The organism is Streptomyces sp. NBC_00154 (genome assembly GCF_026342835.1).
GTDB lineage: Bacteria > Actinomycetota > Actinomycetes > Streptomycetales > Streptomycetaceae > Streptomyces.
Map to the genome: position 1 here is coordinate 7,034,327 of NZ_JAPEMI010000001.1, position 230,686 is coordinate 7,265,012.

Genomic DNA, 230,686 nt, shown 5'->3' on the forward strand with positions numbered 1-230,686 from the left:
GTTGTGCGAACCGACTAGTTGATTGGAGCGTTCCAATACCGTTGTCAACGCTGTGAAGTCGTAGTTAGGGTTCTTGGAACGCTCCAATGCCTGAGAGGTTCTGCTCTGTTGGACACCACTGTCAAGACCCACGACATGACGAACTCCGACGCGGGGCCCGGTCCTTCGGCCGAAGGCCTCCAGCCATTCCTGCATGACGCCTGTGTGACGCTGTACGCCCCGAGCTTCGCGATCTCGCACGCCGACGGACAGATCGACGGTTCGGCCGACGGCTTCTACCACGGCGACAGCAGAGCGCTCGCCCGTCTGACCGTCGCGGCAGACGGAATCGCGATTGCGCCGGTACGGGGAGGCTTCGAAGGAGCGGACCGGGCGGCCTTTCGCGCTGTGCTGCGCGGTCTGGGTGAGGAGACTCCGGACCCGGCGGTCACCCTGCACCGGCGCCGCTGCGTCACCCCCGGGCACCTGGAGGAGACTCTCGAAGTCGCCAACGCAGGACGGCAGAACGTCCGTCTCCGGCTGATTGTCACTGCCGGGACCGACCTCGCCCCGATGGAGCGCATCAAGGCCGGACACGCGCAGAGCCCGGTCTCCGCCACCGCCACCGGGAGCGGACTCGACTGGTCACGGGACACCTTCGCCGTACGCCTCACCAGCTCTCCGGAGCCCGCCACCGTCGACCCGGCCGCCGGACGGCTGGAGTACGACATCGAACTCACCCCACGCTCGTCATGGATCGCCGTGCTGCACTGTGACGCGGCTCATGAGGACGGCGATCAGTTCCCCGCGCCCCCGGCGGACAGCCTGCCCTGGCGCACACCGGTACTGCGCAGCGCCGACCGGCGCTTGGACCAGTGGCTGAGCCAGTCGGCCGCCGACCTCGACCGGCTGCGGCTGACCGATCCGGACGTGCCCGCCGACCAGTTCCTGGCCGCCGGAGCCCCGTGGTTCCTCACCCTCTTCGGCCGCGACTCCCTGTGGGCGGCCCGTATGCTGCTGCCGCTGGGAACCGATCTCGCCGCCGGTACGCTGCGCACCCTCGCCCGCCGCCAAGGCGTGAAGTCCGACCAGGACACCGAGGAACAGCCCGGCAAGATCCTGCACGAAGTGCGCCGAGCCACCCAGAACTTCAACGAGAACTTCTCCCTGCCGCCCTGCTACTACGGCACGGTCGACGCCACTCCGCTCTGGATCACCCTGCTGCACGACGCCTGGCGCTGGGGCCTCGAGCCCGAACAGGTGGAGCAGCTCCTGCCGCACGCGGAGTCCGCCCTCGCCTGGATGCGCGACCATGGGGACGCGGACGGAGACGGATTTCTGAAGTACATCGACCGCACCGGACGTGGCCTGGCCAACCAGGGCTGGAAGGACTCGGGCGACTCCATCCGGTATCGCGACGGCCGCTTCGCCACGTCTCCGATCGCGCTCTGCGAGGTCCAGGCATACGCATACGAGGCGGCCCGCGGCGGCGCCGACCTGCTGCGCGCCTTCGGCCGCCCCGGCGCCGACCGGTGGGAGGAGTGGGCCGAGCGGCTGCGTGACCGCTTCCGCAGCCACTTCTGGGTGGAGGACGAGCGGGGTCCGTACCCGGCCGTCGCGCTCGACGGGGACAAGAAGCCGGTGGACTCGGTCACCTCGGGCTTCGGCCAGCTGCTGGGCACCGGCCTGCTCAGCCACGAGGAGAGTGCCCTGCTCGCCGCCAGGCTCGGCGCGCCCGACCTCGACTCCGGCCATGGCCTGCGGACCCTGAGCAGCGACTCCGTGGCCTACAACCCGTACGGCTATCACATCGGTTCCATCTGGCCGCACGACACCGCGATCGCGGTACACGGCCTGGTCAGGGCCGGGTTCCCGGAAACGGCCGCGTCACTTTCCGGGGGGCTGCTGACCGCTTCCGCGGGGTTCGACGCGCGGCTTCCCGAGCTGTTCGCCGGTCATGGCGCGGCGACCGACGCCCGGCCCTCGCCCTATCCGGCGTCCTGCCGTCCCCAGGCCTGGGCGGCGGCCTCGTCCGTCATGATCCTCCAGTCGATGCTGGGGCTCTCTGCCGATGTCCCCGGCGGAACGCTCACGGTCGCGCCCGGATTCGCGGAGGAATACCGGCCGCTGAAGGTCGAGGGCCTCGACATCGCCGGCGGGCGGCTGGACATCTCCATCGAGGCCGACGGTACGGCGCACATCGAGGCGCCGAACGGCCTGGTGGTGAAAAGGGAGCACATGACACCCCGTTGAAGCGGAGCGGCTGTGCCCGCCGGGCACTGGTCGTCGGCGACGTCGATACCGCCACCCTCGCCCCACACGTCGCACGCCGAAAGCATCTCCAGGTCTCGACGGGCGGTGGGGTCGAACCCATCGTTTCTCTTCCTTCGGTGATCATCAGTGATCGTTCGGAGAGGAACGGCCGGTGCCCGGAAACACGGAAGGCCGCCCCTCGGGCGGCCTTCGCGAGTCTTGCGTACGCGCAGTCAGAACTGTTCGACGAAGTACGGTTCGACCGTCATCCAGCCGTTGCCGGCCGCCCCGTTACGGCGACCCGAGTCACTCCGGGCGAGGGTGTACCAGGAGTCGACGTAGTCCGGGTCGTCGGTCCACCAGGAGGTGGGGATGGCCGCCAGGATCGCGTTCACCAGCGGAATGTACGCCCCCTGATCCGTGATGGTGAGCAGGGCCGTGGTGAGAGCCTGGGCGAGGGCCTGATAGTTCGTGTCGCCGTCGTCCTCCATCATCACGGCGTCGGCGAGGTTGTACTTGTAGTTCGACCAGTTGACCAGGATCTGGTTGGGGTAATAGACGACGCCGTCGTTGTTCAGATAGGGCATGTCCACCGTGTCCACGCGCGCCTTGCCGTCCAGCCCGAAGCCGGTGACGAGCGTGTACACCTCGGCGTCACCCTTGACCCAGGGCTCCTCGTCGTCGGCCAGCTCGACGGATGTGACGCGGGTGGACCACCAGCCGCCGGCGGCCAGTTGCGTCTGCGGCCGGGGGGCGGCGACACCGTGCTTCGCGAATTCTGCTCTCAGGACGCCCAGGCCCGCCGCGAGGGCTTTGGAGACGTCGATGTCCACCACGTAGACGGGTCTTTGGGGCACCTCATGGGCGTCGAGGGTGTGCGCACGTCCGTGGCTGTCATATGCGGTGATCGTCGAGGCGTCGTCGTCGGCCGGTGCAGCGGCGACCAGCGGGACGGCCTCACCGGTCAGGTCCTTGCGCATCGAGGCGTCGCCGAGGCGGACGCGCAGCAGCGAACCGGTGCTCGCGGCCAGCCCCTTGGCCGCAGCGATGCGGCGGTCCGCCTCGCGGACCGCCGGGATCAGGGCCTTGCCGCTCCGGGTGGTGGCCCGAGCCGCCAGGGCCTGCACATCGACCTGGGCGGATGAGAGGGCCGCGCTGCGTACCTGCGACCGCCAGCCCGCATCCGCCAGCGAGACGGCGAGGGATCGGGCGGCATCGTCCTCGATACCGCGGATGGTGGACGGCGCCGCGGCGGACGGCTGGGCCGTGGGCGCCTCGGCTGACGCCGATACGGCTCCCTGCGCCGTGGCGGTGGTGACCGCGGTGAGAAGGACGGCCACGAGGGCGGTACGACGCAACTGCTTCTTGCTCAAGAGATCCTCCTGATGCCGAACGCTGGCTCCGCCCAGCGCGGAGCCGCCTGGTGGGCGTCTGCGCTGCTGGGACGGGTTCTGGGTCGTCTGCGCCCAGCATGGCGCCAAGAGGTCTATGCGAGTAGATGGGCGAGGGTAAATTTCTTGTGTCGGGATCACGTCAAGTCGGCTGATCCGTAAGGGAGTTCCCTCCGTACGCCCGTCGTCCTCGGGCGCTTCAGGAGGGTGGTGTCATCCGTACCCGCTGACGATTATCGAAGGTCCGCCCCGGCCGGTCCGGGCCGCCGATGGGTCCACGCCGAGCTGAACGGTCGAGCGCTGCAGTCGGGCCGCCCTGATTGCGGCCGGCAGACGCTGCTGTGGCGGATTCTCGGCCTGCGGCGCGGCCGGCCGCGGGAAATCCGTCATCGGCAGGCTGGTCACGCGGACCACGCCCGAGGTGGTCCGCCCGGTCGACGTGCGAAGGGCTCCCGGGCGGACTCCACTGCCCATGCTGCCCCGGCCGTCGACACTGCGGCCGTTGACGGGGCCGGTAGCGAGACCGGTCGGGTGGTGCCGCGTTCCGTTTTCCGCATCGCTTGGGCCATGTCCACGCGGTGAGTCCGGCCTCCGGCTCTTATCGGGGTGGGCCCTGACCTCGTCGACGTCCAGGCGGCGGTCGACGCCGTGGGGGACGACCTTCTGCCCGGACTCGAGTTCCAGGCGTTTGCCGTCGAGGTGGATCTCGACTTGGTCCGGTTCGAAGGACACCATGTCACCGATCCGGCCGACCTCCGGGTACGCGTTGCGGTACGTCCAGGCGGCCCGGTGCACATCGCCGACGTCGTAGTAGTCGCACAGGCCCTTGTAGGGGCAGAAGGTCTGTCCTTCGACGGGGCGCAGCCGGGTCTCGTCGATGTCGGCGCGCGGGACGTACCAGCGCGGGGCGAATCCGGATTCGTAGAGCACGACGGGGTGTTCGGAGCGGGCTACCACGGTGTCGCCCAGGCGGACTTCCAGAGGCCTGGACGTGTTGCGGATGTCGATGCGGTGGTACGGGTCCGCGGCGTGTCCCAGGATGCGCTCGTCTTCCTCGTAGAAGGCGTCCATGGCCCGCCACGCGAAGGCGATGCGGCCTTGCAGCTCGGTGGCGTGCTCGGGCGGCGAGGCGAACCCCCAGGCGGCGCGTTCGGTGGTGCGGTCGTCGGCGTGGACCGCGTACCAGGTGGTCTCGCCCAGGTCCCTGTGTTGGGTGACCTTGTCGCTCGCGGCCAGGACCTGAGGGTCCACGTCCCTGCGGGGGAAGTAGGCGACGGGGTAGCGGCCCGGTTCGTGCAGCAGGATCACGTTGTCGCTGTCGGCGATCCAGGTGTCGTTGAACTTCACGCGCATGCGGCGGCGCAGCGGCTCGGCGAACAGCAGGCGCTCAGGCAGGGGTTCGGGGGTGAGGAAGTGTCCGATCGCCCCTGCGGAAAGGGGCCCTTGCTGCCAGGACAGTCCCATGGCGTGTTCCTTCCGGGTGCGGGGTGGGCGGGAGGCTGCACCCCGGGGTGGTTGGGCGGTTGCCGTTGCCCGGTCAGGGCTTGCAGGAGCAGTGGGAGATCGCGGCCCCGGGTCGGCGGAAGCAGGTCCGGATGACCTTGCCGTCGATGGTGGTGGCGCGCTTCGCCCCTCCGCGTCAGGCGAGGACGCGGCCGAGGAAGTCGCGGATGTGCTCGGTGATGGGCTCGAGGTGGCTCTCCAGTGCGAAGTGCCCGGACTCGAGCAGATGGATCTCGGCGTTGGGCAGGTCCGTGCTGAACGCCACGGCACCCGCGGGGCCGAAGATCTCGTCGTTGGCGCCCCAGACCGCCAGCAGCGGGACCTGGCAGTCGCGGAAGTACTGGTGGACCTGCGGGTAGAGGTCGACGTTGGTGGGATAGTCGCGAAAGAGCTTGAGTTGGATCTCGTCGTTGCCCGGCCGGTCCAGCAGCGCCTGGTCGTGGACCCAGTTGTCGGGGCTGACCAGGGTGGGGTCGGCGACTCCGTTCACGTACTGCCATCGGGTGATCTCGGCAGTGAGGGCGCCTCGCATGGGGGCCTCGGTGTCGGGTCCGGGCGCCTGGGCGTAGGCGAAGGCGCCGTCCCAGAAGGGCTTCACGAAGCCCTCGACGTAGGCGTTGCCGTTCTGGCTGATGATCGCGGTGATGCGGTCCGGGGCCTGGAGTGCGAGGCGCCAGCCGATGGGGGCGCCGTAGTCCTGCACGTACATCGCGAACCGGTCGATACCCAAGTGCTGCAGCAGGTCGGAGGTGACCTCGGTGAGGGCGTCGAAGGTGTAGGGGAAGTCCTCCAGGGCGGGCATCGCCGACTGGCCGAACCCGATGTGGTCGGGAGCGATGACGTGGTACCGGTCGGCGAGTGCCGGGATCAGGTGGCGAAACATGTGCGAGCTGGTCGGGAAGCCGTGGAGCAGCACCACGTCGGGTGCCTGTGGGTCGCCGGCCTCCCGGTAGAAGACTTCGAGGCCGTTGACGGTGGCCGTGCGGTAGTGGACGGCGGAAGCCATAGTCCTAACCCTTCTATCGGGCTTGAGTGGTTATGAATCCAGTCGACCATGCGAAATCTAACCTGTCAAGATGCTTTAACAGGTTAGAACGCGGCGAAGGATTCGTTGCGGATGCCTCCCGGGCGGGACGGGTGAGCCGCCGGGCGGGAGCTTGGGGTGGGGTGGGAGCGGATCGGTGGCCTTCCTCCGCCTCTGCCCGTCGGTGGTTCGTCGGCCAGTGGGGCTGCCGGGCGTGAACGTGCCCGGCCCGCCGATGGCGGCCTCGTCCGCGCGAGGTGCCGCCCCGGCCGCGGCGAACGCCCCGCGCGAAACTAACCATCGAAAATTTCTTTCGTGGTTAGACCGTGCTTGCTTCATGTAACCTTTGAAATAATTCAATGCGGTTAGGAGACGCGATGGCGGCCGATCGAGAGCAGCAGGACGCACTGCTGGAACTCCTCAACACGACACCGGTGGTCAACGGGGTCGTCCAGGATCAGCTGGCGGACCCGGAAGCGGCAGAGGCCTGGCAGCGGGCGCACGGCGGCAGCGGCACCGCGGACGAGCACCGCCATCTCGTGGAGGCGCGCGACGCCCTGCAGGAGGTGGTGCGCGGCGGCCGGCCGGCCACGTCACTGGCCCCGGTCCTCGATGGCGTCACGTCCCGTCCGCAGGTCTCATCCGCCGGAGTGTCCTGGGACCTCGACGCCCGCCAGGAGCGTCGGATGGCAGTGCAGGCGGTCATGACCTGGAGCGCGCTGCAGAAGGCGATGCCCGGGCGACTGCGGCCGTGTGCCAATGAGGAGTGTCGGCGGTTCCTCCTCGATCGCAGCAAGACCAACAAGGCGCGCTGGTGTTCGATGGCCGTCTGCGGCAACAGGATGAAGGCCAGGCGCCACTACCAGCGCACCCGCAACGACGCAGCCGAGTAGCACCTCCGCCAGCCCCCGGGCAGGCGGCGGGGCTCAGCTCTCCGCGTCAGGACCTTCCCCGACCGGGTACCGGCTGCGGTGTTGACCCTGGGCGGCCCCCGCCGCCGGCAGGTCGGCCATGAACCGGTGCAGGGGCGCCCGCCTGCCCCCACGCACCGCCGGCACCCACCCGGACCCGAGAGTCCGCACCTGCTCGCCGCCCGGATCACCGCGGAGCTGCATTTCGGCCCCGAGCAGAGCAACCGCCTCGACGAGTCCCTCACCGCAGCAGGCGTACGCCACCACAGCGAGACCTGCACCGCGGCGCACCGCGGATTCGCCCAGGCCGGCACCGCCGCCTGCGACAGCACAGTGGACAAGCGTCACCGGACCGCACTGACGGTGTCCCCGGACCGCGCCCTCCGACCGGCACGCGTTCAAATCGCGCCCTCTGTCCCGCGGGCATACGGTCGGCAAGGGCACGGCCGTCGCACGCAGCTTCTGCGCGCGGCCCGCGAGCCGGAGGCCGTCGAACGACCGGATCGGAACGCACGTCTGAGAGGAGTCCGCGATGTCGGCTGAGAACACCGCAACTGTCTCGTTGGGGCCTGACAGTGACCTGGACCAGGTCTTCGAGTTGGCTCAGCAGCTGCGGGTGGACTCCGTGCGCGCCAGCACCGCCGCCGGTTCCGGCCACCCCACCTCCAGCCTGTCCGCCGCGGATCTCATGGCTGTCCTCATGACACGTCACCTGCGCTACGACTGGCAGAGCCCGAAGAACCCGGCCAACGACCACCTGATCTTCTCCAAGGGGCACGCCTCCCCCTTGCTGTACGCGATGTTCCTCGCCGCCGGCGCGATCGACGAAGAGGAACTCATGACCACCTACCGCCGCAAAGGTGCGCGTCTTCAAGGCCACCCCACTCCGATCCTGCCCTGGGTGGATGTAGCCACCGGCTCCCTGGGCCAGGGCATCGCCTACGGCGTCGGTGTCGCGCTTGCAGAACGGGACCTGAAACACCAGTCCTCCCGTGTGTGGGTGCTGTGCGGCGACAGCGAAATGGCAGAGGGGTCGGTGTGGGAAGCCCTGGACAAGGCAGGCCGCCACCGGCTGGCCAACTTCACCGTGATCATCGACGTCAACCGCCTCGGCCAGAGCGGCCCCACGGAGCTGGGCTGGGACACCGACGCCTACGTCCGCCGCGCCGAAGCCTTCGACTGCCGCGCACTCGTCGTCGACGGCCACGACCTCACGGCCGTCGAACAAGCCCTGGTTGTCGCGGATGACGGGCAGGCCCCCACCGTCATCGTCGCCAAGACCGTCAAGGGCCAGGGTGTCGCCGAGGTCGCAGACGCCGAGGGCTGGCATGGCAAGCCGTTGCCCGACGACCTGGCCGCCCGTGCGATCACCGAACTGGGCGGCGTACGCCACCACACCGTCCGTGGCCCCCAGCCGTCCGCCGCCACCTCTGCTGACCCGGTTGCTCCGGTGCAGGTGACGCTGCCGCAATTCAAGATGGGCGAAGCCGTCGCCACCCGCGTCGCCTTCGGCAAGACACTCGCCGCGATCGGCGCGCGCCCCGACATCGTGGCTCTGGACGCCGAAGTGGGTAACTCCACCCATGCGGAGGACTTCGGCAAGGCACACCCCGAGCGGTACTTCCAGATCTACATCGCCGAACAGCAGATGATCGCCACCGCGGTCGGCATGGCCGTATGCGGCTACCGCCCCTACGCCACCACCTTCGCAGCCTTCCTCACCCGAGCCCACGACTTCATTCGTATGGCCGCGATCTCTCAGGTCACCATGAGCCTGTGCGGTACCCACTGCGGTGTCGAGATCGGCGCGGACGGCCCCTCCCAGATGGGCCTGGAGGACCTCGCCATGATGCGCGCCATCCACGGCTCCACGGTCCTCTACCCCAGCGACGCCACATCCGCCACGGCTCTGACCGCTTCCATGGCGGACCTCGACGGCATCTCCTACCTGCGCACCACCCGGGGTGCCTACCCCGTCCTCTACGCCCCCGACGAGACCTTCCCGGTCGGCGGATCCAAGACCCTGCGTGCGGGCGACAGTGACCAGGTCACTCTCCTGGGCGCCGGCGTCACGGTCCACGAATGCCTTGCCGCCGCCGACCAGCTGGCCGCCGACAACATCCCTGCCCGCGTCATCGACCTGTACTCCGTAAAGCCTCTGGACGTCGCCACCCTCGCTCGCGCCGCCCAGGAAACCGGCGCACTGGTCGTCGTCGAGGATCACCATCCCGAGGGTGGCATCGGCGAGGCCGTGCTGTCCGCACTCGCCGCACGGCGCCTCACCCCCGCATTCGCCCACCTTGCCGTGCGGGACCTGCCGGCCTCCGGGACCCCGTCCGAACTTCTCGACGCCGCAGGCATCTCACGCACCCACATCGCCCGAGCCACCCACGACCTGGTCGCCCACTGAGCACCGGTCGGTCGCCCGGCAGCACTGCGGCTACGCGCCGGACATCCCCGACCGTGTGCAGGTCGGGCTTCAGCCGCCCCTCGTCGCCGTGCCACTCCAGTAGCGTGCACAGGCCCTGATGCCGGCGGCGAGGCGGTGGTGGAACTGGCCATCGGTCTCGCCTACGGCTCGGCGCTCGGTCTGGCAGGGGGGTGGCTGTTGCGGTCGGCGCTGCGCAGGGGCTGGGCGGCCGAGGAGTTTGTGGGCCTGGCCGTACTGGCCCTCGCCCTGCTGTCCAATCTGTCCTCCATCGCCATCGGCGGCAACGGATTCGTCGCGGCGTTTGTCGCCGGGCTGGCCTTTGGCACCGCCTACGGCGATGCGCCGCAGTCGCAACTGCTGTTCACCGAGCAGTCGGCGTCGGTGCTCTCCTTGCTGGTGTGGCTGCTGTTCGGGGCGGTCCCTGTCCCGGCCGCCGTCCCGCACATGACGTGGCAGGCCGTCCTCTACGCGGTGCTGAGCCTGACGGCGGTGCGGATGTTGCCCGTGGCCCTGTCGCTGCTCGGTACGGGGACGGACCGTGCCACGTTCCTGTTCGTCGGCTGGTTCGGCCCCCAGGGCCGGCCACGATCATCTTCGGTCTGCTCGCGCTCGAGGACCTTGCCCCGGCTGTCACGCACCAAGTCCTTCCCGTGCTCATCTGCACGGTGCTGCTCAGTGTCCTCGCCCACGGATTCAGCGCGCGGCCGCTCGCGCGACGCTGCGGGGCAGCCGCGGCCGGCGGAGATGCTGAACGGGCGGAACTGTCGCCGCACGGCCGTCCCTGTCCGGCGGCTCACGGGCAGCGCAGACGCAGCCAGACGCAGGGGTTCCAGCGACTGATTCCCAATTCGCTCGTCGAGCCTGGCTCGTGACTGGATGCGGTCACCTCGCCCAGGGCACATGTTGCCGATGATCTGCCCCGAGTCCCTCGGGGCGGGGCACAACCGACGACGCCCGCTGCAGGCCGGATACGGTGACGGCGTGACCGAAAGCCTGCCCGCCGATGTGGCCGACCTCCTTGAAGCCGTCCTGAGCGCGGACGATCCGGTTCACGCCGTGCTCCGCGGGCAGATTCCGTACCTCAGTGTCCGAGCACGTTGCACATGCGGATGCGGCACCGCCTACTTCGAACTCGACACCGACGCAGTGGTGCCGGCACTTACTGGGGAGAGCACTGTCGTAGCAGCCGAGGCACAGCTCTTCACCGAGGATGGAGAGTGCTCCGGCGAGATCCTGCTGTTCACGCAGGGTGGCTACCTTTCGTGGCTGGAGGTCTGTTCCTGGAGCGACGACATCGAGGTGACGCCGGCAACCGCCGGCCCGCGGCTGCGGACATGCACCTGACCTTCGCCGGCCGGGTCCCAGCACCCCGACCCGACCCGACATCACGACTTCAATTGCGGTAGCTCAATCGCCCGATCCCTCGGCATCGTGCCGAAGCCAGACATAATTCACCGGCTGAGCGGCATTCCAGTTCTCGGCAAGGCCAGGGGCGACCGGCCCGAACCCGGCCCCCAGATAGCACCTCAGAGCCTTCTCGTTGTCCGGGTGCACGCGCATGAAGACATCGGCACAGCCCGACTCGTGAGCTTGCGCGAGCAGGCTCCGGACGAGCACACGGCCGAGCCCCTTCCCGCGGGCCTCGGGTGCCACGATGATCCGAGCCAGCTCGACCTCGTCCTCCTCGGCGTCGAACCACAATTCCCCGTAACCGACGAGCTTCTCGCCCTCAACGAGCACATGAGCCTGAACGTCGTCATCCTGCTGCCACGCGGAAATCGTCTGTGCAGGCACAGGGAACTCCCGTCGCCCGCACCACATGACGACTTCCGCGGAAGCAGTCGGCCAGACCGCCACCATCTCAGCGTGAGCGGTGGCGAAAGGGAGAAGATTCATACGCGTCAATCCATCCTGGGCCCATGATCTGATCCGGTACGGGCACCAGCTGCTCGGCCCAGCTACCGCGCAGGCCGACACTACGTGCCCCGCTCAGCCACATCCAGCCCGATTCGCGCGAAGCCGGTGCCGCACACGAGCCCCGCCGCCCCGGCTCCGATCAATCGGCGACGTTGGGATCACAACGATCGAGTCCGACCGTTCTCCGGCGGTTGAGCCAATGTCCGTTCTCGCCGCCCACCGCGGGTCGGAGCATCCAGTGCGTCGACGAGCGGGCGATGGCCGCCCTCAATGACTGGTGCCCCTACGGAAACTCCGCTGCAGCGCTCCGCCTGCCACGCGGGTGATGAGGAGGGATGCCCTTGCCGACACGTAAGGCCACACACGTGGCCCTGGGCATTAGCACTTTCTGCCTGCCCCGGAGTCCGAAGGGACGATCGTTTCCCGGTTGTTCACGATGACCTCATGCCTGAGCTTCGTGTGATCCGGGCTTGCGGCTTAGCTTCGCAAGGTCCAGTTCGCCCGAAATAGACGAGGCATAGATGTCCCTGCGGCATGCAGTCGCCAGCCTAGCCGTCCTGCCCGTGCTCGCCATTCCGGCGACCGCCCAGGCGGCCACGGCTCACCAGAATCAGCACGTACCGCCCCAGAAGACTCATTTCGACCTGCAGGCCCACCGTGGTGGCCTCGGCCTGACCACCGAGGAGTCCCTGGAGGGCTTCGGCAAGGCTCTGCGCCTCGGTGTGAGAACCCTGGAGCTGGACACCCACATCACCAAGGACCAGAAGGTCGTGGTCAACCACGACCGGCAGATCAGCGCCCAGAAGTGCAAGGACACCGGCCCGGTGACGCCCGGTGACCCGATGTACCCGTATGTCGGCAAGTACATCAAGGACCTGACGCTGGCCCAGATCAAGAGCATGGACTGCGGCTACCAGCAGCTGCCCGGCTTCCCCGAGCAGGAGCAGATCAAGGGCTTCCGCATGGTGGAGCTCAAGGACGTCCTCAACCTGGTCAAGAGCTACAAGGCCAAGCAGGTCAAGCTGAACATCGAGACCAAGGTGGAGGCCGGCGCGCCCGAGCAGACCGCACCGCGCGAGCTGTTCGTCCGCCGTGTCTTCGAGGAGATCCACCGTTCCGGGATCGAGAAGCAGGTCACCATCCAGTCCTTCGACTGGGGGGCGCTGAAGGAGATGCACAAGCTCGCGCCGTCTTACCCGCTGGTGGCGCTGACGAACTACGACTTCCTCCAGGTCGGCAAGCCCGGCGCCTCCCCGTGGCTCGGTGGCATCGATGCCGACGACTACGACGGCGACTTCGTCAAGGCCGCCGCCGCCGTCCCCGGTGTCACCGCGCTGTCCCCGAATTACGGTTTCCCGCAGAACGGCACGATTGCGGACCCGGCCTTCCGCTTCTACCCCGACAAGAAGATGATCTCCGAGGCCCATGAGCGGGGTCTGAAGGTCATCCCGTGGACCTGTGACGACCCCGCCACCATCGAGGCGCTCATGGACATGGGTATCGACGGGATCATCACCGACTACCCCAACCGCGTGCGGGACATCATGGCCGACCGCGGCATGCGCCTGCCCAAGGCCTACCCCGCGCCGCGTCATTGACGACCGGCACACCACGGACGCATACGCCCCGGAGCGCCCAGCTCCGGGGCGTACGCCGTCACGAAGCCGGCGCGGGGGACGTCGTCACGAGCGGCCCGGCGTCGGCCGCGCCAGTTCGACGTTGAACTGGGCACCGGCCAGCAGAGCCAGATTGGTGAACCAGACCCAGATCAGGAAGACGACGAGCCCGGCGAGCGATCCGTACAGCCGGCTGTACGAGCCGATGTGCGTGGCGTACAGGGCGAACCCGGCCGAGGCGACCAGCCACAGGAACGCGGCGAGCACCCCACCGGGCAGCCCCCGCCGCAGCCCCCTGGCCGACGCGGGTCCGGTACGGAACAGCACCATGATCAGACAGGCGACCAGGAACACCAGGACGGGCCACTTCAGCACCGCCCACAGGGTTTCACTGGCATGTGCCAGGCCCAGCCGGTGTCCCAGCCAGCGGGCCAGCGGTCCGGTCAGCACCAGGGCGAACGCGCTGGTCATGAGCAGCAGGAGAAGTCCCACGGCGGTGGCCACGATGATGTGGGCCTTGCGCAGCGCCGGCCGTCTGTCCCGCACCCCGTGCTGAGCGTGCAGCGCCCTGCGGAAGACTGCCAGATAGCTGGAGGCGGACCACACGGCGCTGACGGTCCCCGTCGCGATCAGCAGCCAAACGGCGCCGCGTTCGTGGGTCGCGGCCTCCAGCGGTTGGCGCAGCGCGGCTCCGGACTCGGCCGGGGCGAACGCGGTGATGTCGGTGATCAGCGCGTCGGTGGCCCGGGGATTGGCCAGGCCGATCAGAGCGACGGTGACCAGCAGCGCCGGGAGCAGAGCGAGGATGGCGTAGTACGTCAGGGCGGCGGCCCAGTCCGAGAGATCGTCCTTCCAGATCGACACAGGGGTACGGCACAGGGCGGACCGCCAATGGGCGGCCCGCCCTGCGGGGCCGGCCTGGCGGGGGACGCGTCCGGCGGCGGTTGCGGTGGTCTTGCTCGGCACGGCTGGTTCTCCGGGGGACGTGGTCAGGCGCGGCGCGGCCTGGCGGCGCCGGGGGAGGCAGCGGATCCCCCGGTGTGTATGGACGTCCTTTGCTACCACTTCCGCTTCTGCCTCCGTCACCGGGCCGTACACCCGCCGTGTCCCGGAGTGTGGCGGCGGAGGTCAGTCGCTGACCGCTCTCAGCGCCACCACCGCGTCCTCGAAGGACAGCAGCTCGTGCCGTTCCCGCGGGATGGGCTGCAGCCCTTCGGCGGTCAGCTCCAGGTCGCCGGAGGCGGCGCGGATGAACCCGCGCACCGTGACGGCCGCACCCGGCCTCTCATCGTCCACCGTCGGCACCACACCCGCCCGGGCCCTGCTCGTGCGCGTACTGCCTGGCGACGGCCTGCGAGATCCGGACGACCGCGCAGGCCGGCGGCGAGCTCCAGGACCGGACGCCCTCGGCCGGTTGTCGGGGCCCGGGGCAGCTCACAAGCCGATGCTGCGCTGGTGGGGGATCGGCACCGGCGTCTCGCTCTGCTGCACCGCCACCGTCCGCATCGGCGCGGGAATCTTGATGCCCTCGGCCCGGTAGCGCTGGTGCAGACGCTTGATGAACTCGTGCTTGATCAGGTACTGGTCGCTGAACTCACCGGCCCGAAGGATCACCGTGAAGTTGATCCGGGAATCCCCGAACGTGTGGAACCGGACGGCCGGTTCATGGTCGGGGACGCCGCCGGCGATGTCGGTCATGACGCTCTCGACGACCTCGGCGGTCACGCGCTCGACGTGCTCCAGGTCGCTGTCGTAGCCGACTCCGACCTGGACCAGCAGCGACATCTGCTGTTCCGGCCGGTTGAAGTTGGTCATATTGGTGCCGGCGAGCTGGGCATTGGGGATGATCACCAGGTTGTTCGACAGCTGACGCACCACGGTATTACGCCAGTTGATGTCGACCACGTACCCTTCCTCGCCGCTGCTCAGCCGGATGTAGTCGCCGGGCTGCACCGTCTTCGAGGCGAGGATGTGCACGCCCGCGAACAGGTTGGCGAGTGTGTCCTGCAGCGCCAGAGCGACCGCGAGGCCGCCCACACCCAGTGCGGTGAGGAGAGGGGCGATGGAGACGCCCAAGGTCTGCAGCACGACGAGAAAGCCCATCGCCAGCACCACGATGCGCGTGATGTTGACAAAGATGGTGGCCGACCCGGCCACACCGGACCGGGACTGGGCGACGGACCTCACCAGACCCGTGATCACCCGAGCCGCGGTGAGTGTGGCAGCCAGGATGAGCAGCACGGTCAGCGTCCGGTTGACGTTGCGTCCGACCTGCGAGGTCAGCGGAAGCACCGCAGCGGCCGCCGCGATGCCCGCAGCCAGCGCAGCCCAGGGCGCCAGGGTCCGCAGCGCATCGACGATGACGTCGTCCCCGCTCCACCGCGTCCTGCGGGCACGTTCTCCCAGCCACCGCAGGGCGGCGCGCAGCAGCAGTCCTGCCAGGACGCCGGCGGCCACCATGACCCCGGCGACGATCAGGTCGTGGAGCGTGAGTGCCCGGTTCACCGGTTGCCTCCTGCAGCGAGGAGGAGCGGTGCGGCGGAATCCGTTGCCGGGCGCCGTATGTGAGTAATTGTCACCTTGTGTTACCTGCTCGATTCTCGGATCCGAAACGATCTTCCATCCTGCCGCATCCGGCGAGCTGGGCGGCAGGCGGCCTCGGCACCCGCGTGATGACCCATGGGGACATGAGGAACGGTCGCGCCACGGGCATGAGAAGGCCGAACCGGGCGGCCGGAGATACCGCCCGGAGCCACTGCATCGCGGACTCCTGACGCGGGAGTGATGTCGTACCGAGTACGAATTGGTTGCGTTCTCGACTTCCCACCGTGGTTCCATCGGCTCTGCGACAGCATGACGACGCATGAGCAGAGACCGCTATGTCGACTTCATGCGCGCATGGGCCATCGTCCTGGTGGTGGTGGGGCACTGGCTGATCACCGCCTTGGTCCCGGGGCCCGGTGGGCAGATCACCGCGCCGGAGCTGCTGGCGACCATTCCCTGGACCCAGTGGCTGACATTGGGGTTCCAGATCATGCCGCTGTTCTTCCTGGCCGGGGGCCACGCAGCGGGCGGCTCCTGGTCGCGGGTCCGTGAGACGGGCGGTACGGCCGCCGGGTGGGTGGGACGGCGGGCGTTGCGACTACTGCTTCCGGTGGCCGTGTACAGCGGGCTGGTCCTGCTCGCCGTCGGGATCTGCTCGGCTGTCGGCGTGGACCCGGACACCCTCGCGTTGGTGGGGTGGGCGATGGCGATGCAGTTCTGGTTCCTTCCGGTGTATCTGATACTCAGCGTCCTCACTCCGCCGCTGCACGCGGCGCACCGGCGCTGGGGCCTTCTCGTTCCCGTGGCGATGGGCACTGCCGCCCTCGCGGCCGACGCGTTGACGCTGGCGGTACAGGTGTCGTACGTCGGTCTGCTCAACTATGTACTGGTGTGGGGTGTGGCCTACCAACTGGGCTTCTGCTGGCACGACGGCCTGCTGACGGGGCGTCGGCGGGTGCCGGTCGCGATGACGGCGGGCGGGGGACTGGCCTTCGCGGCGCTGATCACGCTCGGGCCGTTCCCGGTCAGCCTGATCCTGGTGACCGGGCAGACCCCCAACAACACCAATCCGCCGTCGGCGGCCATGCTGGCGTGGGCAGTGGCCCAGGTCGGCCTGTGTCTGCTCGCCGCGCCGGCGGTACGGCGGCTTCTGGACCGCGAGCGTGTGTGGCGGGCGGTGCGCCACGTGGGAGGCGCCAGCATGACGCTGTACCTGTGGCACATGCTGCCGGTGCTCGTCGTCGCCGCCGCGTTCTACCTGACCGGGATCGCGCCCGAGCCCGCGTTCGGGTCCGCGGCCTGGTGGGGGCTGCGGGTGCCTTGGCTGCTGGTCCTCGGCGTCGTCCTGGTCGGTGTTCTGCTGGCGCTGCGGCCGTTGGAGCGCCGCCAGGCGCTTCTGTACGAGCGAATCCGGCCGGACGTCAGCTTGCGCCGCCCCTGGCCGCTGTGGCTCGGCCTGACGACCAGCGTTGCCGCTCTGGCCGGCTTCGCCATGCGGGGCTTCGCACCTGACGGCCGTTTCCCTGTGCTGCCCGCGCTGAGCCTGGCACTGGGCACGACGCTGGTGATGGCTCGCCGACGGACAGCGGTGGACCGAACCCCCGATGAGCCCAAGAACGCGATGAGGAAGGCAGCCTGACGCCGTGTTGGGCCGACATCCGGGTCCGTTGTGATGTCGGCCGGGCAACTACTCATGCAGGGCTGAGTAGTTGCCCTCAGGTGCGGGGTGGTCGTGGTCTTCTACCGTCTGGTTCATGTGCTCGGTTCGGGGGCTCACCAGTGATTTCGCCGTTGTGTTGTCGGGTGTCCGCTGTGCGGCTGTCCGCAGGGTCGGAGGAGGGAGCAGCGGATGCTGAGGAAGTGCTCCGCTCCTTCGGTTCTGTGGCTCACCGGCATTCTGCTCGCTGTGGGTGCCTCCGTGGTCGGTTACCGGGTGTGGGAGGGAGAGCCGTATCCAGCGGTCGTCCCTGATCAGGTTGCGGTACGGCTCAAGGGGGAGGCGCAGCGGGTGTACGAGGAAGTCGCGCTGCCCGGGCGGCCTGGTGTGAGTTCCAGCGGTGTGGAAACGGGCACGTGTTACTACCGGGGGCTGCGGTCCATCGCCCATATCGACGAAGGCCGCAGCGATGTGCGCAGCTTTGGTCTCGAGTGGCGGGTGACGGACGTCCCGCGAAGCACCGCCCGTGCCGGCCAGGAGCGCGTACGCCGACGGCTGGAGCGCGAGGGCTGGAGGCTCACCGGCGAGAACGTCTCCGACATGGGGTTCCGCTTCGTACACCCGGACACCGACGACATGGTCGACGTGGACTGGTACGAGCCCACCGGGACGCTCGCCGTCAGTGTCCACGCCCCGTGCGGGAAGCTCCCGGCCGGCTTCGACGAGTACGCATGGCCCGAGTCCGAATGGAGCCCCGGGTGACTACCGCGCAGGGCGGACCGGCACATCGCCCCCTGAGGGAACGGCTCGTGGAGCGACGTCGGCCGCGGTCCGGTGGTACCGGGCCGCGGCCGGAACGGACGAGCGGGGTCAGCGGGCGGCGATGGCCGGGTCGCTGGTGCTCGCGTGGCCGCTCTCCACGTGCGCGGCCAGGCGGCGCACAAAGGTGCCGTCGTGGTCGGCGGTCACGGTCAGGTCGTACCAGCCATGGGTGCGCTCGGTCCTGGCCGAGTGCACCACGTGGGCGCCGGGACGCAGCCGGTAGGTGGCCGGCTTGTGCTTGCCGTACTCGTCCTTGATCGTGAGCGTGACGGTGCTGTGGCCGTCGTTGGTCAGGACCAGGCGCACGGCTCCGTCCTTGCCGTCGTGGCGAGCACTGACCTCGGGGCCCGCGGCGGTGACCTCGCCGGCGAACTGGCGCAGGAACCCGTTGGGGCCGTGGACGGTGAAGTCGTAGGCGCCGTGGGAGTTCGCGGAGACGTTCCAGACGCCGGAGAGCGAGTGCCCCGAACCGACGGTGTACGTCCACGGGCCGGAGGCGTGCGTCGCGGAGGTGACCAGGAAGCCGGCGCCGGCCTCGCCGTGGGAGGCGAAGTCGATCCGCAGCGAGCCCGCGGCGCCGACCTTGCCATCGGCCGCGAGGTCGTACGGGATGGGCCGGGCGGGGCGCAGACCGTGCTCCTGGCGGGGCAGCGCACCCTTGGCCGGCGGCGTCGGCACGTAGTCGGGGTGCCGGTCACCGTCCGGCGGCAGGTAGCCGGTGGTGTCGGGCAGCCGCGGCGTGTGGCTGTCCTTGTGCCGGAAGTCGAACGCCGTGGTCAAGTCGCCGCAGACGGCACGGCGCCAGGGGGAGATGTTGGGCTCCGTCACGCCGAAGCGGCGCTCCATGAACTGGATGATCGACGTGTGGTCGAAGGTCTGGGAGCAGACGTAGCCGCCCTTGCTCCACGGCGAGACCACGAACATCGGGACGCGCTGCCCCAGGCCGTACGCCCCCGCCGGGCGACCGCTGTCGCCCGCGTACAGGTCGCCGCTGACGTCGACGGTGGACTTGCCCTGTGCGGCCGAGCCGGCCGGGAAGGGCGGCACGACGTGGTCGAAGAAGCCGTCGTTCTCGTCGTAGGTGATGAACAGCGCCGTCTTGCTCCACACATCGGGGTTGGAGGTGAGCGCGTCCAGAACCTGCGAGATGTACCAGGCGCCGTAGTTGGCGGGCCAGTTCGGGTGCTCGGTGAAGGCCTCGGGCGCGACGATCCACGAGACCTCGGGCAGCTTGCCGGCCTTCACGTCGGCACGGAGGATGTCGAAGAAGCCCTCGCCCTTGCGTGCGTCGGTGCCGGTGCGCGCCTTGTCGTACAGCGGGTCGCCGGGCTTGGCGTTGCGGTACTGGTCGAAGTACAGCAGCGAGTTGTCGCCGTAGTTGCCTCGGTAGGCGTCCCCGATCCAGCCCCAGCCGCCGTTCGCGTCCAGGCCGTCGCCGACGTCCTGGTAGATCTTCCAGGAGACGTCGGCCTTCTCCAGCCGCTCCGGGTACGTGGTCCAGGAGTAGCCCGCCTCGTCGTTGCCGAGGACCGGGCCGCCGCCCTTGCCGTCGTTGCCGGTGTAACCCGTCCACATGTAGTAGCGGTTCGGGTCGGTGGAGCCCATGAACGAGCAGTGGTAGGCGTCGCAGACCGTGAAGGCGTCGGCGAGCGCGTAGTGGAACGGTATGTCCTCACGGGTCAGGTGCGCCATCGTCGTGGCGGACTTGGCCGGGATCCACTTGTCGTACGTGCCCTTGTTGAAGGCGGCCTGGGTGTCGTTCCAGCCGTGCGGCAGGTCCTCCAGGAAGGCCAGGCCGAGGTCCTTGGCGTCGGGGTGGAAGGGCAGGATCTCCTTGGTGCCGTCCGATTGGTGCCAGACCGGCTTGCCGCTCGGCAGCGTCACCGGGTGCGGGTCTCCGAAGCCCCGAACGCCGCGCAGCGTACCGAGGTAGTGGTCGAAGGAGCGGTTCTCCTGCATCAGGACGACGATGTGCTCGATGTCCTTGATGGAGCCCGTCCTGCGGTGCGCGGGGATCTCCGCGGCGCGAGCGATGCTGGTGGACAGGGCGGACAGAGCAGCCGTGCCGCCCGCAAGTTGCATGAACCGTCTGCGGTCAATGGCATTCATGAAGAGCATGTCTCCCGGAAAATCCGTGGGCCGTAAAGAGTGCAGGGGCCAGCATTTCCCAACTTGTTCAAACAAGTGGCGGCGGTGAAGCGAACCATTCGGGAAACCTGTCCCAACCCGGACCGACTCAACCCGGCTCCTGACCAGCAGCAGGCGGACCGAGCCGAACCGTCTCGAACGCCGGGAACACCCCACCAAGGCACGGCTGTTCCCCCCGGCTGCAGCGCGGGAGTTCTCATGCAGCTTCGCTGCGTTGAGCCTTCTTCCTGCCCGGACCGGGCCGGAGCTGCCGACGGAGGTCGTCGAAGTGTCCTCCGCCGTAGGTGCCGCGACGGACAACACGGCGGTCACTTGCGGGGATGTTCTCCTCTGTCGACAGGCGCGGTCGGTGCCGATGAGTCGGGAAAGGTCACCTGCACCACGTCATGCCCTCGGCGGCGAGCCGGTCCATGTGCCGTCGGACGGGCTGGGTGCCGGATGCGCACGCCGGTGGCGCATGCGGGGCGAATTGGCGCGCGAGTCCGATTGCGCGTGCGCGTGCCGGGCGTCGCAGGGCAGGCGGGACGTTACGGTCATGCCTGGGCGCGGAGACCGAGATCCGGTGCGACTTCGGTCCGCTAGTCACTGTCTCTCTTCGTCGCACTCGCAGGTGTCGCGCCCGGGCCGGTCCGACGGGCCAGCGCATTGTTGCCTATCGAGTTGTGGACGCTGAAGCTCACAGCGTCGGAGCGGTACCGGTCGTCGGACCACTCGACGGGGCGGCCCTCACGGGTGGTCGTGACCCGGCGTACCCGCAGCAGCGGACTCGTCCGGCGCACATCCAGCAGCTCGGCGTCCTGCGCGCCCGCCGCGACCGCGTCGATCAGATGCTCGCCGTACGCGAAGACCAACCCCGTGTCCTCGAAGAGCCGTTGCGTCACTGATGCACAGTCCGCCTCGATGCGTTCGACAGCCGGGGCGATCCAGTCCGCGTACACCGTCCGTTCCAGCAGCACCGGTTCCCCGTCCAGGCCGCGCAGCCGCAGTACGTGGAGCACAGGTGCGCCGACCGGCATCTGGAGGCGTACCGAGTCCTGGTCGGTCGTGGGGCGGTACTGCGAGGACACCACCCGGCCCGTCGCCGTACGGCCCATCGCACGTGCCCACTGGGCGAAGCTGCGCAGCTCGGCGAAGCTCTGGTTGCGGCGGCTGGCGAGCACCACGCGCCGCGCGCCCTGCCGGGACCCGATCAGACCCTCCGACGTCAGGGCGGCGACGGCCTGGCGGACGGTGCCGCGCGAGACGCCGTAGCGGGCCGCGAGTTCTGTCTCGGGGAGCAGCCGGCTGCCCACCGCGTACTCCTCGCGGTCGATCGCCCGGCGCAACTCCTCGGCGATCTCCTCATGTCGGGCTGCCATGGTCCCCTCTCGTGCTGTGCGCAGTGTGCAGATGAACCAGCGTAGACGAGACGGGAAGGAGGCCGATCTCCTGGGCGGCATCCGACGAGTGTCCAGAAGAGTGGGGGTCGCAGTTGCCCCTCTGTTCACCGGGACGACATGGACGGCGTGCCTACTGAGGCCAACTTGTTCAAACAAGTTCTCTGTCGAGCCCCAGCGGGAATCTCCGTCCGGGGCGCCACCCCAGGAGAGATCGTGACGTTGCCCCTGTCCAGGATCGCCGTGCTCACCGGCGGCCTCGCCGTCGCCGCACTCAGCCTCAGTGCCTGTGGCGCAGCCACCAGCCAGTCCGCCACCACCCCCGACGGCAAGAAGGCCGCCACCGCAGCGTCCGCGACGGACTTCGGCGGCATGGACGGCCTCGTCGCCGCGGCGAAGAAGGAGGGCACGCTGCACGCCATGGCTCTGCCCCGCGACTGGGCCAACTACGGCGCGCTGATCGACGGCTTCACCAAGAAGTACGGCATCAAGATCGAGGTCGAGAACCCCGACGGCAGCAGCCAGGACGAGATCAACGCGGTCACCTCGCGCAAGGGCCAGGACCGCGCCCCCGACGTGCTGGACCTGGGCAGCTCGTTCGCCCTGAGCGGGGCCCAGCAGGGACTGTTCGCGCCATACAAGGTCGCCTCCTACGACGACATACCGGCTGCGCAGAAGGACCCGCAGGCACGCTGGTACAACGACTACGGCGGCTACGTCTCCATCGGCTGCGACGCCAAGCGCGTCAAGCACTGCCCCACCACCTTCAAGGACCTCCTCAAGCCCGAATACAAGGGTCAGGTCGCGCTCAACGGCAACCCGACCAAGTCCGGCTCCGCGTTCGGCGGCGTCTACGCGGCGGCCCTGGCGAACGGCGGTTCCCTCGACGATATCCAGCCGGGACTGGACTTCTTCGCCGAGCTGAAGAAGAACGGGAACTACACGCCGGTCGAGTCGACCCCGGCCACCGTCGAGAAGGGCGAGACGCCCATCAGCATCGACTGGGACTACCTCAACGCCGGCTATGCCGACGAGTTCAAGAGCAAGGGGGTCGACTGGAAGGTCTCCGTCCCGTCCGACGGCCAGTACGCGCAGTACTACTCGCAGGCCATCACCAAGGACGCGCCGCACCCCGCCGCCGCCCGCCTCTGGCAGGAGTACCTGTACAGCGTCGAGGGCCAGAACCTCTGGCTCAAGGGCTACGCCCGCCCGGCGCTGATGCCTGCCATGGAGAAGGCCGGGACGCTCGACAAGGACGCCGCCGCCAAGCTGCCCGAGGTCTCCGGCGCGGTCACGTTCCCGACCGAGGCCCAGCAGAACAAGGCCAAGGGCGTCATCGCCCAGGGCTGGGGCAAGGCCGTCTCGGGATGACCTCCGGCACGACTGTCACTTCTGCGCCGACCCCCGTCGACGCCGCGCCCGCCGCCGCTCCCTCGGGGCGGCGCCGGAGCGCCGGCTGGCTCGCCGTCGTTCCGTTGCTCGTCTTCGTGGCGATCGCCTTCGGGATCCCGGCCCTGGCCATGCTGAACGGCGCCTTCACCGTCAAGGACCCGGCCACCGGCGCCACGTCCTACACCACCGCCAATCTGACCGCGTCGCTGCACGGCGCCTATCTGACAGCGCTCCTGGGCAGCGTCAAACTGTCCGCCGTCTCGGCGGCCATCGCTGTGCTCCTCGGGCTGCTCCTCGCCCAGGCCGTGGTGGTCTCCCGCTTCCGCGCACTGCGCGAGGCCGTACTCACCGCCTCCGGGGTGCTCGCGAACTTCGGCGGTGTCCCGCTCGCCTTCGCCTTCGTCGCGACGCTCGGCAACTCCGGTGTCCTCACAAGCCACCTGGGCCTCGCCGACGCGGGCTGGACCCTGTACAGCTTCTGGGGCCTGACCCTCACGTACCTCTACTTCCTGATCCCGCTGATGGTCCTCACCATCACGCCCGCGCTCGACGGGCTGCGCTCCCAGTGGCGCGAAGCGGCCCGGAACAACGGCGCCACGCATGTCCAGTACTGGCGGCACGTCGCCCTGCCGGTCCTCGCGCCGTCGCTGCTCGGCGGCCTGGTGCTGCTGTTCGGCAGTGCGTTCGCCGCCTATGCCACCGCCGCCGCGATGGTCGGTAGCTCGGTCCCGCTGGTCACCCTGCAGATTGCCGACGCCATCTCCGGCAATGTCCTGGTCGGCCAGGAGAACGTGGCTCTGGCACTCAGCCTCGACATGGTCCTCGTCGCGGGTCTGGTGATGGCCGTGTACCTGCCCCTGCAACGACGGAGCGCGCGATGGCTCGCCTGAACACCACCTTCCGCCCCGGGCGGGCCGCGGTCCTCGCCGTCGCCGGGCTCTACTTCCTGTTGCCCCTGGCAGCCTCCGTGATCTTCACGGTCGACGTGCCGGGTCAGGGCCTGAACGTCGACGCCTACACGCGGATCCTCGGCACCGACGGCTTCCTGCCCAGCCTGGTGCTCTCCCTCGAACTGGCCGCAGCCACGATCGCCGTCGTTCTGCTGCTGATGGTGCCCGCCATGGTCGCGTTGCGGCTGGGCGCACCCCGGCTGCGGCCCGTGGTCGAGGTCATCTGCTCACTGCCGCTCATCGTTCCGCCGATCGCGTTCGTCGCCGGGATCGGAACGGTCCTCAAGTGGGGTCCCGAGTACCTCTCGACGACGCCGCTCTTCCAGACGTTCGTCGCGCTCCAGAACCCGGACTTCCCGGTCGTGCTCGTCCTCGCATACGTCGTGATGGCACTACCGTTCGTCCACCGTGCCCTCGACGCGGGGCTGCGCGCTGTCGACGTGCGCACGCTCGTCGAGGCCGCCCGCAGCTGCGGCGCGGGCTGGCCGCAGGCCCTCGTCCGCGCGGTGCTGCCGAACCTCCGTGGCGCGCTGCTGAACGCGGCGTTCCTCACCCTGGCGCTCGTGCTGGGCGAGTTCACGGTCGCCCAGCTCCTCGGCTTCCAGCCCTTCGCCGTGTGGATCTACAGCATCGGCGGCTCACAGGCCCAGATGTCCGTCGCCGTGTCCGTGCTCAGCCTGTTCCTGACCTGGGCACTCCTCCTGGCGGTCGCCACCCTCGGCGGCCGCCGCGCCCCCTCCCGTACCGCCTCCCAGGGATGACCTCCACCATGACGATCACCACGCTGGAGAAGGCCGCCACGACCGGCGCCGCAACCGTCGAATTCCGTGGCATGCGCCGCAAGTTCGGCGCGACCGTCGCCCTCGACGGTCTCGACCTGACCGCGCGGCCCGGTGAACTCCTCGCCCTGCTCGGCCCGTCCGGCTGCGGCAAGACCACCGCACTGCGCGTCCTTGCCGGGTTCGAGCACCCGGACTCCGGCGAGGTCCTCGTCGACGGCGAGGACGTGACCCGGGTGCCGGCCCACCGCCGCGACGCCGGGATGGTCTTCCAGTCGTACAGCCTCTTCCCGCACCTCAGCGCGCTCGACAACGTCGCGTTCGGGATGCGTATGCGCAAGGTCCGTACGGCCGAGCGGCGGGCCCGCGCCGCCGAGCTGCTGGAATTGGTAGGCCTCGGGGGAACGGGTGAACGCTTCCCGCACCAGCTTTCCGGCGGGCAGCAGCAGCGCATCGCGCTCGCCCGCGCGCTCGCGCTGCGCCCGCGGGTCCTGCTGCTCGACGAACCGCTGTCCGCTCTCGATGCCAAGGTACGGCTGACGCTCCGCGAGGAGATCCGCCGACTGCAGCAGGAACTCGCCATCACCACACTCTTTGTGACGCATGATCAGGAAGAGGCACTCTCGATGGCCGACCGCGTCGCCGTGATGCGCGCGGGGCGGCTGGAGCAGTGCGCGGCCCCCGCCGAGCTGTACGCGCGGCCCGCCACCGCGTTCGTCGCCGAGTTCGTCGGCACCATGAGCCGGATCCCGGGCGTGCTCGACGCCGAGCGCACGACGGTGGCGGTTCTGGGACGACGGCTGCCCGTGGACGGCGAGCCGGGCGAGGGCAACGACGTGGACGTCCTCGTACGACCCGAAGCCGTCCGGCTCGCCGCGGACGACATGGGCGACGCCAGGGTCGTCGCCACCGCCTTTCTCGGCGCCGTGACCCGCGTCACCGTCCGCCTCGCCGACGGCACCGAGGTCAAGGCAGACCTGCGGACGCACGAGGCGGCGGTACTCGCCGCGGGCTGCGCCGTGACCGTGACGCTCCCGGACCGGCCGGTGCTGGTCGCGGCGCGGCGCCGCTGAGCCCCGACACCCGCCGCATCCGAATGCCCGCAGGACGTCTGCGGGCGCACCGCCCTGCAGTACGTCAGCACCCGTCCCACGTCGACCGGCTGAAAGAGACCTTTGTGAAGCGCCCCCGCACGACCCCCGTCCAGCCACCCCTGCTGGAGGCCGTGCTCTTCGACATGGACGGCACCCTCGTGGACACCGAGCAGCTGTGGTGGGGGGCCGTCGACGAGGTGGCTGCCGGGTTGGGGTACGCGCTCACGGAGGCCGACCAGCCCGATGTGCTGGGCCGCCCCGTGGAGCACACGGCGAAGGCGCTGGGCCGGGCCGCCGGCGCGCCGGTCGACGCGGTCGCCGCTGAGCTCCACCGGGAGTTCGCGGCCCGGGTGCGCGCCGACGTGGTGCCGCGCCCCGGCGCAGTCGAACTGCTCGTGGCGCTGCGCAGCGAGGGCGTCCCCACCGCCCTCGTCACGGCCTCGCCGCGGCACGTCGCCGACACCGTCGTGAAGGCCCTGGAGGCCTTGGGCGCGGGCCGGTTCACCACCACGGTCACCGCCGACGACACGCTCCGCACGAAACCGGACCCCGACCCGTACCTCGCGGCCTGCCAAGCCCTGGGTGTGGCCCCGGCCGCCTGTGTGGCCGTGGAAGACACTCCCACGGGTGTCGCCTCGGCGGAGGCGGCGGGCTGCCACGTCCTCGCGGTCCCGTCCGTCGCACCCATCGAACCGGCGGACCGGCGCACGGTTCTCGCGAGCCTGGAGGAGGCGTCCTTGGGGCTGCTGAGTGCGCTGGTGCGCGCCGGGGTACCGGGGCCGCGGGCGCTCGCCGAGCCGATGCCGGCTCGGGGGACGCGCGTCCCGGGAGGCCCGGCCCGTTGAGGCCGGCGTGGCGGCGTGCTCGGGACCGGCGTGGAAAACGACACCTCCGCACTTGGCCTGGTACATAGTTGACGCGATGCTCCGTCACCAGGCGCTCTCGTGCCCCGGCTCCCGCAGCCCCAGCCGCAGGTCGGTCGGGGCGGCAGGGGCACACGGGCGAGGCTGTCGAGCGTCGCGCAGCGGAGTTCCCGCTCGGCGCCCCGATCGGTGAGTATTCACGCTCTCATGGTGTTCCGCCTGCGGCGAGTCGCATGAGGTCGGTGGTGAAGTCGACATCGTCGGCGCTGTGTTCGGCGCGGGTGGCGTTGCCGCCGAATTGGTGTTGGTAGCCGGTCCAGGCGCCGTCGGCGATCGACCGGCCGACGCCGCTGCGCAGCAGGAGTACGAGTTCGGTGGCGGCGCGTTGGATCCGGTCGCCGAGCGCGGCCTGCCCCCAGTCCTCAGGTGCGGCGAAGAGGGAGGTGGGCACGGGGAGCGCGCGCAGGAAGGCGAACAGGGGCCGGAGTTGCTCGTCGACAACCATGGCGTGCCGGGACGTGCCCGCGGTGGCGGCGAGGATGACCGGTTTGGCGATGAGCAGGTCGTTGTCGAGGATGTCGGCGAAAGACTTGAACAGTCCGCTGATACCCGCCTTGTATACCGGTGTGCTGGCGATGACGGCGTCGGCAGCGGCAAGGCGTGCGAACGCGGTCTTGAGGCGCTCGCCGGGGAATCCGGAGACGATCGCCTGGGCGATGTCGACCGCGAGCGGTCCGAGCTCGATGACGCCGACGGTCGCGGGCCTGTCGGATTCGAGTAGCAGGTCGAGAACCTTTTGCGCTGTGCGATCCGCGAGCAGGCGGGTGGACGAAGGTTCGCTCACACCAGCGCTGACGACGACGAGGCGCAAGGGCTTGTCCGGTTCGGCGGAATCGTGCGGGTTGGAGGTGTTGAGGCTCATGCGGGGGTTACTTTCCTCTTTCTTCGGTGCGGTGGAGGTCGCTGCCAGGTGCCCAGCGGCTTCGAAGTGCGTGTGGCCGAGGTCGCGGAGGACCTCGCCCGGAAGAAGGCCTCCCACACCTGGATCGCGAGTCGAAGGGCTGCCTGCCCTGGTCAGACGGCCGACGGGAAGTGCGCCTGGACGCCCGGGTCGCTGTCCTGGTACGGGGACGCGCCGGAGAGGTTGTCGCCGCGGTTCGGGTTCGGGCGCGGCTGCCGTGGCTCGGCATTGCCGTACTTCTCCGTGACCCGGGTGCTGTGGATGGGTGCGTCGGGCACTCCGGGGGCACGCCTGCCGGCCATCTCCTTGCGGAGCACGGGGACGACCTCGGTTCCGAGCAACTCGACCTGCTCGAGCGCCATCTCGACGGGCAGGCCCATGCCGTCGAGCGCGAAGAGCTGGCGCTGGTAGTCGCCGAAACCCTCCTGGAAAGTGAGGGTCTTGTCGATGACCTCCTGCGGACTGCCGACGCTCAAGGGTGTGCGGGTCATGTAGTCGTCGAGCGAGCTCCCCCGGAAAACCGGGTACTCCTCGAAGTACGGGCGGAAGGTGTTCACGGCATCCTGGGAGCGTCGGGCGATGAACGCCTGCCCGCCGAGACCCACGATTGCTTGTTCCTTCGTGCCGTGCCCGTAGTGCTCGAAACGTGCGCGGTAGAAGTCCACGAGCGGCTTGAAGTGCAGGTTCGGCGCCAGGATGTGATTGGCGAAGTACCCGTTGCCGTAGTAAGCGGCCTGCTCGGCGATCTCGGGCGTGCGGATCGAGCCGTGCCAGACGAAGGGCGGCACATCGTCCAAGGGCCGCGGGGTCGAGGTGAAGCCCTGCAACGGGGTGCGGAAGGTGCCCTCCCAGTCCACGACATCCTCCCGCCAGAGCCGGTGCAACAGGTTGTAGTTCTCCAGAGCGAGAGCCACGCCCTGCCGGATGTCCTTTCCGAACCACGGATAGACCGGCACCGTGTTGCCACGCCCCACCATGAGATCGAGCCGTCCCTTCGCCACGTGCTGGAGCATGGCGTAGTCCTCGGCGATCTTCACCGGGTCATTCGTGGTCATGAGCGTGACCGAGGTGCTGAGGATGATGCGCTCGGTCAGCGCCGCGATGTGTGCCAGCAGGGTGGTGGGCGAGGACGGGACGAAGGGGGGATTGTGGTGCTCGCCGAGCGCGAACACATCCAAGCCGACCTCGTCGGCCCGCTGCGCCACTCGCACCACGTTGCTGATGCGTTCCGCCTCGCTCTGGGTGTAACCAGTGACCGGGTCGGGGGCGATGTCGCCGACCGTGAAGATTCCGAACTGCATACTGTCCGCCTTTCTGCGTCGTCCCTGTGCGAGGACACCCCTCCGCCACCGGGTTGCGGATCGTCTCGCCGTGCGACAGGGGCAGGCCCTGGGCGTCGTGGCTCACGTCACCGAACGTGTCCGGTCCGAGCGTGATCGGGCTGCCCCGACACCGGCGGGCTTCTCGTGTCCCACGGCGGTCGAAAGGGTGGCGCAGCCCCTGAGCCCCGCACCGGCGCCGTTACGCAGGTGCGGGGCATTCTCAGCGGCGCCTCGTGATACCTCGCGTCAGCCGGCGCGCAGCGGACCGAGGGCGTTGCTCCAGGCGACGACCTGGTTTCGGGTGGTGGTGAGGGTGTCGGGTGGGGCTTTTGCGCCTTTGCTTGTATATGTACTTGCCGAGTCAAGTAAAGGTTCTGGTCCTTGCCTTGTCAAGGAGATAGGGTGTGAGGCATGCCCCACGACGAACAGCCCCTGCACCCCTTGGACCAGACCGAGGAAATGCTCGTGCGCGCCCTGGGCAACGTCATGACGGCGCTGCCACGACTGGTGGACGCGGACATGGTCCGTGACGGAGGGCTTCCCCTTTCCGAGTACACCCCCCTCATGTTCCTGTCCGAGGCTCCCCACCGCCGGATGCGGATGAGTGAACTCGCCGCTGCCTGCAACCTCTCGCTCAGCGGAATGACCCGCGTCGTCAACCGCCTCGAAAAGCAGGGACTCATCCAACGAGCCAAGTGCCAGGAAGACCTACGCGGATGGAACGCCGTCCTCACCGAAGACGGCTTCGCCCGTCTGCGGGAAGCCTGGCCCGCCCACCTCGCCAGCGTCCGACGGCACGTCCTCGACAACCTCGTCGGCCACGATCTCGCCGCGCTCGCCGCCGCACTCCAACGCGTGGCGACGGCAACCTGACCCCAGGAACACCCTGACCCGTCGAGGTGGCGATCATCGGGGCGCCCGGGGAAGGCACTCAGGGCACGGCAGGCCCGGCCCGTGGTGCGGTGGGGACTCGGCTCCGACGCGAATTGAGCCTTGCATCCGCCGGGCTGCCCGAGCCTCCCTCAGGCACCACCCCGTAGCACGCACAGGCCGGCGCGGAGCTCGCGGCCGCGGCATCGAGGCGTTCCACGAGGCCGGACGGCCCCTCCACCGCGGCCTTGGCTCAGCCCCCTTCCCGCCAGGGCTGTCCGGGGTCCGTCTTCAAAGATCGTTCGTTGGTGGATCACGGTCGGGAGCATCGACATGAACTCACCGATCAAGGGTGGGAGTTACTCGGGGGCAGGGTCGGTCCCCGGCGCGCGTCGCGGAGCGGATGCTGGGCACCCTCATGGGTTTGTCAGGGGGGCGGCCGTGGTCGGCGAGGCCTTGCTGCGCTCGCTGGTCCCCAGCCCGGAGTCCGAGGCGGAGCCGCGCGGCGTCGGGCTGTCGGTGTGCCTTTCCCGCTGGGGGCGCCGGTGTGGTGCCAAGTGCGGGCGGTCCATCATCGGCGGATGGTCCCGGTTCGGGCGTACCGGCCCGGGGCGATACCCACAACTCTCTTGAAGTGCCGGGTGAGGTGGGACTGGTCGTAGAAGCCGACGGCAGTCGCCACCTCGCCCGCCGGCTGTCCGTCGAGTAGCAGACGGCGGGCCAGGTCGACGCGACGGGACATCACGTACTGGTGCGGGGCGATGCCGAAGGCCCCGCTGAAGGCTCGTACGAGATGCGTGGGGTGGGCGTGTACCAGGCGCGCGGCTTCTTCCAGGGTGATGCCTTCAAGCAGGCGCTCGTCGAGGAGGTCACGCAGACTCCGGGCGACGTGGCGGTCGGGTGCCGCGCCACCGAGGGCCGGCCTGGGGCGCAGATGCTCGCGCAGTCGCTCGCCGATGAAGGCCAGACGGCTCTCCGCCTCGAACTCGTCTCCCCGGGTCGCGAGAATTGTGTGCAGCTGTCCGATGCGTCTGCGCAGCACGGGATCGGTGAGGTCCGGGCCGTCCACCGCCGGCCCGACGAAGCTCTCGTCCAGCTGTGTCGTGTCGAGGTAGAGCACGCGCTTGCGAAATCCGTGAGGCGTGGCCGGCGAGCCGTTGTGCGGGATCTGCGGCGGGAGCAGGCTCACGGTGTCGCTCGGGGTGCCGCGCTCGTGGCGGTCCAGATCGTAGCGGACCGCGCCGTCATCGACGATCAGCAACGTCCAGGCGTCGTGGACGTGCATGGGGTACGCGTGCTCGGTGAAGTGCGCGTGGAAAACCTCCACGACGCCCGCGACCGGGGGGCGCCAAGCGGAAATCTCCTGCCGGGGCATCACGCAAAGAACGTACAAGACGTAGAAGGCGCGGATCGTGGAGTCTCGAAGCATGAGACATGACGATGAGACCGAGGCCGGAACCGGGGTTGGGAACAGGGTGGGGGATGAGAAGGTGCCTGTCCGTTTCGACACCAAGATCGCTGTCCTGCTGCGGGAGGACCTTGAATCCTGGCAGCGGCTGAATGTGACCGCCTTCCTGGTCAGCGGTCTCGGCACGGTGTCACCCGAGGTGATCGGCGAGCCGTACACGGACGCCGACGGCACTGCGTACCTGCCGATGTTCCGGCAGCCCGTACTGGTCTTCGAAGGGACGAAGGAGATGCTGACCGCTGCGCATGGCCGTGCGCTGTCGCGCTCCCTGCCGCGGGCCGTGTTCACCTCAGATCTGTTCAGCACGGGGAACGACCGGGACAACCGAGCGGCTGTACGGGCCGTGGGAAAGGATCACCTCGATCTGGTCGGAATGGCCGTCCACGGGCCACGCAACGCGGTGGACAAGGTACTCAAGGGTGCCCGCATGCACCCCTGAGCGACGTCGGATCCCGGCGATCCCGATCATCGGTACTCGGGCGATCAAGTGCCTTCCGCAGAGAGCGATAACGGCCATCATGAGGATCAGACGCTCGACGGGTCTGGTGGTGACCGCGGAAGGTGACAACGAGCTTGCCGACGGGGCGGCGATCGCAACAGGGCCGCCCCGTCGATGACAGCTGTCCTGCTGCGTGTAATGGACAGCCCCGAGTCCGCCGGCAGCGACGGTGACACCCCTCGTGCTCCGGCACAGCTGCTGAGCTGACACACGTCAGTCGGAACATGGTCCAGAGAGTTGAATCCAAGGATCTCGGTGCCGGCCCGGAGGGCGCGGGCGGCGGTGTGGGGAGACCCACTCCCGCACCGCCGCACGCCGACTTGGCTCTGCACGCCGAGATTCCGGCCGGGGCGCCACCGGACCGCCCCCTGGTGGCGGTGAGATGGGCGGCGCTCCTGAGAGTGCTCAGCCGGCCACTGCCTCCTGCTGGGAGTCGGCCGCAGCAGCCTCCGAAGCAGCCGTCGCTGTGTAGAAGACGGACGATCCCTGCTTGGTGCGCTGAGCCTGGCTCTTGGCGACCAGCCCTTCGAGGGTGGTACGCACAACGGTGGTCTTCACACCGCGGTCAGGGTGGGCATTCGTGAGCGCGGCGGAGATTTCGGTGGCGGAACGCGGCTCGCTCTGCTGCTCCAGGTGACCGCGGATCAGGTTGACGAGGGTCGGCTTGGTGTCTGCCTTGGGTGCCTTCGCGGTCGAGGCCTTGGCGGTCGAGGCCTTGGCGGTCGAGGCCTTCGCGGATGAGGCCTTGGCGGCGCTCTTCTTTGATGCCGTCGCCGTGGCGGCCGCCTTCTTCGGCTTGCTCTGCTGGGGTTCGGCGGTGGCCTGGCGCGGCACGGTCGGCGTGGCCGTGGTGTCTACCTCGTCGGCGGGGCTCGCGCCGCCGAGTGCCTCCTGCATGCTCACCAGAACGGAGTGGTCGTGCTGCAGGGCACCCAACTGCTCCTGCAGCGCCTCGATTTCGGCAGCGAGACGCTCCTGCTCCTTGACGTTGCGCTCAAGGTCGCCCGTCACCTGGGCGATGTACTGCGACGCCAGTCCTGTGGCGTGGACCTGAATTTCAGACATGTCATGGGCCTTTCTGCAGCTCGCGAGTAAGGCGGTGAAAGCACGAACCCGGTCCGCGAGCGGGTGGAGGCAGGTGCCCCGTCTGTGCTGACTGGGACACCCGCAGGACATAACTGCCGCAATGTGCAGCAGTGTCTAGAGATAGTACGCATGAGTAGAGCCCTGATGTGCCAGTCGAGTGATGTCTCACCCTTCCTGTCAGGGTGAGGAACCGACAGATGCGGGGTGGGCGACGACGAGACCGACCGAGGCGCTGTCACTGCTGAACCGCCGTGCGGCGCATTTTGGCCTGCTCGGGAGACAGGTGTCAGGTGACTTCGCCGGTATCGCGGAACACGGGGCAGATGGGACTTGCGATGCATCGGGCACCGGCTATTGAAGGTGTTCGAACGTGGGCCCCATGACAACGATTTCGCGAGACCCTACTGGCATCTCCGGCCGCCTACTGTGATCGGTCCCAGCGTCCTTCAGGCCGCGGGAGGTTCAGCTGCTGCGGCCCTCCACCGCCGTGGCGACGTCGTCGAGGTCCTTCGCGATCGCCTTGCTCACGGCCCGTGCGCCCACGCCGCCCAGGACCTTGGCGAGCAGGCCCGTGAAGCCGCCGGCCGGCACGGCGGTGAATGCCATACGGACCGTCGTTGTGGCCGGGCCGTCCGCCCGCAGCAGCCACTCCGAGACGTAGTGGGTGCCGTGGGACTCGGCCTCCACCACGTAGCGTCTGGGCGGCTCGCTGGCGGTCACCCACATCTCCTCGGTGGCGTCCTTGCCGAACATGCGCCGGGTCTTGCGCCACCGCGTGCCGACGTCAAAGGCTCCGTCTGTGAGAACCTCGGTCTTCGATACGCTGCTGAGCGTCCGCTCCATGCTCCCGAGATCGGTGAGGGCTTCCCACACGGTCCCCTGGGCTGCGGCGATGCGACGCTCGACGACGACTGTCCTGCTGGTCATGAATCCCATGGAACCACCGGGATCCGGCAGCCGCCTGCCGCAGCGGTGCACCGGGGTGCGCCCTGCCGGAGTTCGCGAGGATCTCGTCCGGGGAGGGGACCGCTCGGCCGGATTCAGCGCCCTCACCCGCTGCCGGGGCTCCTGACAGGACGGCGGCACCGCCGACCGGACCGCCTGACGGACCGTTCGTCCGCCCGGTGTTCGCCGTCAGCCGAGTCGGTCGCGACCGCCAGTGGCGTGGCGACAGGATGCTCGCATGCAGCCGATCTTCGTTCTCGTACACAGTCCGTCGGTGGGTCCCTCCACCTGGCACCCGGTGGCGGAGCAGCTGGCCGCCGCGGGATACCAGGTGCGCGTACCGTCCTTGCTGAACGTGGGCGCCGGCGAACCACCGTTCTGGCCCCGGATCGCCAACGCCGTCCGTGACGACCTCCGGGAGATCCCGACGGATCACCCACTCGTGCTGGTGGCACACAGCAACGCGGGTCTCTTCCTCCCATCGATCCGCTCGGGGCTCGACCATCCGGTGTACGGCTCGGTCTTCGTCGATGCCGCCCTACCGGCCCGCACCGGACCGACCTCCGTTGCCCCACCCGAGCTGCTGGAGTTCCTCCGTCCCCTGGCGGTGAACGGCATGCTGCCGCGCTGGACCGACTGGTGGGACGAGGCTGACATCGCGCCGATGTTCTCCGACCCGACGATGCGGCAGAAGGTCATCGCCGAGCAGCCGACGCTTCCGCTCGCCTACTACGAGCAGCGCATCCCCGTCCCCGACGACTGGGACGACCATCCCTGTTCCTACCTGTTGTTCGGCCCCCCATACGACGACATGGCCACCGACGCCCGCGAACGCGGCTGGCGGACCGCACATCTGCCCGGCGCGCACCTTCACCAGATCGTCGACCCCGCCGGCACCGCCCGGCAACTCCTCGAACTCACCACCGGTGAAGCCTGACAGCTACGAGACACCGACCGCCTGCTCGACTGCATTGCCGATCTCAAGTCGACTCCGCCGCCACTTCTGAAACACGCCCAGGTGCAACTCCGCGTCGATCCTGCGGGGGTCTGATCAGGGGGCGGGGCTGTGGATGGCTGCTCCGACGGACGGTTGCCCCCGCTGGTGTCGGTATCTGGGTGCAATGGCATGGTCGTCGGCTATGGACGATTGGTTTGTGCAGACAGGCAGCGGTGCGCGATTCGATTGGGGGCCCGTCGGCGCGCAACGGCTCGCGGCGGATATCGCGTGTCTGGTGGTCGTCGACGTGTTGTCGTTCACGACGTCGGTGACGGTGGCTGTGGAGTCCGGGACGCGAGTCTTCCCTTATGCCTGGCGTGACGAGTCCGCGTCGAAGTTCGCCGATGAGATGGGCGCGCGATTGGCTGTCGGGCGGCGCATGGCCACGTCGGCGTTGCCGTGGTCGCTCTCTCCGGCGGCGCTGAGAAGTGCTCCGTTCACCCCGCGCCTGGTCCTGCCCTCTCCCAACGGTTCCTCGATCGCCGCCGCGGCCGGTGAGTCGATGGTGGTTGCGGGTTGCCTGCGCAACGCGTCAGCGGTGGGCCGTTGGCTCGCCCAGCACGGATACGGAACCCGCGACCGTCCGGTCGCCGTGATCGCCTCGGGCGAGCGATGGCCCGACGGCGGCCTGCGCCCCGCGCTGGAGGATCTGCTCGGCGCCGGAGCGGTCCTCGCGGCACTGCGGAAGCAGTGTGGCGGCCCGCTGTCGCCCGAAGCCGCCGCCGCAGCCGACTGTTTCGAGGCCACGCCGGATGTCATGACCGCGGTCACCAGCAGCGCATCGGGCCGGGAACTCACGGACGGAGGCTTCGCCGGGGACGTGGACATCGCGACCGAACTGGACGTCTGCGACATCGTTCCGATCCTCACCGACGGAGCGTTCACGGCAGCTGGATGACCACGCCTGGCCGGTTTCGACCGGTGTGGCGGTGAGTCAGCTCTTCACCAGGATGGCGGCGAGGCCGACCACGTTCGAGTGCGTCGCGGCGGGGTCGAGGGCACCGAGGCATACTGGTCGGCCGCCTCCGGGGAACATTACCCGCTGCCCGGGTGTGCGCCATGATCAGGTGAGTTCGAGTCCGCCGTCGACCGTGAGCACTTGGCCGGTGAGCCAGGCAGTCTGCGCGTCGGCGAGCCGCAGGATCCACTCGGCCACTTCGTCGGGTTCACCACGGCGACCCAACGGAATGCGTGCTGCCTCGGCATCCTTGAGGTGATCGATTTCCGTGGCGGACAAGCCGGCGCCGGTCAATGCTCCGCTTTCGGTGGGGCCGGGAGCAACCGCGTTGACCCGGATGTTGTCGGGCGCCAGCTCCAGCGCCCAGCTTCGGGTCAGCTGTTCGATCGCAGCCTTCGAGGCACCGTAGTGAGAGGCGTGAGCGATGGGCCTGTGCCCGAATGTGCTGCTGACATTGACGATCACCCCTTGAGAGCTCCGCAGGTACGGAAGGGCGGCGCCGGCCAGAAGGCTCGGAGCGGTGACGTTGGTGGCCAGTACCTGGTTGATGCCTTCAGCGGTCACCTGGCCCAGGGGCATCATGGCGAGGACTCCGGCGTTGTTGACCAGGACGTCGACGCGGCCCCATCGATCGACCGCGGCCTGCACGATCCGTTCGGGTGCACCTGCGGCACTGACGTCGGCACTGAGCGTCTCGATGGCCGGATGGAGATCGGCTGTCTCGCGCAGCGCCTCCGTTCGTCTTCCCACTCCCAGCACCCGCGCTCCCGCCTTCGCGAAGGCCAGTGCGGCAGCGCGCCCGATCCCGGAACCAGCTCCGGTCAGGATCACAACATGGTCGGTAAAACGGCTGGGCATCACTGATACTCCCTATTGTTCGATGTTCATCGAAGATCGAAGATGTCATTAGTATAGGAGCATGAAGAATCAGCATTCGCCGAGCGCGAGCGAGATCACACTGCCTCGTGTGCTGGCCGCACTCAGCGACCCCACTCGGCTTGGCATCGTGCGATTGCTGGCCGATGGCCGCGAACGTGGATGGGGCCAACTGCAGGCACCGGTGGCCAAGTCGACCCTGAGCCACCACCTGAAGGTCCTTCGCGACGCAGGCATCACGCAGACCCGCCAGGAAGGCACCCGCTGCTTCGTGGCCTTGCGTCGCGACGACCTCGACGCCCGGTTTCCACACCTGACGGCGGCGCTGTTGTCCGCAGCCGCAGCCGATGGCATAGGGCAGCACGTCACCGAAACCGAGGCGCACACCTGATCACGTCGCCCGATCCGGAGATCGGCCAGGAGTGCATCGGGCAATCCGGTGCGCCGATGCCACGTGCAGACGACGGGAACGGTCATGGCGTCCGGGGCGAGAGCACATCGTCCGGCGCCCCGCACGGTCCAGATGACCGGCGAGGGCGCCAAGGCCCTCAAGCGGGACATCAATACGCTGTGGATCTACCCCCCGGCCGATGACCCCGAGCAGATCCTCGCCCAGGCAGGCCGCTTCTCCAACCTCTGACAGCGCGGGCGGGCGCGCATGCCGCCCGCCGGTCCTGCAGGATCACTGCCGGCGGCGCGGACGAACGACATCGCGGACAGGCATCGCACTCGCGTGGTGAGTGCGATGCCTGTCTCGTGGCCGGTTGGGCAGTCGGCGCCGGTCCCGCGCGTACCTGTTCCCGTTGTACGGCCATGTGATGTCCGAGGCGTCGGCCAGGGCTGACGACCGGCAAGCATCGGCGAGGCGTCTCCACGACTGTATGCAGCCAGGATCCGATGCCGGCCGAGGCACCGTCCCCATAGCCGGATTCGACGTCATCGGCCAGGTCGGCTGCCTGGAGCTTCTCGGCGAGATGAGTGGGGGGGACCACGTGCGATTGCGCCGGCCGCGCGGCCCTGCGCGGCGGGTGTCGGCAGGGTCCGCAGGTGAGAGCCCTTCCACGACTCATGTAGGCCGTTCGGGTTCTGTGTCGTCGGCTTCGGGAGATCGAGTCACACATCAATGGACTACTCGGTCATAGCTATGGAGGAGCACGTTCTCGAAACGGCCGAGGAGCACTCATGTACACATCCGAACGGCGGGCCGCCGCGTCCGTCCTCGTCATCGGGACGGGAGGATCCGGCCTGCGCGCCACCGTCGAACTCGCCGAACCCAGGGCCGATGCGCTCGCGATGGGCAAGCGGCCGAAGACGGATGCACACACCTCGCTACGGCCGGTGGAACGGGAGGCCATACCTTCGATCCGCGACGACATCGCGGCGCTCATGCGCGAGGTCTCGACCGCCGGCAAACCCGTCGAGTAGCAAGGGCCACGAACCATGTCGTCGAAGAACGATCCAGCGGAAGACGCCGAGAGCCTTCAGGAGGCCGAGGCGGTGTTCCGCGATGTCCGCGGTCGCATGTTCGGGATCGCCTACCGAATGTTGGGCAGCGTCAGCGAGGCGGAAGACATCCTCCAGGAGGTCTGGATCCGCTGGCAGACCTACGACCGGTCCAAGGTGCAGAACCCGCAGGCGTTCCTCGCGACGACCACGACGAGGCTCGCGATCAACGTCCTGCAATCCGCGAGAGTCCGCCGTGAGACCTATGTCGGTCCGTGGCTGCCGGAGCCGGTCGACACCAGCAGTGACCCGGCGCTGGGCGCCGAGCGCGGAGAGGCTCTGGAGGTCGCGGTGCTGATGCTGCTGGAGAAACTGACTCCTACGGAGCGAGCGGCATACGTTCTGCGGCAGGCGTTCGACTACCCGTATGAGCAGATCGCGGAGATCATCGATCAGACGAATGCGAACGTACGCCAGTTGGTGAGCCGGGCGCGGAAGCATCTGGCCACGGAGAAACGTGCGAGTGTCGCGGCTGCCGAGCACCAGCGGTTCCTGACCGCGTTCGTGGCGGCCGCACAGACAGGGAACGTGGCCGCATTGGAGGAGCTGTTCGCACAGGACGTCATCTCGTATTCCGACGGCGGAGGAGCCGTTCGGGCGTCGAAGTTCCCCGTTGTGGGCAGTCACCGTGTGGCGAGGTACATCCACGCGTTCGCCGACACCTTCTGGTCCGGTGTGACGGTGGAGCCGGTCGAGACCAACGGCCGGGCCGCGGTGCGTCTGTACCGTGACGGGAACGTGCTCGCCGTTGTCACGGTGAGCGTGACCGCAGACGGTATCGACCGGGTGCTGTGGATGATGAACCCGTCGAAACTCGCCGCCATGGCCGCCTGAGCCTTCCGTCCGATCCCTCCCACCGGGCACGGATGATCAGCTGGTCCGGCGGAGGGACAAGGGTGCATCGGGGCCACGCAGCGGCTGTGCGGCGCCCTTTCCCGCCACTTCTGCGAGCACCGCGTCCGCCCCGGCAACCGACGTGGGCCGGCGGCCGTCGTCCGACGACCCGGCAGAAAGGACCATCCCTCATGGATGAGGACCAGGAAGAGGACCTGGCCCACGCTGAGGTCATAGAGGTGCCGCAGGTGGGGCTGACGCGCCTCGCTGCACACATGTGCCTCGACATCTTCGACTCCGCCCGGCACCGGCGGAAGCTGAACGTGGCTGAGCGGCTGCCTGAGCCGGTGCCGGACAGGACGACGACCGTGGCTTCGACTCCGGTGAGGGCGCTGGACCGGATCACGCTCGGCGAGTCCGTGTACACGGCGCTGACGGTCGTGCTGGAATCCCTGAGGCCTGCGGCGCGGGTCGGGTTCGTCCTGCGCGACATGGTCGCCCTGTCGTCCGGAAAAATTGCCGCGATCGTCGGCCGTACCCCGCAGATGTGCCGGCAACGCGCGTCCGTCGCCTGGCGGCACGTGCGCGACCGGGGGCGACGGGAGACCGCGCCCGATGTGCACACCCGCATCGTCACGGCCTTCCGGGCCGCCTGCGACATCGGCGACCTCACCACTCTCGTCTCGCTGCTCGACGCGGAAGCCACCGCACTCAGCGACGGCGGCGGCAAGGTTCGCGCTGCCCTGAACCCGGTCCACGGCGCCGAGCGCACGGCCCGCTTCATGCTCCGCGTACTGTTGCAGCACCCCGCGCTCGAAGCCACCCTGCAATCCGTGAACGGCAAGACCGGTCTGGTCCTCCGCCACGACACCGTTGTGTCCGGTGTCGTCAGTTTCCACGTGCAGGACGAGAAGATCACCGATGTATGGCTGGTACTCAACCCCGACAAGCTCCGCAGCTGGAACCGCAGCTGACGACCACTGCGAACCCCCGCCGTCGGCAAGTTCGGGGGCGCTCGGCATCACCCGGCAGCGCGGCGGCGATTACCAGCGCGGCCAGTCGCGCGCCGGGCGAGTCCTGTCGAGCCTTCCGCTACGGGTGCAGCACTACCTTCGTGTAACCCTCGATCCGCTTGTCGAACTTGTCGTACGCCGACGACGCCTGGTCCAGAGGCAGTTCATGCGAGACGACGAAGCTCGGCGTCGCCCGGCCTTCGATGATCATGTCGCGCAGGAACCGGTTGTAGCGCTTCACGTTGCACTGCCCCGTACCGATCCGCAGGCCCTTCTCGAAGAGCTTGCCGATCGAGACGAGGAGCATGCCGTGCTTGGCCTGCTCGTCGGGGCCTCCGGGGTCGGCCGGGACATAGAGTCCGGGCACGCCGAGCGCTCCGGTGGCCCGGACCGTGCCGACGAGCGAGTTCAGGACGGTCGCCGGTTCCTCGCGGTCCGTGCCGTGCGCCGTCGCCTGGTAGCCGACGGCGTCCACGCCCTTGTCCGTGCCGATGCCCTCGGTCTGCTCCCTGATCTGCTCCACGGGATCGCCTTCGGCGAAGTTGATCGGAACCGCACCGATCTCTCGGGCCTTCTCCAGCCGCTCGGGGACCCGGTCCACGACGAACACCTTCTTCGCGCCGCGCAGCAGGGCCGAGTACGCGGCCATGAGCCCGACCGGCCCGCCGCCGTACACGGCGACGCTCTCGCCCGGGCGGACATCGGCGAGTTCACAGCCGTGGTAGCCGGTGGGGAAGATGTCCGCGAGCAGCATGAAGTCGGTCTCCTGCTCGTTTCCCGGCGGCAGCTTCAGGCAGTTGAAGTCGGCGTAGGGAACGCGCAGGTATTCTGCCTGGCCGCCCGGCCAGGGCCCCATGGCGACATAGCCGTAAGCGCCGCCCGCGAAGCCGGGATTGACGGTCTGACAGAATCCGGTGAATCCCTCCACGCAATTGGTGCAGAATCCGCAGGCGACATTGAAAGGCATGACCACGCGGTCGCCCTCTTTGAGTGAGGTGATGCCCTGACCGATGTCCTCGATGATTCCCATGTTCTCGTGGCCGAAGACGATGCCGGGCTCAGCCGCAGTACGACCCTCGTACATGTGCAGGTCAGAGCCGCAGATCGCGGTGGAGGTGATTCGGACGATCACATCGTTCGGGTGCTGAATCCTGGGCTTTTCAACTTCTTCGACCGCCACGGTGAACGGTCCCTTGTACACGACGGCTTTCACGGCTGCCACCTCCGCTCGGCGATGCACGCCCGTTCCCCACCCCAGTCCCGCGCCATTTCGCGTGACCCATCTCTCATGATTCTCCGGCCTGCGCCAACGGACAACCCGGTAATCTCGGGAGAAATGCCCACCCAGGTGTCGCGCCGAGAAATGGAAAGAGAGTGCGAGGAGTGGCAGCGCAACGGCTCGGAACCCTGCTCGTCCCAGTACCTGGCCTGTCCGGTACGACGTACCCGCCCGGAACGACGGTGACTGTCCGCGGTCGCGGCGCTACTGTCGATGCCTTCGTCAACGGCGACTGGCTACCGCTGTCGTGGTGGGAGTTCTCCGACGGGCTCCGCGAGGACATCGCCGACCGCTGACCCCAGCGCGTGAAACGCGTTCGGCGGACGGGCTGACCGTTGTGCGAGCCGATGAACCACGGATCCTCGATGATGTGCCGCGTGGCCCGGAACGCGGGTCAGTGACGGGGCTGGGCTGACGCTGCGGGACAGCCCTTAGGCTGCCGCTCATGAACACGGCCACGACCAGCAGCGGGAATGCTGAACCTTTCATCCTTGACGTGGCGGAACTGACGTCCGATCCGGAACTGGAAGCCCGGTTCGTGGAGTCGGCTCACCGGATCCTGGCGGACCTGGTCCGCGGGGGTGCCGCGTTGGGTTGGGTGGAGCCCCCCTCGTGCGATGAGGTGGCGGAGCTCCTCGGCCACGTCGTCACTGCCGTGCAGGCCGGAGACGGGGCCCTGCGCGCCGCGTACCTCGACCGTCGGCTTGTCGGGTTGGGGTACTGGCTGCGCTACGTGCGGCCGACTCATCGACCGCACGCTGATCTCGAGAAGATCGCGGTGGATGCTGCTGCCCAGGGTCGTGGCGTCGGTCGGGCGCTGACCAGTGCTTTGATCGCAGACGCCCGGCGGGCGGGTCTTGAGGTCCTCACCCTGGACGCCCGTGGCGACAACAGCGACGCCCTGCGCCTCTACCGGTCGCTGGGCTTCACCGAGTACGGCCGTCTGCCCGACTTCGTCGCCGTCGGTGAACGCCGCTACGACAAGGTCTTCTACATGCTGGACTTTCGCCGACAAGGCTGACACCACACACGAAGGCAAGGAAACGACCCGCCTGCGTTTCGCGATCAGTTGTGCGGGATGAGGGCCGAGTACCTGGTGGGGACGGGCTGTTCGAGGTCGAGCCGGTCGAAATGAGCAGTCGCAGGGCCGTCAGCCCGGGGTGGACAAGCGGTCAGGGCGTTCGACCCGCACCGGGTCCTGTTTGCCACCCTCGCCGCTGGACGACTTGCGGCCGCAGAACGACCTGGCCCGGTGCGTCACCGACGTGGTCGACGAGGTGCTGGACCTGGGCCCGTCCCAGCCGACTGCACCGAGAAGCGCGGCTACCCGCCCTACGAGCCCGGGCTGATGCTGCGTCTACTGATCCATGACCACGCCACTGGCGTTCGCTCCGCCCGGGCGATCGAGCGCAATTGCGCCGCAGACATCGCGTTCCGGTCCCTTACCGCCGACCAAGCCCCGGACTTCCGGGCTATGTGGCACGGCCGGGTCCTGCCACCGCCACCTGGGCCGGGCGCAGGAGGCGGTCGCCGACCCGGTAGCCGTGGCGCAGCACCTCGGTGCACACGGCTTCATGGCCCGTACCGGAGGTGCGGTAGACGATTGCCTCATGAGTGTGCGGATCGAAGGGGTCACCTGCTGCACCGACGGTTCGCAGCCCCAGCGCCGCCAGCCGCTCATCGAGTACGTCGAAGAGGATCGCCGCAGCGCCGATGTCGTCGCCCTGCCGGCGAGCCTCCTCCACAACGTCCAGGACCGGAAGCAGGCCGTTGAGCACATTGACCACCGCGATCTCCCGGATCGCCAGACGGTCGCGGCGCACCCTCTTTCGGTAGTTGTCGTACTCGGCTTTCACCCGCTGCAGATCCTCGGTCAGCTCCGCGATCTGCTCACGCAGCCGTGTGGCCTCAGCCCGATCGGGCCGGCCGGAGTCCGGGCGTCCCTGACCGACACCGTCCGGACCTGACACATCCTGGTGTCGCTGGGACTGCAGGATGACCGGGTCGATCCTGCACACGTCGCGCACCACCACAGGTGACCGCTCACCCTGATGCCTGAGGTGCGGCTCCTTTCTCATCCGGCGCCTCCCTTCCGCTCGTCATCGACGATCTCCGCATCGACGACGTCCTCCTCGCCGGTGCCAGGGCCCCCAGCCGTGCTGCTGTCGGCCGCGCCGCCCCCACCGTCGGCTTCGCCCTGCGTCTGTGCGTACAGGGCGGTGCCGATCCGCTGCGCGGCCGCACTTGCCTTCTCGGTGGCGGTGCGGATCTCGGTGGTGTCCTCGCCCTTGAGTTTCTCCTTCAGCTCGGTGAGCGCGGTCTCCACCTCCGTCTTCACGTCGCCGGGGATCTTGTCCGCGTTGTCCTGCAGCAGCTTCTCGGTCTGGTAGACCAGGGACTCCGCCCGGTTGCGGGTCTCGGCGGCCTCCCTGTGTTGTCGGTCCTCCTCCGCGTACTGCTCGGCCTCCTGCACCATGCGGTCGATGTCGTCCCTGGGCAGCGAGGAGCCACCGGTGACGGTCATCTTCTGCTCCATGCCGGTGCCGAGGTCCTTGGCAGCGACGTGCATGATGCCGTTGGCGTCGATGTCGAACGCGACCTCGATCTGCGGGACACCACGCGGGGCCGGCGGCAGACCGGTCAGCTCGAAGACGCCGAGCTTCTTGTTGTACGCCGCGATCTCGCGCTCGCCCTGGTAGACCTGGATCTGCACCGACGGCTGGTTGTCGTCGGCCGTCGTGAAGATCTCGGACCGCTTGGTCGGGATCGTGGTGTTGCGCTCGATGAGCTTCGTCATGATGCCGCCCTTGGTCTCGATACCGAGGGACAGCGGCGTGACGTCGAGGAGCAGAACGTCCTTGACCTCACCCTTGAGGACACCGGCCTGGAGCGAGGCACCGATGGCGACGACCTCGTCGGGGTTCACACCCTTGTGCGGATCCTTGGAGGTCAGTTCCTTCACCAGCTCGGTCACTGCCGGCATCCGCGTCGAACCGCCCACCAGGATCACATGATCGATGTCCGACACCTTGATCCCGGCGTCCTTGATCGCGTTGTGGAACGGACCCTTGCAGCGCTCCAGCAGGGTGGCCGTGAGCTGCTCGAACTGCGCACGTGTCAGCTTCTCGTCCAGATGCAGTGGGCCTTCGGCAGACGCGGAGATGTAGGGCAGGTTGATCGTCGTCTCGGTCGCGGACGACAGTTCGATCTTCGCCTTCTCCGCGGCCTCGCGCAGACGCTGCAGCGCCATCTTGTCCTTGGACAAGTCGACGCCATAGCCGTTCTTGAACTGCTTCACCAGGTGGTCGACGATCCGCTGGTCCCAGTCGTCACCGCCGAGGTGCGTGTCGCCATTGGTCGCCTTGACCTCCACCAGGCCCTCGCCGATCTCCAGCAGGGACACGTCGAAGGTGCCGCCACCGAGGTCGAACACGAGGATCGTCTGGTCGTTCTCCTTGTCCAGACCGTAGGCCAGCGCCGCGGACGTCGGCTCGTTGATGATCCGCAGGACGTTCAGGCCCGCGATGTGGCCCGCCTCCTTGGTCGCGGTGCGCTGAGAGTCGTTGAAGTACGCCGGGACGGTGATCACCGCGTCGGTGACGTCCTCCCCGAGATGTGCTTCGGCGTCCCGCTTCAGCTTCTGCAGCACGCGTGCGGAGATCTCCTGCGCGGTGTACCGCTTGCCATCGATGTCGCCGGACTCGGGGAAACGCCACTGCGCCTCTCCCATGTGCCGCTTGACCGACCGCGCGGTGCGCTCGACATTCGTCACCGCCTGCCGCTTGGCGATCTCGCCGACGAGTACCTCACCCGTCTTGGCGAACGCCACCACCGACGGAGTGGTCCGCGCACCCTCGGTATTCGCAATGACCGTCGGCTCACCGGCCTCGAGCACAGACACCACGGAGTTCGTCGTTCCCAGGTCAACACCCACAGCCCGTGCCATCACTGCCTCCCTTTCCCGGCAATGCTTGATGCCCTTCCATTGATAAAACCTGAGTGCACCTGGGTCAAGTATGGTCCTCCCTGGCCTGCCGCAGTGCGGTGTTCGGGCCGGCCTGTTCGGGGGCCGCGCTCACATCGCGGCGTTGCCTGTTGTTGTGCCTGCGCAACCTCTCGATCTGCTGGACGAGACCGTCCACGCGGTCGGCAAGATCGCGGCGCTCCTCCAGATACGGGCGCGCGTGACCGAGCGGCTCGATGAGGCGGGCGGCGTCGCTGAGGTCGATCCTGCAATTCGGGGGCGAACCGGTTCGGAGTGCCGGGCGGCCATCGTGTTACTCCCTGGGGCCATTGTCCCCGTTCGCCAAGTCACCGGCCTGCTCGCCGGTGCTTCGACCCTGCGGGCCTGCCCTGATGAGCACCGACCCGTTCCGTGAGCTCGAACGACCCACGACCAACGGTGACGAGCGCCGAATCCACCGCCGACCAGGGACACCGGTTCCGCGTCACGGAGCTTCCCGCGGCCGACCGATGCGAGTGCCGGCAGAGTCCGATGACTACGCCGCCTCGCCGACGATGTAATCAATCCCCAGGAGCAAGTCACCACCGGGCTACAAAGGATGCGAACTCAGCCCGGTTGGCCCGACTGACGCGAGAGGACATCCGGGGACGTGTCCGCGCCGGAGAGGTCTCCCCTTTCCTCGTCGGCAGGGCCTCCCGTGCAGGTCTCCAGGAGTGTGACGGTTGAGGTCGGTTCGATCGCGCACGGGGCCGTGCGGCCGTGGTCGGCGTCGATCGCCCGGCCGGCCCTGTGGACGACGGGATCGGAGCCGTCGGACATGTCTGCGGTGGTGCGGCGGTCCCGGAGTGGTCGGCGGCTGCAGAAGAGCCGGCGAGGACCGATCGACCGTGGAATCGGCAGCCTTCGGCTGTTTCAGGGGCGCGCCTTGCTGAGGGAAATTCTCGACGGCGCGATGGAGACCAGGACCGGACTTACAGCATCGCGAAGGGGCTCGGACGAGGCGCCAGGTCCTGCCGTCCTCGCAACAAGACAAAGAGGAGAGGTCATGGCGCGGGTGGTAGTGGAGGGCACCGATATCGTTGTTCGCCTGTCATGGTGGGAGAAGGTGGTGACACGCCACGACGATGTGCGGGTACCGGGATCGGCACTTCGCCGGCTGTATATCGAGCCCGACTGGTGGCGGGCGCTTCGCGGTGGGCGCGGTCGGGGCACCTGGATTCCTGGACGGCTGTGCGCGGGTATCCGCCCACTTCCGGAGGGACAGGACTTCGCGTTGGTACGGGCCGGCGGGCCGGTGCTGTGTGTGGAACTGCGCCGGGGTGCACCGTTCAGCAGGCTGGCGATCTCCGTCCCCGACCCTGAGAGGGCGATGCGGGTACTGCTGCCGCTGGTGCCGCGGGATCGTCTGGGAACGTGAGTGCCGGTGATTTGATGCCGCTGATCGGATCCTCCGTGGCAGGGCCGACTCCTCCCCGCGCGTCCGGGACCTGAAGCCCGGCGAACTGTGCCCCGCTGGAGCCGCCACCCGGACGGGGGAATCGGCAGCAGGTGTCACCGCCTTGTGCGGCACGGGACATGTGATCCCGGACGGTTCTGCCACGCCGCATCAAACCGACCCGGAACCGACCAGGTGCGCGGCCGGCTGTTGGCGTGCGTGCGCCCCTACGGCCCTTCGCCCGGTTGCTCGTGTGCGCGCCACCTCACCGATTGCGGCCTCGGAGTGATCGGCGCAGGGTTGGTACGTCAGTCCCCCTCACAGTGAAGGACAGCATCGTTATGAGTAAGGCAAAGGCGAAGGCCAAGCAGGTCAAGGGCAAGCTGAAGGAAACCGCCGGCGATGCCATCGGCGACAAGGGCATGCAGGCAGAGGGCCGCAGTGAGCGATTGACGGGCAAGGCCCAGGAGACCGCAGCCAAGGCGGCTGAGCGGTTGAAGAAGTCCGGACGGTAGTCGCCTGGGCGCAGGAAGGACCGCGCAGCCGGGGTGACGGCATCCGGGCTTCACGCTTGCGCGCCGAGGTTTGAGATTTCGGTGCTACTGAACTTCGCCGGCGTTCAGCGAACGCCGAGTCCGAGTCGCTTGCAACACCGGCTCGGAGGCTGATCACCCGTCAGGCACGCTGCTCCACAGGTGGAGTCGTCGTGCCCGGCCCGTCGTCCCGCGCCTGCCATGGCTGTTCCTACCGAGCGTTCGTCCCTGCGCAGAGGGCAGCCATGGCGGGGTGGGCGGGTTCACAAGCCCGCCCCTACTCGTCGTCACACGACCCGGGTGCCCGAAGGTCGACAGCTCATGCTGCGGAGCCAAGGGTTCGGCAAGGAGCGTTCCATGGTGCCGGTCGGAAAGAGGAACCGGTGGTGATCCGTGCAGAGCGGCCGTGATGAACCAGGGACCGCACCTCGGGCAGTTGCACGACGCGTCATGCAGGAGCCGGGCGGGCCCATGCTCGTGGAAGGGCCCGTCGAAGTCGTCCAGGAGGACGGCACCATTGCTCGCTCGGACCGGCCTGTCGTCGCTCTGTGCACCTGCCGACGGAGCCTCGTCTTCCCTTGGTGCGACACGAGCCACCGCGGCCGGAAGAAGCGGAAGGCCCCACCGCCGGCCTCGGAGCGGCACGCGGAGTGAGGACTCGTCATCCCGCCGGGCGCCGAGCAACTGCCGTTCGGCGTCGCAGCCACCGGATGGTTGGAAGACCGGTTCGAGGGCCGGTGACGCGGCGCCCTCGCAATCCCACAGGTGGCGACACCCTGCTGTGACGTTGTTCTGCCGGGAGCGGGGCAGCCTCGACGGCTGGGAAGCGATTCTCGGCAACTCGGTGTGGGTCGAATGGCGAGGGGTCGACTCCCACCAATACCAGCTTGTGGGCGTGCCGGACCGCAGGGAAGCGGGAATGCGGGGGTGTGCCTGGGGCATGGCTGCGCCGGGGAGGTGAGTGCCGTGTCCGTCTTCGCGCGCAGAGCGCAGGTTTTGCCTGTCTGCGGTTCCGTTCGCAGAGGGCGACGAACTCGATGAAGGGACTGTCATGGGACACGGCGGCAATGTGATCGTGGAGTTCACGGCCGATCATCGTGAGCTGGAGGAGTTGTTCGCGCAGATCGAAGCGCAGCCGGTCGACCATCCGCGGCGACGTGAGCTGGCGGACCGGCTGACCGCAGAACTTGTGCGGCACTCCGTCGCCGAGGAGATGTACCTGTATCCGACGGTACGCAAACACGTACCGCACGGTGGGGCACTGGCGGACAAGGAACTCGCCGATCACGCCAAGGTCGAGCAGATGCTCAAGGATCTCGAAGACCTGCCCGCCGACGATCCGCAGTTCAACGACATCGTTGCGAAGCTCAAGTTCGAGGTCGCCTCCCACGTGCGTGAGGAGGAGCACGAGCTGTTCCCGAGACTCGCGGAGTCGTTTTCGTCCGACAAGCTGGACGAGCTGGGGCGGCTGGTGCGCCGGGCCAAGGAGATGGCCCCCACCCGACCGCACCCCTCCCTCCCGAACACCCCGCCCGCCAACAAACTCCTCGCGCCCGGCGTCGGACTGGTGGACCGCGTACGCGACCTGCTCAGCAGCCGCACGCCTACAGGTTGAACCGTCAGCCAGTGTCCGCAAGTGAGTCCTGAACCCGCGGCTGCGTCGCCCGTCCGATCGTGGGAGCCGCGGCACCGTGTGATGCGGCATCTTTCGACGTCTGCGTATGCGATCACGGCCGGCTCGCGTAAGGATCGGATTACGGGCGGTGGCCCGGTTGCGCCCCGACCTCGTGTGGGTCGGTCCCTTCTCCGGCGCTCCGGTCCGCTTCCCGGCCCACACTGCCAGGGGGAGCCTGGAGGAATGCATGCCGCGGCCCCTGTGGACCGGTGCCATCTCGTTCGGCCTGGTCACGATCGCGATCAAGATCATCAGCGCGACCGAGGACCGTTCGTTGCACTTCCACCAGGTGCACCTCGAGGACGTGGGCAGGGTCCGCACCCGGAAGGTGTGCGAGATCGAGGAGGAGGTCGTCAGGAAGCCGGCTGCGAAGAAGTCTGTTCCGGCGAAGAAGACATCGGCGAAGAAGACAGCAGCCGCGAAGAAGAGCATGGCCAGGAAGGCGCCCGCGAAGAAGCGCAGCGCGTCCTGACCGAGCGCGGGCACCGTCATGGCCAGCCCTGCCGCAGATCGCTCCCATGCTCGCCATGTCGGTGAAGTCACCCCGGCGCCCCGGAGACAGGCAGGGCTGCTGCGACACCTGGTCCGCAGCGGCTGCGCCCTGACCTGGCCGCAGCCAAGGGTGATTGACCACCCAACACTGCGGGGATGTCCGTGCCGCCCAAGTGCTGAGGTTTACTCCTACCCTCGTCACATGACCGAGAACGAGATCAAACTCAAGGCCATCGCGGCGCTCACCGCACTGCGCAGCGGGGTCGGAACCGACTATGTCTCGGACCTGCTCGGCGAAGTGGTTCCCGAGCATTTCATCGTGCCCGCCGCCGCGGGTCCGCGTGAGGTCGGGCTATCTGTTCTGGGCCAGCTCTCCCAGCCGCTCAGCGCACTGATCACCGGATTCGTGCTCGCGTTCCAGGCCGTTGCGGACGCCTATGACGAGACAGTACCTGCGACATCGACGGAAGAAATTCTCCAGGCCCTTGCCCTCGAACTCGCGCGCGAATCAGATTGAACCGTTCTCGAAGCCGACTCGCGCTCTCGCGTGTCCGCACGTCGATCCGGTATCAGACCGGTAGCTCGATAATCAGTTCGACGCGGGTGGTCGTCTCGGGCGGCAGCGGCAGGGTTGCCCCGGTGACCGAAGGGCGTTTCGGCTGTCGAGCTTTCGTGGCTCGATGCTTTCGTGCAGCTCCCAGGCTCGAGGGTCGGCGATCCTCTGAGTGACCGGCTGCCGCGGGCTCCAACAGCCAGACCAGGTCTACGGTCAGTTGGGCGCGGGGCGGGACGGCGTGGACGCCCCGTTCCGCGCTGGGGCGCCGTCAACTTCCAGCGGGCCAAGACCTAGTTGTAGGAGGCCCGCCCTCGCATCACGGAAGACCTGGGGAGCGGGCCATGCGGATTCAGGCTCCCACAGTCCCGTCGAGCCCTTCACGCAGAAGGTCCGCGTGTCCGTTGTGGCGGCCGTACTCGAGGAGGACGTGCACCATCACCATCCGAAGCGATACTTCCTCGTCCCATCGTGGCTGGTATCCGGCCAGGTCGAGAGAGTCAGCCTCCCGCTCGATGGAGCGTGACTTCTCCACTTCTGCCTCCCAGGCATCGAACGCCTCGCCCCTGGTTGACGCGCTTGCGTCGTACGCCGCCTGGAAGTCGGTCTTGTCGGACCAGACCATGGGCGCGTCGTTGTCCTCGAACACTCGACGGAACCAAGCGCGTTCCACCTCCGCCATGTGCCGTACCAGACCGAGCAGTGAAAGCGTCGACGGCGGCATCGAGCGCTGCCGCAGTTCCTCGTCGGCAAGCCCTTCGCACTTCATGGCGAGGGTCGCGCGGTGGTAGTCGAGGAAGGCCCGCAGCATGTCGCGTTCGCTGCCAAAACTGGGCGGTCCTATGCGATTGTCGCTGGTCACTGGTCGTACCCCTCGTCCGTGGCCGTATCTCGGAGCCCAGTATCCACTCCCTTCGGGCCGGTCCCAGGGGAGGGCCGTCCGGCGCACCCGACCGTCACCACGGGCCGTGAACGGCACGGGACCCGCCCCGGGGGCTGTCGCTGGTGCCCGATCAGTCAGCGAACGCATCGAGTGGGGCAGGAGCGCACGCCCTCTGCACAGGTGATCGAGATGCTCGGGCTCGCCCGACGCCGGATCAGGCTGCTGAGCGTGGTGCATGGGGCCGGGCACGTCGTGGTTGCCGACACCGTGGGCGCGCCCTCATCCGCCAAGCGCAGGTGACCGGCGACGAATACGGTGGAACGCGTTCACGGGTCGGCCGGTGCCGTACGGGGAGCCGAACGGGCCCTCGCCGAGCCAGAGCTGGACCACCGTCAGAGCGGGCGCTCCGGAGAATCACGGAAGGCGGTCACGGCGGCAGTGGGTTGGGGCCGTCGAAGGTGCAGACCGCGGTGTCGCGAGGCAAGGCCCTGCAGCACCATTCTGCGTTGCCCTGCAGAGCCTGGTTGTCAGTGCCGGATGGAAGACTTCCCGGCATGATCGAACCGAACCCGAAAGCGGATCTTCTCCGTTACCTGCAAGACGCTCGTGACGCCCTGTTGTGGAAGCTCGACGGGCTCTCGGAATACGACATCCGCCGCCCCCTGACACCCACCGGCACCAACCTGTTGGGACTGGTCAAGCATGTCGCCGGCGTGGAGGTGGGGTACCTCGGCGACACGTTCGGGCGGCCCTTCTTCGACGACAAGCCGCCGCCCTGGTGGTACACGGAGGACGCCGAACCCAACGCGGACATGTGGGCAACTGCAGACGAGTCGCGCGAAGAGATCATCCGGCTGTATCACCAGGCGTGGGAGCACTCGAACAGCACGATCGAGACGCTGACGCTTGACGCGATCGGTCACGTCCCGTGGTGGCCGGAGGAACGACGGGAGGTAACACTGCACCACGTCCTCGTGCGCGTGATCGCCGATACCCACCGGCACGCCGGCCACGCCGACATCGTGCGCGAGCTCATCGACGGGACCGTCGGGCTGTTGAAGGACAGCGACAACGTGCCGCCAGGCGATCAGGCATGGTGGGAGAACCACCGAAGCCGACTGGAGCGCGCGGCGCGGGAAGCCGGCAGCGGCTGATCCGCCGTTCTGCCGCCGACCCCACCGGCTGTGGGGTCGGCCATGCGGCGGGCCAAGCCACGGCCGTCCTCGATGCTCAGGCGACCGGCGTGCCGATGGCGCTCGAGCGGATCCCCGTGAACAGGGTGCCGATGGGCCGCGTCGTTCTTCACGGTCAGCGGCCGGCTGATCCGCCTGTCGGTTCGACCGATCGCCACTGCGACGTGAGCTTTCGCGGCGCGGGCGGGAAGCGCCTGCGGCCCAGCGGTGGCCCCGGCAACACTGGTGGTGCGGGCGTGCACTGCGGTGCCGACAACCCTGCCGGCCGTGGTTGCCGGGGCATGCGACGGCCCTCGGGAGAGTCCCGGGGGCCGTGCAGCACAGAACAGACGCACTGTCAGATGAACGGGCCGCCGAAGGGTGTGCCGGCGCCGTAGTAGGTGCCCAGCTGATCGTGGTAGCCCGGGTCGCCGAGGTGCTTCTCCCGATCGAATTCCGGGGCGTCCTTGATCTGCTGCTTGGTGCGGTCGACGAAGATCTTCTGCTCGTCCGGGTCGATACTGACGACCGTGCTCGCCGGGAGCAGGACTTCCCGGCCGAAGATCCACACGCCGGTGTCCACCACCAGGTAGGCGTCATCGACCTCATCGGAGTGCTTGTCGACCTTCCCGATGCTGCCGTCCGTGGCCTCGACCTTGTAGCCGGTGAGATCCGGGCCCGTCACACGGCCCGCAGTCGACTTGTAATTCCACACATTATCAGTCACGCGAAAACAACTCCTCCGGTAAACGGAGGGCGGCAGGGATCCCCGCCGGCCTCCTTTTTCCGTACGTCGTGCACAGCGGCTTCATCGGCCGCGTCGGTCCGGGTGCCCCGCATCCGGAGATTCACGCCCCCGATCGAAAATTGAATCGGGACCGTCTCCGATCTCTCGGAGGACAGGCATTTTCTCTGCTGCGTCACGGCGACCGCCCCGACGACACCCTCCGCCTTCCCTCGATATCCGGCTTCAATCGGCTATCGGAAAACAGCGGCGGTGCCCGCTGTGATGGCGATGGCCTGCTGTCTCGTCCGGAGAACGACAGGCCATCCGCCTACACTGCTTGGAATGCGCCGAAGCTGTCGGCTACCAGCGATACCAGCGGCCGGTGCCGCCCTTCGGGCGGGCGACGAAGCCGATCAGCCACAGGACCAGCACGATGATTGCGACCCACCACAGAATCTTCAGCGCGAAACCCGCGCCGAAGAGAATCAGGGCCAGCAGAAGAACGAGAAGCAGGGGAACCATGGTTATCAACCTCCGTACCACCGCCTGCCCCGCTATTTTCCGACCATGCGCACGAATGAAAAGCCAGCCTGCATTCGAACACGTGAGTACGGTCTGACCTGCTCTCTTCTGAAATTGATTGAATATGCGGCTTGAACGGGGGTTTCTGGGCCATGGACACCACAGGAGGCGAGGGGGATGCTCACCCACGGGAAGGCCGTCGCGGTGTGCGTCGCCGGAACGAGGAAGGCGCCCACAGGCGCGGCGCACATTGAAGGACGGTCCGGAACCCCTGCCGTCGGCTTGCCCGACTCCCCACGCACCGCAAGCGCTCAGCTGTCGCCTTCGTACTTCCCGCTCGGGAGTTGGTGGGCGGCAGGGACCTCGGCACCGTTGCTGTCGGAGGCTGTGGCGAAGAAGGAGGTGGCCCACACCGTGATGCGGTCCGGTTCGTGGATCGCCTCGAAAGGGTGGTCGTCCCAGTGGCCGTACGACGTGACCGTGACCCGCTCGCCGGGCATGAGCCAGTAGTCCTGCCCGAACGGCTCCAGCCACAGCTCCAGCAGCGTATCGCCGTCGTTCTGCACGAGCATCGGCACCGGGTTCCCCAGCTTCCTGATGGCCTCGAAACTGAAGTCGCCTGCTCCGGGCATGTTCTTCCGCAGCGGCTCGATGAACCGCTCGGCCGGCGTGGGCTCGGGCCTGTTCCTTGTTCTCCACATGACCAAGATTCTGGGCCCGGTCCCGAACGGGCTCTCGTGCGGGGGCGGTCATCGACCCCCGGTGCGGAGGTGACGCTCGCACATCTGACGGGGCTCGTGCCTGATGCTGCCTCAGCAATTGTGCGAGTTCACATCCCTGTGCCCAGACCGCGTCCGGCACCGGTGACGAAGTTGACCTTGCTCATGGGGGATTCCTTTCAGGCGCCGAAGGCACCCGGTTCGGTGTCAGGTGGTTGCGTCGTGGGGAGGCCGCCGGCAAGGGACCCGGCTGGCGGCCGTGCGACGGATGGTGTGGTCAGGACAGGTCTGTAGGCCTGATCCGCAGCTCGCCGACGGCGGTGTGGCGCGGGCTGAGGGTCGTGTGGACGATGCCGTGGACGGTTTCCTCGGTGACGCGGCCTCGCTGCTCAGGGCATTGCAGGCGAAACCAGGCGGCGACGGTGGTCAGCGGTCGATGCCGGCCATGTTCGCCTCGTCGTGGCGCTCGCCCGAGGCCGGGGTGAGGTTGTTCAAACGGTCGAGCTGAGCGGCGCTGAGTTCGATGCTGTCGGCGGCAGTGTTCTCCTCGACGCGTGAGACCCGGCGGGTTCCGGGGATGGGGGCGATGTCGTCGCCGCGGGTCAACAGCCACGCCAGCGCGGTCTGCGCCGGCGTTGCTCCGACCTCGGCGCCGATGGTCTGCACTTCATCGACGATGCGCAGGTTGCGCTGAAAGTTCTCGCCGGTGAAACGCGGGTTGGTCCTGCGCCAGTCGTCATCGGCGAAGTCGTCGACCGAGCGGATCTGCCCGGTCAGAAGGCCGTGGCCCAGCGGCGAGTAGGGAACGAAGCCGATTCCGAGCTCGCGCAGCAGCGGGAGAATCTCGGCCTCGACGTCGCGGGTCCACAGGGAGTATTCGGTCTGCAGCGCGGCCACCGGATGCACGGCGTGCGCACGGCGGATCGTGGCGGGGCCGGCCTCGGACAGCCCGATGTTACGCACCTTGCCCTCGGCGATCAGTTCGGCCAGAGCGCCGACGGTCTCCTCGATGGGAATGTTCGGGTCGACGCGGTGCTGGTAATAGAGGTCGATGTGGTCGGTGCCAAGCCGCTTGAGCGAGCCTTCGACCGCGGCCTTCACGTTGCCGGCGCTGCTGTCCACAACGCCGGGACCGCCACCGGAGTGGGACACGAGACCGAACTTCGTCGCCACGACAACATCGTCTCGTCGGCCCTTGATGGCCCTGCCGACAATCTCTTCGCTGTGGAAGGGGCCGTAGATCTCGGCGGTGTCGATGTGCGTGACTCCGAGGTCCAGCGCCCGGTGGATGGTGCGGATCGACTCGGCGTCATCGAGTCCCCCGCCCGTCGTGTAGGTGCCGGCCATGGTCATGGCGCCCAGGCCGATGCGCGAGACATCAAGCCCGCCCAGGGAAACGTGCTTCATCAGATACTCCTTGTCGTGGCGGCCGTCAGGCCTGGTCGGTGAGCCGGCGGGCGGTGGCGGCGCCGATACCGCTGCTCGCGCCGGTGACGAGCGCGACGGTTCCGGTCAGTTTCGAAGCCATCAGGGCGGTGTCCTTTCCTCCGGACGTGCGACGTGGCCCGTGGGTGTCACGCCAGTTGAGAGGGGTTGACCCTGCGAGTGCCGTGATCGGTGCAGCTCAGGGGGCGCGCTATCCAGGCAATCACCCGACAGTCCCGCCCGGACCCCCGTACGGGGTACCGCTCCACCGGGGGTCTGCCAGTACCTCCTTCGCGGGCTGAGACGCGCGGGGTCCGCCGTACGGTGGATGCATGGACCGCAGCAGTGATATCCGCGAGTTCCTGCGTACCCGCAGGGCCCGGATCACCCCCGAACAGGTCGGCCTCACCCCTCACCGGGGCGCCCGCCGCGTTCCGGGACTGCGCCGCGAGGAAGTCGCCCAACTGGCCGGAGTCAGCGTCGACTACTACATCCGCCTGGAACGGGGCCGCGTCCAGGGTGTCTCGGAAGCCGTCTGGGAGGCCGTCGCCCGAGCTCTGCAGCTGGACGACACCGAACGCGCCCACCTCTTCGACCTCGCCCGGCCCACCATCGGCCGAACCCGCCGCAAGCGTTCGCTCGCCCCGCAGAGGGTCCGTCCCGCCCTCTACCGCACCCTGGACGCCCTCGGTGTCCCCGCCATCGTCCAGGGCCGGCGCATGGACATCCTGGCGGCCAACCGACTCGGCTACGCCCTGATCGCCGACTTCCAGGCCCGGCCCCACCGCGACCGCAACGCCGCGCGCTTCGTCTTTCTCGACGAAGCCGCCCGCACGCTGTACACCGACTGGGAACGGGTGGCCGCCGACTGCGTAGCCACCCTTCGCCTGTACGCCGGCCGCCATCCCGACGACCCACAGCTCACCGAGCTGATCGGAGAACTGTCCCTGCACAGCGACACGTTCCGCCGCATATGGGCCGACCACGACGTTCAGGCCCACACCACCGGCACCAAACGCCTCCATCACCCGCTGGTCGGCGACCTCGCCCTCGACTACGTCGTCCTGGCCGTCGAAGACGACCCCGAGCAGACTCTCGTCATCTACACCCCAGAACCTGCCTCACCCACTGCTGAAGCCCTCAACATCCTGGCCAGCTGGACCGGCACGTCCCCCACCTGCCGACCCGCTCCCGATCAGGCACCCAATACAGCCGGCTGACCCCGCGCCGTTACCCACGACGGTTCGACACAGGCGCCCGGCCTCCGTCACCCGGGCAGCCTCCTGCGCGACAGGTGGTGGACTGTCGGCGTGCCTGCTCGGGCTGTTGCAGGGAGGCTGCGGTCGGATGTCGACGATGGGTGAAAGGTGGCCGGTGGCGTCCCGAGACGCGGGCGGCAATCATGAAGACCGGGGGAGAAGGAAACGCAGGGAAGCCGAGGCACATGTCCGTACACGTGGCAGTTCTTGGGGCTACCGGCGGCCAGGGCGGTGCAGTGGTGCGCGCGCTCCTGGACGGAGGGCATGCGGTGCGTGCGGTGGTCCGCGACCCTGCGGGCCCCCGGGCGCGCACCTTGCTCGAGCGTGGCGTGGTGGTCGTCCCCGGTGACCTCGGCGACGCGACCTCCCTGGTGAATCCGTTCACCGGAGTGGACGCTGTGTTCGCGGTCACTACGCCGTTCGAAGACGGGCCGGAGGCGGAGGTGGAGCAGGGACGTGCCATCGTGCGTGCCGCCGCGCAGGCTGAGGTGCCGCATCTCGTACTCGCGTCTGTCGCCTCGGCCGGCCGGTCCACGGGGGTGCCGCACTTCGACAGCAAGCAGCGGATCGAGGAGATTCTCATCCGAGAAGGACCGCCGTGGACGGTGGTTGCTCCGACGTACTTCTTCGACAACCTGCTCGGCGATCTCCAGGGCCTTCAGTCCGGACGGCTGGAGCTTCCACTTCCGCCTGACCGGCCACTGCAGCAGTTGGCCCGTCGCGACCTCGGGGCGCTGGTGGCGGCCGTTGTCTCCGACCGCGAGCGGCACGTCGGCCTGCGGATCGAGGCCGCATCCGACGCGCCCACTCCCGCGCAGATGGCCGCTGTCCTCCAGCGTGTGCTGCACCGTCACGTCGAGCCCGTCCAGGTGCCCCTCGCCGTGGTCCACGAGAGCAGTGCTGACATGGGGGCGATGTGGGACTTCCTGAACCGCGAGGGCTACCGCGTGGACATCGAAGCGCTGCACCGTTCCTATCCGGACATCGCCTGGACCACGTTCGCCGACTGGTCCGCCGGCCTGGCCACCGAAAGTCGATCTGCCCCGTAACGGCCCCGTGCCCGACGCAGCTGTCCGGTGCCGGACCACTCCGTACATCCTGCCCGGCTGTTCGGACTCATTCGGCCTGCTCGGGGGCCAGTCTCCAGTTGTTGCCGGCGCCCGCCGGGTGTGAAGGGTGTGGGTGTGGTCTGCCGGGTCCGTGTGTCGGACCGCGGTCGCCGACGCTGTGCACTACGCCGTCGGCCGCCGCATCCGGATGATGCCGATCGTGGTGGGCGACCTGCTGACTCGGTGGCGTGCTCGGACTATCCGGTGTTTCATCGCGCTGGACGACGATCATCGCCATGTCGTCGTTCAGCGGGCCTGCCGCGTATGCCTGGAGGTCGGCGGTGATCTTCTGCACCAGTGGTCCGGGTGCCTGATCGGTCCAGGCGGCGGCGCGCTCGGCGAGCGGATAGAACGTGCCCTGTCCGTCGCGGGTCTCGCTGACGCCGTCGGTGTAGAGCAGGAGCCGGTCGCCGTAGGCGAACGGGAAGGTCGCCTGGACATAGGAATCGTCGGCCAGCCCGCCGAGACCGAGGGGCAGTGCGGGAGCGGGCACATTGAGCGCGGTCGCGGTGGCGTTGCGCAGCAGCAGGGGCGGTGGATGCCCGCAGCTGATCACGTGGACCACCGGCTCGTTGTCCGGGATGTCCACCACCACGGCGGTCACGAAGCGCTCCCCGACGTCCGCCTCGGACCCCGAAGACTCCGAGAATTCCGCAAGACCCCACCGGACGGCGCCTTCGAGGTACGCGACCAGCTCCGGCAGTGGGGACTGTCGGTGGGCCGCGGCGCGGAACGCGCCCAGCATGATCGCGGTGTCACTGATCGAGGCGAGGCCCTTGCCCCGTACGTCCCCGATGACCAGCCGGGTGGAGTCGGAGGCGCGGGCGACGGCGTACAGATCGCCGCCGATGCAGGTGCCGGCCTCGGCGCTGCGGTACTCCGAGGCGATGGACACCGGTCCGGCCCTGTCCGGCAGCGGGCGCAGGACGACGCGCTGTGTCGCGTCGGAGACCGAACGCGCTCGGAGCAGCTCCAGCCACAGTCGGTCCCGCAGAAGAGAGAAGATCACCAAGAGGGCGGCGAGCGCCGCGAGGGACCCGAACTCGACGAGGACACTCTCGGTGGTCAGAACCCCGCGCTCCGCGCCCGCGATGATGAGGGAAGCCACCGCGAGCCCGCCGATCAGCGCGGTGAGTCGAGGGCCCGCGACGACGGAGGTGACGGCCGGGGCCACGATGAGCAGGTGGCCGAGATGGATGTCCGGCGGCAGGAAGTGGTCGGCCACCGGTATGGCGACGATCAGCACCAGGGGCACCACCAGCCACAGAGGGCCCGGCGCCGACCGGCGCCAGGACCGCAGGATCTGGCTCAGTGGTGTGGTGATGGTCGCAGCTGTCACGTCGGTGCTCCGGTCCTCCTCGCCCTATACCACCAACGCGTCGCCGACCGTCGCTCATTCCGCCGTGCGCCGGTCAGCCGGTCATGGCCGCCTGCAGCGCTTTCGGAAGCTGCCCGGTGGGACCGGCGAATGAACACGGTGTCGGAGGGGCGACACACCATGGCGGACCGTGGTTTCGGGCGGGGTACCACCAGGCCCACGGTCCGCCATGGTGCGAACGGTCTGAGGGACAGTTCGTCTCAGCCCATGGCGTCGGCGGCCTGTGGACTGTGAGTCAGCTGGCTCACCGGGAGGTCCTTGCAGTACGGGACGGTCCCGGTCCGCACTACGTAGCTCGCCGAGATCCATGACTGCCTGTCACGCAACAGGTACCAATCGTTGTTGCCGGCGATGGTCTGCGCACGTACCTTGCATCGCAGACCCACCTGATCCTGGTACTCGTGGGTGTCCACCACCGACGAGTCGGTGCTGGGGTACTGCCGCTCGTTCAAACCACTCTGGCTGGTCACCGTGGCATAGGGCTGCACGGGAGGAGCGAGCTGAGCAGGAGCAGCAGCGGCAAGCAGCGGAGTACCGAGCACGACGACTGCGGCAGCACCCGTGCCCGCTGCGATGTGCCGAGCGCGCCTCTCCAAGATCTTCAACATGACCATCCCTCTCGCTCATTTCCTGACTCCGGATCACATCGGATCACCCCTTGGGGCATACGCTCCGCACCTTGTGCTGCGGCAGCGCATTGATCCCCCCGAAAAGGCGATTGCAGCCGGGCCGCCCGGTTCAAGATCGTGGCCGGGCTCCGAGCCGTGCATGTTTCGGCGCCGGGCGGCTGAAGCCGACGGGAGACCGAGGACGACCTGGAGGGCGAGTACGGGGACCCGCGGGGGCGGTGACCTGACCGGACTCCCACATACGGTTGTCGTACCTCACTCCATGCGCCCCAGGCCGGGCACGCTGCAAGACGCCTTGCCGCCCTCCGGCACCGGGTCCATGCTTGGTGGCATGGGTGACCAGACCGGCCCCGAGCTCATCGCGTCCGTCGAGCGTGCCCTGCGTCTGTTGGAGGCCGTAGGGGCGCACGAGGGAGGTGCCCCCGCGCAGCAGCTGGCCCTGGAGACGGGCCTGCCATTGGCCGGCGTCCAGCGGTTGCTGCCCGCACTCGCCCAGGACGGATACGTGACAGAGTTGGACGACGGTGCTTTCGTTCTCTCCTGCAGACGCCACGCGCTGGGCGCTGGGCGTAACGGGCAGGGGCTACCGGAGCGCATACGCCCTGTCCTGATGTCCCTGCGGGACGATCTTTCGGTCGCTGTCTATCTGTCCATTTACGAGCAGGGCGAAATCCGTGTCATGGAAATCGTCGACAGTGCCCAGGCTCCACGCGTGGACTTCTGGGTGGACTTCCAGGACGCCGGACACGCCACTGCGCTGGGCAAGAGCGTGCTGCGTGAACTGGACGAGGAAGCGCGCGCCGACTACCTCTCCCGGCACTCCCTGACCGAACTCACGCCCCGCACCATCACGCGCAGGGAGGAGCTGATGCAGCAACTCGACTCCTCACTCACAGAGCCGGTCGTCATGGACCGCGAAGAGTACGCCCGCGGTACGACGTGCGTCGCAGTGCCTGTGTACAGCGGTGACCAGGTCGGTTCGCTCGGTATCTCCTTCCGGTCGGACTGGATGTACCGGACCACCCGGGTCCGGGCGGGGATGCTGTCGGCGGCGATGTGCCTGACCAGGAGGCTCTCGCTCCCCGACTGAACCCGGCCCGCCTGCCGCGCCCACGTATCGCGTGCCCCTACTCGCCCGGGTGATCAACGAGCGGTGCCGTGGGTGCGTATCCTTGCCCACCCACCGCCGGATCGCCTCAGGTACACCCGGGCCCGCCGGTGCCCTCGGCGGGAAAGCGGAAGCCATTTGGTCTGCGGCCAGTCGCAGCGCCGAGCCGGTGCCTCCGCGCTGACCGGCACACCTACTCGGGAAGGGGCTGCTCGGCCCAGATGGTCTTGCCCGTGCCGGTATGCCGCATCCCCCAGCGCTCGGTGAGCTGGGCGACCAGCATGAGACCGCGTCCGCCCTCGTCAAAGATGCGGGCGCGGCGCAGGTGGGGTGCGGTGCTGCTGGCGTCGGAGACCTCGCAGATCAGCGTTCTTTCTTTGATCAGCCGCAGCTGAACGGGTGCGGCGGCATAGCGGATCGCGTTGGTCACCAGCTCGCTGACCACGAGTTCGGTGACGTAGGCCAGGTCGTCCAGCCCCCAGGCGTGGAGTTGGGCGGTCGCCTTGGAGCGGGCCTCGGCCACGAAGGCGGGATCGGCGGGAAGGTCCCAGGTGGCGACGTGCCCGTTGTCCAGGGCACGGGTACGGGCGATGAGCAGCGCGACATCATCGGCCGGCTGCTCGCCGAGCAGAGCATCGAGTACGCGGTCGCAGGTGGCCTCCAACGACGGAGCCGTGTCGGCGAGGGCCGTGCGCAGAGCGTGCAGGCCGGCGTTGACATCGCGATTCTGTGCCTCGACAAGGCCATCGGTGTAGAGGGTCAGGAGGCTGCCTTCGGGCAGTTCGCGTTCAATCGCCTCGAACGGCAGCCCGCCCAGGCCGAGTGGCGGGCCGGTGGGCAGTTCCAGGAAGTCCACCGTGCCGTCAGGGGTCACCAGAGCGGGCCAGAGGTGGCCGGCGCTGGCGAGTGAGCACTTGCGGGAGATGGGGTCGTACACCGCGTACAGACAGGTGGCTCCGAGTTCCGCGAAGGGCGTCCCCGTTCCGGAATCGGGCCCGGATCCGAGCCGGACGACCAGGTCGTCCAGATGCGCGAGCAGTTCGTCCGGGGCCAGATCGACGTCGGCGAGGGCGCGTACTGCGGTGCGAAGGCGCCCCATGGCGGCGGACGCGTGGATCCCGTGACCGACCACATCGCCGACAACCAGGGCGACGCGGGCGCCGGAGAGCGGGATCACGTCGAACCAGTCACCGCCGACGCCGACTTTCGAGTCTGCGGGCAGGTAGCGGCTGGCCACGTCGACAGCGGCCTGCTTGGTAACCCCCTGCGGCAGAAGGCTGTGCTGGAGGGCCAGAGTTGTTGTGTGTTCGCGCGTGTAGCGGCGGGCGTTGTCGAGGCAGACCGCGGCGCGCGCCGCAAGCTCCCTGGCGATCTGCAGGTCTGCCTGCTCGTACGGCCCGGCGGACGGATCCAGGCGGGCGAAGAGCACGACGCCGAGGTTGGTGCCGCGGCCGCGCAGCGGCACCACCATGAGCGAGTGCGCGCGGTGCCGACTCACCCAGGCGGTCCGGACCGGGTCGTGGGCCAGCCAGCGGGTGATCTCGGGCTCGCCGATCCGGTGCAGGGTGCCGCGACCGGTGGCCAGACTGCGAGCAACCGGCGAAAACTCCGGGTAGGGGGACAACTCGCCGACCGCGACGACAGCCTTTACGTCGGGGCGGGTGGCCACGCGCCGCAGCACCAGAGGACCGTCGTCCGGAACGGGCGGGGGCTCGTCGCCGTGCAGTACGGCGTCGAACAGATCGACCGAGACGAAGTCCGCGAGGTCGGGCACGGCCACGTCGGCCAGTTCCTGCGCGGTGCGAGCCACGTCCAGGCTGCTGCCGATACGCCTGCTGGCCTCATCGAGCAGCGCAAGACGTTCGCGGGCCGCGTACTGCTCGGAGAAGTCGAGAGCTGCCTGCTGCACGCCGTGCACCAGGCCAAAGGAGTCCTTGAGCGGGGTGAAGTGGATGGTCCAGGCGTGGGCCTGGGGCTCTCCTGGCACCTTGACGTAGTTCTCGATGTGTTCGGGCTCCCCGGTACGCAACACGTGATCGACGGATCGTTCAGGGGCCTGGAAGGCGGGATCTGGCATGTGCTCGGTGATCCGGAGCCCGCGAAGATCCCGCTCCGTGGCGGCGAGCTGCTTCGTCATGGGCTCATTGACCCGTAGGAACCGGCCCTCGGTGTCGTAGATCGCCAGGGCGAACGGGGACTGGTCGAACGACCAGCGGATCAAGGGGTCCGTGTCGCGGTTCTCCTCCCGCTCCTGAATGCCCTCCAGCAGCCATCCGGCTCGCCCGTCACCTGTGGGCAGCGGGCGCGCCCGCAGCCGGCATTCGACCGCGCTGCCGTCCCGGTGGCGGAGTACCACGTGTCCCGTCCAATCCCCCTGCCGATCGAAACGCTCACGGACACCAGCGGGGAGGGGCGAAGCAAGCAGCGCCGTCGCGAGCCGGCCGACGGCCTCACCGGCGGAGTAGCCGAGCAACTGTTCCGCACCGGTGCTCCAGCCGGTCAGCGTTCCATCCGGAGCTGCCACGGCCAGAGCCGCGGCGGGGGTGAGGGAGTCACCTGGCATGCTTGCCGGTGTGTCCATGGGCCGATCACCTCGCCTTCGAGTCCACTGGTGATTCAAGGATCTCTCGGTCCTGCCGCCAGATCGCGTCAAGCGGGATCGCACGTGCTGGACGCAGTGAATCGGACTTCGGGGGAACCAGCGAGACAACCGGCGGTGACGGTCCGTAACGGTTGTTGGCAATCGGCTGTCGGTACCGCGCTGATCAGCCCGAGATCCGGTCCGGCGGTGCCGCGCCTGCTCCGCGGGGGATCCTCCCCGCCTTCTTCCGTCCGCCAGGTCCTCAGGCTGTGGTCAGTAGCGCCGGGAGAGAGGATGGAAGACGATGAGAGGCCTGGTGGGGGGTCCACGGAGTCGAGCACGGCTATGCATTGCGGGAGAAGGGGTGCCTCATGGGTGCCACCGGTGCGTTCCCGGAGGGACCTGCCTCGGTGGGGGTCGCCCCGGCCGAGCCGGGTGGGCTGCTGGACGTGCTGGGTGTGGCCGCGGTGGTGCTGGACAGCGCGGGACGGATCGCGTTGTGGAGCCCGCAGGCCGAGGAGCTGTTCGGCTGGACCGCGGACCAGGCGCTGGGCCGGTTCGCGGCCCCCCTGCTGGTGGCCCCGGAGCACTTCGACCTGGTGCTGCACCTGTTCTCGCAGGTGATGACAAGTGGTGAGACCTGGGCCGGCGTGTTTCCCGTGCGGCACAAGGACGGCAGTACGCGGCTGGTGGAGTTCCGCAACATGCGGCTGCTGGGCGAGCAGGGACAGCCATTCGCCCTCGGTATCGCCACCGACCAGGCCACTTTGCGAGAGGTGGAACGGGATCTGGCGCTGTCGGTGCAGCTGGTGGCCCAGTCCCCGATCGGCCTGGCCGTCCTGGACACCAACCTGCGGTACGTGATGGTCAACCCGGCGCTGGAGGGCCTCAACGGACTGCCGGCCGCCCAGCACATCGGCAGTGATGTCCACCAGGTCCTGCGGTTCCTGGACGATACCGAGGCCGTCGCGTCGATGATGCGGCAGGTTCTGGACACCGGCAGACCGCTGATCAACCACTTCATCGTGGGCCGGTCACCGACCGATCCGGGCGATGAAATCGCCCGGTCGGTCTCGTATTACCGGCTCGAGAATCCGGCCGGGCGGGTGCTGGGTGTGGCGGCGTCGGTGGTGGACAGTACCGAGCAGCACCGCGCCGGCCTGGAGGCGGCCGCTGCCCGCAAGCGGCTGGCGACCATTGCCCGGGCCTCGGCGATGGTGGGCACCACCTTGGATGTGGAAACAACCGCCCGGGAGCTGGCCGACATCCTGGTGCCCGAACTGGCCGACCTGGCCGCCGTCGACATCCTCGACGCGGTCCTCGACGACCGGCAACCAGAAACTGTGTCGCCCGGGGCACCGGCCCTGTTCAGGGCGCTGGCAGTCACCGCTGCCTATCCCACCGACGCCGTCTACGCGGCCGATCAGACCGGGCACATCGCCACCTACGCCGCCGACCGGCTCATCACCCAGTGTGTGACCACCGGCCGCCCCGTGCTGGTGAATCAGGTGACCGAAGCGGACCTGCAGCACATCGCCGCCGAACCACGGGGAGCCGCCCTCCTGGCCCAGGCCGGCCTGCACGCCTACCTGGCCGTGCCGCTGATAGCCCGCGGGGAAGTCCTGGGCGCCCTGGACCTGTGCCGCGCCCGCAACCCGCAGCCGTTCGACCCCGACGACATCGTCCTGGCCGGTGAGCTGGCCGCCCGCGCTGCGGTGCGCATCGACAACGCCCGCCTGTACCAGAACCAGCGCCGCACCGCCCTGACCCTGCAACGCCACCTCATGACCCACACGCCACCCCAGCCGACCGGCCTGGACATCGCCTACCGTTACCAGCCCGCCCAGGCCTCCGCGGAGGTCGGCGGTGACTGGTTCGACGCCATCCCCGTGGCGGGTGACAAGACCGCCCTGGTCATCGGTGACGTGATGGGCAGCGGGATCAACGCTGCCGCGACCATGGGACAGCTCCGCACCGCCGTCCGCACCCTGGCCGAACTCGACCTCGACCCCGCGCAGGTCCTCCTGCACCTCGACCACATCGCCGCCGGCCTCGAGCCCGGCTTCGCCACCTGCATCTACGCCGTCTACGACCCGCACCGCATGCACTGCGTGATCGCCCTCGCCGGCCACATGCCGCCTGTCCTGACCCGACTCGGCCGACCGCCCGAACTTGTCGACCTGCCCACCGGCACTCCCCTCGGCGTCGGCGTCGCCGCGTTCGAACAGACCACCCTGCAGCTCGATACCGGCGACCAGTTGCTGCTCTACACCGACGGCCTCGTCGAAACCCGCAACCAACCCATCGACACCCGCCTGAACACCCTCCTCGACCTCCTCACCGAGCCGCAGCCGACACTCGAAGCCACCTGCGACCACCTCCTGGGTGCGCTGCGCCATCCGCACGACCACGACGACGTCGCCCTCCTCGTCTGCCGCACAAACGGCCACCGACCGTGACCACCGGCGCATCCCACCCGCGCCTTGCCACAGGGAGGGAGACTGCGGGGGATCGTCAAGCGGCCCCGCTTCGCCTGACCCCATCCCCTTCCGGCCCGTCGGGGCATGAAAGGGCGTTCCGCAGGTGTGCTCGTGGCCGATGAGGGCAACTGTGTGCCATGACAGCAGAGGTGAATCGTCAGGAGCGGCGACGACGGGTGTGGGGAAGCACGCTGCTGCGTGCGCTCGTCCTGGTGGCGACATTCCTGGCCCTGACCGCATTCTCCATCGCCCTGGCGAAGGTGACGCTCACCCCGTCACCGGCATCGGAGGACCTCGTCCGGTCCAACCTCCGGCCCGGAAGGTCGTTGCGACAGTACGCCGAGGACTACACCTTCCTCGCGGCCTGCAAGCAGGCCGGCGGAAACCTCCTGCTGGGCGTCCCGTTCGGCATCCTGCTGCCGATTCTCGTGCCGCGCCGGCTCCGGATGCTGCGCATGGTCGTGCTGACGTTGACGGTGATGGTGGTGATCGAACTCGTCCAGGGCGCCTTGGTCCCCGGGCGTGCCTTCGACATCGACGACGCGATCCTCAACACGAGTGGCGCGCTGCTCGGATATCTGCTGGTGGGGCGGCGGATCAGCCATCGCTATCACGTGCTGGCGGAGGGGACGACCCGCGCGGAGGCGGCTCGGGAGCCGAAGCCCGAGCGAAAGCTTGCGCCGAAGTCCGGGACCAAGTCCCGGACCAAGTCCAAGCTGACGTCCAAGCCCAAGCCCAAGCCCAAGCCGAAGCCGAAGCCGTCATCCAAGTCCAAGGCCATGCCTGCATCCAAGGCCAAGGCCAAGTCCAAGGTGAAACCGAAGTCCAAGTCCCGGAGCAGGGCCGCGATCAGCCGTAGCCCGTCCGGACTGGTTGCCTCCGGACGCGCCCTGTTCGGCCGACTGACCCGTGACCGGTGACCTGTGAGCCGGGTCCGGGCGGGGGATCGCCCGGACCCGGTCGTCACGGTTCCTGGAGCGCTGAGTAGGCGTTCTTCATGACCTCCTGGAACCGGGCGGAGAACCACTGTCCGGAGAGAGGCGTCGGGGAGCGCGTCGGCGTTACCTGACGGTCGGGTCACCCACCCGGTCCAATCCCTTGTCCTCGTCGTTCGGGATCGCCCGGCTGGAGCCGTCGTCCGACTCGACCGGCGGCGTCGTCCGGACGAAGGCGTCGCTTCCGGTCTCCGGGTCGACCTGTGGCCCTCACTATGGAAGTGGGCGCCGTTGCGCCTATGAGTACCTGCTTGCGGCCGAGCGGCTGTGCGGCTCGTGGGTACGGGCCGGAGCGGAGGTGTGCGGCCATGTCCAGCGGAGACGTGCTCATGCGAATCGATGACGGCGGGCGGGTGACCGACTGGTCTCCTGCGGCCGGCGAGGTGTTCGGATGGTCTGCGGAGGAAGCCGTGGGCCGGTCAGTCAGTGCCCTCGTGCACGAGAACAGTGCCGCTGAGAACTGGCTCCGGGCCCTCTCCGACGGTCCGGGCTCGGTAGTGGTGAGGCCGGTACTGACCGACTCGTCGGTGACGTGGGAGGTGCGAGCCGGCGTGGACGCCGGTTCACATTGGGATCTGGCGATGCTGCGGTCCATGTTCACTCACTTGCCGATGCACCTGCATGTCCTGGACGACCGACTGCGCATCGTCCGCGTGAACGCGGCGATGCGCGGGATGTGCGCCACCTCGGTCGACTCGCTGCCGGGCCAAGTGTTCACCGAGGCCTACCGGCTTGCTGCCCCTGAGGAGGAAGCGGCAGTGGCACGCAGCGTCATGGAAGGCGGGGAGCCGGTGTTCGACCGCATGGTGCGATCCGTGCAGGGGCCCGCCGGCAGCAATCCGAGAACCTATTCCATCGCCTACGTGCGCCTGGAGAGCGAAAGTGGTGGGGTCCTGGGCCTGGTTGCCTCCGTCATGGATGTCACCGACCGCGAGCGCGACCTCCAGCGCCTGAAGATCCTGGAAGAGGTCCGTCGACAGGTGGGCGAGCGGTTGGAGGTCATGGCCGTCTGTCAGGAATTGACGAAAGCGGTGGTACCGGCGTTCTCGGGGATCGCGGTGGTCGAGGTCATCGAGGACGTGTTCCGTGGTGAGGACCCGCCGCTGGCCCCGGTCGACCCGGGAGTACCCCTGCGGCGGGCTGCTTTTCGCGGGCTGATGTCGGCCTACCCGGTGGGTGAGGTGCGGAACCTGCCGTACGGAACCCCCTTCTCGCGCGTACTGGCCGACCTGCGCCCGCGGGTCGTCCCGGTGGAGGAAGACAGCTTGTGGCTCGCGGCTGATCCTGCTCGGGCGGAGGCCATCAAACGCTCCGGCGCCCACTCCCTGATCGTCGCTCCGCTGGCCTTGCGGGGCCAGGCGTTGGGCGTGGTGAGCTTTTATCGGCACGGGGCAGAGGACCCGTTCCAGGAAGAGGACCTCGCGCTGACGTCCGACGTGTGCGCCCACGCCGCGCTGTGCATCGAGAACGCGCGTCGCTACATGCGAGAGCGGACTATCGCAGCGACCGTGAAGCGCAGGCTGCTGCCGCAGCGACCGGCGACGCCGTCAACGGTGGAGGTCTCCCACCTGCACCTTCCCGGACGAGGAGGCGGGGGCGCGTGGTTCGATGTGATCGAGCTGGCGGGGGCGCGGACAGCATTGGTCCTCGGTGACGTCGCCGGGCTGGGTGTGGCCACTGCCACCACGATGGGGCAATTGCGGATGGTCATCCAGTCCCTGGCCGCTTTGGACCTGGAACCGGACGAACTGATGGCGCGGCTGAGTGACACTGCCGCCCGCCTGGCCGCCGAACGCGCGGCGCTCCCGGTCGGTGACCCCTTGCACCGTGAGCCGCTCACCGCCGGCTGTCTGATCGCGGTCTACGACTCGGTCGAACGCCAGTGCACCATTGTGCGCGCGGGCCTGCCGGAGCCCTACGTGGTCTTCCCCGACGGCAGCTCGACCACCCTGTCCGTCCCTGCGGGCCCAGTACTCGCCGGCACCGACCAGGCCCCGTTCCCAGCCACCACGGTCGACGTACCCGCAGGAAGCACCCTGGCAGTCGGCAACGAAGACATCCTTTTGGCGTCCGCGCACCTGCGTTCCCTGTTGGACCAAGGAGCTGTTCAGCCGTTGGACGAGCTCTGCGACGTGCTCGCGTACGCGATGAGGGACCGCTACGAGACGGAGAAGCTGGTACTGCTGGCACGCGCCAAGGCGCTCCCCGCGGAGCAGGTCCTCACCCTGCCCCTGCCGGCCGGCCCCGAAGCCGCACCCCGTGCGCGCGCCGCCGCCCGCCGACAGCTCGCGGCCTGGAAGATCGACGAAGACAGCACTTTCACCACCGAGCTCATCGTCAGCGAGCTCGTCGGCAATGCGGTCCGCTACGGTGCCCCACCACTTCGACTGCGTCTGATTCTGGACGGGATGCTCACATGCGAGGTGAGCGACGCTGTGAGCAGCGCTCCGCACCTCAAGCACGCCCGAACCATTGACGAGACAGGACGAGGGCTGTTCATCGTTGCCACTGTCGCCGAAAACTGGGGCACCCACTATGACGCGCAGGGGAAGACCGTCTGGGCGCAGCAGCTCACCGGCGTTGCTTAGTGCGCACCATACTCGCGGCTCACTCGGGTACGCGACGAGACGCCTCCCGCACAGCAACCCGGTCGCCACACTCTTGATCCCCTTGTGCACGGCGCGACCAGGGGCTTACTGGTGCTGCGGGTCCGGTAGAAGCCCGGACCCGTCAACCGGCAGGACGCGCTGCACCAGATCGCCAACGACTTCCGCGAAGGGCTGGGGCGGCGCGGAGGATGGTGATCCTGGAACACGCCGGTCACCTGCTCAACAGGTCAGGGGCACCCGCCTCTTGAGATCCACCGTCCGAAACACGCCAGTCGGCGTGGGCCCACTGGAAGGATTTCGTCCATGACCGACAGCGCCCCCGGCCAGAAGGCCTGCGAACTGCTCGCCCAAGCATCCCGGCACCCGGTCGCCAGTCCCCAGCGCAACGCGCTGGTGGCGGAAGCAGCTGTGTGGGCACAGCTGGAGCACGCAGCCACCATGGACAAGCACGCAGCCGTAGTGGTCGAAATCGAGTCCGCCCTGGCCTCCCTTGCCGACTCCGTGCAGCAACTCCGCAGCGAGGTCGGCGGTCTGACCGGACGCATGAAGCCCAACCAGAAATGAGTTGCAACGACCCGGCGAATCGGCGCCGGCCCGCCGGGCAATTTCCGTCAGGCTTCCTCGGCCGTGGTTGTGGCCAGTGCGTGGCCGGCGCCCGCAGGTGCCGGCGCAGTGTGCCGTGACCGGTGGGACAGCCAGGCGGCGACCAGGGCGCCCGAGATGTTGTGCCACACGGAGAACACGGCTGCCGGTAGGGCGGCCAGCGGGCTGAAGTGAGCGGTCGCCAGTGAGGCGGCGAGCCCCGAGTTCTGCATGCCGACCTCGAAAGCCATGGCGCGGCTGGCGGGTCGGCCGAGGCCGGTGGCCTCGGCGCCGCCACCAAACCACCCTGCGAAGACACCGGCGGCCAGGACAAGGGCGAGGAGCCGGTTACGACGGAGACCCGCCTACGAAGTGGACGGCATCTCTCCGAAGGTCGCCATCGCCATTGGGGACACACCGAAGACAGCCACGTTCTTCGCCGCTTACTCCGGCTCAGAGCTCCCGCCCGAGGTACAGAAACTGATCGACGGTTCTTGATCTGAAACGCGGGGTTCGGTGTGGCTCAAGAGCTGACGCCACACCGAACCTCGCGCACCAGAACAGGGCCTCGGCTGGCGAGTCGAAGGATTCCGAGATTCGCAAGGTCCGTCAGGCGGATTGGCAGGTTCATGGCTATTGACTAGTTTCCTCTTCGGCCGGGGTGTCATACAGAACCCGCCCCCCGGGAGGATGCACCTGGTTGCATCGTTCGTCACTCACCGCGCCCTCGATGGCGGACGTATCACCTGAAGGGCGACCTCCACCTCCAGTCGCTGAGCACTTCGGCCGTCGAGGTGGTGGCCGGTGGCCAACTGGTCGAGCTCGCTGCCGGGCCGGCCTCTGCGGGGGACGATGTCGCCGCTTCCCTGGGCATCGGGTCACCCGACTCAGAGCTCACTGGGCCAGTTCGCTCCGCCTGCGGGCCGGCAGCGACCACAGGAACGAGCGTGGCGGTCCGGCCTTCCATCGCGGGGGCCGGCCCTCGATCCGGATGACCGGGAGCTCGTCGTCCAGGGTCCGTGGCGCCCGGTCGGTCTCTTCGGGCGACGCACCGACCGCAGTCAGCCCGTCACTCCTGTGCATCGCGGATCTGCGGCCGGGCTTACGCCTTCGTCCGCCGGTAACGAGCGGACGCGCATGTGAGCAACTGCGCGAACCCGCGACAACTGGATCTTGTCCAGCGTGACGTGGCGCCGTCAAGGTGAGCACCGTACCGCCAGTCCCGAAGACGTAGTTGGTCACCCCGCACGATCCTCGAAGGGCGTTGCATGTCCCTACGTTTCAGACGAGCCCGGTTGATGACGCTCGCCGCTGTCCTGCTCGCAGCCACCTCAACTCCCATGGCCCACGCCGCCGATCCGCACGCGCCGCAGTCGTGGACCTCTGCTCCCGCCGCGCACTCCCTCACCCTTGCCGACGGCTCGGTGGTGCACTGGTCCGATGACGGAACGGGAACCCTGACCGGCAAGGACGGCACCATCAGGGCATTTCCCGTGCCCGGAACCAAGGGGCGCAGCGGCTTCGGCACCGCTCTCTCCCCGTCCGCCGAGATCATCCAGCGCCGCGCGAACGCCTCCGCGCTGACGCCCTACAGCGTGGGCACCGCGTCCGGAGGGGCCCGCTCCGCGGTCCGCCCGCAGACCATGAACTCCGGGGCCGTGCCGCTCCCGGAGGAGGTACGCGCGGTCATCGACGACCTTGGCTCGCGTGCCGGGGCCCGCACAGCCGGACCGGCCGCCCTTGACGGCCTGCCCACCAACCAGGGCCTGACGACGTCCTTCCAGTCGTACCTCAACTCCGGCGGCGTCAACGCGGTCGGCGCCTTCCAGGACAGTGCGAAGTACCTCCACGGGCTGCCCGGCGAGGGGCAGATCGTCACCAACGTGTCGCTGGGCGACCTCACCGACCAGTCCATGGCGGACGCGGGCGACGACTACGTGCGCACCTACGGTCCCACCACCGTCGTCCAGCACGGCCAGCGGTACCTGGACTACCCCTCCTTGCCGCTCATTCCCACCTACACCAGCGACAACGCGGGCCGTCTCGATCCGACCGGATCCATCGAGGGCCAGGACCCCAACCTCGCCGAGGTGCTGCTCGACTTCTCGATGATGGCGCCGCTGCCCCACGACCGGCAGCGTGCCGAGGCGACCGGAAGCGGCGCCACCGACCTGCTGGGCATCGCACCGGGAGCGCAATACCGGCTCGTCATCCCGGAGGAGGCGTCAGCCGAGGGCATCGCGACGGCCCTTCGCGCCGCGGCAGCCCAGAAGCCCCGTCCCGACGTGATCACCGCCAGCCTCGGTTTCGGCACCGACGGGTCGATCGGCTTCCCCTCGCGGTGGCTGGAGGACGACCCCGAGATCAGGGCCACCCTGCGCTCGATCGTCGACTTGGGCATCGTGGTGGTCGTGTCGTCCAACGACGGCACCCGCCTCGGTCTGCCGGTGTCGGTGGGCCCGGACGGCGGCAGCACGCCCACCGACCTGACGTCGAGCACCCACGCCCAGACCGACATCGACGACGTCGCCCCGACCACCACCCCGTCGCTGGTCCGTGACACCGGGGTGATCGCCGCGGGAGGAACCACCGTCGACGACACATTGACCTCGGACGACGTCCGCACGGCCGTCTACCCGACGACCCGCTACAACGGCTCCGCGGGCTACTCGTCGGGCTTCGGCACCCGTATCGACCTGGCCGCGCCGGGGGACAACCTGCCCTCGCTGATCCACACCTCCGACGGCACGGGCGTGGTGCTCAACGGCGGCACGTCGGCCTCCGCACCGATGATCGCCGCCGCGGCGGCCAACGTGCTGGCGGCCGCCGAGGGCACCGGGCAGAAGCTCACCCCGCGCAAGGTCCGGAACCTGCTGGTCGCCACCGGCCGGCCGCTCGCCCAGCCCCCGCAGGCCGACCGGGAACTGCACATGGGCCCGCAACTGGACGTGACCGCGGCCGTGGAAAGGGTGCTCGCCAAGCGCCGTGACATCGCTCCCTCCGCGCTGCGTCTGTCCGTCGCCGAGCGTCAGCTCCTCTCGGTCAGCCCCACCACGTCGTTCGTCGAGGCCACCGACCCGTCCGCCATCGACCTGGCCGGGCCCGAAGTCGGCTCAGGCAACCCGTCCGGTCAGAACACCGTCTCGCCCATCACACTCGGACTCGACCTGACCGGCGCCCACGACGGACTGACGTACCGTCTGCGCGTCGGCAACGAGGGGAGCATCCCCTCCGACGGGCCCAGCCTGCGCCTCCTGCCGCGCGAACTGCTCGGCGCGGCAGGCCTGCCGCTCGCGTCGTCCGGCCCGCGCAGCGTGCAGGTGACGTTCGAGGCGCTCGACAACGGCAGAGTGGTGGCCTCCGCCGCCCGCAGGCTCACCTTCGGCGCGGCCGACGGGACTTACCTGCAGCCGCAGGCCCCCCGCGTGCCCGGCTCGTCCCCGCTCGGCAAGCCCGTCACCGTGCACTATGACCTCACCGGCCTCCGCGACACGACCGACCCGGAACTGGTGCTGTCCTCGGTCGGCCACTGGACTCCCTTCACCACCAGCGACAAGTGGCGTGCGGCATGGCGCACCCCGCTCACCGGCACCAAGGGCTCGGTGACCATCCCCGCCTCGGCGTTCGAGGCCGGCGGCGCCGGCCTCTACGGCGTCGGGACCACCCTGTACGGAGGTCAGGTCTTCGGTGACTTCCGAGCACTGCGCGTCGGGCCCGACGCGGACCAACGGCCGCAGGCACCGCTGCTGAGCCACGGGGACACCGTCAAGGCGCACGCCGCGGAGCTGTCCCTGGCCGAGCCCAGGCTGACGGTCTCGTGGGACGCCGGCTCGGTGAAGCACGCCGACGGCGCCGTGATCGAGTTCCTGACCCCGGCACCGACGTTGTACGGAGCGCTGAACACCGCCACCAACCAGAACGGCAGCGGCCGCGACGACAACGGGGTCGACCACGCCTCCACCCTGTTCCGGCCCCTGCCGTCGGTCAAGGGCAGAACGGTCCTCGACCTCAAGGCCCTGGACCTGCCCACCGGCCTGCAGTACCCGGTCCGGATCATCGCCACGCGCGCGGGCAAGCCTCTCGGGCAGGCGTCGCCCACGTCGTTCGTGCAGTACCTCGACGGCGACACGGTCTCCGGGACCCTGGAGAACTTCGAAGTCAGTAACGGCACGGCGCTGCTGGCCACCGACGACTTCGTCCAGGGCGACGACGGCTGGACACACCTGCGGAGCTCAGCCACCACCGCATACTCCCTGGCCGACGGAGAGCTCGGCACCCAGGTGTCGCACGACACCGGCACGTCGATGATGCAGGAGGTGGTGGGGGCCGATCCCACGACCGGGAACACTCTCATCGCGCACCAGTCCTTCGACGGTGCCGCGCTTCCGCAGGTCGACCTGCGCGACACCGCGACCGGGGCCGAGGTGAAACTGAGCCCACTCGACCAGGGAGGCGGCTCCACATCGGTCACCTACCAGGGCGGCGCAGTCGATCCGGCTCGGCACCGGGCCGCCGTGATGACGTTCGACGGGGTGTCCGGTGTGGCCAGCCTGTGGACGGTCGATATGGCCACGGGCCGGGTCTCCGAGCCGCTGCCGATCAACGAGACCAATCCGGGACGGAGCTTCAGCAACGTCTCGGTGGATGCCTCGACGGGCACGTTCTTCGTCGCCACCACCGGCACCATGGGGCCTTGCCTGTCCGGACGCGTCCCCTACTGGGCCGTGGCGGTCGACCTCGGCAACCGGGTGGTGTCGCCGCTCACCACGATGCCGGCCTGCACCGCCGGCCTGCTGCCCGACGGCAAGGGAGACAAGTTGTACGTCGCTGCCGGGCCCGCTACCCCGAACTACTCCAGCGGCGAGTTCCCCACGAGCACCTGGCGGTCCGCGGACCAGAAGGCCCTGGCCACCTCGGCGCCAGGCGACCTGGGGACCAGGGGTGTTATGTGGCCGACGCTCGACACCAAGCACCACCTTGCCCTCGTCGCCCACCTGTACGAGGAGGCCACCACGGACGACAACAACGCCCTGAGCGAGATCACCGTCATCGATCCGGACACCGGGAAGGTGCTGGCACGACACCCCATCGCCAATCTCGTGAGTTCCACCCTCACCACCTCCAATTTCGACTTCACCAGCCGCCGCGGCCTGTTCATCGACCCCGGCACTCGGACCGCGTACCTGGTAAATCCCTGGGCCAACGGTCTGGAGCGGTTCCACTACTGATCCGCTGACCAGGTCGGAGGCGGGCTTGTCACCCCTTGGGTGACAAGCCCGCCTCCGACGCGCTCAAGAGGCTCGGGTGTGCGCCCTTTGACTTTCGCGACTGGGTGGGGAGCCCGGGGATCCCCTCTTGTACCCATGGGACCCGAGCTGCGCCGGGCCGTGTCAGCCGGTGGCCGGTCTGTTGCGCCCCCATGCGGCTGCCGGTGAGCCGACGGCCGACGGGGTCGGGACCGGCGAACGCCGGTCCCGACCCCGTCGGTTGGTCGGGCAGGAGGTGCTCAAGCGCACGTGCCTGCCGGGCGGTTCCGGGTGACCAGGTCGGTGTCCGTGGTGGTGGTGTCCATCCAGAGCACACGGCTGCCGGTTTCGGCCGCCGCATTGGACTGCTGGCCGTGGCTGCAGGAGACGCGACCGAGCGGGGCGCCCTTCGGGGTGAACTGCTGGAGCTTCGCGAGGGAGTCGTTGTAGTCGTCGAACACCTGGGAATACGAGGCGTAGACCGTCAGGGTGACGGCGGATTCCGAGGCGGTGAGACCGTAGGAGCGGACCGGGTTCGGGCCCTTCTCCGCGATGAGGTCGGTGACATCGGAACCGTCGACGTCCGCCCGGCGCAGGGTGGTGAAGTCGTCGTCGGTGTAGTCGGTGTCGATGAGCCAGTACACCCCGGACGCGGTGGCAACCGGGGAGCTGATCCACTCCGGCTGCGAGGGCGCGCCCAGCGGCGTGGTCGTGCCGGCCGTGATGTCGTAGACCTCGACGACAACACCGTAGACGCCGTCGAACAGCCCGTCGTGGATGTACGCGATGCGTCCGTTCTTCACGGCCGGCTTGACTGCCTGGTTGTAGTCCCGGCCGAGCGGGACCACCTGCGGCGTGGTGCTGCCGCCCGTCAGGTAGGAGACCCGCTGCAGCCCGGTTCCCTCGTCCCGCTTGGACCACGCCACTGTGTCACCGTCGACGCTGAGGCCGCTGATCTCGTCGGTGGTGCTGAACAGCGTCTTCGGCGCGCCTCCGCCGACCGGGGCGGACATGATGTCGTAGGTGTGGGAGTAGGGGTCGTCGGGGGAGACGTCGCCGACGGCCACCCAGACCACGCGCTTGCCGTCGGTGACCGGGCTGAGGTGGGACCGACCGTCGTTCGGGGAGATCTGCCGGGCCTTGCGCTTGCCGTCGGTGCGGCCGACCCACACGGCGTACGGCGCGGTGCCGTCGGCGCTGGACTTGGGGACCGCCCACCACCCGTTGCCCGCGCTGGGGCTGTTGCCGGTGCCGACGAATGACATCATGGTGCCGAGTCTGCCGACCAGGATGTCGCTGTCCAGACCCAGGCTCTTCTCCCAGCCAGGGACGACGCCGTGGGCTTCGAAGGCCTTCTTCACCGCAGTCAGCTGACTGCCCTTCACTCCGAGCGACTTGGCCGCGGCGACGACCGTGTCCCGGCCCTCGTCGAAGCCGTCGAGCGGGGCGACGTACGAGGACAGTGCCCGGTAGACGATGCGGTCGGCCAGCGGGCCGCCGAGGCTTTCGCGGATGTCCCACAGCGCGCCGCTGAAGATGGTGGAGTTGACGTGTACGCCACCGTTGTCGTAGGCCGAGCCGAGGGGCAGGCCGAGGAACTTCTTCGTGGTGGCGCCGTCGTTCAGGTCGCGGAACGCGCACTCCCGGGGCGTCCGGTTTCGGCACAGGTCGCCGCCGATCAGGCCCGCGTCGGGGTCGCTCATCGGGGTGTGGTTCGCGGTGACGTCGATGACGTTGCCGAAGTAGTCGGCTATGGCCTCGTTCATGGCACCGGACTGGCCGGCGTAGACAAGGTTCGCGGTGTGCTCCACCACGCCGTGAGTCATTTCGTGGCCCACCACGTCGAGGTCCGAGGCCAGCGAACGGTACTCGTCGTCGCCGGTGCCGTACACCATCTTGGTGTGGTCCCAGAAGGCGTTGACGAACGGAGAGCCGTAGTCGGTCACGCCGACCAGGGAGTTGATCGCCATGCCCTTGTCGTCGAGGCTGTCGCGCTTGAAGGTGTCGTGGTAGTACTCGTACACCTTCCCAGCCGCCCAGTGCGCGTCGACCGCACCGGACGCGGTCAGCTCCGGGCCGATCTTCGGGGTGGGCGAGGTGAACGGCACGACGCCCTCCGGCCATACGCCGGAGACATCCTGGTACCAGAGGCTGGAAGCGTCCCAGGTCTGTATGACGCCCCGCTGCTTGCCGTCGGCCATGTGCGCGGTGTCGCGCAGCAGGTACTGGCCGGTGGCACCGTCCTTGGTCAGGTACAGCGGAACGGTGGAACCGTTGAGAAGGGTGCCCTGTCCGGTGACACCGGCCGACCCGTTCCCGGGCTTGGTCGGCTCACCGGGCTTTGTCTGCCTGTCGGTCTTGCCGCCCTGGTGGCCTGCGGCCTGCTGTGGCGCCGTGAAGGTCGGCAGCCCGCCGGACTCGAAGAGCGTGACGCCGGTGGCGGCATCGACGTAGACCTCCTGCACCACCGGCGCGCCGGTAGCCGGGTCGGTGCCCCGTACGGTGATGTGGCGGGTCAGGACACCCTTGCCGGTGGGCAGGACGGTCAGCCCGCGGTCGGTGCCGGACAGGGTGTCCGCCCCGCTCTTCGCGTGGGTGGGGCGGTAACCGCCCTTGGCCAGCTCGGCCTGCACCTGCCGCACCGCGCCGTCCACGGCCGTGCCGACCGGCAGCGTCGCCTTGTCGGTGTCGATGTCGAGGGCGGTGAAGTAGGAGCCGGAAGTGCCGGTGACGGTCCGCTTGCCGTTTCTGTGCGTCATCCGGACCACGTACTGGGCGCCCAGGACCGGGACTCCGCGGTACTTCTGATCCAGGCGCACCGTCTCGGAACCGTCGGGGTCGGTGGTGACGATGTCGGTGCTCAAATCCCGCTCGGGCGCAAGAATCCGATAGCGGTCCTTGTGCCCGGCCAAATGGGTCCGGGCCGCCGTCGCGGCTGGGAGTGACGCGTCCACCGAGTCGGCGAGTCCCTCCACCAAGGCGGGTGTCTCCGTACCTGGCGCGGTGTCCCCGCTCGGTGCGGCCGGCCCGGTCGCCTGTGCGGGAGAGGTCAGGCCGGTGACGCTCAGGGCCGCTGTGACAGCAAGCAGCGCCGACAGACCGGCGCGTCCGGGTCTGCGAGCAGGCCGACGTCGTATGTGTGATGACATGTACAAGTGCCTCCGACGGCCCGGTACAGCCCAGGCCCGGTAGTGGGACATCAGATGATCGGCGCACCGTCGCGCCCGCGGCTCGGACTGCACCTTTGTCGTCCCGCACACGAACCACAAGGGGATCTCCGGGGCCAGTAAGCGCAGTTGCGCAGGTGCGAAGCAGCAGGCGGCCCCGGTGCGGCCGACACCCTCGACCCTCGGGTTCATCCGCTCAGGTGTCGAGGCCGCTGCAGGCCGTCCGGCCACAGGGCCGTGACGGCGGTGGGATGAGGTCGGTGCCGGGCGTGCACGGAGGGCTCGTCGATGGCGTCCTGGAAGAGAGCCTCGAGCCGCACCTGCTCCGACTCGTGACGAAGACGTCGGGGCGTTCCTGCCGCAGGACAAGGACGCTACGCAGAACGGGAGTTGACTAAAGCATTGACATGCTCAGGACTCACCGCCACTCTGATGCAAGCTCGGAATGCAACCGGTTGCATCCCAGTGTCTGAGGGCCGCATGCCGGAGGAGCGAGGTATCCCCGCGCTTCGTACACCCCCATCGACCCCCGGCCGAAAGGACTTCCGGTGCTACAAGGCACAGACCACGACTGCCGCCAAGGGGTCCGTGGAAGCAGGTGCGGAGTCGGACCGGTCATCTCCGCCCCTTGGTCGTTGCCCATTTTTGCAACCGGTTGTAAGAAGGAGGCGGCGCCGTCGGTGCGGGCTAGTGTGTGCACCTGACGAAGAGTCGGCCGGGTTCGGGCAGAGGCCGGCCGACAGTGCTTACGGCGGGCAAGGGAAGCAACCGTGGTCATGACCATCCGTGACGTCGCCCAGGCCGCCGGGGTTCATGTCTCGACCGTCTCCCGGGCCTTCTCCGCCTCCCATCTGGTGAAGCGGGAAACCCGGGAGCGGGTGCTCGCCATTGCCGCGGAACTGGGCTACCAGCCCAACGAGACCGCACGCGCCCTGACCACGGGCCGCACACGGAATCTGGGACTGATCGTTTCCGATATCGCCAACCCCTTCTTCCCGCCGCTCATCAAGGCCGCCCAGGCCTACGCACGGGTCCGCGGCTACCAGGTCTTCGTCGCCGACACCGATGAGGACGCGGCCGTCGAGGAGGAACTGATCCAGACCCTGGCCCGCCAGGTGGACGGTGTGATCCTGGTCAGCCCCCGGCTGACCAACGACGTCATCGGCCGGCTGGGCGGGGAGCTGCCTTTCGTCCTGGTCAACCGTTCCGTGGCGGGGCTCTCCGCCGTACTCATGGATGTGGCGAACGGTGCGGCCCTCGCGGTGGATCACCTGGCCGGACTGGGGCACGAGCATCTGGCCCTGGTCTGTGGCCCCCGCAGCTCGTGGACCAGCGCGCAGATGCGACGGGCCGCCGGGAAGGCCGCCGCCGACCAGGGGGTCCGGCTGGACGTCCTCGGCCCCAATCGGCCGACGGAACACGGCGGCATCGCGGCAACGCCCGCCGTCCTGGGGACGGGCGCCACCGCTGTGATCGCCTACAACGACCTGGTCGCCATCGGGCTCATCGAGGGGCTCGACGACCGGAGCGTACGCGTGCCGCGGGACATCAGTGTGATCGGCGTGGACGACACCGTCGCCGGCAGGCTGAACCGCCCCCGGCTCACCACCGTCGCCATGCCCACCGCCGCGGCGGGGCGCACGGCGGTCGATCTGCTGATCCAGGCTCTGGAGACGTCCGGCGAACCGGCAACGGCCCAGACCATGCTGGCGACCTCCCTGGTCGTCAGGGACTCCACCGCCGCCCCGGAGTAACCGGCCGGCTGATCGTTCGTCTCAACTTCTTGACGGGTCAAAGCGGGTGACGTACCGTCACCGCTGTTCACATACACGAACTCGGTTCTCATACGGAAATCGCTGTGGAATCGGGGATGGCCTTCACCACCCACATCTGGGCCGACCGGCGAGCTGCCCGGCAACAGGTCGGCAGCCTCGACGGCCCGCCGAAATGAGCACGGTACGTAGCAGCAACACCCAGCATTCGACAACGAAAGGTGAGGCGAGGATGAGACGACCAGTCGCACTGCGACTCAATGCGGCACTGGCCACGATGGCCCTTGCGGCCGCGACCGGTGTGGTCATGTCGATGCCCGAGGCGTCGGCAGCAACCGGTACGGCCACCGGCTACGCGACCCAGAACGGTGGGACCACCGGCGGTGCGGGCGGGCAGACGGTGCGGGCCACCACGGGGACCGCGATCCATGCGGCCCTGTGCGGCCGGGCCAGCAGCAGTACCCCGATCACCATCGAGGTCGAGGGGATCATCAATCACGGCAACACCGCCAAGGTGTCGGGCGACAGCTGCAACACCGCCGACGGCGTGATCGAGCTCAAGCAGATCAGCAACGTCACGATCGTCGGTGTCGGCAGCGGGGCGGTCTTCGACCAGCTGGGCATCCACATTCGCGAGGCCAGCAACATCATCATCCAGAACGTGACCGTCCGGAACGTCAAGAAGTCCGGCTCGCCCACGTCCAACGGTGGTGACGCCATCGGCATGGAGAGCGACGTCCGCAACGTCTGGGTCGATCACGCCACCCTTGAGGCGTCGGGCGGGGAGTCGGAAGGGTTCGACGGCCTCTTCGACATGAAGGACAACACCCAGTACGTGACCCTGTCCTACAGCATCCTGCGCAACTCCGGCCGCGGGGGCCTCGTCGGGTCCAGTGAGACCGAGCTCTCGAACGGCTTCATCACGTACCACCACAACCTGTACGAGAACATCGACTCCCGCACCCCCTTGCTGCGTGGCGGCATAGCCCACATCTACAACAACTACTACGTGAAGCTCAACGAATCCGGCATCAACTCCCGAGCCGGGGCTCGCGCCAAGGTGGACAACAACTACTTCAAGGACTCCAAGGACGTCCTGGGCACCTTCTACACCGACGCGGCCGGCTACTGGCAGGTCAGCGGCAACACCTTCGACAACGTGACCTGGTCCAGCCCCGGCAGCGAGAACAACCCTGCCGGCCCCAACCCCCAGTCCAACACTACTGTCAGCATCCCTTACCCCTACATCCTCGATGCGGCCAGTTGCGTGCCGGACATCGTGACCCAGACGGCAGGGGCCAACAAGGGGCTGCAGGTATCGAGCGGCAACTGCTCGCCGCAGACTCCGACACCGACACCGACCACCCCCACGCCCGACCCCACCACTCCCACGCCGGACCCCACCCAGCCCAGCGGGACCAACCTCAGCATCGGCGCCGGCTCCGACGGCTCCAGCAAGGCCAGCGGGACGAGCTTCGGCAACGTGCGGGACGGTGACATGAGCACCTTCTGGTCTCCGGCCGGCTCGACCGGTTCCATCTCGATCAAGTGGGCCTCCGCCACCGCCGTATCCAGGATCAACATCCGGGAGGCGTCAGGGTCCGCGGGCAGCATCGGATCGTGGAGGGTCATCAACGGCGACACCGGCGCAGTCCTGACCTCCGGCAGCGGTGCGGGCGTCATTGCGGTTCCCCGGACCTCGCTGAGCAAGATCACTTTCGAGATCGTCAGCTCGACGGGCACGCCGAAGATCGCCGAGTACGAGACCTACGCCGGCTAGCGGCACGGTCGCGCCGACCGTCCGGGGGCCGGCATCCCAGGACACGCCGGGCAGCAGCAACGGGGGCCGTCGCATCCGACGGCCCCCGTTCAGGTCGATCGGCAGTGCGCGGCGGTCACAGCGGAGCGCGGTGAACCGTCGGGGTTCTGCGTGTTGAGACTTCTTGGTTCGTCGGGCCGTGACACATCGGTGCTCAGGATGCCGGCCGGCTGTCAGAGATAGGGTCGATCGCATGCACGGGATCGCTGGGGCTGTTGGTTCGGGTATTGAGGAGTCGTCGATGGACCACCCGGACCCTCGGCATGTCGCACGCCTGGCCACGTACGGATCCGTTTCCACGCACCTGTCGCTGATGAGCGACCATCGACTCGGCGAAGTCGTGGCCGAAGCCACCCCTCTCGGGTCGGGCATCGGGGGCAGGACGGCGGAGCTCGAGGTCGATGGGGCCCGAGTCTTCGTCAAGCGAGTCCCTCTGACGGACATCGAGATGCGGTCGGAGAACGCACGGTCGACAGCGAACCTCTTCGGGCTGCCGATGTTCTATCAGTACGGGGCGGGCTCAGCCGGCTTCGGGGCCTGGCGCGAGCTGGCCGTGCACACGATGACCACCAACTGGGTCCTCGGCAACGAGTACGCGGGTTTTCCAATGATGTACCACTGGCGGGTCCTGCCGGACGTCCCGCCCCTGGGATTCGCCGACGCTCTCGGGGGCATCGACGGGGCGGTCGCGCACTGGGAGGGCTCGTCAGCCGTGCGTGATCGGCTGGAGGCCATCGGCCGGTCTTCCTTCAGTCTGGTGATCTTCCTGGAACACGTCCCGCACACACTTTCTGTCTGGCTGGGCGACCAGCGGAAGGCAACTAGGGCAGGCGAGGACGGCCCGACGTACATGTGGGCGGAGGAAGCCCTGACGCGTGGAGCCGCCTTCATGAGCTCCCGCGGACTCGTTCACTTCGATGCCCACTTCAACAACATCCTGACCGACGGCCGGTTGATCTACTTCGCCGACTTCGGCCTCGCCCTGAGCTCCGGGTTCGAACTCTCGCAGGATGAGGCCGAGTTCCTCACCGACCATCTCGCGTATGACCGCTGCTACATCGCGAACCATCTGCTTCGCCACCATCTGCCCGACGGCGTGCGCGGCAAGCTGGAGCACGAGGCCTTTCTGCGCAACTGGATTGCGGGCGAAAGGTCCGAGGCGGTCCCGCCCGCGATCGCCGCGATCATCGACCGGCACGCCCGGGCTGCCGTCGTGCTGGACGGGTTCCACCACCGCCTGCTGACGGTGAGCAAGCGGACACCGTATCCGGCCGCGGACATTGAACGGGCCAGGCCGGGTGGTTGTTCAGTGGGATAGAGGCGGGTGGGATCGGCCGGCGTTCGCCGGCCAGGTCACAGGCGGACGACGACCACGGCCGTGTCATCGGTGGCGGAGCTGAGGTCGATGAGTTCATCCGCCAGTGCCTCGACCTGACCGTTGCCGTGGCGAGCGAGATGGTCGGCGAGGCGCTGCAGGCCTTGGTCGATGTCCTCCCCGCGGCGCTCGATCAGCCCGTCGGTGTACAGGACGAGGGCGGCGCCGTCGGCGTAGGTGGTGGAGGCCTGGGGCCGGGGGGTGTGTTCGAGGCTGGCCCCCAACGGCGGGTCGGTCGCCTGGTCCAGGAAGCGCACGCTGCCGTCGGGATCGGCCAGGGCCGGGGGCGGGTGGCCGGCGCTGCTGTAGGTGATGCGGTGGTCGGCCCAGGCGATGATGGCCTGCACCGCGGTGGTGGACAGGGCGCCGTCCACGGAGCGGGCGTACAGGTCGAGTCCGTCGAGTGCCGATGCGGGGCCGCCCACGACCCGGATGGCGGCGCTGAGGGCACTGCGCAGCTGGCCCATGACGCCGGCTGCGGCCAGGCCGTGCCCGACGACGTCGCCGACGGCCACGGCGTACTTGCCGTTGGAGAGCTGGGTCACGTCGTACCAGTCCCCGCAGACGTTGAGGGTGTGGATCGCGGGGCGGTAGCGGACAGCTGCCTGGTGGCGGGCGAGGGCCTGGGGGGCGGGCAGCATCGAGTCCTGGAGCGCGAGGGCGATTTGCCGTTCGCGGGCGTTGGTCTGGCGCAGTCGCTCGTTGACCTGCTGCAATTCGCGGGAGCGGGCGTACAGCTCGAGTTTCATCTGGCGACGCCGGTGATCGGCGTCCGGGCCCCCGGCGCGGACGAGGTCGGTGATTTCCTCGAGGCGGTGCACGATCAGCGCGACCTGCCCGTCGGAGTCCAGGACGGGGGCATTGATCGGGCTCCAGTAGCGCTCCGCGAACACTCCCGGCCGGTCCGGTTCCTCCAAGTCGTGGCGGATAGGGCCCGCAACGTCCTGGGCGCGGCTCTCCAGCACCCGGCGCATTGACGCCTTCTGGTCCTCCATTTCGGATTCGTCGTCCTGCGGGAAGGCGTCGAACACGTACTGGCCCATGAGTTCGTCGCGGGTGCGACCGACCAGATTTTGATAAGAGGGGTTCGCGTCCAGAATGACGAATACGGAATTGAGCACCAGCATTGCGCTGGGTGACGCCTCGAAGATGGCGTGGTAGTCGATCCCCGGTTCTCTCACGGCACACCCCGGACACGTTGGCGATCGAGTCCGCCATTCGTTCTCCCCTTCTTCAGTATGCTGTTGGGCTGCCATGGTCGCCTGCCGGCCGCATATACCTGCCATGGCAGCCGTGAGCCGGCAGGCATGTCATGGTCTGTGCCCGGCGAAAAACTCCGTCCGACCTGCAATGCCGGTGAGTTAGCGCGTCGGTGCAGGTCAGGTGGGGTGCTTGGTGACTTTGAGTGTGTAGCGGACGTTACTGGGAGTGCGGGTCTGGTCCCGTTTTCTGACCTCGAAGGTGTTCTTGGACGGCTTCTTGATGCGCTGGCACTGCCGGTTGCGCCGGGGCGGCAGGAGGGCGGCCAAGAGCTCTGTGGTGGCTTCGCGGCGGGCGGCGGCCAGTGTGGTGACGTCGGCTGCGGCCTGGGCGGCGACGGCCAGCCGGGCGAGCTGCACCGTGACGGTGAAGGAGATCCGGTCAGGATCGGTCCCGCCGTGTTCTGCCGCGCGCGTCTGCAGTGCGCATAGTGCCTGGTAGACGGTGAGAAGGGCGTAGATCTCCTGGTAGATCAGCTCGGGCGCCTTGGAGCGCAGGATGAATCCGGCGCCGCGCAGGCGGTTCTTCAGTTCCGCGAATCCGTTTTCGATCTCCCACCGCTGGTGATATGCCCTCGCCAGCTGGTGGGCCGGGGCGAGGCGGTGGTCCAGCAGGCTGGTGACCAGCCGGAACGTCTCGGTGCGGGGTGGGCCGGCCTGTGGGTGGATGGTCACGGTGTACTCGATGATCCGTACCAGGTGTCCCCGGGGCGGCTCGGTCAGGGTGCGTCCGGCCGCGCGGGCCTGACCGTGGCGGATGTTCTCCGCGGGCGTGCGCATGATGGACAGGTAGGACCCGTCGGACAGCACCCGCAGCGGCACGAAGACCAGGTTCTTCTTGATCCGCCAGGCCAGGTGGGCGCCGGTGGCGCGGGCCAGGCCCCACAGCTGGTATCCGGCGAAGTTGCGGTCGGCCAGCAGCAGCATGTCCCCTCGCAGGGAGGCCAGCAGCCGGCGGGCGAGCTTGTGCTCGCTGAACCTGGCCACGGCGTCGAAGGCCGCGTCGACCAGGGCGTGGGTGCCGCATTCGGTCAGGGCCATCAGGCGGACCTGTGGGTGTCCGCTCTGGTTGACACCACCCTTGCCGGTGAAACCGAACTCAGCAGCGTTTGCCGGGGTGTCGGGGACATCCAGCGCGGTGCCGTCCCAGGCGACCAGCCGCAGCCCGAAGGCGAACGCGCCCGGAGTGACGGTCGTGGCCAGCGTGCCGCACCGCCGCTCGAACAGCGCCTGCAGCGGCTTGTCGCCCAGCCGCTGCCGGGCCCGTGTCAGGGCCGAGCTGGTGGGCAAGCGCTGCACACACAGGCCTGGCAGATGCCGCAGCTTCTCCGTCAACGTGCGCAGGACCGACCGGTATCCCGGCGGCCCGGCACTGTCGGAGCTGCTGAACAGGCACAACGCCAGGATGAAGTAGACCACCGCCCGGGCGGGCAACAGCCGGCGGCGACGCTCGCCGCAGCCGGTCAACTCCACGACCTCGTCAACCAGTTCAGGGCTGATCTCCTCGGTCAACACGCCGAGACGGACGTGCTCGCCAAAGCGCCGGTCCGTGGGGGTCACCAGCCTGTTCAACGGGGCCTGGCTGCCCTCGGTGATGGCAGACGACATGCGGACGATGGCACACTGAGTACCCAACGGAGTTCCCTCGCGGACAGTCGGATCTTGGTCGATCTTCTGTCCTACCGGGAACTCCGTTGCCGTGTCCCGGCCTCCGCCGACACGTCACCAGAAGTGACGGATCACGCAACGTCACCAGGGGATATTCCCAACCAAACCCCGCACTATCAAGTGCCTGACCTGCACCGACGCGCTAACTCACCGGCATTGGTCCGACCTGGAACGCGGGCGTCTCGTGAAGCGCTGTGTGCGGTGCTCAACGGTCTTGTGACGAGTCCGCGCGTCGCCTTTCCAGATGGTGAGCAAGGCCCGAGCGGGCCCTCACGTGTTCACACCGAGCGCAGCTTGCGTATGAGGCATACAATATTGCTTATGACGCAAGATGACGGTGGGCTCGACAGCCTGGTACGCAAACGGATCCGCGCGCTGCGGGTGGCACAAGGCTGGTCTCTTGACGACTTGGCCGCCCGAGCCCGGCTCAGTCCCTCCACGCTCAGTCGGATCGAGACCGGTCAGCGCCGCCTTGCTCTGGACCAGCTCGTCACCCTCGCCCGCGCCCTGGACACCTCGCTCGATCAGCTCGTCGAGACGGCCACAGACGATGTCATCTCCAGCCCGATGATCGACGCGGCCCACCAGCTGATGCGATGGCCTGTCCGGGCGGACCCGGGCATGACGGTCGTGCGTCAGCGGATGACGGATCCGCCGCCCGACAGCCCTTCGCGCATGCGTGCCCATCCCGGCCACGAATGGCTCGTTGTCCTCTCCGGCACCGCGATCCTGTTGCTGGGCAACCGCCGCTTTCGCGTAGAGACCAATCAGGCCGCGGAGTTCCCCACGATGCTTCCGCATGCCATCGGCGCAGAGGGCGGCCCGTGCGAGATCCTGGGCATCTTCGACCGCGACGCCCGCCGTGGGCACCAAAGTGGCGAGAGCGCAAGGGACGCCGGTCGCCCGTCGCAGTGATGTGAGCGCCACGCAGCCGCCTCTCCTTGCCTCAGGTCGAGAGTCGCTTGCCATTTCAGCAGTCCGAGCAGCCATCATCTTGCGCATTCGGGAAGCGACCGTGCCGGACGCCTGTGATCCTCTTAGCGTGGGTGCCATGACACACAGATCCCCGCACGCAGCGCACGACCAAGGCGCGCACTCGGTCCACCAGCACGTACAGCAGCAGGACGCCGACGGCCAGGCGGAGATCCTCGACCTCGATGCGGAAGTGCTCGCCGAGCACATCGCCTCCATCACCGCATGGCTGCCCGTCAAAGCCGCCCCCCGTCACATGGTGGACCTGGGCAGCGGGACCGGAGCCGGCACTCTCGCATTGCTCAAGCGCTTCCCCGATGCCGAGGTGACCGCCGTCGACACCTCGACCAGCCACCTGCATCGCCTGCTCGAGAAGGCGAAGTCGGAAGGCCTGGCCGGCCGGGTGCATACCGTTCAGGCCGACCTCGACACTGCCTGGCCCGACCTCGGCACGCCCGATCTCGTGTGGGCGTCAGCTTCCATGCACCACATGGCCGACCCTGACCGCATCTTGCGCCAGGTCCACGACACGCTCGTGCCAGGCGGGCTGTTCGCCGTGGTCGAACTGGCAGGCTTCCCGCGATTCCTGCCCGAGGACGCGCCAGAAGACCGGCCCGGACTCGAGGAACGCTGCCATGCCGCACTCGACCATCACCATGCCGAGCACATGCCGCACCGCGGCGCCGACTGGGGGCCCAAGCTGACCGCCGCCGGCTTCACCGTCGAGGGCGAACGCACCATCACCGTGAACCTCGGCCCGCCCCACCCCGAGGCAGTCGGCCGCTACGCACTCGGCAGCCTGCGCCGCATGCGCGGCAGCGTCGCCGAGGCGCTGACGGTCGAAGACCTGACCGCTCTCGACCAGTTGGTCAATACGGACAGCCCTCGCAGCATTCTGCGCCGCGACGACCTGACGGTACGCACCGAGCGCAGCGTATGGGCAGCACGACGCAACTGAGCAGCGCGTTCTCACGCGGCGGGGGCCCACCAGGCAGTGGGCCATCCGTCTTGTTCGGAGACGTTCAGGCGCCGGGACGCAGGCTGTCGCGGCCCCTTCCTTCCTGGCTCAAGTCCGGCCTGCTTTCCCGACGGGTCGGAGCGACGGCCGGGCAGCTGATCCCTCAACTTGTTGACCACGCGGTCTTCCTGCCTCCGGAGGGCAGAAGTGAACTGCTCCGGTAGGTCCGGTCATTGCCGCAGGAGAAGCGCACGGTGCCCGTCCGGGTTCCACGATCGCACGAGCACTACCAGCCGAGCGTCAAGGCTGCCCTCCTTCGCATGCCTGCCAACCGAAATCTGGACTGGATGAGCTTCGCCAGGGTTCTGCGCACAGTGTCCGGCCTGTACGTCAGCGCGTCCACGATCGGTCGAGTCGGGCACGGCAGGGTGAAGCTGACCCGCGACCTGCCGGCCGACTTTGCGGCTTGGCGACGATTGGCCTGGGCGCAGGATGCGCGCTGCACCTGTACGAGGGTGGGCATCGCGGTGAGCAGAAGCAAATGGGGTTTCAGGGGCCTGTTGTAGGTCACCCGCAACGTACCAACCGAACGAGGACAACCATCGGGAGTGAGGCAAATGGAGAACTGGCGCATGCAGGCGGCCTGCCGTGACGAGGACCCCGACCTGTTCTTCCCCATCGGAAGCACCGGCCCGGCGCTCGTGCAGACGGAAGAAGCGAAGGCGGTGTGCGGCGGATGCCCGGTTCGGGAGCCGTGTCTGGAGTGGGCCATGGAGCACGGTCAGGACGCCGGCGTATGGGGCGGTCTGGGTGAGGCCGAACGGCGTGCGCTGAAGCGCCGCACCCGCAGGCGGGCTCAGGGATCCGGATAAGGATGGATGATCAGCCCATGGACCTCACGGCTTGGCTTTTCGTCGGCGTGGTTGCCGCACTGCTCACCATGGGGGTCGCCGGCGTCCTCCTGATCCGGCTGATCCGGGCAAGGAAGCTGCTGATCGACGCAGGGGTCCCGCTGCGGAACAAGGCGTTGGTGTGGGCGGCGGCGATCTACACCGTATGTCCCGTCGACCTGATCCCCGACCCCGTCTATCTCGACGACATCGGGTTCCTGCTGCTGGCACTGCGCTCGCTCTCAGCCCACGGCCGTGGGCTGCCCGGGCGCCGCTCTGCTTGAAAAGCTTGAAAGGGGCGGACCGTCCCGCGCCCATCCGGATCGCAGGCGCACGGTGGCATACGGGACTTGTCCAGCCCGGGAGTCAGGGACTCGGAGGAACGCGACAGTGGAGGTCATCCGAGATCGCCCCACTGGAACCGGGACTGAACAGGGCTCACTGGGAGGCACGGGGATACAAGCCCCTCCACGGCTCTTGGTCCCGCCGGAGACCCGTCCGAGATCAGCTGGACGAACCGCCGGATGCGAGGCCCGCATGTCCCGTGGTGGGGGGGCGGGCCGGGCATACCGGCCCGCCCCCCGATGAGTGATCAGGATGACCAGGCCGTGTCTCTCGTTCCACCCCTTCTCGTCCGGCATGTACACACAACCGCTTGATCACTCGAGCGGGACGGCGAGGCCAGGGCGAGCGTTGACGCGTGCCATGCTGGAACTTCCGGTTTTATGGTGGCGAGCGGGGAAAGCGGCAGGGTGAGGACAGTGACACGGGCGAGCCGGACGAGGATCTGGGACCGGTTCTCGGCTTCCGACCCCGGACTGTTGCGGCTGATGGCCGGCCTGCGGACAGTCGGCGCCATCGCGCTCACGCTCGCGGTCCTGGCGTTGCTCAAGACCGATGTGACCCACATGGTGGCCGGTGCCATCGCGGCCATGGTCGCCACCTTCGCCATCAAGGAGAAGCAGCGGCGCGAACAGGCCATCACGCTCGCGCTCGGCCTGCCGGTGGCGCTCGTCGCGATGTCACTGGGAGCGCTGTTGAGCACCGAGGTCGTCGCGGGCGACCTCGTCTTCCTCGCCTTGATCTTCGCCGCGGTCTACAGCCGCCGGTTCGGTGATCGCGGTACGGCCCTGGGACTCATCGGGTTTCAGATCTACTTTGTGTCCCTGTTCGTCGGGGCCGCAGTCTCCGCGCTGCCGGGGCTGTGCGGAACACTGGTCGTCGCGTTCGCCTGCAGCGCGGTCGTGCGGTTCGGCCTGGTTGTCGAGACGCCCGAACGCATTCTGCTGCGACTGCGCGAGGCCTTCCGCGCCCGCCTCGCCCAATTGGTGTCCGCCCAGATCGAGTTGCTCGACGCCGGGCCGGACCACGTCGAGAAGGCACTGGAGGACGTACGCCGGCACACCGCGCGCCTCCACCAGAGCGCGATGATGATCCAGGGGCGGCTGGAGGAGGGCACCAGCGACAGCGCCACCGCCTTGCTCGTGCAGCGCCGTGTCGCCGACGCCGAGATCGCCGCCGAACGGCTCGGCGTACTCATCCTCACCGCGCGCAGCTCCGAACGCGCCGATACGCTCACGCTTCATCTGCCGCACGCGCCCGCGCCGCCGCCCGGCAACCGCCTGCGCACACAGGACGACATCACCGCGACGCTGCGCCGTGATCTCCACGCGTTGCGCCTGCTCGTCGCCCGTCCGGCTTCGAACAATCGCGGCGCCGCGGTGGCCCACCTGCGCAACCGGCTGCTCGGCTATCGGGACGAGGAGAATCTGCCGCGCGCCTCCGTCCCCGTCCAGGACGTCTTCCGAGGCATCGGGGAGGCGGCGCGCGGTGTCATGGGCCTGCGGCTGGCCCTCGACGGGCCCCAGGACGAGTCCGACGACACACCTGCGACGACGCGTTCCCGCGAGGAACTGGACGCAGAGGACGTCGCCATCGCGCAGGCCGAGGAGACCGAGCCCGTCGAGGATGTCCGCAAGGGACTGGAGCGTCCCACGACCCGTGCCGCGGTCCAGGTGTCGGTGGGTTCGGCGCTGGCCATCGTGGGCGGGGAGTTCCTCTCCAGTCAGCGCTGGTACTGGGCGGTGCTGACCTGCTGGGTCGTCTTCCTGAACACGGCGTCCACCGGGGAGATCCTGGTCAAGGGCTACCGTCGGCTGCTGGGCACGGTTCTCGGCGTCGTCGCCGGTGTCGGCCTGGCGGGCCTGGTGGGCCACCACACCTGGACGGCGTTCGCACTCGTGCTGCTGTTCATCTTCGCCATGTTCTTCACCGCGCCGCTGTCGTACGCCCTGATGTCCTTCTTCGTCACGGCGGCACTGGGGCTGCTGTACACCCTGCTCAACACCTACAGCTCCGCGGTGCTCGTCCTGCGCATCGAGGAGACTGCGCTCGGCGCCGCCTGCGGCGTGATCGCGGCGGCCGTGATCCTGCCGGTGCACACCGATCGCCGCACCGACGAACTCCTCGGCACGGTGCTGACCCGGCTCCGTGACGTCACCGATGCCGCGGTGGAGCAGCTGAGCGGCGGGCCCGCGCGCGATCTGCTGGACATGGCCCGGGACCTCGATACGGCACTGGAGGATCTGCGTTCCTCCACGCAGCCGTTGACCCACCCGATCACCCCGCTGCGAGCCCGCCGCCAGACCGCTCGCTACGTCGTGGCGCTGCTGGAGACGTGCGCCTACCACGCGCGTTCGTTGGCGGCGACGGCCCAACTCCTCCCGAGCAGCAAGAGCGTCGCCGCGGACCCGCTCCTGAAGGGAGCAGGCCGGCGCATCGCCCACAACATCGACGTCCTCGTCGCGCGTGTCGAGGACGACGACAGCGACGGCGTGGTGGAGACCGGCGCGAGCCTGGCCTCCATGCTGGAGACGGACAAGCCCGGCTCGCCCCGCCACGACCGCGTCACGGACCGTGTCCTGCGGCATCTGCAGCGCCTGGACGAAGGGTTGATCGGTCTGGCCCGCCCCCTCGGGGTGTCTGTCGCGACACCCGACCGGGCGTCGTCTCGGGGCGGGGGCGCGTAGCAGGGCCGGCGTTCCCGTACTGAACGCCGCGAAAGGTCCACTGCCGCGTCTCCTGGCGTGGGGCGAGACTCGGATGGTGCTCATGGCCGGCCAGCCGCGCTCACAGATGCGCTGACACTGCCTCCGAGCGAAAGCCGATTCGGCCGAGCCGGGTCGGTGCCGTACAGTTCAGCGTACCGACGCGGGGTGGAGCAGCTCGGTAGCTCGCTGGGCTCATAACCCAGAGGTCGCAGGTTCAAATCCTGTCCCCGCTACTCAGACGTGAAGGCCCGGTGGGTACCGGGCCTTCGCTGCGTCTGCCCCCGCTCGAACCTGGTCCGCGCGCGAGCGAGCATGCGCTTACACGGTAGCCAGAGTCGCTGCCGTCGCCCCCGCCGCAAGCCACATCAACGCAACCGGCCCGATCAGCTCAACCAGGTCCCAGTCAATGATGCTCAGGATTTGCCACGGCGCCGTCGCGACTCTTCACGTGGACCTTGATGCTCCTATCGTCGGTCAAGCGGCATCGAGCCAGCTGCGGTAGGCGTCGGCGAAGGTGTCGTCGCGGCGGAGTCCTCGTTCGATGTTGGAGATGACGGCGGGCCAGACTCCGAAGTGGTTCGCTGCGGCGGTGAGCGTGATGTTCTTGGCCTGGCGGGTGGGCCTGAGGTCCGCGATCTCGGGAACCTCGACTGCGGTGGTCAAGAGGCGGAAGATCTCCCGGGCGATGGCGCGTTTGAGCAGCCGGATGATCTCCTTTTTCGTCCGGCCGGCCTTGGTTTGACGCTCCACGTAGTCACGGGTGCGCTGGTCACGGCGAATGCGGACGAGCGCGATGCGGTAAAGGGCCCCGTTCGCCGCGCGGTCACCGCCGCGCGAGAGCCGGTGACGGTTGGTCTTGCCACTGGAGGCCGGAACCGGGGCGACACCGCACAGGGCGGCGAAGGATGCTTCGGTGCGTAGGCGGGCGGGGTTGTCGCCAGCGGTGATCAGCAGTTGCGTAGCGGTGTCGGGTCCGACGCCGTAGGCGGCGCGCAGGCCGGGGTTGAGCTGCGTGACCAGGGCGTCCAACTCCGCTGTCAGAGCGGCGTGTTCAGCGGTCAGGTTCTGGACGCGTCGCGCGAGCGTGCGCAGGGCGGTCAGGATCGGGACATGGACAGGGGCGTTGCCGACCCGGAGCCGGACCAGGGCGTCGATGCGCTTGTCGCCCCGCAGCACTTCGTACTTCGTGCGGATGCTGTCGGGCGCGGTGATCAGAATGTGTCCGATCTGGTTCAGCGCCGCTGTACGGGCCTTGACGGCGGATCGTGCCACGTTGTGCAGAGCCCGGATCCCGGCGACGGCATCGCCTTTGGGGGCGCTGGTGGCCCGGCCGGACACGACCGCACGAGCTGCGGCATAGGCGTCGATCGGATCGGACTTGCCGATCCTGCGGCGCTCGGCCTTGTCCGGCCGGTTGACCTCGACCACGGTCAGACCGGCCTTGCGGGCCGCGCGCGTGAACCCCGACCCGTAGGAGGACGTGCCCTCCACGCCGACGGCGGCGACGGTGCCGTGAGCAGCCAGGAAGGCCAGAGCAGCCGTGTATCCGGCGGCCGTTGTGGGGAACTCGGCATCGGCGACCTGCCCACCGCGGTCGGTCACCACGGCAACGTGGACAGTGTCGGCATGAGAGTCCACGCCGCCGATCACCACGTGTTCGACGGCTGCTGCAGTGTCCGTTTCTGTCATGCTGGAAATGCCTTCCTGACCGGAGGTGGCTCCAGCCGGGTGGGGCAGACAGGACAGTGATGGGGCCTCTGGCCAGGCTCCTATGAGGTCATGTTCCACCCGGCCGGGGCCTCGGGAACGGGCCCCGGCAGCCGGACAGACCAAGGCGAAGACAGCCCAGCAGGACGTCAGTCAGTGATCGAGCCACGACCACCGGGAACCCGAATACCACTATCACTGTCGGTGGTCGTGGAGATCGTCTGACGTCCACGGCAGGCCGACATCGTCCAGCACTGCCGTGACGCGTACGGACGTTGAGGGCGTCGGCGGGTCGGGTGCTCGAGGAACGCCGGGAGGCCGGGAGCGAGTGCGGCCCGATGTACACCGGCGCACCTCGTGTACCCGTGTGTGATTTGGCGTCTGCGGTGTTGTGGCGGGGGCGGCATCGTCAGATGTGGCGGTCCCGTTCGGGGCATGCAGGCCCGCGACGGCCGAGGAATCGCACGTTGGAGCCCGTCTCAAGTCGCTCTTGTGCCGCGAAGCCGTATCGCCACGTCTCATGTTCGGGTTGCCATCCGCGGGAGCGGGCCAGGGCGTTGGACGCTCCCCGTGCCCAGCTCTGCCGTCCTGATGTGGCTTCTGGGGTGGGTACGCCGAGAGCCTCGGCCAGGACGGGCAGCCACTGGCGCCCCTGCGCCGGTTCGTCGTCCACGATGTTGACAGGGCCGGATGGCCAGTTCAGGGCGGCGACGGTGGCTCTTGGGGGATGTCGTCCTTGGAGGCCTGGATGTCGTTCACTCAGATGCAGCGCAGTTGCGTGTCGCGTATGACGACGCCGATCGGCAGGCGCGGCTCGGCAGAGGCAGCGTGCCCGGGAGCGACTTCACCCCAGTGCCCTCGGCCGCCCGCGGGGGAGTACGGCCTTGTCGGCGGCCCGCACCACCCACCGGACTCATCGGCCTTCCCTTCTGTGCCCCCTGCGTTGTGATCCCCCGGCTGCTCGGTGGTCCGGGTCCTTCATTCAGGCGGGATTCCCGTCGGAGCCGGGGTGTGGCTCGAGGCCCGTCGGCTCACGCCGACGGCGGCAGCGTTGCCCTCCGGTGGCGAATGCTTGCTCGCTGGTACCCGCACTCTGTGTGTCAGTGGCCCGCACCGGCTGAGAAGGTGGTGCAGCCAGGTCCCCAGGACCGCTCCCAGGACCGGTGCGACCAGGTAGATCCACAGATCGGTGCCCTGCCCGGCGAGTGCGGCAGGGCCGAACTGGCGGGCGGGGTTGATCGAGCCGCCGCTGCGGGGACCCAGGACAGCGATTACCAGGGCGACGGACAGTCCGATGACGTAGGGCACCAGGCGTGCCAAGCGGGCATGGGTCATGGTGAACCCGACAGCGACGATGATGATCGTCATGCTGCCCGCCTCGGCTGCGAAGACGGACGCGGGATGCCAAGTGGGTGCGGGCACGATCGCCGCATAATTCACCGACGGAAGCGAGACCGCAGGCCCCCACACCAGGCGCCCAAGACCTGTTCCCGCCGCGGAACCGGTGAGTTGGGCCAGTACGTAGGGCACAACGCTGCGCCCAGGGGAGGCGCCCATGAGCCACAGGGAGACCGTCACGGCGGGATTCAGGTGGCCCCCACTGCGCCGGCCAGGCGGGCTGAATATCAGCCCGGTGAGGATGGCCCCGCTGACGACGCCGATGACGGCGAGCGCGACGTCGAGGCCGCCGACGTACAGAGCGGAGTCCGGGTCACGTAGCCACATGACGACCGTCACTGCCAGGAAGAGCATGACGGTCGTGAGCGCGAACTCGTCGGCGGCACGCGCCAGGTGCAGCCGACGTGACTGAGAAGAGACGGTGCTCACCAAAATCTCCTCGTGTTGGCCTGCCGGAGGCAAGATCGGAGCCGGGATGGTGCTGAACAGCGGGCCCGGTCGTCCCGGACCCGCTCCGGACCCATTAGCCGGCGGGGGTGTAGTGGCCGGGGACGAGGCGGGTGGAGACGCCGAAGCGGTTCCATGCGTTGATCGTGGTGATCGCGACGATGAGGCGGGCCAGCTCGCTCTCGTTGAACTCCGTCACGGCCCGCGCGTACACCTCGTCCGGCACGAACCCGTCCGTGAGCACGGTGACCGCCTCGGTCAGCTCGATCGCCGCAATCTCCTTGGCCGTGTAGAAGTGCCTCGACTCCCGCCAGGCGTCGAGCTGGAAGATGCGCTCCGCCGACTCGCCTGCCGCAAGCGCATCCTTGCTGTGCATGTCCAGGCAGAAGGCACAGTGATTGATCTGAGAGGCGCGGATCTTGACCAGGTTCAGCAGGACGGGCTCGACTCCCTGCTTCGCCGCCGTGTCCAGGCGGACCATGGCCTTGAATGCCTCCGGGGCGAGTTTCGTCCAGTCCAGACGGGGTGCGTGCTCGGGAAGACGTTCCAGGCTTTCGTGTGCTTCGTTCGTGTTCATGGCTGCAACGCTACGCATCCAGTGGCACTGAAGTAGGGTCCATTTCTGTGACAGATTCACAGACCAATTCTGAGACCGGTCCGCCCCCCGAACCCGGCACCGACCTCCATCTGGAACTGCGCGGACCCGGGCTGCGCGCCGGGCTCACGAACGCCCTCCGGGACGCCGTGCGCACAGGGCGGCTGGCGCCCGGCACCCGGCTGCCACCATCCCGCTCGCTCGCCGCCGATCTCGGTGTCTCCCGCAACACCGTGACCGACTCCTACGCCGAACTCGTCGCGGAGGGCTGGCTCACCGCCCAACAGGGGTCCGGGACCCGGGTGGCCACGCGGGCCGAACCGCGTCGAGCCACACCCGCCGCCTCCCGCGCGCAGCCGACCCGGAAACGTCCCATGTACGGCCTGCAGCCGGGTTCTCCGGACCTCGCGAACTTCCCCCGCACGCAGTGGCTCACCGCTGCCCGCCGCGCCCTGACCTCGGCACCCCACGACGCCTTCGGCTACGGCGACGCCCTCGGTCAGGTCCGACTGCGCACCGCCCTCGCGGACTATCTGGCACGGGCTCGCGGGGTGTACGCCGAGCCGGAGCGGATCGTCATCTGCTCCGGCTTCCACCACGGGCTTGCGCTGATGGCACAGGCGCTCGAGGCGCGACAGGTCCGGGCGGTGGCCGTCGAGTCGTACGGACTCGACCTCTATCGCGACCTGCTGACCGGCGCCGGCCTGCGCACCCCGCCCGTCTACGTCGACGAATACGGCGCGTGCACCGACGACTTGGCACGGTTGGACGGTATCGGCGCGGTACTGATGACACCCGCCCACCAGTACCCGACGGGGGTCGCGCTGCGCCCGGACCGTCGCACGGCGGCTGTCGAGTGGGCGCGGCGCACCGGTGGGCTGATCCTGGAGGACGATTACGACGGGGAATTCAGATACGACCGTCAGCCGGTGGGCGCCCTGCAAGGCCTCGACCCCGACCGGGTGGTGTACTTCGGCTCGGCAAGCAAGTCACTGGCGCCCGGGGTGCGGCTCGGCTGGATGGTCCTGCCGGAGGAACTCGTCCCGGAGATCGTTGCAGCCAAGGGGTACGGCGACTACATGTCGAGTGCGCTCGAACAGCTGACGCTCGCGGAGTTCCTGACGTCAGGCGCGTACGACCGTCATGTGCGGTCGATGCGGCTGCACTACCGGCGCCGCCGCGACCAACTGGTCACGGCCCTGGCCCAGCGGGCCCCCCACGTCCGCGTGACCGGCATGGCCGCCGGACTGCAAGCAATCCTCGAACTCCCACACGGAACGGAACGCTCGGTCACCCAGGCGGCAGCGCGGCAGGGCCTCGCAGTCAGTGGGCTCGCCGAGTTCCGCTACGAGCCGCCGGAGTCCGGCCGGCGGCTGCCCGAAAACGACGCGCTCGTGGTGAACTACGCGGCCCCCTCGGACAGTGCGTGGACGGGTGCGCTTGACACACTGTGCAGGGTGATTCCCGAGACGCAGGGTTGATGCCGTCGGCAGGGCCGCCGCGGCCCGGATGCTGCTTCAGGTGGTCGACGACCGGGGTCCGATGCCCTCGACCTGCCACCCGCTCTCCATGCGTGGGTCGGCATCATGAACCGAATCAGCCCTCGTGACCGCGGTTGAGCAGGCAGCGGGCCACCGATGCGCCGCCTCCGGAACCGGCCTCGGTGCATCAGACAAGTGGGACGCACCGCCGTGGTCGACTCACCGCATTCCGACGGATTCCTCCAGGTAGGCGAAGGCGTCGGCAGCCTCGTCGGCGGGGAAGAACAACTCGTCCAGGGGTACCGGCAGGAATCCCTCCTCCTCCATCCGGCGGAGTTGGAGTGTCAGACCGTCGTAGAAGCCAGCCGTGTTCAGCAGCACCACCGGCTTGTCGTGCAGGCCGTGCTTCTTCAGCTCCAGGATCTCGGTCACCTCGTCCAGCGTGCCCAGGCCGCCCGCCATCACGACCACTGCGTCCGCGCGGGCGAGCAGCAGGGCCTTCCGTTCGGCGAGATCATCGGCGAACACCATCTCGTCGGCGTCCTGCCTGGCCCACTCCCGCAGAAAGGTGACCGAGACCCCTACGAGTCGCCCTCCGGTCTCCCGCACCCCATCGGCGACGACCTTCATCAGCCCGGTATCGGATCCACCCCACACCAAGGTGTGACCACCCTTGCCGAGCAGCTCCGCCAGCTCGCGGGCAGGTCGGGTGAAGTGCTCGCCGAGGTCTGCGGCGGACAGGAAAACACAGATCTTCATCGTGGTGGGCGCTGCTGTCGTCATGACTCCGACCGTACGTACTGGACATTCCGGCCGCATGGACCAATTCCCGGGTGGCGGAGGGGGCCAATTCGCCGCCGGGCAGTTCCTGGGCACGCGCCCCGTCCGCGCGGTCAGATCCTCGACGGCGAGCATCCGTAGCCTGCCAGGGGAAGCCCGATGTACGCGCGCAGCCCTGCCTGAGTGGCCGGAAGTCTGTAAGTGGTGAGGTTCTCGCTGATGTCACCTGCTGTGTTCCACCATCCTTCGCTGAGGTCGGCGAGGGCATGCATCACTTCGTCCAGGCCGGCCAGCAGGATGTCGTCCGCAGTGATCACGGCCGCATGATCTCAGAGCCCCTCCCGACACCGGTACCCGCCCCAGCGGGCGGGCCGCCGGAATCTGTCAGGCGAGGTCCTTCAGGAAGTCCGAGAGCGCGGAGTGGAGGGTTCCTGGCTGTTCCAAGTGCAGGTCGTGGCCGGTTCGGGGGATGCTCATGGCCACGGTGGTTGGCCGCTGCCGGAGCATGTCCTCGGTTTCCTGCCGAGGGATGAAGCCCGACTGGGCCAGGACGACCAGGGTCGGGCACGTGATCTGCGCCCACTCGTGCCAGAAGGAACGCTGGGCGTTCTCCGCCAGCGAGCGGGTCATCACCTCGCGGTCGAAGCGGGGCCACCATCCGCCTCCGCGCTCTTCCAGCCCGGCTGCCCAGCCTTCGCCGACGGGTCCGCCGCCGAGGAACTGGGCAGCAGCCTCGCGGGAGATGAATGGTGTCGGCCACGAGTCGAGCCAACTGCCGATGTCGGCAGGGACGTTCGGGTTCGGGCCGCCTGGGCCGGCCTCGACGAGTACCAGTGCGCGGACCTGCTCGGGGTGTGCGGCGGCGGTGAGCATGGCCGTATGCCCGCCCAGCGACTGGCCTACCAGGACAGGACGCCGCAGAGCCAGTTGGTCCACGACGGCGATGACGTCGGCGACGTAGGCGTCGCGGGAGACATCCTGCGGGTGGCGTTCGCTGGCGCCGTGTCCGCGCTGGTCGAGCGCGATGACCCGATGCCGGGGGCTCAGTCTCTGTGCCGTCTGGTCCCATTCGCCTGCGTGACCGGCCAGTCCGTGCAGCAGGACGACGGGCTGCCCCGGCCCGCCCCAGTCCCGGCAGACAAGTCGGACGCCGTCTCGCGTCACGGTGTGCTCGGACCATGCCACGTGGGACCTCCAGGGGGATCAGCTGAGTTTGAACATGCCGCAAGAGTCTCGGAGCGTGCGACTGGCGGCCGCGTTCGATGCGGGCTCCGGCGCGGACGCGAGGGCGACGGGCTGGGGCGCGTTCATGGCCTGGTGGCGGTGGGGTGGGTTTTGTCAGGGTCGGTGGGTGCGGACGCCGTCCAGGGCGATGTTGAGGATGTGGTCGCGTTGGTCCGGTTCGGGGTAGGTCGCTCCGGTGATTCCGGCGACCATGCGGATCAAGTCGTCGAAGGTGATGTCGGTGCGGGCCTCGCCGGCTGTCTGGGCGCGGGCGAGGAGGGGGGCGCCCGCTTCGTACATGGACGCGCGGCAGGAGGTGAACACGGCCGACTGTGTGTCCATCGCCTCGCGGATCGCGCGTTTGGTGGCCATGTAGTCGACGAAGCGGCGCAACCATGTGGTGAGTGCTTGCCAGGGGGCCTCTGCGGCGACTTCGTCGGCGACCCGGCACAGCGCGTCGACCTCGTCCGCGTAGACCGCTTCGAACAGTTCGGTGCGGGAGGGGAAGTTGCGGTACAGCGTGCCGATGCCGACGCCTGCGCGGCGTGCGATGTCCTCGAGTGAGGCGTCGGCGCCGTGCGCGGCGAAGGCCTCGCGGGCAGCGAGCAGCAGCGCGTCGTAATTGCGTCGCGCGTCGGCGCGGCGAGGGCGCCGGGCCGCGACGATCTCGTTCACCGGGGTGTGCGCCACAAGGGACTCCTGACTTGAACCGGAGGCGCGCCTCCGTTAATGTGGAGGCGTACCTCCACTTTAGCAGTGGGCGGGCAGCAGCACTCGCCGTGCCCCGTCCCGGACCCTCCATCCTCCCGACGCGGCAGTGACGCCGCGCTCCTCATCGTGCCTCCGGGCACCCCCGCGCCCCCCATCGGCGCGGGCACCCGTTTCCCCTGTCGGAGCGAGCGGCCTCTCGCCGCGCCCCTTGCGTGAAAACGGCCTGCCCGCATGCCCGAGGAAGAAGAAGCTGACTGTGTCCGTACCATCTCGCCCGCGGTCCTCGCACCGCACCACCTTCGCCGTCCTCGCGGCCGGCTCGGGGGTTTTCTCCCTCCTGCAGTCGCTGATCGCGCCCGCCCTGCCCACCGTCCAGCACGCGATGCACACCTCGCAGACGACGGTGACCTGGGTGATGACGGCCTACCTGCTGTCCGCCTCGGTCTTCACCCCGATCCTGGGCCGCGTCGGCGATCTGCTCGGCAAGAAGCGCACGCTGGTCGCCGCGCTTCTGACCGTACTCGCCGGCTGCCTGCTCGCCGCGCTCGCACCGAACATCGGCGTCCTGATCGTGGCGCGTGTCGTCCAGGGCATGGGCGGCGCCCTGTTCCCGCTCTCCTTCGGCATCATCCGTGACGAGTTCGACTCGTCACGGGTCGGCTCCGCCATCAGCAACCTCTCCGCGGTCATCGCGGCCGGCAGCGGCCTCGGCATGGTCCTGGCGGGGCCCACCGTGGCCGCGCTCGACTACCACTGGCTGTTCTGGCTGCCGGTCATCGTCGTCGCGGTGACCGTCGTGCTTGCCGTCCGGCACATACCCGAATCGCCCCGGCGGGCCGAGGGCAGCGTCCACTGGCTCGGTGCCGGGCTGCTGTCGGCGTGGCTGGTGGCACTGCTGCTGCCGCTGAGCCAGGCGGGCTCCTGGGGATGGGGATCGGCCCGGGTCCTGGGCCTGCTCGCGGCCGCCGTCGTCCTGTTCGCCCTGTGGCTCCTCGCCGAGGCCCGGGCCGCGCATCCGTTGATCGACCTGCGGATCATGCGGCTGCCCGCCGTGTGGACGACCAACACGGTCGCACTGCTCTTCGGCGCGGGCATGTTCGCCCTGTGGTCGTTCTTGCCGGCCTTCACACAGACCCCGGCCGTCGCCGGGTACGGGTTCGGGGCGGGCGTCACCGGAGCCGGTCTGCTCATGCTGCCGATGCTGGTCGCGATGTTCTTCTCCGGGGTGCTCAGCGGCCGCCTCGCGCCGGTGTTCAGTGCGAAGGCCCAGCTCGTCACCGGCTCCGCGCTCGCAGCGGCGGCCGGTGGGCTGCTCACCGTTCTGCACGCACAGACCTGGCAGGTCGCTCTCGCCGCGGGCATCTTCGGCCTGGGCATCGGGCTGGCTTTCGCTTCGATGGCGACGCTCATCGTGCACAGCGTCCCGGCCACTCAGACCGGCGCGGCGACCGGCATGAACGCCAACATCCGTACGATCGGCGGCTCGCTGGGCGCCGCGGTCACCGGCCTCCTGGTCACGGCCCGTCTCCAGCCGACGGGCCTGCCCCAGGAGTCCGGCTACACCCACGGCTTCGCTCTCCTGACGGCCCTCTGCCTCGCCGCCGCTCTGATGGCCCTGTTGATCCCGTCCGCCCGCACGGTACTGAGGCGCCGGGACACCGGCTCCCCGGACGGCTCACGCACGCCGCGGGAGACGGCGGGAGTGGTTGCCGAGTAGACCCCGGCTCCCGTTGACGGTCAGCGGTTGCTCAGTCGGCCGCGGATGTCGTCGAAGTGCTGGTGCACTGCGGCTGTTGCGGCCTCTGCGTCGCCGACATACAGTGCCGCACCGCCCGGCAGGGTGGGGCATGGCCGCACGGGCCTGACTGGGCATCAGAACCCGGACAGCTCGCGCGGCCTGCGCCGCGCCCGCACTCATGACAAGGTTCATCGATCGCGGGCCCACCCGTCAGGATCCGCCGCATTCGCTGTTGTCGCCGCCGGACCGGCACAGCGCACCGGGGTTGATGGAGGGGGAGGTCGGGACGGGCTGTGGGTGCGAGTTACGGTCCGCGTCGTTCATTCCGATGACGGCCACCAGGACCAGGGCCAGGCCGGCGAGGACTTGGACGCCGAAGCTGATGAATGCGCGGGCCATGAACAAGAGGAGGGCGGAGACCAGGACGATGCCGCCGACCACGCCCACGTAGGTGAAGGGGCGGGTGAGGGAGACGGACGAGTTGTCGGCTGCAGGGTCGAACATCTGGTAGCCGGCCGCGTCGAGTCCGAATACGAACGCGATGAGCGGGGCGATGACGTCGATCGCGAGGAGGCCGATGGCGAGTGCGATGTCTGCGGCCGGGTGCAACCCCCTGCGCCGTTGCGGCGGCAGAAGATGGTTGCCCCCTGTATAGCGGGGGTGGCGAGTGGGCGACGGCGGGGGATCGGGGGCAGGGGGCGTGGTCATCCGTCCAGCGTCCCTCAGAGGCGGACCGGGGTCCTGAGTGGAAGTACTCAGGATCCCGGCGGGTGGCCGGTGCAGGACCGACGAACCGGTCGACTTCGACGCCTGGGCGCCCTTACCCGCACCCCTCGGTGTCGTAGCTGACGGTGGCGTCCGACCACGGCCGCCCGCATCGAGGGCCGCCGGTCGGCGTCCGCGTGCCACACCGCCCCGGCGCCAAGGGCGGGGTGGCGGTGGGCGCGCTGTCCGGATGCCACCGTGAGCGGACCGCTGGGCATTCGAGGTGCGGAACCAGACCGCAGCGAAGCGAGACGCGTGCAGGCACCGCCGCTGCGGCGCCCGTGTGGCTGAGCCCTGTCATTCGTCCCATTGGCTGAGGAGCACGTCGGCCAGGCCGGTGCCGGGTTTTGCGGCTCTGTCGTGCAAGGCCTGCTCGGACCAGATGATCTTGCCGCGGGCGGTGTATCGGGTGCCCCAGCGCTGGGCGAGCTGGGCGATCAGGAACAGCCCCCGGCCGCCCTCGTCGGTGGCCGCCGCGCGGCGCAGATGCGGCGAGGTGCTGGAGCCGTCGGCGACCTCGCAGATCAGACTGTTGCGGTCGTGCAGCAGGCGCAGCCGGATGGGCTGGGCGCCGTACCGGATGGCGTTGGTGGCCAGCTCGCTGACGATCAGCTCGGCGGTGAAGGCCAGCTGGTCGAGGCCCCAGGTCTCCAGCCGACGGGTGACGTCAGCGCGGACGCGGGAGACGACCGCCGGATCGGACGGTACGTCCCACTCGGTGACCTGGCCGGGGTCCAGCAGCCGGGTGCGGGCGATGAGCAGAGTGACGTCGTCGTGGGTGCGCTCAGGCTGCAGGGCGTCGAAGACTGCCTGGCAGGTCTGTTCCGGGGTGCGGTCGGGGTGACCGGTCAGGGCGTCTCGCAGGAGGTCCAGGCCGGTGTCGAGATCGCGATGGCGGTCCTTGATCAGCCCGTCGGTGAACAGAGCCAGCCGGCTGCCCTCGGGCAGCTGCAGTGCGGCGCTTTCGAACGGGAGGCCGCTGCCCAGGCCGAGGGGTGGTGAGAGGGGGGTGTCGGGGAAGGTGACGGTGCCGCCGGGGTGGACCAGGGCGGGGCCGAGGTGGCCTGCGCGGGCGATGGTGCACACCCCGGAGGTCGGGTCGTAGATCGCGTACAGGCAGGTGGCCCCTGTGATCTCCTGCCCGTTCTCTTCGGCGGCAGCCTCGATGGTGTCGATCCGGGCGACCAGCTCATCCAGGTGGGCCAGCAGCTCATCAGGGGCCATGTCCAGAGCGGAGAAGTTGTGGACGGCGGTGCGCAGCCGGCCCATGGTGGCCGCCGCGTGCACCCCGTGACCGACGACGTCGCCGATGACCAGGGCCACCCGGGTGCCGGGCAACGGGATGACGTCGAACCAGTCGCCGCCGACCCCCGCCTGCGCTGGCAGATAGCGGTGGGAGGCCTCCACGGCGCTCTGTTCGGGCAGCCCCCGCGGCAGCAGGCTGCGCTGCAGGGCCACGGCCATGGTGCGCTCGTGGGTGTAGCGACGGGCGTTGTCGATGGCGACCGCCGCCCGGGCGGCCAGTTCCTTGGCAAAGGACAGATCCTCCTCCCCAAAGGCATCAAAGGCCTGGGCGCGCCAGAAGTTGACCAGCCCCAGCACCACGCCGCGCGCCCGCAACGGCATACTGATCAGCGAGTGGATGCCGTAATCCAGGATCTGCCGGGCCCGCTCGGGATCCTGGGCCTGCCAGCTGTCCGTCGTGCGCAGGTCGGCCTCGAGGACTGCCCGGCCGCTCGCCACACCCGACGCTATCGGCGTGTTGGGCGCGAATCTGATCAGTTCCCCCACCGGGTAGAGCGGCGAGTCCTGTCGGACGCCGCTGGTGGCCGCGCGACGCATCTCGGTGATGCCCTCGGCGGGCTCGTCGCCCCGCAGGACCGGCACCATCAGTTCGACGGTGACGATGTCGGCGAAGCGTGGGACCGCCACATCGGCGAGTTCCTGGGCGGTGCGCGTCACCTCCAGTGTGGCGCCGATCCGTACCCCTGCGTCATAGAGCAGCTTCAAACGCCCCTGTGCCACCTCCGCTCTGCCCGCCAGCGCCCGTAGCTCAGTGGTGTCCCGCAGCGTCACCGCGCTCCCGGCAGGCCCCCCGTGGAGGCAGGTCGGACGCACGTTCACCGCCAGCAGACGGTCACCCGCCAGATACACCTCATCGGTCGCTACCCGCTCGGAGATCAACAATTCGGCCATGCGCGGCTCCAGGCCCAGGTCAGTGACATGGCGCCGCTCCACGTCCGCGGGGAGGCCCAGCAGCCGCCGCGCCTCGTCGTTGACCAACAGCAACCGCCCGTCACCCCCGACGATCAGTACCCCCTCTCGCACCGAGTGCAGCACCGCGTCGTGATGCTCGTACAGCCGGGTGATCTCAGCCGGGCCGAGGCCGCGGGTCTGGCGCAGCAGCCGCCGGCTGAGAACCGCCGCTCCGCCCGTGGTGACGACCACCGCGCCGACGGCAGCGCCCAGCACGGCCGGCAGCTGCCCTGTGACCCTGTCGCTGACATGCTCGAGTGTGATCCCGGCGCCGACCACGCCGTCCACCGTGCCATCCGGCCCCTTGACGGGGACGAAGACCCGAACCTGAGGGCCGAGAGCGCCCACAGCCTCCTCCTTCACGGTTCGCCCAGCCAACAGGGGAGCCATGTCCGTAGTGGTGCGGACTCCGGCTTGGCCCGAGACGGAGGAGAGGGCGTAGTAGATTCCGTCCCGGTTCAGAACACACCCAGAAAGTCCACGCCGGAGCCTGTCTGGGCCTTCGCGACCTGCGGCTGCAGTATCGCGGTGGGATCGGGTGACTTCAGGGCTTGCGCGATTCCCGGAGAGCTGGCGAAGCCCTGTGCGACAGCGAGTGATCGATTGTCGGCCTCGCGAGTGCTCTCGCGCTGGGCCGCCAGCGCGAGCATGACGACGGCCCCGATGGCCAGTAGCACCACGACCGCTACCTGCAGTACGAACATCTGGCCGACAACGCTGCGGACACTCAGCACCGAAGGCGGCCCTTTTCGCCGGCTGCGAGCGGAACAGTCCAAGAACCGAGCGTCCGGAGAAGACCTGGGCCGGATTCGAGATCTGCACATAAGTCAATCTTGCGCTTGCCCATCAAGCCCCGGACCGATCACATGGGCACGGTCACAGACCGAGGCCCGGAAGCGAGACGCGGCGGGGGAGGCAGGGCCGAGTGGATCCCGACCTGGTCACCGAAGCGGACTTCACCGTTCTCGGCCTTCGCCCTGGACCGGATCGCCGGCAAGATCTCCTCATGCCGGACGCGGACCGCTTCCGGGGCCTGCTCGACCGCCCGCTTGTCCGGACGTTGGACGGTCGGCCCCCAGCACTTGAGGTAATGCCCACGGCCGGTTCGGTGAACCTGACCCCGTACACCTTGAAGATCAGCTCGCTATCTGCCCTGCGTCCACAACCGACCGGAAAGCCGCAGGCCGGAGGGGATGTGATCGAGGACAGCCTGCCGGGCAGCGGCCCGCCCGGTCTCGGACAGGACCTGTGCTCACCCGTGGCGACGGCCTCGCGGGCGCGACAGCAGTGCGCCCGCCAGTCGGCCTGCCACTGCCGACCAGTGGTCCACGGCCTTGACCGATAGTTGAACAGGGCGGCAACCTCTACCCGGCCCCGGCCCCGGCCCCGGCCCCGGCCCCGGCCCCGGCCCCGGCCCCGGCCCCGGCCCCGGCCCCGGCCCCGGCCCCGGCCCCGGCCCCGGCCCCGGCCTCGGCCCTCGACCAGCGCGGCACCGCCGGCAACCGCGCCGCCTCCTGCCCGTCCGGCGACCACGTCCGCGCATCCCCCACCAGCTCATTCACACACCGTCAACGAGCCTGAAGCCAAAGCATTTCGGACCATAGGAAGAGCATCAGGCCGGATCGGGGGTGCGCCGCGCGGGGTTCCCCACGGACGGAGGTGCGGGTGCATGCACTCCCGTCCGCGGGTTCCGGCCCCCGTCCGGTGGTTCAGCCGATCTTGTTGACCGGGCCGACTTCGAGGTAGGTGGCGCGGGAGTCCGGCATGCCCTTGGCCGTGTCGTACGACTCCAGGAGCTTGCCCGACTCCGGGTCGATCACGAGTCGGGTCGTGCGGGCCGGCAATGTGGTCCTCTTGCCTGTGGCCGGGTCCTCCATCCATCCCGGCCGACCGGTGAACTTCACAGCCGTCCCCTTGCGGCCCTTGGTGTCCTCGACCTGGCCGATGAGCTTCACACCCTCGGTCCTTGCCATGATCTTGAAGAGTGCCGCGCGCACCTCCGGGGCGAGTGGGGCGTCCTGGAGCAGGACCGACGCCTTGCCGAAGGCATTGTCACCGAGCCGCCTCTCCAGCGCGTCCGGGTCCGTCGGCAGGCCCTCCAACTGCTTCCAGGTGAGGAACTCGTCGCCCACCGGCCAGGCCTTCAACTTGCCGCCGAGGACCGGCTTCTGGATGTTCCCGTCGGGGTTCCGGGACCAGAGGTGCCCCTCACGGTCGAACCACGAAGTCGACTGACGCAGCCCGTCGTCCTCGTTGTCGACCTCGACGTGCACGTTCCAGTACGGCGCATCCGTCTCCGGCGCGCCCGCGGCCGTCGCCGCCATCCTGTTCAGGAACTCCGCCGCGGACGCGGACGCCGGGGGCTTGCTCTCGCCGACCCCGATCACCGGATACGCCACCGCGCCCGCGGCGATCGCCGCGACCGCTGCCGCTGCGACGAGCAGACGCCGGCTGCGGGACTGCCTCCGCCGAGGCGCTTCCAGGGGTACGACGACGGCGCCCGCCGAAACCTGGGCGCGGGCCGCTTCCACCACCTGGGCCGAGGGCGGCTCGACGCGTCCCGCCGCGATCAGGTCGTCCGCGCCCGGGAAGTCGAGCACGTCGATGGAGCCGTGGAACTGTGCGTTGTCGGTCATGCCAGGTCTCCAGTCAGCCGGATGCGGGTCTTGGCCGGGGCGAGCGCCGCGTGCGCCCGCAGTCGGCCGCGGGCACGGTGCAACCGCGAACGTGCGGTGCCCGCGGGGATGCCGACCACTGCGGCCGCCTCCGTCGGGGTGAGCTGCTCCCAGGCGATCAGCAGCAACAACTCCTTTTCTTCGTAGGGGAGTTCGCCGATGGCGCGGCGGAGCTCCGGCGCGAGCGCGGATGCGTCGAGCCGGTCGTCGACGGCCGCCCAGTCCATGACGTCCGCGTCGCCGGAGGGCGGCCCCGGACGGTCCTGGGCGAGCCTGCGCCAGTGCGCGGACAGCACGTTCCTGGCCACACCGAACAGCCAGGCGCGGGCCGAGCCGCGCGCCGGATCGAAGTTCCGTCTGGCGGCGTACGCCTGGAGCCACAGCTCGGCAAGCAGGTCGTCGGCGGCGACGGGTGCGCGGCGGGCGAAGTAGCCGTGCAGGGCGGTGGAGTGCCGCGTTACCAGCGGCTCGAAAGCGGCCGGGTCGCGCGCGGAACGCGCCAGCGAATCGTCGTCCCCCACTCCGGTCAAGTCCCGGGTGTCCCCGGTGTCCCCGTTCTTGCTCACGGGCCCTCCCTCCCGACCACCGGCCGGCGGTCTCACCCGGTACTTGTCGCCTGAGCGCCGGAGCGTTCGGACGTGTCCCCGCCGGCCCATTCACCGTCTTTCGGGCGGAGTCCGGAATCCCCGCTGAGCCAACAGCGGCCGTATCTCACTGATCGCTCGGGCGTGTTCCACGGCGCCTTTGGTACTGCGTGGCGAGCGCATGGAGTTGTGGCTGGTGCACGCCGTGCTGGACAACGGTACGGCCCGTTCTGTTGGACTCCGACGGCCAACGGTGTCGGGGTCCGGACTTCACTTCCGCTCCTGCACCGACACCGCGGAGCCGGGGCGATCGTCGAAGCAGAACTGCGCACCCGACGCGCACGTCCGTATCTGCACCAGGTGGTCGACGCCCTGGCCGAGGCCGGCGTCGCCGAACCGGCCCAGATCGAGGTGCGGCAGCCGGCCAGGGAAGACGCGGAAGATCCGGAAAACCCGCTCCCCAACTGTCGCAGCCATGACATACGCTGCGTCTGCGGCCGCGCCCTTCACGTCGTCTTCACATGGACGGCATTCGGGTGTCGCGCGGCCCGACTCATCACCCGGTCTGTCCACCGGGCTTCTCAGTGGGGGTACGAATCAACGTGCGCATGCGCACCGTGTCGACCGCGCTCGCGGTCCTCTTCAGCTCGACGGCCATCGCCGCGGGCACCGTGGGTCCTGCTGCGGCGGATTCCAGCATGGCTCTGTCGATCTCCTCGTACGGCGACATCGCCGTGGACGGTGTCCACAAGCGGGTGTACATCAGCGATCCGGCCGGCAACAAGGTCGTCGTCACCGACTACGCGGGCAAGCTTGTGGCGACCGTCCCTGATCTCTCCGGGGTACGGGACCTGGCGATCACGCCCGACTCCCGTACCGTCTACGCGGCCGTCCCGGGGGAGGACGCCGTCGTGGCCATCGAGACGTCCACCTCGACCGCGGCCGCACGCTACTCGACCGGTGAGAACACCGACCCGCAGACCCTGGCGGTCGCGGGCGGCCGGGTCTGGTTCATGTACGGGCAACAGCCGTCGCACCACCTGGGATCGTTCGACCCTGCGCAGAGCACCCCCGAGATCGTTCTTGACCAACTCCCTGACCTGGGCTTCTACGACGCCCCCGAGTTGGAGTCGGCCGGGAACACTCTCGTGGTCGGTATCCACGGAACTTGGTCGGGTCTCGCCGTGTACGACGTGTCTTCCGGAACACCCGTGCTGCGCAAGCAGGGCATGCCGGCCGAGGCCGCGAACTACATGAACGACTTCGCGCTCAGCGCAGACGCCAAGACGATCGTCGCCGCCTCCGGCGAATCGCCCTACGCGGCGACCGCCATCAATACCGATGACCTCAGCCGCACCGGCGGCTACCCCGTCGAGGCCGGCAACCCCAACTCCGCCGCGATCGCACCGGACGGGACGATCGCCCTGTCCACGTTCAGTTGGTACGACAAGGACATCTACATCTTCAAGCCGGGCGCGAAGACGCCCTACCGCACCTATACGTACGACTTGAACGCATCGGGCGGCGACACCATCGCCAACCAAGGACTCGCCTGGGCCCCTGACGGAAGCAAGCTGTTCGCCATCGCGTCCAGCAACAGCGGTACGCATCTACGTGTCCTCGACAACGCCACTCGCTACCCGGTCAAGGCGAGCGTTTCGGCGCCGGCCAAGGCGACCCGCGGCAAGAAGCTCAGTGCCACCGGCAAGTTGACCTCCGACAAGTCCTTCCCGTCCGGTTCGACGGTCACCATCACCCGCACCGACATCGACTCGCCCAAGGGCAAGTCGCTCGGTACGAAGACGGTCAGCTCCTCCGGCACGTTCTCCTTCACGGACGTGCCGCCCGCCGGCGGCAACGTCACCTACACCGCACAGTACGGTGGCGATGCCACCCACGCACCGGCGTCGGGCAAGGACACGGTCGCTGTGTCGCGCACCGCCACCTCCCTCACCCTCAACCACAACGGCGCGCTGTACTCCTACGGCGCCGATGTCTCGTTCACCGCACACCTCGGATCCACGTACAAGAACCGCACGGTCGAGATCTGGGCTGACCCGTTCGGCTCGGACAAGCCGAAAAAGCTGGTGAAAACGGGCAAGGTCAATTCCAAGGGCAACTTGTCCGCCACGGTGGACATGACCCGGGACACCACGGTCACGGCGGTCTTCGCCGGTGACGCCCGCTCGGCCTCCAAGACGGTGAAGGCCACGGCCTATGCCAAGGTGAAGGTCTCCACGACGATCGCCAAGCAGTACAAGACGGCGAAGATCGGTTCCACCTCGTACGCGTACTTCCACAAGAAGACCAACCCGGTCTTCACCACAACCATGACGTACTACAAGAACCGCTCGCAGAAGCTGAACCTGGAGATCTACTACCAGGGCAAGTGGTACGACGCGGGATCCCAGTACTTCGCGCTCGGCACCAACGGCAAGTCCGTCGTGACCCTGACCGGTACGCACGACACCGGCTACCGGATGCGCATGCGCTCCTCGTACATCAACGGTTCCTCCGGCGACAACGTGAACTCCACCACCCGCGGCGCCTGGAAGTACTTCTACTTCACCAAGTAGTACGCCTCAGCAGGCACGGAAGGACTTCACGGATGGCGCGTGTGCAGAACATCGACGGAATGAGCAGGGAGCCTTGCCCATCCAGGTAAAGGTCGCGGTCGGCTCCGTTCACCATCCGGACTTCCAGGACCGGCGGGTTCCATCGCGCCTACTGGGGGTTGGCCTGGGTCAGCAGCTGCTCGACACCGTCAGTGAGCAATTGCTGCAGGCGAAAACTTTGATCGACCGCTGGGGCGTGTCTCCTTGAGGGGTGGGTCGGTTGATCGGACGTGTCTGTCCGGTTAGTGATCACTGATGCGATGTGGGACCGGATCGAGCCGCTGATGCCGGCCGATCCGGTCCGCACCTGCTCGCCCTGGCGGGGACCTGCCTCAAGAGCTTGGACCCTTTCAGACCGCGCACAAACGCCCGATCAAGTGGGCCATGGACGGCACCAGTTTCGGTGTTTCACCTCATGGTCCCGCTGGGACACCCTGGCCATGCTCGCCCACGCCTTCCTCGCCGCCGTCCGCGCCGACGAACCCGCCCGCCATCCTGCCCCGGACGGGCTGATCCCGCTCACCTGCAACGAGATCCAGCGGTCGTTCACGGCGCTCGTCCGGCCCATGTCTGAGAGAAAACATCAGGGGGATCTCGAGCTCTGACGCGAGGAGGACATGGCGGAGTTCGTGCCGAGTCCGGTGGGGGCGAACCCCGGGGAACTGATCCCGGTGGCGTCGGCCACGACGGGCGAGGCGGTTTTCCTTCGCATTCCCGACAACCCCTCGTCGCCCTGGCGCGTCGTGGTCCAGGAGTTCGACAGTCCGGCCTGGACTCTCTACGAGATGACGTTCAGTGAGTGGTTGCTGGCTTATCTCAAGGGTGGGGACGTGACGTTGTGTTCTCGCAACTTCGCGCCTGACGGCCCGTTCTGGGACTTCCTACCCTGAAAATGACTGCGATGTATCCCCTGTGCTGGTGGCAGGAGATACCACCGTGTGAAGACATACCCGTGATCACCTGGGCCACGTTGTTGATCAGGATTCAGTGGTCTGCTGCGATGTGGTGGCCGCGGCCTTCCCGCAGCCAGGCGAGATCGCGCTGCGTGGCGGGAGGACCAGGTCGCGCTGATACCAGGTGCCTGGCTTACCGCCGATGTGGGCTGGGTCGGCGGGGCCGACGGGAACGAACCCGGCTTTGGTCAGCACCTTTTGGGACGCGAGGTTCTGGCGGGCCGTGGCCGCTCGCAATGTGCGCAGCCCGTGCTGGGCCGCCGACAGCTGGCACACTTCCCGAACGGTCGCGGTCGCCACGCCGCGCCCGGCGACGTGCTGCGCGACCCGGTAGCCGAGTTCCGCAGTGTGGTCCTCGATGTCGACCAGGTTGAACCTGCCGAGTACCGAGCTGTCCTCGGCGATGAGCACGTAGAAGGCGCAGATGCCCGCCTCCTGCTCAGCCAGCAAGGCGTTGTACCTGTCGGTGAACTGGGCGAAGAAGTCGTCGCCGCGGTCGGAGACCGAGGCAGCGAAGTAGGCGCGATTCGCCAACTCGAAGGCCAAGACCGCCGGGGCATGGCTGACATGCAGCCGCTTCAGCTCGGGCATTGCCCCACCCTACCCAGGTGGTACGCCGAGGCCACCTGGTTTCCGCCAGCGGCAGACGGCCTCAAGCCCAAGGTGGACGGTGAATTGCATGCGGTAGATCATGACGGCCTGAGGTGATGCTTCCGGAATGTCGTTCTTCGGTCCAGGCCGAATCAGGTCGAGATCGTAGCGTTCGCAGGTGAGGCTGATCGCGCAGTCAGCAGGAGTCGACGGCGCACGGGTACTGAGCAGCCACGATTTGGTCATGGAGTCAAATGACCGATGCAGCCCTGGGCCCGGGTGCATGGTCGACACATGAACTCCCAGGTGGTGGCCGAGGACGCCCGACAACGTACGTGTTCTTGCGTTTTCACCTCACTCGAGGGGTCTCCTTGCCCAGCGTTCCCATTTCCCGACCAGAGCCGATCGCGCTTGCCGCGGTTGCCGCTCCGACGACAGGGGTCATACCGGCCACCGCCGCGGTACCCGCGGATACCGGTCCCATGCCGTCCGCAGGCGCCGTTCGCCACAGGGACACGACTTTGCCCCCGAGGGAACGCCCGGCGCGGCCGGCATACGCATGTGGCTGACCACCACCATCTCCACGGATCACGCCCGTTTCCGCCGGGGCGGCTACTGGTACGTCTCCGGCGGGCTTCCTACCCGTAACTCGCGCCCGGCCGTCCGACAGGCGTGAGGGACCCGGCACCACTTCTGTGGACCAGTTGCGCGCCAAGAGTCCCAGCACACCGGGGCGGCCCGGCGAACTGCTGGCCAGCGACCTGCTGAACACGTTGGGAGTTACTTCAGATCCATGACCGCACCGGCGACATCCCCTGTATGCCGCCGCCCCCGCTTTGTCGGGCGCGACGCGGAACTGAAGCGTGTGACGGACGCCCTGCAGCAGTTGCCCGCACTTGTGCTGGTGGAGGGCGAGGCGGGCATCGGCAAGAGCCGCTTGGTGCGGGAGGCCTTGGCGGCGGTCGCCATCGGAGGTCCGCGCACGCTGGTGGCGGTGTGCCCGCCGTTCCGTGAGGCGCTGACCCTCGGCCCGATCGTTGACGCCGCCCGACAGGCCGCACCGAGTGGCGCCGATGTGGCGGACCTCGGATTGTCGGCGCTGGCCGGTGCGCTGCGGCCGCTGTTCCCGGAATGGGCGGACGGCCTGCCGTCCGCGCCGGAGCCGCTGGCCGATGCCGGCGCCGCCCGGCACCGGCTGATCCGGGCCTTCGCCGAACTCCTTGACCGTCTCGGAATCGACATCCTGGTCGTCGAGGACGTGCACTGGGCGGACGAGGCGACGCTGGAGTTCCTGCTGTTCCTGGCCTCACGGCAGCCGTTCCCGCTCACCCTGGTGATGACCTGCCGTCCCGAGGAGGTGGCCGCCGACTCCCTGCTGTTGCGCCTGTCCTCCCGGGTACCGACGAGCGCGGGGATCAGTCACGCACGTGTGGGCCTGACCGGACTCGCGGTGTCGGACACCGCGGAGCTCGTGTCGTCGATGCTGGACGACGAACACGTCTCCACCGAGTTCGCCACATTCCTGCACGACCGTACCGAGGGCGTGCCGCTCGCGTTGGAGGAGTGCGTCCGGCTGCTGCGGGACCGGGCCGACCTGGTCCGGCGGGACGGCGAATGGATGCGGCGCACCCTCGACGAGATCGCCGTGCCGCCGACGATCCGGGACGCCGTCACCGAGCGGGTGGCCCGGCTCGGGGCCGACGCCCGGCGAGTGCTGCTCGCGGCTGCCGTCCTGAGCGATCCGGCGAACGAGAGGACGCTGGGGACGGTCAGTGGGCTGACCGGGGTCGCGGGCGACCAGGAGTCAGGCCTCGGCGGCCGGACGGGCCGTCCGGCAGATTTCGCCATCGCGCCGGCCTGGGGGACCGCCGCCACGGTGGTCGAATCAGCCGTCTTCGACGCGGTACGCAGTGGCCTGCTGGTCGAGGTCGGCTCCGGCTCGGGCCGTATCGCGTTCCGGCATACGCTCGCCGCCCTGACGGTGTACGACCGGGCGTCGGCGTCCGAACGTCGCGCCGTTCACAGCCGCGCCGCCGCGCTGCTGGAGACCGCCCGGCCCCGGCCCGTCGGCCGGCTCGCCCATCACTTCCGGCAGGCCGGCGAGATCGTGCGGTGGTGCGAGTACGCCGGGCAGGCAGCGGACATCGCCCTCGCGTCCGGTGACCACGTCACAGCCCTCGCCTTTCTGCACGAATTGATCAACGAACCGGGGCTGCCCGCGGAAGCGGTCGCCCCATTGGTGCGGAAGATGCCGTTCCAGGCGTTCACCGGCTACACCCGGCGTGCGGATGTCCTGGCCACATTGCGCGCCGTCCTCGAAACGGACCGGCTCAGCGCGCGCGACCGCGCCGAAGTGCGCAGCCAGCTCGCTCAGATCCTCATCCAACTCGGTGAGTACGCCGCTGCAGCGGGGGAGTTGGAGCCGGCGATACCCGACCTCGTCGACGGGACATACGCCGGCGGCTGGGCGATGACCGCGCTCGGATATCCGGTGCTGAGCGGAACTTGGCCGGCCAAGACCCATCTGCGCTGGCTGGAGCGGGCCCGGCAGTTCACCGCCGGTGCGACGCTCTCCCCGCATGAGCGGATGTCCTTGCTGGTCAACCGTACGACCGCGCTGCTCGAACTCGGCGAGGAATCCGGCTGGGTGCTCGCCGAGGAACTGGGCGACGACGAGTCGACACCACAGCTGGCCCTCCAACGCGGCCGAGCCGAATTGAACATCGGGGACGCGGCGATTCGGTGGGGACGGTACGCGGAGGCCCGACAGCGACTGACGAGGGCCGTCGATGTCGCGGGGCGGCACGCGTACCAGTTGCTCGCAGACCTGGCAGGAGTGACGCTCCTCCACCTCGACTACTTGACCGGGGCGTGGCAGGGCCTGGCCGAGCGGGCCGGGCAGTGGTCGGACGTGGGCGAAGAGCCCTTGTGCCGACTGCAGGCCCTACTGGTTGTGGCCCAGGTGAAGTTGGCGACAGTGGGCGCGGATGAGGATGTCGAAGATCTGCTGCGGACGGTGCGGGAGGAAGGCGAACGCCGCGGCGCCGTCGGTCTGTGGCTGGAGCCTGCCGCGGCGCAGGCACGGCTCAGGCTCGCCGCGGGTGACACCGAGGAGGCCCTTGCACTCACCGAGGACCCCATACGTCTGGTCATGCGCAAGGGCATCTGGTTCTGGGCGACGGATGTCGCACCTGTGCGCGTGGCCGCGCTGGCCGCGGCCGGGCGGCAGGAGGAGGCGGAGCGTCTCGTGGCCGCCTTCGAGGAGGGGCTGAGCGGGCGGCGCGCGCCCGCTGCGCGTGCGGGACTGGAGGAGTGCCGTGCGGCGCTTGCCGAGGGCCGGGGAGAGTTCGAAGCGGCGGCGCGGGCCTGGGGCAACGTGGCTCAGGCGTGGTCGCAGCTGCCGAGGCCGTACGCAGCGGCACGGGCTCAGGAAGGCGTCGAGCGCTGCACGGCCGCCGCGCGGGACGGGCGGCGCGGCGGACGGCGCGGATACGGGAACCAGCTGTCGCCACGGGAGTTGGAGGTGGTACGGCTGATGCTGCAGGGACTGACGAACCGTCAGATAGCCGTGGAGCTGTCGAGGTCACCCAGCACCGTCACGGCGCAGTTGAAGTCGGCCATGCGCAAATACGGGGTGACGTCCAGAACGGCCTTGGCCGTGAACGTGACGCAGGCGGGGAGCTTCTGAACGGCGCGGACTCGTCCGTGCACGTCCACGCATTCTTTAGCCCATTTGACCAATCGCACATGTCCGCTCACCAGACCCATACTCACAGGCGCACGGCGTTCATCCGGAGCGCAGCAACTGAGGGTTTTTCATGAGTGATGGCAAGGACACGAGTTCGTGCGAGCACGAACTTCACGGCGATCGGGACGAGCCGGAGGGCGTGGACGGAGAGGGTGCCGACCGCGAGGAGCCCTCTGGCTACGAACCGCTCTGACTCCGCCCCACCCCGACTGAAGGGTTGTCTGTTCATGATAAGACGTGGGCGCTTGCGCGCTCCTGTTTCGTTCCTTATAGCCGCCTGCCTAGGCCTGTTCGCCGCGGCCCAGGTTCCCGCCATCGCGGCCGATCCGGCGGCCGGGGCCCGGAAACCCACCGCCGCCGTCCCGGCGGAGGTGGCACGGCAGGCAGAAAGGGCCGCTGCTGCGGCCCGGCAGGACAACAAGCCCTCGCCGTCGAAAATCGCGGGCCTGGTTCACCGCTACGCGCCCGCCGACTGCAACACCCCGACGCCGAAGAAGCACACCGCGAGCTGCCAGGCGTTGGTGCGGACGACATCCGACCAGCGCGTCATGGTCAGAGCGGCCGGCCCACCGTCCACGGCCTTGACTCCCACGGACATCCAGTCCGCCTACCGCCTGCCGGCCACCGGCCAGGGCCAGACCGTCGCGATCGTGGACGCTTATGGATATGCCGACGCGGAGGCCGATCTCGGCAAGTACCGCGAACAGTTCGGACTGCCCGCGTGCACCACGGAGAACGGGTGCTTCCGCAAGGTCGACCAGCGAGGCGGCGTCAACTACCCGTCGGACGACCAGGGATGGTCGCTGGAGACCGCTCTCGACCTCGACGCGGTCTCGTCGGCCTGCCCCGCCTGCCACATCCTGCTGGTCCAGGGGGACAGTGCGAGCGTGGGTGACCTGGGTACCGCCGTCAATACCGCGGTGGAGCTCGGTGCCAAGTTCGTGTCCAACTCCTACGGTCTGGCGGACGCCAATGCGTCCGACCTGAGCGGCGCCGACTACGACCATCCCGGTGTGGTGGTCACCGCATCTTCCGGCGACACCGGCAACGAGGTCATCTGGCCGTCCTCCGACCCGAATGTCGTCGCCACCGGCGGTACGCTGCTGACCCGTGCCCCCGGCGCCGCGCGTGGGTGGACGGAGAGCGCCTGGTCCGGCGCCGGCAGCGGCTGCTCCACCTTCGAGCCGCAGCCGGACTACCAGAGCGGATCGGCGACGAACTGTCCGCGCAGAGCCACCGCAGACATCTCCGCGGTCGCCGACCCGCAAAGCGGCCTGGCGGTGTACAACTCGCTCAACGACGGCTGGCTCCAGGTGGGCGGCACGAGCCTGTCCTCGCCGCTGATCGCTGCGATGTACGCACTGGCGGGAACCCCGGCTGCGGGTACGTACCCGGTGACCTACCCCTATGCCCACCAGACCAAGGGCCTCTTCGACATCACCGAGGGCGTCAACGGCGCCTGCGGCGACGTGCTGTGCGAGGCCGGACCCGGCTGGGACGGGCCCACCGGACTCGGCACACCGGACGGCGTCTCCGCCCTCGTCCCGGCTCCGACCGGGGTCGTAAACGGCCGCCTCACGGACCGGACGACCGGTAAGCCGCTCGCAGGGGCGACCGTCACGCTGACGGACAAGGCCGACCAGTTCCTGTCTCACGCCAAGACGGACAGTGCAGGCGCCTACCGCGTCACCGTCCCAGCCGGCACCTACGACGTGTCGGCGTCGCTCTTCGGTTACGGGACCGGCACCCGCAGCGGGATCGCCGTGACCGCCGACCACACCGCCACCGCGGACATGGCGCTGACGAAGACACCGAACCACAAGGTGACAGGCAAGGTGACCGACGGGTCCGGGCACGGCTGGCCGCTCTACGCCAAGATCACCATCGACGGCTACCCGAACGGGCCGGTGTACACCGACCCGAAGACCGGGGACTACTCGATGGACCTGCCCGAACAGGCCGACTACGCGATGCACCTCACGCCGGTCTATCCCGGATACAGGTCATCCGACTCCACCATCAAGATCGGTACGGGCGACGTACAGCACAACGTCTCCGTGGCCGCGGACCTCGAGCAGTGCACCGCGCCCGGATTCGCCTACCCCGCACAAGCCTCCTTCGAGGGCTGGACCACGGATCCGAAGTACGGGTGGACCGTCACCAACAAGGACCCCTCCGCACTCGGCTGGCAGTTCGACGGGTCGTGGAACCTCATCGGCGACGCGGGCTTCGCCGTCGCCAACCCCTACGGCACCGGCGGCAAGGCGCAGGACACGGCTCTGATCTCGCCGCCGTTCGACCTGACCGGGCAGAAGAGTGCCGACCTGCGGTTCAACGCGCTGTCCTTGCTGCCGGCGGACTCCGAGGCGGACGTGTCCGTCACCACCGACGGCGGCGCAACCTGGACGCGGGTGTACAAGGGCGAGTCCGAATTCTTCGGACACGTCGAGGTCCCGCTCACCCAGGCACTGGGCCATCGCAATGTCCAGGTCCGCTTCCACTTCAGCGGCGACGGCCAGTCGATCTTCGAGGTGTCCAGTGTGTCGGTCGGCCAGTGCCGGACGCTCGGCGGCGGGCTGATCCAGGGGAGCGTCAGCGACGCCAACACCCATCAGCCGGTCAACGGCGCCACTGTCAAGAACACTTCCGCCGACGCCGCGGACATGTACGCCACCGCGGTCAGCACCGCCACCCCGAACGACCCCACCCTGCCTGACGGCTTCTACTGGCTGTACAGCTCGAAGGCTGGGCAGAACACGGTCACCACGACCGCTCCGCGGTACGTGACGGACAAGGCGACCGTCACCGCCTCCGACGCGGTGCACACTTACAGCCCCGCGCTGCAGGCCGGGCGGTTGAAGGTCGAGCCCGGCAAGGTGTCGCTGAACACCGCACTGGGTGGCAAGGCGAGCCAGGACATCACGCTCACCAACACCGGACACGCGCCGCTCAGGGTCACGGTGGTCGAGCAGAACGCCCCTGCGCCCGACGCCGCCACGAAGCCGGCCCCGGCCGACGGGTCGTGGCAGACGCTGCCCGACTACCCCGAGCCGGTCAGGAGCAGTGTCGTCGGTTCGTACCGGGGCAAGACGTACTCGGTGGGTGGAATGGACAAGATGTGGGGAGGGCGCGTACTCAGCCATGGTTACGTGTACGACCAGGCCGCCGAGTCCTGGTCGCGGATCGCCGACCTGCCGCAGCCGCGGAACTCCGCCACAGGCGCGTTCGTGAACGGCACGTTGTATGTGGCCGGCGGGTTTGGCTACGACGCGAGCGGGGCCGTCGGATGGACATCCACCACCTACGCGTACCACCCGAACAGCGACAGTTGGTCACGGGTGGCGGATCTCCCGCAGGCACTGGCTGACGCCACCGTCGCGGTACTGGACGGCAAGCTGTACGTGATAGGAGGAGTCACGGCCGACGGGTCCTCGAGTTCGACCGTTTACCGCTACGACCCGGCTCGAAACGCCTGGAGCCGGATCGCCGACTATCCGGTCGCCATGAGCGCCGGCGGATGCGGCGGGATCGTCGGCGGCATCGTGTGCGCGGGCGGCCTGAACGATTCGGACGGGCATATCACTGCCTTGGCGAACACGTACATCTACCACCCGAAGACCGACACCTGGACGCGGGCCACCGACATGCCGCACACCCAGCTCCGCGCGACGTACAGCTCCGCCAATGGTCAACTCCAGGTCGTCGGGGGCGTGGATTATCCCTCGGCGGCGATGACCCACCGCGCCATGCAGTACGACCCGGAAGCCAATGTCTGGACCGGCCTGCCCAACGCACCCGAAGCGGTCGCCGATGCCGGGCGTAGCACCGGCTGCGGGCTTTCCCGGATCGGCGGGACGGCTGATGCGTTCGGGGTATCCACCACCACCGGCGCTGCGATGCTGACCGGGTTCGACCAGTGCGGCGGCGACGATGTGAGCTGGCTGTCGAAGAACAAGTCGACCGTGAACCTGGCGCCCGGCCACTCGACGCGGATCCGTGTCACCGCCGACACCGACGCCCTCACGGCCCCGGGCACGTACGCGGCCACCTTGTCCATGATCACCGACACGCCGTACGTGTACCAGCCCGTCCCGGTCACGCTGAAGGCTACCGCCCCCGCCTCCTGGGCGGAGATCTCCGGCACGGTCACCGACGCGGCCACCGGCAAGATCCTCCCCGGAGCGACGGTTGCCCTGTCACACGCGGGCAAGCACCTCATCACGGTCACGACCAACAGCCGTGGCGTGTACGACGTGTGGCTGAAGGCGACCGCGCCGACCATCACCGTCACCGATGACGGATACGGCAAGCGCAGTAAGAAGGTGAGCATGAAGCGCGGCAGCCTGACGAAGGCCGACTTCGCCCTGCCGAGCAGCTGACCGACGCCCCGGCGTTCCGGTATGCCGACCACTGACGTACCGAAATGCCGACGCACAGAGGGGACGTCCCCGCCGGAGACCTCCGGCGGGGACGTCCCCGCACCCGCCTCGAATCGGGCAGGTCATCGCGACGATTGCAGCAGGACTTCTTCATCAGCGCTGGTCAACGGCTTGGGCGTGGAGAGTTTTGCGGGCTCGATTGGGGGTGGGACGGTCTTTGGCGGGCCGTCGTGCGAACGTGTGGCCGCGCTGCTTGTAGTGGCAACGGCGGGCGCGTGCATGGTGGCGGCGACGCCAGTAGGAGGACGTCAGTGCATAGTCGCGTCCTGAGCCTTCTGCCACTCGGGCGAGCTTGCCGCCAGGTTGCTAGGACCCAGGGGCCCGCGGGGTCACGATGCCTGTGCCGGGAGCGGACGGTTCACGGTGTCGTGGCCACCACGCAGGGAGCACGCCATGCATGCAGGGCGAAGGACGGTACTCACGGCAGGTGCGGCGGGCGCCGCCGGGCTGGTGACCGCTTGCGGCTCGTCCGGGGACCGGGGCGGGAGCACGGCATCCGCTCCGGAGACCTCCCGGGGCGCGACGCCGAGCACCGGGGCAGGCGCGGCGAGTGCCAAGGGTTCCGTACCGGGAGGAGAGGCTCTCGCCAAGACATCGGACATTCCGGTCGGAGGCGGCAAAGTCTTCGCGGAGCAGGAGGTCGTGGTGACCCAGCCCAAGGAGGGCGAGTTCAAGGGCTTCTCCGCCATCTGCACCCACATGGGGTGCACCGTCGCCGAGGTCAGCGATGGCACCATCAACTGCCCCTGCCACGGCAGTCGGTACCGCATCACGGACGCTGCGGTCGTGGCCGGTCCCGCGCCGCAGCCGCTGGCTGCCGAACGGATCACCGTCACCGGTGACACCATTCGGCTCGGATGACGCCCCTTTGGACCAGTTCCTGGCGGATCTGGCTGTGGGGCTCAGCGTCATCGACGACGCCTCGCCGGCGAGCGACATCGGTTTCCATCTTGAGCAGTTTCCACCTTGAGTAGGCCCGTGACGCAATGTGGACAGCCCAGCGACTGCTACCGCCCCCGGCGGCGAACTCGTTCGGCTCGGCCGGGAGGGGACCCGGAACGCCGACTGGGGGATCGCGGCCTTCTCGCTCGCGCTGCCCGTCGAGCCGGTCCAGGCCTACGGGAGCGCTTTCTCGCCCTTGGTCGCCCGGGAGGGGCCGAGGCGACCCCGCGCAGCCCAGCAAGGTCAGTTGCTTCACCGCTGATGGCCTCGGGCAGCACGTGTCAGCGTAAGGCGGGTGCATCGGCCTTTTACGGGGCACTGCGGAGAAGGATCGGGCGCTGGCGTGGAACTCAGTTCGCACACAAGATTGGTCATTCGAACATCAGCATGGTAGAAAACGGTCATGGGTGTCGCCAATCGTTTGGACCTGACCCTGCGCTTGGTACAGGGCTCCGACCGGGTGTCCGTGTCGGAGCTCTCTCAGCGCCTGGGCGTGTCGGAGATGACCGTGCGCAGGGACCTGGATGCGCTGGAAGGGCAGGGTCTGGTGCGCCGCGTGCACGGCGGAGCCGTGGCCACGCGCTCGCGGGCCGAGGACGCGGGATTCTTGGCGCGGGAGCCGTGGCAGGCCGCTACCAAGGACCGCCTGGGCGCCGCCGCGGCCGCGCTGGTTGAACCCGGATCGCGGGTACTGCTGGACGCGGGGACCACGACGGTGCACGTTGCCGAGCATCTGGCGGCCCGGGCGCCGCTGACGATCGCCGTGCTGAGCCTTCAGGCCGCGGTGTGCCTGGCCGACCGGCCCGGGATCGAGCTCCTGGTCGTGGGCGGCCGCTCCCGTCCTGGCGAGCGTTCCTTCGTGGGTCCGCTGGCGCTGCGCACGCTGGAGTCCTTGGCCTTCGACTGCTTCGTGATGTCCATCGGTGGTGTGCACGCCGAGCACGGCTGGTCGGAGTTCTCGCTGGACGATGCCGCTGTCAAACAGGCGGGACTCGCCCGGGCCGCCCGTACCGTCGCGGTGGCGGACGCGACCAAGCTCGGCGTGCGCGCGTTCAGCCGGGTCGCCCCCCTCGATGCCGTGCACCGTTTCGTCACCGACAGCGCCGCCGAAGACGGCCGTACGCACCCTGGCGGCCCGCAGACGCTGGACGCCCTGCGCGAGGCGGGCGTCGACACTGTCCTGGCCTGACCCTTGTCTCCCGCCCCCTCCTGAGGAGTGTTCCATCGTGGCCACCGATCCACGCTCGCTGATGATCCTCGTCGCCGGTCCCTACCGATCGGGCACCGGCGACGACCCGCACACGCTTGAAGCCAACGTCCGGGCGATGAATCAGACCGCTCTCGTCCTGTTCCGCGCCGGGCACCTCCCCGTCACCGGCGAGGCCCTAGCCCTGCCGCTCCTGGAGACCGCGGGTAGCACCCGGCCCGGCGATCCGCTTTTCCGCGAGATCTTCCACCCCGTCGCCGAGCAACTGCTCACCCGCTGCGACGCCGTTCTGCGGATCGGCGGCCCTTCCGAGGGAGCGGACCAGATGGTTGCCCAGGCCCGCGCCCAGGGCAAGTACGTCTACACCAGCCTCACCGACGTGCCGGCCGCCCGATGACCGCCGGCCTCGATACCCCCGACCGCCGCGGACGCACCGGCCTGGATCAGCACGGCCGCGACCTGGACGGCAACCCGGACGTGCGGATCCGCGAAGTGGAGGTGCTCTCCTGCGACTGGTATGTCCTGCGCAAGACCACCTTTGACTACCAGCACAGTGACGGACACGTCAGCCGCGAGCAGCGCGAGACCTACGACCGCGGCGATGGGGCGACCATCCTGCTCCACAACGCCGACCACCGCACTGTGCTGCTCACCCGCCAGTTCCGCCTCCCCGCCTACGTCAACGGTCACCCCGACGGCATGCTCCTGGAAACCGCCGCCGGGCTCCTCGACGGCGACAGCCCGCACGAAGCGATCCGCCGCGAAGCAGCCGAAGAGACCGGACACGTCATCGGCACTCCCGAGCACGTCTTCGACGTCTACATGAGCCCCGGCTCCGTCACTGAACGCCTGCACTTCTACGCCGCCCCCTACGACCCGGCGGACAACCCCACCGGGGGAACCGGAATCGCCGCCGAGGGTGAGGACATCACCACCGTCGAACTCCCCTTCGCCGACGCACTCGACATGGTGCGCAACGGCATGATCGCCGACGCCAAAACCATCATGCTGCTCCAATGGGCAGCCCTCGAAGGCCCGTTCCGACAGGCTGGCCCACTCGCCCACCAGAGCTGAGACAAGCCCCCTGGTCCGGCTGACGGGTTCGGCTTCCAGCGCGAAGTGCGGTGCACGGACAACCCCGGTTCGTCGGCAGGTTCTTATTTCGCAACGGGATCGCAACCGGTGGCGATGGGCTCTGCCAGTGCCGGGATGGAGCGGCTTACTTCCCGCTGTCCTCGGCAAGAGTGTGCGCGACAAGGGCGTTTGCGTGACCGTGCCCGAGCCCGTGTCCGGTTTTGAGCCAGGAGGCGAGTTCCATATGCCGGGTCAAGGGCGAGGAGCGGATGATGTCCTTCCACTCTGCTATCGGGCGGCCGTACTTCTTCTCAATCGAAGGGAAGTAGCCGGCAGGGCCCTTCACGGTTTCAGTCATGTCGCAGTGTCCCATCCCTCGGCGCAAAACGATCTTGTGGCGTTGATGCCCTCTGCTTGTATGACCGGAGGCGCCAGGCGGAGTAATCGGTCGGACGAAGTGACTTGCGCCACGTTCGATCTTGCGTGACTTCCCCGCCCCGCACCGGCCGGAACGATCTGAACGTTCGGCCATCACGCGACAGCAGGCGCGGTGAACGCCCAGGGGCAACCCGGACCGTGCCGGCCGGTCGAAGCGGGCTTCCGCCCAACGGAATCATGGCTGGCCCTGGCGATGGGTATGCGGCAGGATCCCGAACTCATGACCCCACGGCAGTCCCGTCCCACACACCTCGCCAACCTCGACCTCAACCTCCTGGTCACGCTCCGCGCACTGCTGCGTGAGCGGAACGTCACCCGCGCCGCCCGGAACCTCGGCGTCACCCAGCCGGCCGTCAGCGCTTCGCTGTCCCGGCTGCGCCGGCACTTCGCGGACGAGCTGCTCGTCAGGGTCCAGGGCGCCTACGTGCTGACGCCGCTCGCCGCGCAGCTTGCCGGACAGGTCGAGACGGTGTGCGCTGCCGCGGAGCGGCTCTTCGCGACGGGCACGGCGTTCGACCCGGCCACCACACAGCGGGAGTTCACGCTGCTGATGGCCGACTATCCGGCGACCGTTCTCGGCCCCGCGCTCTCGCGGCTGTTCGACGGTGATGCACCGCACGCGGCGCTTCATCTCCAGCTCGTCCGGGAGACTCTGGGCAGCGGTGCGGGCGACACGATTCGCCTCGTCGACGGTCTGGTGTCCCCGTCTCTGGGCCACTTTCGCACCCCGGGGGTCGGGTCGGTTCCGCTCTTCCGCGACCGGTGGGTCTGCCTGCTGTCCGCCGGTCATCCGCTGTGCGGGGCCGGACCATTCGGCATCGAGGACCTGGCACGGTTGCCGTGGGTGGTGCCCTACCACCGGGACGACGGCTACCCCTCCGCCGCTCCGGCGACCCGGCAGCTGACCGCACTGGGCATCCGGCCGCGGATCGCTGTGCGCGTGGAGAGCTACCGGGCCGTACCCGACTTCATCGCCGGCACGCGGAGGGTGGCGCTCATCCCGGAGCGGCTCACCGCACGGCTGCCGTCGGCTCACGGGCTGCGCACGCTCGACTGCCCGGTACCGCTCGACTCGCTCGAGGAGCACCTGTGGTGGGACGCGAGCCACGACGAGGACCCGGCGCACAGTTGGCTGCGTGAACTGGTGGCCCGGGCAGCGGACAGCCTCGGGCCATAAACGCCATTGATGCCACCCAGCCGAACGCTCTATTGACCTGGGCATTCCCTCCGCGGAACAGGGCTTCCTAGTGTGCCGGGCAAGCAGTGAGCCGACTGCGGCACAGCCCCCTCGCACAGGAGATCTCCATGCCCCATGCCCTGACCGAGCTGAAGGTCCATACCGTCACCAAACCGGCCGGCACAGCGAGCCATCAACTCGAAGCCGACGTCTGCGTGGTGGGGGCGGGCGTCTCCGGAATCTCAGCCGCGATCGAGAGTGCGCAGCTCGGGCGGGACGTCGTCCTCGTCGACAGTCTGCCCGTGCTCGGAGGGCAGATGGTGAACTCGCTGATCGGGCTGTTCTGCGGGGTGTACGGCAACGGGCCCGGCTACCGGCAGCTCACCCACGGCATCTTCGCCGACCTGGAGGCTTCGGGCGATCTGCACGTCAACCGCGGCCACACCATCACCGTCACCTATGACGAGGTGGCGCTGGGCCGGTGGGTGGAGCGGCGGATCCGGGAGCTGGGCATCCGTGTCGTCCTCGGGGCCTCGATCACGGGTGTGGAGCGGGACGGCCGGCGCATCGCGGCGGTGTCCTTCGCCACCCGGCACGGAGCCGTGCGGGTCACCGCGCCCGGCTTCGTCGACGCCACCGGGGACGCGGCGCTCGCCTGGGAGGCGGGGCTGCCCTGCCGCGTACCGGAACGCACCATCTACGGATCGCAGCAGATCGTCCTGGAGCACCTGCACGAGGAGCACCAGCCGGACCGCGAGGAGCTGGCCGAGCACGTCCACGCCAAGGCGGCCGAATGGGGACTCGTCCGCCGCGACGGGCTCGCCTTCTTCTTCCCCGGGCGGAACACCGCCGTCCTCAACATGACTCACATACCGGCCCCGCTCGACCCGGTCGAGGCGTCGGCCGCCCAGCTCGACGGCCGGGAACAGGCCGACCGGGTGGTCGAGTTCCTGCGCGCGGAGTACCCGAAGGCCTTCGGCGAGGCGAAAGTGCGCTCGTACGGTCTCCCGGGAAGGCGGCAGACCCGCTGGATCAAGGGCAGCCACCAGCTGTCACTCGACGAGGTGAGGGCCGGAACCCGCTTCGAGGACGCCGTCGCCCGCACAGCCTGGCCCATCGAGCTGCACGCCAAGGTCGGTGCCATGGCCGGACCGTGGCTCGGCGGTGTCATTCTCGATGCCGGCCTCGGGGCACGCGGAGCGTTCATCGTGTTCTCGGTCTGTCCGGCGGTGATGGTGCTCGTGCTGTTCGCGCTCGGCCGGGTCCAGCGCAGACTGCCGGCCGAGGCCGAGGGTGCGCTGTCCGCGGAGCTGCCCGCGACCGGCGTGGCGGCCGCGAGGCCGGCGGTCCAGATCTGACAGCGAGTCCGTTCACCCTGCCCGAGGCCGGGCGGCGGCAGCGCCACGGGCTGCGCTCCCGGCCGGCCCGGGTGGGTCCGGTCCGCTGACAGCGGCCTGCCGTTCGCGGGGGCACGCGGACGTCACCGCGGTCGTGGAGGACCCCGAACCACCCGGCGCCGGACTTCCGTTCAACGGAAGGCGCCCTGTCCGCAGGCCCGCGCCTGCAGCACTCTGGGAACCGTTCCGCCCTGGCCCGCAGACAGCAGGGCAACGGCATCCGAAACCCGCAATTTGTCTACGCGTTCGGGCCCACCTGAACGCAAGGGAGATGACGATGACGACGACGTCATTCGCGCGCAACCAGTGGTACGTGGCCGCCTACGGCAGCGAGATCGGGCGGGAGCTGTTCACCCGCACCATCTGCGGCGAGTCGATCCTCTTCTGGCGCACCGAGGCGGGCGAGGTCACCGCCATGGCGGACCGCTGCGTGCACCGCCGTTTCCCGCTCTCGGAGAAGCCGAGCCGGCTGGACGGCGACACGGTCGTCTGCGGCTACCACGGCTTCACCTACGGTGCGGACGGCGTGTGCGTGAGCGTGCCCGGACAAAAGCGCGTGCCGCGCACCGCCCGGCTCACTTCCTACCCCGTCACGGAGCAGGACTCCTTCGTGTGGGTGTGGATCGGGGACCACGACCAGGCCGACAAGACATTGATCCCCCGCGCCCCCTGGCTGGACTCGCCCGACTACACCACCGTCTGCGGCATGGAGCCGTTGGCGGCTCGCTACGGTCTTCTCGTCGACAACCTGCTCGACCTGTCCCACGAGACGTACCTGCACGGCGGCTACATCGGCACGCCCGAGGTCGCCGAGACCCCGATCACCACCGAGGTCGACGACAAGGCGGGCATCGTCCACGTCAGTCGGCACATGGACGACGCGGCCTGCCCGCCGTTCTACTCCGAGTCCACCGGCATCACCGGCCGCATCACGCGATGGCAGGACATCGAGTACCACGCTCCCTGTCTCTACCTTCTGCACTCCCGCATCGCCCCCGTCGGTACGCCGAGCCCGCACGCCGACGGCAGCGATCCGGACGCCTTCCACGTAGAGGTCGTCTACGCCATCACCCCCGAGACCGAGCACAGCACCCACGACTTCTGGGCCGTGGCACGCGACTTCGCCCTGGAGGACGAGAAGGTCTCCGCCTTCCTGCGGGAGAACAACCGCACCGTCGTTCTCCAGGACGTCGTCGCACTCGACAAGCTGGAGCGGGTCATCGCCTCCGAGCCGGCCGGGACGCAGGAGCTCAGCATCAACATCGACACCGGTGGCCTGGCCGCCCGGCGCATCATCAAGCGAATGGTCGAGGCCGGCACCGCCGGATCCGCGGTGGGCGACCGATGAGCACGCCGCCCACGACGATGCTCGACGGGGAGACGGTCTACCGGATCGTGTGGATCCCCGGCACGGACCGGCTGCGCGGCTGGTGCTGGTGCGGTGAGGACCGGGAGTCCGAGGACCCGGTGGAGTTGTGGGAGTGGCTGCTCGCCCACCCCGACGGGCACCCGGGCCGGCGGGCCGCCCCCGTCCCCGGTGCCACCCCTCACCCCCGCCGGCTTGTCGGCGCCTGACCCCACGTACTCAAGGATCCACTGATGACCAGAAGCACCACCGCACCCGAGACCGAACTCGAACTCGTCGTGGCCCGCCGTACCGACGAGGCAGACGGCGTCGTCTCACTCGACCTGCGGCGGGCCGACGGCGCCTCCCTGCCCGCCTGGACGCCCGGCGCGCACATCGACCTCCTGCTTGCACCGGACCTTGTACGGCAGTACTCGCTGTGTTCCTCGCCGGAAGAAGCGGAGGTGTGGCGCGTCGCCGTCCTCCGGGAGAAGGACGGCCGCGGCGGCTCCCTCCACGTGCACGACACGCTGGCCGAAGGCGACGCGGTCCGGGTGCGCGGTCCGCGCAACCACTTCCCCCTGGAGCGCGCCGAACGGTACCTCTTCATCGCGGGCGGCATCGGCGTCACACCGATCATTCCCATGCTGGCTGAGGCCGAACGGCTCGGATCCACATGGGAGATGGCGTACGGAGGGCGGACCCTTGCGTCGATGGCCTTCCGTGACGAACTTGTCAAGCGGTACGAGGAGCGGGTGCGGGTCCGTCCCGAGGACGAGTACGGCCTACTCGACCTCGGGACGCTCCTGGGGACCCCGCAGCCGGGCACACTCATCTACTGCTGCGGCCCGGAGCCGCTGCTCAAGGCCGTCGAGGAGCGGTGCGCCGACTGGCCCGACGGCGCCCTGCACCTCGAACGGTTCACACCGAAGGAGCTGCAGGCGCCCCTGCGGGACGGGGCGTTCGATGTCGAACTGGCGCAGTCCGGCATCACGGTGACCGTCCCGCAGGACAAGTCCGTGCTCCAGGCGGTCGAGGAGGCCGGTGTGCAGGTCCTCTCCTCCTGTCAGGAGGGCACCTGCGGCACCTGCGAAACCGGCGTGTTGGCCGGCACGGTCGACCACCGCGACTCGCTCCTCACCCCCGCCGAGCAGAGCAGTCACGACACGATGATGATCTGCATCTCCCGGGCGTTGTGCCCGAGGCTCGTCCTGGATCTGTGACGGCTCCAGGGTTCGCCGACCGCAGTGCATGCCGGCGTCCGGACGCACGGTGACAGTCCGGAGTCGCCCGACGCCTGCGGTTCCCGCAGGACACGCCACGGCGAATCGTCGACAGAGTGTTGACGGCCGGGAGATGTCTGCCTAGCTTCTCGGTGAAGTGCCCGGATCCACGGTGGAGCGGGGGGCGTACGGCGAGGAGGCCGGCATGCAGCGCAAAGCCTCGGCCGGCAGCTGTTCGGTGACAGCCAGGGCTCTGCAGGTGCTGGAAGCATTCGCTCCGGATCGGTCCGTGCTGCGGCTTGCCGAGATCTCCCGACACACCGGCCTGCCCCTCAGCACCGCCCACCGGCTGGTGAAGGAACTGGCCGACTGGGGCGCGCTCGAACGCGAGCCGAGCGGCGGATATCGCATCGGGTTGAGGCTGTGGGAGATTGCCTCCCTCGCCCCGCGCGGCCTCGGCCTGCGCGAGGCGGCCCTGCCGCACCTCTCCGACCTCGGCCATATCACCCGCGAGAACGTGCAGCTGGCCGTCCGCGAGGAGCTGTCCGTCGTGTACGTGGAGCGCCTCGCGGGCCGCGACGCAGTCCGGGTCCTCACCCGCGTCGGCGGGCGATTCGACCTCGCGTCCACCGGCGTCGGCCTCGTCCTGCTCGCTCACGCCGGCCAGGATGTCCAGGAACAGGTGCTCTCCCGACCGCTCGTCCGGCACACGGAGAAGACCCTCTGCTCCCCGGCCGAGGTCCGTCGCGCTCTCGCCGAGGTGCGCCGTACCGGAGTCGCCGTCAGCGACCGGCAGGTGACCATGGACGCCGTCTCGGTCGCCGCCCCGGTGTACGGGCCGGAGAACGCCGTAGTCGCCGCGGTATCGGTGGTCGCCCACGCGGACGCCGTGAACCCGCACGCCCTCGCCCCTCTGGTGCAGGTCGCGGCGCGCGGCATCTCCCGCTCCCTCGGCGCACGGCTCAGATCCTCGGTCGCCTGACAGAGCCGGCTGCTCCTGGCGGTCGGTGGCCGCGTTGATCCGCTCCTGCAGGTGCCGGCCGGTCGGTCTGCCGGTCAGTGGCCGGCGCTGCCCTCCTCTGCCGGGACGGTGACGGTGACGCCGTCCCGGTCGAGGACGACGTGCTGCACATCGCCCTCGGGCCATGCGATGCGGATCCCCGCCCCGCCCACCATCCGCACATCGGTGTCGAGGTGTTCCGCCGTCGCCTCGCCCGCCAGGCGGGCGAGGCAGACGAAGAGCCCTTCCGTTTCCCCGGCATCGACCGTGCCCGTGACGACGGGCATCCGGCACCGCTCGGTGTACGCGGTGCTGCCCCGGCAACGGACGTGCCGCTGAGGTGGGCGTACAGGACCGGGTAGAGATGCAGGGCCCAGCCGTTGTAGTGGTCGAAGGAGCGCTCGGGGCCGTCGGTGTACCAGCCCCCTCCTACGTACCACCCCTCGATCCGCTCCAGGCCGCGTTGGATCGCGGCGCGCGAGGCCTCCTCCTGTACGCCCGCGTCGGCGAGAAAACCGCCGACGGTGAGAGGGAAGAGCCACCAGTTGTTGTTGACCGGGGGCTCACCCAGCACGCCGGACAGCCATGCGGCGACGCGCTGTCGTACCTCGTCGTCCAGCCGGTTCCACAGCCACGGCTTCGTCAGCCGCAGTCCGAGCGCGATGGATACCGTCTCCACCCAGGCCTGGCCGCACTCGGCAGGCAGGGGCCAGGACTCCGCGTCGTCGCGGCCGGGCGTACGCGTGCCCGCGGCGAGGCCGTCCGCGCACTGCTCCAGGATGCCGTGCGGGTCGTCGCCCGCTGCTCCGGCGACGCGGAAGGCGGCGAGCAGAAAGGTGCGGGCACAGCCTTCGAGGCCGTCGGAGCGCGCCCCGACCAACTGTGCCTGCCGGGCAGCAGGATGAGTCCGCGGCCCGGCGACGCGTGGCGGTCGACCGCGGCGAGCAGTCCGTCCGCCGTGACCTCCCAGTGGGCGCGGGACCAGCCGGTGTAAACCATGCGGCGGCGGTGCACGGGTACAGGTCAGACCACGGTCAGCGGGCAGCAGTCCCGCGTCGTCGAGCTTGTGCCCGTGTAGACGTCGATGCGGCCGCGTTCGATGGTGAACGTCCCCGCAGGGTCGTTGGTCCAGAAGCCGAGGTCCTGCGCACCGAGACGGAAGGACACAGTGGTGCTCCGGCCCGGTTCGAGGCCGACCCGCTCGAAACCACGCAGTCGGCGCACCGGCTGGGCGATGCCGGCCGCCACGTCGTGGACGTAGAGCTGGACGACCTCGTCGCCCGCCCGCTCGCCGGTGTTGGTGACGGTCAGCGACACCTCGACCGTCTCGCCTCGCTCCAGGGCGTCCCTCGCGATGCTCCCCTGGCTCAACTGCGGCCGTGAGACGGCGAAGGTCGTGTAGCTGAGGCCGTATCCGAAGGGGAAGCGCGGTCCGTCGGCCAGGTCCAGATACTTCGAGACGAACTTCTCCTCCGGCCGTGCCGGGTTGTACGGGCGGCCCGTGCTCTCGTGGTTGTAATAGAGGGGGATCTGACCCACGGCCCGCGGGAAGGTGATGGGCAGCTTGCCCCCCGGGTTGACCGAGCCGAAGAGCACATCCGCGACCGCGTGACCGGCCTCGATGCCGGGGTGCCAGGCCTCCAGTACCGCGGGCGCGGAGTCCAGCCAGTCGCCCAGCACCAGCGGCCTGCCGTTCACCAGCACGACCACGAAGGGCTTGCCGGTCGCAGCGACGGCCGCGATGAGCTCCTCCTGACCCGCGGGCAGACCGATGTCGCTGCGCACGGCCGCCTCACCGCTGAGCTCGGGGTCTTCGCCCACCACTACGACGGTGACCTCGGCGGCCGCGGCGGCGGCGGCCGCCTGGGTCGGGTCCTGACCGGCGTGCGTGACGTTCGTGCCAGGCGCCGCCTCGCGAACGGCGTCCAGGATGCTGACGGAGGGGAACCTGGACGCACCGGGTCCTGCCCAAGTGCCGTGCAGACCGGTGGAGTCGGCGAAGGGGCCGACGACCGCGATCGAGCCGGCGGCAGGGCTCAGCGGGAGGACGGAACCCTCGTTCCTGAGCAGGACCATCGACCGGGCGGCGCTCTCACGGGACGCGGCCCGCGCGGCGGCGGTGGGTTCGGCGACAGCCGCCGACTCGTCGGTGTACGGGTTGTCGAACAGTCCCAGATCGAATTTCAGCTGCAGGATGCGCGTCACCGCATCGTCGAGCCGCTCCATCGTGATCAGGCCGTCGGACAGCAGTGCCTCGCCGTGGTCGGCCACGTTCGTGGAGACCATCTCCATGTCGAGGCCGGCAGTCAGCGCGAGCCTGCCCGCGTCGGCGCCGTCCTCGGCGAAGCCGTGCGCCATCAGCTCCTCGACGCCCGTGTAGTCACTGACCACGAAGCCCTTGAAGCCCCACTCCTCCTTGAGGACGGAGTTCATCGTGTGCGCGTTGCCGTGCGCGGGTACTCCGCCGATCGTGTTGAACGCGGCCATGACGGTGGCCACTCCGGCGTCGACCGCCGCCTTGAAGGGCGGCAGGTAGAGGTTGCGCAGCCGCTGCTCGGAGACGTCGACCGTGTTGTAGTCGCGACCGCCCTCGGCTCCGCCGTAGGCGACGAAGTGCTTGGCACAGGCGGCGATCCGGTCCATGCGCGACAGCTCGCTGCCGTCGGCCGGGCCCTGGTAACCCTGCACCTTGGCCACCGCGAAGGCGGCGTTCAGATAGGGGTCTTCGCCGCAGCTCTCCGCGATCCGGCCCCAGCGCGGCTCGTGGCTGACGTCCATCATGGGGGAGAAGGTCCAGCGCACACCCTCGGACCGGGCCTCCTTCGCCGACACCTCGGCGTCCCGCCGTGCGACCTCCGGGTCGAAGCTGGACGCCTGGGCCAGCGGGATCGGGAAGGCGGTCCAGAAGCCGTGGATGACGTCCAGGCCGAAGAGCAGCGGGATGCCGAGCCGCGACTCCTCGACAGCGATGCGCTGGAGTGAGTTGCTGTGCCGGGCGCCGTGGATGTTGAGCACCGAGCCGAGCAGTCCCGCACGGGCCGCGGCCTCCGTCTGCTCGGTCTGACCACCGCCCGGGCCGGTGTCACCGGTCCAGGTCAACTGCTGGATCTGACCCAGCTTCTCCTGGACCGTCATCCGACCGAGCAGGTCCTTCACCTTGTCCTCGTACGCTCGAAGCACGTCGTGACCTCTCTACCTGTTGCCGTATCGCTACCTGTGAAGTTAACGTTTTGCGCGGCATGAATGAAAGCGCATTCATCAACTGCGGACAAGTCCCCGGGCAGAGCCGCTCCACGGATGCGAGGGAATTGCCGGACTCCACCCCTAAGCCGCTCCCGGAGGCGAACGCATGACGGACAACGTTCCGCCCTGGCTGCGGGTCATGAGTTTCAATCTGCATGTCGACTGGCCCGCATCGCCCCACCCCTGGCGCGAGCGGCGGGACGTGGTGGCTCACCTGCTGCGCATGGAGCGGCCCCATCTGATCGGCACTCAAGAGGGGCTCCACGGACCACTGCGGGATCTCGAGGCCGACCTCGGGCCGGAGCACTACGGGTGGATCGGCCAGGGCAGAGAGGGCGGCAGCCGCGGAGAGTTCATGGCCATCGGCTACGACCGCACAAGGCTCCGACCTCTGGAGTACGACCACTTCTGGCTCTCCGGCACCCCGCAGGAGCCCGGCTCCAACACCTGGGGAGGGAGCTGGACCCGGATGGTCACATGGGTGCGCTTCCATGACCTGTCGGGCGGCGGCGAGCTGTTCGCCGCGAACACCCACTTCGACGACGCGAGCGCATACGCGCGGGAGTGCTCCGCCGAGCTCCTCGCCGAACGGCTCAACACGCTCGCGCCCGACGTTCCGCGCATCGTCACCGGTGACTTCAACACACCCGCGGGCGACAGCACCGTACACGCAGCGCTCCTGACCCGGGCGGATCTCGTGGACACCTGGGAAGCCGCCGAGGAACGCGGCCCGGCCCACGGCACCTTCCACGACTACCGGCCGCCGGTCCCGGGCGGCGATCGCATCGACTGGATCCTCGCGTCCCGCGGCACCCGAGTGCGCCGGGCCACGCTCAACGACTTCGCACCGAACGGCCGTTACCCCAGCGACCATCTGCCCGTGCAGGCACTCCTGCGCACCGCATGCTGATCCCCCGCCCGTCACCCCGACCCGCGAAGGAGCCCACCGCCATGATGTCCCCCCGCCCCGCCACCGAATGGCTCGCCGACGCCGTCCTGTACCAGATCTATCCGCAGAGCTTTGCCGACTCCAACGGCGACGGCATCGGAGACTTCGCCGGAATCGAGGCCAGGCTGGACCATCTCGCCTGGCTGGGCGTGAACACCGTCTGGTTCAACCCGTGCTTCGTCTCGCCATTCCTCGACGCGGGCTACGACGTCAGCGACTACCTCACCGTCGCGCCGCGCTACGGCACCAACGACGACCTCGCCCGCCTCACCGATGCCGCGGCGCGCCGCGGTATCCGCGTACTGCTCGACCTGGTCGCAGGCCACACTTCGGACCAGCACCCCTGGTTCACAGCTTCGGCCGACGACCTGTCCGACGACCGCTACATCTGGGCCGACCCGGCGGACCCGGCCGCACTGCCGGAAGGATTCGTGGCCTCGCCGGGCACCCGGCCCGGCTTCTACCTGCCGAACTTCTTCGATTCCCAGCCCGCCCTCAACTTCGGCTACGCCCGCATGAACGAGGCGGAACCCTGGCGTCTGCCCGTCGACGCCGAGGGACCGCGCGCCAACCGCCAGGCCCTGCGCGAGATCATGGACCACTGGCTGACCCTCGGCCTGTCCGGATTCCGCGTCGACATGGCGGCCTCCCTCGTCAAGGACGACCCCGGCCAGGCGCAGTCCGCCGCGGTCTGGCGGGAACTTCGCAGCTGGCTGGATGCCAAGCATCCGCAGGCGGCGCTGCTCTCCGAATGGGGGGACCCCGCAACGTCCGTCCCGGCCGGCTTCCACGCCGACTTCTTCCTGCAGTTCGGCCCCAAGGACGACGGGCTTGCACTGCGCTCCCTGTGGAACAACTTCGAGGGCACAGTCAGCGAGCAATGGGAGCCGCAGGCGCCCTACTTCGACGCCGAGGGCAAGGGCTCCCCGCGCACCTTCCTCGCCGACTGGCGCGACGCGACAGACGCCGTCGGTGACGCCGGCTTCATCTCCCTGCCCACGGCCAACCATGACTTCTCCCGGCTGGCCTGCGGCCCGCGTACCGCCGAGCAGCTGCCCGCTGCCTTCGTCTTCCAGCTCACCTGGCCCACGCTGCCCGCGATCTACTACGGCGACGAGATCGGCATGCGCTACGTGCCCGGCCTGCCCGAGCACGAGGGCAGCCGGCTCGGCCCCCGTTACAACCGCGCCGGCTCCCGCACCCCCATGCAGTGGGACGACTCGCCGAACGCGGGCTTCTCCACCGCCCCCGCTGACCGCCTCTACCTCCCCGTCGACCCGGACCCGGGCCGTCCGACGGTCGCGACCCAGCGCGCCGACGGCGGCTCCCTCCTGCACCTGGTGCGCCGCCTCATCGCACTGCGCAAGGACATCCGTGAGCTGGGCGCCGCGGGCAGCACGGAGATCCTGCACGCCGACTATCCGCTGGTGTACATCCGCGGCGGCCGCTACCTCGTGGTGGTCAACCCGCGCCGCGACGCCGCCGAGACTGCTGCCCCCGCGGGCAGGGCCGTCCCTCTGGTGGCCAACGGCGTCACTGTGACCGGCGACCGGATCCGGGCCGAGGGCTTCGGATACGGCATATTCGAGCTATGAAGGCGGCGCCTCGCACAGGGCATTCTCGAGCCCCTGCCCGGGGCTCTCGCACGACGACGGGCCCCTCCGCACCCGGCAGAGAGGCCCGTCGTCGTGGGGCAGGCCGCAGCCCTTCCGGATGGTGAACTCCGCGCGCCGCACGCGCAGCACCGTGCGCCCGCCCTCGTACGAGGACGCGGCGCCCTCGCTGTGTGCCCGTCCCTCGACGGCCACCACCCGTCTCGTCGCCGAGCGTCCGGAAGGTGACCCGGCCATCGTTTCCGACGCCGGTTCAGCGGCCTGCGGGGGCGAACGCGGGTCCTGCGCCAGGCGCGAGTGCGGGGCATGCGCGGCTGTCCATGGAGGTCCAACTCCTGCGGCGTAAGGCGTGGATACGGCTGTGGTGCCGTGCGGGCCCGGCCGTCGTCAGGGACGGCCGGGCCCGCACGGGCTCAGGGGAGGCAGAGCATCGTGGCCCCGGGGTCTACTTGAGACCCGCCGTGGCGATGCCCTGCGTGAAGAAACGTTGCAGGAGGACGAAGACGAGCAGGACCGGCAGGACCACCAGGAAGGCCCCTGCCATCAGGACGCCGTTGGAGCCGTCCGCCTTGGTCGGATCGGTGGCGAAGGTGGCCAGGGCCACCGGCAGCGTGTACTTGTCCGGGTCGTTGGTGGCGATCAGCGGCCACAGGAAGTTGTTCCAGGAACCGAGGAAGACGAAGATCGTCAACGTCGCCAGGGCGGGCTTGACCAGGGGCAGCACGATCCGCCAGAAGATGAACCACTCGCGGGCTCCGTCGATGCGGGCGGCCTCGAGAAGCTCGTCCGGAATGGCCATCATGAACTGCCGCATCAGGAAGACCCCGAAGGCACCTGCCGCGAACGGCAGGATCAGCGCCGTGTAGGTGTCGATCAGCCCCATCTGGCTCATCATCACGAACTTGGGGAGCAGCATGAGGTTGCCCGGCACCATCAGCGCGCCGAGGACGACGCCGAACACCAGCTTCTTTCCAACGAAGTTCAGCTTGGCCAGGGCATATCCCAGCATCGAGCAGAACAGCAGATTACAGACCGTGACGAGTACCGCCACCAGCACCGAACTGAAGAAGGCCTGGCCGACATCCATCTTCGCCAGCAGATCCCTGAAGTTCTGCAGAGTCCACTCGGTCGGAATCCACACCGGCGGGCTGGCCCCCACCTGCTGGGGAGTCTTGAAGGCCGACAGTGCCATCCACAGGAACGGCGCGGACATGGCCAGCAGACCGGCACTCAGCAGGACGTAGACGAGTGCCTTGCGGCTGCGGGCGCCGGGGGACTGCGGCACGGCGCGGACCGTGCCCGCGGGCTGGGCTCGGGTCTTGGTGGCGCTCATGCGGTCTTGTCCTTCAGCAGACGGAGCTGGAGCAGCGTGACCGCCAGGACGATCACGAACAGGACGTACGCCATGGCACTGGCGTAACCCATGTGGAAGAAGTTGAAGCCCTCCCGGTACATGTGCAGGGAGATCGTCAGCGTGCTGTCCGACGGGCCGCCGTCGGTCATCACGAACGGCTCCTCGAAGACGTTGAGGAAGCCGATGGAGGTCATCACCGCGACGTAGAGCATGGTCGGCCGCAGAAGAGGGACCGTGATCCTGCGGAACTCCTGGAAGACCCCCGCACCGTCGATCCTCGCTGCCTCCCGGACGTCGGTCGGGATGGCCTGCAGTCCGGCGAGGAAGAGGACCATTGCGGTGCCCATGTTGCGCCAGACCGCCATCACGATCAGGGAGGGCATCGCGAGCGCCTCCGAGCCGAGGAAGTCCGGTGTGTCCAGGCCGATCTGGTGTCCGAGCCCCGCGATCAGCCCTTCGCCGGGGTCCAGGACGAAGCGCCAGATGACGGCGACCGCGACGATGGCGGTGACGACCGGCGCATAGAAGCCGACTCGGAAGAAGGTGCGCATCCGGTCGATGCCGGAGTTGAGCAGCACCGCCGCCAGCAGTCCGCTGCCGATGGTCAGCGGCACGCCGAGCACCACGAAGTAGCCGGTGTTGAACAGTGCCTGTTCGAACTTCTCGTCCTCGAAGAGCTTCGTGTAGTTGTCGAAGCCGACGAAATTCACCGAGAGCGGGTCCGTGACATTGCGGAGGCCGAAGTCCGTGAAGCTCATCACCAGCGTGGCGGCGATGGGAAACGCCATGAAGGTGAGGAAGAGCGACAGGAACGGCGTGGAGAAGAGCCAGCCGGCCAGATTCTGCCGGGACAGCCGGTCCCGGCGGCGCCGGGTCGCCCCTGGCTCCTCGGTCCGCGCGCCCTTGACGGCCGGGTGCTGTGCGGTGCCCGGTGCCCGTTCCGGCGCGCCGGCCTCGGCGGCGGTGCTGTTCATGAGGTCAGGCCACCAGGCCCTCGGTGGACTTCTGGAGCTGCTTGGCCGTGGCGGCCGGGTCGGCACCCCGCGCGATCTTCTCGAGGGCGCTCTCGATCTGGGCGGCGAATTCGTTCCACTTGGCCATCGGCGGGATCGCTTCTGCCGTGTCGAGGGACTGCTTGAAGGTGCTGAGGGACTCTCCGCCGCTCTTGAGGGCGGGCTCGTTCCATGCGGCCTTGTTGGCGGGGAGCGACTTGGCTATCTCGTACCAGTGCGCCTGCATCTTCGGCGTGCTGAGGAACTTGGTGAACTCCTCCGCGGCCGCCTTGTGCTCGCTGTCCTTGAAGGTGACCAGGGAGGCACCGCCGACCCAGGACGTGGAGGCCTTGTCGGCCGGCACCGGCACCACCTTCCACTTCCCCTTCAGCTGAGGCGCCTGGTCCGTGATGTTCTGCACCATCCAGGGGCCGGACTGGAACATCGGCGTCTTGCCCGAGGCGAAGCCCTTGAGGACGTCCTCGCCCGGCACGAAGTTCTTCTTGGCGAGTCCGGCGTCGAAGTAGTGGCCGAACTCCGTGAATGCCTTGATGGCCTCGGGGGAGTCGAGGGCGGGCTTGCCGTCCTTGCCGAGCAGCTCGCCGCCCGCCGAGTAGAGGTACTGCAGCCAGCCCTGCCAGGCACCGGTACTGCCGGGCTGGAGGGCCGTGCCCCAGTCGGCCCCGGCCTTGCGCTGGTACGCGGAGGCGAGGTCGCTCTGTTCCTTCCAGGTGGTGGGGGCCTTGGTGACGCCGGCCTTGTCGGCGAGATCGCTGCGGTAGTAGAGCGCCCGGGTGTCGGCGTACCACGGCACCCCGTAGACCTTGCCGTCCTGGACGTTCCCGTTCCAGGCGGCAGGGAAGAAGTCGTCCTTGTTGAAGGTGGCGGTGTCCACCGGCTCGAGAGCGTCGAGGGAGATGAACTCGCCCATCATCGTGGAGCCCATCTGCGCCATGTCGGGAAGTTTGCCGGCAGCCGCGGCCGCCACCAGCTTCTGGTGGACGACATCCCAGCCGACGGGGGTCACCTTGACGGTGATGTTGGGATGCTCCTTGGTGAACTCCTTGGTGACCGACTGGAGTCGCGCACCTTCCTCACCCATGGCCCAAACGGTGATGGTCTGTTTGGCATCGGCCGCGACCCCGTTGCCGCCGCTGCTGCCGCAGGCGGTCAGTCCGATGGCCGAGACCACTGTCATGGCCAGGCCTACAGACTTGGCGATGCGTGACATGTGACTCCTCCTCGAGTGCATGTGTGCGGTTCATGTATGCGCTTCATGTATGCGCTTACACATTGGCGCACGGATGACCCTGCAGCATGCCTGGGGTGGCCTCAAGGGGCGTGCCGGTAACACTTTCGTAAACCTGCGGAATTTCGGGTGATCCAGGGGTGCTTCGCGTCGCTCGCTGTGCGGCCGGCTACGGTGCTCACGGAGTCGCGCAGCCGCAACTGGCCCGCCGCATCAGCGTCACCGGCAACACCCGTGCCACAGTGGCCCGTTGGCGGTCCGCGATCCGGGCGACGAGCAGTTCGACCGCTTCCTGGCCGAGCCGGCCCATCGGCTGCCGTACGGTCGTCAGGGCGGGCCGCACCACGCGGCTCAGCGGGATTCCGTCGAAGCCGGTCACGGCCATGTCGCCCGGCACGCTGATGCCGTGCGACGCCAGTGCATGCAGCGCGCCCACGGCCATCTGGTCGTTGGCGAGGACCAGTCCCTGCGGGCGCTGCCCCGGCAGGTCGAGGAGCGTCTCGACAGCCCGGCGGCCGGCATCCTGGGTCAAATCGGCCCGCACATCGGGCTGCTGCGGAATCGGCAGCCCCGCCTCGAGGTGGGCCGCCTGGAATCCGCGGAAGCGCGCCTCGCCGTCGGGGGAGTCGGACGGCCCGCCGACGAAAGCCAGCCTGCGCAGGCGGTGGTCGGCGATCAGATGCCGGGTGAGCTCCAACTGGCCGTCGAAGTTGGCTACTTCGATGTGGTCGTGGTCAGCATCCCGGTCTGCCGCGAGCATGACGACGGGCAGCCGTCTCGAAATGACCTCCAGGTCCTCGCTCGCTATTCCGGTCTGGGCCAGCAGGGCGAGCCCGTCCACCCGTCCGGCGACCTCGGCGAGTTGCTCACTTGTGCGTTCCGCGTGCGCCGCGGCGATCAGGAGCGCGTAGCCGTGCTGCCGGGCGGCGCGTTCCATGCCACGGATCACCTGGTCGGAATAGAGCATCAGCTCGGTGTCGTCCGCCGTCGGTACGCTCTCGGCGACGGCGTCGTGGATGTCGGGGAAGTAGAGGCCGAGGACTCCCGTCGTGCGGCTGGCCAGCCCCCGAGCGCTCCCACTGGGCACGTATCCCAGCTCGCGACCGGCGGCCAGCACCCGTTCCCGGGTGGAGGCGCGTACGGAGTCGGGATTGCGGTACACGCGCGACACCGTCGCGATGGAGACGCCGGACTGCTCGGCGACGTCGTACACCGTCGGAGTACTCATGGTGCTGCCTTGCCTCTCCTGTATCCCTGGCTCTGCGCATCCGGCAAGCCGTATGACCTGCCCGAAAGCGCGTTCAGCCTATGGTCGGGCGCTGTGCGGGGGAAGGGACGGAGGGGCGGAGCGGAGGGACAACACACACCTGAATGGGACAACCGGGCGGCACCTTGACCACTTGCGCCACCATGCCGACGAGCATGCGGGGCGCACGGTCACGGCGCGTCAGGTGCGGGTGTGCGGACGGGACCGGGCGCTCCCGACGGCGGCCTGCTCCTCCAACGGCCCGGGCGGCGAATGCCCGGTGCAGGTGTTCCCGCCGGCACGGGCCTCGACCGGAGCCCCACTGCGCATGTCCGACTCCACGACCACCGGTCTCCCGGGCAGATGTTGTACCAGCAGTGCCGGACCGCCGAGCACGCTGAGGTGCCACGGGCCCAGCCCGTTTACCGGGCATGCATCAGCTCACCGCCTGCTTCACGAGCGCACCGATCCGCGCCTCCACCTCGGCCGTTACCTCGGTCAGGGCGAAACCGGCCGCCCACATCGTGCCCTCGTCCAGCTTCGCCTGGTCGCTGAACCCGAGCGTCGCGTAGCGCGCCTTGAACTTCTCCGCGCTCTGAAAGAAGCACACGACCTTGCCGTCCAGCGCGTAGGCGGGCATCCCGTACCAGAGCTTGGGCGCGAGGACCGGGGCGCCGGCTGTGATGACGGCATGGACACGTTCGGCCATGATCCGGTCCGAGTCCTGCATCTCGGTGATCTTCGCGAGCACGTCCCGCTCCGCCTCCGCCGCCTTGTCCGCGCGCGAGCTGCGGCGGGCCGCCCTCTTCAGCTCCTGGGCGTGGTCCTTCATCGCGGCCCGCTCCTCGGCCGTGAATCCCTCGTGCGTGCTGCTGCTTTCGGTGCTGTTCATGGCAGACCTCCCCTTGAGGATCTGATGTGTCGGATCTCGGGCGCGTGGGTGGCGCTGTGTCATCAGACCCAACATCGGCACGTGCCGTGCCGATCGAGATTGAATACTGCGCGCAGGCCTCGGGATTGTCAACGGCACGTAACGTGCCGATAGGGTAGCGGCATGACCGACACGCCCGACAAGCCCGACACGCCGCGGCGCCGAGGTGCCGCGCGCACCGAAGAGCTGCTGCAGGTAACCCTCGATCTGGCTGCGGAGGTCGGTTACGCGGGCCTGAGCATCGAGGCGGTCGCCAGACGGGCCGGCGTCGGAAAACACACGATCTACCGGCGCTGGCCGTCCATGTCGGCACTGCTGCTCGACGCGCTCAGCCGCGTGTGGACCAGTGACCTGGACTACCGCGACACCGGGGACGTCCGCGCGGATCTGCGCGAACAGTTCCTACGCTCAGGCCTCGCCCTCTCCAGCCCGCCGATCGGTCCCGTCTACCGTGCAGTCATCGCCGAGGCGCAGGCCGACGTCATGCTGCGGGCGACTCTGCACGAACGATTCCTGGTGACCGTCGAGCAGAGCACCCTCGACCGGATCACCCGCGCCCAGCGCACCGGTGAACTGACTGCGGAAGTGAATCTGGAATTCGCCGCCGAGGTGCTGTGCGGCACGCTGTACTACCGCAGCCTGCTGTCAACCCGCCCCATCGACGAGGACGCGGTCGACGGACTGCTGGACATGTTCATGGCCGCCTACGGAACCGGCAAGTAGGACTCGACCGCACACGTCGGACCTGCTTTTCCGATCCGAGGACCGTGCGGGTCACATCTGGGTAACAGGGCAAAGGTTGTCTGCTGCGGCATTACGTGTCCCTGAGTCGGGCTCACGGGAACCCCAACTGCGCCTGCTGATAAGCCTCGTACGGTCCAATGGCCCCATGGGATCACGGTCTTGACATGCAGCCCGGGGTGCTGATCTGGTGCAGGAGGTCGCCGCGCCCACGGCCGCCCTGCCGTTCGCGCAGGTCACCGGTAGCGCGCCGACCGCGGCCCGGCACCTGGGCGGCAGCTGGACCTGCACCGGGTCCGGCGAACTCGCTGCGGGGCCACACACGTTCAAACCCACCGCCGCCCGCCCGGCACCCCGGCGGGACCGGCCACCGTGCAGGTTGCGGTGTCGTAGCCAGCAGCGCGGGTAGGAGCGGTCCGGCCGAACGGCCAGGCCGCTCCTGTGCGTCGGGCCGGGCGGGCTTACGCGAAGCCGACGATGCCGCGCGGGCTGTAGTGCTCCTCGAGGCGCTTGCACTCGTCGTCGCTCAGCCGCAGGTCGACCGACGCGACGGCGTCGTCCAAGTGCTGCGGCTTGGTCGCACCGACGATCGGCGCGGTCACCCCCGGCTGCCCCAGCAGCCAGGCCAGCGCGACCTGGGCGCGGGTGACACCGCGCTCGTCCGCGATCGCCGCGACGGCGTCCACGATGTGCCGGTCGGTCTCCTGGTAGAGCGTCTTGCCGAACTCGTCGGTCTCGCTGCGCGCGCTGGTGGTGTCCCAGGCCCTGGTGAGCCGGCCGCGGGCCAGCGGGCTCCACGGGATGACCCCGACACCCTGGTCGGCGCACAGCGGCAGCATCTCCCGCTCCTCCTCGCGGTAGAGCAGGTTGTAGTGGTTCTGCATGCTGACGAAACGGGTCCAGCCGTGCCGCTCGGCGACGTACTGCGCCTTGGAGAACTGCCATGCGTACATCGAACTCGCCCCGATGTAGCGGGCCTTGCCCGCCTTCACCACGTCGTGCAGAGCCTCCATGGTCTCCTCGATCGGCGTCGCCCGGTCCCAGCGGTGGATCTGGTAAAGGTCGACGTAATCGGTGCCCAGCCGGCGCAGGCTGTGGTCGATCTCGGTCATGATCGCCTTGCGGGACAGCCCGCCACCGTTGGGCCCCGGCCGCATCAGGCCGTGCACCTTGGTGGCCAGCACGATTTCGTCCCGGCGGGCGAAGTCGGCAAGCGCCCGGCCGACGATCTCCTCGCTGGTGCCGTCGGAGTAGACGTTCGCGGTGTCGAAGAAGTTGATCCCTGCCTCGACGGCCTGCCGTACGAAGGGCCGGCTGGCCTCCTCGTCCAGCGTCCAGCTGTGGTTACCGCGGTCGGCGACGCCGTAGCTCATACAACCCAGGCAGATGCGGGAGACGTCGAGACCGGTCGTGCCGAGTTTCAGATAGTCCATGGCCACCCACCCTACGTCGACGTCCGGTCGCCCCCACCGGGGACGAGGCACCGGTCGCCCCGCCATGTTCCTCTTGGCGGGGCTTCGTCGTGTGCGGCACGGAGCAGCCCTGGGCTCCCTGTTCGTCACCCGCTTTGCTCTGCCGTACCGCCTTGCGGCTAGTTTGTGTGCAGGACAGGTACGCAGGCCCGTGGTGGCAGAGGTGCACGGGGGACGGGAGGTCGGGAAGAGTGTCGCTGCGCGGAGGTGATCCAGCCGAGATCGGCGGTTATCCACTTGAGGCGCGGCTCGGCTCGGGTGGCATGGGCACGGTCTTTCTGGCCCGTACGAGTTCGGGGCGACCTGTCGCGATCAAACTGATCCACCAGCAGTTCGCGGGGGACGACGAGTTCCGCATCCGTTTCCGGCAGGAGGTGGCGGCGGCGAGGCGGGTGAGCGGCGCGTTCACCGCCGCCGTGGTCGACGCTGCCCCTGAGGCCGAGCAGCCGTGGATGGCGACGACCTATATCGAGGGGCACACGCTCGCCCAGCGCATCGCCATCAAGGGCCCGCTGAACGGAGCGGAGCTGAGAAGGCTTGCCATCGGGCTGGCGGAGGCGCTGCGCGACATCCACCGGGTGGGGGTCGTCCACCGTGACCTGAAGCCCTCGAACGTCGTGCTCTCGCCCGAGGGCCCGCGCGTCATCGACTTCGGCATTTCGCGCGCCGTGGACCAGCAGACGCTGACGATGACAGGACGGGTCATCGGTACACCGCCCTTCATGTCGCCGGAGCAGTTGCAGGCGCCGCGTGGTGTGGGGCCGCGTTCCGATGTCTTCTCGCTGGGGACGCTGCTGGTGTACGCAGCGACGGGCCACGGGCCCTTCGACGCGGACAGCCCATACATGACGGCATATCAGGTGGTGCACGAGGAGCCATCGCTGGGTGCCGTGCCGGTGGCCTTGCGCGCGGTCGTCGAGTCGTGCCTGGACAAGGAGCCCAAGGGGCGCCCCTCGGCGGACGAACTCCTCGTGCTGCTGCGGGACCTGCCGGCCGACCTCGGCGGGACCGACGCGAACGGGGTTGGCGCGGGCCGCACCCGCGACGTGATCACCCAGCATCACTTCGCGACGCAGGCCACCCCGGCGCCGACTGCCCCGACCACCGCCCCGACCGGTCCCGGTACAGGGAGCACCGGCACCCCTATCGGCCGTCGTCTGCGCAGCCGATGGCGGCCTGTGCTCGCGGCCGCGGTCGCGGTGGCAGCGATCGGCGGGGGAGTCGCCGCGCTGAAGGCGGGCGACTTCGGGGAGAACAGCGGCGGCGACAAGGGCAACAGCGTTGCGGTGCCGGGTGCCGCACTTCCGGACGGCTTCGAGCCGTGGCGCAAGACCGTGCAGGGCGGTCGCGAGGACATCCCCGATGAACTGCGTTGCGTCGCGCGGGGCGATGCGCTGTTCTGCGGGGGCGGCGGTGTTGTCGCGACCCGTATCAGGGCCCTGGACGGCTCGCGGGTGTGGACGGCGAAGAGCCCGGGCGTCCCCGTGCAGGGCATGCACCTGGTGGGCGCCACCGACGACACGGTGCTCGGTTACCGCTTCGCCGCCGAGGACGCCCCGCAGGACCCTCCCACCGAGGTGGTGGCCATCGATGCGAACAACGGCCGGGAGCTGTGGTCCGTGCCGTCCGGCGCCCGGTCGATGGCCGTCACGGGTCGGTCTCAGGACGCCATTGTGGTCGGCTCCGCCGTCGTGACGGTCGACGCTTCCAACTCCCGCTTCGAGGCCCGGGACGCGCACAGCGGTGAGGTCACCTGGACGACGTCGTTCCCCGCGAGTACGCATTGCGCTCCCGTTCCGGTGGGCCCACGGCTCTTGGCGATGTGCGCGACGGATGCGGAGGTGGATGCCTCAGAGGTGCGCCACCCCACCCTGTACACGGTCGACCGCGCCTCGGGGACGCTGGGCAGGCCCATCGCGGTTGACGGCCCAGCCGTGCCGATGGGCGTCGCCGACGGCACGCTCGTACTCCTTCAGGAGCACATGGAGGGAACGGCGCTGGCCGGGTACGACGGGGTGGCGCGGGTCGACCCGGCCTCGCGGAAGGTCACGTACTCCCGACTGGCCAAGACATACGCGGGGACGCCCGGCATGGCGGACGGCACCGTCTACGTGAGCGGTCAGACCGGTCTCGTCACGGCCCTCGACCCTGCGACCGGCCGGAAGAAGTGGTCGCGGCAGACGAGCGTGGAGGGCGCGTCGGGTCCCGTGGCGGGAGCCGACGCGCTGTATTTCAGCTCGGCCACCGGCCGGGTGGTCGCGCTGTCGCCGCACGATGGCAAACCCCTGTGGACAACAGATCCGCAGGCCGATGGTTTGACGGGCGAGCAGGGCGCAAGCCCGCGGGTGACCGTTGCGGGGCGTGCGGTGATCGTGGCCGCGGCCAAGAACACTCTCTTCGCCTTCGACACGCAGAAGGCGCCGAAGTCGGGCTGACCCCGGCGGCACCGGACACCGGCCGCCTTCCTTGCCGTGCGGACACCTCAGCGGCTCACTCGGTGGCCTACGCGGCGAGCGCCCATGTCGGCATCCAGGAGGCCACCGATCCCGCCACTCATGTTGCCGTCACCGAATTCCCCGTGGTTCGCCAATCGCCTTCCCGTCCGAGGAGACCCATGTCTCCGTCCCGTCCGACCACGAGTGGACCGAGTTGGACGGCGGGCCGTGGACACCGCGCGCGTCTGCTTTGCGGCTGGGGTCAGAGTCAGAACTCCGGGACCTGACCGGTCAGTTTGTGCACGGTGAGAGTTCTGGCGTCCGCCCCTGTAAGGCCGGCGAGCAGAGCACCGGCAGCGTTGCCGTGTTGGGGACACAGTCATGCCGGGTCCGGAGGCCAGCGGCCCTCTTGCCGGACCGCGACGAAGACGACGGGTGAGGGCGTCGGCAAGCCGGTCGTAGGTGGTCCTTGCTCTGGCCGCCGAGTCGGTAGCCTGCCGGAGTGAGCGAGCAGGTGCGGGCTGAACGCCCGGGGGATGGAGGACGGTAATGGCCCGTCGTTATGACTGCTCCACGGTGTCCGGGCGTTCTTCCGGGCTCCGCGAGGCAGCTTCGGCGGTACGCCGGGGCGAGCTGGTGGTGCTGCCGACGGACACCGTGTACGGGATCGGTGCCGATGCCTTCAACCGTGGGGCGGTGAACAGTCTTCTGGAGGCCAAGGGCCGGGACCGTGCCATGCCCTCGCCGGTACTGGTCGCCTACCCGGACGCCTTGCACGACCTGGTCACCGATTTCTCCGAGCAGGGCCGGGCGCTGGTGGAGGCGTTCTGGCCGGGCGGGCTGACCCTGGTCGCCCGCCACCAGCCGTCGCTGGACTGGGACCTGGGTGAAACCCACGGCACGGTGGCGGTCCGGATGCCGTCACACCCGGCCGCCCTTGACCTGCTCGCCCAGACCGGTCCGATGGCGGTTTCCAGCGCCAACCTGACGGGACAGCCATCCCCGCAGGACTGCTATGCCGCCCAGGGCATGCTCGGCGACTCGGTCGCCGTCTACCTGGACGGAGGGCCCACCGAGGCCGCTGTTGCCTCCTCGATCGTGGATATCACCGGCGCGGTCCCCGTCCTGAAGCGCGCGGGCGCGATCAGCACCGTGCGCCTGCGCAAGGTGGTACCCGACCTGCAGGAACCATGACCCGAGCCCGCGGCGACGGCACAGGCCCGGCGCAACCGGCCCTCGATGGGGCCACCCGTTCGGCGGGCGTCGTGATCGCAATGGTGTCGTTGCGGACAGTGTGGCGGTGCACGGTGAAAAACGCGCCTGCCGGCAGCGCGCCAGACGCTGCGCAGGTGCCCTGTGGCGAGCCGCCTACCGGGCTGAACGGTTCGCCGCGCTTTGAGGCTCCGGCTGGAAGCTGCTGCCGCCCGGCGTCCAGGGATGCCCGCCGACACGGGGCATTCCGTCCCGGTTTGCCGCATCCGCTCCTCCTTTGGTGGACCTCGACGCCGTGGTGAGCGGGGCTTGGACGTAGCCTGGGATCATGACTGACGCCCTGCCGCTGACTCCATCCGAAGCCGTTGAGCTGCTGCTGGCCGGCAATCAGCGCTTCGTCGCCGGCACCCCGCAGCACCCGAACCAGGACGCCGCACGCCGTGCGGAGACCGCACCCGGACAGCGCCCGTTCGCCGTGCTCTTCGGCTGCTCCGACTCACGCCTCGCCGCCGAGATCATCTTCGACCGGGGCTTGGGTGACCTGTTCGTCGTCCGCACTGCAGGCCATGTGGCGGGGCCGGAGGTGTTGGGCAGCATCGAATACGGCGTGAGCGTGTTGGACTGCCCGCTGGTCGTGGTGCTGGGCCACGACTCATGCGGCGCGGTCGCGGCCACCCGTGCCGCCCTGACCGACGGCGTCGCCGCCACCGGGTACGTGCGCGACGTCATCGAACGCGTCACGCCTAGCGTCCTGGCCGCCCGCGCCGCCGGGCTCACCCAGGACGATGAAATCATTGCCGAGCACATACGGCACAGCGTCGACCTCCTCTTGGACCGCTCCCGGGTGCTCGCCGACCAGGTCGCCGCCGGCCGGACGGCCGTGGTGGGCCTGTCCTACCGACTGGCCGACGGCAGTGCCCGACTCATCACGGCCCGCGGCCTGCGCGCCGAAGCGGCCGCCCCAGGCCCGGGCGCCTGAACGGCGGCTGCACAGGCGGACGGCGGCGAAAGCGTTGACACGCTGGGCGGCGGTGATGGCTGCAGTGGCGCGCGTGGACTGAGCGTGGCCAAGGCGGCGGGGGAGACACAGCTCGTGCGCAGGGCGAGCTCGACGAGACCGTCGCGCGACGTTGACCCCGAGCGGAAGCCCGGACGCTCTGACAAGCGCCGCGGCAGACTCCTTCGCGCCGCGTGCGGCACCCACGGCGGATGCGAGGTTCTGGGCCGCAGTGCTCGAGAGTGCTCTATGCGGGGGCCGCTCCTCTCCCGACGTCCCCTGCCACCGACGCCTCACCGTACGCGAGTTCGCTCGCCAGCAGCGCGGCGCCCACGACCCCCGCGCGGGGGCCGAGTTCGGACATGACGATCGGCAGATTGCCAGTGGCGAGGGGAAGTGAGCGTTTGTACACGACGCTGCGGATCTCGGCGAGCAGGGGATAGCCGAGTCCGGTCAGACCGCCGCCGATCACGATCATCGACGGGTTCATGAAGCTGACCAGCGTGGCGAGGACCTGCCCGACCCGGTGGCCGCCGGCCCGGACCAGGTTGACGCTCGTGCTGTCGCCGCCGTCCGCGCACTCCGCGACATCCAGGGCGGTCAAAACCCCCCGCTCGGCGAGCCGTTGGGCAAGGGCGGGCGACTGGCCGGACTTAGCGGCCTGCGTGGCGTCCCTGGACAGCGCCACCCCGCCGAAGTACGCCTCCAGGCAGCCGGTGTTCCCGCAGGAGCAGACAGGCCCGTCCGCCTCCGCCTCGACCTGGACGTGCCCGATGTCACCGGCGCACCCCTCTGCGCCCCGGTAGATACGGCCGTGGTGCTGCATGCCGGAGCCGATACCGCTGCCGATCTTCACGAAGAGCAGATGGTCGACGCTCCTCGCGACCCCGCTGTGTTGCTCTCCGAGGGACATCACGTTGACGTCGTTGTCGACCACGACGGGGCAGCCATGCGCGCGGGCGAGGGTGTCGCGTACCGGAAAGCGGTTCCAGCCCACCATGATCGGCGGCGAGACGGGTATGCCCTCCCGGAAGCTGACCGGGCCCGGCAGGCCGATGCCGATTGCGTCGAGCCGCGTGTAGTGCCCCTGGTCGGCCATCGCGCGCAGGAGTTCGGTGACGCGCCCGAGCACGGCGACCGGTCCGGAGCGGATGTCTGCCGGCTCGGAGCAGGAGGCCACCGGCGTGAGCGCGCCGTCGGTGATCTCGATGTCGACGGAGCTGGCGCCCAGATCGACGGCGGCGAACCGCACACCGGGGTCGAGCTGGACGAGGGTGGAGCGCCGCCCGCCGCGCGACGCGGCGGGGCCTGCCTCACGGACCCGCCCGGCGGCGACCATGCGGTCGAGTTCGCCGAGCAGCCGCGGGCGCGGAACCTCCAGCCGGTCTGCGAGTTGGGCGCGGGACAGCGGGCCGTTGTCACGCAGTAGACTCAACACGCGGTACTGGATGTTCACGGACTCACTTCCTCTGGACGCCCTTGGACAGCTTTCGGGAGTTGTCGCGGGGGTGGTACGGGGCCGGGCACCGTATCGCCCGGCATGGCTCGTCCTCGCGGGGCCGCAGGGGCGCGGGCGGCTTCCGGCAACTTTTTCACAGAACGCCGAAAGTTGCTGCATTGTTGACGGAACTCCCCCGGCGGGGACCCCACAGCCCGGAAGCGGGCCCACGTCACAGAGTCCGGGCACAGAACTGCCCCGCCGGTGACAGCGGGGCAGCTCCGTCCGTCCCGGCGTCAGCCGGTGGCGCCTCCCTTCAGCGCCCGCGCGCTCCGTGCCAGGGCCGCGCCCGCCGCGCTGTCCGGCACCAGGGCGGTGTCGGACGCGTAGACGGCGAACGATTCCAGCACGGCTGTGGCCTGACTGGTGCGGCCCGCGTCGGCGTGCGCCTCGGCCTGGTTGAGCCGTACAGTCAGCCGCTGCTGTCCCTGTGCCGTGATCAGGCCGTCGGCCCGCAGCTGGGTGATCAGCGCGCGGATGTCCGCGTAGGAGGTACGGGTCGTGAAGGCCACCGTCTTCGTGATGGTGTTGCCGGCCTTGTCCCTGGCCTTGACCGTGAGGTCATGGTTCCCGAGCGGCAACCGCCACAGTTCCAGCGCCTGGCCGGAGGTGACGGCCTTGCCGTCCAGCGTGGCCGTCGCGGTGGCCCCGCCGGAGACCGTGTCCTGTGCCGAGAAGACCGGCGTCGGGCGCTGGGAGTCCCCGTAGACACCGTCGGCGTCGAGACCGTTCACCGCCACCGTGGGACCGGTGCGGTCGATCCGTACGGTGAGCGAACCCACCTCGGAGACGTTGCCGCCGTTGTCGGTCGCCCGGTAACGGACGGTCGTGGCACCCTCATTGGACAGGGTGACGGTCGCGTTCGCCGACTGCCACGTCGTTCCACCGTCGACCGAGTACTGACGGCTGGCGACCGTCCCGTTGTCGGTCGCCGAGACCGCGAGTGACACGTTGCTGGTGTACCAGCCGTCGTCACCGTTGGGCCGGGGCGGGTTGAGCGTGGCGGTGACCTTGGGCGCCGTCTTGTCCGCGACGCCCGCGCCCTGGAAGGTCAGCGAGTCCAGCTCGACACCGCCGGAGCTGGTGACGAAGACCTCACCGCTCCCCGAAGGGGCGTTCGGAAGCGCGGTGGTGACGGACTGCCAGTCCTCATCGGCCGGAACCGACACGGTGGCGAACGGCTCGGCGTCGGCCGCGCCCCAGCGCAGCGCCAGGGTGCCGGCGCCACTGGCACGGGTCTTCACCCCGGTGATCCCGGCGAACGACACCGGGTCGTACGCGATCCAGTCACCCGCGTCGAAGGAGGTCACCTTGCGCTGTCCGGACGCCGTGGTGTCGTCCGTGATCGTGACACCCTCCGCCGAGTCGTAGTGCTCGGCCTGCATGAGAGCCGGGTTGAGCACCACCTGGGCGTCACCGGTCGCCGGCGGAACGCCGCCCGCGCCCTTGTCGGTGTAGGTGATCCCAAGGACGCCGAAGACGTTCTCAGTGTCACCGTGTCCCGCGTCGGTCGGGGTCGCGACGCCGCCCGTGCAGCCGGTGCCGCTGTTGACCGGGTGTCCGTGCTGATTGTGCCCGAGACCGAAGGTCCAGGCGGCCTTGGCACAGTCCGGCGTGGTGCCGTCCTCCGGGTCCTCGACGGCTATGCCGTACGGCACGGCGTCGCCCCAGTTGAAGAACCCGCCGTCCGGCGGCGAGGTGATCCGTACCGTCGGCGCCGTGTTGCCCACGGTGATCTGACGGCTCGACAGGCCGAACTTGCCCTGTGGGTCGGAGACCTTCAGCCGGGCCTGGAACTGCCCGTTCTCCGGATACGTACGGCTGGCCGTGGGCCCGGTGGCGTCGAAGGTGCCGTCACCGTCGAGGTCCCACTGGTAGGTGAGGTCGCCGTTCTCCGGGTCACTGGAGCCGGTGGCGCTGAACGAGACCTCCAGCGGGGCCTGCCCGGACGTCTTGCCGGCCTTGATCACGGCGGTGGGTGCCTTGTTGCCCTCGGCGTAGTCGATCCGGTAGAGACCCGCATCGGGATTCTGCCGGAAGAAGCCGTCGCCGTAGTCGAGGACGTAGAGCGCGCCGTCCGGGCCGAACTCCAGGTCCATCGGGTTGTCCCACGGTGGGATGCCGTTCTGAGAACGTTCGCTGTTGGGCAGGACGTTCTCCAGCTTGCTCACGGGACCGTCCGGCCCGTCGAGGGTGAACGCCGCGACGTAGTCCTGGGAGAACTCCGCGAAGAACGCCTTGCCGTCCCAGTACTCGGGGAACTTGCCCGGTGAGGGGTTGTCCGCGTCGTAGTGGTAGACCGGACCGCCCATCGGGGCCTGGCCGCCGGGACCGCCGGGACCGCGGAAGGCGGTCAGCTCGGGCCACGGCTGGTCGGTGTCCCGGTCGCCGTACCAGAGCGTGGCCGGCACAGGCGCGGGCAGCTCGGTCAGGCCGGTGTTCCAGCGGGAGTCGTTGACCGGTGCCGCGCAGTCGAAGGCGGGGCCGGGTGTGAGGGTGGCGAAGTCGAAGTCCCGGTAGGGCTTGCTGTTGTCACCCGTGCAGAACGGCCAGCCGCTGTTCATGGCCTTGGTCGTGGTCTGCCACTCGACGTATCCCATCGGCCCGCGGTTCGGGTCGGCGGTACCGGCGTCGGGGCCGTAGTCGCCCCACATCACGGCGTCGGTCTCGCGGTCCACAGCCAGCCGGAAGGGATTGCGCAGGCCCATCACGAAGATCTCGGGACGGGTCTTGGCCGTGCCAGGCTTGAAGAGGTTCCCCTCCGGGATGGTGTAACTGCCGTCCTCCTGGACATCGATCCGAAGGATCTTGCCCCGCAGGTCGTTGGTGTTGCCCGAGCCGCGGCGCTCGTCGAGACCCGGGTTGTAGCCGGCGGCGTCGTTGATCGGTGTGTAGCCGTTGACGTTCGGGCCCGACGCCGGGGTGTTGCCGCCGGTCGCGAGGTAGAGGTTCCCCTCCCCGTCGAAGTCCACGTCACCGGCGACATGGCAGCACTGGCCGCGGTTGGTGTCGACCCGGATGATTTCCTGCGCGGTGGAGAGGTCGAGCTTGTCGCCGGTCCACTTGAAGCGGGTCAGGGTGTCGTACCCCTCCCACTGCTTCCAGTACGAGTCGTTCTGCCCAGCGGGCAGTTGGAGCGGGGCGGAGCCGGCCGGGGTGTTCAGCGGCGGAGAATAGTACAGGTAGACCCACTTGTTGGTGGCGAAGTCCGGGTCGAGCGTGACTGTCTGCAGCCCCATCTCGGAGTTCTGGTACACGTCGACGTGGTTGACGACCTTCGTGACACCGGTGCCGGGGTGGGTGAGCCGTACGTCGCCGTTGCGGGCGGTGTGCAGGACGCGGTTGTCGGGCAGTACGGCGAGGTCGATCGGCTCGCCGGTGTCCTTCGTCAGAGTGACTTTCTCGTAGTTCGACCAGTCCAGGGCGTGTTCGTGGTCCGGGTGCGCCTGCGCGGCGGGCGCGAGGGCCACACCGCCCAACGCGGGCAGTCCCACGAGCAGGACCCCCGTGATCAGGCGTCTCAGGGTGCGGTGCACGATGATGCATCTCCTCGATCGCTGGCGGTAGGGAGCGGACACGGAGGCGCCCCGCGCTGAGGCGCCTCTCTTCTACGGGGCCTCTCAGCCAAGGAGTCCCTTGAGCGCCGTGAAGCTGCGCTCCGCCGCGCCGAGCGAACCGGGCGGATTGGGCTGGGTGTTGGGTGCGGTGTCCTGCTCCCAGATGCCGACATGCGAGGCGCGCGGCCCGATGTCGCGGACGAACCTCTCGTACGGAAGGTCGCCGGCACCGAACTCGACTATGTCGAAACCGTTGGCGTTCGCCGCGTTGGCGTCGCCGTCCTTCATGTGGAACAGCGGGTAGCGGTAGGGCTGGTTGCGCACGTACGCGGCGGGGTCGAATCCGGGCCAGCGGTACTGGCCCACGTACGCCCAGTAGATGTCCAGCTCCAGATAGACATGGCGCGGGTCGGTGTTCTTGAGGAACACGTCGTACAGCCGGACCGAAGGCTGGTCGGTGGCGAACGCGAACTCGCCCGCGTGGTTGTGCTGGTAGAGCTTCAGGCCACGCGCGGACGCCGCGGCGCCCCAGGCGTTGAACTCGTCGGCGGCGGCGCGGTAGCCCGCGACGGTGTTGACGTTCGAGGGCGCGTTGGCGGTGCCCACGTGCGGCATCCCGAGGATCTGGGCGGCGTCCAGCTCGGCCTGGAGGTTGGTGCGCAGATTACCGATGCCGACGTGGCTGCCGACGGCGCGCAGTCCGTGGTCGTCGAGCAGCTTACGGATCTCCGGGAGAGTGATCTGCCGGCCCAGGATGGAGGTGGACTGGGTGTATCCGGCGAACTTGATCTCCTTGTAGCCGATCCGGGCCAGTTCAGGGAGGACGACAGCGAAGCCGAGTGCACTGACCTTGTCGCGGATGCTGTACAGCTGGATGCCGATGCGGTCCTTGGGGATGGACAGACTGCTCGGCGCGGCGGCGGCCGAGGTCGCCGCGGCCCCGGTGACGGAGGCGGCGGCGATGGCCACGGTGGTGCCGGCGGTGGCGCGCAGGAAGTCCCTGCGGTCGAAGGACTTGTGAATATGACTCACGGTCACTCCTGAGGAATGAGGAGAAGAGGGTACAGATCGAGGCGCGCGGCAGGGGCGCTGCTCTGCGGTGCGCGCCGCGACGGCGGATCACGGGCTCCGGAACACAGCGGAACGAGCGTGGGTGGGTGACGGCGGGAGGAGAACCGCGGCGCTGTGCGGAGGTACGGCGACGGGGGCGGCCGTCGTCACCTGCCGGTGTCCCCGCGTGTGCCGCCGCCTGTCCCGCTCGGCGTCAGAGGCGGGACTTGCCCGCCCCGTGGGCGTCGGCCCGTGCCGCGGCGGCGCGGGCGGCGGCCTTCTGGGCGAGGTCGGCACCACGGTCCTGCGGCGCCGCCTCCTCGGCCGAGCGGGAGGACGCCGGGCCGGCGGTGGCGGTCTCTCCGGTGACGGTGCCACGGACGCGCGCCAACTCGCCTACGACCAGGACGGGATCGTTGCCGGTCGCGGTGAGCCCGCCGCGCACGATTGCGTTGTCGAGTACGGCCTTCGCGGTGTTGTCGGTGACCGCCAGGTTGCCGCCGAAGTACGAGGCACCCGCGCAGGATCCGATCAGACTCTCGCCGCCGAGCTGGAGGTTGTCGGCGTTGCCCGCGTACTTCGCGGCGCCGTACACCTCGCTGGCGCAGAACACGCCGCCGAGGGTGTTCCCGTTGACGGTGATCGCGCCCTTGACGGTGGTGTCGTACACGTCGCTGTACTGGTTGGCGTCACCCGTCAGCGAGCCGCTGAGGGTGCTGCCGGAGACGTACAGCTCGCCGGCCTCGGTGCTGACGCTCCCGCCGAGCGTCGAGTCGACCACGTAGACGAATCCCTGGGTGGCGTCGACCTCCTTGAGGTTGCTCTTCTCCAGGTGCGCGCCGAAAGCGGAATTGGTGCTCAGCGCACCCTTGACGGTGGTGTCGGTGAGGTCGAGATAGGCGTTCTCCTCGACGGTGACCGCACCGTTGAAGGTGGCGCCCGCCGCCACGAGGTCGGCTCCGGCCTCGACCGTCACCGTGCCCTTGACTTTCGTGCCGGTGAGGGTGCAGGACTTCCCGGCGGGGACGACCAGGTCGTTGCTGACGGTCACGGCCCCGCCGTCACCGACACAGGTGGTGTAGAGCGAGGCCTGGGCGGAGTTGGAGAAAGCCACCAGGCTCCCGGATGCCACCAGTGAGGCCGTGGCGATGAACGTAAGAATCTTCATGTCGCTTCCCTTCCGCTGCGGTCACGGCAGAGTCGGTGACCCGGCCGGCTTCCCCCGTGTTTCGACGGGGTGCTGAAACGGTGCGTGAGCGACGACCGCTGTGACAGCGATCGCGCGGTGCCTCGTGACGGGCGGTGGCCCGGCCATGGGGGAGAGACGTGCAAAGACTCGTGAGGTGAAGAACGTTCGAGGGAACGTCGATCGGCTGCGGTGTTACCGGGACGAAACGCATGTCTCGGTGGGCCGAGAGATTAGGGCGCCGCGTGGGGGACTGTCCAGAGGTTCGGTACGAATCTCTGGAACTTTCTAATGATTCATCAAAAGGTGTGAGGTGCTGGTGAAAAGGAAGGCGGAACGTCCAGGGCGTCGGGGCAACGGCGTAAATGTGTCGCCGATTTTGCAATCGCGAAGGAGGCGAGGGCAAACGGCACGGCGGAAGTAACGTGCCTCGGTGGTCGCCGAGTTGAGGCGTCGGGGGAAGTGCGACAGGGTCTGCTCGGTCGCTGCGGCCGGGCAGTCGCAGCAGGGAGAAATCGCCGGCGCGGCGCGTTATGCGCTCCGCTCGCGTCCACGCTCCCGCGGCCGAGTTCTCTCGTAAGGTGACCGCGCATGAGCGCAGAAGAGACGGCGCTGGTCTGGGGGCGGTTCAAGGCGGAACTCGCGCGTGTGGCACCGCTGTCCCACAGCATGCTCCGCCCGCCCGCGTCAGAGGAGGAGATCGTGTCCGCCGAGGAGGAGCTGGGCGTGGCCTTCCCGGCAGGGGTGCGCGCGCTGTACCTCCGTCATGACGGAGTGCGCGAGCCGGAGCACTTTGCCGACTATCCGCACGACGTTCCACCGGATCCGGCCGACCCCTTCTGGCGCTACCAGAACGCCGTGTGCTTCCTGCCCGGCAACCTCGCCTGGCTCTCCCTGGAGCGGGCCGTCGAGCTGGGCGAGCACGTGAGCTTGTACGCGGATCCTGACGACCCGCGTCGCCGCGTGCCGTTCTTGTCGAAGGTGGCCGACTCCGACATGTCCGGGATGTGGGTAGACGCGCAAGGGGAGATGGGAACCTGGACGGACGCGGGCACTCTGGATCCGTCCGGGTGTACGGTCACCGAGTATCTAGCTGATGGCGCACGGGCGTTGGCGACCGGGACGGCCTGCCGGGTGACGGAGGGCGAGGCGCCGTTCTCTCTCCCTCCGGTGACGGTCTGGGCTGGGTGAGCACGGATGAGCCTGACGTCGTCGAGGTCTGTCTCCAGGACGGGTGGCGGGCCGTGTGAACGGTGCCTCGCAGGGGGTGTGGGCCCGGAGGTTCTGGGACCCATACCTGCTGATCACTGCTTACGGCTCACGCGTCACGGTTCAGGGCCGCTGAGCGCATCTGATCACATCGGCGGTGCTGTCGCAGTCCTGGAACCCGTGGATATCGACCCAGTAGCCGTCCTTGTCCAACACACGGAACGTGGAGGCGAATCCGCCGAAGCCGGCCATGGACTGGGAGTTCTGGTTGAGTGATGACGCGCCCGGAGCTGAGCCCCTGGCTCCGTAACGAGAAGGGCCTCTACGACGGCCTCGTCGCCGTCCCGGTGGTCAGACCCGGCCGCGACGTCGTCATTCCACCCGGGTGCGGCCCTCCTCGCGGGAGGGACCGCACCCCAAAACCTCAGCCCTGGGCGGCCATGGCGGGCGGGGCGGCGTTGACGCCCCAGCTCGTCGGCTTGTCGGAGAGCTTGATCTTGATCGTGCCGGAGCGGAGCAGGTCCTTGTGGGAGAGCCAGCTCTGGCGCAGCTTGCCCTTGTTCGTGTCCGCGGAAGACACGTACTGGAGCTTCGACGCGTCGGCGCCCGGAGCCTCGACGCTGATCTTGCGTCCGTGCTCAGGCCGGATCTCGACCTTCTCGAACATAGGCGCGGTGACTACGTAGTTGGCGGAGCCCGGCTGAGCCTCGAAGATGCCGGCCATGGCGAAGACGAGCAGCGACGAGGTGGCGCCGAGGTCGTCGTTGCCGGGCATGCCGTACACGTTGTCGGTGAAGAGCGTCCGCAGTGCGCGCAGCACGGCGGAGGTCTTCCACGGCGCGCCGGTCCACGTGTACATCCATGGCGTGTGGAAGTCGGGCTCGTTGTTGGGATTGAAGGCGAAGTTGTTGTGGTAGTCGTACGCGCCGGTCACCCACGACTCCGAAGCGGCCTTCGCCGGGTCGGTGAGCACGGTCGGCATGTCGAAGAACTTGTCGAGCCGCTGCTCGGCCTTCGCCTGGCCGCCCATGAGTCCGAAGAGGGTCTGCGGGTCCTGCTGGGCAAGCCATTCGTACTGCCATGCGGTGCCCTCGTGGAACGCGCCGGCCTGGGCCGGGTCGGGGTCGCCTGCGACAGTGCCGTCCGCGTTCTTCGCGACGGGGAACCCTGAGAAGCCCTGCGACGTGACGTTGGGTCCCAGAGCTTGGTGAAGTTGTCGCAGCGCGAGGCAAGCGTCGCGGCCTTCTCCTGATAGCCGAGGCCGCCGGCCATCGTGGACAGCGCGCAGTCGGCGAGCGAGTATTCGAGCGTGGCCGAGCCTGCCTGGCGACTGTCGCCGTACTTGTAACCGGGCAGGTTCTGGTAGCCGACCCAGCCGTTCTTGACGTACGTCGGGTTGCCGTCACGCCCGCGGAAGATCGACTGGTCCGCGGGGACCTCATTGACGTTCTTCCAGAGCGCGTCGAAGAGCTGGCGCGAGGTGCGGTCGTCGAGCAGGCCGCGGTTGTAGATGTCGACGATCCACGGGGTGATGGGATCACCGCTCATCACGTTGGTCTCGCCGTTGCCGAGCCCCCAGCGCGGCAGCCAGCCACCTTCCTGGTAGATGTGCAGCACGGACTTGGCCATGTCCGCGGCCTTGTCCGGGTGCAGCAGGGCCACCAGCTGGTTCTGCGAGCGGTAGGTGTCCCAGAGCGAGAACATCTGGTAATACGTGGAATCCGCGCGGTGCACCTGGTCGTCGAAGCCGCGGTAGCGGTTGTCGACATCGGACCCGATCGACGGGTGCAGCAGCGAGTGGTAGAGCGCGCTGTAGTACGTGCGCTGGTCGGCGGTGCTGCCGCCGGCCACGCGCATGCGGTTCAGTTCGCCCTGCCAGGCGTCGTGCGCGCCGGTGCGGGCCTTGTCGAACGACTTCGGCTGCTCGGCCCTTCGGTTGAGCCGCGCGCCGTCGACCGAGGTGTAGGACAGGCCCACCGAAGTGCCGATCTGGTCGCCCTTGGCCGGGTCGAACGTCACCCAGGCGCCGGCGCGCTTGGCGCCGCGCGATGCTTCGCGCTGGTCCGGGGTGAGGATGCCGTCGGTCCAGGTTCCGAAGTTCGAGAACTTCCGGTCGAATTTGGCGCTGAAGAATATTCGGTAGCGCTCCTTGCCGGTCTCACCGCAGAAGTTGCCCCCCTGGACCCAGCCTTCCACGGTGTCGTTGCCGACCACCTTGACGTCGCCGGCGTAGGTGCTGCCGTTGCTCTCGCCGACCTCGATGAGCACGTTCTCGGGGCCCGATCCGGCGGGGTACGTGTAGCGGTGTTGGCCGGTCCGCTGCGTTGCGGTGAGCTCGGCCTGGATGCCGTTGTCGAACTTCACGCCGTAGTAGCCCGGCGCGCGGGTTTCGTTGTCATGGCTGAACTTCGCACCGGACTGCGCCGGGTCGGACGACGTGACCGCACCGGTGGTCGGCATGAACCGGAAGTTGCCCATCGTCTGGCAGCCGACACCCGAGAGGTGCGTGTGGCTGAAGCCGAGGATGGTGTCCTGCTTGTAGTCGTAGGAAGCGTACTTGTTCAGCTGCGTATCAGGGCTCAGCTGCACCATGCTGAACGGCGCGGCGGCGCCCGGGAAGGTGGTCCCGTCACCGTTGTTGCCGATCGACGTGTCGACCAGCGTGGTGGGGTCATCGGCGAACTTCGGTCCCTGGCCCTTGGCGTTTGCGACGCCGGAGGTGACGGAAGCCGTGGCCACGCTGGTGGCTATGAACAAGGCGGTGAACACGCGTTTCAACGCTCGCATCGCGATCCTCTCGTACGACAACGTTGTCAATTTCGAGCTCGACGATCTTTGCCCTTCCGGCACTGTTCCGTCAATCCACCGTTGCTCACGGCCGGTTGGCCGTGGTGTCGGTGCCGGCAGGGAAGCACGCGAGGGCGTACGCGCGGTCGGGTTGGCATGAGTGAGGTGGGGCGGCCGGCCCGCGGCGAGGGCAGCGACCCTGTCCACGACATCCGCCTGCGCACGCCTCCTGCGCCGGGAACCCGGCGCAGGACCTGCTGCAACTGCTCGCTGGGAGGCGGCGCCCACGGCCACCGCCGTGGGCGCGTGGCGGGGATTCCGTTCACGAGTGATGGTTTCGCCATTCGGGGGCGAGGATCGCCCACATCTGCTTGTCGTGACGGGTGCCGTCGTAGGGCCAGTACTCGCGTCGTACGCCTTCGAGCGTCATGCCGAGCCGCCGGGCCACCGCGGAGCTGCGCTCGTTGTCGGCTCGGCAGTGCCACTCGGCGCGATGCATCCCCCGGGATGCGAACGCCCACTCCAGCAGCGCGCGGCACGCCTCTGTGACCAGGCCGTGCCCCTCGGCGGCCGGCTCCAGCCAGCAGCCGATCTCGCAGGAACCGAAGCCGGCGTCGAAGTCCACGAACATCACGCCGCCGACCAGAGTTCCGTCGAGCCATATACCGAAGAGGCGGCCGCCGTCCGCGGCCTGACGCTCGGCGTACCGGCGCAGTGTGGCCCGCGCCCCGTCGAGGTCATCGGTGACGAACCCCGGCCCGACCCACGGCCGGATGTGCTCGCGGGCCCGGTCCAGGTTGGCTGCGAACTCCTCGGCATGCCATATCTCCAGCGGGCGGAGGCAGGCGTTGTCCCGCAATGAAAGGGAGAACATGATGACCTCATTCACATAACAAGCGTTACGGTTATGTACCGTAGCAGCATGTCACGCACCAAGGGGAACCACGAGGCTCGTCGACGCGACGTCTCCGAGGCGGTCTGGCGGGTGTTGGTCGCGCACGGCTTCGGCGGATTGACCATGCGAGCCGTCGCCGCCGAGCTCGACGCCACCACCGGCCTGCTCACCCACTACTTCCCCACCAAACGCGACCTGGTTGCGTACGCCCTCGACCTGCTCGAACGGCGAAGTGCCTCACGCCCCCGGCGCGCAGCCGGCACAGGCCTGCCCGCCGTGAGGGCCGCGCTGCTGGACGTCCTGCCGCTGACTGACGAGGCCACTGACAGCAACCGGATCTGGGTGTCTTCCTGGGACGCCGCGCTCGCCAACCCCGAGTTGAGCGGCGATTACGCCCGCAAGTACGCGCAGAGCCGCGACAAGCTGTGCGACCTGGTTGCCGCAGCCCAACAGCTCGGCGAACTGCCCGACGGCGACCCGGCCCGCATCGCGGCCGGCGCCCAGTCCTTCGTGCTCGGTCTGGCGGTGCAGGCGCTGTTCGACCCCTCGGCGTTCCCACCCCACCGTCAGGCCGAGCTCCTTGACGACTACCTGGCCACGTTGACCTTTCCGCCCTCATCCCGTGGCCATCAGGTGGCCTCGTCCTGACAACCACGCAGCTCGGAAGAGTTGTCGGGACTCGCGCGGTGGTCGGCAGCGCGCACCATTCATCGCGCCCCTCGGCATGCTGTACGTGGCCCGCACCACCGCCCTGCTGAGCTCCGACGGCACGACCTACCCCGACCTCGGCGACCGTGACACCCACAACACCGGGTTCGACCGGCTCGGTCAGGGGCGGCCGCTCGGGCTGCCCGGCGCGGTCTGGATCACCATCGTGCCGGCCGCCCTTGTCACCGTGCTGCTGCGCTGAACACCCTTCGGGCGCTGCCTGTACGCAAGCGGCGACAACGAGCGACAGCTGGTCAACCTGGACCCGGGCCGCTTCGTCAGCTGCCTGTACGCCCAGCTCGACCTCGCACACCGCCGGGCCCTCCTGGCCACCGCAGGCCACCCCCCACCGATCCTGCGTCACCCGGACGGGCACGCGGAGGTCCTCCACGTACCGCCGGGGGTGTTGCTCGGTATCGACCCCGACGCCGACTATCCCACCACCGAAATCCCGCTGGCCCCCGGCAGCGTCCTCGCCCTGTACACCGACGGACTCATCGAGACCCCCGAGGTTGACCTGGACGACGCCATGGCCGGGCTCGCCACCCAGCTCGCCCACACCCCGCCCCAGCCCATGGACCAACTCGCCACGCACCTCATCGACCACGCACGGCGGACCGCCCCCCGGACGGACGACATCGCGCTGCTGCTCATCAGGCTTGCCACCGCGGGGTAGGGCGCGTAGCCGCGGGTCGTGCGGTGCGCGGTGGTGGCACACCGCGCTTCTGCACAGCGGCTGTGGCCCGAAGCGCTCCGGGTTCAGCACAGTGGGACAACTGTCGGCTAGTTCTTGTCCGCCACCTCACGGCTCAGGCGCAGCTGCTCTGAGCTCAGCGTCGCCCAGCCGACGGTTACCCCTCCGCCGGGCGGTCGGACGTCCGTTGGGGCGCCGCCGCGAGAATCCCACCTGTGCAGCATGCCCGGGTTGAGGCTGAGTTCCTCGGCGACCTCCGTCACGCAATCCTTGTCCGACCAGCGGGGACAACCCCCGAGAACACTGTGTCCACAAGCTCCCGCGCGGCTCGGCGCCGTCGAAGAGATGCCGGTCCCACGAGCTGTCGAAGCGCACCCTCGCAGGCCAGGCACTTCGGTGCTCCTGGCCGACACCGGTAACTGGCAGTACCCCGAGAGCGGCGAAGGGATCGGAGGTCCGACACTCGCTCTCACCGGGAACGAGGTCGGATTCCCCGGTGAGCCCAGGACGGTCACTGCTCCCGCATGCCCCACGGAGAGCCGTACGCGCTGAGCAGGTCCAGGAAGGGGCGGGCGGGGAAGGCCTCCGGGCCGAGGACTCCCGAGCCGGACCACGCGCCCGTGGCCAGGAGTTCGAGTGCGACGACCGGGTTGACGGCCGTCTGCCACACCACCGCCTGGGAGCCGTACTCGGCCATCGACCACTGGTTGTCGACCACGTGGTAGAGGTAGACCTCGCGCGGCGCACCGTCCTTGGTACCGCGCACCCAGGTGCCCGCGCAGGTCTTGCCGTGCATGCGCTCGCCCAGCGTCGCCGGGTCCGGCAGACAGGCGGCCACGACGTCGCGGGGCGACACACCCACCGGGCCCGCAGCACTCGGCACGGTCACCGGGTCGGTGCGGTCCAGACCCAGGAGGTGCAGCGTCCTGAGGGTCTGGATGAACTCCTCGCCCAGGCCGTACTTGAAGGTCACGCGCCGTGCGTCGATCCAACGGGGGACAAGCAGCACCTCCTCGTGCTCCACGTTCACGCACTCGACCGGGCCGATGCCCTCGGGGAAGTCGAACACCTCCGGCTCGCTGAAGGGCGCGGTGGTGAACCAGCCGCGGTCCGCCTCGTAGACGACCGGCGGATTGAGGCACTCCTCGATGGTGGTCCAGATGCTGAAGGAAGGCGCGAACTCGTAGCCGTCGACGGTGAGGTTGGCGCCGTCGCGGATGCCGATCTCGTCGATCTCGTCGAAGAGTTCGTCGGCTGCGTACCGTGCGAAGACATCGGACAGCCCCGGCTCCACACCCATACCGACGAGGGCCAGCGCGCCCGCCTTCTCCCAGTCGGCGGCCTGCGCGAACTGCGTGTCGCCGAGCATGACCCCGCACTCCTCGTACGGCCGATCGGAGTGCGGGCGCGACAGAGACATCGCCATGTCGAGGTAGGTTGCGCCGGCCGTGAGCGCTGCCTGGAAGAGGGGCATCACGAACCGCGGGTCGGTGGCATTGAGCAGGACGTCGCACCCGTGCCGCGTCAGCAGCGCCGTCACTGCCGCCTGATCGGACGCGTCGACGTGCTCGGCGCGGAAGCGGCCGGCGGCACCCGCGAGGGCAGCGACCGCCGCCTCGGCCCGGCTCAGGTCGTAGTCGGCCACGACCATCTCGTCGAAGAACGGGCGCCGGGCCGCGATCCGGGTGATCGCGGTGCCCACACCGCCGGCTCCCACAAGCAGAACACGCATGACACGGACTTCCTCTCTGGAGACGGGGCGTGACCGCGCGGACCGGAGGTGCGGGCGCCCCTGCCGGGAGATCCAACGCCGCGTGCTCCGATAAGGTCAATGGTGTTGGCATAAGGGCCGGGGGTGAGGAGGCGGCGGTGGCGAAAGCTGTGGTGCCTGAAGAGAAACGGCGGCGCCGCCGTCCCACCAGGAGCGGCACAGTGCTGTCCGAGCAACTGATTCTCGAGACCGCCCTGCGGATGCTGCGTGAACACGGCAGCGCGGGACTCACCGCCCGCCGTCTCGGCCTGGCCCTGGACGCCGACCCCAGCACCCTCTACCGGTACTTCCGCGGCATGGACGATCTGACCCTGGCCATCGGCGACGCCCTCATCGGGCAGGCCCTGCAGGGCTGGCGGCCCACGGGGGAGTGGCGGTCGGATCTGCGCGGCCTCGGGTTGCGCATCCACGCCGTGTACGTCGGGCATCCGCAGGCGGCACTGCTGACAGCGAACCGGGTCACCGGCCGGGCCCACGAACTGGCGGCCGACGAGGCCATCCTTGACGTACTTCGCACGGCAGGGTTTCCCTTGCCGGACACGGTACGGATCTACCAGGCCTTCATCGACCAGACCCTGGCCTTCGCCGCGCTCGACGCCGCCTCGCTGGCTCTGCCACGCGAAAGTCTCAGAGCCGACGAGGACATGTGGCGCTCGACGTACGCCCGCCTGCCGCGCACCACACACCCCCGGATCGCCGAGGCGGCACCCCTCCTGGCGACCCGCATGGTCGACAGTGCCTATCCCACCGCCCTGGAGATGCTGCTGGACGGCGCCGCAGCGCAGTGGGAGGCGCTGCGCGCCCGGCGATAGAGGATCGTCCGGGGCCGTTGCGGGGCGGACCCGTCCGGTACGGGGACCGGTCCGGTACGACCCATCCCGAGAGCTCCGTGGCACCCCCAGGCCCCGACCGTGCGGCCCAACTGCCGTGCCGGAGATTCGGGTTGAATGAGTGACGGGTCCGGTCCGTGGACGGTCCGGATCCTGGTGGTGGATCACATCGCGTGGGGCGGCGCGAGTTCGGTCCAGATGGTCTTGCCGTTCGGCGTGTAACGGGTGCCCCAGCGTTGGGTGAGCTGGGCGACGAGGAACAGGCCGCGGCCGCCCTCGTCGTCCGCTCCGGCGCCACGCAGACGAGGAGAAGTGCTGCTGCTGTCGGAGACCTCGCAGATGAGGTTGGTGTTGCGGATCAGCCGGAGCCGGATCGGCGGGAGGCCGTAGCGGATGGCGTTGGTTACCAGTTCGCTGACCACCAGTTCGGCGATGAACGAGATCTCTTCCAGACCCCACTCGGTCAGCTTCCGCACGGCCAGGGACCGGGCATCCACGACGACCGCCGGGTCGGCGGCCAGGTCCCAGGTGGCGACGCGATCTGCACCCAGGGCGTGGGTGCGGGCGACCAGGAGCGCGACGTCGTCCGGTGGCCGGAGGGGGAGCAGGGTGGCGGCCACCTGGTCGCAGATCTGCTCGAGCGGGCGGTCGGGGTGGGACAGGCTGCGCCGCAGTGCCTGAAGTCCGACGTCGATGTCGGGGTCCCGTCCCAGGAGGAGTCCGTTGGTGAAGAGGGCGAGCACCGTTCCGTCCGCGAGATCCAGCTCGGCGGTCTCGAAGGGCAGGCCGCCCAGGCCCAGCGGCGGGCCTGCGGGCAGGCGCGGGAACTCGACGGTGCCGTCGGGGTGCACCACCGCGGGCGGGTAGTGGCCGGCGGAGGCAAGCGTGCAGCGTCGCTCGACCGGGTCGTAGACCGCGTACAGGCAGGTGGTCCCGGTGACCGTGCCGCCGGTCCGCGAGGAGCCGCAGGAACCGTCCTCCTCGGCGAGCCGGACCACCAGGTCGTCGAGGTGCGTGAGCAGCTCGTCCGGGGGTACGTCGAGGTCGGCGAGGGTGTTCACGGCGGTACGCAGCCGCCCCATGGTGGCGGAGGCGTGTATGCCGTGTCCGGGGACGTCGCCGACGACCAGGGCGACTCGGGCGCCGGAGAGCGGGATCACATCGAACCAGTCGCCTCCTACGTCGCTCTCCGCGCCGGCGGGTCGGTAGTGTGCGGCGACCTCGACGGCGTGGAGCTCGGGCAGCTCGCTGGGGAGCAGTCTGCGCTGCAGGGCCAGGGAGGCGGCGCTTTCGCGGGTGTAGCGGCGGGCGTTGTCGATGCACACGGCGGCCCGGGAGGCCAGTTCTGCGGAGAGGGTGAGGTCCTCGTCGTCGAACGGGTCCGGTTGCTGCCACCGGTAGAAGCTGGCCACGCCCATCAGGACGTTGCGGGCGGCCAGCGGTACCACCATCAGGGAGTGCGCGCCGGCGGCTCGGATTCCCACGATTCGCCGGGCATCGTCCCGCAACCAGTCGGCGGCGAAGTCAAGTCTGGCGACGAGGCGGGCTTCGAGGTCGGCCATGCAACGGGCCTGCGGTGAAGAGGAGGAAAACCGGCTCAGCTCGCCGACCGCGTACGCCGCCCGGGAATGCCCGCGCCATGTGGACCGAAATGCCGCACGGCGCAGCGTGACGCTGTCTTCGACCGGACCCGGCCGGGGCGCCTCGCCCTCCACGACGGCGTCCAGCAGATCGACGCTGACGGTGTCGGCCAACCGGGGGACGGCCACCTCGGCCAGTTCCTGCGCGGTCCGCATGACGTCCAGGGTGGTGCCGATGCGCAGACTGGCTTCGTTGAGCAGAGCTCTCCGTTCCTGGGCCCGGTAACTGGCGGTGACGTCGATGACCGCGTGGCACAGCCCGAGGACGGCTCCGGCCGGGTCCTGGAGCCGGAAGGTACTGGTGGACCACACATGCTCGTGTTCCGGGTCGGCCACGGTGCGCCCGCGGTGCACAAAGTCCATGGTCGGGACGCCGGTGTCCAGGACCTGCTGCATCTGCGCCTCGATGGCCTCGGCGCTCAACCCCGGCAGCGCAGCCCCGATCCGCTTGCCCAGCCGTTGCTCGGTCGGTATGCCGGTCATGCGTTCCAGGGCCACATTGCGCCGTACGCAGCGCAGTTCGGTATCGGTGACCAGCAGGCCGACGGGCGACTGGGAGAAGAGTCCTTCCATGACCGCCCGGTCGCCCTCCCAGCGGCGCATCTGGGATGCCTCGACGGCCAGCACCACCCAGTGCGGTGCGGTCCCGGGGCTTTCGGGGCCGGTCGAGGGGTACGCCCACAGGACCAGCTCCAGCAGTCGGCCGTCCTCGCAGCGCACGGTCACGACCGCGGAACGTACCTCCGGTGCCCCTCGCAGTGCGATCCGTGCCGCGGCGGCTGCGGCCGGCTCGGGCCGGGCGAGCAGTTCGATGGCGGGCCGGCCCAGGACCTGGGCCGCCGGATGGCCCAGCAGCTGTTCGGCAGCCGGGCTCCATCGGACAACGACACCTCGGGAATCCAGCACAGCGGTCGCCGCCACCTCGGCGCCAACGGCCGCATCACTCCCCAGGCCGCCTCCGGTATCCCGTGCCATCCGCGCCGTCCCACAACTTCCGATCATGGCCGCAGCCCTCCTCGGCAGCGTATTCCCGATCCGATGGAAGCGCTCTGTACGGGCTGTGCCGAGAGTGCACAGCCGGTGTGCGCGCGGCTGCGCATCGACAGCGCTCGGCGCCCTGGTCGAGCGCCGAATGATCACTGGTGGCCGTAGTCGCCCCCAGAGGGCTACGGGGGTGACCGGGCGTGGGGCCGGCGGGTGTCGGTCACCGAATCCACCCGTCGGCCCACTGAGCGGACGGTGCACAGCCCACTCCGCCACGGAGCGCCCCATGTGCGAGCGCAGGTCCCGATCTCGGCCGGTGCGCGGCCGACGTGCCTCTGCCGTGGTACGTCCGCACTGCCGCCCGGCTGCGAGCCGCACCCGGGCACCCGGACCAAGTCCCGCTGCGGCGCTCAGGTTTTGACGTTTCTTTACAACCCGGTGCGGTGCCACGTCGTCTCTGTTCACGAATCCCGGATCGGCCGGCCCGGTGTCCGCCCATGAGGCCGGCGGCCGCCGTGAGGAGAGGGAGCAGGACATGCGAAAGGGACCACTCGCCGCCGGTGCGGCGGTCGCAGCCGTCGCCGTGTTCACCGTCGTCCCCGCGACGGCGGCCATGCCCGCACAAGAGGCATCCAGCACCCCGATGTGCGCGACCTCGCAGTTGACGGGCTCGCTCGGCGCCGGCGACGCCGGCGCGGGGAACCTCTACCGCTACCTGGTGCTGACCAACCACAGTTCGACAACCTGCCACCTCACCGGTTTCCCCGGTGTGTCGCTGTTGGACGCCTCCGGCCGGCAGATCGGTCCGGCCGCGACCCGCGAGCACACGTCGTACGAGCCGGTGGTACTGAAGCCGGGCGGCTCGGCCAGCGACACCATCCACACCGTCAACCGCCAGGGCACCTGCCTGCCCTCCTCCACCCAGGTGCGGGTCTACCCACCCGGCAACACCGCGTCACTGGTCCTTGTCGGCGAGATCGCCAACTGCCACAGCGTGCTGAGTGTCACGCCGCTCGCCGCGGGCACCGGCGGCAACCCGGCGGGTTCCTTGCCGAGCAGTGGCGGCACCGGCGGATCAGGGTCCGGCGGGCAGGTCACCGCCGTGCCCAGCGGCGCACCGGACACCGGGATGGCCGCCACCTCCCCCGACGGGGCCCATCCGGGCCGGGCCCTGGGTGCAGGAGCGGGCGGAGTGCTGGCACTCGGCGGTGCCGGTTTCGCGGTCGCGCTGCGGCGCCGGGCGTGGGTCCGGGGCTGAGCGTTGAGCGCCTTCGCCCCGCCCGCGCATCGGCTCCGTCACCGTACGGCGAACGCGATCGCGCTCACTTCGGCGGTTCTCACACTCATCTGCGGCTGCACGCCGACTGCGCCCGCCCACGAGCCGTCCTCCAGCGGTGCCGTGTCCTCCGCGCCGCCCGGCACCGCCGCCGCGGCGCCGCAGCCGGCCGCGGTCCGCGCCATGGCGCGCTCACTGCCCGAGCGGCTGCGCATTCCGGTGATCGGCGTCGACACCGCCGTGATGTCCCTGGGGCTGCTCGCCGGCGGTGAGGTGGCCGTGCCGCCGATCGCCGCGCACGCACCCGCGGGCTGGTACGACGGCTCGCCGACGCCCGGCCAGACGGGGCCGTCGGTGATCCTCGGCCACGTCACCGTCGGCAGGTACGGGGACGGGGTCTTCAAGCAGCTGCCCCGGTTACGTGCGGGCGACCGGGTGTCGGTCACCCGCAAGGACGGCTCGGTGGCGACGTTCGCCGTGGACTCGGTGCAGACGGTGGCCAAAACAAGATTCCCGACACAGCGTGTGTACGGGATCGTCGACCACCCGGCGCTGCGTCTCATCACCTGCGGCGGCACCCGGGTCGGCGCAGCCGGCGGCTACTCGGACAACGTCATTGTCTACGCCTCGCTGGTCGCCGGGTCGTGAGCGGGGAGCAGGCGGCCGCCTTGCCGGCCAGCACGACGGGTGTCACGACAGGAAGGAGGCGAGCGGCCATCCGGTCTCAAGAGCACGCGGCCTCCGAACTGTTCGCGGCCGTCTACCCGCGGCTGGCCGGCTGGGTGCGCCGGCTGGTGGAGGACGACGAGACCGCGCACGAGATCGCCGCGGAGGCGTTCACCCGGCTGTGGGCGCGCTGGGCCAGGGTTGAGGAGCCCAGCGGCTTCCTCTACGTGACTGCGGCGAACCTGGTCCGCGACCACTGGCGCAAACTGGAGCGTGAACGCGGGGCCATGCGCCGTGTCACCGCCCAGGAACAGCGGAAGCAGCACCACGAGACCGATCCTTCCGTACGCATGCTGGTGCAGTCGCTGCCCGCGCGGCTGCGCAACCCGGCTCTGCTGTACTACTACGCCGATCTACCGGTACGCGAGGTGGCGAGGCTGCTGGGCCGCAGGGAGGGAACCATCAAGGCCGATCTGCACGCGGCCCGCGAACTGCTCCGCGCCGAGCTCGGGGGACACCATGACCGGATCGCCTGACGACCGTGAGGACGGCGACCTGACCAGGCGGCTGGATGCCGGCCGGCCCGACCCGCTGGAGCCGTTGCTGCGCCCGCCGGCCACCTACCTGGCCACTCCGCCCGGGGCCTTCCACCGGATCCGCCGCCGGGCGGTGCGCCGCAGGCGGACCCGGGCTGTGATGGTTGCTGCGGCCGCCGCCGCGGTGCTCGGCGGTGCCCCGTACCTGGTCGGGGCGATCTCCACGCACGGTGGCGACGAGCTGGTCGTACCCACCGTCACCGGTACGCGGACCGGCCCGGGCCCGCACTCGTACGCGCCCAGCCCCTCCACCCCACCGTCCACTACTCCGCCCCCGACCGTCCCGACCCCTGCCCACCGCCGACCGGGCGACCCGTCCGCCGGCACAACCGGTGCGTCCGGCCGCACAGTCGGTCCGTCCGGTCGCCCGCCGGGTACCTCATCGATGTGCACCGCCTCGCAGCTCACCGTCTCGCTCGGCGGCGGTGACGCGGGTGCGGGCAATCTCTACCGGTACCTCGTGGTCACGAACCGCACGTCGGGTGCGTGCCAGGTCTCCGGCTACCCGGGGCTGTCCCTGCTGGACGCGGGCGGAAAGCAGATCGGTGCGCCGGCGACCCGCGACCGCAGGACGTACGCACCGGTGGTCCTGGAGCCCGGCGGCTCCGCGAGCGTCACGATCCACACCCTCAACCGGCAGGGGGCGTGCCTGCCCACGTCGGCGCAGTTGCGGATCTATCCCCCTGGCAACACCGCCTCGCTGGTGATCCCGGGAGAGATCACCAATTGCGACGGCCGATTCAGCGTCACGCCGTTCGCCGCCGGCACGTCCGGGAACCCGTCGGCCTGATGCAGCGGCAGCCGATCGGGCATCGAGGCACCGCACCCCGACCGCGGTACTGTGCTGTCCGCCCTCAGGATGTGATCCGGGACACCACGGTTGGCAAGGTTCCGTCGACATCGAGGACTGCGGGACCACGTACCGCTTCCGAGCCGCCGACGACTTCTGCACGGGGGAACCGCTGGCGTCGATCTCGAAGCGAACGCGGCGGTGCTCGGCATGTGAGTGATCCACCCCACGACAGTTCGGGACCCGAGGGAGGCACTTCGGGCCGCGAGGCTCCGAAGCGCCTTTATGTGCGGGTCGGAGAAGTAGCTTCGATATCAGCAGTCACCCGCTCCCGGGCGGTGGGGGCGTATCCGTGGCCGAGACCGCGGAGCGTCCGGCTGAGGTGAAGGCCCGTGAGGTGAACGACAGGAACCTCACTGCCCACCGCCGTCACCATTGAAGGAGTTCCGCCGATGAAGACCGTCACCCACTGGATCGGTGGCAAGCCCTTCGGAGACGCTGCAGGCGCCTCCGGCACCTGGGGCCCCGTGACCGACCCCGCCACCGGAGAGGTCACCACACAGGTCGCGATGGCCGGCGCCGACGAGGTCGACGCCGCGGTCGCCGCGGCGAAGGAGGCCTACGCCACCTGGCGCACGTCCTCGCTCGCGCAGCGGATCGCGATCCTCTTCCGCTACCGCGAGCTGCTGAACGCGCGCCGCGACGACCTCGCCGCGCTGATCACCGCTGAGCAGGGCAAGGTCCACGCGGACGCGCTGGGCGAGGTCGCCCGGGGTCTGGAGATCGTCGAACTGGCCTGCGGGCTCGGCATGGCGCTCAAGGGCGACACGTCCACGGAGGTGTCGAGCCACATCGACGTGGCGTCGGTCCGCCAGCCGCTCGGTGTGATCGTCGGCATCTCACCGTTCAACTTCCCCGCGATGATCAGCATGTGGATGTTCCCCATGGCCATCGCCTGCGGGAACACCTTCGTCCACAAGCCGAGCAGCAAGGCCCCGTCCGCGTCCATGCTCCTCGCGGAACTCGCGGCCGAGGCCGGTGTGCCCGACGGTGTGCTCAACATCGTGCACGGCGACGAGGTCGCGGTGAACGCACTGCTCGACCACCCGGACGTGGCGGCCGTGTCGTTCGTGGGCTCCACGCCGGTCGCCCGCCACGTCTACAGCAGGGCATCCGCCAGCGGCAAGCGTGTCCAGGCCCTCGGCGGCGCGAAGAACCACATGCTGGTACTACCCGACGCCGACCTCGACGCGGCCGCCGACGCCGCCGTGACCGCCGCCTACGGCTCTGCAGGCCAGCGCTGCATGGCAGTCTCCGTGGTGGTCGCGGTCGGCTCGGCGGGCGACGCGCTGGTGTCCCGGATCGCCGAGCGGGCCACGAAGGTCAAGATCGGCCCGGGCAATGACCCGACGTCCGAGATGGGCCCGCTCGTCACCGAGGCACACCGCGACGAGGTCGCGAACTACGTCGCGGGCGCGGCCGCCCAGGGAGCCGACGTGGTGCTCGACGGCAGGGACTTCACCGTCGAGGGCCTCGAGAACGGGCACTGGATGGGAATCTCGCTCCTCGACAAGGTCAGCACCGACTCGGACGCCTACCGGAACGAGATCTTCGGCCCCGTCCTGTGCGTGCTCCGCGCGCGGACCTACGACGAGGCCATGCGCATCATCAACGGCTCCCCGTTCGGCAACGCCAGCTCGATCTTCACCCGCGACGGCGGCGCGGCCCGCCGGTTCCAGTTGGAGGTCGAGACCGGCATGGTCGGCGTGAATGTGCCGATGCCGGTGCCGGTGGGCTACCACTCCTTCGGTGGCTGGAAGGACTCGGCCTTCGGTGACCACCGCATGTACGGCAGCGAAGCCGTGCACTTCTACACGCGCGGCAAGGTCATCATGAGCCGCTGGCCGGACCCGGCCGAGGCGGCAGCCGGTCCTGACCTGGGCTTCCCCACGTCCCGCTGACCACCCCGGGCCCGCACGCGCGGCCGCACCCGCTCCCTTACGGTGCCGGTGCGGCCGCGGCCGTTCTCGCCTGACGAGGACGGCGGGCCGACCGGGGAGCAGGAGCCGGCTCTGGCGAGTTGCGCGGGGTATCGGGTGGCTTTGCCCACGAGCGGGGGCTCTTCAGGGGGCGGTTCGCATGTTGATGTCCGTTTCCAGGTGAGGTGAGGTGAGGTGAGGTCGGGTGGGGGGGCAGGGCTACTGGCCGGGGCCCTTATGTCTTTGGTCAAGGGAAACGGGGGTGCGTTGGGTCTGGGAGCCGGGCAGCATGTCGGGGTGGCTGATCTGCTGTGGGATGACGTGAGCTGTTTCTTCGACCCGGACTTGATGGGGTCGCTGCCGGACGTGCGTGTCCCGAACACGCTGGTGGAGGACTGGCAGGCAGTCCTCGATCTTGTCGCGGAAAAAGGCTGGAAGTGCCAGTACTCCGAGGGAGAGACGGTGCTTCCGGTGCCCCGGGCGGAGGCCGTGCTGTCCCGCCTGGCGGATGCCGAGGGCCCGAACGTGCGGGTCTGGCCGACGGCCGATGTGTTGGTGATCTTCCGTTTCCATGCCGACGGTGAAGTCGACTTCGACGTCGACCTGCGGGAGTTGCAGGGCCAGGAGCGACTTGATGTGTTCTGCGGCTTCCTTCGGGAGATCGGGCGGCGGTTGGGCAAGCCGGTGCTGATGGACCCGGAGGGCGACTACGGCCATCCGGTGCTCGGCTTCGACGTCGAGGCTGATCGAGTCGTTCTCCTCGCAGACCCGCAGGTCAGGTGAGTGAGGTCGACGGCTGCGGTTCGTAGAAGGTTCCGTCGCGGAGCACCGCCCACGAGGCCGCCGCCCGGGCGGCTCGCTGGTGAAAGGCCGAGGGCCGGGTGCGTCACCGGGTGGTGAGCACCATCCGGAAGCGGGCGGCGCCGGAGAGCATCTTTTGGTACGCCTGATCGGCCTGGTCCAGCGGCACGACCTCGGTCATCGGGCGGATTCCGTGCAGCGCGCTGAACGCCAGGGTGTCCTGCACGTCCTGCGCGGTGCCGGACGGATGCCCTCGGACGATCTTGCCACTCATGAGCAGCTGGTTCGGGCTGATGCCGAGTGGCTCGGTGTCCGCGCCGATGACCACCAGCTCGCCGCGGGGCGACAGGCCGTCCACGGTCGCTGTGGTGGCGTCGGAGTTGGCGGCGGTGGCCAGGACGACCTTGGCGCCGCCGAGGGACTGCAGCGCGTCCGCGACGGTGGTGTCCGCCGTGCTGTCGATGTAGTGGTGCGCACCGAGCTGCTTGGCGAAGTCGGCCTTGCCGGCTCCGCGGGCGATGGCCACGGTCTCGAAGCCCATCGCGGCTGCGTACTTCACCCCCAGGTGGCCGAGGCCGCCGATGCCGAGCACGGCGACCAGGTCGCCCGGCCGGGCGGAGCTGCGCCGCAGCCCGTTGTACGTGGTCACCCCCGCACAGCCCAGGGGCGCCGCATCGGGCCCCGCCAGCGCATCGGGGATCCGGGCCAGCGCGTCTGCCGGGGCGATCACCGCCTCGGCGTAACCGCCGTCGTACGCCCATCCGGGCACCTTCAGGTTCTCGCACACGACGAAGTCGCCCTGTCTGCAGGGCGTGCAGTGGCCGCAGCTGCCGCCGAACCAGCCCACCGCCACCCGGTCACCCACATGCCAGCCCTTGTCCTGCGTTCCCTCGCCGAGCTCCTCGATGCGCCCGGCGATCTCATGCCCGGGGACCAGCGGAAACCGTACGCCCGGGAGCCCGGCGTTCACGAAAAATGCGTCGCTGTGGCAGATTCCGCAGGCATCCACGGCAATCCGTACGTGGCCTGGACCCGGCTGCGGCATCTCACGCTCGACGATCGCGAACTGACCGCCGGGGGCGGCGACCTGGGCGACTCGGTAGGTGCTCATCTGCATCTCTCCGGGCTACGGGTAGGACACCCCCCGGAAGTCAGTAGAGCAGCTCCGGGCCGACGGCGCGCGCCGGATTTGTTCGTACAGTGCGGACGGAATCGCAGGCCCTGTACCAAGATCACCCCTTGGCGCCCACCGCTGTTCCGTTGTTTCTCCGGCGTCGAATGACCACACCTGCACCAGCCCAGCGCAAGGCCTCCGCCGTCATGGACTGCCCGCCGCGCACGTCGGCTGGTGTGCGCGCCGCCACCAGCCGTGCCACCGCTACGGCTTCGGCGGCACCCCCGTTTGCGAGCGGTGCCGCGGGCGGCTGCGCGAGGAGCAGGAGCGCCGGTGGCACGCACGCCTCGTAGTTCTGGGCGCGCGAGCCACTCGGGTCAGCCGGGAGGTCCCAGTCACCAGTCGAGGCGGCTGTCGTCGCCAATGTCTGCCTGTCGCCGTCGAGCCCCCCGACGATCGGCATGTGCCCGGGGGCCGGCCGAGGATCAGCCCAGGCGGGTGGCGGTGATCCCGCCGTCGACGTAGAGCGTGATGCCGTGGACCATGGCCGCGTCGTCGCTTGACAGGTATAGGACGCCCTTGGCGATGTCCTCCGGCCGGACGACGACGCCCGCCGGGGTGGTGGCGGTCATCGCGTCGAGCTCCGCGCGGGCCACCTCGTTGCCGGGCGTGAGGGTCGCTCCGGGCGCGATGGAGGAGTTGCGGGCGAGTGACGACGACGTGGCCCGGTGGTGGGACGACCACGCCGTCCGCGACTACGCATCGGTCACCAAACGAGTCGAGCATCCCGCCGCAGGCTTGATGTCCTTCAACATCGAGATCGTCTGCACGCCGCACGAACCCGACCAGCGGCTGATCGTCTACACGGCCGAGCCCGACTCCGCCACCGCCCACGTCCTGCCAATTCTGGCCGGCTGGAACGCCGTAGTCCGTCCCTGAGCAGCCCGGCACTCGTCGTGGCGCGGCACGTTGCCGGCGCGCCGTGCCAGGGGATGCCCACCGAAGCGCGCACAGAATGCACCGCCGGGAGACCGTCGAGGCGGCCCGGCCGGGTGCTCGTCGCCGAGAGCGCGATCGTGCTGCTGACCAGCCGACGTGACATCACCTCCGCCGTCACCGCCGCGCTCAAGCAGCCGACCACGACCGAGCGAGCCCTACCCCCGTGCCCGCCGCCGTCGGCGCCGGCGTCGTCGACTTCGTCGCTGCCGCCCTCGGCTATGTCGACGGAATCGACCTCCCTCTCACCGACCCGGACTTCACCGACTACATCCGCGCGGTCCGGCATCTCCGCAGCGCGCCGGCACGCCCTGCGCGAAACCTGGCCCCACGGGTAGGCCCATGGCTCGCACAGGGTTTGCCTTGCCCCGGTGACAGCAGACTGAAGGGGCGGGGTGTGAGCGGACTGAGTCGGCCCCGTCCCGGCAGAATTTCCGTCGTGAGGTCGGTCTTGATCCGGGTGTACGGCGGGGCCGCCCCGGCGTCCGGTCAGCGGGTGGCGAGGAGCTCGAGCGTGTCGATCACACGGTTCGAGAAGCCCCACTCGTTGTCGTACCAGGCGACCACCTTGATGTGGCGGCCGTCGACGCGGGTGAGGGCCGAGTCGAAGATCGACGAGGCGGGATTACCCGTGATGTCGGAGGACACGAGCGGGTCGTCCGAGTACTCGAGGATGCCGGCCAGCGGCCCCTCCGCCGCGGCGCGGTACGCCGCCAGCACGTCGTCGCGCGTCACGTCGCGGGCGACGGTCGTGTTGAGTTCGACGATCGAGCCCACCGGCACCGGTACGCGGATCGAGTCGCCCGCCAGCTTGCCTTCGAGGTTCGGCAGCACGAGGCCGATCGCCTTGGCAGCGCCCGTCGTGGTCGGCACGATGTTGACAGCGGCGGCCCGGGCGCGGCGGGCGTCGCGGTGCGGGCCGTCTTGCAGGTTCTGCTCCTGCGTGTAGGCGTGCACCGTCGTCATGAAGCCGTGCTCGATGCCGGCGAGCTCGTCGAGGACCGCGGCCAGCGGCGCAAGGGCGTTGGTCGTGCACGAGGCGTTCGAGATGATCGTGTGCACGGCCGGGTCGTACGCGTCGCTGTTGACCCCGAACGCGAGCGTGACATCGGCGCCGTCCGACGGCGCACCGACGAGCACCTTCTTCGCGCCTGCGTCGAGGTGGGCGCGGGCGGCCGTAGCCGACGTGAAGCGGCCGGTCGCCTCGAGCACGATGTCGACGCCGAGCTCGGCCCACGGCAGCTTCGCCGGTTCGCGCTCGGCGAGCACCGTGATGCGACGGCCGTCGACGACAAGGACGTCCCCGTCGACAGTCACCGGGCGGCCGAGCCGGCCGGCCGTCGTGTCGTAGGCGAGCAGCCGCGCGAGGGTGGCGGGCTCCGTGAGGTCGTTGACGGCAACGACCTCGAGGTCGCTGTCGCGTTCGAGCAGTGCGCGCAGCACATTGCGTCCGATGCGGCCGAATCCGTTGACGGCGATGCGAGTCATGAGTGGTGTCCCTTCGGTTCGCCATCAGGCTCGCTTGCAGCGTCCGTCCGTGACAGCGGCGTGAGTGCCACGGCTCGAAAGGATCGCGCCACGCCGGCGGGCTACTCGCCCTGGGCGAAGGTGCGCCGATACTCGCTCGGCGTGGTGCCGAGGATGCGCTGGAAGTGCAGCCGCAGATTCGCACCGGTGCCGAGACCGACGTCGGCGGCGATCTGCTCGACGCTCCGCTCCGAACGCTCGAGCAGCTCACGGGCCACGTCGATGCGGGCACGCATGACCCACTGCATCGGCGTGGCTCCTGTGTCTTCGACGAAGCGTCGCGAGAACGTGCGCGGCGACACCGCCGCGTGCCGGGCGAGCATCTCAAGGGAGAGGGGCTCGCCCAGCCGGTGCAACGCCCACTGGCGGGTGGCGGCGAACCGCTCGCCGAGCGGCTCGGGCACGCTGCGTGGCACATACTGCGCCTGACCGCCGCTGCGGTAGGGGGCCGCGACCAGGCGCCGGGCCGCGTGGTTCGACGCGGCCACCCCGAGATCACCGCGCAGAATGTGCAGGCACAGGTCGATGCCCGAGGCGGCGCCGGCCGATGTCAGCACGCTGCCCTCGTCGACGAACAGAACGTTCTCGTCGACCCGGATGAGTGGATGCCTCGCCGCAAGCGCGCGCGTGTAATGCCAGTGCGTCGTGGCGCGCTTGCCGTCGAGCAGGCCCGTGGCGGCGAGCGCGAAGGCGCCCGTCGAGATGGCGGCGAGCCGCGCGCCCCGATCGTGGGCCGCGATCAGCGCGTCAACGACGGCCTGCGGCGGGTCGTCGCGGTCCGGGAACCGGTAGCCGGGCATGAAGACGATGTCCGCCCATGCAAGCGCGTCGAGGCCGTGGGCGACGCAGTACGACAGGCCGTCACCGCCGGTCACGAGACCGGGGGCGGCGCCGCACACCCGCACCTCGTACGGCATGCTCGCGCGGGTCGTGAACACCTGCGCAGGAATGCCGACATCGAGCGGCTTCGCACCCTCGAGCACGAGGACGGCGACGCGATACAGGCGGGAAGCTGGCACGGGAAAAGAATACGAGGGGGTGTGGGGCTGGCCCGTTCCCCCTACTGATGGCGCTGGCACCCTCGGTCCCGGGCTACGGGACTCATCGGGCAGGTGCTGCGGGCCGCGCACGGGGTACGGGTCCGCCGGCCAGTACCTACAAAACGGGCAACACGGTGCCGACCGGCACCAGATGCGCTCCACCAGAAAAAATCGCCGGCTCTGTCTCTGCCGCGCCCGGAAGGTAGGAGAAGCTCAGGCTGTGGTGGTGGGCCGGTCGGGTGCGGGTGTGTGCTCGGCCCAGATGGTCTTGCCGTGGTGGTTGTGGCGGGTTCCCCAGCGTTCGGCGAGTTGAGCGACGATGAACAGTCCGCGCCCGTTTTCGTCGAAGGTGCGGGCCCGGCGCAGGTGTGGCGAGGTGCTGCTGCCGTCGGCGACCTCGCAGACCAGGCTGCCGGCGTGGTGGATCAGGCGCAGCTGGATGGGGGGTTGGGCGTGGCGGATGGCGTTGGTGACCAGTTCGCTGACGATGAGTTCGGTAGTGGGGGCGGCGTCCGTCAGGCCCCAGGCGGTCAGTTTTTCCGCGATGTGGGTGCGGGCGTGGGAGACGGCGGCCGGGTCGCCCGGCAGGTCCCAGGTGGCGACGGTGCGGGTGTCCAGGGCGTGGGTGCGGACGGCGAGGACAGCTACCTGGGTGTGGGGAGCGTGGAGCAGGGCGTCGAGGGCGGCTCGGCAGGTGGAGTCCAGGCAGGACTGGGGCCCGGCGAGTGCGCTGAGCAGCTCCTCGCCGCCGGGTTCATGTGGCCTGTTGCCGGCGTCGGTGTGGGTGTAGAGCAGGAGCAGGCTGCCTTCGGGTAGGTCTATCTCGGTGGCTTCGAAGGGCAGATCTGTCTGTCCCAGGGGAGGGCCTTCGGGCAGGTCGATGACTGTGACCGCGCCGTCAGGTGTGATGACGGCAGGTGAGGGGCTTCCGGCGCCGGCAAGTGTGCAGCGGGAGGAGGCGGGATCGTACACCGCGTACAGGCATTGGGCGCTGACGGTGCTGGTGGCCTGGGCGTCGTGACTGGGACGGTTGTCGGGGCGGAGCCGGGCCAGGACATCGTCGAGATGGGTGAGCAGTTCCTCGGGCTGCAGGTCGATGTCGGCCAGGGTGCGTACCGCGGTGCGGAGTTCGGTGGCGGTGGCGTCGGCGCCCGGCCCGGCCACGGCGCCGGCGACGAGTCCGACCCGGGTGCCGGACAACGGGATGGCGTCCAGCCAATGGGCACGCATGCCAAGCTGGCTGGAGTCGGTCCGGTAGTGGCTGGCCAGCTCTACCACCGCGGGTTGCGGCAACGCTTCGGGAAGGATGCCGCGTGCTGAGGCGGGAACCGCACGTGGTGTCTCGGGGGCGCTACCGGCCTGCGTGCCGGCCGGGCGGGGCAGGCTGGGCGGGTTCCGCGTGGCTGTGGCGGGCGTGTGCAGCAGATGCGGCCGCGCCCAGCAGACGAAGAGGCCGAAGGCGAAGGACAGCGCGACTGCGGTGATGACGACCGTCCGGCCGCCTGCCGATACCCCGTGGATGGCGAAGCCGTAGATGGCGACGGTGGCAGCCAGCGTGGAGGCTCCGATGATCAGGGAGCGCCGCAGAGGCAGCAGGGCGGCGGCCGCGACGGGGACGAGCACGGAGAACCCCGACCAGCGGACAAGGCCGCCTGCGGAATCCTGGAGTTGCACGGCGCACGACGCACCGATGTAAACAATGAGCAGCGCACACAGCCCCGCGTCCAGTCGAGTGGCGGTCATCGTCGTCATCGCCTTTCCATAGAAGGTGTGTCGTTCCGGGAGCACCAGGCGCGTCACGGGTGGGCCTCCATGGGGTGGGGGCGCTGGGGGAAGTCCGGCCCCTGGCCGGTGTCCGGCGCGGAGGTGCGCTGGACGGCCACCAGGGCGAGGTCGTCCTGCAGGCGTCCGCCGGTGTGGGTGTCCACGTCATGGTTGATGTGTCGCAGCAGGCTGTGCGGGCATTCCCAGGGCCAGGTGGAGGCCCGCTCGAGGATCGGATAGAAGCCGCCGGTGATGTTGCGGGCTTCGATGACGCCGTCGGTGTAGAGCAGCAGGGTGTCTGCGGGGCCGAAATCGAAGGTGTCGACGTGGTAGGTGTCGGGAGAGGTGCTCGCCAGCCCAAGGGGTGGTGCGGGATGAAGTATGGGCAGGGCGGCCCCCTTGCCGCGGTGGCCCCACAGGGGTGAGGGGTGCCCGCAGCTGATGACCTGGACGAGAGGAGCCTCGTCGGGGATTTCTACCAGGAGCGCGGTGATGAAGCGCTCGCTGCTCTCGGGGTCGCTGTCGGCGAGCTGCGCCAAGTGCCTGCGGACGCTGCTCTCCAGGGCGGCAGTCAGTTCGGGAAGGGTGGCGTGCTGGTAAGCGGCCTCGCGGAAGGCGCCGAGAACGGCGGAGGCGTCCTCGACGGCGGGCAGACCCTTGCCGCGGACATCGCCGATGAGGAACCGGGTCGCCCGGCCGGTCCGGGCGGCGGCGTACAGGTCGCCGCCCACCAGGGCGTGCGCCGCGGCCGCCCGGTACGTACAGGCGACGCGCAGCGGACCCAGCTGCCGGGGCAGGGGGCGCAGCACGACCCGCTGGGCTACTTCGGCCACCGCGCGTACCTGGGTCAGTTCCCGCAGGTCGCGGTCGTGCAGCGCCCGGGCGGCGACGACGAAACCGGACACCACCAGCAGGGCGCCGATGTGGATCGGCAGAAGTGGCGAATGCAGCAGGCCGTCATGGCGGTCGATGACAAACATTGCCGCGCTGGCGGCCAGGGCGGTACCCGCGATGAAACGGGAGCTGGCGAACGCGGCCGTGGAGGTGGGGGCAGCGACCAGGAGAGGGGACAGATGGATGGTTATAGGGGCGAAGGTGGCGCCCAGAGTGATGGCGGTGATCAGCGCGACCGGGACCGCAGCCTGAGGGAGGATGCCTCCCGCCAGCAGGCGGCACGGGAAGTGCCGCAGCTGCCACGCGCGGCGGCCGGCGGTACCCGCCTGAGCGGCTGGACGCTTCGCCCTGCGGGGGCCGGTGCCGGTCCGGGGGAGCGGGAGAGCGGATCGGGTCATGAGGGGCTGCCTCAAGGGAGAGGGGATGCATGAATTGATCCCTTTGAGCATCCGCCCCGACGACGTCGGGGCACATCGGTGCCGACCCGCACTGCGCATCCGTAGGACCCTGCACCTGCACCGCAGCTATGTCCGGACGCGGCTGCGCCATCCCCGCGTACCTTCCTGCGGGTTTCCCGCACGCGCGCCGACAGCGGCTGCCTGACTGCCACAGCGGATCTACCGTTGCAGCTATGGACGCCCCCAGCTCCACCCCGTCCCGGCAAGAGCCTCCGGGGACCACCGTCGTACTGGCCGACGATCATCTGGTGGTCCGGGCAGGAATGCGGCTGCTGCTGGCCCAGGACCCGGCATTCCGGATTGTCGCCGAGAGCGCCACAGTCCCCGACACTCTCGAGGCCGTGCGTCGGACCCATCCGCGGGTGCTGGTCCTGGACCTGACCATGGCCGGCCAGTCGAGCCTGCCCATGATTCCAGCGCTGCTCACCGCTTCACCCGGCACGCGGATCCTGATCCTCACGATGCAGGAGGATCCGGCGTTCGCCCGCGAGGCGCTGCGCACCGGCGCGGCCGGCTACCTGCTCAAGGAGGCAGCCGCCGAGGAACTGCTGGCCGCCGCACACCAGGTCGCCCGCGGTGCGACGTACGTCCAGCCGGTGATGGGAGCCAGGCTCGCCGTTGAGATGCCGGGATCTGCCGACCAGGAGTCACTGACCGCACGCGAGGCCGAGGTCCTGTCGTTGCTGGCGCTAGGCCACACCAATCAGGAGATCGCGCAGCGTCTCTACGTCTCGGTCCGGACGGTGGAGACCCATCGTGCCCGGATCCGGGACAAGCTCGGCAAGGACACCCGGGCGGAGCTCATCGCCGCGGCCCGCGAGCGCGGCCTGGTGCCATGAGGGGACCGCGCCGGTCCCGATGGGGCTTTGCCCTGCAGGTGGCGGGAAGCTGTCTGCTCGTGGCCGCGGTGGCTCTGGAGGTCACCGACCAGCCGCTGCCCTCCGAGCTGGCCCTCTCCCTTGCCGCGGCCACCCCGTACCTTGCGGCAGCCCCGCTGTACACCGCGGGACGCCGGACCTGGATGGTGGTGGCCGGTTCCCTCGCGCTCATGCTCGCCGTGGCCAGCCTGGTCCGCATCACCGAGCAACCGCTGTTGAACGCCCTGCACGTGCTCCCGCTCCTCCTGGTCGCGTACACGGCCTCCACCATCCGCAGCGCAACCCAGCGCGACCGGGGTCTCCAACGTGAACGCGTCCGAGCCCGCCATGACGGCGCGGAGCGCGAACGCCGCCGCTGGGCACGTGAACTGCACGACGACACCCTCCAGGAACTCGGCGCCGTGCAGGTGCTGCTCTCCGCCGCCGCCGCCGACGGCCGCCCCGAGGCCATGCGCGGCGCCATCGAGCAGGCACGCTCCCTGGTGGGCAACCAGATCACCTCGCTGCGCCACCTGATCACGGATCTGCGTCCCTTGGTCCTGGACGAACTGGGACTGCGCGCGGCCTTGGAGGCGCTGTGCCGACGCACCTCGGAGACCTTCGGTATCCGCGTCGATCTCCGGATCGATCCGCAGGACACCGAGATCAGCGACCGGCTGACCTCAGAAGCACAGGCCCACGTCTACCGCATCGTGCAGGAGGCACTGACCAACGCGGTGAAACACGCTCAGCCCACTCGGATCACTGTCGGTATGGAGGTTGACCGCCAGGTGATGACGCTGACCGTTGCCGACGACGGGCACGGAATGCCCCAGCCCCCGGACTCCAGGCGCTGGCCGGCCCTGCGCGCGGCCACACCCCCGGCATCCACCGTGCGGGGAGTGGGGCTCTCCGCCATGCACGAGCGCGCAGACCTCATCGACGCCCAGCTCACGCTCCGCAGCGTTCCCGGGAAGGGCACCACCATCATCCTGAGCGTGCCCCTTGCCTCGCGGCGGAAGGGTCATGCACAGCCTCCAGACGGAGCTCTTGGCACGGAGTAGCCCCTCCGGCGGTCAGGTGGATGGGCAGCCCCACCGTGTCCTTCGTGCCGGACTACTGCGCATTGAAGGCTCCGTGACGGTCATCTGGCGACGGTCGGTGCGGGTGCGGGTGCGGGAGACGGGGCTGCTGCAGGCCGCACTTCCGTCGGCTCTCTGCTCACCGGAATTCACGACGGCGGTAGAAGAAGTGGGGGGCGAGCGCACGACGGAGGGTTCGCCCGGGCGACGGCGCTCCAGCGGGCGCATTCCTCCTGGTGGGAGGGGCTGGGCGACAAGGGGCTCGCCTCAGGCCGGTTTGCGCCACACGGAGATGTGCTTCGCGGAGTCCTGGGTGAACGGCGCCCTGTCCCAGTCCGCGACGCGCAGTTCCAGCTCGAGCTCCGCTATCCGTGCCATGAGGTCGAGTTCCGCCGGCCACGCGTACCGGTGCCGGGAGCTGCTGCGGCGGTAGCGGCCGTCGTCGCCGTCGCGGGTGAGGTGGTGCGAGACGAGGATCTGCTCGACCAGGTCGAAGGTGTCGAAGCCGAGATGCCGCTCGGAGACGTCGAACGGCACCGCGACCTGCCCGGGTGGCAGGAACCGCAGCGGCGGCACGCCCAGCTCGATGACGAACCGGCCGCCAGGCGTCAGGTGCCGTGCGGCGTTTCGGAAGCACTTGACCTGCTCGTCCTGGGTGAGCAGGTTCGTGATGGTGTTGTAGACGAGATAGACCAGGGTGAACTTGCCAGGGACGGTGGACGTGGCCATGTCCCCGACGGTGACCGGGAGCGTGTCCTCGTCGATTTTGCGCCGCAGGACCGCTGCCATGTGTTCGGACAGTTCGATGCCCACTACTGGCACGCCTCGTTCCCGGAGCGGGACGCCCACTCGTCCGGTTCCGATGGCGAATTCCAGTGCCCGGCCGTCTCCGGCGAGTTCGGTGAGGAAGTCGAGAGTCGGTCCGAGAACAGCGCCCGAGGACATCTCGTGTTCCTCGGCGTCGTAGCGGTCGGCGGTCGCACGGGTCCACAGCTCACTGCTCGTCACGAGCGGCCACTTTGCCGGGCTCGGCGGGGCGCTGTCGACGTATTTACCTTCCACCGGCTCCGGGTGCGCGGTCCCGGGGGCCGGGAGCGGACCTTTCAGCCCGACCTGCCCAAGCACACCGAAGACATCCGCTCCAAGCTCAAGCGCCTGGTCAGCCACGGCCTTGCCGAACCCGAGCCGGGCCTGTTCACCCTGCCTCGCCCCTGACAGCGGCTTCTGCCCACGACCAGCACTCCTCACCCGACCGCAATCATGAGACGGGCATCAACTCGCGAATCGCCCGCTGAAAACCTGTCTCATGGACCGCTGTGGATCAGAGAGGCCCACAGGTCGGGCCGGTCGGGGTACTGACGGCGCAGCTCGAGTGTTGACTGATGCAGGGCTCTGGGAGCGTCGTCGGCAGCGCCGGACAGCTTGACGTAGAAGGTGCGCGACGCCACAGCGCCGAAGCGGTCGTTCAACGGCCACAGACTTGCAATGACGTGACGGAACCCGGCCAATTGGAAGGCCGATGCGAGGTTGAGCGATTCGTCGACGTGTTCCAGGTTCCGGTACCCGGTGGAGCATGCCGACAGGTAGGCGAGCTGGGCGTCGGCAAGCGCGAGGCGGCTGATCTCGGGGATAGTGAACATGCCATCGCTCAGGCACAGCCCGCCGTTCGAGGGGGCGCTGTAGTCGGCCAGCGCGTGGCATGCGAAGTGCGCCCATGTGGCGGTGGACAGTGCGGCGGCGACCCGGCCGGTGGTGGCGTCCTGGTCGAGCAGCGGCGGCTCGTCGGGGTGGCGGCGGTGCAGGTCGAGTGCCTCGGCGAGGGCGCCTGGCAGGCCGGGCAGGCCTGACGTGCTCGACAGAGCCACGGTCAACTGCCGCCGCGCAGCCGCCGAGTGTCGACGATGAGCATGCGTGAGGATCCGCAGCGTAGGGGTGTAGGAGGAGACGAAGGCATCCAGTGCGCCGGGACGGTCAGGGTGTCCGGCGGCGTGCAGGGGGAACAGGCCGAGCAGCCCGATCGGGAGCCACCAGACCCGATGCGGAGTGTCGTGCGACGGGAAGGCCTCCTCCACCGGCTGCACGACCGTGTCCCACAGCCAGGCGAGCCGGTCCGCCATCGCTCCGTCGCCTCGCCCGGTGTGAGCGGAGCCGACCATCGACTCTGCCTGAGCCTCGACGTCACTGGAGGTCAGACCGGGCAGCGGCACGTGCTGGGGGTCTCCTTCGGGCCTGATCAGGATCGCGTCGGCCCGATTCCGGCCGCAGTTGACCACAACGACCGTCCCGCCGGCCGCTGCCCGCCGCAGCTCCTCGACGCGAGGTGTCATCAGGAACCGGGTGAATCCGGGATGTTCCCGTATCCGGGCGACCAGGTCCCCGTACCGGTCCCAGAGGACCGACCGGGTCGCCGACGAACCGGCCAGCTCCTTGCGGACCTGCCGGAATGCCCGTGCCATCTCCGGGAGTTCCCGATCGAGATCGGTGAGGTCGTCGTGCGCGTCGAGTACGGTTGCCAGCTGCATGCCGCGGCCCAGTTCGGCCTGTTGAACGGCTCGCAGCGGATTGCCGAGAGCACAGTGCGCGGCGAACGCCTGGCTGACCAGTCCACGGTGCTCACCAAACCGGCGTTCCCGGTCGGTCCAGCTCGTGCCGCGCAGCGGTACGGCAGGCATCAGTTCAATGGCGGCGTCCAGGATCCGGGCGGCCAGGTCGTACTGTCCACAGGCATGGGCGAGGGTGCCCAGGTTGCGTCCGGCCAGGGCCCGTTCGCTCGGCGAGGCGCCGGACGCCGACTCCAGCCGGGCCCCCCATGCCTCCAGTGTCCGCCGGTCCGGCGCACGGGTATGCCCACCGGGGACGAGGTGTGCTCTTGCGAGCTGGGCGAGTACGGCGGCCACCAGCGGGTTGCCGTCGGACGTGGCGTCCAGGGCCTGCCGCAGGTCGTTGATCGTGCGGTCGAGTTCGTTGCTCTCCCGGTGCGCCAGGTAGCGGTGCAGCCGTGCACCGCCGCGATTGAACAGCCGGATCGGCAGTGCCGGGCTGTCGCCGGGGGTCGCGGCTACGGCCCGGTCGGCGAGGTCCAGGGCCCGATCCAGGTCGGCGGGCCGACCGTCCTTCTCGTATCGCGATGTGTAGGCGACCGTGAGGTTGGCCATGCGCCCGGCGTAGCGGGCATGGTCAGGAGGGGTCCCGTCGACGACGGGGATCTGCAGCTCGATCGAACGGTCGAGGTCGGCCGGATCGCTACCGGCCTGGAAGCGGTGCCGGTAGAACTGCCCGGCGTTGGCCATGACGGCCAGGCGTTGATCCGGGTCCTGGGTCGGGGTCGCCATCGCCCTCTCCAGGAACTGGATCGCCCGCTCCAGGTCGGCGGCAACCGCGCCGAACTCGTAGCGGGCTCCGTAGGCGACGCCGAGATTGGCGAGGATCATCACCCGCTCGGTGGCGTCGGCGCCGGCCCGGTCGAGTGCTTGCTCGTGACAGTCGATCGCGTGGTCGAGATCTGCGGGCAGGCCGTAGCAGGTGAAGCGCCGACGGTAGGCGCTGCCGAGTTCGGTGAGTCGGAGGGGGCGTTCGGCAGCCGGAGCCGCTGCGGCGGCGAGCTCGAGGTAGGTGATGGCGTCGTCGATGTTGCGGGGATCGCCTTCAAGGTCGTAGCGGGTCAGGTGGCCTCGGCCGATCTGGGCCACCTGTTCGCCGGGCAGCGACAACCGTGAACGGAAGTCGTCGGCCCGCAGGTGGGCCCATGACCAAGTGCGCTGGCGGGGCGAGGTGATGGACCGGGGGGTGGCGGCGCAGGTGTCGCAGCCGGCGGCATTCGGCGTGACCGGGCCACCGCAGTCCGGGCAGTGCGCAAGGCCGAGCTGGGTCAGCATGGCCGGGGCCTGCGGGTTTCCCAGGTACGCCGCGTACGCGATGTGGACGGTCGCCTGCTCCGCCTGGCCAAGGTGGCGCAGGGCCACGCCGAGAGCGAACCGGGCGCTGCCGTGGTCGGGCTCGAAGTACACGCACAGCGCCAGCGGATACAGCGCCCCGGCGACGTCGTCGCTGTTCATCCTGCTGGCTCCGAGCATGAACTGGCAGCCGACCGAGGTCGGGGTCAGCTCGGCCGCGGTGGCCAGCAGCTGCGCCGCTCGGGCGTACTGCCCGCGCAGGAACAGGTTCTTGCCCTGTTCGAACAGCTCTTCAGAGCGGGCCACGGTGGAACTCACCGGCCGCCGCCCACGCGATCCGCCCTGGCCACGATGCGGTTCATACAGACCATGCAGGAGAGCCAGCCCCCATGGTCCTCGCGAGGCGGGCACAGCGGCGGGCTGTCGAGGACGCCGGACGCCAGGTGTCGTTCGGCCGCCTGGGCCTCGATCCGGCCGGCGAACTCCCCTCCATAGATCTTCTTCGCGCAGAAGTCGCAGGTGTCCTTGACCGTCGGCTGCTGGACGGTGGCCGGCCAGCGCCCGAATACGTACTCCCATGCGGCTGCGGCGAACTGGGCGAAGCCTCCGGGGTCGACCGCACCCGAACGCTCCGGCACGCTGCCACGCAGGGCGTGCTCACGCGCTGCGGCGCGGTCGAAGGCGAAGTACTCGCTGCAGCCTCCACAGATCAGCCAGGGGGTGGCGCTGCCTGCGACGTCGCGGATCAGCCGGTCGAAGGCGGCCGCCTGATTGCGTTCATCCCAGTCGAGCGCCTTCACCAAGTTGGTCACGAGCCGGAACTGGCTGCGCCAGTACGCCTCCGACAGCACCACGTTCGTGGTCGTCAAGCAGTAGCTGTGGGCTCGATCGATCCCCGCGTTGCAGGTGTCACACACCACTTGCTCACCCATCGGTCCTCCTGTGTCCAAGACGCCCGATCACGTGTTGACCGGAACCCACGTGCCGGTGGCGGCGTCCCAGTGGAGTTCCGCTCCCCGTACGCCGTCCACGCTGATATCCAGCTCGATGGCCGCCAACCGCGCGGCGTCGTCGAAGTCCTCGGGAAGCACCAAGGTCGTCCGCTGTGCACCGGGCGTGAGCACATCCAGGTTCCGGCGGCCGCCCCTGTGGCTCCACAGCAGCCGCAGCCGTCCGGCGGCTGCCACGGCCGACTCGCCCAACCGTTCGCCGAGCTTGGTGGCGAAGGTCTCCACGAACGGCCCGAGGAACTTCACAGCGACGAATCCGAAGGCGACCTCGACGACGACGGACTCGGTGAGCCGAAAGCCGTCATCGGAGTGCCGGCGGCCCGTCCGGTAGGACTCGTCGGAGCGTGCGGCGGCCAGGCTCGGGAAGTGCTCGGTCTCGTCGCCACCCTCCAGCAGTACTGCGCGCCACCGCTCCCCGAGCTCCTCGAACTGAGCCAGGCTGTGGCCAAGTGTGCCCAGGGCCGCTTCCTCGATCTGCCGTTCGCCGAGCTGCTCGGCGAGACCCACGGCTCGGCGGCTCAGGTACCGGCCTTCGCTCGTCCGGCCGGTCTCCATCAGCGCCGTGCCCAGGTCGCACAGAGCCTGTGCCTCTTTCCTGCGATCACCGGTCTCCCGGGCGCGGGCCAGGGCATCGGTGGCCAGATCTGCGGGCGGAAGGTGTGCCGTCACGCTTGGCTCCCCTCGTTGATCGGCCCAGCCGGGTACGTCCCGGGGGCGACGTGGACGCTGGATGGCGGAATCACCGGGCCCGACGAAAAGCTCCTGCTCGCTGCCGGATCTCCACTGCTGTACGCACCAGGCTCAACCGACAGGGACGACCGCGGAAGGCCCCCGGTCAGATCGTGGGCGGACAGGTGCGCCATGAGGCCGTCCAAGGTGGGTGGAGGGCGCCAGTCCCACAGAGTGGTTCCGGCCGGGCATGTCCGGCAGGCGCGGCGGTGCTTGTGACAGACGGCGCGGATGCCCTCGTAGTCGATCAGGTCGACCCATTCCCCCTGGCTCCAGATCTCGACCTGGAGCCGTGCTTCCCACAGCTCGCAGGGCGTCAGCTCGGCGACCTCCTGCACGCTCAGCACCCTCAGCACGGTCGGCCGCGGGCGTATGCCTCGCGGCCGGGTGCTGACGTCGTGTTCGGTACGCCAGGCGCGGAGATGCTCGGCGGCGTCGCGGTAGGCCTCCATGGAGAGGAGATGTTCCAATGTCTCCAGGGGTGTTGAGGTGATGGCGCCGGTCGCGGTGTCGTACCCGCTGACGACGGCCGTTCCACAGATGCTGCCGAACCCGCCGAGGCCGCCTCCCCGGTTGGTGATGTTGCTCGCCATGAAGTTCACGGGCCGCCCCTCGTCGGCACCGGCGACATCGCGCCACACGGCGATCCCCGGGTTCAGGTTCCGCGAGTCGAGATATCGGAGGTTATAGCTCGCCGGTACCCCGCCCAGCCAGCCCATGGTGTCCGCAATCTGAGGGGTGGCGTGTTCGGGGTCCGCGGACAGGACGAGGACCTCCAGTGTCTTGTCCGGCTCCATCCGGACCACGATGATGCCGTCGCGGCGCGCCGGGTGGTCAGTTCCGTACCGTTTCATCAATGCCGCAGCCCGCGCCGCCGCCAGTTCACGCTCCGGGCCGGGCGTGCCGGGGTGTTCAGCGAGGGTGAGAAGGGCCTGAATCCTGCGGGCGATCGGCGTTGACGGCGGGCTCATCGCCTCACCCGGTCCGGATCACACGACGGAGTCATGCACACCCACCCATCAGAAGAACACCTCTGTCTCCCCAATTCGAATTGAACCAGAAATTGATCCCCAACTACCGGGAAATGCTTGGAATCTCGCACCTGCCACACGCGTCGGCACGAGAGGATCCCGTCACTCGGCGCACCCTCCGGTCACGCACCGGGGCTCCGGCCGCTGATCGACGAGCTGGAACCCATCACCGGGTCGTCACGGGCGCCCCTGATTCTGTTGCCGCCCACGGAAGCGTGACGACCGCGATGACCAGCCCCAACATCCACCGCGAGCCCTCGCTTCCGCCCGTGCACCTTCTTCGCCGGATCCCGCCCCGTCGTGTCGGCAGGAACCCCGGCTGCGGCGTGGACGCTCTGCGTGTCGAGCACCACCGGACTCGGGTCGGCCAATCGCCTCTTCATCTCCCGTACCTGCCGGCGCCGCAGGTCGTGGATGGTCCGGTCGGTGCCGTCGTCGCGCCACTTGGCGTTTAGCGCGTTCGCCAGAATCCAGGATGCGGCTATGCGTGCGCCTCGTCCGGTTCTCCGCTGGGTTCCGTAGCTGCAGTTCCCTGTCGAGATCTGGTTCGCGTGCCCCAGCGTTCAAGCGATGGGCCGACGGCGCCCACAGCGGCGAAGAACGCGCCGAGGAGCAGCCAGCCGGCCGTGCCCAGTCCGAGCACGACGGTGGTGAGGATGGCGGGGGCGAGCGCCTGGCCTGCGCTGAAGCCAAGCCCGAGAAGCCCTTGGTACTGGCCTTGGGCATGGTCTGGTGCCAGGCCGAAGCCAAGGGCGAAGCCGGCCGAGGACTCCCATATCTCCCCGAGGCTGTGGACGAAGATCGCTGCGACCAGGAGGCCGGCGGCCACCCACACGGGAGCGTGCGCGGTCAGGGCCATCATCGGACAGCTGAGGAGGAAGAGCAGTCCTGCCGTGCGGAACGCTTTGCCGCCATCGCGAGGGGTTTCGATGCGGGATCCGATTCTGGTCTGCAACAGGACGCAGACTCCAGCATTGATCGCGGATACCGCGGCCACGGTCCAGCGCGGTGCGTTTGTGTGCTCCGAGATCCATATCGGCAGAAGCAGGGACACCGTCGGGTACTGCAGCCCCATCGCACCATAGAGGGCTGTGAAGGTCACGAACGGACGGTCGGTGAGAGCGATCCAGCGGCGCTGCTGCGACGGTAGCGCCAGTGCTCTGTAATTGGGGAGCAGGAACAGGAGGAGGGCGCACAGTGCAAAGCTGGCCGCGTTGCCGAGAATCAGCACGATGTAGGCAGTACGAGTATTCGCTGTAACCGCAAAACCGGCACCCACGGTTCCCAGGACGACGCCCAGATTGACGTAAGTACGGAGCTTTGCCCTGAACAGCGCTGGGCGGTCAGTACCGACCCGGACCACGAGGGCTCCCCAGGCTGCGCCGCCAGCGGCTGCGGCAAGCTGGTCAACGGTAGCGATGACCGTGAGGGCAGCCCAGCTCTCGACAAGCACGAGAGCGGACATCGCCACTGCTTGAACCGTCAAAGCGAGCATCATGATCGTGCGCGGCCCACGTCGATCGGCCAGGTGACCTCCCGGTATCCCCGCGAGTAGCCCGACCAAGCCGGCGACAGTGAGGGCGGCACCCACCTGCACTGCCGGTAGATCCACGACCAACGTGAAGTAGAGCGCCGACGCCGTGTTGAAGAGCCCATTGCCGACCCGGTTCACGAAGCTGGCCAGGATCAATACACGCTCTGACCTGCTGCCCCCCGCTGTGTGAGCTATTCGGCCGGGCGATCTTCCCTTGATCATGGGCGCAGGCTAGCAGCGGTCGTACACACCGTCAGTGGTGCGAAGTTGCTGGCCGTCCACGACACCAGCTCCGTGCCCTTCCGGTTCCGGGTCTGGCGCAGCAAGTACGATCACCGGGGCGTCGCGGGCGTCGGTCTTGGCCCTGCCGCGGTCTCCGTCCCTGGCCCGGGTGGCAGCAGGCCGTGAAGGACAAGACCGGAGAGCGCGTCGGCCATGCTGCTTCTGTCCTGCTCCGCCGTCGGTGAGGCCGCGGAGTTCAGCCGGTCGGCGATCGGGTCCTGTGCCAGGGCCAGCGCCGGACCGGTGACGGCGAAGTAGAGGATGTGCGCCGGCACACGTGGAATGCGTCCGGCCGCCATGAGGCTGTTGACAGTCGGCTCGATGCTGTCCCAGAACGGCTTGACGAACCGTTGGTGGAGATAGTCCAAGCGGCTGGAGTCGCGAGTTGACTCATCCGACATCAGCCGATTCAAGCCCGAGGCGTTCGCAGCCAGCCGATAGAGCTGAACGACTACCTTCCTCAGCCGTTCGTCGTCGTCGCGGCACTCCGCCAGCAACTGGTTGAGCGCGGGCTGGGCGTCCTGCAGTGCGAAGTCCACCGCAGCGCGCCAGAAGTTCTCCTTCGACCCGTAACGATCGTTGATGAAGTTGTGACTGGCGTCGAGCCGCCGTGCCAGCTCCCTCACCGTGGTCGCGGCATAACCGAGTTCGGCGAAGGTGTCGAGACCCCGCTGAAGAATCTCTCTCTCGTCCAGTTGCACAGGGGCGTACTTCCCGCGCGCCGGCGAGGTCCCCGCCTCTGTCTGTGTTCCGTCGGTCACTCCGGCGTCGCTCCGTTCGGCGTCAGTCGGCCTGATCTTGATCGTTTGCACACTCTGCCGAGCTCGCCGCCTCTGCCGGTTCCGGCGCATCGCCTGGTGAGCCGATCCGGACACCCAGGGCCCTCGCTCGCCGCCGCACGGCCTGCCGCTCGGCGACTTGTCACGAACCCGCACGTGTCCGGGGCGATGCGGCGTCCCTGCGACGCGATCCAAGTTTGTCATGCCGGACACGGGTGCAGGTGGCTGCGCGCGACTGATCGTGAAGCGCTTGACGCCTGTCAGGCAGAGATGCATGCTTGACGAGTCAAGGAAATGTGGGTCGGAAGTCACCGACCGCGTTCGACAGGAGTTGCCTCATGATCTCCAAGAAGGCCCGCGAGGCCGCGGCCGTCCTCACTTCTGCCTCCGCGCCTGTACGGCGCAAGAGGGTGATCGGCGCCATGACCGGCCTCGCCGTCGCCGCCACCCTGGCCGCTGTAGCCGTCCCGGCCGCGGCGCAGGGTCAGGGTTCGCACGGTGCGTCGTCCGGACACTCGTCCTCCCAGCACCACTACCTGTCGCCGTTGCAGGTCACCTCGGCGTACTACAACAGCTACAACGGGGACCTGGCTGCTGCCTTCGATCGCTACATCTCGAAGGACCTGGTGCTCCACGGGTTCAACGGCCCCGAGAGCCGTGAGGACTGGATCAAGGGAGACCTCGAGATCAAGGCGGGGCTCAACGGTTTCAAGATGACTGTGCTGGACCAGATCGTCGAAGGCGACAAGGTCGTCACGCGCTGGAGCTTCGGAGGCGTTCACACAGGGACGATCTTCGGGATCCCCGCGTCCGGCCGGGAGGTCCACCTCAGTGGTATCTCCATCGACCGCGTGGTGAAGGGACAGTCCATAGAGCACTGGTCGGAAGGGAACTTCGGTGTGTTCCTGGACGAGCTCCGTGGCGAAGCCCCCAGCCCCAAGTAGCGCTTCCCGGCGACTCCCTCCGGGCTTTGGCGGAAGGCTCTGGCCAAGGCCTCGGTGAACGACTGGTCCTCCGGGCACACCGCACACAGGATGCGCCCGGAGGGCCGGCCGCGGACGCAATGACAGAGCCACCGGAGAATCCACTGATAGGAGAATTTCCATGGGAACGCTCGAACAGAAGGTAGTGCTGATCACCGGCACCGGAGGGGGTATGGGTCGTGTCGCATCGCTGATCTTTGCGCGAGAAGGCGCAAAGGTCGTCGGGTGCGACATCCAGGTCGATGCCAACGAGGAGACCGTCGAGCTCGTCCGTCGCGCGGGCGGTGAGATGACGGGCATCGCGCCGATCGACCTCACCGACCCGCAACAGGCGCAGCAGCTGGTCGAAGAAGCCGTGGCCGCCTATGGCGGGCTCGATGTGGTCTACAACAACGCGGCCTCGCTGCGCTTCGGCTCGATGCCCGATTTCTCTGTCGCTGACTGGCGGGCGACCGTAGCCGGCGAACTCGACATACCTTTCTTCGTGTCGAAGTTCGCATGGCCGCACCTGGCCCGGCGCGGTGGCGGCGTCATCATCAACGTCGCGTCCATGGCCGGCATGATCGCCGGCGAGAACCCCCCGATGGTCGGGCACACTGCGGCGAACGCCGGCGTCATCGGCATGACGCGACAGCTCGCGCTCGAAGGTGCGCCCCATGGGATCCGTGCGGTGGCGATCAGCCCCGGACCCGTCCTGACCCCGGCCAGCGACCGTGACCTCGGCGACAACCAGGCGGCCCGGGACGCGATCACCCGCAAGACGCTCCTCAAGCGCTTCGCCCAGCCCGAGGAGATCGTCGAACTGGCGGCCTTCCTCGCTTCTGACCGGGCGGCATACATCACAGGCGCCAACTATGCGGTCGACGGCGGCGCGAGCGCCTGGTAGCGCCACCCGCAGCTCGCACATTCAGGACTGCAAGGCCGAAGCGGTCAAGCGGGTCGCCTGAGGTCGGGCTGGGCGCCCGCTCCGGCAGCGGCCTGCACGCCCCGATGTTCCGACCTGCTTCGCCGCCCTCCGCAGGAGCTCGGGTTCCTCCTCGAGCTCGCGGACCTTCTTGCGCGGGGCCGCGAGCAGGAACAGCTCGACTGCTGATTTGACGAGGCATCGAGGCATCCAATGTTTTTCCAATTACTCCTTGACAGGTCAAGCACTATCGGGGCCACGCCATCCCGGCGTGGCCGCAAGGAAAGGAACTGCCCCATGTACGTCACCGCCGCCATCCTCAGCGTGCTCCTCGCCCTCGTGACCCTGGCCGCAGGTGCGCCCAAGACGGTCCTCAAAGGCGACGTCTCCGCCGGGTTGCAGTCGCACATGGGGCTGAGTGCCGGCCTCGTCCGCTTCATCGGACTGGCCGAGGTCTCCGCGACGGTAGGCCTGATTGTGGGACTCTTCTGGCAGCCCTTGGGCATCGCGGCCGCCATCGGCATGGCCCTCATGATGATCGGTGCCGTGGGCTATCACATCCAGGTCGGCGACTACGCCAACCCCGAGACACGGGGGAATGCCCTGGCCGCCGTCGTTCTCATCCCATTCTTTGCGGCCACCGCCGTGACGCTGGCACTGGCCATCTGACTCCGCCCCGGAGCCGACAGCGGCCGCGGCCGGCAGTGGCCGGTATGGCCCACGCCCAGGGGGCGCCCTGCACCCGAACGGCGCATCACCGTTCCCTGCCCGGCCATTTCCCCGCCGCCTCGCTGTGACGCGGGGTGGCGGCCTCCCGGTACCCACCACGGCCAGGCCCACTGACCGGCTCGGATGCAGCAGCGGCCACACGATCAGGCGACCACAGAACCGACATGAACTCGCGAATCACCCGCTGAGAACGCCGATGACCGGTGTTCTCAAACGATCTGGCTCACGCGAGGGGCTGGTCACGAATCCTCGGCCGGGCGGGGCGGTGAGCCGGCCAGCGGCGAGGCGTCTTCGTATCGGACCTCGTAGACGCGCTCGGCGAACTTCCAGCCGTCTCCGGTGCGCTGGTAACGGTCATGGTAGATGGCGTAGTTCAGCCCTCCGCGGCCGTCGCGGCCACGTCCGACCTCTGACATGTACGCGCGGCCCGACGCGGTGTCGCCGTCAAGCTGGATCACGCCCGGGTGTGTGTTCTGCACAAGGAAGTCCACAACCTCCGGCACCCGCCTGCCCCAGGCGCGGATCGACTCCTGCCCTTCGAGTTCAACGGGGATGTTGGGCATCCGCAATGCGCCGTCCGGTGTGAACAGCAAAGCGATTCGGTCGTAGTCGCGCATCATCACCGCGTCGGTGAACTCACCGCGCAGCGCCTCGATCTCGACGCGATCCGCGATGGCCTGAAAATCACTCATCGATTTCCTCCCTATTGCCTTGAACTCGGTTCACGAACGCCACTGGGCCGCCATGAGATGGAAGCCTCCACTTCGGCAGTACAGCCGGTCTCGCCGAGCGTCCCTGGGTCTCCTGCTCGCTGGATGGTGTCTTCGTCTCAGCAGTACGACGACACGGCTTTCCGAAACGTGACACGGCCCCGCTCAGAGCGAATCGCGATGAGGATCCGCCGGCACGAACGAGAGCGAATGAGAATCCGGCAGCTTCGATGCGACGGGACACAGCTCTGTCCTTGGTGTCTCGCCCGCGTGCAGCCGCAGTGCAGTGGTCGCTGAGATTGTGAAGCAGCGATTGAGATCCCACGCAGAGGCCGCGCACCTCAGTTCGACGGGGGCAGACAGGAAAGATCCGCGAAAGAACTGGGCCAACACGGGCAGGGGCATGCCAACATAGACGACCTTCCTGCGCCGCCGTTCACCGCGAGGGGTGAACATGCCGCGCCGCACGGGACGCGGAATCCCGAACACCGGCGCGGGCTGCTCCGGGGCAGCACACTGGCACCGCAACTCCACGTCACGTCGAAGGAGATGTCGCAGTGACCGAATCGACCACCACTCCCGACCTGCGGACGGGCCGCTGCCAGTGCGGTGACATCGCGTATGAGGTGACAGGCGTTCCGGACGATCCGCACCTGTGTTCCTGTGAGCACTGCACTCTGTTGTCCGGCTCACCGGCGATGTCGTGGGTCGGGTTCCGCCGGGAGACGCTGATCTGGACCGGCCGCGGCGGGGAGCCGACGTGGTACTCGACTTGGCCGACCCTGCGCCGAGGCTTTTGCCCGCGCTGCGGCACCCACCTCGTCTCCGTAGCGGACGGCTCGGACATGGTCATGGTGACGACGTTCAGCCTCAGCGAGCAGAGCGGCGGCCTGGAGCCCATGGGGCACAGCTTCCGTCAGCGTGCCGTGCCATGGATGACCGTCGCCCTCGTTCCCGACCCGCTCCACTCGTAGCAGCGGGCGACAGGCCGCGTGCCGGCGGCCCCAGCGGTGACCGGCCCCCATGTCCTTCGGGTGTGCGAGACGGCCCCCGGCTGGGGGCGGGAGCCAAGATCAGGCCTGCACCAGCAGGCATGCAGGGGCCCACCGAACTCAGAGCCCGGTGACCTTGGCGCTCGCCGACAGCTCGTAGACCAGGGTGACCGTGCGGCGGCTCCCGGGCGGGAGAGTGACGTCCCAGCGGGCGATGCCTTCGGCGTCGACCACGTCGGGCGCCGGGGAGCACGAATCCTTGTGCAGACGTATCTCCACCGCCGAGACCTCGGAGACCGGGATCCGCTCCCGAAGGACGACCACCCGCTCGTCGTGCTCCCCCGGGGCGGAGAACCGGGACAGGTGCAGCCGGACCGTGCGGGTGACCACGGTCCGCTGGGTGATACCGGCGGAGTCGCGGGACTCCTCGGCATGCCGGACCACCCTGTAGTCGTCGCAGCTGCCGAAGGCCAGCTCAACGGGGGCGCCAGGGGCAGTGAAGTCCAGGGTGCCGCGGCCGCTGAATCCGCTGCCGCGGACCAGGTCCACGGGCCCGGCGAGCAGCGCGTGGCCTGACAGGTTGTCGAACCGCACCACCTGGGTGACCAGGGGGGACAACTCCGATGAACAGGCGTACTCACTGGGCGCGGCCGTGGTGAATGCGGAGAGCAGCACTCGATGGGCGCGGCCGTCACCGGGCACCGAGACCGGCGCGGGGGATCTCAACACCCGCGCCTCGCCACCGTCGTCCAGCCCCGGCAGGCCGAGCACCGAGGCCGGGCCGAGGGACCCGATCTCCTCCTCGCGCAGCTCGACGTCGACCGTGCGGCGCTCCGCTGCGGAGCGGTCCTTGAGGGTCAGCCGGTCCTCACCCAGCCGTGGCGGATCGGTGGCCAGCGCCGAGCGGGCCGTCGACAATGTCAGCCGTACGTCCGACCAGTCCTCACCGGTGCGCTGCCAGACCACGGCGTCGGTCTCCAGTGTCAGGGAGTCCCCGTCGAGCACGGCCCGATAGGCGGGCCGCCACAGCGCACACGGGGTGAGGTGGCTCAGGCGCAGCCCGACCGGCCCGGCGACCGTGGCCTCCACGGTCAACTCGATATGGCCGACCAGCTCGGCCGGCTCCTCCTCGGAGAGATGCATGGCCCGCTGAGCTTCCCCGAGTTCGACAGCGAGGGCGGCCAGCCGGGCTTCCACTGTGCGGAGTTGCTCGCCGTGCGCGTCGCGCTCGTCGTCCACCCGGTCCAGTTCGCGGGCCCAGCGGAGCCGCTCGGTCTCCCCGGAGCCGGCGCCTTCGCCGATCTCCCGCAGCAGATCGGCGGCGAGGCGGCCGAGCAGGTCAAGGCGGGCATGCAGCCGGTCGCGTCGCTTCCCCAGGGCCAGCCGCTCCTCCTCGAGGGTGTGTACGCGGTGGCGCAGGGCGGAGTCGTCGTCGGTGGACGGCAGTGGCCCGCACGGCGTCCAGCTGCGGACGATCCGTACGTCGAGCACGGTCGCGGGGTGATCGGCGGTCAGCTCGGCATGGAGGGTCCGGTCGACGGCCAGCGCACTGACCGGCCCGAGACGTAGCCGCTGGACCCCAGCCTCCAGGTCGAGCACGACGGCGCGCTCGATGTGGGCTCGATCCTCAAGGCACGTGACGGCGGTGACGGGGAGGGCGATCGGCTTCGGGGCCGTGGACATGGCGGGTGTCAGCTCCTGCGGTTGCCGCCGACCAGGGCCTTGCCGGTCGGGATGCGGATCTCGTAGCCGCCGTCCAAGGCGGCAGTGGCGCCTGCGGGCAGGTCCAGTCGCCAGACGCGGGTGCCCGGCGCATGTCGATCGGGCCCCGTGCCTTCCTCGGGTGCCGTCCAATCGGCTCGTTCCTCGATCCGGGCGTCCGGCTCGGAGGTGACCGGCACCCGCTCGCGGACTTCCACGGTGACGGGCCTCGCGAGCCGGTTGGCCAGCTCCACGTGGACGCGGTGGTCGAGCACGGTGGTGTTGTTGCGCAGGCCCGAGGTCGACTCGTGCAGGTTCGTGCGGCGGCTGACCCGGATTCCCTCGGCCGGCCCGAGCCCCACCCGGCGGACACCGCCGGGGGCAAGCGTGGGCAGTGCGGCGGTCAGCAGGAAGTCGTCGTCGACGGTGACCTCCACCGGGCCGGCCAGCAGTGCCTGGTCGGTGGAGTTGGAGAGCACCAACGTCGCGTACACGGTCTGCTCCACGGACGGCACACAGAGGTACTCGGTACGCAGGCCGACCGGGATCTCGCCGACGGTGACGGTGTGCCAGGTGCCGTCCGACGGAATGTCGGCACGAGCGGTGGCATCGAAGCGGTGGTCGAAGGAACCCGCCGACTCGCGGGGCCGTACGGCCTGCCCGTGCAACGGCAGCGCGGCCACCGCTTCGGCGCGGCGGCGGTACTCGGCCGCCACGGGGTCGAAGGAAGAGTCGGGAAACAGCCGGCCTCTGCGACTGCCCTGCTCGTCGGGGCCGCACAGGACAAGGGCGGCATAGTCGAGCTCGGCGCCGCTCGGCTGCGGCGGACCGGCCACCGGTTCCGGAGGGGGTGGCGGCGCAGCCCGGCCAGGAGCCGCGGGCGCCATGGCGGCGGGGGCACCCGCGAAAGACCTGTCGCCGGTACGGGGCCTGTTGCCCGGTCGCGACCCGGCCGGCTGCGCGAGGGCGGGCATCCCGCCGCCAAAGGATTCCGGGGGAGCGCCGCCGGGCACCGGGACCGCTGCCGACGGACCGCCGTAGCTCTGCGGTGCCGGCGGCGGGGGAGGCGGCGGTGGCGGAACGGGACCGGATGCGAAGACGCCCGCGGCACCCATGGGCGCGGGGCCGGCTCCGACAGCCGCGGGTGCGATGGTCGTGGCTGGGCCGGGGCCCGCCGCGTCGTAGCCGGAGAACAAGTCGACCAGTCCGGCCGGGGGCTCGCGCCAGCCAGAAGGCGCGGGGGCGGGCTGACTGCGACCGATACGGATCGAGCGGAGTCTCGGCAGGTCGGTGCGGCGCCGGAGATCGGCGGTGGCCAGGGCGATGCGCACGCCGGTCCAGTCCTCGCCGGTCCGCTGGGCGACCGAGGCGCGCAGCACCAGACGGCCGCTGCCGTCGCCCTGACGGTGAGTGAGACGGTAGGCCGGCACCCAAACGGCGCCCGGCACCCCGTATTCCAGCTCCAGCTCCACCTCAGCATCACCGGTGCCGTCGAGTGCCAGGACCGCGCAGACTGTGGTCTCCACGTGCGCTGACGGCGCGTCGGTGGAGGCACGGGCGAGCCTGTCTGCGGCGACGGTGAGCTCGTGCTCGACGTTCCGCAGCGCCTCCTCCAGCTCGGCGAGGCGGTTGTGCAGTCCCGCCAGCCGCTCGTCGACGAAGTCGGCGAGCTCCAGCCAGGCGTCGACCGGGGTGCGACGATGCGGGTCCTCGCGCCTGCGGGCAGGTGGGACCGGGTGGAGAGCGCTGACCTCTTCGATCAGGCTCAGCTGTCGGTCCCTGCGTCCCTGCGCCGCCGCGTACTCGTCGCTCAGCCGCTCGACCTCGCGCCGCAACTCGTCGGGAGTGCCTGCGCCGAGCGGTGAGACCTCGACTTCCACCCGGGCCTCGGTGACGCGCACCCCGGGCGTGCCCAGGACCCGGGCCCGCAGCGAGCCCGGGTCCAGCGAGCGGGGCAGTCCCGTCACCCGCACCCGGCCGTCAGGCGACACGCTGCCCCGCGCCAGGCGTCGGCAGACCGCGCCCTGCGCGTACACCACGACCGAATCAAGAGTCGACCCCCACCTCTGTGTTGACTCAGCCGTCATGTGCTCCGCCCCCCGCCGGTCCATACTGAGCGAAGCCTACTCCCGGGCGGTCTGCGCGTCCGCGTCGAATCAGGAGGATGGCGTCCAGCACCACACGCCCGGTTGGCTGAGCAGCCGTTTCACCGCCTCCTACAAGGGGCGGGTGTCCATGCACTGCAGTTCTGCGGACGGCTTCGATTGCCCGCACGCAAGCGGGCGGCCCCCGCTGCGAATGCCCAACGCTCCTCTGGGGCAACCCTTTTTCTTCGGTCGGCCGACCGGCGACCTGGCTCGACCGACCGCCGACCTGCCCTCGGTCGGCGGTGCAGGAGGTGACGACGCATGGTGCTCGGGTCGTGGGCCGCATCGTGCAGCGGCGTGGCGTCTCGGACGGCGGGGCCAAGAAGATGGCCCTGCCCTACTCGTCGCGGACTCTTCTGAGCTACGGGAAAGTTCGTGAAACAGCCGCGCTCTGTGAGCAGACCGATGCGGACGCGGCGGTCTTCTTGTCGCCTCTGACAGGGCGCCAGCGTCGTGCGCTGACAAGAATGCTTGGCTGCTCCGCTGTGAGTCTCGCCGATGCCTTGACTACTGACTGAGTCCGTTCCTCGCCTCTGATCTCGAACAGTGAGTCGGTTCGTGTTCACTGACCCAGGCATTCGCCGGACAGGCGGACGGCCCCGCATGAGCATGCGTTTTGTCACAGGACCGCACTCATACGAGGACCACAGGGGTGGGCCTCTCTTGACTGATCAAGCTCTTCTTTCGCGGTGGCCGCTAGGAGTTGGACCAGTCCCTGGTGGAAAGGACCAGCAGGTAGCCGTCCGGGTCTTGGAGGGTCACGCCCCACGTATCCCAATACGGATTGTGCGCCGGCACTCGCTTGCCGCCGTGCCGTTCGAGGCGTTCGACCAGGGAGGCAGGCACCGGTTCGCCGAGGTAGATCACCAGAAGGTCCTCGGGGGTCGGGTGTGGATCCACGGTGGCGACGGGATCATGCACGAGTTCCAGGTGCCACCCGGCGCCCGGCCGGCCGACCATCAGGAGCGAGTGGTCGCCTGGAGTGCCACCCGCCGCATGCTGGTACAGAACGTCGAGACCCAGGCCCGAGATCCAGAACTGTTCCGCCGCTCCCAGGTCACGTGACGGACGAGCGATGCGTACATGGGCTGTGGCGTTGGCCGGCATGTGCTACCCCTGGTCGGAATGGAGCCGCCGTACGCCGACTGCTCATCACGAGGACCCTAGCGAGCGGAGGAGCACGCGCCCATCGGGCGCTGGTCCTAGGTCCGCCTCAGAAGTGCTGGTGACAGCGATCGGCGAGCCGCTGTGACCAGCACTTCCGCAACAGGCCCCGGCTCGAGATTCAACGTCATCGGCAGGCAATTCCCACCCCCTGATGCCGTGCGCGACACCGTCTGCGAGGGCACGTCGGCGTGACCCTCGAACGGGTTGCCCGCCGTTCAGGGGGTGTCAGGGGGCTGTTCTGTACGCGGTGAACCCCGTCGTCAGGTCGCGGGCTGCCGCAGCACGGCGACGTCTCTGGGGGAGAGAACGAGGGCGCCGTCATCGCTTGCCCGACCGATCAGGAGGTCTCCGGCGAGTCCGGTCACCGGCACCGTCTCGTCGGTCCGGTTGACCAGGAAGAGGTAGCGGCTGCCGCCGTCGCGGCGCACGATCAACTCGACACTTCCCCTTGCGCCGTCGGGCAGTTCACTGCCGACATCGGCAGAGGCGAGCAGCTTCGGCAGCAGGACGGTGAGGCCGTCCGCACCCAGCCGGGTGGAGATGTAGGCGGCCGAACCCTGGCCCACGGCCCGGCGGGTGACGGCGGGGCGGCCGGCGTACGCACCGCTGCAGTACTCGGCCAGCACCTCCACCTCGGGGTCGGTGACGGTGATCCGGTCGGTCCACAGCGTGCCCAACGTGGTTCCGTCCAGCCCGACTTCGACCGTGTCGCCGTCGAGCAGGGGGCCGAACTCCTCGATGCGGATGCCGAGGAGATCGCGCAGGGCTCCCGGGTAGCCGCCGAGCCAGATGTGGTCGTTCTCGTCGACGATGCCGGAGAAGTACGTGGTGACCAGGTGGCCGCCGTTCTCGGCGTACCGGGTGAGTTCCTTGGCCAGCGCGGCGGGGACGACGTGCAGTACCGGCGTGATCAGGAGCTGGTACCGGTCGAGGTCGGCCTGTGCGGTGACGACGTCTGCCCTTACGCCGAGGGTGAGGAGGGCGGAGTACCAGTCGAGCGCCTCCTTGCGGTAATCGAGGAGGGAAGTGGGATGGGAGTCCTGCTCACTGGCCCACCACGACTCCCAGTCGAAGACGATCCCGACGCGCGCCGTTTCACGCTCGGACCCGGCGACCGGGGCCAGCGTCCTGAGGGTCTGGCCTAGTTCGGTCACCGCGCGGAAGGCGTCACTGTCGGACCCGGCGTGCGGCACCATCGCCGAGTGGTATTTCTCGGCGCCGGCCGCCGACTGTCGCCACTGGAAGAAGCACACGGCGTCGGCGCCGTGCGCGACGTGCAACAGTGAGTCGCGGGCGAGGTCGCCGGGACGCTTGGCCAGGTTGACGGGTTGCCAGTTGACGGCGCTGGTGGAGTGCTCCATGAGGAACCACGGACGTCCGCCCGAGATACCGCTGACGAGGTTGGCGGAGAAGGACAGTTCGTCGCGGTCCTGGGGGCCGGGCGTGACGTAGTGGTCGTTGGAGACGAAGTCGATCTCATCAGCCCAGTCGGCGTAGTTCATCCCCTTGGTGCCGCCCATGACCATGAAGTTCGTGGTGACCGGAACACCGGGTGTGATCTCGCGCAGCACGTCCCGCTCCGCGCGCAGATACTCCTTCAGCGCATCGGAGGAGAAGCGCTTGAAGTCCAGCTGCTGCGTCGGGTTCGGGTGGGAAGCGGCCAACCGGGGCGGGAGGATCTGCTCCCAGTCGCTGTACCTCTGGGACCAGAAAGCGGTGCCCCAGGCATGGTTGAGGCCGTCGAGCGTGGTGTACCGGGCGCGCAGCCAGTCGCGGAAGGCACGGGTGGCGTCGTCGGAGAAGTCGTAGATGTTGTGGCAGCCCAGCTCGTTGGAGACGTGCCAGGCCACCAGCGCGGGGTGGTTCGCGTACCGCTCGGCGATCGTCCGCACCAGGCGCAGCGAATGCTCGCGGAAGACGGGCGAGGTGGGACGCCAGTGCTGCCGTGCCCCCGGCCACACCGTCTCACCGGAGGCGGTCACCGGGAGGATCTCCGGATACGCCGTGGTGAGCCAGGGGGGTGGGGACGCGGTGGCGGTGGCCAGGTCGACGCCGATGCCTCCCGCGTGCAGCAGGTCCATGATCTCGTCGAGCCAGGAGAAGTCCCACTCGTTCTCGGCCGGCTGGATGCGGGCCCAGGAGAAGATCCCCACGGAGACGATGTTGACGCCGGCCTCGCGCATCAGCCGTACGTCCTCCTCCCACACCTCGCGTGGCCACTGCTCCGGGTTGTAGTCGGCTCCGTAGGCGAGGCGGGGGGTGGGATCACCGTCCGGCCCGTGCTGCAACTGGGACAGGAGGGTGGAGATCATGGTGGTCCTTCCGGTGTACCGCACGGGGTGGCGCGAGGTGATGCGTGGTGGCTTCCGGGAGGCTGCCGCTGCGAGCTTGCTCCTCAGCGGCAGCCTCCGGGGCGGCTGCTTCTGAGCGGCTACTTCTGAACGGTGAAGCCCTGCTCGTTTCCGTACTTGACGGAGGCGTCCTGCCAGCTCTTCAGACCGTCGGTCAGCTTGGTGCCGGATATGTAGGCCTTGCCGACGGTGTCGTTGAAGATCGAGTTGGCGTAGACCTGGTAGGGCAGGTACGACCAGTCGGAGGCGACGTTCGCGGCCGACTCGGCGAAGATCTTGTTGGCCTGCTGTCCGCCGAAGTACGGGAACGCGGTGTTCTGGAACGAGCTGGACTGGAGATCGGCGGTGGTTGCCGGGAAGGCGCCCGCCTTGAGCCGGGTCTGGACGCCCTTGCCGGCGTTCGCGTACTCGGTGAAGGCGTAGGCGAGTTCCTTGTTCTTGCCCAGCGTGGGCAGGGCCAGGGAGCTGCCGCCGTTCTCCGCGCTGGCCTTGTCACCGGCGGTCCACGCGGGCAGCGGTGCGGCGCGCCAGTCGCCGGAGGCGCCCTGCACGCCCGTGGCGAAGTTGGCGGGCATCCAGGCTCCGGTGGCCAGGGTCGCGATGGTGCCGTCGCCCAGCCCCTTGTACCAGTCGTCGCTCCAGCCGGTGATGGGCGCCAGCAGCTTCTCGTCGAGGAGCTTCTGCCAGACGGCGGTGTACTTCTGGGCGCCGGCGTCGGAGAAGTCGATCTTCACGTTCGTGCCGTCGACCTTGTAGGGGCGCGAACCGGCCTGCCACAGCAGGCTGGTGGTCTCGCCGGCGTCGCCGGTGTCATTGGCGATGTACGCCTTGGGGTCGGCCTTGTGCAGGGCGCGGGCCGCCGTGAGGTACTCGTCCCACGTCGTCGGCACCTTGATTTTGTACTTGTCGAAGACCCTCTTGTTGTAGAAGAGGGCCATGGGCCCGGAGTCCATCGGCAGCGCGTATACGTTCTTGCTGCCGGATTTCACGGCGTTCCACGGGCCGGGGGAGTACTTGCTGGCGAGCTTGTCGGCGCCGTACGGGGTCAGGTCGTCCAGACCCTTCGTCAGCGCGTACTGCCCCAGTGCGTAGTACTCGATCTGCGCGACGTCGGGGACGCCCTTCTTCGCGGAGATGGCGTTCTGCAGGGCCTTGTACTGGTCGTTGCCGGTGCCGGAGTTGACGAGCTTGACGTGGACGGCCGGGTGTTCCTTCTGGAAGTCGGCGGCGACCTGCTTCAGTGTGGGCTCCCAGGCCCAGACCGTGAGGGTGCCGCCCTTCTTCAGGGCCGCGTCGATGTCCTTGGAGGAGACCTGCTTCGTGCTGGAGCTGTTGTCGTCGGAGCCGCCGCAGGCGGTCGCTCCCAAGGCGAGGGCCGAGACCAGGGCGAGGCCGCGCAGCAGGCGGCGGGGGTTCATGTGCATGGGAGTGCTTCCACTTCGTCGTGGCCGAAACCGTGCCTGATGAGGGTTGGAAATCTGTGGGGGAGACCGGGGGGTGTTGCCGTGCGGGGCTCGGGGTTACTCCTTGACGCTTCCGGCGGCGAGCCCGGACTGCCAGTACTTCTGCAGCAGGAGGAACGCGGCGATCAGCGGCAGGATGGTGATCAGCGAGCCGGTGATCACCAGGTTGAAGACGGGCGTGCCGCCGGCGGTGGCGGCCTGGGCGTTCCAGCTGTTCAGGCCCAGGGTCAGCGGATACCAGTCCGGGTCCTTGAGCATGATCAGCGGCAGGAAGTAGTTGTTCCAGGTTGCGACCATCGTGAACAGCGAGACGGTCACGATGCCGGGTGCGAGCAGCGGCAGGACGACCTGGAAGAAGGTGCGCAGTTCGCCCGCGCCGTCGATGCGGGCGGCCTCCAGCAGTTCGTCGGGGACGGCCTCGGAGGCGAAGACCCACATCAGATAGAGGCCGAACGGCGAGATGAGGGACGGGATGATCACCGACCACGGGGTGTCGGTCAGCCCCATCTTGCTGAACATCAGGAACGTGGGGACGGCCAGGGCGGTGCCCGGCACCGCGACGGCACCGATGACGACGGCGAAGACGGCGCGTTTGCCGGGGAACTTGAACTTTGCCAGGGCGTAGCCGCCCAGGACCGCCAGCAAGGTGGCGCCGCCGGCCCCGACCACGACGTACAGCACGGTGTTCAGCAGCCAGCGGATGAAGACGCCGTCGCTGTAGGTGAACGTCTCACGGATGTTGTCCCACAGGGCGAAGTCGCCGTTGAACCACAGCCCGAAGGAATGGGCCAGCCCCTCCTGGGTCTTGGTGGCGCTGATGATCAGCCATGCCAGCGGCACCAGGGAGTAGAGGAGGACCAGACCGGTGAGCACGGTCAGCAGCACGCTGCGCCTGGGGCGTCCGGGACTGTGCCGGCGCGGCGTGCGAAGGCGGGGCGCGGAGCCGGCCGGAGGAACCGATGGCTGGGCGAGGGTGGTGACGGGGCTGCTCATCGCTTCACGCTCCCTTGCGCATGCCGCGCAGCTGGACGACGTAGGCGATGACCATGGTGATCAAGCCCATGACGATGGCGACCGTCGCGGAGTAGTTGTGCTGCTGGCCCGAGAAGGACAGCGAGTACGTGTAGTAGTTCGGGGTGTAGTCGGTGGTGATGGAGTTCGGCGCCAGCTTCTGCAGGATGCTCGGCTCGTTGAACAGCTGGAAGGTGCCGATGATTGAGAAGATCGTCGCGATGACGAGGGCACCGCGGATGGCGGGGAGCTTGATGGCGGTGATCACGCGGATCTGCCCGGCGCCGTCGATCTGCGCGGCCTCGTACAGCGATGCCGGGATGACGCGGAGCGCGGAGTAGAAGATCAGCATGTTGTAACCGACGAACTCCCAGGTCACGATGTTGCCGATGGACGCCAGGATCAGATTGGGTCCGAGCGGGTTGGGAAGCGATACGCCGAGGGCGTCGTTGATGTCGCTCACCAGACCGAAGCGGGTGCCGTACATGAAGCCCCACATGAGCGTGGCGACCACGGCGGGTACCGCATACGGCAGGAAGATCGAGATCCGGAAGAAGTCCCTGCCGTACAGCCGCCCGCTGTCCAGGGCGAGTGCCACGAGCAGGGCGATGCCCAGCATGATCGGCACCTGAATCAGCAGGAACAGCGATACGCGCGCCAGGGAGTCCCAGAACTGGCTGTCGTGCAGGGCCTGTTGGTAGTTGTCCAGGCCCACGAAGGACGTGCCGCCGATGAGCTTGTTGCGGAAGAGGCTGAGGTAGATCGAATAGGCGATCGGAGCCAGGAAGACGAAGGCGAAGACCACCGCGAAGGGACCGATGAACCCCCACCCTGTCCAGGAGCGGCGGTCCCGTTTCGCCGCAGGCCGGGCCGGGTGCCGGGGTACGGCCGCAGGGGGTTGTAGCGTCGTCATGTCGTTCCTCGCTCGTCCATCTCGGAACCGGCGTCGCCCGCCGTCGCGATGTTTACGTAAACATGCCGCGCCGGGGAGAGCCTCGGGCTGTTATGTTTACGTAAACATCCGATGGCGGCATGTCTACACTGCGCCAATGTTGGTGGTCAAGGGTCGTCTGCTGAAACTGCGACTCAGGTAATGAGGGAGACGGGTGGACACCGCGGACAGCGCCTCGACGGGCAAGGATCGGGTACGCACGGGCAAGCGGACCGCGCGTCACACACAACGCGCGTCCATGGCGGATGTCGCCCGCCTCGCCGGCGTCTCTTCGCAGACCGTCTCCCGGGTGTCCAACGGATACGCGGGCGTCACCGAAGAGACCCGGCAGCAGGTGTTGGTGGCCATGAACGAGCTGGGCTACCGGCCCAACAGCGCCGCCCGAGCCCTCAAGAGCGGCGAATTCCGCACCATCGGAGTCATCACCTTCAACCTCTCCACCACGGGCAATATGCGCACCCTGGAGGCGATCGCCACCTCCGCGGCACAGGAGGGCTACGCGGTCACGCTCCTGCCCGTCGCCGTTCCCACCCAGGACGAGGTGCGCGGCGCCTTCTCCCGGCTCGGAGAGCTCGCCGTCGACGCAGTCATCGTCATCATGGAAGTACATCTGCTCGATGCGGCGACGATCTCCCTGCCCTCTCATGTCCAGGTCGTCGTCGCCGACTCGGACGCGGGCGACCGTTACACCGTGGTCGACACCGATCAGGCCGGGGGAGCCCGTGCTGCTGTGCGACACCTGCTGGGCCTCGGCCATCGCACGGTCTGGCATCTGGCCGGTCCCGAGGAGTCCTTTGCGGCACAACGCCGCGCCGATGCCTGGCGCGCCGAACTCGCCGGGGCGGGCTGCGTCCTGCCGCGCGTTGTACGAGGCGACTGGTCGGCGGAGTCCGGCTATCGCGCAGGTGTGCAACTTGCCGACGAGAAGGACTGTACGGCGGTGTTCGCCGCCAACGACCAGATGGCGCTGGGGCTTTTGCGGGCCTTGCACGAGCGAGGCCGGAAGATCCCCGATGACGTCAGTGTCATCGGCTTCGACGACATTCCCGAGGCCGGCTCCTTCCTGCCTCCGCTGACCACGGTTCACCAGGCCTTCGCCGAAGTGGGACGCCTGTGCGTAGAGGGCGTACTGCGGCGGATGCGCCATGACGGGGCGGAACACGGCACAACGCTCGTACCCACGAAACTCGTGGTCCGCGGCAGCACCGCCCCGCCGCCGCCTCCTGCTGCGGACGGGTAGTTCGGTCGAGGTTGTGATCGCCATGGGCGGTGACAGAACCGGATCGGGAGCCCGAGTGGTTCCCGAGGCCGCCGCGATCGAGCGAGATGCAGTTCGCTCAGCAGGAGCGGTCAGCCCCTACGACACCACGAGTTCAACCTCAATAGCAGCGGCGGGCCCAGAACAGAACGTGCCCGCCATCGCCTTCAGGCACGAACTCCTCCTGCTCGACGATCAGGCCGGCTTGAGTGATCCAGGCTCGGTTGGTGGCTGCGTCCGCGTGGCTCCACCACATAGCCGTCCCGCCACCCAGCCAGTCTTCGTCAATGCCGGTCCAGGCCCGGTTGCCGGTGGTGCCCAGGAACCAACCGCCGGGGCGCAACCATCCGGTGATCTTCTCCAGCAGCGGAGGCTGTTCATCAAGGGGGATGTGGATCAGTGCATAGAAGGAGACGATCGCGTCGAACGAGGACGGTTCGAAGTCCATGGCCGTAGCATCGGCGCGGATGAACTCGGCCTCTGGCACGAGCTCCCGGGCCCTGCGGATCTGCACCTCGCTGATATCGACGCCCGTAACGCGGTGACCTGCGTTCGTCAGGGTGCGGGCGACGGGCACCCCACTCCCGCACCCCAGATCCAGCACCGTGCCTCCAGCGGGGATCCGATCGATCAGTTCGCTGATCCACGGCCGGTACTTCGTCTCAGAGCCATACGCCTGGTCATAGCGGAGGGAGAGCGCGTCGTATCCGCGCCGGACCAGGTCTTTGGGATCTTCGAAGGCCACGTCGGTGCACGTTAGCCACCCGCGCTGAGAGTTTGCGAACGATTTTCCCGTCCCCCGATCAAGACGTCGCCCGGCTGCTGGGCGGCCTCAGGGAACTCCTGGACCCGGGGGGTGCAAAGCGGACCGCGCCGGCAAGCCGGCACCGATCACAGCGGCTCACCACCGGTCGCCGACACGCACCTTGTCCCACCGGGCTTTGGCGATGCACAACTCATGTGCGTCGTCGTCAAGTTCGATCTGCCAGCAGGCAGGATGGCGGTGCGAGACACGGTGGGTACCGGTCTGCACCGTGTGGCACGACCTCTTGGTCTTGCCACCGCGACGGGACGTGGTGCACTCCCTCTTCGTGACCGGCTCGGTGGTCCACGTGGTGCGGGCCGGCTTGTACTCCTTCTCCGTTATGGTGCCGTGCACCTTGCTGCTCCCACATGCAACCAGGAACAGTACGGTCGCGGGCACCGCGGCCAGGGCGGCGATCCGGCGGACGGGCATGGGCAGGTCCTCTGCATCGATGAACGCGGCGATGCCGGGCCAGATCGGGTATTTGGCGACGGCGCTGGTCAGCGCACCATCATAGGGACGGCTGCGCCCCGTTGGGCCTCACGTGGGCCGGCAACGCAGTTCCCTTCGGCTGTCGTGTCGGGGAACCTCTCTTCTGACTCGGCTGCGCTGGACATCGAGATGCCCCTGGGGGGCCACCGGATGGCGCTGGGTTGGTCGTCGGGGATGCGGGAACCTGACCTGGAAGTCGGACACTGCCCGACCGTCGAGGGGGGCTTCCGGTCCTGTGCCGCGGCGATCTCCGCCGCCGCCCCGGGCCGCAGCGCAGCGACCCAGGCGGGAGCGGGCCTGCTTCCGAGGGGCTCGCTAGTGGGTCAGTTCGCCGTCCTTGGCGATGATCCGTCCGGCGCGCACCACCATGTCTCGCGCGGGCAGGTCCACCACGACCTGAGGCAGGCACTCGCCGCGCACGAGGAAGAAGTCGGCCGGGGAGCCGGGCTTCAGGTCGACCCGGGGCAGGCTGAGGAGCTGGGCGCCGCCGTCGGCGCCCGCGCGGAAGGCGGCTTCCAGCTCTTCGTCCAGACGCACGTCCTGGACCCAGGCCAGCAGGAGGGAACGGTGCAGCATGTCCGCGTTGCCGAAGGGGCTCCACGCGTCGCGTATGCCGTCGGTGCCGAGGCCGACGTGGACTCCGTGGTCGCGCAGCCGGTCGAGGGGAAGGACCAGCTTCGAGTCGGGCGCCACCGTCGTCAGGGAGACGCCCGCGTTGGCCAAGTCGTTCGCGATCCGGGCGAGTTCGCGGTCTGTCAGCTCCGGCAGGCAGAAGACATGGCTGACGGTGACCTTGCCCTGAAGCGACAGGGCGCGGGTGCGCGCGATGATCTCACGGAGCGACTTCAGACCATTTCCGCCCCGCTCGTGAAGGTGGATGTCGAGGCCGACGCCGTGCCGGTCGGCGATGCCGAAGACCACGTCGAGCTGCTCGTCGAGCGCCTCGTCGAATTCGATCGGGTCGATGCCGCCGACCCGGTCGATGGCACCGGTGCGCGCTGCCTCTTCAAGGAGTTCCTTGGTGCCAGGGGTACGAATGACCCCGTGCTGCGGGAAAGCCACGATCTCTACGTCGAGGGCGTGCCGCAGTGCCTTGCGGGCGGCCCCGATGCCTTCGACGCCCGCCAGGTCGTAAGCGGGCGCGACGTCGGCATGCGCGCGCATGGCCCGGGTTCCCTGGGCTGCCGCATGCGCCATCAGGCGCTGGGCGCGGTCCTTCAGCGGCGTGCGCAGTGCGTGGTACAGCTTCACGTCCTCGGCGGTGTACTCGGCGATGGAGTGTGCGGGGTTGCGCGTCACCCACGGCTCGCCCCACGACGTCTTGTCCGGGTGGACGTGAGCGTTGACCAGGGTGGGCAGGGCTATCCGCCCCTTGCCGTCGACGACCGTCGCGTCCTTCGGCGCCGGACCGCTCACGACGAGGCCGTCCACGACGGTGAGGTCGACGGGGGTCTTCGCGCCGTACGGCCGCACGTTCTTGAAGACCGTGGCGTTCGTATGGTGCCCCGCGTGCTCGGTGATCCTGTCGGTGGCATGGGGCACGGTTCCCGAGTGCGGGGCTGCGGCGGCGGGCTCAGGAGCGCTCACGGACAGCGCGGCGACACTGCCGCCGAGGGCGGCGGCACCGGCCAGCACGCCCCGTCGGGAGAGGCTGCCGGAAGTGGAAGGGGAGGACTCGGCATGCATCGAATGCTCCTTCAGAGCTGTGATTCGGAGTAGGGAAAAGCTGCGTGCAGGGCATGCACGCCCTGAGAAAAGACAGCGCGGACCGTTGACGGCCTTCACTGCAGCGCAACGCCCGCCCGCACCACGCGCGCCGGCCTCTTGAGAACGGTGACGTCGGCGAGCGGATCGCCGTCCAGTACCAGCATGTCTCCCGTGAAGCCGGGCCGCAGGCGGCCAACCGTTCCTTCAAGGCCGAGCAGCTTGGCCGCGCCGGTCGTCGCCGTGCGGATCGCGTCCAGGGCGGGCAGCCCCGCAGCACGCATCAACTCCACTTCACGGCCGATGGGCTGTACCTTGCCGCCCGAGGAGTCCGTACCAGCCGCAAGCTGAACACCCAGTTCGTGCGCGGCCAGCACCGCCTGCTTGAGCACCGGCAGATACGTACGGCCACGCTCCGCCAGAATCGGGTCCGAGGAGTCGACGAGTCCGGCGATCGCGGTGAGCGTCGGTGTGAAGTATGTTCCCCGGCGCCGCATTTCGTGCAGCGTGTGCTCGCCGACGAATGCTCCGTGTTCCAGCGAGCGGATTCCTGCCCTCACCGCGTCGTGGCAGCCCTTCTCGCTGTAGCTGTGACACAGCACGCTCTTGCCGCCGCGCCGGGCGGCCGCGACGATCGTGGACAGCTGCTCGTAGGTGTACACCTGGACCAGCGGGTCCTGCTCGGGCAGCCCGGCTCGCTCGTTCACCCGGGTCTTGATGGTGTCGACGCCGCGCGCCAGATTCACCTCGACCACGCGGCGCAGGGCCTCCATCGAGCGCACGCCGTCCCGCAGCCGGGCAAGCGGAGCCAGGTCCGGGTCAGCGAGAATGGTGTCGCCCAGATCCGGCGTCACGAAGATGCCCGCGGCCCGGAGCCGGGGCGCCTGCTGTGGCATCTGGCGGGCCAATTCCCGTACCGCGATGTCCTGGTAGAAGTTCGTCGACCCGCTGCGCGCGGTGGTTGCACCTCTGAGCACCGCGTCACGGGCGTCGGTCACTGTGTTGAGGTGGATGTGCGCGTCGACCAGGCCAGGCAGGATCCATCGGCCGTGCGCCTGCAGGACGGGCGCGTCGGTGAGGACGTGTGCGGCCATGCGCTCCCGGGACCCGGCCGCGCGGACGACGCCTCCCTTGATGACGACGACCGCATCCTCGATGACATCGCCGGTGGCCGGGTCGAGCAGAGTGCCGCCGTCTACGACCAGGTCGCCGCCCGACGACAGGTCCCGGCGCGCAGCTGCCGCATCAGGCGTTGCCGTGGCAAGGAGAGCCGAGGTCCCCGCCAGTGCTGCGGCTCCCGCGATAACACCACGCCGGGTCAGCCGACTCGAGGGGGGAGGGGCGGGCTCTACGCACATTGGGGCTCCTTGGATCAAGCTCAGCGATCGTGGAGCTTTTTGTATACCAGAATGCCTAACTGGCGGGGAAGCGGTGATTCAACTCTCGAAAATTGCTCACAAAACGGGGCAATATGCGCGAGTTGGTTTGGGTGCCACTGCTCAGGAAGAGGGTTTGTATACCGATCTCACGTGGCTTCGAACAGTGCCCTCATGGCCACTGCCTGGCTGTCGCGCACGTGCAGCAGCGTGCTCGCCGCCGCCGCTTCCTCGTCGCCCTGCGCGATGTGCCGGAACATCACCTCGTGTTGTGCCCGCATGTGCGCCGGCTCTCTGCGCATTCCGAACAACAGCTGAAGCTGCCAGCTCAGCTGCTCCATGGTGCGGGCGAGCAGCGGGTTACCGGTCAGTGTCACGATGTTCTCGTGGAACGCGGTGTGAGCCGCCACCTCGCGCGCTCCGTCACCATCACCGGCAGCCCGCTCGGCCCGGTCGAGGGAAGCCTGCAGCGGGGCCAGGGGAGCTGGCTCACCCGGCGCGGCCCGGGCCACGCGGCGGGCCGCAAGACGCGACGCCTGTACAGCGAGCGGCTCCCACACCTCGTACAGGTGCTCCACGTCGACTCGCTCCAAGCGACGTACCCGCACACCGCTGTGCGGCAGCAGTTCGAGCAGGCCCTCGGTGACGAGAGCGCGCAATGCCTCCCGCACAGGGACCCGGGACATGCGCAGCTCCTCGGCGACTTCACGCTCCACGAGGCGCGCCCCCTGCGGGTAGCGACCATCGACAATCCGCTGCCGGACGGCATCCCGCGCCCGGACGCTGAGCGAGACGCGCTCCGGTGCCTCCTGGCCCGAACCGTCAGAACTGTCGGGAAACGTGCGGCCGTGATCCTTGCTGCTGTCCACCACGTGCGCTGTCCTTCGCTCGATATGCTCCGGGCGAGAATACGCGGCACTGCGCGGACGACGCGGGCCTTGCCGGCCCCCGGTCCACGGCGTCGACCTTGACCGCTTTGTGGAGCCGTTGGAATTGCTGCGGCGCACGTGGACGAGCACAGTGTGGTCATCGGCGCGCTCGTCGAGTTCTGTGGTGCGGCTGTTGAGGAGCAGCGAAACCCGGGCATGGTTGGCTTCGCGGTGGAGGCTGCGGTCCGGTACGTCAGGCCGGACCAAGCTGTCCCAGTAGATCTCGCCGATGTTCGGCCTACCAAGGCGGCGAACACTTCCTCGACGCTGCCAACGGGCTGGTGCAACATCGATGCCCAAAGTGGCAGGTGTGGGGACAGGAAGTCCGGAGGACAATGCGAGCACGCTGCCACAACTGTCCGTAAACGAACCTCTCTTCTCCGGGGCGGGTCAGATCTCGAATCGCAGGGCTTCGCCGAACTGTCACCTGATGGACCGGACAAGTCCTGGCAGAACAGGGCCAAATCCTCCGGATCCGCGGCGGAGTTCGCCTCACCGATCGGCTGGGCCCTACGGCGGCGTCGCAGCTGAGAATCGCACGTGGCCTGCAGTACTAGGGTCGGGCAGGATCCTGGACGGAGGCCGTGGCGTCGGTGGTTTCCGCGCGGCCGCCGCTCGCAGGGTCATGGCAGCCGCGACTCCAGCCGCCAGGCCAAAGGTCAGGGCGGCCGGGACCCCGTCACCGATGCCGGCGAACTGGGACAGCGGTTCCCAGCGCTGGCCCGCCCCATCCGTCGTCACCCGCAGCAGCTGGCTCGCCAGCAGACCGAGAACGGTCGCGCAGACTGCGCCGATCGCCAGCGTCGGGACAGTGGCTCGCGTGAGGAGTCCGGGCAACCGCCGCAATGCCCACCACACCATGGCGAGGAGCAGCACGTCGGCGACGTGATGCAGGAGCCAGTCGCCGAGCGGCGCGCCCGCCGGGCCCGCCCAGCCGCCGAGCAGCAGCCACTGGCGCAGGAGATCGCCAGGTTCGGCGAACAGCCCGCCGTCCGGGGAGGCTGTCTGGAGGGTGGCGGCGACCGGCTGGTACGAGAGGACCACCAGGGACAGTGCGATCGTCGCGGTCCCGGCGGTGGCTGCCAGGCGGGCGGCGCGAGCCGGGACGACGGCCTGCGGCAGCGGACCGGCGCCCTTGGCGGTGACACGCGCTGCGAACACTGTCCCTGCCGCCGCGACCAGTAGACCCTGGTACGCCGACCACGCTGCGAGTGGAGCTGGTCGGCAAGAAGAGCTTTGGGCGCGTCGTGGTGCGGCCCCCGCGTCGGACGTTCGGACAGTGGCTGCTGCGCAAGCCCACGCCCCTGCCTGCCGGCGATTGACATCATCTTTTGTTGCCTGCGCGCAGCCACGCGATGTAGTCGCTGACGGCTCGCTCGGTGTCGTACTCGGCCTGGTAGCCGGGTGTGTCCTGAACATGAATGGGAGTTGATAGTAGGGCAGCTTCTGGAAAATGGTGCTGTGCGAGAGATGAAGGATTTCGGCCCTTCGGAGTCGCCCTGTGGGGGGAGGCTTCAAACCACCTCATGCCGCATTAGCTGAAGACTGTTGTGGTGAGCGATGAGGAAAAGGCATCCAAGAGATGTCAGGTAGGGACTGGGAAGACGAGCGCAAGCGAATCGCTGCTGACGTGTCGAAAACAGAACAGACGACATCGAAACCGAGGCGCTCTGGCTTGTCTCGGGATAAGCCTGACGGGAGCCCACCTACTGGTCAGGCGGTGTCCGGCATGAAGGCGACGTGAGCCCAGTCTGCCGCTCTCGCGTGGAACAGGAGAAGGCGCGCTCCGACACTGCCCACCCAGCACGGGTGGCGAGAGGGAGTGCCCCAAGCGGCCGAAACCGCAAGGGGTTGAGTACCGATGCGGGGTGCGCCGGCGGACCGGCTCGTAGTAGTGCTGAAGCCTCTGTAATGGGGGTGGAGCGAAGGGGCCGGGTCGTCCGTGACCGAGTGTGTCGTATCAACCAGAGGTATCTGGGAGGAATTCGATGGGCCGGTTGATGTCACAGACCAAGCCGTTCGATATCTCGAAGTGGGAAGTGAAGGAGGCGTGGGAGGAAGTCAGGGCGAACAAGGGCGCCCCGGGCGTGGATGGCGAGTCCATCGATGAGTTCGAGAAGGACCTGAGGAACAACCTCTACAAGGTCTGGAACCGAATGTCGTCGGGCTCGTACTTTCCGTCTCCGGTGCGCGCGGTGGAGATTCCCAAGCCCCACGGCGGTGGCATGCGGATGCTCGGTATTCCGTGCGTCGCTGACCGGGTGGCGCAGACCGTGGTGGCACGGCATCTGATGCGACGAGTGGATCCCATTTTCCACCCGGACAGCTACGGATACCGGCCCGGACGGTCCGCGCTGGACGCGGTCGGGGCCTGCCGGGAACGCTGCTGGAAGCGCGACTGGGTCGTCGAGTTCGACATCCGGAAGTTCTTCGACAGCGTCCGGTGGGACCTGCTGGTCAAGGCGGTGGAAGCGCACACCGACGCCGTCTGGGTGAACTTGTATGTACGGCGATGGCTCGCCGCGCCTCTGCAACTGCCCGACGGCAACCTGCTGGAACGGGAACGCGGAACGCCTCAGGGCGCCCCGGTGTCTCCCGTGCTGGCGAACCTGTTCCTGCACTACGCGTTCGACATGTGGATGAGCCGGGAGTTCCCGTCTGTCACCTTCGAACGCTATGCGGACGACGCGGTGCTGCACTGCGTCACCGAGCGCCAGGCCCGCCAGGTGCTGGCCGCGCTCCGGAGCAGGATGGAAGAGGTCGGGCTGGAACTGCACCCGGCCAAGACCCGGATCGTGTACTGCCGGGACGCGAAGCGCCAGAGCTCCCACGAGCATATGGAGTTCACGTTCCTCGGCTACACATTCCGCGCCAGAGCAAGCCGGACCCGGAGTGGGCAGACGTTCCTGTCATTCTCCCCGGCAATCAGCAAGGAAGCCCTGAAGAAGATCAGTGCGGAGGTCCGCTCCTGGCGGCTGCAACACCGCACCGGTTCGACTTTCACGGACCTCGCACGGCGGATCAATCCCGTCGTTGCGGGCTGGCTCAACTACTACGGCCGGTACGGCCGTTGGGTGTTGATCCCGTTCCTTCAGCGAATCAACGCCTACTTGGTTCGCTGGATCCGCAGAAAGTACCGTCGGCTGGCGCCGTTGCGGAAGGCCATTGCGAAGCTCCAGGAGATCGCCCAGCGGTACCCGCGGATGTTCGCGCACTGGCCGGACACGACACTCGCCGCATTGGCCTGGTGATCAGGATGACAAGAGCGGAGTGACGAGAGATTGTCACGCTCCGTTCTGTGGGAGCCCGGGGGTGAGATTCCCCCGGGCGACCCGACTGTCTTCCTGGAGGCGGCTGATGTCGAGGACCAGGTGCGGTGCATCGCCTCCGGTGGGGAGGCCGACCCGGGCGTCGGGGACCACCTTCTTGATCGCTTCAATGAGCTGGGCGTTGGTCGTAGCTCGGCCGGAACCGACGTTGTACGTACGGTGGTTCAGCTTGCCCGCGAGCTGAAGGAGCGCGATCGCCCGCCCGGTGTCCTTCACATAGTTGAGGTCGAGCCCGTCCTCGGCGAAGGCCGGCCCCACGAGGTTGGAGAGGTCCGGGGCAGTGCCGCGGGCGGCAGCGTGAATGAGGGCGGGCGCGGCGAAGAACGGATCGGGATGGCCGAGCGGACCCCAGGTACCGGAGACGCGATAGTTGACGATGTCGATACCCGTCGTGTCGGCGAGGAATCCGCCCAGCAGTTCGCCGACTTTCTTGAAGGTGGGGATCGAGATAAGTGCGCTCATCGGCAGCGGAGCGTCCTCGCGCAGCGGTCCGTCGTTCGTGGCGCCGAAGTAGACCCCGATCGTGCTGGCGACGCCCAGACGCCGCACGCCCCATTCCTGCGCTGCCTGCGCGATGTTCAGCAGCCCGCCCAGCGCCTGCCGTGTCGCCTCGACCGGCGCGTCAGGGACGGGAGGCCAGGGATAAGACCCCGCCAGGTGCACGATGCCCGTGATGTCGTGGCGGTGGCCGATCGTCAGCAGGGCATCGCGATCGGTGACGTCCGCCTGCTCCACCTCCACCCGCGCTCCAGCGAGTACGGCCGGGAGTTCACGGGCATGGCGCTGAACCACAACGCAGTCTTCGCCCAGGTCGAGCAGCGCTCGCACGGTGTGGGATCCGATGAAGCCGAGACCTCCGGTGACGAGGATCATCATGTGTCCTTCCTGTAGCAATCCTGATGGTCTGCAGTGCCGACGGTTCCGGCGAGCATCCGCCGGAGGTATCTGTTGAAACGTGCGCAGGCGTGCATGGCCGAGTCGGGCGACGCTGCACTCGAGCCGTTCGGCGTCGCCTCACTGGGGGTCGGTGCCGGCTGCCATGGCGGACCGGGCCTGCCGGTGTTCGTGAGGCTCGGAGACAGATTGCTTACTTGCTCTGCAACTTCCCCAGCGGGTTGGGGTCTTCGTCCAGTGCCGTGGTTGCCGCCCGCCAGCTGGTGTCCTCCGGGTAGAGGGCGCTGCGCAGGAAGACCGTGGTGAGCTGCTGGATCAGAGCGACGCGTGCGGGGTTCTCGTCCGTCGTCTCGGCGACCTCGTACCCGGCGATTCCTCCGAGCGAGTGCTCGGCCTCGAACAGCGTGAGCAGGCTCTTGCTTCCCGGGCTGCAGGTGTAGGGGTCGGTGAACCAGTCCGGTCCGCGAGTGGACAGGTGGGACTGGTCGTTGTCCCCGGCGACGATGAGAGCCGACGTGGTCATACTGTCGAAGGACGGCCTCATGAAGGGGAAGTTCTCGGCGGCGAAAGGGGTCAGGTCGTTGCCCAGGCCGGTCAGGGCGAGCAGTACACCCGCCTTGACCCGGGAATCGGACATGTCCTTTCCGGGAACACCATCGGAGTCCAGGACGCGTGCGCCCAGCAGTGTGCTCGCCGTCTGGGCTCCCCATGAGTGGCCGGCCACAGCGATGCGGTCGTGGTCGAGGCGCCCGGCGAGGCCTGGCACGGAAGCTTCCAGAGTGTCGAGTCCGTCCAGAACACGCGTGAGGTCCTCGATACGGAAGCGCCAGATCCGCGGCGTACGGGGGTCCTCGGCAGCGAGGCCGAGGGTCCTGGAGTCGAGGTGGGTGGGCTGCAGGACCACAAAGCCGCGAGCGGCCCAGAAGTCCGCCAGCGGGGCGTAGCCGTTCATCGACCAGCCGAAGCCGTGCGAGAAGACGATGACGGGCAGGTCGTCGCCGGTCGCGGGGGCGGACACGCGGACCTGGAGGTCCTCACCGCGGCCCGGGGCGGACAGAACGACCGGCTTCGCGGACACCACCGTGGTGGGCGCATCCGCGATCTTCTGCTCGGTCGCGGTCTTCGAGTCGGACATGGAAGTGCCTTCCGTTCAGTGCCTTCGCACTCTTGGGTTCGGTGGGGCCGGCGGCCGGTTGTGCCGCAGGCCGGGCAGAGTGGGGACCGAGGAGCGTTTCTCATGCGGAGCCACATCAACGCAGGTGCCGACCCTCGCGTGCTCTTCCCATCCGGGTGGAGCGTGACCGCGACAGCGGCCTGGTCGACCGCCCCTGGGTCTGTCATCATGGGTGAAACGGAACGTTGCTCCGCTAACAATACGGAACGCTGTTCCGCTTTGCAAGACCTACGGAAGGAGTGCCGCGGTGAACGACAGCAGCCAGGGCCCGGGAAGCTCAGCCAGGTCCAAGCGCAAGGACGCCCGGCGCAACCAGCAGACCCTGCTGGACGCGGCCGCCGCGGTCTTCGTCACCTCGGGCGTGGAAGCGCCGGTACGCGACATCGCGGCCAAGGCCGGCGTCGGGATGGGCACGATCTACCGTCACTTCCCCACCCGGGCTGACCTCGTCATCGCCGTCTACCGCCACCAGGTCGATGCCTGTGCCGAGGCCGGCCCGGCCCTGCTGGCGACCAGCTCGACACCCCATGCCGCCCTGGGGCGGTGGGTCGACCTCTTCGTCGACTTCCTGGTCACCAAACACGGCCTGGCCGCCGCGGTGCAGGGGGACACCGCCGGCTTTGAGGCGCTGCACGCCTACTTCCTCGAACGCCTCCTGCCGGTGTGCACCCAACTGCTGGGCGCTGCCGCCGCCTCCGGCGAGATCCGCTCCGACCTCGACGCCTACCAACTCATGCGCGGCATCGGGAACCTCTGCATCGGCGCCGACAGCGACCCCCGCTACGACGCGCGCCGACTGGCCGCGCTCCTCGTCGCAGGACTACGCCAAGCGATGTGACGAAACCCGGGGCAAGACCGGCAAATTCCACGTCGGCAACCAGGCTATTCGCCTCACATGCGGGGCAGGATTCGACCAAGTCGTAGTCGTCGTACGTGTAGTGGCTGTGGGAGTCGAATCCCTGCACGTAGAAGACCTCCAGCGAACGGTCGGGTACGTCCTGATGTCCGCGGCCCCCTGCTGCCCCGCCGAGCGACCTGTTCAGACGCCGCTGTTGCGCAGTTCTGCCAGGGTGTCCATGGTCAGGTGTCGGGGTGTGTGGTCGGGCCCGATGAGGGCGACCGTGCAGGTGGCGGCGCGGGTGAGGGCACTGGTGAAGCTGCCGTCGGCGAACTGGGTGAGCGGGCCGCGCGGTGAGTGTCCGACCGCGACGGTGCGGGCGTGTACGTCCGCGGCGTGCTGGGCGAGGGCGCGGCCGGCGGCAGCGTGGTTGCCGATGCTGGTGAGGATCTGGCCGGTGGCGGTGATGCCGTGGGCGGCGAGCCGGTCGAGGTGGGCGGTGACCGCGGCGCGCGCCTGGTCGGTGGTCTCGGTGTCGACGGCCAGTTCCTCGACCACGGCGGTCTGCTGGACGTGGACGACCTCGAGAGGGCTGCCGGTGTCGCGAGCGAGCCGGGCCGCGGCGTCGACGATGCCAGGGGCCTTGTCGTGGGAGCCTACGGCGACGATGACGGGAGGTGCCTCGCTGGCGGGGGCCGGGATACCCACGAGGGTGAGCGACGGCGTCGCGGCCTCGGTGTCGCCGGTGTGTGCCTCGGCCCGGCGCAGCAGGCCGTGGCCACTGGCCAGGACCGGGATGGCGAGGAGGAAGGTGGCAGCGCCGAGCCAGAAGGGGACGCTCAGATCGGTGGCGTCGGCGAGCTTGCCGGCGGCGAAGGGGGCCAGACCGCCGCCGATGAAGCGCAGGAAGCCGTAGGCGGAGGAGGCGACGGGACGCTCGACGGGGGAGACGAGCATGACGGCCTGGGTGGTGAGGGTGTTGTTGATGCCGATGAAGGCGCCGCTGACGATGACGGCCACGATCACCACGGTGGGGGTGCTGACGCCGGCGGCAATGATGGCCATCACGATGCCGAGGCCGAGCAGGTTGGCGTACAGCACCGGAGCGGTGCCGAACCGCGCCTGCAGGCGCGGGGCGAAGAACACGCTGAAGGCGGCCACGAGCAGGCCCCAGCCGGTGAACACCAGGCCGAGCTCATGGGCGTTGAGTTCCATGGGGTAGGGGGCGTAGCCCAGCATGGTGAAGAAGCCCCAGTTGTACAGCAGGGCCATGATGCCCATGGTCAGCAGTCCGCGGTGACGGAGGGCCTTGAGCGGAGCGATGGGTGAGACGGGCCGCTTCGGCTTGGGGAGCGAGGGCACGAAGGCGAGCGTGGCGACCAGTGCGACGGCCATGAGTGCGGCGACGCCGAAGAACGGACCGCGCCAGCTGATGCCGCCCAACTCGCCGCCCAGCAGCGGGCCGACGGCGATGCCGAGTCCGAGCGCGGTCTCGTACAGGATGATCGCGCCGCCGAAGCCGCCGCTGGCGGAGGCAACGATGACGGCCAGGGATGTGGCGATGAACAGCGCGTTGCCCAGACCCCAGCCGGCGCGGAAGCCGACGATGCCGTTGATGGATCCGCTCGTGCCTGCCAGAGCGGCGAAGACGACGATGATGGCCAGACCTATGACCAGAGTTCGCTTGGCGCCGAGATGGCTGGAGACCCAGCCGACGAACAGCATGGCGACCGCGGTCACGATCAGGTAGCTGCTGAACAGCAGGGAGACCTGGCTCGGTGAGGCGTGCAGGCTGTCGGCCAAGGCGGGGAGGATCGGGTCGACCAGGCCGATGCCCATGAACGAGATCACGCAGGCGAACGCCACGGCCCAGACGGCCTTGGGCTGCTTGAAGGGGCTGGCGGCCTTTCCATGCGATGCACTCATGTGCGTTTCTCTCCAAGGGGTTGAGGAAGAGGCGATGGGGGAGAGTGGACAGGATTGCGGGGCGGGTCAGGGGCGGGCCTGGCGGTCCTGGATGGCGCGTGCCAGGGCGGGCAGCGCGATCTTCACGGCCTGCTGTTCCGGCCCGGTGAGCTCCTCGACGAGCAGGTCGAGGGCTTGCGCACGTTCGGCGCGTCGCTGCCGGAAGACCTCCAGACCGGTGCCGGTGGCTTCCACCAGAACGGCCCGGCCGTCGTGGCGGTCGGCGACGCGACGTACGAGGCCCGCGCGCTCCATACGGGTGACGAGCTGGGTCATGTTCGGCTGTGAGACGCCTTCGGCCCGCGCCAGTTCGGTCAGACGGTGCGCGCCCTCGCGGCCCAGCCGGGCCAGCGCGGAGGAGGCCGCCGTGCTCAGACCGCCGGCGATGGCGCTCTGGCGCACGTAGCGGACCATCTGCTCCACGGCGATGATCAGGCTTTCGGCCGGGGCATCGATGTCCATAACGCGCTTATGCATAAGCCTATTATGCATAAGCGTGTACCATGCAGCAAGATTCGGACTCCGGCGAACGATGCGCCGTCGGCGGGTGTTGAGCAGCTGCTGCTGCGGCCCGGAACCGGTCACGCTGTCCGCTCCGAGCCGCTCGGAAGGCCTCTCCTGTGCGCCGCGGTGGCCGGTGCCGCACACGTCTGGCAGGGACAGCGGCAGCGGGTGCCGTGCCAAGCACGCAGCACGCCGTCGGCAACGCTTCGCGGCGGCCGTCCCAGGCATTGAGTAGGCAGCTGGTCGGCCGTATCAGTGATGGACAGTTCCGCCCATGTGGTGGAGGCGACCAGTAGCCCGGTGAAGTAGCTGAGTTGTGGCCACCCGCATGGTCCAGGCCCACGGACTCCTGCACATCGAGGCAGCATTGGCGGTGCGAGCAGCCAGCGGAAGACGGTGCCGGAGACCAGCAACGGCAGCAGCCAGGGCAGCAGGAGCAGGGCGCGCAGGGTGGCGCCGAGCGGGAAGCGACGACGGAAGAACAGCGCGAGACCGAGGCCGATGGCGAACTGCAGGATCAGCGAGGCGATGGTGAACACGGTCGTGTTCCACAGGGTCGTGGAGAACAGTTCGTCGGTGAGGATCGCTGCGTAGTTGGCGAGCCCGGTGAAGGGAGCACCGCCGTTGTAGAAGGACGTCACCGTATAGTCCTGGAACGACATGACCAGGTTGGCGACTATGGGGTAACCGAAGAAGATCACCAGGTAGAGCACGGCGGGGACATAGAAGCGCGTGGTCAACCAGGTGCTGCTCAATCTGCACCTGATCAACGACCCCGTCCCCTGGCTGGTCAGCCCCGACCACGCGATGACCGCCATCGTCGTCGCCAACGTCTGGATCGGCATCCCCTTCAACATGGTGATCCTGTACGGCGGACTGCAGTCCATCCCGCCGCAGCTGTACGAAGCCGCCTCGCTCGACGGCGCGGGCGCCTGGCAGAAGTTCCGCCACGTCACGTGGCCGCTGCTGCGCCCGACCAGCTCCGTCGTGGTGATGCTCGGACTGATCTACACGATCAAGGCGTTCGACGTCGTCATGGTGCTCACGCAAGGCGGCCCCGCGAACTCCACGCAGCTGCTGTCCACTTGGTCGTATGCGCTCTCCTTCACCAACCTGCAGTTCGGCCAGGGCGCCGCCGTCAGCAACGTCCTCATCGTCATCGCCATGCTCTTCGCGCTCGTGTACCTGCGGGCCGTGCGCGCCGAACAGTCCGAGAGGTAGTCCCGATGTCGTCTCCCGCCGCCTTGCGCGTTGCTCGCCGCTGGAGCAGCACGGTGATCGCCCTCGTGATCGTCGGCGCCCTGCTCTTCCCGCTGTACTGGATGGTCAACGCCTCGCTCCAGCCCGGTCAGGCACTGCTGAGCATTGCTCCCAAGTGGTTTCCCACCGACCCGACCCGACCCTCGACGGCTACCGTGCCGCCTTCGACACCCAGGGGCGGCACCTGGTCATCAGCCTCTTCGTGGCCTGCGGCAACGTGCTGATCACCCTCGCCCTTGCGGCTCCGCTGGCATGGTCACTGGCCAAGTTCCGGCTGCGCTGGGCCGCGCTGCTGCTGTTCGTCCTGCTGATCGTGCAGATGGTGCCGGGCATCGTGAAGGCCAACTCGCTCTTCACGCTCTACAGCGAGATCGGGCTGCTCAACAACACCATCGGGCTGATGCTGGCCCAGTCCACGCTGTCCGTGCCGTTCGCCGCGGTGCTGCTCCGTGCCCAGCTGCGCGAGATCCCCACCGAGGTCGTCGAGGCTGCGGCGCTGGACGGTGCCGGGTCCTGGCGTACGTTCCTGCGCATCGTCGTTCCCATGAGTCGCAACGGTCTGATCACCGCAGGCCTGTTCGCGTTCCTGTTCTCCTGGGCGGACTTCCTCTTCGCGATCACTCTCACCTCACGCGACGCGGTGACCCCGGTGACCGTCGGGATCTACCGCTTCATCGGCGCCAACGCCACCGACTGGAACGCCCTGATGGCCTCGGCCCTCCTTGCCTCCATCCCCGCGGCGGTACTGCTGGTCATCGCCCAGCGATACATCGCGGTCGGCATCACCGGCGGCTCGGTCAAGGACTGACCGATCCTCGGGTACCGGACTGAGCACCCCTTCTTATGCACTGGAGAAGTACGTTGAACACCTTCCGGGAACACGACGGCGGCCTGGAGTGGCACGGCCGGCACGAGTCGCTGCGCATCGAGCTCTGGGGGCCCGACTCCGTCCGCGTACGGGCCGCGCTCGGCCCGCTCCGCGACGACATCCCCGGCGCCCTCCTGGAGCTTCCCGACACCAAGGCCGAGATCATCGTCCCGGACCTGACCGGTCTGACCGTCTTCAAGAACGGCCTCGGCTCACCCACTGACCCGGTGCCCCCCGCCCGCCTGGTCAACGGCCGCATCACCGCCGAGCTGACCGTCGACGGCGTACTGCGCTTCGTCCGCACACAGGACGGCACGGAACTCCTCGCCGAGCGCCCCGCCCACTTCTGGTGGCCCGGTAGCCGCGTCCATACTCCCGTCGGGCACGGCTACCACCGTTTGGAGCAGAACTTCCAGGCGTACGAGGCGGAGCGGCTGTACGGCCTCGGGCAACGCCAGCACGGGCTGCTCGACCAGAAGGGCACCGTCATCGACCTGGTGCAGCGCAACACGGAGATCACCATCCCGTTCGTGCTGTCCAACCGAGGCTACGGCCTGCTGTGGAACATCCCCGCCGTCGGCCGTGTCGAAATGGTGCGGACCGGCACCCGCTGGGTCGCCGACAGCGCCCGCCAGATCGACTACTGGATCACCGCGGGCGACCAGCCCGCCGACATCCTCCGCTCCTACGCGGACGCCACCGGCCACGCCCCCGCATTCCCCGACTGGGCCACCGGTTTCTGGCAGTGCAAACTGCGCTACCGGGCTCAGGAGGAGCTCCTCGAGGTCGTCCGCGAGTACAAGCGTCGGGATCTGCCGATCTCGGTGATCGTCGCCGACTTCCTCCACTGGACCCGGCTGGGGGACTGGAAGTTCGATCCCGCCGAGTGGCCCGACCCGGCCGCCATGGTCCGGGAACTCGATGAGCTCGGCGTCAAGCTCAAGGTCTCCATCTGGCCGTCGGTCAACCGCTCCAGCGAGAACTACGACGAGCTGGAGCACCGCGGCCTGTTCGCCGCCAACGAGTACGGGACCCCCGCCCACGCCACGTGGATCGACAAGGGCGCCGACCACCGTGTCATGGTCTCCTTCTACGACCCGACCAACCCCGAGACCCGCGCATACGTGTGGTCCAAGGTCCAGGAGAACTACCAGCGCCTGGGGATCAACCTGTGGTGGCTGGATGCTTGTCAGCCGGAGATGAAGCCCGGCCACCCGGCCAACCTCCGCTACCACGCCGGGCACGGCCAGGAGGTCGCCAACCTCTACCCGCGCGAGAATGCCCGCCTGTTCCACGAGGGCATGGCCGGCTCGGGCAACACCGACGGCATGTCCTTCTCCCGCTCCGCCTGGGCAGGGAGCCAGCGCTACGGCACCGCCGTGTGGTCCGGTGACATCAGCACCGACTTCGCCGCCCTGCGCGCTCAGATCGCCGCCGGTCTCAACATCGGTCTGTCCGGCATCCCCTGGTGGACCACCGACATCGGCGGCTTCCACGGCGGCGACCCCGACGACCCGGCGTACCGCGAAGTCATCGTCCGCTGGTTCCAGTTCGGCGCGCTCTGCCCGATCTTCCGGCTGCACGGCTTCCGGCTGCCGTGGCTGCCGCTGGGCGGCGAGATGACCGGCGGGCCCAACGAAGTCTGGTCGTACGGAGAAGAGGCGTACGAGATCATGTGCAGCTACCTGGAGCTGCGCGAGCGCCTGCGCCCGTACATCGCCGAGCAGATGGCCACCGCCACCCGTGAGGGCCTGCCCCCGATGCGCCCGCTGTTCCTCGAGTTCCCCGAGGACGAGACGGCCTGGACGGTCGCCGACCAGTTCCTGCTCGGCCCCGATCTCCTGGTCGCTCCCGTCACGGCGGCCGGCGTGGTGAGTCGTGAGGTCTACCTGCCGGCCCGAGCACGCTGGAGGTGCGCCTGGACGGACGCGACGTACGAGGGCGGCGCTTGGCACACAGTCGATGCCCCACTCGACCGTATTCCACTCCTGCTGCGCGACGACGCACAGCTGCCGGCGGTCGGCTGACGGAGCGGGCGGGACCGATGACGGAAAGGCCTGCGGGGTACCAGAAGTGCGGCATTGGACCAGTGCGCCCAAACCGTTCGGGACGTGCCGATGAGTCAGGAGTCACTCCTGCTCACTGCCCAGGAACATCCGCATCAGGTGGTGGTTTTCGGGGGCAGGCGCAGTCGACGACGAGGAAGCCGAAAGCTCGCAGCGCACCGCGCAACTACTGCGCGGTTGGCCGCCCGTCATCGGCGACCGCAAGTCGTTGACCGGCCGCGAGGAATAGCGGGTGCAGCCCGTTGTCTGCCTTTTGTTCGAGGTACGTGAGGCGCGGGGCCGTATCACATGCCCATGCTGAAGCATAAGAAACACATAAAGATCGGACGCATGACTGGGTGATGCCAGGGCACACGATGCTCTGGAGGTTGATAACTATGGTTCCCCTGCTTCTCGTTCTTCTGCTCGCCCTGCTTCTCTTCGGTGCCGGCTTTGCATTGAAGGCCCTGTGGATCGTCGCCGTGATCGTGCTGGCCGTCTGGCTGCTCGGATTTGCCATGCGTTCCGTCGGAGCCGGTGGTCGTCGTGGCCGCTGGTACCGCTGGTAGAGAGATGCAGTTCTAGCCCAGTAATGCGGGGCGGCTCCACACCGTCAGGTGTGGAGCCGCCCCGCATTTGTCTGCCTCCCCATACAATCCAGGGGCATTGCGTGATTGGGATTGGTCCGGTTCGCCGGTCTCGTGAGTGACGTGGCGTCATGTCCGTTGTGGGGCAAGGGGCCCGGGAGAGCAGAGCAGGCACGGTGCTGGTGATCATGTGGTTGTCGAGACCCATGAGAACCGAGCGAGACCGTGCCTGCCCGAACATCATCGCCCATCCCTTCCGCACTGGAGAAACTGGGTTCCCCGACTGATCCCCTCACCTCAAGCGATGTCGCTGACCTGCGGCGTTTCCTGATCCTGGTCGCCGATCCCCGCGATGCGCGAGGACTGCGGTATCCGGCCCTCGCGTTGCTGTGCGCAGCCGTCTCGGCGGTGCTGACCGGGGCTCGCTCGCTCATCGCGATCAGCGAGTGGATCACGGATGCCCCGCAGCATGTGCTGGGCGTCCTCGGCTTCGCTGCCGATCCACTTACCGGTCTGCGGCCGGTGCCGCACGCCGCAACCGTGCGCCGCCTGCTGCAGCGTGTGGACGGTGACGCGCTGGACGCGGCGATCAGCGCGTATCTGCAGGCCAGAACGCCGCCCCCGGTCGAGCCGGAGGCGGAGAAAGGGCCGGTGCGACGGGTGATCGCGGTCGACGGCAAGGTGGTCCGCGGATCGCGAACCGCAACGGCCGCGGCGATCCAGCTGCTGGCGGCGATGGACCACCACGGCGTGGTCCTGGCCCAGCGGCAGGTCGCTTCCAAGAGCAACGAGATCCCCTCCTTCGCGCCGTTGCTGGACGGTCTCGAGCTGGAGAACACGGTGGTGACCGCCGACGCACTGCACACCCAGCACGACCACGGGGCCTATCTGACCAGTCGCGGCGCGCACTACGTGGCCGTCGTGAAGAAGAACCATCCGGGCCTGTACGCCCAGGTCAGGAAGCTGCCCTGGCGAGACATCCCGCTCGGGCACCGCACTCGCGACCACGCCCACCACCGCGACGAGATCCGCCGGCTCAAGGTCGCCGCGTTCAGCCACCTCGACTACCCCGGCGCCCGCCAGGCGATCCAAGTCGTACGGTGGCGACGCGACTTGAGCACCGGGAAGCTGACCATCGAGCGCGTCTACCTGATCACCAGCCTGAGCGCCTTCGACGCCACCTGCACCGAGCTCGCCACCTGGATCAGAGGCCACTGGGGAATCGAGAACCTCCTGCACCACGTGCGGGACCGCACGTTCCGCGAGGACGACTCCAAGGTCCGCACCGGCACCCTGCCTCGCGCCATGGCCTCCCTGCGCAACCTCGCCATCAGCGTCTTCCGCCAGGACGGCCAGACCAACATCGCCGCCGCCCTCCGCCACACCGGCCGCGACTACCACCGGCCCCTACGAACCCTCGGTCTCACGTGACGAACCCAGACAGATCTCGATCATGCAATGACCCTGCCATACAATCACCGCCCCCATGCGCGGGTCTGGTTCGACAACCACGACTGGGGCGGCCTGAACCCGAGCCGGACTTCTACGACTGGTATTCCGCAAGCCCCGATTCCACTGTCTTCCTTCATACGTCCGGACGGAACGCCGTCGCTGCTCAGTTGAACGCGTACGGGCTGCGCGCTTCCTTGTCATCGTCCGGCATCTTGACCGCGCACGGGAATCCCTTGCGCCGGCCATGCAGCCCCCGCTCTGGAAGCTGCCGAAACGTACGGCGTGACGGAGCAGCTGGTCGCGCGGAAACATCCCGAAACGGACACCGGCCGAACCTGCCGACAGTGAACACTGGCCGCTACCCGTATGTTCTGAGCGTCGGCGGGTACCGGAATCACATGACTGTTGCAAAGACAAGTTTTCTCGTTCTGGACTGCGCGGAGCCCGAATCCCTGGCGGAGTTCTACGCCTCACTCCTCGATGCGGAAATCCAAGGCATGAGCGATCCTGATTTTGTGGAACTCGTCGGCCACAACGGCGTACACCTGGCGATCCGCCGGGACCATGGCTACGCCCCACCGAGCTGGCCGCGGCCGGAGGACGCTCAACAGGCGCATCTTCGGATACTCGTCGCGCACGATGATTTGGACGAGGCGGAACGCGAAGCGGTGAGTCTCGGCGCAATGCCGATAGACACCAAGGACAGCAGTGGGCCACGTGCCGTACGTTTCTATGCCGACCCTGCCGGGCACTCCTTCTCCCTCGCGGTGTCACCATGAAACGAACCGGCGGACCGAGGAGAGAAAGCACCATGAAGCGTCGGACCAAGCCGGTTCGAACTCAACTCCTGGATTCTTTCCCCACTTTGGAGCGGGCAGTACAGGTGTAGGCCGACACCCGGATGCTCAGCGCCCGCGCGACAAGCGGACCGCGGAAAAGCCCGTGGCCTGCCAAGGGGTGCTGTCGCGCCGGATCTTG

General features: G+C 68.9%; 191 protein-coding genes, 1 tRNA gene and 14 pseudogenes. 108 read left to right on the forward strand and 98 right to left on the reverse strand.

Annotated elements, in window-relative coordinates; all coding sequences use genetic code 11:
* Positions 1-108: 108 nt before the first annotated feature.
* Positions 109-2,232 carry a glycogen debranching N-terminal domain-containing protein gene (locus OHA03_RS31490; RefSeq protein ID WP_323181274.1) on the forward strand — a complete coding sequence of 708 codons (2,124 nt, stop codon included), beginning with the start codon at positions 109-111 and terminating at the stop codon, positions 2,230-2,232.
* Positions 2,233-2,465: 233 nt separating this feature from the next.
* Here the strand turns inward: OHA03_RS31490 and OHA03_RS31495 are convergent, their stop codons facing one another.
* The 3 genes from OHA03_RS31495 to OHA03_RS31505 all read right to left on the reverse strand — a co-directional run bounded on the left by OHA03_RS31495 (position 2,466) and on the right by OHA03_RS31505 (position 6,132).
* Entirely contained in the window at positions 2,466-3,605 is a 1,140-nt protein-coding gene (locus OHA03_RS31495) for a DUF3103 family protein (protein ID WP_267007101.1), read from the reverse strand.
* 231 nt (positions 3,606-3,836) lie between these two features.
* Complete coding sequence (locus tag OHA03_RS31500; protein WP_267007102.1) at positions 3,837-5,087, reverse strand: DUF427 domain-containing protein; 1,251 nt, start codon at positions 5,085-5,087, stop codon at positions 3,837-3,839.
* A gap of 175 nt (positions 5,088-5,262) precedes the next feature.
* Complete coding sequence (locus OHA03_RS31505) at positions 5,263-6,132, reverse strand: alpha/beta fold hydrolase (RefSeq protein ID WP_267007103.1); 870 nt, start codon at positions 6,130-6,132, stop codon at positions 5,263-5,265.
* A gap of 395 nt (positions 6,133-6,527) precedes the next feature.
* Here OHA03_RS31505 and OHA03_RS31510 point away from each other — a divergent pair, with 395 nt between their 5' ends.
* The 5 genes from OHA03_RS31510 (at position 6,528) to OHA03_RS31530 (ending at position 10,836) form a co-directional block, all read left to right on the forward strand.
* The gene (locus OHA03_RS31510) at positions 6,528-7,043 is read left to right on the forward strand and encodes a CGNR zinc finger domain-containing protein (protein ID WP_267007104.1); all 516 of its coding nucleotides are present in this window, start codon (positions 6,528-6,530) and stop codon (positions 7,041-7,043) included.
* Positions 7,044-7,121: 78 nt separating this feature from the next.
* Positions 7,122-7,604 (forward strand): hypothetical protein, encoded by a 483-nt coding sequence (locus OHA03_RS31515; RefSeq protein ID WP_267007105.1) that lies wholly within the window; start codon positions 7,122-7,124, stop codon positions 7,602-7,604.
* A complete protein-coding gene (locus tag OHA03_RS31520; protein ID WP_267007106.1) occupies positions 7,594-9,471 on the forward strand; it encodes a transketolase in 1,878 nt (625 codons plus the stop codon). Before OHA03_RS31515 ends, OHA03_RS31520 begins: the two co-directional genes overlap by 11 nt.
* A 138-nt stretch (positions 9,472-9,609) precedes the next feature.
* Positions 9,610-10,332: a cation:proton antiporter gene (locus OHA03_RS31525; RefSeq protein ID WP_267007107.1), complete on the forward strand. Its 723-nt coding sequence runs from the start codon at positions 9,610-9,612 to the stop codon at positions 10,330-10,332.
* Positions 10,333-10,473: 141 nt separating this feature from the next.
* A complete protein-coding gene (locus OHA03_RS31530; RefSeq protein WP_267007108.1) occupies positions 10,474-10,836 on the forward strand; it encodes a hypothetical protein in 363 nt (120 codons plus the stop codon).
* A gap of 63 nt (positions 10,837-10,899) precedes the next feature.
* On the opposite strand, the gene OHA03_RS31535 is transcribed toward OHA03_RS31530, so the two are convergent.
* Entirely contained in the window at positions 10,900-11,388 is a 489-nt protein-coding gene (locus OHA03_RS31535; protein WP_267007109.1) for an N-acetyltransferase, read from the reverse strand.
* 542 nt (positions 11,389-11,930) lie between these two features.
* Here OHA03_RS31535 and OHA03_RS31540 point away from each other — a divergent pair.
* A complete protein-coding gene (locus OHA03_RS31540) occupies positions 11,931-13,007 on the forward strand; it encodes a glycerophosphodiester phosphodiesterase family protein (protein ID WP_267007110.1) in 1,077 nt (358 codons plus the stop codon).
* 84 nt (positions 13,008-13,091) lie between these two features.
* Here OHA03_RS31540 and OHA03_RS31545 read toward each other — a convergent pair whose 3' ends face one another.
* From OHA03_RS31545 to OHA03_RS31555, 3 genes and pseudogenes are all read right to left on the reverse strand, one after another.
* Entirely contained in the window at positions 13,092-13,991 is a 900-nt protein-coding gene (locus tag OHA03_RS31545) for a YihY/virulence factor BrkB family protein (protein ID WP_267007111.1), read from the reverse strand.
* A 162-nt stretch (positions 13,992-14,153) separates the two neighbouring features.
* Positions 14,154-14,306 (reverse strand): annotated as a pseudogene (locus OHA03_RS31550) (cupin); the annotation flags it as partial.
* Positions 14,307-14,459: 153 nt separating this feature from the next.
* Positions 14,460-15,530: a mechanosensitive ion channel family protein gene (locus OHA03_RS31555; RefSeq protein WP_267007113.1), complete on the reverse strand. Its 1,071-nt coding sequence runs from the start codon at positions 15,528-15,530 to the stop codon at positions 14,460-14,462.
* Positions 15,531-15,888: 358 nt separating this feature from the next.
* On the opposite strand from OHA03_RS31555, the gene OHA03_RS31560 reads away from it, so the two are divergent.
* Together OHA03_RS31560 and OHA03_RS31565 are read left to right on the forward strand one after the other, a co-directional pair.
* Positions 15,889-17,208 carry an acyltransferase gene (locus OHA03_RS31560; RefSeq protein WP_267007114.1) on the forward strand — a complete coding sequence of 440 codons (1,320 nt, stop codon included), beginning with the start codon at positions 15,889-15,891 and terminating at the stop codon, positions 17,206-17,208.
* A 210-nt stretch (positions 17,209-17,418) separates the two neighbouring features.
* On the forward strand, positions 17,419-17,988 hold the full coding sequence (locus tag OHA03_RS31565; protein WP_267007115.1) for a hypothetical protein: 570 nt from the start codon (positions 17,419-17,421) through the stop codon (positions 17,986-17,988).
* A 108-nt stretch (positions 17,989-18,096) separates the two neighbouring features.
* Here the strand turns inward: OHA03_RS31565 and OHA03_RS31570 are convergent, their stop codons facing one another.
* Positions 18,097-20,157 carry a phosphocholine-specific phospholipase C gene (locus OHA03_RS31570; protein ID WP_267007116.1) on the reverse strand — a complete coding sequence of 687 codons (2,061 nt, stop codon included), beginning with the start codon at positions 20,155-20,157 and terminating at the stop codon, positions 18,097-18,099.
* A 617-nt stretch (positions 20,158-20,774) separates the two neighbouring features.
* Positions 20,775-21,554 carry a GntR family transcriptional regulator gene (locus OHA03_RS31575; RefSeq protein ID WP_267007117.1) on the reverse strand — a complete coding sequence of 260 codons (780 nt, stop codon included), beginning with the start codon at positions 21,552-21,554 and terminating at the stop codon, positions 20,775-20,777.
* Between the two features lie 234 nt (positions 21,555-21,788).
* Here OHA03_RS31575 and OHA03_RS31580 point away from each other — a divergent pair, with 234 nt between their 5' ends.
* From OHA03_RS31580 to OHA03_RS31600, 5 genes and pseudogenes are all read left to right on the forward strand, one after another.
* Positions 21,789-22,943 (forward strand): ABC transporter substrate-binding protein, encoded by a 1,155-nt coding sequence (locus OHA03_RS31580; RefSeq protein WP_267007118.1) that lies wholly within the window; start codon positions 21,789-21,791, stop codon positions 22,941-22,943.
* Complete coding sequence (locus tag OHA03_RS31585) at positions 22,940-23,854, forward strand: ABC transporter permease subunit (RefSeq protein WP_267007119.1); 915 nt, start codon at positions 22,940-22,942, stop codon at positions 23,852-23,854. The genes OHA03_RS31580 and OHA03_RS31585 overlap by 4 nt, the downstream gene beginning before the upstream one ends.
* Positions 23,842-24,675 carry an ABC transporter permease gene (locus OHA03_RS31590; protein ID WP_267007120.1) on the forward strand — a complete coding sequence of 278 codons (834 nt, stop codon included), beginning with the start codon at positions 23,842-23,844 and terminating at the stop codon, positions 24,673-24,675. Before OHA03_RS31585 ends, OHA03_RS31590 begins: the two co-directional genes overlap by 13 nt.
* Positions 24,676-24,683: 8 nt before the next feature.
* Positions 24,684-25,766: an ABC transporter ATP-binding protein gene (locus OHA03_RS31595; protein ID WP_267007121.1), complete on the forward strand. Its 1,083-nt coding sequence runs from the start codon at positions 24,684-24,686 to the stop codon at positions 25,764-25,766.
* Between the two features lie 104 nt (positions 25,767-25,870).
* Positions 25,871-26,515, forward strand: a pseudogene (locus tag OHA03_RS31600) (HAD family hydrolase); the annotation flags it as partial.
* 340 nt (positions 26,516-26,855) lie between these two features.
* Here OHA03_RS31600 and OHA03_RS31605 read toward each other — a convergent pair.
* A complete protein-coding gene (locus tag OHA03_RS31605) occupies positions 26,856-27,572 on the reverse strand; it encodes a CE1759 family FMN reductase (RefSeq protein ID WP_267007122.1) in 717 nt (238 codons plus the stop codon).
* Between the two features lie 152 nt (positions 27,573-27,724).
* Positions 27,725-28,912: a CE1758 family FMN-dependent luciferase-like monooxygenase gene (locus tag OHA03_RS31610; protein WP_267007123.1), complete on the reverse strand. Its 1,188-nt coding sequence runs from the start codon at positions 28,910-28,912 to the stop codon at positions 27,725-27,727.
* A gap of 432 nt (positions 28,913-29,344) precedes the next feature.
* Here OHA03_RS31610 and OHA03_RS31615 point away from each other — a divergent pair, with 432 nt between their 5' ends.
* The gene (locus tag OHA03_RS31615; protein WP_267007124.1) at positions 29,345-29,806 is read left to right on the forward strand and encodes a MarR family winged helix-turn-helix transcriptional regulator; all 462 of its coding nucleotides are present in this window, start codon (positions 29,345-29,347) and stop codon (positions 29,804-29,806) included.
* 568 nt (positions 29,807-30,374) lie between these two features.
* On the opposite strand, the gene OHA03_RS31620 is transcribed toward OHA03_RS31615, so the two are convergent.
* Entirely contained in the window at positions 30,375-31,181 is an 807-nt protein-coding gene (locus OHA03_RS31620; protein WP_267007125.1) for an AraC family transcriptional regulator, read from the reverse strand.
* Between the two features lie 49 nt (positions 31,182-31,230).
* Between OHA03_RS31620 and OHA03_RS31625 the strand changes: the two genes are divergently transcribed.
* Positions 31,231-31,710 carry a DUF2000 domain-containing protein gene (locus OHA03_RS31625; RefSeq protein ID WP_267007126.1) on the forward strand — a complete coding sequence of 160 codons (480 nt, stop codon included), beginning with the start codon at positions 31,231-31,233 and terminating at the stop codon, positions 31,708-31,710.
* Positions 31,711-32,175: 465 nt separating this feature from the next.
* Here OHA03_RS31625 and OHA03_RS31630 read toward each other — a convergent pair whose 3' ends face one another.
* Complete coding sequence (locus OHA03_RS31630) at positions 32,176-32,835, reverse strand: hypothetical protein (protein WP_267007127.1); 660 nt, start codon at positions 32,833-32,835, stop codon at positions 32,176-32,178.
* A 483-nt stretch (positions 32,836-33,318) separates the two neighbouring features.
* A complete protein-coding gene (locus tag OHA03_RS31635) occupies positions 33,319-33,783 on the reverse strand; it encodes an SRPBCC family protein (RefSeq protein WP_267007128.1) in 465 nt (154 codons plus the stop codon).
* 256 nt (positions 33,784-34,039) lie between these two features.
* On the opposite strand from OHA03_RS31635, the gene OHA03_RS31640 reads away from it, so the two are divergent.
* Together OHA03_RS31640 and OHA03_RS31645 are read left to right on the forward strand one after the other, a co-directional pair.
* Positions 34,040-34,738 (forward strand): alpha/beta hydrolase, encoded by a 699-nt coding sequence (locus tag OHA03_RS31640; RefSeq protein WP_267007129.1) that lies wholly within the window; start codon positions 34,040-34,042, stop codon positions 34,736-34,738.
* Positions 34,739-34,955: 217 nt separating this feature from the next.
* Positions 34,956-35,696 carry a 2-phosphosulfolactate phosphatase gene (locus tag OHA03_RS31645; RefSeq protein WP_323181278.1) on the forward strand — a complete coding sequence of 247 codons (741 nt, stop codon included), beginning with the start codon at positions 34,956-34,958 and terminating at the stop codon, positions 35,694-35,696.
* A 165-nt stretch (positions 35,697-35,861) separates the two neighbouring features.
* Here the strand turns inward: OHA03_RS31645 and OHA03_RS31650 are convergent, their stop codons facing one another.
* The gene (locus tag OHA03_RS31650; RefSeq protein ID WP_267007131.1) at positions 35,862-36,614 is read right to left on the reverse strand and encodes an SDR family NAD(P)-dependent oxidoreductase; all 753 of its coding nucleotides are present in this window, start codon (positions 36,612-36,614) and stop codon (positions 35,862-35,864) included.
* 61 nt (positions 36,615-36,675) lie between these two features.
* Between OHA03_RS31650 and OHA03_RS31655 the strand changes: the two genes are divergently transcribed.
* From OHA03_RS31655 to OHA03_RS31670, 4 genes and pseudogenes are all read left to right on the forward strand, one after another.
* Positions 36,676-37,023 (forward strand): helix-turn-helix transcriptional regulator, encoded by a 348-nt coding sequence (locus OHA03_RS31655; RefSeq protein WP_267007132.1) that lies wholly within the window; start codon positions 36,676-36,678, stop codon positions 37,021-37,023.
* Between the two features lie 791 nt (positions 37,024-37,814).
* Positions 37,815-37,975, forward strand: a pseudogene (locus OHA03_RS31660) (FAD-binding protein); the annotation flags it as partial.
* 97 nt (positions 37,976-38,072) lie between these two features.
* Positions 38,073-38,969, forward strand: a complete 897-nt coding sequence (locus OHA03_RS31665; RefSeq protein ID WP_267007133.1) for an RNA polymerase sigma-70 factor — start codon at positions 38,073-38,075, stop codon at positions 38,967-38,969.
* A gap of 191 nt (positions 38,970-39,160) precedes the next feature.
* Positions 39,161-39,943 carry an RNA polymerase subunit sigma-24 gene (locus OHA03_RS31670; RefSeq protein WP_267007134.1) on the forward strand — a complete coding sequence of 261 codons (783 nt, stop codon included), beginning with the start codon at positions 39,161-39,163 and terminating at the stop codon, positions 39,941-39,943.
* Positions 39,944-40,061: 118 nt separating this feature from the next.
* On the opposite strand, the gene OHA03_RS31675 is transcribed toward OHA03_RS31670, so the two are convergent.
* Entirely contained in the window at positions 40,062-41,195 is a 1,134-nt protein-coding gene (locus tag OHA03_RS31675; RefSeq protein ID WP_267007135.1) for a glutathione-independent formaldehyde dehydrogenase, read from the reverse strand.
* Between the two features lie 170 nt (positions 41,196-41,365).
* On the opposite strand from OHA03_RS31675, the gene OHA03_RS31680 reads away from it, so the two are divergent.
* The 3 genes and pseudogenes from OHA03_RS31680 to OHA03_RS31690 all read left to right on the forward strand — a co-directional run.
* Positions 41,366-41,557 carry a hypothetical protein gene (locus OHA03_RS31680; protein WP_030931808.1) on the forward strand — a complete coding sequence of 64 codons (192 nt, stop codon included), beginning with the start codon at positions 41,366-41,368 and terminating at the stop codon, positions 41,555-41,557.
* Between the two features lie 149 nt (positions 41,558-41,706).
* Complete coding sequence (locus tag OHA03_RS31685) at positions 41,707-42,282, forward strand: GNAT family N-acetyltransferase (RefSeq protein ID WP_267007136.1); 576 nt, start codon at positions 41,707-41,709, stop codon at positions 42,280-42,282.
* An 86-nt stretch (positions 42,283-42,368) separates the two neighbouring features.
* Positions 42,369-42,738: pseudogene (locus OHA03_RS31690) on the forward strand (transposase); the annotation flags it as partial.
* Here OHA03_RS31690 and grpE read toward each other — a convergent pair.
* Both grpE and dnaK read right to left on the reverse strand, forming a co-directional pair.
* Positions 42,734-43,339, reverse strand: coding sequence for a nucleotide exchange factor GrpE (gene grpE / locus OHA03_RS31695; protein ID WP_267007137.1), 606 nt, complete (start codon positions 43,337-43,339; stop codon positions 42,734-42,736). The pseudogene OHA03_RS31690 and the gene grpE overlap by 5 nt on opposite strands.
* The gene (dnaK, locus tag OHA03_RS31700; RefSeq protein WP_267007138.1) at positions 43,336-45,207 is read right to left on the reverse strand and encodes a molecular chaperone DnaK; all 1,872 of its coding nucleotides are present in this window, start codon (positions 45,205-45,207) and stop codon (positions 43,336-43,338) included. The genes grpE and dnaK overlap by 4 nt, the downstream gene beginning before the upstream one ends.
* Before the next feature lie 142 nt (positions 45,208-45,349).
* On the opposite strand from dnaK, the gene OHA03_RS31705 reads away from it, so the two are divergent.
* The gene (locus OHA03_RS31705; RefSeq protein ID WP_267007139.1) at positions 45,350-45,640 is read left to right on the forward strand and encodes a hypothetical protein; all 291 of its coding nucleotides are present in this window, start codon (positions 45,350-45,352) and stop codon (positions 45,638-45,640) included.
* A gap of 191 nt (positions 45,641-45,831) precedes the next feature.
* Here OHA03_RS31705 and OHA03_RS31710 read toward each other — a convergent pair whose 3' ends face one another.
* Positions 45,832-46,044 (reverse strand): hypothetical protein, encoded by a 213-nt coding sequence (locus tag OHA03_RS31710; protein ID WP_267007140.1) that lies wholly within the window; start codon positions 46,042-46,044, stop codon positions 45,832-45,834.
* Positions 46,045-46,270: 226 nt separating this feature from the next.
* On the opposite strand from OHA03_RS31710, the gene OHA03_RS31715 reads away from it, so the two are divergent.
* From OHA03_RS31715 to OHA03_RS31740, 6 genes and pseudogenes are all read left to right on the forward strand, one after another.
* Positions 46,271-46,642, forward strand: a complete 372-nt coding sequence (locus OHA03_RS31715; protein WP_267007141.1) for a hypothetical protein — start codon at positions 46,271-46,273, stop codon at positions 46,640-46,642.
* 359 nt (positions 46,643-47,001) lie between these two features.
* Complete coding sequence (locus OHA03_RS31720) at positions 47,002-47,175, forward strand: CsbD family protein (protein ID WP_267007142.1); 174 nt, start codon at positions 47,002-47,004, stop codon at positions 47,173-47,175.
* A gap of 468 nt (positions 47,176-47,643) precedes the next feature.
* Positions 47,644-47,847 carry a CDGSH iron-sulfur domain-containing protein gene (locus OHA03_RS31725; protein WP_267007143.1) on the forward strand — a complete coding sequence of 68 codons (204 nt, stop codon included), beginning with the start codon at positions 47,644-47,646 and terminating at the stop codon, positions 47,845-47,847.
* Between the two features lie 397 nt (positions 47,848-48,244).
* A complete protein-coding gene (locus OHA03_RS31730; RefSeq protein WP_267007144.1) occupies positions 48,245-48,808 on the forward strand; it encodes a hemerythrin domain-containing protein in 564 nt (187 codons plus the stop codon).
* Positions 48,809-49,055: 247 nt separating this feature from the next.
* Positions 49,056-49,229, forward strand: a pseudogene (locus OHA03_RS31735) (Ku protein); the annotation flags it as partial.
* 333 nt (positions 49,230-49,562) lie between these two features.
* Positions 49,563-49,877 carry a hypothetical protein gene (locus OHA03_RS31740; protein WP_267007145.1) on the forward strand — a complete coding sequence of 105 codons (315 nt, stop codon included), beginning with the start codon at positions 49,563-49,565 and terminating at the stop codon, positions 49,875-49,877.
* Between the two features lie 388 nt (positions 49,878-50,265).
* Here the strand turns inward: OHA03_RS31740 and OHA03_RS31745 are convergent, their stop codons facing one another.
* Complete coding sequence (locus OHA03_RS31745; RefSeq protein ID WP_267007146.1) at positions 50,266-50,775, reverse strand: DinB family protein; 510 nt, start codon at positions 50,773-50,775, stop codon at positions 50,266-50,268.
* Between the two features lie 575 nt (positions 50,776-51,350).
* Between OHA03_RS31745 and OHA03_RS31750 the strand changes: the two genes are divergently transcribed.
* Positions 51,351-51,950, forward strand: coding sequence for a DinB family protein (locus tag OHA03_RS31750; protein ID WP_267007147.1), 600 nt, complete (start codon positions 51,351-51,353; stop codon positions 51,948-51,950).
* Positions 51,951-52,326: 376 nt separating this feature from the next.
* Here the strand turns inward: OHA03_RS31750 and OHA03_RS31755 are convergent, their stop codons facing one another.
* The 4 genes from OHA03_RS31755 to OHA03_RS31770 form a co-directional block, all read right to left on the reverse strand.
* Positions 52,327-52,695: a PRC-barrel domain containing protein gene (locus tag OHA03_RS31755; RefSeq protein ID WP_267007148.1), complete on the reverse strand. Its 369-nt coding sequence runs from the start codon at positions 52,693-52,695 to the stop codon at positions 52,327-52,329.
* A 360-nt stretch (positions 52,696-53,055) separates the two neighbouring features.
* Positions 53,056-53,217: a hydrophobic protein gene (locus tag OHA03_RS31760; RefSeq protein ID WP_267007149.1), complete on the reverse strand. Its 162-nt coding sequence runs from the start codon at positions 53,215-53,217 to the stop codon at positions 53,056-53,058.
* 311 nt (positions 53,218-53,528) lie between these two features.
* A complete protein-coding gene (locus OHA03_RS31765) occupies positions 53,529-53,918 on the reverse strand; it encodes a hypothetical protein (RefSeq protein ID WP_267007150.1) in 390 nt (129 codons plus the stop codon).
* A gap of 444 nt (positions 53,919-54,362) precedes the next feature.
* Positions 54,363-55,343 (reverse strand): aldo/keto reductase, encoded by a 981-nt coding sequence (locus tag OHA03_RS31770; protein WP_267007151.1) that lies wholly within the window; start codon positions 55,341-55,343, stop codon positions 54,363-54,365.
* A 350-nt stretch (positions 55,344-55,693) separates the two neighbouring features.
* Between OHA03_RS31770 and OHA03_RS31775 the strand changes: the two genes are divergently transcribed.
* Together OHA03_RS31775 and OHA03_RS31780 are read left to right on the forward strand one after the other, a co-directional pair.
* Positions 55,694-56,581, forward strand: coding sequence for a helix-turn-helix transcriptional regulator (locus OHA03_RS31775; RefSeq protein WP_267007152.1), 888 nt, complete (start codon positions 55,694-55,696; stop codon positions 56,579-56,581).
* Between the two features lie 224 nt (positions 56,582-56,805).
* Positions 56,806-57,669 carry an NmrA/HSCARG family protein gene (locus OHA03_RS31780; protein ID WP_267007153.1) on the forward strand — a complete coding sequence of 288 codons (864 nt, stop codon included), beginning with the start codon at positions 56,806-56,808 and terminating at the stop codon, positions 57,667-57,669.
* Between the two features lie 67 nt (positions 57,670-57,736).
* Here OHA03_RS31780 and OHA03_RS31785 read toward each other — a convergent pair whose 3' ends face one another.
* Entirely contained in the window at positions 57,737-59,068 is a 1,332-nt protein-coding gene (locus tag OHA03_RS31785; protein WP_267007154.1) for a PP2C family protein-serine/threonine phosphatase, read from the reverse strand.
* Positions 59,069-59,307: 239 nt separating this feature from the next.
* On the reverse strand, positions 59,308-59,715 hold the full coding sequence (locus OHA03_RS31790; protein WP_267007155.1) for an SH3 domain-containing protein: 408 nt from the start codon (positions 59,713-59,715) through the stop codon (positions 59,308-59,310).
* A 352-nt stretch (positions 59,716-60,067) separates the two neighbouring features.
* Between OHA03_RS31790 and OHA03_RS31795 the strand changes: the two genes are divergently transcribed.
* Positions 60,068-60,826 carry an IclR family transcriptional regulator gene (locus OHA03_RS31795; RefSeq protein WP_267007156.1) on the forward strand — a complete coding sequence of 253 codons (759 nt, stop codon included), beginning with the start codon at positions 60,068-60,070 and terminating at the stop codon, positions 60,824-60,826.
* A 211-nt stretch (positions 60,827-61,037) separates the two neighbouring features.
* Here OHA03_RS31795 and OHA03_RS31800 read toward each other — a convergent pair whose 3' ends face one another.
* Positions 61,038-63,425, reverse strand: a complete 2,388-nt coding sequence (locus OHA03_RS31800; protein ID WP_267007157.1) for a SpoIIE family protein phosphatase — start codon at positions 63,423-63,425, stop codon at positions 61,038-61,040.
* A gap of 371 nt (positions 63,426-63,796) precedes the next feature.
* Between OHA03_RS31800 and OHA03_RS31805 the strand changes: the two genes are divergently transcribed.
* The 5 genes and pseudogenes from OHA03_RS31805 to OHA03_RS31820 all read left to right on the forward strand — a co-directional run bounded on the left by OHA03_RS31805 (position 63,797) and on the right by OHA03_RS31820 (position 70,073).
* Positions 63,797-65,884: a SpoIIE family protein phosphatase gene (locus OHA03_RS31805; protein WP_267007158.1), complete on the forward strand. Its 2,088-nt coding sequence runs from the start codon at positions 63,797-63,799 to the stop codon at positions 65,882-65,884.
* A 158-nt stretch (positions 65,885-66,042) separates the two neighbouring features.
* Complete coding sequence (locus tag OHA03_RS31810) at positions 66,043-66,825, forward strand: VanZ family protein (RefSeq protein ID WP_267007159.1); 783 nt, start codon at positions 66,043-66,045, stop codon at positions 66,823-66,825.
* A gap of 383 nt (positions 66,826-67,208) precedes the next feature.
* A pseudogene (locus OHA03_RS48060) lies at positions 67,209-67,376 on the forward strand (PAS domain-containing protein); the annotation flags it as partial.
* 117 nt (positions 67,377-67,493) lie between these two features.
* Complete coding sequence (locus OHA03_RS31815; RefSeq protein WP_267007160.1) at positions 67,494-69,488, forward strand: SpoIIE family protein phosphatase; 1,995 nt, start codon at positions 67,494-67,496, stop codon at positions 69,486-69,488.
* 324 nt (positions 69,489-69,812) lie between these two features.
* Positions 69,813-70,073 carry a hypothetical protein gene (locus tag OHA03_RS31820; protein WP_267007161.1) on the forward strand — a complete coding sequence of 87 codons (261 nt, stop codon included), beginning with the start codon at positions 69,813-69,815 and terminating at the stop codon, positions 70,071-70,073.
* A 47-nt stretch (positions 70,074-70,120) separates the two neighbouring features.
* On the opposite strand, the pseudogene OHA03_RS31825 reads toward OHA03_RS31820, so the two are convergent.
* Positions 70,121-70,369, reverse strand: a pseudogene (locus OHA03_RS31825) (bile acid:sodium symporter family protein); the annotation flags it as partial.
* On the opposite strand from OHA03_RS31825, the gene OHA03_RS48065 reads away from it, so the two are divergent.
* On the forward strand, positions 70,341-70,589 hold the full coding sequence (locus OHA03_RS48065) for a DUF6281 family protein (protein ID WP_354006159.1): 249 nt from the start codon (positions 70,341-70,343) through the stop codon (positions 70,587-70,589). The pseudogene OHA03_RS31825 and the gene OHA03_RS48065 sit on opposite strands and share 29 nt — an antisense overlap.
* Before the next feature lie 396 nt (positions 70,590-70,985).
* On the opposite strand, the gene OHA03_RS31830 is transcribed toward OHA03_RS48065, so the two are convergent.
* A complete protein-coding gene (locus OHA03_RS31830; protein WP_267007162.1) occupies positions 70,986-71,174 on the reverse strand; it encodes a hypothetical protein in 189 nt (62 codons plus the stop codon).
* Between the two features lie 215 nt (positions 71,175-71,389).
* Here OHA03_RS31830 and OHA03_RS31835 point away from each other — a divergent pair, with 215 nt between their 5' ends.
* Positions 71,390-75,319 (forward strand): S8 family serine peptidase, encoded by a 3,930-nt coding sequence (locus tag OHA03_RS31835; RefSeq protein ID WP_267007163.1) that lies wholly within the window; start codon positions 71,390-71,392, stop codon positions 75,317-75,319.
* 278 nt (positions 75,320-75,597) lie between these two features.
* Here the strand turns inward: OHA03_RS31835 and OHA03_RS31840 are convergent, their stop codons facing one another.
* Positions 75,598-78,312: a M4 family metallopeptidase gene (locus tag OHA03_RS31840; protein ID WP_267008236.1), complete on the reverse strand. Its 2,715-nt coding sequence runs from the start codon at positions 78,310-78,312 to the stop codon at positions 75,598-75,600.
* Between the two features lie 968 nt (positions 78,313-79,280).
* Here OHA03_RS31840 and OHA03_RS31845 point away from each other — a divergent pair.
* The 3 genes from OHA03_RS31845 (at position 79,281) to OHA03_RS31855 (ending at position 83,413) form a co-directional block, all read left to right on the forward strand.
* A complete protein-coding gene (locus OHA03_RS31845) occupies positions 79,281-80,258 on the forward strand; it encodes a LacI family DNA-binding transcriptional regulator (RefSeq protein WP_267007164.1) in 978 nt (325 codons plus the stop codon).
* A gap of 250 nt (positions 80,259-80,508) precedes the next feature.
* A complete protein-coding gene (locus tag OHA03_RS31850) occupies positions 80,509-82,056 on the forward strand; it encodes a polysaccharide lyase family 1 protein (protein WP_267007165.1) in 1,548 nt (515 codons plus the stop codon).
* Positions 82,057-82,336: 280 nt separating this feature from the next.
* The gene (locus OHA03_RS31855) at positions 82,337-83,413 is read left to right on the forward strand and encodes a protein kinase family protein (protein ID WP_267007166.1); all 1,077 of its coding nucleotides are present in this window, start codon (positions 82,337-82,339) and stop codon (positions 83,411-83,413) included.
* A gap of 35 nt (positions 83,414-83,448) precedes the next feature.
* On the opposite strand, the gene OHA03_RS31860 is transcribed toward OHA03_RS31855, so the two are convergent.
* Complete coding sequence (locus OHA03_RS31860) at positions 83,449-84,651, reverse strand: PP2C family protein-serine/threonine phosphatase (RefSeq protein ID WP_267007167.1); 1,203 nt, start codon at positions 84,649-84,651, stop codon at positions 83,449-83,451.
* Between the two features lie 198 nt (positions 84,652-84,849).
* Positions 84,850-86,337, reverse strand: a complete 1,488-nt coding sequence (locus OHA03_RS31865; protein ID WP_267000869.1) for an IS4 family transposase — start codon at positions 86,335-86,337, stop codon at positions 84,850-84,852.
* A 381-nt stretch (positions 86,338-86,718) separates the two neighbouring features.
* On the opposite strand from OHA03_RS31865, the gene OHA03_RS31870 reads away from it, so the two are divergent.
* From OHA03_RS31870 to OHA03_RS31895, 6 genes are all read left to right on the forward strand, one after another.
* Positions 86,719-87,312 (forward strand): helix-turn-helix domain-containing protein, encoded by a 594-nt coding sequence (locus OHA03_RS31870; RefSeq protein ID WP_267007168.1) that lies wholly within the window; start codon positions 86,719-86,721, stop codon positions 87,310-87,312.
* 136 nt (positions 87,313-87,448) lie between these two features.
* The gene (locus OHA03_RS31875; RefSeq protein WP_267007169.1) at positions 87,449-88,327 is read left to right on the forward strand and encodes a trans-aconitate 2-methyltransferase; all 879 of its coding nucleotides are present in this window, start codon (positions 87,449-87,451) and stop codon (positions 88,325-88,327) included.
* 617 nt (positions 88,328-88,944) lie between these two features.
* On the forward strand, positions 88,945-89,199 hold the full coding sequence (locus tag OHA03_RS31880; protein WP_267007170.1) for a WhiB family transcriptional regulator: 255 nt from the start codon (positions 88,945-88,947) through the stop codon (positions 89,197-89,199).
* Positions 89,200-89,216: 17 nt separating this feature from the next.
* The gene (locus OHA03_RS31885) at positions 89,217-89,501 is read left to right on the forward strand and encodes a YkvA family protein (protein ID WP_267007171.1); all 285 of its coding nucleotides are present in this window, start codon (positions 89,217-89,219) and stop codon (positions 89,499-89,501) included.
* 441 nt (positions 89,502-89,942) lie between these two features.
* A complete protein-coding gene (locus OHA03_RS31890) occupies positions 89,943-92,246 on the forward strand; it encodes an FUSC family protein (protein WP_267007172.1) in 2,304 nt (767 codons plus the stop codon).
* Between the two features lie 180 nt (positions 92,247-92,426).
* Positions 92,427-92,500: transfer RNA gene (locus OHA03_RS31895), tRNA-Met, on the forward strand.
* Positions 92,501-92,741: 241 nt separating this feature from the next.
* On the opposite strand, the gene OHA03_RS31900 is transcribed toward OHA03_RS31895, so the two are convergent.
* From OHA03_RS31900 to OHA03_RS31910, 3 genes are all read right to left on the reverse strand, one after another.
* Positions 92,742-93,956 carry an IS110 family transposase gene (locus OHA03_RS31900; RefSeq protein WP_267007173.1) on the reverse strand — a complete coding sequence of 405 codons (1,215 nt, stop codon included), beginning with the start codon at positions 93,954-93,956 and terminating at the stop codon, positions 92,742-92,744.
* Between the two features lie 996 nt (positions 93,957-94,952).
* A complete protein-coding gene (locus tag OHA03_RS31905; protein WP_267007174.1) occupies positions 94,953-95,801 on the reverse strand; it encodes an MIP/aquaporin family protein in 849 nt (282 codons plus the stop codon).
* A 94-nt stretch (positions 95,802-95,895) separates the two neighbouring features.
* Positions 95,896-96,396: a carboxymuconolactone decarboxylase family protein gene (locus OHA03_RS31910; protein ID WP_267007175.1), complete on the reverse strand. Its 501-nt coding sequence runs from the start codon at positions 96,394-96,396 to the stop codon at positions 95,896-95,898.
* A 47-nt stretch (positions 96,397-96,443) separates the two neighbouring features.
* Between OHA03_RS31910 and OHA03_RS31915 the strand changes: the two genes are divergently transcribed.
* Entirely contained in the window at positions 96,444-97,895 is a 1,452-nt protein-coding gene (locus OHA03_RS31915; protein WP_267007176.1) for a PLP-dependent aminotransferase family protein, read from the forward strand.
* Between the two features lie 219 nt (positions 97,896-98,114).
* Here OHA03_RS31915 and OHA03_RS31920 read toward each other — a convergent pair whose 3' ends face one another.
* The 4 genes from OHA03_RS31920 to OHA03_RS31935 form a co-directional block, all read right to left on the reverse strand.
* Positions 98,115-98,654 (reverse strand): TIGR00730 family Rossman fold protein, encoded by a 540-nt coding sequence (locus OHA03_RS31920; RefSeq protein WP_267008237.1) that lies wholly within the window; start codon positions 98,652-98,654, stop codon positions 98,115-98,117.
* Positions 98,655-98,788: 134 nt separating this feature from the next.
* The gene (locus OHA03_RS31925) at positions 98,789-98,992 is read right to left on the reverse strand and encodes a hypothetical protein (protein WP_267007177.1); all 204 of its coding nucleotides are present in this window, start codon (positions 98,990-98,992) and stop codon (positions 98,789-98,791) included.
* Positions 98,993-99,059: 67 nt separating this feature from the next.
* Entirely contained in the window at positions 99,060-99,860 is an 801-nt protein-coding gene (locus OHA03_RS31930; protein WP_267007178.1) for an alpha/beta fold hydrolase, read from the reverse strand.
* Between the two features lie 153 nt (positions 99,861-100,013).
* Positions 100,014-100,589 carry a TetR/AcrR family transcriptional regulator gene (locus tag OHA03_RS31935; RefSeq protein ID WP_267007179.1) on the reverse strand — a complete coding sequence of 192 codons (576 nt, stop codon included), beginning with the start codon at positions 100,587-100,589 and terminating at the stop codon, positions 100,014-100,016.
* A 277-nt stretch (positions 100,590-100,866) separates the two neighbouring features.
* On the opposite strand from OHA03_RS31935, the gene OHA03_RS31940 reads away from it, so the two are divergent.
* A complete protein-coding gene (locus OHA03_RS31940; protein WP_267007180.1) occupies positions 100,867-102,327 on the forward strand; it encodes an MFS transporter in 1,461 nt (486 codons plus the stop codon).
* 231 nt (positions 102,328-102,558) lie between these two features.
* Here OHA03_RS31940 and OHA03_RS31945 read toward each other — a convergent pair whose 3' ends face one another.
* From OHA03_RS31945 to OHA03_RS31965, 5 genes and pseudogenes are all read right to left on the reverse strand, one after another.
* Positions 102,559-103,056: a DUF6234 family protein gene (locus OHA03_RS31945; protein WP_267007181.1), complete on the reverse strand. Its 498-nt coding sequence runs from the start codon at positions 103,054-103,056 to the stop codon at positions 102,559-102,561.
* A 354-nt stretch (positions 103,057-103,410) separates the two neighbouring features.
* A pseudogene (locus OHA03_RS31950) lies at positions 103,411-106,073 on the reverse strand (SpoIIE family protein phosphatase).
* Between the two features lie 1,005 nt (positions 106,074-107,078).
* On the reverse strand, positions 107,079-108,005 hold the full coding sequence (locus OHA03_RS31955) for a CU044_5270 family protein (protein WP_267007182.1): 927 nt from the start codon (positions 108,003-108,005) through the stop codon (positions 107,079-107,081).
* Positions 108,002-108,610 carry an RNA polymerase sigma factor gene (locus tag OHA03_RS31960; protein WP_267007183.1) on the reverse strand — a complete coding sequence of 203 codons (609 nt, stop codon included), beginning with the start codon at positions 108,608-108,610 and terminating at the stop codon, positions 108,002-108,004. Before OHA03_RS31960 ends, OHA03_RS31955 begins: the two co-directional genes overlap by 4 nt.
* Positions 108,611-108,898: 288 nt before the next feature.
* Positions 108,899-109,105 (reverse strand): hypothetical protein, encoded by a 207-nt coding sequence (locus OHA03_RS31965; protein WP_267007184.1) that lies wholly within the window; start codon positions 109,103-109,105, stop codon positions 108,899-108,901.
* Between the two features lie 131 nt (positions 109,106-109,236).
* Between OHA03_RS31965 and OHA03_RS31970 the strand changes: the two genes are divergently transcribed.
* The 5 genes and pseudogenes from OHA03_RS31970 (at position 109,237) to OHA03_RS31990 (ending at position 112,133) form a co-directional block, all read left to right on the forward strand.
* Complete coding sequence (locus OHA03_RS31970) at positions 109,237-111,204, forward strand: Ig-like domain repeat protein (protein WP_267007185.1); 1,968 nt, start codon at positions 109,237-109,239, stop codon at positions 111,202-111,204.
* 73 nt (positions 111,205-111,277) lie between these two features.
* Positions 111,278-111,451: a hypothetical protein gene (locus OHA03_RS31975; protein WP_267007186.1), complete on the forward strand. Its 174-nt coding sequence runs from the start codon at positions 111,278-111,280 to the stop codon at positions 111,449-111,451.
* A 22-nt stretch (positions 111,452-111,473) separates the two neighbouring features.
* Positions 111,474-111,639, forward strand: a pseudogene (locus OHA03_RS31980) (transposase); the annotation flags it as partial.
* Positions 111,636-111,848 (forward strand): annotated as a pseudogene (locus tag OHA03_RS31985) (IS701 family transposase); the annotation flags it as partial. The pseudogenes OHA03_RS31980 and OHA03_RS31985, both read left to right, overlap by 4 nt.
* A 12-nt stretch (positions 111,849-111,860) precedes the next feature.
* Positions 111,861-112,133 (forward strand): hypothetical protein, encoded by a 273-nt coding sequence (locus OHA03_RS31990; protein ID WP_267007187.1) that lies wholly within the window; start codon positions 111,861-111,863, stop codon positions 112,131-112,133.
* A gap of 87 nt (positions 112,134-112,220) precedes the next feature.
* On the opposite strand, the gene OHA03_RS31995 is transcribed toward OHA03_RS31990, so the two are convergent.
* Positions 112,221-112,787, reverse strand: coding sequence for a GNAT family N-acetyltransferase (locus OHA03_RS31995; protein WP_267007188.1), 567 nt, complete (start codon positions 112,785-112,787; stop codon positions 112,221-112,223).
* 793 nt (positions 112,788-113,580) lie between these two features.
* Here OHA03_RS31995 and OHA03_RS32000 point away from each other — a divergent pair.
* The 7 genes from OHA03_RS32000 (at position 113,581) to OHA03_RS32030 (ending at position 124,197) form a co-directional block, all read left to right on the forward strand.
* Positions 113,581-116,475, forward strand: a complete 2,895-nt coding sequence (locus OHA03_RS32000; RefSeq protein WP_267007189.1) for an AAA family ATPase — start codon at positions 113,581-113,583, stop codon at positions 116,473-116,475.
* A gap of 130 nt (positions 116,476-116,605) precedes the next feature.
* Positions 116,606-116,728 (forward strand): hypothetical protein, encoded by a 123-nt coding sequence (locus OHA03_RS32005; RefSeq protein ID WP_267007190.1) that lies wholly within the window; start codon positions 116,606-116,608, stop codon positions 116,726-116,728.
* 52 nt (positions 116,729-116,780) lie between these two features.
* Positions 116,781-120,914 carry a carboxypeptidase regulatory-like domain-containing protein gene (locus OHA03_RS32010; RefSeq protein WP_267007191.1) on the forward strand — a complete coding sequence of 1,378 codons (4,134 nt, stop codon included), beginning with the start codon at positions 116,781-116,783 and terminating at the stop codon, positions 120,912-120,914.
* 453 nt (positions 120,915-121,367) lie between these two features.
* A complete protein-coding gene (locus OHA03_RS32015) occupies positions 121,368-121,835 on the forward strand; it encodes a Rieske (2Fe-2S) protein (protein ID WP_267007192.1) in 468 nt (155 codons plus the stop codon).
* Between the two features lie 484 nt (positions 121,836-122,319).
* The gene (locus OHA03_RS32020; RefSeq protein WP_267007193.1) at positions 122,320-123,105 is read left to right on the forward strand and encodes a DeoR/GlpR family DNA-binding transcription regulator; all 786 of its coding nucleotides are present in this window, start codon (positions 122,320-122,322) and stop codon (positions 123,103-123,105) included.
* Positions 123,106-123,166: 61 nt separating this feature from the next.
* Positions 123,167-123,520 (forward strand): DUF4406 domain-containing protein, encoded by a 354-nt coding sequence (locus tag OHA03_RS32025; RefSeq protein ID WP_267008238.1) that lies wholly within the window; start codon positions 123,167-123,169, stop codon positions 123,518-123,520.
* Entirely contained in the window at positions 123,517-124,197 is a 681-nt protein-coding gene (locus tag OHA03_RS32030) for an NUDIX domain-containing protein (RefSeq protein WP_267007194.1), read from the forward strand. The genes OHA03_RS32025 and OHA03_RS32030 overlap by 4 nt, the downstream gene beginning before the upstream one ends.
* A 145-nt stretch (positions 124,198-124,342) precedes the next feature.
* Here OHA03_RS32030 and OHA03_RS32035 read toward each other — a convergent pair whose 3' ends face one another.
* Positions 124,343-124,555 (reverse strand): DUF4287 domain-containing protein, encoded by a 213-nt coding sequence (locus OHA03_RS32035; protein ID WP_267007195.1) that lies wholly within the window; start codon positions 124,553-124,555, stop codon positions 124,343-124,345.
* Between the two features lie 300 nt (positions 124,556-124,855).
* Here OHA03_RS32035 and OHA03_RS32040 point away from each other — a divergent pair, with 300 nt between their 5' ends.
* From OHA03_RS32040 to OHA03_RS32065, 6 genes are all read left to right on the forward strand, one after another.
* Entirely contained in the window at positions 124,856-125,812 is a 957-nt protein-coding gene (locus OHA03_RS32040; RefSeq protein WP_267007196.1) for a LysR family transcriptional regulator, read from the forward strand.
* A gap of 128 nt (positions 125,813-125,940) precedes the next feature.
* Positions 125,941-127,170 (forward strand): FAD-dependent oxidoreductase, encoded by a 1,230-nt coding sequence (locus OHA03_RS32045; protein ID WP_267007197.1) that lies wholly within the window; start codon positions 125,941-125,943, stop codon positions 127,168-127,170.
* 316 nt (positions 127,171-127,486) lie between these two features.
* The gene (locus tag OHA03_RS32050) at positions 127,487-128,557 is read left to right on the forward strand and encodes an aromatic ring-hydroxylating dioxygenase subunit alpha (protein WP_267007198.1); all 1,071 of its coding nucleotides are present in this window, start codon (positions 127,487-127,489) and stop codon (positions 128,555-128,557) included.
* On the forward strand, positions 128,554-128,784 hold the full coding sequence (locus tag OHA03_RS32055; RefSeq protein WP_267007199.1) for a hypothetical protein: 231 nt from the start codon (positions 128,554-128,556) through the stop codon (positions 128,782-128,784). The genes OHA03_RS32050 and OHA03_RS32055 overlap by 4 nt, the downstream gene beginning before the upstream one ends.
* 24 nt (positions 128,785-128,808) lie before the next feature.
* Positions 128,809-129,777, forward strand: a complete 969-nt coding sequence (locus OHA03_RS32060; protein ID WP_267007200.1) for a PDR/VanB family oxidoreductase — start codon at positions 128,809-128,811, stop codon at positions 129,775-129,777.
* 205 nt (positions 129,778-129,982) lie between these two features.
* Positions 129,983-130,759, forward strand: coding sequence for an IclR family transcriptional regulator (locus OHA03_RS32065; RefSeq protein WP_267007201.1), 777 nt, complete (start codon positions 129,983-129,985; stop codon positions 130,757-130,759).
* 74 nt (positions 130,760-130,833) lie between these two features.
* Here OHA03_RS32065 and OHA03_RS32070 read toward each other — a convergent pair whose 3' ends face one another.
* The 3 genes and pseudogenes from OHA03_RS32070 to OHA03_RS32080 all read right to left on the reverse strand — a co-directional run bounded on the left by OHA03_RS32070 (position 130,834) and on the right by OHA03_RS32080 (position 133,912).
* Entirely contained in the window at positions 130,834-131,064 is a 231-nt protein-coding gene (locus tag OHA03_RS32070; RefSeq protein ID WP_267008287.1) for a hypothetical protein, read from the reverse strand.
* A gap of 44 nt (positions 131,065-131,108) precedes the next feature.
* A pseudogene (locus OHA03_RS32075) lies at positions 131,109-131,776 on the reverse strand (DUF2264 domain-containing protein); the annotation flags it as partial.
* Positions 131,777-131,800: 24 nt separating this feature from the next.
* Positions 131,801-133,912 (reverse strand): glycoside hydrolase family 3 N-terminal domain-containing protein, encoded by a 2,112-nt coding sequence (locus OHA03_RS32080; protein WP_267008239.1) that lies wholly within the window; start codon positions 133,910-133,912, stop codon positions 131,801-131,803.
* 214 nt (positions 133,913-134,126) lie between these two features.
* Here OHA03_RS32080 and OHA03_RS32085 point away from each other — a divergent pair, with 214 nt between their 5' ends.
* Together OHA03_RS32085 and OHA03_RS32090 are read left to right on the forward strand one after the other, a co-directional pair.
* Positions 134,127-134,930 (forward strand): endonuclease/exonuclease/phosphatase family protein, encoded by an 804-nt coding sequence (locus tag OHA03_RS32085; RefSeq protein WP_267007202.1) that lies wholly within the window; start codon positions 134,127-134,129, stop codon positions 134,928-134,930.
* Positions 134,931-134,971: 41 nt separating this feature from the next.
* Positions 134,972-136,564 (forward strand): alpha-amylase family glycosyl hydrolase, encoded by a 1,593-nt coding sequence (locus OHA03_RS32090; protein WP_267007203.1) that lies wholly within the window; start codon positions 134,972-134,974, stop codon positions 136,562-136,564.
* A 463-nt stretch (positions 136,565-137,027) separates the two neighbouring features.
* Here OHA03_RS32090 and OHA03_RS32095 read toward each other — a convergent pair whose 3' ends face one another.
* The 5 genes from OHA03_RS32095 to OHA03_RS32115 form a co-directional block, all read right to left on the reverse strand.
* Entirely contained in the window at positions 137,028-137,915 is an 888-nt protein-coding gene (locus tag OHA03_RS32095) for a carbohydrate ABC transporter permease (protein WP_267007204.1), read from the reverse strand.
* Complete coding sequence (locus OHA03_RS32100) at positions 137,912-138,910, reverse strand: carbohydrate ABC transporter permease (protein ID WP_267007205.1); 999 nt, start codon at positions 138,908-138,910, stop codon at positions 137,912-137,914. Before OHA03_RS32100 ends, OHA03_RS32095 begins: the two co-directional genes overlap by 4 nt.
* Positions 138,911-138,914: 4 nt before the next feature.
* Positions 138,915-140,159, reverse strand: a complete 1,245-nt coding sequence (locus OHA03_RS32105) for an extracellular solute-binding protein (RefSeq protein WP_267007206.1) — start codon at positions 140,157-140,159, stop codon at positions 138,915-138,917.
* Between the two features lie 196 nt (positions 140,160-140,355).
* On the reverse strand, positions 140,356-141,405 hold the full coding sequence (locus tag OHA03_RS32110; RefSeq protein ID WP_267007207.1) for a LacI family DNA-binding transcriptional regulator: 1,050 nt from the start codon (positions 141,403-141,405) through the stop codon (positions 140,356-140,358).
* 454 nt (positions 141,406-141,859) lie between these two features.
* Entirely contained in the window at positions 141,860-142,315 is a 456-nt protein-coding gene (locus OHA03_RS32115) for an iron chaperone (RefSeq protein ID WP_267007208.1), read from the reverse strand.
* 162 nt (positions 142,316-142,477) lie between these two features.
* Between OHA03_RS32115 and OHA03_RS32120 the strand changes: the two genes are divergently transcribed.
* On the forward strand, positions 142,478-143,077 hold the full coding sequence (locus tag OHA03_RS32120) for a TetR/AcrR family transcriptional regulator (protein ID WP_267007209.1): 600 nt from the start codon (positions 142,478-142,480) through the stop codon (positions 143,075-143,077).
* A gap of 479 nt (positions 143,078-143,556) precedes the next feature.
* On the opposite strand, the gene OHA03_RS32125 is transcribed toward OHA03_RS32120, so the two are convergent.
* Entirely contained in the window at positions 143,557-144,528 is a 972-nt protein-coding gene (locus tag OHA03_RS32125; RefSeq protein WP_267007210.1) for an aldo/keto reductase, read from the reverse strand.
* A 230-nt stretch (positions 144,529-144,758) separates the two neighbouring features.
* Here OHA03_RS32125 and OHA03_RS32130 point away from each other — a divergent pair, with 230 nt between their 5' ends.
* From OHA03_RS32130 to OHA03_RS32140, 3 genes are all read left to right on the forward strand, one after another.
* Entirely contained in the window at positions 144,759-147,002 is a 2,244-nt protein-coding gene (locus OHA03_RS32130; protein ID WP_267007211.1) for a serine/threonine-protein kinase, read from the forward strand.
* Between the two features lie 549 nt (positions 147,003-147,551).
* A complete protein-coding gene (locus tag OHA03_RS32135) occupies positions 147,552-148,196 on the forward strand; it encodes an L-threonylcarbamoyladenylate synthase (protein WP_267007212.1) in 645 nt (214 codons plus the stop codon).
* A 346-nt stretch (positions 148,197-148,542) separates the two neighbouring features.
* Positions 148,543-149,193, forward strand: a complete 651-nt coding sequence (locus tag OHA03_RS32140) for a carbonic anhydrase (RefSeq protein ID WP_267007213.1) — start codon at positions 148,543-148,545, stop codon at positions 149,191-149,193.
* Between the two features lie 265 nt (positions 149,194-149,458).
* Here OHA03_RS32140 and OHA03_RS32145 read toward each other — a convergent pair whose 3' ends face one another.
* The 4 genes from OHA03_RS32145 to OHA03_RS32160 all read right to left on the reverse strand — a co-directional run bounded on the left by OHA03_RS32145 (position 149,459) and on the right by OHA03_RS32160 (position 156,484).
* On the reverse strand, positions 149,459-150,667 hold the full coding sequence (locus OHA03_RS32145) for an ROK family transcriptional regulator (RefSeq protein ID WP_267007214.1): 1,209 nt from the start codon (positions 150,665-150,667) through the stop codon (positions 149,459-149,461).
* Positions 150,668-150,945: 278 nt separating this feature from the next.
* Positions 150,946-154,245 (reverse strand): PQQ-dependent sugar dehydrogenase, encoded by a 3,300-nt coding sequence (locus OHA03_RS32150; protein WP_267007215.1) that lies wholly within the window; start codon positions 154,243-154,245, stop codon positions 150,946-150,948.
* Between the two features lie 84 nt (positions 154,246-154,329).
* Positions 154,330-155,298, reverse strand: a complete 969-nt coding sequence (locus tag OHA03_RS32155) for a sugar phosphate isomerase/epimerase (protein ID WP_267007216.1) — start codon at positions 155,296-155,298, stop codon at positions 154,330-154,332.
* A 232-nt stretch (positions 155,299-155,530) separates the two neighbouring features.
* Positions 155,531-156,484, reverse strand: a complete 954-nt coding sequence (locus OHA03_RS32160) for a hypothetical protein (RefSeq protein WP_267007217.1) — start codon at positions 156,482-156,484, stop codon at positions 155,531-155,533.
* A 609-nt stretch (positions 156,485-157,093) separates the two neighbouring features.
* On the opposite strand from OHA03_RS32160, the gene OHA03_RS32165 reads away from it, so the two are divergent.
* Positions 157,094-157,693, forward strand: coding sequence for an SMI1/KNR4 family protein (locus OHA03_RS32165; protein WP_267007218.1), 600 nt, complete (start codon positions 157,094-157,096; stop codon positions 157,691-157,693).
* Positions 157,694-158,135: 442 nt separating this feature from the next.
* Here OHA03_RS32165 and OHA03_RS32170 read toward each other — a convergent pair whose 3' ends face one another.
* On the reverse strand, positions 158,136-159,014 hold the full coding sequence (locus OHA03_RS32170; RefSeq protein ID WP_323181342.1) for a glycoside hydrolase domain-containing protein: 879 nt from the start codon (positions 159,012-159,014) through the stop codon (positions 158,136-158,138).
* Positions 158,957-160,498 (reverse strand): annotated as a pseudogene (locus tag OHA03_RS32175) (GH92 family glycosyl hydrolase); the annotation flags it as partial. The pseudogene OHA03_RS32175 and the gene OHA03_RS32170, both read right to left, overlap by 58 nt.
* On the opposite strand from OHA03_RS32175, the gene OHA03_RS32180 reads away from it, so the two are divergent.
* Positions 160,443-160,658, forward strand: coding sequence for a hypothetical protein (locus tag OHA03_RS32180; protein WP_267008288.1), 216 nt, complete (start codon positions 160,443-160,445; stop codon positions 160,656-160,658). The pseudogene OHA03_RS32175 and the gene OHA03_RS32180 sit on opposite strands and share 56 nt — an antisense overlap.
* A 162-nt stretch (positions 160,659-160,820) precedes the next feature.
* On the opposite strand, the gene OHA03_RS32185 is transcribed toward OHA03_RS32180, so the two are convergent.
* A complete protein-coding gene (locus tag OHA03_RS32185; RefSeq protein WP_267007219.1) occupies positions 160,821-161,372 on the reverse strand; it encodes a GNAT family N-acetyltransferase in 552 nt (183 codons plus the stop codon).
* A gap of 48 nt (positions 161,373-161,420) precedes the next feature.
* Between OHA03_RS32185 and OHA03_RS32190 the strand changes: the two genes are divergently transcribed.
* The 3 genes and pseudogenes from OHA03_RS32190 to OHA03_RS32200 all read left to right on the forward strand — a co-directional run.
* Positions 161,421-162,041, forward strand: coding sequence for a TetR/AcrR family transcriptional regulator (locus OHA03_RS32190; protein WP_267007220.1), 621 nt, complete (start codon positions 161,421-161,423; stop codon positions 162,039-162,041).
* A gap of 85 nt (positions 162,042-162,126) precedes the next feature.
* The gene (locus OHA03_RS32195) at positions 162,127-162,303 is read left to right on the forward strand and encodes a hypothetical protein (RefSeq protein WP_267007221.1); all 177 of its coding nucleotides are present in this window, start codon (positions 162,127-162,129) and stop codon (positions 162,301-162,303) included.
* A gap of 42 nt (positions 162,304-162,345) precedes the next feature.
* Positions 162,346-162,777 (forward strand): annotated as a pseudogene (locus OHA03_RS32200) (PP2C family protein-serine/threonine phosphatase); the annotation flags it as partial.
* Positions 162,778-163,306: 529 nt separating this feature from the next.
* On the opposite strand, the gene OHA03_RS32205 reads toward OHA03_RS32200, so the two are convergent.
* Positions 163,307-164,527: a saccharopine dehydrogenase family protein gene (locus OHA03_RS32205; RefSeq protein ID WP_267007222.1), complete on the reverse strand. Its 1,221-nt coding sequence runs from the start codon at positions 164,525-164,527 to the stop codon at positions 163,307-163,309.
* Positions 164,528-164,664: 137 nt separating this feature from the next.
* Here OHA03_RS32205 and OHA03_RS32210 point away from each other — a divergent pair, with 137 nt between their 5' ends.
* The gene (locus OHA03_RS32210) at positions 164,665-165,378 is read left to right on the forward strand and encodes a TetR/AcrR family transcriptional regulator (protein ID WP_030979718.1); all 714 of its coding nucleotides are present in this window, start codon (positions 164,665-164,667) and stop codon (positions 165,376-165,378) included.
* A gap of 182 nt (positions 165,379-165,560) precedes the next feature.
* On the opposite strand, the gene OHA03_RS32215 is transcribed toward OHA03_RS32210, so the two are convergent.
* Entirely contained in the window at positions 165,561-168,011 is a 2,451-nt protein-coding gene (locus tag OHA03_RS32215) for a SpoIIE family protein phosphatase (protein WP_267007223.1), read from the reverse strand.
* Between the two features lie 544 nt (positions 168,012-168,555).
* Between OHA03_RS32215 and OHA03_RS32220 the strand changes: the two genes are divergently transcribed.
* Entirely contained in the window at positions 168,556-169,278 is a 723-nt protein-coding gene (locus OHA03_RS32220) for a DUF4232 domain-containing protein (RefSeq protein WP_267007224.1), read from the forward strand.
* 38 nt (positions 169,279-169,316) lie between these two features.
* Here OHA03_RS32220 and OHA03_RS47870 read toward each other — a convergent pair whose 3' ends face one another.
* Entirely contained in the window at positions 169,317-169,481 is a 165-nt protein-coding gene (locus tag OHA03_RS47870; protein ID WP_323181279.1) for a hypothetical protein, read from the reverse strand.
* Between OHA03_RS47870 and OHA03_RS32225 the strand changes: the two genes are divergently transcribed.
* The 5 genes from OHA03_RS32225 (at position 169,480) to OHA03_RS32245 (ending at position 174,110) form a co-directional block, all read left to right on the forward strand.
* Complete coding sequence (locus OHA03_RS32225) at positions 169,480-169,944, forward strand: class F sortase (protein ID WP_323181280.1); 465 nt, start codon at positions 169,480-169,482, stop codon at positions 169,942-169,944. The two genes, OHA03_RS47870 and OHA03_RS32225, sit on opposite strands and share 2 nt — an antisense overlap.
* Positions 169,945-170,012: 68 nt before the next feature.
* Positions 170,013-170,498, forward strand: a complete 486-nt coding sequence (locus OHA03_RS32230) for an RNA polymerase sigma factor (protein ID WP_267008242.1) — start codon at positions 170,013-170,015, stop codon at positions 170,496-170,498.
* Positions 170,482-171,348, forward strand: coding sequence for a DUF4232 domain-containing protein (locus OHA03_RS32235; RefSeq protein WP_267007225.1), 867 nt, complete (start codon positions 170,482-170,484; stop codon positions 171,346-171,348). The genes OHA03_RS32230 and OHA03_RS32235 overlap by 17 nt, the downstream gene beginning before the upstream one ends.
* A 452-nt stretch (positions 171,349-171,800) precedes the next feature.
* On the forward strand, positions 171,801-173,309 hold the full coding sequence (locus OHA03_RS32240) for a CoA-acylating methylmalonate-semialdehyde dehydrogenase (protein WP_267007226.1): 1,509 nt from the start codon (positions 171,801-171,803) through the stop codon (positions 173,307-173,309).
* A 315-nt stretch (positions 173,310-173,624) separates the two neighbouring features.
* Positions 173,625-174,110: a hypothetical protein gene (locus OHA03_RS32245; RefSeq protein ID WP_267007227.1), complete on the forward strand. Its 486-nt coding sequence runs from the start codon at positions 173,625-173,627 to the stop codon at positions 174,108-174,110.
* 103 nt (positions 174,111-174,213) lie between these two features.
* Here OHA03_RS32245 and OHA03_RS32250 read toward each other — a convergent pair whose 3' ends face one another.
* Both OHA03_RS32250 and OHA03_RS32255 read right to left on the reverse strand, forming a co-directional pair.
* Entirely contained in the window at positions 174,214-175,239 is a 1,026-nt protein-coding gene (locus OHA03_RS32250) for an alcohol dehydrogenase (protein WP_267007228.1), read from the reverse strand.
* 488 nt (positions 175,240-175,727) lie between these two features.
* Positions 175,728-175,898: an SDR family oxidoreductase gene (locus OHA03_RS32255; RefSeq protein WP_267007229.1), complete on the reverse strand. Its 171-nt coding sequence runs from the start codon at positions 175,896-175,898 to the stop codon at positions 175,728-175,730.
* On the opposite strand from OHA03_RS32255, the gene OHA03_RS32260 reads away from it, so the two are divergent.
* Complete coding sequence (locus OHA03_RS32260) at positions 175,828-176,181, forward strand: hypothetical protein (RefSeq protein ID WP_267007230.1); 354 nt, start codon at positions 175,828-175,830, stop codon at positions 176,179-176,181. The two genes, OHA03_RS32255 and OHA03_RS32260, sit on opposite strands and share 71 nt — an antisense overlap.
* Positions 176,182-176,727: 546 nt before the next feature.
* Here OHA03_RS32260 and gap read toward each other — a convergent pair.
* From gap to OHA03_RS32280, 4 genes are all read right to left on the reverse strand, one after another.
* Positions 176,728-177,726, reverse strand: a complete 999-nt coding sequence (gap, locus tag OHA03_RS32265) for a type I glyceraldehyde-3-phosphate dehydrogenase (protein ID WP_267007231.1) — start codon at positions 177,724-177,726, stop codon at positions 176,728-176,730.
* A 101-nt stretch (positions 177,727-177,827) separates the two neighbouring features.
* Positions 177,828-178,784: a GlxA family transcriptional regulator gene (locus OHA03_RS32270; protein ID WP_267007232.1), complete on the reverse strand. Its 957-nt coding sequence runs from the start codon at positions 178,782-178,784 to the stop codon at positions 177,828-177,830.
* Between the two features lie 234 nt (positions 178,785-179,018).
* Positions 179,019-180,605 (reverse strand): ATP-binding SpoIIE family protein phosphatase, encoded by a 1,587-nt coding sequence (locus OHA03_RS32275; RefSeq protein ID WP_267007233.1) that lies wholly within the window; start codon positions 180,603-180,605, stop codon positions 179,019-179,021.
* Positions 180,602-181,861 (reverse strand): PP2C family protein-serine/threonine phosphatase, encoded by a 1,260-nt coding sequence (locus OHA03_RS32280; RefSeq protein WP_267007234.1) that lies wholly within the window; start codon positions 181,859-181,861, stop codon positions 180,602-180,604. Before OHA03_RS32280 ends, OHA03_RS32275 begins: the two co-directional genes overlap by 4 nt.
* 233 nt (positions 181,862-182,094) lie before the next feature.
* Here OHA03_RS32280 and OHA03_RS32285 point away from each other — a divergent pair, with 233 nt between their 5' ends.
* On the forward strand, positions 182,095-182,760 hold the full coding sequence (locus OHA03_RS32285) for a response regulator transcription factor (RefSeq protein ID WP_267007235.1): 666 nt from the start codon (positions 182,095-182,097) through the stop codon (positions 182,758-182,760).
* On the forward strand, positions 182,757-183,842 hold the full coding sequence (locus OHA03_RS32290) for a sensor histidine kinase (protein WP_267007236.1): 1,086 nt from the start codon (positions 182,757-182,759) through the stop codon (positions 183,840-183,842). Before OHA03_RS32285 ends, OHA03_RS32290 begins: the two co-directional genes overlap by 4 nt.
* Before the next feature lie 285 nt (positions 183,843-184,127).
* On the opposite strand, the gene OHA03_RS32295 is transcribed toward OHA03_RS32290, so the two are convergent.
* Positions 184,128-184,868, reverse strand: coding sequence for a class I SAM-dependent methyltransferase (locus OHA03_RS32295; protein WP_267007237.1), 741 nt, complete (start codon positions 184,866-184,868; stop codon positions 184,128-184,130).
* Positions 184,869-184,931: 63 nt separating this feature from the next.
* On the opposite strand from OHA03_RS32295, the gene OHA03_RS32300 reads away from it, so the two are divergent.
* Positions 184,932-185,075 carry a hypothetical protein gene (locus OHA03_RS32300; protein WP_267007238.1) on the forward strand — a complete coding sequence of 48 codons (144 nt, stop codon included), beginning with the start codon at positions 184,932-184,934 and terminating at the stop codon, positions 185,073-185,075.
* A gap of 89 nt (positions 185,076-185,164) precedes the next feature.
* Here the strand turns inward: OHA03_RS32300 and OHA03_RS32305 are convergent, their stop codons facing one another.
* The 7 genes and pseudogenes from OHA03_RS32305 to OHA03_RS32335 form a co-directional block, all read right to left on the reverse strand.
* Positions 185,165-188,059, reverse strand: coding sequence for a CHAT domain-containing protein (locus OHA03_RS32305; protein ID WP_267007239.1), 2,895 nt, complete (start codon positions 188,057-188,059; stop codon positions 185,165-185,167).
* An 8-nt stretch (positions 188,060-188,067) separates the two neighbouring features.
* Positions 188,068-188,685, reverse strand: a complete 618-nt coding sequence (locus OHA03_RS32310) for a hypothetical protein (protein ID WP_267007240.1) — start codon at positions 188,683-188,685, stop codon at positions 188,068-188,070.
* A 27-nt stretch (positions 188,686-188,712) separates the two neighbouring features.
* A complete protein-coding gene (locus tag OHA03_RS32315; protein WP_267007241.1) occupies positions 188,713-189,432 on the reverse strand; it encodes a hypothetical protein in 720 nt (239 codons plus the stop codon).
* On the reverse strand, positions 189,429-190,463 hold the full coding sequence (locus tag OHA03_RS32320; protein ID WP_267007242.1) for a DUF2786 domain-containing protein: 1,035 nt from the start codon (positions 190,461-190,463) through the stop codon (positions 189,429-189,431). Before OHA03_RS32320 ends, OHA03_RS32315 begins: the two co-directional genes overlap by 4 nt.
* Before the next feature lie 271 nt (positions 190,464-190,734).
* Positions 190,735-190,972: pseudogene (locus OHA03_RS32325) on the reverse strand (IS5/IS1182 family transposase); the annotation flags it as partial.
* 32 nt (positions 190,973-191,004) lie between these two features.
* Entirely contained in the window at positions 191,005-192,213 is a 1,209-nt protein-coding gene (locus OHA03_RS32330; protein WP_267007243.1) for an MFS transporter, read from the reverse strand.
* Positions 192,214-192,389: 176 nt separating this feature from the next.
* Positions 192,390-193,100, reverse strand: a complete 711-nt coding sequence (locus OHA03_RS32335) for a TetR/AcrR family transcriptional regulator (protein ID WP_267007244.1) — start codon at positions 193,098-193,100, stop codon at positions 192,390-192,392.
* A 356-nt stretch (positions 193,101-193,456) separates the two neighbouring features.
* Here OHA03_RS32335 and OHA03_RS32340 point away from each other — a divergent pair, with 356 nt between their 5' ends.
* The 3 genes from OHA03_RS32340 to OHA03_RS32350 all read left to right on the forward strand — a co-directional run bounded on the left by OHA03_RS32340 (position 193,457) and on the right by OHA03_RS32350 (position 195,674).
* Complete coding sequence (locus OHA03_RS32340) at positions 193,457-194,062, forward strand: ester cyclase (protein WP_267007245.1); 606 nt, start codon at positions 193,457-193,459, stop codon at positions 194,060-194,062.
* A gap of 160 nt (positions 194,063-194,222) precedes the next feature.
* The gene (locus OHA03_RS32345; protein ID WP_267007246.1) at positions 194,223-194,987 is read left to right on the forward strand and encodes an SDR family NAD(P)-dependent oxidoreductase; all 765 of its coding nucleotides are present in this window, start codon (positions 194,223-194,225) and stop codon (positions 194,985-194,987) included.
* Positions 194,988-195,302: 315 nt separating this feature from the next.
* Entirely contained in the window at positions 195,303-195,674 is a 372-nt protein-coding gene (locus tag OHA03_RS32350; RefSeq protein ID WP_267007247.1) for a DoxX family protein, read from the forward strand.
* A 299-nt stretch (positions 195,675-195,973) separates the two neighbouring features.
* Here the strand turns inward: OHA03_RS32350 and OHA03_RS32355 are convergent, their stop codons facing one another.
* Positions 195,974-196,426 carry a nuclear transport factor 2 family protein gene (locus OHA03_RS32355; protein ID WP_267007248.1) on the reverse strand — a complete coding sequence of 151 codons (453 nt, stop codon included), beginning with the start codon at positions 196,424-196,426 and terminating at the stop codon, positions 195,974-195,976.
* A gap of 575 nt (positions 196,427-197,001) precedes the next feature.
* On the opposite strand from OHA03_RS32355, the gene OHA03_RS32360 reads away from it, so the two are divergent.
* A complete protein-coding gene (locus tag OHA03_RS32360) occupies positions 197,002-197,418 on the forward strand; it encodes a GFA family protein (RefSeq protein ID WP_267007249.1) in 417 nt (138 codons plus the stop codon).
* Positions 197,419-197,556: 138 nt separating this feature from the next.
* On the opposite strand, the gene OHA03_RS32365 is transcribed toward OHA03_RS32360, so the two are convergent.
* On the reverse strand, positions 197,557-199,119 hold the full coding sequence (locus tag OHA03_RS32365) for a DUF4139 domain-containing protein (RefSeq protein ID WP_267007250.1): 1,563 nt from the start codon (positions 199,117-199,119) through the stop codon (positions 197,557-197,559).
* A gap of 8 nt (positions 199,120-199,127) precedes the next feature.
* Positions 199,128-201,224 carry a DUF4139 domain-containing protein gene (locus OHA03_RS32370; RefSeq protein ID WP_267007251.1) on the reverse strand — a complete coding sequence of 699 codons (2,097 nt, stop codon included), beginning with the start codon at positions 201,222-201,224 and terminating at the stop codon, positions 199,128-199,130.
* A gap of 386 nt (positions 201,225-201,610) precedes the next feature.
* On the opposite strand from OHA03_RS32370, the gene OHA03_RS32375 reads away from it, so the two are divergent.
* Positions 201,611-201,802 carry a hypothetical protein gene (locus OHA03_RS32375; protein WP_323181343.1) on the forward strand — a complete coding sequence of 64 codons (192 nt, stop codon included), beginning with the start codon at positions 201,611-201,613 and terminating at the stop codon, positions 201,800-201,802.
* 178 nt (positions 201,803-201,980) lie between these two features.
* On the opposite strand, the gene OHA03_RS32380 is transcribed toward OHA03_RS32375, so the two are convergent.
* From OHA03_RS32380 to OHA03_RS32400, 5 genes are all read right to left on the reverse strand, one after another.
* Positions 201,981-202,391 (reverse strand): VOC family protein, encoded by a 411-nt coding sequence (locus OHA03_RS32380; RefSeq protein WP_267007252.1) that lies wholly within the window; start codon positions 202,389-202,391, stop codon positions 201,981-201,983.
* A gap of 320 nt (positions 202,392-202,711) precedes the next feature.
* On the reverse strand, positions 202,712-204,763 hold the full coding sequence (locus tag OHA03_RS32385; protein ID WP_267007253.1) for a beta-galactosidase: 2,052 nt from the start codon (positions 204,761-204,763) through the stop codon (positions 202,712-202,714).
* Positions 204,764-204,882: 119 nt separating this feature from the next.
* Positions 204,883-206,226, reverse strand: a complete 1,344-nt coding sequence (locus OHA03_RS32390) for an ABC transporter substrate-binding protein (RefSeq protein WP_267007254.1) — start codon at positions 206,224-206,226, stop codon at positions 204,883-204,885.
* 96 nt (positions 206,227-206,322) lie between these two features.
* Positions 206,323-207,258, reverse strand: coding sequence for a carbohydrate ABC transporter permease (locus OHA03_RS32395; RefSeq protein WP_267007255.1), 936 nt, complete (start codon positions 207,256-207,258; stop codon positions 206,323-206,325).
* Between the two features lie 4 nt (positions 207,259-207,262).
* Positions 207,263-208,189: a carbohydrate ABC transporter permease gene (locus OHA03_RS32400; protein WP_267007256.1), complete on the reverse strand. Its 927-nt coding sequence runs from the start codon at positions 208,187-208,189 to the stop codon at positions 207,263-207,265.
* A gap of 277 nt (positions 208,190-208,466) precedes the next feature.
* On the opposite strand from OHA03_RS32400, the gene OHA03_RS32405 reads away from it, so the two are divergent.
* Entirely contained in the window at positions 208,467-209,468 is a 1,002-nt protein-coding gene (locus OHA03_RS32405; protein ID WP_267008244.1) for a LacI family DNA-binding transcriptional regulator, read from the forward strand.
* Between the two features lie 139 nt (positions 209,469-209,607).
* Here the strand turns inward: OHA03_RS32405 and OHA03_RS32410 are convergent, their stop codons facing one another.
* The 6 genes from OHA03_RS32410 to OHA03_RS32435 form a co-directional block, all read right to left on the reverse strand.
* Positions 209,608-210,231 (reverse strand): bifunctional 2-polyprenyl-6-hydroxyphenol methylase/3-demethylubiquinol 3-O-methyltransferase UbiG, encoded by a 624-nt coding sequence (locus OHA03_RS32410; protein ID WP_267007257.1) that lies wholly within the window; start codon positions 210,229-210,231, stop codon positions 209,608-209,610.
* Positions 210,232-210,387: 156 nt separating this feature from the next.
* Entirely contained in the window at positions 210,388-210,723 is a 336-nt protein-coding gene (locus OHA03_RS32415) for a hypothetical protein (protein WP_267007258.1), read from the reverse strand.
* A 375-nt stretch (positions 210,724-211,098) separates the two neighbouring features.
* A complete protein-coding gene (locus OHA03_RS32420) occupies positions 211,099-212,469 on the reverse strand; it encodes an amidohydrolase family protein (RefSeq protein WP_267007259.1) in 1,371 nt (456 codons plus the stop codon).
* Positions 212,470-212,564: 95 nt separating this feature from the next.
* A complete protein-coding gene (locus OHA03_RS32425) occupies positions 212,565-213,845 on the reverse strand; it encodes an amidohydrolase family protein (protein WP_267007260.1) in 1,281 nt (426 codons plus the stop codon).
* Positions 213,846-214,012: 167 nt separating this feature from the next.
* Positions 214,013-214,732, reverse strand: coding sequence for a GntR family transcriptional regulator (locus OHA03_RS32430; RefSeq protein ID WP_267008245.1), 720 nt, complete (start codon positions 214,730-214,732; stop codon positions 214,013-214,015).
* A 570-nt stretch (positions 214,733-215,302) separates the two neighbouring features.
* Entirely contained in the window at positions 215,303-215,953 is a 651-nt protein-coding gene (locus tag OHA03_RS32435) for a hypothetical protein (protein ID WP_323181281.1), read from the reverse strand.
* 839 nt (positions 215,954-216,792) lie between these two features.
* On the opposite strand from OHA03_RS32435, the gene ltrA reads away from it, so the two are divergent.
* Positions 216,793-218,043, forward strand: a complete 1,251-nt coding sequence (ltrA, locus tag OHA03_RS32440; protein ID WP_267005170.1) for a group II intron reverse transcriptase/maturase — start codon at positions 216,793-216,795, stop codon at positions 218,041-218,043.
* Between the two features lie 33 nt (positions 218,044-218,076).
* Here the strand turns inward: ltrA and OHA03_RS32445 are convergent, their stop codons facing one another.
* Both OHA03_RS32445 and OHA03_RS32450 read right to left on the reverse strand, forming a co-directional pair.
* Complete coding sequence (locus OHA03_RS32445; protein ID WP_267007261.1) at positions 218,077-218,997, reverse strand: NAD(P)-dependent oxidoreductase; 921 nt, start codon at positions 218,995-218,997, stop codon at positions 218,077-218,079.
* A 211-nt stretch (positions 218,998-219,208) separates the two neighbouring features.
* On the reverse strand, positions 219,209-220,150 hold the full coding sequence (locus OHA03_RS32450; RefSeq protein ID WP_267007262.1) for an alpha/beta fold hydrolase: 942 nt from the start codon (positions 220,148-220,150) through the stop codon (positions 219,209-219,211).
* Between the two features lie 286 nt (positions 220,151-220,436).
* Here OHA03_RS32450 and OHA03_RS32455 point away from each other — a divergent pair, with 286 nt between their 5' ends.
* Positions 220,437-221,027 (forward strand): TetR/AcrR family transcriptional regulator, encoded by a 591-nt coding sequence (locus OHA03_RS32455; RefSeq protein WP_267007263.1) that lies wholly within the window; start codon positions 220,437-220,439, stop codon positions 221,025-221,027.
* 201 nt (positions 221,028-221,228) lie between these two features.
* On the opposite strand, the gene OHA03_RS32460 is transcribed toward OHA03_RS32455, so the two are convergent.
* The 3 genes from OHA03_RS32460 to OHA03_RS32470 form a co-directional block, all read right to left on the reverse strand.
* A complete protein-coding gene (locus tag OHA03_RS32460; RefSeq protein ID WP_267007264.1) occupies positions 221,229-222,953 on the reverse strand; it encodes an MFS transporter in 1,725 nt (574 codons plus the stop codon).
* 66 nt (positions 222,954-223,019) lie between these two features.
* Positions 223,020-223,469 carry a MarR family winged helix-turn-helix transcriptional regulator gene (locus OHA03_RS32465; RefSeq protein ID WP_267007265.1) on the reverse strand — a complete coding sequence of 150 codons (450 nt, stop codon included), beginning with the start codon at positions 223,467-223,469 and terminating at the stop codon, positions 223,020-223,022.
* A 104-nt stretch (positions 223,470-223,573) separates the two neighbouring features.
* The gene (locus OHA03_RS32470; protein WP_267007266.1) at positions 223,574-224,236 is read right to left on the reverse strand and encodes a carbohydrate ABC transporter permease; all 663 of its coding nucleotides are present in this window, start codon (positions 224,234-224,236) and stop codon (positions 223,574-223,576) included.
* Here OHA03_RS32470 and OHA03_RS32475 point away from each other — a divergent pair.
* The 6 genes from OHA03_RS32475 to OHA03_RS32500 all read left to right on the forward strand — a co-directional run bounded on the left by OHA03_RS32475 (position 224,229) and on the right by OHA03_RS32500 (position 230,487).
* On the forward strand, positions 224,229-224,717 hold the full coding sequence (locus tag OHA03_RS32475) for a carbohydrate ABC transporter permease (protein WP_267007267.1): 489 nt from the start codon (positions 224,229-224,231) through the stop codon (positions 224,715-224,717). The two genes, OHA03_RS32470 and OHA03_RS32475, sit on opposite strands and share 8 nt — an antisense overlap.
* Before the next feature lie 154 nt (positions 224,718-224,871).
* Positions 224,872-225,564, forward strand: coding sequence for a carbohydrate ABC transporter permease (locus OHA03_RS32480; protein ID WP_323181282.1), 693 nt, complete (start codon positions 224,872-224,874; stop codon positions 225,562-225,564).
* A gap of 35 nt (positions 225,565-225,599) precedes the next feature.
* Entirely contained in the window at positions 225,600-227,651 is a 2,052-nt protein-coding gene (locus tag OHA03_RS32485; protein WP_267007268.1) for a TIM-barrel domain-containing protein, read from the forward strand.
* Positions 227,652-228,067: 416 nt separating this feature from the next.
* On the forward strand, positions 228,068-228,238 hold the full coding sequence (locus tag OHA03_RS32490; RefSeq protein ID WP_030932556.1) for a hypothetical protein: 171 nt from the start codon (positions 228,068-228,070) through the stop codon (positions 228,236-228,238).
* A gap of 243 nt (positions 228,239-228,481) precedes the next feature.
* Complete coding sequence (locus OHA03_RS32495) at positions 228,482-229,687, forward strand: ISAs1 family transposase (RefSeq protein WP_267007269.1); 1,206 nt, start codon at positions 228,482-228,484, stop codon at positions 229,685-229,687.
* Between the two features lie 419 nt (positions 229,688-230,106).
* Positions 230,107-230,487, forward strand: a complete 381-nt coding sequence (locus tag OHA03_RS32500; protein ID WP_267007270.1) for a VOC family protein — start codon at positions 230,107-230,109, stop codon at positions 230,485-230,487.
* The last annotated feature ends 199 nt before the right edge of the window (positions 230,488-230,686 follow it).

Bases quoted from the DNA above. Each gene is read 5' to 3' on its own strand.
- OHA03_RS32260 (WP_267007230.1), top strand. From the start codon at position 175,828: ATGTCCTCCGGCCGGACGACGACGCCCGCCGGGGTGGTGGCGGTCATC.
- OHA03_RS32465 (WP_267007265.1), bottom strand. From the start codon at position 223,469: ATGCATAAGCGCGTTATGGACATCGATGCCCCGGCCGAAAGCCTGATC.
- OHA03_RS32320 (WP_267007242.1), bottom strand. From the start codon at position 190,463: ATGAGCCCGCCGTCAACGCCGATCGCCCGCAGGATTCAGGCCCTTCTC.
- gap (WP_267007231.1), bottom strand. From the start codon at position 177,726: ATGACTCGCATCGCCGTCAACGGATTCGGCCGCATCGGACGCAATGTG.
- OHA03_RS32055 (WP_267007199.1), top strand. From the start codon at position 128,554: ATGAGCACGCCGCCCACGACGATGCTCGACGGGGAGACGGTCTACCGG.
- OHA03_RS31770 (WP_267007151.1), bottom strand. From the start codon at position 55,343: ATGAAGCACGTTTCCCTGGGCGGGCTTGATGTCTCGCGCATCGGCCTG.
- OHA03_RS32460 (WP_267007264.1), bottom strand. From the start codon at position 222,953: ATGAGTGCATCGCATGGAAAGGCCGCCAGCCCCTTCAAGCAGCCCAAG.
- OHA03_RS31790 (WP_267007155.1), bottom strand. From the start codon at position 59,715: ATGTTGAAGATCTTGGAGAGGCGCGCTCGGCACATCGCAGCGGGCACG.
- OHA03_RS32100 (WP_267007205.1), bottom strand. From the start codon at position 138,910: ATGAACAGCACCGCCGCCGAGGCCGGCGCGCCGGAACGGGCACCGGGC.
- OHA03_RS31890 (WP_267007172.1), top strand. From the start codon at position 89,943: ATGGTGGCGAGCGGGGAAAGCGGCAGGGTGAGGACAGTGACACGGGCG.
- OHA03_RS31535 (WP_267007109.1), bottom strand. From the start codon at position 11,388: ATGAATCTTCTCCCTTTCGCCACCGCTCACGCTGAGATGGTGGCGGTC.
- OHA03_RS32340 (WP_267007245.1), top strand. From the start codon at position 193,457: ATGATCTCCAAGAAGGCCCGCGAGGCCGCGGCCGTCCTCACTTCTGCC.
- OHA03_RS32485 (WP_267007268.1), top strand. From the start codon at position 225,600: ATGCACTGGAGAAGTACGTTGAACACCTTCCGGGAACACGACGGCGGC.
- OHA03_RS31730 (WP_267007144.1), top strand. From the start codon at position 48,245: ATGGGACACGGCGGCAATGTGATCGTGGAGTTCACGGCCGATCATCGT.
- OHA03_RS32005 (WP_267007190.1), top strand. From the start codon at position 116,606: ATGAGTGATGGCAAGGACACGAGTTCGTGCGAGCACGAACTTCACGGC.
- OHA03_RS32000 (WP_267007189.1), top strand. From the start codon at position 113,581: ATGACCGCACCGGCGACATCCCCTGTATGCCGCCGCCCCCGCTTTGTC.
- OHA03_RS31885 (WP_267007171.1), top strand. From the start codon at position 89,217: ATGGACCTCACGGCTTGGCTTTTCGTCGGCGTGGTTGCCGCACTGCTC.
- OHA03_RS32420 (WP_267007259.1), bottom strand. From the start codon at position 212,469: ATGCATGCCGAGTCCTCCCCTTCCACTTCCGGCAGCCTCTCCCGACGG.
- OHA03_RS32415 (WP_267007258.1), bottom strand. From the start codon at position 210,723: ATGCCCGTCCGCCGGATCGCCGCCCTGGCCGCGGTGCCCGCGACCGTA.
- OHA03_RS31540 (WP_267007110.1), top strand. From the start codon at position 11,931: ATGTCCCTGCGGCATGCAGTCGCCAGCCTAGCCGTCCTGCCCGTGCTC.
- OHA03_RS31990 (WP_267007187.1), top strand. From the start codon at position 111,861: ATGGCGGAGTTCGTGCCGAGTCCGGTGGGGGCGAACCCCGGGGAACTG.
- OHA03_RS32190 (WP_267007220.1), top strand. From the start codon at position 161,421: ATGTCACGCACCAAGGGGAACCACGAGGCTCGTCGACGCGACGTCTCC.
- OHA03_RS31775 (WP_267007152.1), top strand. From the start codon at position 55,694: ATGGACCGCAGCAGTGATATCCGCGAGTTCCTGCGTACCCGCAGGGCC.
- OHA03_RS31685 (WP_267007136.1), top strand. From the start codon at position 41,707: ATGAACACGGCCACGACCAGCAGCGGGAATGCTGAACCTTTCATCCTT.
- OHA03_RS32115 (WP_267007208.1), bottom strand. From the start codon at position 142,315: ATGAACAGCACCGAAAGCAGCAGCACGCACGAGGGATTCACGGCCGAG.
- OHA03_RS32040 (WP_267007196.1), top strand. From the start codon at position 124,856: ATGACCCCACGGCAGTCCCGTCCCACACACCTCGCCAACCTCGACCTC.
- OHA03_RS32405 (WP_267008244.1), top strand. From the start codon at position 208,467: ATGGCGGATGTCGCCCGCCTCGCCGGCGTCTCTTCGCAGACCGTCTCC.
- OHA03_RS31590 (WP_267007120.1), top strand. From the start codon at position 23,842: ATGGCTCGCCTGAACACCACCTTCCGCCCCGGGCGGGCCGCGGTCCTC.
- OHA03_RS31865 (WP_267000869.1), bottom strand. From the start codon at position 86,337: ATGTCGTCTGCCATCACCGAGGGCAGCCAGGCCCCGTTGAACAGGCTG.
- OHA03_RS32380 (WP_267007252.1), bottom strand. From the start codon at position 202,391: ATGCCGGCCAACGCCACAGCCCATGTACGCATCGCTCGTCCGTCACGT.
- OHA03_RS31800 (WP_267007157.1), bottom strand. From the start codon at position 63,425: ATGGACACACCGGCAAGCATGCCAGGTGACTCCCTCACCCCCGCCGCG.
- OHA03_RS32105 (WP_267007206.1), bottom strand. From the start codon at position 140,159: ATGTCACGCATCGCCAAGTCTGTAGGCCTGGCCATGACAGTGGTCTCG.
- OHA03_RS32160 (WP_267007217.1), bottom strand. From the start codon at position 156,484: ATGAAGATTCTTACGTTCATCGCCACGGCCTCACTGGTGGCATCCGGG.
- OHA03_RS31995 (WP_267007188.1), bottom strand. From the start codon at position 112,787: ATGCCCGAGCTGAAGCGGCTGCATGTCAGCCATGCCCCGGCGGTCTTG.
- OHA03_RS32060 (WP_267007200.1), top strand. From the start codon at position 128,809: ATGACCAGAAGCACCACCGCACCCGAGACCGAACTCGAACTCGTCGTG.
- OHA03_RS31635 (WP_267007128.1), bottom strand. From the start codon at position 33,783: ATGACCAGCAGGACAGTCGTCGTCGAGCGTCGCATCGCCGCAGCCCAG.
- OHA03_RS31720 (WP_267007142.1), top strand. From the start codon at position 47,002: ATGAGTAAGGCAAAGGCGAAGGCCAAGCAGGTCAAGGGCAAGCTGAAG.
- OHA03_RS31805 (WP_267007158.1), top strand. From the start codon at position 63,797: ATGGGTGCCACCGGTGCGTTCCCGGAGGGACCTGCCTCGGTGGGGGTC.
- OHA03_RS32425 (WP_267007260.1), bottom strand. From the start codon at position 213,845: ATGTGCGTAGAGCCCGCCCCTCCCCCCTCGAGTCGGCTGACCCGGCGT.
- dnaK (WP_267007138.1), bottom strand. From the start codon at position 45,207: ATGGCACGGGCTGTGGGTGTTGACCTGGGAACGACGAACTCCGTGGTG.
- OHA03_RS31760 (WP_267007149.1), bottom strand. From the start codon at position 53,217: ATGGTTCCCCTGCTTCTCGTTCTTCTGCTGGCCCTGATTCTCTTCGGC.
- OHA03_RS32235 (WP_267007225.1), top strand. From the start codon at position 170,482: ATGACCGGATCGCCTGACGACCGTGAGGACGGCGACCTGACCAGGCGG.
- OHA03_RS48065 (WP_354006159.1), top strand. From the start codon at position 70,341: ATGGCGCGGCTGGCGGGTCGGCCGAGGCCGGTGGCCTCGGCGCCGCCA.
- OHA03_RS32110 (WP_267007207.1), bottom strand. From the start codon at position 141,405: ATGAGTACTCCGACGGTGTACGACGTCGCCGAGCAGTCCGGCGTCTCC.
- OHA03_RS32490 (WP_030932556.1), top strand. From the start codon at position 228,068: ATGGTTCCCCTGCTTCTCGTTCTTCTGCTCGCCCTGCTTCTCTTCGGT.
- OHA03_RS32355 (WP_267007248.1), bottom strand. From the start codon at position 196,426: ATGAGTGATTTTCAGGCCATCGCGGATCGCGTCGAGATCGAGGCGCTG.
- OHA03_RS32400 (WP_267007256.1), bottom strand. From the start codon at position 208,189: ATGACGACGCTACAACCCCCTGCGGCCGTACCCCGGCACCCGGCCCGG.
- OHA03_RS31955 (WP_267007182.1), bottom strand. From the start codon at position 108,005: ATGACCGACAACGCACAGTTCCACGGCTCCATCGACGTGCTCGACTTC.
- OHA03_RS31780 (WP_267007153.1), top strand. From the start codon at position 56,806: ATGTCCGTACACGTGGCAGTTCTTGGGGCTACCGGCGGCCAGGGCGGT.
- OHA03_RS31640 (WP_267007129.1), top strand. From the start codon at position 34,040: ATGCAGCCGATCTTCGTTCTCGTACACAGTCCGTCGGTGGGTCCCTCC.
- OHA03_RS32445 (WP_267007261.1), bottom strand. From the start codon at position 218,997: ATGATGATCCTCGTCACCGGAGGTCTCGGCTTCATCGGATCCCACACC.
- OHA03_RS32215 (WP_267007223.1), bottom strand. From the start codon at position 168,011: ATGGCACGGGATACCGGAGGCGGCCTGGGGAGTGATGCGGCCGTTGGC.
- OHA03_RS31520 (WP_267007106.1), top strand. From the start codon at position 7,594: ATGTCGGCTGAGAACACCGCAACTGTCTCGTTGGGGCCTGACAGTGAC.
- OHA03_RS32250 (WP_267007228.1), bottom strand. From the start codon at position 175,239: ATGAGCACCTACCGAGTCGCCCAGGTCGCCGCCCCCGGCGGTCAGTTC.
- OHA03_RS32450 (WP_267007262.1), bottom strand. From the start codon at position 220,150: ATGTCCGACTCGAAGACCGCGACCGAGCAGAAGATCGCGGATGCGCCC.
- grpE (WP_267007137.1), bottom strand. From the start codon at position 43,339: ATGAGAAAGGAGCCGCACCTCAGGCATCAGGGTGAGCGGTCACCTGTG.
- OHA03_RS32070 (WP_267008287.1), bottom strand. From the start codon at position 131,064: ATGCCCGTCGTCACGGGCACGGTCGATGCCGGGGAAACGGAAGGGCTC.
- OHA03_RS32090 (WP_267007203.1), top strand. From the start codon at position 134,972: ATGATGTCCCCCCGCCCCGCCACCGAATGGCTCGCCGACGCCGTCCTG.
- OHA03_RS31820 (WP_267007161.1), top strand. From the start codon at position 69,813: ATGACCGACAGCGCCCCCGGCCAGAAGGCCTGCGAACTGCTCGCCCAA.
- OHA03_RS31830 (WP_267007162.1), bottom strand. From the start codon at position 71,174: ATGCACAGGAGTGACGGGCTGACTGCGGTCGGTGCGTCGCCCGAAGAG.
- OHA03_RS32015 (WP_267007192.1), top strand. From the start codon at position 121,368: ATGCATGCAGGGCGAAGGACGGTACTCACGGCAGGTGCGGCGGGCGCC.
- OHA03_RS31570 (WP_267007116.1), bottom strand. From the start codon at position 20,157: ATGAATGCCATTGACCGCAGACGGTTCATGCAACTTGCGGGCGGCACG.
- OHA03_RS31835 (WP_267007163.1), top strand. From the start codon at position 71,390: ATGACGCTCGCCGCTGTCCTGCTCGCAGCCACCTCAACTCCCATGGCC.
- OHA03_RS31670 (WP_267007134.1), top strand. From the start codon at position 39,161: ATGGATGAGGACCAGGAAGAGGACCTGGCCCACGCTGAGGTCATAGAG.
- OHA03_RS32290 (WP_267007236.1), top strand. From the start codon at position 182,757: ATGAGGGGACCGCGCCGGTCCCGATGGGGCTTTGCCCTGCAGGTGGCG.
- OHA03_RS32140 (WP_267007213.1), top strand. From the start codon at position 148,543: ATGACTGACGCCCTGCCGCTGACTCCATCCGAAGCCGTTGAGCTGCTG.
- OHA03_RS31565 (WP_267007115.1), top strand. From the start codon at position 17,419: ATGCTGAGGAAGTGCTCCGCTCCTTCGGTTCTGTGGCTCACCGGCATT.
- OHA03_RS32120 (WP_267007209.1), top strand. From the start codon at position 142,478: ATGACCGACACGCCCGACAAGCCCGACACGCCGCGGCGCCGAGGTGCC.
- OHA03_RS31795 (WP_267007156.1), top strand. From the start codon at position 60,068: ATGGGTGACCAGACCGGCCCCGAGCTCATCGCGTCCGTCGAGCGTGCC.
- OHA03_RS32125 (WP_267007210.1), bottom strand. From the start codon at position 144,528: ATGGACTATCTGAAACTCGGCACGACCGGTCTCGACGTCTCCCGCATC.
- OHA03_RS31875 (WP_267007169.1), top strand. From the start codon at position 87,449: ATGACACACAGATCCCCGCACGCAGCGCACGACCAAGGCGCGCACTCG.
- OHA03_RS31920 (WP_267008237.1), bottom strand. From the start codon at position 98,654: ATGAAGATCTGTGTTTTCCTGTCCGCCGCAGACCTCGGCGAGCACTTC.
- OHA03_RS31910 (WP_267007175.1), bottom strand. From the start codon at position 96,396: ATGAACACGAACGAAGCACACGAAAGCCTGGAACGTCTTCCCGAGCAC.
- OHA03_RS32240 (WP_267007226.1), top strand. From the start codon at position 171,801: ATGAAGACCGTCACCCACTGGATCGGTGGCAAGCCCTTCGGAGACGCT.
- OHA03_RS32395 (WP_267007255.1), bottom strand. From the start codon at position 207,258: ATGAGCAGCCCCGTCACCACCCTCGCCCAGCCATCGGTTCCTCCGGCC.
- OHA03_RS32135 (WP_267007212.1), top strand. From the start codon at position 147,552: ATGGCCCGTCGTTATGACTGCTCCACGGTGTCCGGGCGTTCTTCCGGG.
- OHA03_RS31615 (WP_267007124.1), top strand. From the start codon at position 29,345: ATGCCCCACGACGAACAGCCCCTGCACCCCTTGGACCAGACCGAGGAA.
- OHA03_RS32045 (WP_267007197.1), top strand. From the start codon at position 125,941: ATGCCCCATGCCCTGACCGAGCTGAAGGTCCATACCGTCACCAAACCG.
- OHA03_RS31870 (WP_267007168.1), top strand. From the start codon at position 86,719: ATGACGCAAGATGACGGTGGGCTCGACAGCCTGGTACGCAAACGGATC.
- OHA03_RS31965 (WP_267007184.1), bottom strand. From the start codon at position 109,105: ATGGCTGCGACAGTTGGGGAGCGGGTTTTCCGGATCTTCCGCGTCTTC.
- OHA03_RS32310 (WP_267007240.1), bottom strand. From the start codon at position 188,685: ATGGGTGAGCAAGTGGTGTGTGACACCTGCAACGCGGGGATCGATCGA.
- OHA03_RS31575 (WP_267007117.1), bottom strand. From the start codon at position 21,554: ATGGCAGCCCGACATGAGGAGATCGCCGAGGAGTTGCGCCGGGCGATC.
- OHA03_RS31625 (WP_267007126.1), top strand. From the start codon at position 31,231: ATGAGACATGACGATGAGACCGAGGCCGGAACCGGGGTTGGGAACAGG.
- OHA03_RS31710 (WP_267007140.1), bottom strand. From the start codon at position 46,044: ATGTCCGACGGCTCCGATCCCGTCGTCCACAGGGCCGGCCGGGCGATC.
- OHA03_RS31855 (WP_267007166.1), top strand. From the start codon at position 82,337: ATGGACCACCCGGACCCTCGGCATGTCGCACGCCTGGCCACGTACGGA.
- OHA03_RS31605 (WP_267007122.1), bottom strand. From the start codon at position 27,572: ATGAGCCTCAACACCTCCAACCCGCACGATTCCGCCGAACCGGACAAG.
- OHA03_RS32205 (WP_267007222.1), bottom strand. From the start codon at position 164,527: ATGCGTGTTCTGCTTGTGGGAGCCGGCGGTGTGGGCACCGCGATCACC.
- OHA03_RS32185 (WP_267007219.1), bottom strand. From the start codon at position 161,372: ATGTTCTCCCTTTCATTGCGGGACAACGCCTGCCTCCGCCCGCTGGAG.
- OHA03_RS32080 (WP_267008239.1), bottom strand. From the start codon at position 133,912: ATGACGGTCCAGGAGAAGCTGGGTCAGATCCAGCAGTTGACCTGGACC.
- OHA03_RS32365 (WP_267007250.1), bottom strand. From the start codon at position 199,119: ATGTCCACGGCCCCGAAGCCGATCGCCCTCCCCGTCACCGCCGTCACG.
- OHA03_RS32280 (WP_267007234.1), bottom strand. From the start codon at position 181,861: ATGACCCGATCCGCTCTCCCGCTCCCCCGGACCGGCACCGGCCCCCGC.
- OHA03_RS32375 (WP_323181343.1), top strand. From the start codon at position 201,611: ATGGCCCTGCCCTACTCGTCGCGGACTCTTCTGAGCTACGGGAAAGTT.
- OHA03_RS31595 (WP_267007121.1), top strand. From the start codon at position 24,684: ATGACGATCACCACGCTGGAGAAGGCCGCCACGACCGGCGCCGCAACC.
- OHA03_RS32350 (WP_267007247.1), top strand. From the start codon at position 195,303: ATGTACGTCACCGCCGCCATCCTCAGCGTGCTCCTCGCCCTCGTGACC.
- OHA03_RS31585 (WP_267007119.1), top strand. From the start codon at position 22,940: ATGACCTCCGGCACGACTGTCACTTCTGCGCCGACCCCCGTCGACGCC.
- OHA03_RS31970 (WP_267007185.1), top strand. From the start codon at position 109,237: ATGCGCACCGTGTCGACCGCGCTCGCGGTCCTCTTCAGCTCGACGGCC.
- OHA03_RS31505 (WP_267007103.1), bottom strand. From the start codon at position 6,132: ATGGCTTCCGCCGTCCACTACCGCACGGCCACCGTCAACGGCCTCGAA.
- OHA03_RS32020 (WP_267007193.1), top strand. From the start codon at position 122,320: ATGGGTGTCGCCAATCGTTTGGACCTGACCCTGCGCTTGGTACAGGGC.
- OHA03_RS31945 (WP_267007181.1), bottom strand. From the start codon at position 103,056: ATGACCACGCCCCCTGCCCCCGATCCCCCGCCGTCGCCCACTCGCCAC.
- OHA03_RS31630 (WP_267007127.1), bottom strand. From the start codon at position 32,835: ATGTCTGAAATTCAGGTCCACGCCACAGGACTGGCGTCGCAGTACATC.
- ltrA (WP_267005170.1), top strand. From the start codon at position 216,793: ATGTCACAGACCAAGCCGTTCGATATCTCGAAGTGGGAAGTGAAGGAG.
- OHA03_RS31560 (WP_267007114.1), top strand. From the start codon at position 15,889: ATGAGCAGAGACCGCTATGTCGACTTCATGCGCGCATGGGCCATCGTC.
- OHA03_RS32050 (WP_267007198.1), top strand. From the start codon at position 127,487: ATGACGACGACGTCATTCGCGCGCAACCAGTGGTACGTGGCCGCCTAC.
- OHA03_RS32035 (WP_267007195.1), bottom strand. From the start codon at position 124,555: ATGACTGAAACCGTGAAGGGCCCTGCCGGCTACTTCCCTTCGATTGAG.
- OHA03_RS32390 (WP_267007254.1), bottom strand. From the start codon at position 206,226: ATGCACATGAACCCCCGCCGCCTGCTGCGCGGCCTCGCCCTGGTCTCG.
- OHA03_RS32220 (WP_267007224.1), top strand. From the start codon at position 168,556: ATGCGAAAGGGACCACTCGCCGCCGGTGCGGCGGTCGCAGCCGTCGCC.
- OHA03_RS31815 (WP_267007160.1), top strand. From the start codon at position 67,494: ATGTTCACTCACTTGCCGATGCACCTGCATGTCCTGGACGACCGACTG.
- OHA03_RS31500 (WP_267007102.1), bottom strand. From the start codon at position 5,087: ATGGGACTGTCCTGGCAGCAAGGGCCCCTTTCCGCAGGGGCGATCGGA.
- OHA03_RS32385 (WP_267007253.1), bottom strand. From the start codon at position 204,763: ATGATCTCCACCCTCCTGTCCCAGTTGCAGCACGGGCCGGACGGTGAT.
- OHA03_RS32030 (WP_267007194.1), top strand. From the start codon at position 123,517: ATGACCGCCGGCCTCGATACCCCCGACCGCCGCGGACGCACCGGCCTG.
- OHA03_RS32370 (WP_267007251.1), bottom strand. From the start codon at position 201,224: ATGACGGCTGAGTCAACACAGAGGTGGGGGTCGACTCTTGATTCGGTC.
- OHA03_RS32095 (WP_267007204.1), bottom strand. From the start codon at position 137,915: ATGAGCGCCACCAAGACCCGAGCCCAGCCCGCGGGCACGGTCCGCGCC.
- OHA03_RS32225 (WP_323181280.1), top strand. From the start codon at position 169,480: ATGGCGCGCTCACTGCCCGAGCGGCTGCGCATTCCGGTGATCGGCGTC.
- OHA03_RS31665 (WP_267007133.1), top strand. From the start codon at position 38,073: ATGTCGTCGAAGAACGATCCAGCGGAAGACGCCGAGAGCCTTCAGGAG.
- OHA03_RS31880 (WP_267007170.1), top strand. From the start codon at position 88,945: ATGGAGAACTGGCGCATGCAGGCGGCCTGCCGTGACGAGGACCCCGAC.
- OHA03_RS31845 (WP_267007164.1), top strand. From the start codon at position 79,281: ATGACCATCCGTGACGTCGCCCAGGCCGCCGGGGTTCATGTCTCGACC.
- OHA03_RS31810 (WP_267007159.1), top strand. From the start codon at position 66,043: ATGACAGCAGAGGTGAATCGTCAGGAGCGGCGACGACGGGTGTGGGGA.
- OHA03_RS31850 (WP_267007165.1), top strand. From the start codon at position 80,509: ATGAGACGACCAGTCGCACTGCGACTCAATGCGGCACTGGCCACGATG.
- OHA03_RS31765 (WP_267007150.1), bottom strand. From the start codon at position 53,918: ATGTGGAGAACAAGGAACAGGCCCGAGCCCACGCCGGCCGAGCGGTTC.
- OHA03_RS32500 (WP_267007270.1), top strand. From the start codon at position 230,107: ATGACTGTTGCAAAGACAAGTTTTCTCGTTCTGGACTGCGCGGAGCCC.
- OHA03_RS32165 (WP_267007218.1), top strand. From the start codon at position 157,094: ATGAGCGCAGAAGAGACGGCGCTGGTCTGGGGGCGGTTCAAGGCGGAA.
- OHA03_RS32085 (WP_267007202.1), top strand. From the start codon at position 134,127: ATGACGGACAACGTTCCGCCCTGGCTGCGGGTCATGAGTTTCAATCTG.
- OHA03_RS31725 (WP_267007143.1), top strand. From the start codon at position 47,644: ATGCAGGAGCCGGGCGGGCCCATGCTCGTGGAAGGGCCCGTCGAAGTC.
- OHA03_RS31750 (WP_267007147.1), top strand. From the start codon at position 51,351: ATGATCGAACCGAACCCGAAAGCGGATCTTCTCCGTTACCTGCAAGAC.
- OHA03_RS32025 (WP_267008238.1), top strand. From the start codon at position 123,167: ATGATCCTCGTCGCCGGTCCCTACCGATCGGGCACCGGCGACGACCCG.
- OHA03_RS31740 (WP_267007145.1), top strand. From the start codon at position 49,563: ATGACCGAGAACGAGATCAAACTCAAGGCCATCGCGGCGCTCACCGCA.
- OHA03_RS32065 (WP_267007201.1), top strand. From the start codon at position 129,983: ATGCAGCGCAAAGCCTCGGCCGGCAGCTGTTCGGTGACAGCCAGGGCT.
- OHA03_RS31900 (WP_267007173.1), bottom strand. From the start codon at position 93,956: ATGACAGAAACGGACACTGCAGCAGCCGTCGAACACGTGGTGATCGGC.
- OHA03_RS31610 (WP_267007123.1), bottom strand. From the start codon at position 28,912: ATGCAGTTCGGAATCTTCACGGTCGGCGACATCGCCCCCGACCCGGTC.
- OHA03_RS31510 (WP_267007104.1), top strand. From the start codon at position 6,528: ATGGCGGCCGATCGAGAGCAGCAGGACGCACTGCTGGAACTCCTCAAC.
- OHA03_RS47870 (WP_323181279.1), bottom strand. From the start codon at position 169,481: ATGGCGCGGACCGCGGCCGGCTGCGGCGCCGCGGCGGCGGTGCCGGGC.
- OHA03_RS32345 (WP_267007246.1), top strand. From the start codon at position 194,223: ATGGGAACGCTCGAACAGAAGGTAGTGCTGATCACCGGCACCGGAGGG.
- OHA03_RS32285 (WP_267007235.1), top strand. From the start codon at position 182,095: ATGGACGCCCCCAGCTCCACCCCGTCCCGGCAAGAGCCTCCGGGGACC.
- OHA03_RS31655 (WP_267007132.1), top strand. From the start codon at position 36,676: ATGAAGAATCAGCATTCGCCGAGCGCGAGCGAGATCACACTGCCTCGT.
- OHA03_RS31650 (WP_267007131.1), bottom strand. From the start codon at position 36,614: ATGCCCAGCCGTTTTACCGACCATGTTGTGATCCTGACCGGAGCTGGT.
- OHA03_RS31715 (WP_267007141.1), top strand. From the start codon at position 46,271: ATGGCGCGGGTGGTAGTGGAGGGCACCGATATCGTTGTTCGCCTGTCA.